The organism is Paenibacillus sp. 05T425, assembly GCF_056396205.1.
Genome location: NZ_JBFTLA010000001.1, coordinates 57,672 through 288,357 on the forward strand (window position 1 = coordinate 57,672; position 230,686 = coordinate 288,357).

The following is a 230,686-nucleotide window of genomic DNA, read 5'->3' on the forward strand; positions in this document are numbered from 1 at the left end:
GTCCCGCCAGCGCTGCTTGCCTCTCGGCTGCGTGCAATCGTTGCTGTCTTCCGCCTTGACGACGATTTGGTTATTCGCTCCCGCATCTTCTAGCAAGTAAGGCGTAATATCGAAGGAAAAGGCCGTATAACCGCCCTCATGCCGGCCGACAAATTGACCGTTAACCCACACTTTCGCTACATAGTCCACGGCTTGAAAATGCAGCTTGACCCGCTTCTGCCGCTGCTCGGCCGGAACGTTGAACTGGCGCTGATACCATACCTGCGGATGGAACGCCGCTTCTTCAATACCGCTCGCCTTCGTCTCATACACGAACGGAACTTGAATTTTCATATTGCCGCCAAAGTCGCCTGGCTTGAACCATTGCTCCTGCTCGCCGACATTGTTGTCATCGAAACGGAAATCCCATTCCCCGTTCAAGTTGTCCCAATCCTCCCGCACGAATTGCGGTCTCGGATACTCTTTTCTATAATGCTTTAAGCTCATCTGTCTCCACCTATCCTTTGCTGACTAATTTCTCGAATTTGTGTTCTACTGTTCCAGCGTCTCAGAGATCCTACCCTTGAATGATTTTTCGGATGGTCTCAAGAGGTAGTTTGGGCTGCCGATCATACGTCAAGAGACCATTGATCTCCTGCTCGACATCGGTCAGTTGGGTATAGCAAAAGCCTTGGAGGACAGGAGACTGGTGCGCAGCCTCAACAACATCCTGCAGCCGCTTGGCAAAATCATCTTCATCCTGGGCGCCGGAGTAGCCCCAACCGTCCCAACCGCTTTTCTTGAAGGAAATGCCGCCGAACTCGGTCAATAGCAGCGGCTGACCCTCATACTCATAGCCGGGCACAAGTATCCAGCGATTGCCGGGACGAGCCTTCAACGCTTTGCCAGTATCCGAATAACGATCCGCCAACACTTCTTTGCGCCATTCATAGTCATGAATGGTAACGAGATCTGTCTTCACAAGTTCCCAGCCGTCATTGGATATGACCGGCCGCGTCGGATCCAGCGATTTGGTCATATGGTACATCGCGAGAGCGTGCTGCTGCTGCTGGTTGTCGATCAATATATTCGTTACGCCCCAGCTTTCGTTGATTGGCACCCAAGCCACGATGCACGGATGGTTATAGTCCCGCTCCACGGCTTGCAGCCACTCTCTCGTAACGCGTCCGACGTAATCTTCCGAGAAATGATAGGCATTAGCCATCTCGCCCCACACGAGTAGACCAAGCCGGTCCGCCCAATAGAGGTACCGTGGGTCCTCAATCTTCTGATGCTTGCGAGCGCCGTTGAAGCCCATAGCCTTTGTAAGCTCAACATCGCGGCGCAGATCCTCATCACTTGGAGCAGTAAGCAATCCAGTCGGGAAATAACCTTGATCGAGCACCAGCTTCATCGTGTAAGGACGGTTGTTCAGCAGCACAACGCCGTCTTCGATTGATATTTTGCGCATGCCGAAATACGACGCTACTCGGTCGGCCTCCTTGCCGTCGACAACAAGCGTGAGCGTCAAGTCGTACAGATTCGGTCGATCCGGCGTCCACCAGCGTCCGAGTCCATGATCGTTAAAGTCGTGGAGGGCTAACGTACGCGATTCGGACGCTCGCGTTACGGCGAATTCGTCCTGTGCGACCGGCTGGCCTTCGAATGTAACCGTTGCTCGAAGCGATACGTTCGCCCCTTCCTTGAATCCGCCGATGAACGCTTGCACACTTAGCTCATTGCGATCAATGTTCGGCGTCAGGCGAATGCGGCTAATATGCTGCGGCGACACCGGCTCCAGCCAGACGCTCTGCCAAATGCCCGTCGTCCGTGTATAGAAGATGCCGGCTGACTTCTCTTCCCAGAACTGCTTGCCTCTCGGCAAGGTCACATCCTTGCTGAAATCCACCGCTTTGACGACAAGCGTATTGTCTCCGTCGATCAAGGCGTCTGTGATGTCGGCATGAAACGGTGTATGTCCGCCCTCATGCTTCATGGCGAGCTTCCCGTTCACCCAAACGCTGGCTTCATAATCGACCGCACCGAAGTGAAGCAGCAAGCGCTGCCCTGCATAAGCTTCGGGAACGGCAAAAGTACGGCTGTACCACACGATATCGTGGAACGAAGTATCGGCTAAGCCGCTTAATTCGCTTTGATGACAGAACGGAACTTCTATCGTCTTGGAGAAGCGGCAGCCGCTCTCCTGCCATCTTTGGCGTTCTCCTGCATTCTCGTCGTCATAATCGAAATCCCAGGTTCCATTCAAAGACATCCATTGCTCGCGGACGAACTGCGGACGCGGATACTCGTTTCTTAGCTGTTGTGGTTGTTGGTTCATCTCTGTCTCCTGCTCCTTTTTCGATTACAGTCTAAGTTGTTGTAGTTGTAGATGACGGCTGAGATCGCTTGGATTGCGGAGGCTTCGTAATAATCCACACGCAGAACGTTACGATTGCAACGATTACGCAGGCCAGCCAAAAACCTTCCCCAGTGCCCACCAGCAATTTCTGCTGCTGGCTGCTTTTAAGCGCAAAGATAAGCACGTTGCTCATCACCAAGTACGAAAGGACATTGCGCCCCATCGCTTCAAACAGGGTGAACGGGACTGGATATCGCTCCATCAGACGAGCCAATCCATAATAGCCGTACATTAGCAGCGCTGGTCCGACAATCCACCATACGGAGGGCGGAAACCGTTCCGGCAGCGGCTGCCCGTCTACCGACAGCCAGCGCCATACGAAACCTCCCGTCGCGATCAGCGCCGCAACGAATACCCTCCAGTCCCACGTTACGCAATGTTTGGCAAACAAGATGCCAATGATGTAATAAGGCAAATATTGAAGCACCGGGAACGAAGCGAAATCACGCGTCCCGATTAACGGCCCTAGCTGCATCACATGATTCGAGCCATATGGGATGAACGTAAATACTAGCATCAGGCCGCTAACTCCGAAGCCGATGGCCTTGCGTGACGCCAGCCAGCGAAGCGGCACGAACAACGCCAGTCCAATAATCATGAGATACGTGAAAGATATAAGAAATTCTGACCAGCCCGGCATGTCCCGAATCAATAGAATCGGCTTTAAGGTCGACCAACCGGCCTCCCTGCCGTCGATAAAAACCCGGAACGCCATGCCCGATACGTAGAACGCCGCCAGCGTCTTGACCGCTGCCACCAGCATTCGAGGCGCCGCCTGGCGGAAAGGCTTCGCATAATAAGCAAGCTGCGATACGTAACCGAAGCTGAAGACGAACCCCGAGAACGTCATTAAGTTAATGATTTCAATGAAAGGTCGGCCATTCGGGAATAGATCCATATCGCTAAAAAACTGCAGCGTATGGCAATAAACCATCCCCAGCACGAGCAGACCCTTGAACATGTCGATGGCCCGCTCGCGTTTTTTGACCTCCGAACCAATTGTACTCATCCTTTAATCCCCGACAGGCTGACGCCCTTCACGATTTGTCGTTCGAAAATGACGAACAGCAGCAGGATCGGAAGCGATGCAACCGTATTGATGACCATCGGCTTCACATAATCCTCCGAATATTGGTTCATCAACGTCGGAATACCCATCGGCAGCGTGAACAGGTTGTCGTCGGTTACGGATAGGAACGGCCACAAGAAGTTGTTCCACGAACCGATGAACGTCAAGATGAGCATCGAGGCGAGAGCCGGCCGCGTAAGCGGAAGCACAATAGACCAGAATATGCGCCACACTCCGCCGCCATCGATCTGCACGCTTTCCAGCAGATCCTTCGGAATGCCGTCGAAGAAGCTCTTCAGCACGATAACCGCCACGGGTGATGCAAGCATTGGCAGGATTAAGCCTTGATAGCTGTTGAGAATGCCCATGTCCTTCGCTACTTGATAAAGGGGGATAATGGTAGCCTCCCCTGGAACGAGCAAGCCTGCAAGTATGAAGAAGAAGATAAACGAACGATAGCGGAAGGGAAGCTTCGATAAGGCAAAGCCGGCCAATGCCGCAAACGCCACTGTCAGAATCGTCACGCAGACGGCGATCATGAAGCTGTTAAGCGTCCAGTTCGTCAGCTTCGTCGTCGACAAGATCTCATCGTATACGGCGAACGAATACGGAGGCGTGAACCAGTCGATCAACGATACGATTTTCATTCCCTCTTTCTTCACGGACACCACCATCATCCAGACAATCGGCGCAAGGAAGAAGAAAGCGACGACAAGCGATAATAAGCGATAGATCCATTTCATTACGCTTGCTCTCCTTTCCGATTGTTAATCCAGTATTGAATGGCAGATAGAACAAGCAGGATGATGAAAACGACGTACGACATCGTCGCGGCGTAGCCGAGATCGTTTTTGCGGAAGCCCGTCTGATAGATGAGCTGAATGATCGGCCTTGTCTGATCGAGCGGCCCGCCCCCGGTAATAATGTAAATTTGGAGGAAAACCTTGAAGGAGCTTATAATTTGCAGCATCGTTATCGTCTTTGTAATCGGGCTCAAATGCGGCAGCGTAATGCGCCAGAACACCTGCCAATCATTCGCGCCGTCGAGGCGGGCTGCCTCATAAAGCTCATCAGGAATTTCCTGCATAGCCGACAAATAAAGAATGAAGTTAAAGCCAACCGTCCACCAAAGCGTAATAACGGCGACCGCAATCCAGGATAACCATTTTTCCGATAACCAAAATATTTCGGTGCCCTGCGGAAGCAGACCAAACAAGTGAAGAAAAGTATTAATAAATCCCATATACGGCTGAAAAATAAATAACCCCAGGAAGGAAGCTACGGCAACCGAAAGCACGCTCGGAATAAAAAACACGCTTCGATAAAGCTTCTGAAGCCTCGATCTGCGGTTAGCGATCAATGCGAGCACGATCGCCAGCACCAGCATCGTCGGCGTCGTAATAATGACAAATGTGAAAGAATGCCCAATGGCAGCCCAGACCTCATGGTCTTGAAGCAGCTTCTTGTAATTGTCCAATCCGATATACGACATCTTCTTAATAAGCGTCCATTTATAGAACGTCATCTCGACGCCCTTAATCATCGGCCAAATGGTGTAAAGCACATAGACGATCAAGAAGGGGAGCAAAAACAATAATGCGAGCATATCCGCTCTAAGCTTGCTTATTCTCATATATGCGCCTCACCTCATCAAGAATGGATCTGCAAGCTTCCGGCTCATAGCCGAAAGCCTGCAGATGCCCTTGCATTATGAACCTATTCGCTGAGCACTTTCTGAATGGCGTCCTGCATCTTAGTCATTGCGTCAGCCGGCGTCATTTTGCTAGCCCATACCTCGTTGAGGAATTTGAACAAAGCGTTGTCGCGAATCGTCCAGTTTTTCGTCGACGGCTTGCTGAACTTAACTGTGTCGGCAACGGACGCGTAATCGGCGCGGTTTGGCAGATCTTTGAACTCTTGCTTCTCGAATACGGAAGGTTTCGAAGGAATATGTCCCGCTTTCGCCCATACTTGGCCGTTCTCGGCAACCCAGTCCGCGAAGATGATAGCCGCTTTGCGCTTCTCCGGATCTTCCTTCTTCGTCACCGGAAGAATGATCGTGTGCGAATCGCCCCAAGTCGCTTCTTGGTCGAAAATCTTCGGAATCGGCATAGCGCCGAAATCAAGGCCTTCCGTCGATTCCCAAGTTCCGGTTGCCCATACGCCCGTCATCATAATGGCAGCCGTGCCGCTTTGGAAGTTTTTGTAGAAGTCAGGATCGTTTTTCTTGATATAACCTTTTGTATAGATGTTCTGGAGATACTCGGCAGCTTTCGCGCCTTTCTCCGTGTCAAGCGCAGCTGTTGCAAGATCGTCGGATACGACGTCATTGCCGCCCAATTGGTGATACAGCGCCCACCATAGACGGAACGGGTCATCGTTGCTGTTCGACAACGCGAACGGCGTAACGTTAGCCGGAAGCTTCTGCTTCAGCGTATCGAGGAACGAGACGAAGCCGTCAGCGGATTGCTCCAACACAGGCTTGCCGTCATCGCCGAGCAGACCGGCATCCTTCAACAGCTTCTTGTTATAGTACATAATGAATGGATGCGTATCGATCGGCACTGCGTAATGCTTGCCGTCTACTACTGCTGCATTAAGCAAATTCTGGTTGTATGTGCCCCAATCAACGCTAGCAGTTTCCGCCACTTCATCCAGCTCGGAAACAACCCCTTGATTGATCAGGTCAGGCAGGCGTGATGTATGAGAGATGCCGACATCCGGACCGTTGCCGTTGCCGACAGCCGTAATTAGCTTCGTGTAGTATTCGCCCCACTCAAGCTTGGTGTTTTTCACTTGAATGTCGGGATGGCTTTTGTTGAAATCATCGATTAGTTTCTGCATGTTGTCGCCGTCGCCGCCGCTGAACAATGTCCAGAAGGACAGCGTCACCTTGCTTCCGCTGGAATCCCCAGTTGAAGCGCTTCCATTATTCTCCGAAGTATTGCCGCTACCACCGTTATTACCGCCATTGTTGCCACCGTTGTTGCTCCCGCATGCGCTAAGCACCAGTGAAGCTGTCAGCAGCGTGGCCAAAGTCAAAACATAACCCTTTTTCATGTTTAGCCTCCCCTATGATTTAAAATCATTTTTCAGGCACAAAACTTTTTCCTTACTTTATTACAATAATTTTGTACCATAAACTCATATTATCCCCCATTAACTATTTTGTCAACGGTTTCAAACCAAATTCATGTAATTAAATAATAAAAAAAAGACCTTCAATTACAAGGAATCTGTAATTAAAGGTCTTTCGTTTCGTCTTGATCTGCCGCATAATACACTTTAACGACAATATCCTGCTCGTAATCACCAAATTGCCTGCCGAATAAGTTCATGCCGCCTTGGTGTACGGCATCAGACTTCACGCCGAGCCGAAGCCTAATATTAGGACGCTGCATCAGCTTCAAGTCGCTGATCGTGATGTCGGAAATTTTTTGCATATCCAGTGATGCGCCATTCCTGTCGATTCGCCAATTTTTGAGCAATCCGTATTGCGTGCACCAGTCGGGCCACCAAGAAGGCGTCATCTTGCCGCGTCGATCACCGAAGTCGCCTGGACTCGTCCAGGTACCGATCTCAACGCCATTGATCCATAACGTAATATCCGAAGGCCAGTTATTATCGTAGTTAGGCGCTTCCGAGCATAATTCCATCGATAGTTCCAAAGCATCAATCCGCGCTTCCGGCGGAACTTCCATCGGCATCAAATATTCCAAATACCCTTTGCGAAGCCAAATGATCTGCGCTCCGATATGCTTCGGGTGATAGAAGCTTGCCGGCTCGTCCTCCCGAACGATCATCCCGTCGACGTTAGCCATGCCGCAGGTCGGATGAACCTCGCAGTCGCTGTAGTGGCCGATCGGCATTTCCATCTCGTAGATGAGAAGCGCCCCTCTTGGTATGGTCTTTTCCACGTTGAAGGCGATGTGAATGTCGTCATAATTGCGGCTGCACACCTTCATGGCTCCGCGCGATGCCGGCAGCAGCTCGGTATTAATCAGCTTGGCTGCCTCCAGCACTTTAACGTTATTGGCGACGGTAGATACCGGCAGCTTAAGCGTCTCTGCAATTTCAACCACATTCATATTCCTTGTACTGAGAAGCCGAAGCATATCGACGCGAGCCCGGGTAGATAACGCATGCGAAACTTGGACAAGCTTATCCGGATCTTGAAAGCTTAACTCCAGCATTATAGTTTGACACCTCCTTATTTATGATTAATTACAATTATTTTATATGATAAAGTCATTTATATCAATAATGTTGAATTAAAATATTATTTTTGTATCAATTGAATTTACCTTTGAATAATCGGCTTCAGTCGTGCAACAATAGATTCTATTGATCGATGGGAGGTAAAAGGTCTGATGTTATTAATCGGTTCCCATGTTTCCATGGGCGGGAAGGGGATGCTTCTCCAAGCGAGCGAGGAAGCAGCTTCATACGGCGCTTCAACCTTTCTAATCTATACAGGCGCACCGCAGAATACGCGGCGCAAAGCAATCGAGGCCTACAACATTGAGGCTGGCCATGCCCATATGAAAGAGCATGGAATATCGAACATTGTCGTGCATGCTCCCTTCCTCATTAATCTGGCGAATACGCGTAAAGATCAAGTATTCAATCATAGTATTTCATTTCTTCGCGATGAAATAGAGCGCACGGCGGCGCTAGGCTCGGAGCAGCTCGTGCTTCATCCCGGCGCGCATATCGGCGCAGGTCCAGAAGCAGGCATCAAACGAATTATTGAGGGGTTAAACGAAGTATTGTCGGATGAACGGCATCGACGTGTACAAGTATCGCTGGAAACGATGGCAGGCAAAGGCTCTGAGATCGGCCGGACTTTCGAAGAGCTTGCGATGATTATTGAAGGCGTCCGCCACAATGAGCGGCTATCCGTCTGTCTCGATACATGCCATATCCATGATGCCGGCTACGATATCGTTCACGACTTCGACGGCGTTCTGAATGAATTCGACCGAATCATCGGGCACGATAAGCTCAAAGTGATTCATGTCAATGACTCCAAGAACGAGCGGGGCTCAGGCAAAGACCGCCATGAAAATATCGGTCACGGCCACATTGGCCTTAAAGCGCTCGACTATATTGTGCATCACCCACAGCTGAAGCACATGCCAAAACTCTTAGAGACGCCTTCGATCGGCAAGATCAAATATAAAGACGCCCCGTACAAGCATGAGATCGCTCTTCTCCGCAGACAATTGTCTGAACCTGTAACGAAGATTGATCTAGAATAGAAGGATCAGTGTTAGGACAGCTTGCTGTTCGCATAGGCGGCCGCACCGATCATGCCGGCTTGTCCGCCTAATTTCGCTTGTTCGATCTTGCATGCGCTGGAAGACAACTTCAAAGCATGCTTCGCAACGGTCTCACGTACCGGAGAGAGCAAGCGATCGCCGGCAGCCGACATCCCGCCGCCGACAATTATGATTTCGGGATTCAACAAGTTGATTACATTTCCAAGACCAAACCCGAGAATACTCCCCGTTTCATGCATGACCTCGATCGCTAGCGAATCACCTTGATCATAAGCATCGGAAATCATGCGAGCCGTAATAGCCGAAGGATCATTTGCCGTCCATTCCGTCACGATGCTTGTTCGGCCTTCCTCAAGCTTCTCCGTTAATGTTCGAACCATCCCGATCGCGGACACGTATCTGCCCAGGCAGCCTGAGCTTCCGCAGCGACAAGGACGTCCTTCCCGGTACATATTCATATGCCCGATTTCGCCAGCGCTGGAGGTAGTACCATAGACCACTTTCCCATCATTAACAATACCCGAGCCTAAACCTGTGCCTAATGTGATTAACACTGCATTCCTGTAACCGATTCCCGCTCCGAACAGCCACTCGCCATACAGATTGACCCGCACATCATTGTCGATGAATACAGGGAAATCATAATAACGCTTCATAAAATCGACGACATGGATGTTCTCCCACCCCGGAAAGTTTGGCGAAAATATAGAGAGACCTTCGTCTGGGTTTAGTAAACCGGGAATCCCCATACCCATGCACTTTATGGATGCTTGATCGATTCCTTCGTCCGTGAGCATCTGTTGAATGATTTCTTTCATTCTGTTCAACACATGGTCAGGTCCTTTGGCGGCTTCCGTAGGGTCGCTTCTTTCGTGTACGGTTTGAAACTCCGAGTCGAAAATCGCAGATTTGATATTCGTTCCGCCTAGGTCAATGCCGATTATATATTTGCTCATCATCATTCTCCGCTCTTATTTCATATCGATTTTGATCAATTTACCTTAGCAACACGGCTTCAGTCAACCTCAATAGGGCTAAACTCTTTTCATTCCTTCGTCTGTTATTTTGTGCATAATAAAAAACGAGATTGTGAAATAGATCACATACATCCCTTTCAAAACGGTTTATGCTTGAACTATCAAATCACAGAAGAAGGTGAGAGCGATGGAAACGAAATACTCCAGAGCGTCCGCATCACAATTATTCGTTCGATAACCCTATTAAATACAAAGACAGGAGTGTTCTATCATGATGATGAAACTTTGGAGAGAAAATAATTGGGCCGCTGCCATCATAACCGTAATAAGAATCGTGCTTGGCTACCAATGGCTTACCGCAGGATGGCACAAACTAACGGACGGATTCGATGCAACAGGGTTCCTGAATAAGGCAATCGAAACTCCGGTCATGGATAAAGCAACCGGTGAAGCCGTGTATCCGACCTTTAACGCCTTCCTTGAAACTTTCGCGCTGCCGAACGTCAAGCTCATTAACGTAATGATCCCTCTCGGCGAATTTCTAGTCGGCCTCGGTCTTATACTCGGTGCTCTGACTGCCGCCGCCGCATTCTTCGGCTTATTGATGAACTTCATGTTCGTGTTCGCCGGAACCGTAAGCACGAACCCTTGGCTGATGCTGCTAGGCATGTTGGTCGTCGTGGCAGGCACCAACGGCGGTCGTTATGGATTAGACCGCTACGTTCTGCCGCTGCTGAATAAAGGGTTCAACAACCTGTTCAAGCGCAATCCGCAAAACCGCCCAACGGACATGAATTAATCATCTAGCTCTAAAAGAAAGCCCAGATCATACTATGCGGATGATCTGGGCTTTCTCTATTCAAGATTTTTTGGGTATGATCAATAGGATTTTCGTTCCTTGCCCGGGTTGCGATTGAACGACTAATTGCCCGTCTATCGCGCGAGCCCGCTCCTCCATACTGAATAGCCCTACTCCTTTGGTGCTGCTATCGCGTTGGAAACCTTTGCCCTCATCCACGACGTTCACTTCGATCCGATCAGGTAAATCCGATAACGTAATGTGGCATTCATCAACATCGGCATACTTGCCGATATTCGTTAGCGCTTCTTGTATAATTCGATAAATCGTTGTTTCTTCTTGAGGTCCTAGCCGCCTGCGCAAATGAATATCAAGCTTGACCCCAATGCCGTAATGATTCGTGAAATTGTCCGCATAAGTACGTATAGCCGGCACTACGCCAAGATCATCTAGCACGGAAGGACGCAATTCCCAAGCAAGGCTGCGGACGTCTTCCATCAGATGGGATACGCTTGTACGAAGACGCTCCGCATCGTCAAGCGAACCGTCTTGAATCAGCTTATCCATGCCAATGAGAAGCGAGAACAAGCTCTGCCCAATACCGTCATGCAGCTCGCGGGATAATCGTCTCCGTTCCTCTTCCTGAATAATCATAACCTGCTTCATCATCTGCTGAAGCTCCTCCTGCACGCGCTTCAGCTCGGTCACCTCGTTGCGAATGGCCAAATATTGATACGGTTTCCCTTCCGCGTTAAGGAAAGGAACGATCGTCGTATTTACCCAATAATAGCTGCCGTCTTTGGCCCGGTTCTTAATGTCGCCGCGCCAGACGTTTCCGGAAGCAATCGATTTCCAAAGCTCGTTCATGAAATTTTTGCTATGATAACCCGAATTAATGATCCGATGATCCTTGCCCATCAGTTCCTCGCGTTCATACTTCGAGATTTCGCAAAACTTATCGTTTACGTATTGGATGATGCCTTTATGGTCGGTGACGGCTACGATGGACGATTCATTTAACGCGTGCTTGATATCCGCGAGGTGGAGCAGCGCATGCTTCAGCTCCATTCTAACGGCCGGATCCTCCATATGCTCATCCAGCTTGGAAATCAAAGATACGACGCGCTGTCCGATGACTTCTGGACGTTTCTCTTCCCAGCCCGGATTATTCAAAGTGGAGCAGCCCCTTTTTCATCGCATACCTGACCAAATCAGGTCTCGTCTTTAATCCAAGCTTATCCATCACATTCGCTTTGTGGGATTCGACCGTTTTTATGCTGATGACGAGTTGCTCGGCAACTTCTTTGTTGCTGTAGCCTTTGGCAACCAAAGATACGACTTCCTTCTCTCGTTCTGACAGCATATCCAACGCTCTTCCGTTGTCGCCAACTGCGGAACGCTCCAAATATTCGCTCATTAATCGCTTAGTCGCAGTCGGATACAGATAGGCATTTCCCTCGGCTACCGTTCGAATCGCGGTTAACAGCTCTTCATGGGGAGCACTCTTCAATATGTATCCAGAGGCACCGGCATGAATGCCTTGGAACAAGTACTCGTCATCGTCGTGCATCGTAAGGATGAGAACCGCTACAGCAGGAAGCAACTGTTTAAGTTCCTTGGTCGCGGTTAAGCCGTCCTTGCCATGAGGCATGCTAAGATCCATTAACACAACATCAGGCTTCAACAGCAAGGCAAGCTTAATCGCTTCGTCACCTTCCGATGCCTCGCCGATAACCGTTATATGTTCTTTTTCGTTCAACAGCATTTTAAGCCCGGAACGTACCATCGCGTGGTCGTCGACAATGCAAAGCTTAATCATAGTTCCCCTCCGATTATGTTTTGTATCTGGAGATCTCTACTAGATTCGAAAGCTCGATAGCACACTGCTCCAGATAGATAAGATTAGTATCCGTATAGCTATGAGGATGACGTACGCCAACCATTAGAACGCCGGCAGAGCCGAATCCATCAGGAATCGGAATGGCTGCCGCCGTATGAAGGCCCTCGGCCAGCATTAATGAACATTCGAAGCGAGGTTTGTTTGCTTCTTTCGTTGCAATATCCTTAATCAAGCTTCGCCCCAATAGAAGGGCCATGCCTGGCAGGCCCTTGCCTCGCTTAACGATCATATGCTCATAACGATGATTCATATTGCCGCTCGCATATCGCCAGCGGTACTTGCTGCCATCGTCGATCGGGAGAGCCAAAGCCGTAAAGTCGCTTAATGATGTAACTCGTATATAATGAACGGCACGGCTTATTGTGTCAGCTTCAAAATTTCTCATCGTTATTCACCCTTCATTCGAATTGTAACATGATTTGATTAAGAAATAGCCCCTTATCCGAAACGCGAGATAAGGGGCTATTCGATTATTCTCGTTTATTTGACAGTTTCAATGAGCTCTTTCAAGTGATTGGCGGACCGGTGGAGAAGCGCCTTCTCTTCTTCGCTAATTCGGATATCCAACACTTCCCGAACTCCTTGCCGGTCTACGATGCAAGGCACGCCCATGAACACATCAGACACGCCGTGGTAGTTATCGAGCAGCGTAGATACATTAAGCACGGCCGATTCATCGCGAAGAATGGCGGTTACGATACGGTCCAGCGCAAGCGCGATCGCGTAATAGGTAGCCCCTTTGGCCTCGATGATCTGATAAGCCGCATCCCTTGTATTCGCGAAAATCTCGGACTTCGCAGCGTCGGTAAGCGAGAAATTCGTTCCTGCCACATTAGCGAGGCTCCATACCGGCAGCTCGGTATCGCCGTGTTCGCCGATAATGTGCGCGTGTACGCTTCGCGGGTCGATGTGCAGTTGCTGCCCGATCAAATATCGGAAACGCGCGCTGTCGAGCAGCGTTCCCGAACCGATAACTCGGTTGATCGGCCATCCCGACTTTTGCCACGTAAAGTAGCTCATAATATCGACCGGATTCGTTGCGATCAGCAAAATGCCGTCCGAGTTATATTTTAAAACCTCCGTTATAATGCTTTCGTAGATCGCCGCGTTGCGCTTTAATAGATCCGTCCGCGTCTCTCCAGGCCTTTGCGCCGCTCCAGCGGTAATAATGACGATATCCGCGTCCTTGCAGTCTTCATAGCTTCCCGCCCATACTTTTGCTTGGCCGAGAAACGGCATCCCGTGGTTCATATCCAGCGCGTCGCCGACTGCTTTGTTCACGTTCGCATCGATAAGCACGAGTTCGTCCATCCGGCTTCTCAGCAGCAGCGTGTACGCGGTTGTGGAACCGACAGCACCTACGCCAATGACAACAACTTTGGATTTTTTCATTTTGATTGCTCCTCTTCGGTTGGTTTATTCACAAAATAGTACATCGCGCCCATTAACACCGAGCCGCCGAACAAATTGCCTAGCGTGACCGGAACGAGATTATGGATCATGCCGCCAAACGTGATGGTATCCGGATAGTTGAGGACAAGCGCGATAGCAAACGTGCATAAATTGGCAATGCTGTGCTCGTATCCGGAAATGAAGAAACAGAAGACGAACAGCATCATAGCGAACAACTTGGGACCGTCTCCTCTTAAAGACATTGGGATGAAGAACGCCAGACAGACGAGCCAGTTACACAATAAGCCGCGGAAAAAGAGCTCCATCGTCGGCGCATGCAGTTTCTTTTCCACTACGCTTAGCAGAAAGCCGTTAACCTCAGCGGATTGAAACAGCCCCGTTCCCCATATAAGCAGCGCAAACGCGCAAGCGCCGAGAACGTTCCCGATATAGCTTGCCGTCAGCAGTTTCCCCACATGGGCCCAGCTCATCTGACGGCGAAGCGCCGCGTAGGTATAGTAAAACGTGTTGCCGGTGAACAGATCGCCTCCGCCATAGGAAATCAGTATGATCGCGGCTCCGAAGGTCATCGCGGCCATCGGATACGTAAGCGGAGAATGTTCCGTATAAAAGAAGCTGCCCGTCTTGAAGGCCACGATTACGCCGAACCCGATAAACATACTGGCGAGCATGGATCGCAGAAGATAGCGCAGTTTACTTGAATGGAACAGTTTGTATTTCTTGAGCGCCAGCTGTTCGATGCGCCGTAATGGAAGTTGCTCCATGCACATCCACATCCTTTCCGCCGATTTCTTATGCCGAGCTTCTGCATCTATTAAAACACTCCCTGTACTCTGCGCGCTGTGACGTTGATCACAAATAAATCAGGGATTTCCCCCCTCAAAGATAGGGAGATCCCCCGATGCTCACCTCACATCGCAAAAGGTAAAATTAGGGTAGAAACAATCGGAGAGGGGATGGCTGGAATGGCCATTAACGCATATACGCAAAAAGAGACATCGAAAGGGAATGAACCGGAGAATCGGAGCAACGGGATTGACGCTTTCTTCTCGCCTGACAGCTTCAGCAAACTGAGCAGCATTATGAACAACAAAACCGTAATGTCGGGATCGTACTTGTTCTGGGAAGGGGAAGCGGCGGACCATCTTTATTATGTAAAAAAAGGACGCGTAAAGCTTACCAAAACGACGGATAGCGGCAACAAAATGACCTTGTATCTCCACCACGCGGGCGATCTGTTTGGGCAGATGGATCCTTTTCAAACGAATACTCAAACGTTTAATGCGGAAGTCATCGAAGATGCCGAGTTCGGCATTATTGAGCAGAAGGATCTCGAGCTGCTGCTATGGCAGCATAAGGATCTCGCTATCGCGTTCATGAAGTGGATGGGCGTGATGCATCGCATGACGCAATCCAAGTTCCGCGATCTGATGCTCTACGGGAAGACCGGCGCCTTAAGTTCGTTGCTGATACGGCTCTGCAATTCTTATGGAGTCCGGCATGGAAACATGATCCGAATCGATAAAAAAATGAACAATTCGGAAATGGCCGAAATGATAGGAGCCACGCGCGAAAGCGTGAATAGGCTTCTGAACGATATGCGCAAGGAGGATGTGATCAGCATCGAGCATGGAACGATATATGTCAAAGATCTTGCTTATTTACGACAAATATGCAAATGCGAGAACTGTCCGTTGGAGGTATGCAGGGTTTAACGCGAATTATGCTTTGGGTTTGCAGACTGTCGTACTAGCCGACGGTCACAGAGCTTATTAGGTGCAATTCGTCGAACTAATCTTAGATGCCACACGGTTGCGAGCTCGATAGTTGCTTTTCATCGAACTAATTCGGCCGATTCACCACCCACTCACCAAACTAGCCCGTTTAATTGCCTGATATCGAACTATACAGGCAGCTTGCTTGGTACAAGACTAATTAGTTGCCTAGAATGACACTATAGCGGAACCCCCTTATCCACAAATCTTAGAGGTCCATAATTTCCTAAACAACAAGAAAGGAGCAGTCTGCCTTAGGCGACTGCTCCTTTCTTGTTAAACGATAAGCTCGGCTCTAAACATAATTGCGCCAAGCATGCTTCGGCTGCCAGTTCAGCAGCCGCTTGGCTTTCTCGTTGCTCAGCAGCGACTCATGACCGTCCAGCGGTATGCGGAAGTCCTTGACCTCCGGGAAACGCGCAGCCATCAGTTCGCGGCTCGTAACCGCCATGCTGGAATCATCCGCCGCCACATTGAGCGCCACGCTTCCAAGTCCTTCTGCTTCCACCGCCAGCCTGCAAGCTTCCGCCGCATCCCGTGTATCGATATAGCTCCACAAGATACGCTCGCGCTGCTCGGGATCATGGATAAAGGACGGAAACCGCTCATATGCCTCCGGCGCTATGACGTTGCCCAGCCGGAAAGACACCACCTGCATGCCCGTTCTGCGATGGATCATGTCGGCCGTTTGCTCATTCACGATCTTGGATAACCCGTAGCTGTCCTGCGGAAGCTGAGGATGCTCCTCATCGACGGGGACATATAGCGGCCCAAACCGCTCGAGGGCAAAGACGATTCCATAGGACGATTCGCTCGATGCAATGACGGCCTTGCGTATCCCCAATCCCGCCGCAGCCTCAAGCACGTTATAGGTGGACATCACATTATTGTGGAACGTTACCTCGTTAGGATGCGAGTAAGCGACGGGGATAGCCGCCAAATGCACGACGGCATCCGCTCCGGCCAATACGCCGTAAGCTTCGCCAAGTTGGTTCAGATCGACGATGACGGTTCGGCAGAGCGGCTCCTCCGGATGTTTGACATCCGCATTGACGACCTCATATCCCTGCTCTACAAAATGCTTGACCACCCATCTGCCCAGCATTCCGCTTCCGCCTGTTACTACTACTTTAGGCACTACGCTTACTCCCTCCTACACGGCTATAATTTGTTCGATTCGCTCGAGCACGTCGGCGCTTAGAACGATGCCGGCCGCTTTCGCGTTCTCTTCAACCTGCTCGGGACGGCTGGCGCCAACCAGCGCGCTCGACACATTCGGCTGCCGCAAAATCCATGCAAGCGCCAATTGGCCGACTGTTAGCTCAAGCTCGGAAGCTACTTTGCCCAGCTCGATTACTTTGTTGATCTTCTCTTCGGTTACATTTTTGCGCATGCCATCGAGCTTCGCGGCACGGCTATCTGCGGGCAGCTCGTTCACCGAGCTGTACTTGCCGGTCAACAACCCTTGAGCGAGCGGCGAGAATACGACTTGTCCGATACCGCCGCGCTCGCCGTAAGGAATAACTTCCTTCTCGATATACCGATTGAACATATTATAGATCGGTTGGTTGACGACGATACGGTCCAACAAATAACGGTCAGCTATCGCATGCGCCTCCACCATTTGGGCAGTCGTCCACTCGCTGACGCCTACATACAGCACCTTGCCTTGACGAACCAGATCGTCGAGCGCCCGGAGCGTCTCATAGAGCGGCGTGCTCGGATCATGGCGGTGGCAGTAATACAGATCCACATAGTCCGCTCCTAGCCTCTTCAGGCTGGCATCGCATTGCTCCTTAATATGTTTGCGGGACAAGCCGCGGTCGTTGGGGCCTTCGCCCATCTGACCGAATACCTTGGTCGCAAGCACATAGGATTCCCGGGGAAAGGCACGCAACGCCTCGCCCATCAGCTTCTCCGCCGCCCCTCTTTCGTACACGTTTGCCGTATCGAAAAAGTTAATGCCCAGACCATAGGCCGTTTGTATCGCTTTCATCGCATTTTCGCGTTCTACGTATCCTCCGTATGTCAACCAACTTCCAAGACTAATTTCACTAACCTTCAATCCGCTGTTTCCCAACTGACGAAATTGCATCTCTAATCAGCTCCTAAAGAATAGTGTACAAACAATGAGAAGACTTCTAAAGCCTGCCTCTCTATTCTAGAGAAGTTTGTTCCGCGACGAAAGTAGTGAAATAAAGATCACTATATTATATCGGATATACCTACTATACCTAAGGTAACTACCCTTTGGATGCGTTAGGAAACTCCAGCTTCCCCAATTCCCCGCCATGTACATCCGCCAGCTTGAAGCAAAAGGCTATTCTGTAAAGCAAGCTTTCATAAAAGCCAAAGCCGCCGGAAGCTCTTCCACCGGATGATTCGTATTGCATTCTGCGGAAATAAGACCGGAGTAACCCGCCTTCTTCAGCGACTCTACGAATGGTCCATACGGGTATTGCCCCGTACCCGGACTTAATCTGCCTGTATCCGCCAAATGAATATGGGCCAGCCAGTCCTTATGCTCGACCAGCGTATCCAGCGGTTCGTTCTCCTCATCCATATGGTAAAAATCGGCCAATACTCGTATGGATCGGCGGTTGGCCTGCCCCGCGAAAACGACTGCCTCCGCAACGCTATTGATAAGATTCGTTTCTTTCTTATTCAGCGGTTCGATCGCTACCGTAACGCCGGTTCCATCGAATTCGTCGCCCATCCAGCCAAGCAACTGCGAGAACTGCTCTTCCGCAAGCCTCCTGTCCCAGCCATCCGGCACATGCCTTGCACGACCGCTGCCGAGTACGACGATGCGTGCGCCGATTCGGTTCAACGCGGAAGCCGCCTTCGACACATAACGGCGAATGCGTTCCGAATCGGCATCCGGACCAACAACGGGTAAGCCGTTCGGAAAAAAGACGTTAAACGCTAGCGCCGGCAGCGGACTATCGATAAACTTCGGCAATACCTTCTCGAATTCCGATTGATTCTCGAGCATTAACGAGGTGACCGTGCATTCGATGTAGTCAAATCCCAGCGTGCGAAGCGTCTTCGCCTCCTCAATCCCTTTACACCATCCGAACGAATACATGTTACCGCCCCTTTATTTGTTTCTTACTTCCATTATAAGATGGTGATAAGGAACCGGAATGCTTCTTGGTAACCTGAACATGTCATTTCGTACGATGTCTCAAACGTAAGGGAGTGTGGACCGTGAGCAGCTTGAATTTATTCGATGAGCTTTCAGAGCATGTCATGCTTCGCATCTATGCTTGCGGAGAAGCCATTCATCCTGAAGGTTGGATAGAAAACAAACAGCATCCCGATTACGACCTATGGTTTATTCGCAAAGGGAACATTGAAATCCGGATTGACGAACAAGTCCACCTGGCATCGGAAGGAGATTTGATTCTTTTTAGTCCGAAGGTTGCCTATACGGCTACGAACCTAGGTGCCGAGTGCAGCTTTATTTTCACGCACTTTCATTTTGGTCTGGGAAATCACCTTAGAATACTAGACAATTATTCACTGGAAGGCATTATGGCAAGCTCGCTAGTACAGGAGGAAATGGGCTTGTACTTAGACACTTTCGACCAACATATGCACGGCATTCCGATGTCGGCGATCAGACTGAAAGGAGCGCTCACGATTCTAATTGCAAAGATCTTGGAATGTTATGGGCGCGGGGATTACCAAGGGGGATTCGCAAAACATGTTCATGCTCGGAATCGAAATACGAATCTGCAGGCGCTGCAGCCTGTATTTGCCTTTATCCAAGATCGTCTGCATCAGCCGGTCCGCATTGGAGAGCTTGCCGAGCTAGCGGGCATGTCCGAGAAGTACTTCATCCTTTATTTCAAACAGGCTTTGGGCATTACGCCGGGTTCGTATATTTACCAATTGAAAATGAATCGGGCCCGCGAGTTGTTGTACAGCAGATCGTATTCGATTCAGCAAATCGCAGGTTTGCTCGGTTACCCCGATCCGTACAGCTTCTCGAAGGCATTCAAAAAATATTACAAAGTACCGCCCTCAAAGTTCGTGTGGTAATTTCGAAAAGCAATAACAACCGTTGCGGCAGCCAAGACGGCACAGACCATGTACATAAAGGAGTAAGAGGATACATCCGCTACCGGCCCCATAATGATGCCGCCCAACGAGACTCCCAAATCGGTCATCGCGATAAATAATCCGATCAGCACGTTCCGGTTCGTCTGGGGCAATACGAAGGAGAGATAAGTCGTCAACGTCGGATAGAGCAGCGCTTGCCCTAGTCCCATCAGCAAAGCGCCCGCATAGAACGGAATGGCTCCCCACCATAGGGACGCGCTCACGCATAATGCCGCTACGGCTATTAGGCACATCGTTCCCATGATGAACAGGGAATGCCACCTGCCATCGGAAGGGATCCTCTTGCTAAACGCGTACCTGGCAAAGACGACGGCGCCAGCCTGAAGCATCAAATAAACGCCCGCATTGCCGCTTTTCAATTGCGCAGCGTACAGAGGCATAAAGGCCGTAATCGCGCCAAATACGATAGAAGCCGCTACCATCAATACGCTGCATCTGAACAAATCGCGATTTTTGACCAACTGGCTGAGCGAACCTAAAGTGTTCATTCGATGCTCGGTTCGATCCCCATTCGCAGCCGCAATATTCGCTGATTGATCCAGCTTGACCGTATAACCGAATAAGCCGGTGAAGACCGCAATCGCCACCATCGTTATGGTAAAGGCATCCATGCTGCCGGATTGCCAGAGCCCTAGCGCCAATAGAGGCCCGATCATGCCTGGAATATACGTAAACAACGAATAGAAGGAAATGCCCCGGGAGCGCTCCTTCTCCGGCAAAGCGTCTATGATGCCGATATGCAAGGCCATGGAAAAGAAAGCGGTGCATACGCCTTGCAACATACGGGCGGCGAAATAGCCTTCCAATCCGGTTATCGTATATAAAATCAAAGCGCAGCCATTCATAATAAGGATAAATCGCAGTACTTTAATCGGCCCGTACTTCTCGACAATAGCGCCTGCCCAAGGCCGGAAGCACATCGAGGCTATCATGTAGGCTCCCATGATCAAGCCGATGGTCGTGCCGCTTGCACCTGCGGATTCACCGCGTAACGGGATGATGACATTCAGTATGGAATTGGCGCTGAAATAAAGCAAAGCCAACAGGTATAACCGCAGAAATGGCCAAGACATCGCTCCGCTCAATTTAAGTACTCCTTTAAAACGTTATGATGTGGCGCAGCAGCCTTCTCGCATAGGGAGACTGAACGTCCTTCAGCTGCTTCGCAGGAACGATTTCTTCGATCTGCCCTTCGCGGAAAATAACGATTCTATCGCAAATGTAAGCTGCCGCCTGAATATCATGCGTAATAAAAACATAGCTCATTTGGTAGACTTCCTTAAGCTCCTTCAACAATTCCAGAACCTGCATTTGAACCGATACATCGAGCGAGCTGATCGCTTCATCTAATAGAAGGAACGAGGGTTCCGTCGCGAGCGCTCTGGCAATGCAGACTCGCTGCGCCTCCCCTCCCGAAAGCTCGTGAGCGTATTTGCTTTTATACGAGGCGTTCAAGCCGACTACTTTCAGCAAATGCTCCACCTTGCCCTCCCGATCCGCCTTAATCCTCCTCAATGCTTCTAACGGTTCCGCAATCGCTTGTTCCACCGTAAAGAAAGGATTTATGGAAGACGTATAATCCTGGAACACGGCACTCATGCTCCCTAATCTGACTTTTCGATCCCCAACATTCCGTCCTTCGAAAAGGATCGTTCCGCGATCGGGCCGTTCCATTCCCAATATCAAACGACCAAGCGTAGACTTGCCGCTCCCGCTTTCTCCGATAATGCCGAGGCATTCCCCGCTCCCGCATTCGAAGCTGACATCGCGCAAAACCTGCTGCTTTTCAGTAGCGAAGAGTCCTCCTCTCCTGTAAGCTTTATGAACCTCCGCAACCCTCAGCAATGGATCCCCTCCCTCGTCAAACTTTTAAAATGATTGCTTAACGCCAATCGGGTAGATACCAAATGCCGGGTATAGAGATGCTGGGGATTAAGAAAAACGCTAGCGATGCTTCCGCGCTCGACAATTTCCCCCTCCTTCATGACCAGCACGTCGTCGGCTATTTTCTGGACCACGGCTAAGTCATGCGAAATATAGATCATGGAGCAATTCCTCTCCCTCAGCTTCAACAGTTGCTCGACGACCTCGTACTGCGCGATCGTATCCAGCGCCGTCGTCGGTTCATCGGCGATAATGAGGTCGGGCTCCAGCACCAACGATAACGCGATCATGATCCGCTGCAGCATGCCACCCGACAGCTGATGCGGATATTTGTGCATGATTTCCAGCGGATTTTTGAGTAGGACGCTTTCCATCGCATGCTTCATTCGCTGTACGGCTTCGGACTTGCTCCAATCGAAGTGCTGGCGCAGCGTTTCCTTTAAATGAACCCCGACGACGCAAGAGGGATCAAATACGGACATCCCGTTTTGAAGGATCATGCACAGCTGCTTGCCTCGTTTTCTTCGCATGTCTTTTTCGGAAAGCTCATTTAGATTGTCGCCATTGAATACAATGTCGCCGGATTGCCGCAGCCACGGTTTGTTTAATCTCAACACGGCTCTGCAGGTTACGGACTTCCCGCTTCCGCTCTCTCCCACGATCGCCAGCGTGCTGCCCCGCCCTAATTGAAAGGAACTTTGAGGGATTACGACTTTCCCCGTGTTCATATCCTGGATCCTTAAGCTTCTAACCTCTAACAAAGCCATAAGAGGATTCCTTCACCTCGGTTTCATGACGCTTATTTTGTGATGTCCTTAACTTGGGATCAAGCGCCGCCTGAAGACCATCCGCCACAAAATTGAAAGCCGACACCACGACGACAATGGCTAGTCCGGGGGCCAGCATAAGCTCGGGTCTCGTGAACATGACCTCCCTCGCCTCGTTCAGCATCATCCCCCATTCGGCATGCGGAGCTTGAATGCCCAATCCGAGGAAGGAGAGACCCGATATTTGCAAAACCATCGAACAGATCGAGCTGCTGGCAATGACCGCGATATCGGATAACGTCACGGGAACGATGTGCTTGTATATCGTTCGAATAGGGCTAATGCCGGAAGCCTTGGCGAACCTCACATAATCCGTCTCGGTATATTGCATGACGGACGTTCGAACGACTCGGGCGAACCAAGCCCATTTCATGACCGCGAAAGCGATCATTATATTTTCCAGACCGGCACCCAAAATACCGACAACGGCCAACGTCATCACGTAGCCCGGGAACGAGAGCATCACATCGCAGATCCGCATGATAACGGCATCGGTAATCCCCTTCGCATATCCGGCGATAAAGCCGACTATAGATCCAACTCCCACCGAAAGCATCAACGCCGCAAGCACCCATAGCACGCTAGGCCGGATGCCGTAAATCAATCGGGATAATATATATCTCCCCAAATGATCGTTGCCTAGCAAATACGCCCATGACGAGCCCGCGAACCGAAGCTTCATATTGACGGCATAGGGGTCATGCGGCGCTATGACCGGCGCGAACGCGCCTGCCGCCAAGACGATCGCAATGACGAACAAAGAGATTGCGGCAAGCTTATCCTTGCACAAACGTCGTAATACTCCCATCACATATCCCTTCTTAGCTTCGGATTCAGCGCGGCGCCCACGATATCGGATACCGTATTGAACAGCACGAATGCCACGGCCAATAAAAGCACATAGGCTTGGATAATCGGAAAATCTCTGCTTAGAATCGATTTGACGCTTAACCTTCCTAAGCCGGGCCACGCAAACACATTTTCGATAACCACCGTGCTGCCGAGCACGATCGGGATCGCCATGCAAAATATCGAAATCGAAACATGCAACGAATTTCTCAAAATATGCATCGTAATTTTTTTCTCCGATATGCCGCATGCTCTTCCATACAGCACATAATCTTCGTTCATATTGCTTATTACGGAGCTTCGGACGTTCCGGAAGTACATGCCTGCATAACCGATCGTAATAACGGTCACCGGCAATATATAGCTCAGGTAAGAGTCCATCCCGCTTGTCGGCAGCAGATCCAACCGGACGGAAAAATACCAGATCATCATCGCCGCCAGCCAATAAGACGGCATGGCGGTCAGAAGAAACGCCGTTCCTCTGACCGTTTTGTCTACACCCCCGCCTTCTCTCATCGCGCATATCACACCCAATAAAACAGACAAAGCAATGATCGAGATAGAGGATACCATCGTCAGCTTCAACGTATTAAGAAAGGCCGGGCCCATCAACGACCAGACGGGCTGCCCCGTTATGTACGAGCTTCCGAAATCCAATTGGAGACAGGATAGAAGCCAATCGAAATACCGAATCATAAACGGTCTGTTGAAGCCCAGCTCCTCGTTCGTCTGAGCAATCAATTCTTCCGTTATCTGAGGAATTTCCTGCGCGTGCAAGACAACCTCGGCGGGATCCATGGGCGATAGATTGATTAATATAAACGTCAAAAAAGAGATAACGATAAGCAATGGAACGGCCATGAACAGCCTTCTAGCCAAATAGGTTCCCATCGAAGACTCTTATTCGAATTTCAGCCGTTCGAACGGCAGCTCGAATTGCGTCTGCTTGAAAGATATGCCGGTTACGTCCGCCCGCGCCACAACCGTAACGCTGCCGTTCGTAATCGGAATAAAGACGGCTTCATCATGGACGATCGTCAAGATGCGGGCGTATAAGTCCTTCCGCTTGGCCTCGTCCGTCGTCGCCATCACTTCCTCGATGCTCCCGTAAAGTTCGTCCGCTCCGGCTATGCCGCTCGTAGTATGCAAGTAGGCGGAGCTGGAAGTAAACGCGGCGATCGTGCTCTGTGGATCATACGCTAGCCCCCATGTTTGATTGAACAACAAGTCATATTCCCCGGTCGACCTTCTGTTCGCGATCGAAGTCGATTCCTCGCCGATAATGTCCAGCTGCATGCCGATTTCTAGCAATGAGCTTTGGATAAACTCAGCCTGCGTTTTTTGCGAGGACGAATTCGAATCATAATACAATTGAAGCGTTAGAGTACGGCCTGCTTTCGTTCTTACTGCGGAATCGTTCCCTTGTTTCCATCCCGCCTGCGTAAGTAACTGTTTGGCATAATCCAAATCATAATCCCGCTTCTCCAGATCGACATCCGCATAATTGACATTAGAAGAGAATAACGTATTCGCTACTGCCTCCGTGCCGTTAAAAACGGCGTCGCTGATCGTTTCTCTATCGATCGCATGCCAAATCGCTTCGCGAACGGCCGTTTCGCTTACCGGACTTTCCGATTTACTGCTATTCGCGACGATCATTTTCGTATTCATGGGATCGCTTCGAACGAGCTGATAGTCGCCGGACTCCACTAATCGGTTCATCGCTTCCACGTCGATGCTGTCCGCGCCGCGATCATCCGTGAACACGAAGTTGACCTCCCCTTTCTGCAAGGCGAGCAACGTCGTTTCTCCTGCCGGCAGCACCTTCGAGGTCACTTTCTTAATCGCGGGCGCGCCGTTCCAATAGCTCTCATTCGCTTCGAACGTCGCATACTCATCGACTTTATGATCGGCGAGCTTGTAAGGCCCGGTGCCGTGATAGCCGCTTACCCCCTCCTCGGTTCCTCCGTTAATGAAATCCTTCGGCGAAATGAATACGAACGGCCTCGTCATCGAGAGCTCCAATAAAGTCGGGTAGTAGGGCTCCGACAGCTCCAGCTCGGCTGTGTATTCGTCTACTGCCGTTACCTTCACTAATTTCGTCGATAGCTTGATCCAAGCGTGCTTCTCCGCATTGCTTTGCACGGCTTCGATGTTTTGTTTCACCGCTTCGGCGTTGAACGGCTCCCCGTCATGGAACTTCACGTCCTTCCTTAGATGGAACGTGTACGTTTTGCCGCCATTCGAGATGTCCCAGGACTCGGCGAGCAAAGGCTTGATGCCTTCTGCCGTGTTCTCGACCAGCGATTCGTACACCATGCCTTGGGCCGGCATCGAGCCTGCGTACAAATGGGGATTCATGTCATTGATATCTTTGGACGATGCATAAACTAATTCGGCAGCCTCTTCTATATTTGCAGATCCGCCCGCCTCTTCCGTTTTGCTTTGGCTGCAGCCGGCTAGCAGAATGATGGAAACGATAAACAAAAGCATGAAACGAGTTTTATTTCTTCTTTTCACAATAAATCCTCCTATAGTACAACTAGTAAAGCGTAATTATTACGATTAAGGTTCAAAAAAAGAACGACCGTGAACCAGACACTCCATTTCTTTGAATGGATACCGTCCAATCAAATCGTTTCTTGCAGCGAAAAAAATACTTTTGCTTGGAAAATATACAGTCCAATCAAATCCCGCTATCTCGTTTCCCGGTGCAAAGTAATACGCTTTAACCTCGGACTGTATTTGCGGAGCTCAAGCCGGTGAGGCGTCGTTCTTTTGTTTTTCGTCGTCGTGTAGTTTCTGTCTCCGGTTTCCGTGCAAGCAAGCGTAATCGTAACGCGCATGAGGCTCATTCCTCTCTTATTCGTAATTATTACGATTATAGTCGAGCAGATTTTTCCATGTCAAGCGTTTCGAGAAAAATAATCGCAGCGAAACGGCCTCGACCCGCATCAAGCGGAATCGAGGCCGTTATCCGTGCTCGTATAATTCGGCGCTTTAGAACGCCTTTAATAATGGCAGGAACAAGCCACCGACTACCGAACGGTTCTGAAAGCCAATCTGCTTGCCGCTGACCGTATCGTACCAATCAGTGAACGGAACCCGGCTTGGCGTTTCGTTCAAGAAATGCCAAAGCGGTTCGACAAGCTGCTCGAATTGCTCTTTCGATGTCGCCATCGACGCGCTCCAAACCAGCCAATCCGCTTTCGTATAGGTACTACGGCTGTCGAGCGGCGTACCGAACTCGTTTTGCTTAGCCAGGTAATGCTTGATTTCGTCCTCAGCAACGCTAGTCGGGAACAGATGAAGGCCAAACAGGCGGTCCCACACCAGATTATACTTAAGGCTCCACGTATCCGGCGAGCTGTCGAAGGTCAGCTTGTAGTGATCGCCGGCGCTTGCCGTCTCCACCCATTTGGTCGCCATTTCCTTGGCCGTCGCAAGATACGTCTCTCCTTCACGGTCTCCCAGCATCGAGCACAAAATCGAATAGCCGCCGATGCCGATGATCGCTTTGATGGACAGGTTGGCGTTATGGGCCAAATGCCCCGCGAAGTCGTCCGTGCACAGCTGATTGGCCGGATCCATGCCATGCTCCTTCAGATAGGCGGCCCAGCGGGTAAGCAACTCCCAATGCTCGCGCGCAAACTCCGCATTCCCCTCGTACACGCATACGGCGGCAGCCATGATCAGCATATTGCCGCATTCCTCGATCGGCATCTGGTACTCCAGCTTGTTCTCCCCGTACACTTGACCGTTCGCCGCCGGGTAACAACCTACGTCATGCGGCGCAAAGTCGAACGTCCACTCTTCGCTGGCTGCATATTTGAAGATCGGCCGCATCATCCCTTTCACCAGCTCCGGATTGCCGTGCAGGAATAGCGGAATCGAAGGGTAGCTGACATCGACGGTGGCGATACAGCCGTTGCTGAAGTTTTCCTTGGAGAAAAACAGCAGCTCCCCTTGCTCGCCGGCAACCAGCTTATGAGCCGCAATGGCCTGGCGGTAGGCGAGCGACAGCATATCCGCATATTTCTCCCCGCCCGCTTGGGTGCTCTCATGGATCAGCTTCCGGTTGAAGTCCCCGCAGCGGACGACGAGCTCGTCATATTGCTCCGCCGCCAGGTTCAGCATCTCTTCGAACGTCATCCCAGCTTTCCGCCAGTACGCATCGAGCGGTTTGCCGAAATATTCGATGGCATGAACATCGTCGTATGCCGCGATCGCATATCGCGATAAGGGCTGCTCGCCCGTTTCGCCGAAATCGAAGACGGCAGCCATTGCCACGGGATCATCCGCAGCCTCGCGCGGATAAGCAACATCGTCCTTCTCCGGCAATTGTCCGGAATCCGCAAACCTCATACGCATCTTGGCGGAATGGATCGCCGTCTGCAAGCCTTCCGATTTCGGAACTGCCAAGTATACATATCCCCAGTCGATCCGCGTGTCGTCTCCGATTCGGCCCAGAATCGGCTGTTCTTCCGTGCCGATGCGCATGGCGGCGACTCGTTCGCCGGTCTCCGCGCGTGACCAGGTGACGGCCTGATCCGTCGCGTGTACGCATAACTCAGCCGACAGGTCGATATAAAGCTGGACGTTATGCGGCTTGCCGTCGATAGAGCGAACGCGGAACGTCATGTAGGACGCGGGTCTCGACAGCAGCTCCAGGTCGTCCTGCAGAAGCGGCGTCATAAAGGCCGCCTCCAGCTCGATTCCGTCCGCCTCGAACACATAGGTGCTTGTGAGCGGCTCGACCTTTACGCTTATTTGCTCCATCGCCGGCAGCTCATTGACGCGGGCAAGATCGGTGAGATCAATCTTTCCCATGAACCTTCTCGCTTTGCCGTCGATTCGGATGATGCCGGCCATGCTGTTGCGTTTGTTCGTCCAATGAGTTGTATGTTCGTCATACAAGCGGTCCGCCGCCGACCAGACGCTAAAGTAAGGATCGACAGCGATAAGCGGGACGGACGGAGGTCTTAATGTTTGCGTTAATGTTTGTGCCACTTTCCATTCTCCTCTCGGCCGAAATCAGTTCGGCAGCTGCATCGTTACGACTTCTTTTCCCTTTAATTGTTCGTTCGTATATTGCATCGCTTCTTCGTAGCCGGTTTTCTTCATCTGCTCGCGCAGCTCGTTTAATATTTTCAGCGCCGCTTCATCCGACTTGGCATATACGGCCTCTTTCCAGGCATCGCCGGTTTTGTCCATCGACGGCTTCAGCGATTCCCACTTCTCGTGTTTTATAATGACATCGCCGGGATTATAGCCGGTTATCACTTTGATGCCGTTCGGGCGCAAAATTTTGCGGGCGTTATCCATCGTGTCCTTCCGCTCTTGATCCTGCCAGATGTCGCCGGCGCCCACGGAGTTGATTCGGTCCATTCCCGACATCGAGTTGAAACCGATCTCCAGCCCTTGGTTTTTGCGTTCGATCAGCTTGCCCGACGTATCGTTCGCGAACTTATCGAACCATTCCTTCTTCGGCGTCGGCTTGCCGTCTACCATATCCCAATGAACGCCCTCCACACCGTAACGAGTGAGCATAAAACCTTCGTCCGATGCCAAGTAATCCAGCAGCCGGAGCGCGGCGTCTACGTCTTTGACCGCTTTCGTAATCGCCGTGACGTTGTTTCCTTGAATACCAAGATCAACGGGACGGTTCGACTCCGCGCCTGCCCACTCCAGCGGGCCTACCGGCACGAACTCGCTGCCCGGATTCGCTTTGGCATATTCCTTGGTTGCGTCAAGAATTGCCGGATAATGCGCGGCTAGTACGGCGACGCGTCCTTGCGATATTTTTTCCTTGGCAATCGGGTCGGTCTGCGTGAACGCCTCCGCATCCAGCAGTCCCTCGGACATCAGCTTGCGATAATATAACGTGTATTCGTCATATCCTTCGGAGAAGAAAGCATTCTCAAGCGTGCCGTCTCCTTTGTCGACGTAACCGGCGCCGCCGTAAAACATCGTGTTGCCGATGCCTACCGCCCAGCCGTTGCTGAAGCCGCCCAGCGGGATGACCGGCTGACCGTTCGCTTCCAACTTCGAATCTTTGATTTTTTTCAGAAAGTTGTAGAAATCGTCTTTCGTCTTGACCGATTGCGGATCGACGCCGATCTGCTCCGCAATATCCTTCCGCACATAGAAGCCGTACAGCCAATCAATCCCGTCCGCGTCCGTGGCAGGCTGGTTTTGAAGCAGCAAATATTTTTTGCCGTCATATGCGTCAATCGCCTTTTCGTAGAGAGCCGGGGGTACGTTTTCTTTCGCGATCGATTTCGCCAAGTTCGGGTATTTGTCGAGCTTATCCGAGAAGTCGACCAACTGGCCTTCGTTGGCTGCTTTGATGATGCCGTCGAGCTCTCCGCCCCATGCCGGCCCCGTATAAATGTCCGGTAGATCCTGCGTGGCGAAGATCGCATTAACCTTTTCGGTTTCGCTTCCCGTCGTGTATTCCCATTCGACCGTAACGCCTGTTTTTTCCTTGATGACTTCTTCGACCGGCGTCATGTCGACTTCCGAACCCGTGGAGCCGTTCCAGTTATGAAGCACGCGAAGCGTCACTTCTTTGTTGCCGGAAGCGCCCCCCTCTCCGCCTTTATTCCCTGGCTCCTCATTGTTCGCGCATCCAGCCAAAGATCCGATCACGAGCGCAGCCGCAAGCAACACCGTTGCGCCTTTTCCGTACAGCTTCTTCATACAGAAACCTCCCTGAAAATAGTCATTTGTATGATAAAGTCCTCAAGGGAACCCTTATCCTTTGACAGAGCCGATCATGACGCCTTTGACGAAAAAACGCTGAAGGAAGGGATATACGCACAAGATCGGAAAAACCGTAATGACAAGCAAAGCCATTCGCAGCGATTCGGGCGTCGAACCTTGCACGCCGGTATTAACCGTCTGCCCGCCCTGCTGCGCTGCCCGTTGCGCCGATGACGAGAACGCTTCCGCTTGCGTCAGCATTTCCTGCAACATCGTTTGCACCGGGATCAAGTTTTTATTCGACACGTAGTAGGCGCCCGAAAACCAGTCGTTCCAATGGGACACCCCGATAAACAAAGAGATTGTCGCAAGCACCGGACCCGACAGCGGCAAAATAATGCGGGCGAATATTTGGAAATCGCCATAACCGTCAATGCGGGCCGATTCCTCCAGCTCCTCGGGTATGCCTTGAAGGAAGGTGCGGAGAATGACGATGTGCATAAAGCTGAACAGCATCGGAATGACGTACACCCAGAAGGTGTTGATCAGATGAAGCTTCTGCAGCGTAATGAAAAACGGAATGAACCCCGCGCTGAAGATGGTCGGCAGAAAAATGTAGAAGGAAAAAAACGATCTGCCCGGCAACGTTTTTTTGGACAAGGCGTACGCCATCAGCGTGCTAAGTCCCACATGCAGGAAGGTGCCGATCAGCGTGCGCAGCAGGGTGATTTTGTACGCTTGCCAAATACGGGCATTCTCGAAAACTTCCGCATAATTGTCCAGCGTCCACTTGCGCGGGAGAAAGTACAAGGAGCCCATCATCGAATCTTTCCCGTCGTTCAACGAATACGCCAAAATATAAATAAACGGGTATACCATCGAAAATCCTATCAACGCAAGCACCACATAATTCAGTATCGTAAAAACGGAAAATCGGCGTTTCATCCAATCACTTCCTTTTTTAGAAAAGAGATACGTCGCTCACTTTACGGGCGATTCGGTTCACCGTCACAATGAGAATCAAGCCAATCAAGCTTTGGAACAATCCGACCGCGGCCGCGTAACTCAATCGGCCTTCGCCAATGCCGGAAGTAATGACATGAACATCAAGCACGCTGCCGATGCTGGCCGTAGGCGGGCCGCTCAGTAGCAGCAATTGCTCGTATCCGGCGCTCATCAGGCTTCCGATCGACAGAATGAACAGGATGATGGCGATATTGCGAACGCCCGGCAGCGTCACATGCCAGATTTGGCGGAAGCGGTTCGCTCCGTCGATTTTGGCCGCCTCGTACTGCTGCTGATCAATGCCCGCGATTGCGGCCATATAGATGATCGAATTCCATCCGATGTTCTTCCACACGTCCGAGCCGACGATTACTTGGTAGAACCAGTTCGGATTGTATAAGAATTGAATATGTTCGATGCCAAAGAGGGAAAGAAGCTCGTTAACGGGTCCCCCGTAAGGCGATAAAAGCCGCTGCATCAACGTAACCACCACAATCCAAGATACAAAATACGGTAGATACGAAAGCGTTTGCACGACTTTTTTGAATTTAAGCCTGCGCACCTCGTTAAGCAGAATGGCGAGCAGAATCGGCATCGGGAAGCCGATCGCCAGCTTCAGGAAACTGATCAAGATGGTGTTGCGGATAATCTCCTCCGACTTGTAATAATCGAAAAACTGTTGAAAGTATTTCATTCCAGCCCAAGGACTGCCCGTAAATCCGCCCGAAAACGTGTAATCGCGGAACGCCACTTGAATGCCGAATAGCGGAACGTAGGAAAAGATGAAAAACCAGATCACCCCCGGCAGCAGGAACAGATAAAAAACTTTGTGCTTCCAAATTCGCCTCCAAAGAAAAGAAGCCGTCATACGCCTCCCCCTCGCTTAGCCGTCCCAGCTGGAATCGTTAATCTGAGCGTTATAATTTCAAACGGAGCAAACGTCAATCGAATCTCGTTCCCTTCGACCGGCATCGCTTCGAGCTTATTTTCCATCAGATCGGACTGCCACGCTTCACGTGCCTCGCATCCGAAGCGAAGCGCCGTATGGACGCGGGTACCCGCCGTTTCGTAAAGCCGGACAATTAGATCTTCTCCGTCCTCGGCTTGTTTGACCGCTTCCACCATGACATTCGGATGATCGAGACTTAGGAAGGCGAACGTCTCCGCAAGCTTCTCCGCCGCGCTGCCTTCCGGAACGGCAACAACCTGCAGCGGAACATTCAGCTCGTAACCTCGCTTGTACACCTCCGCCTGTACATGGTCGCCCGGATGCGGATACAACGAATACGTAAACGTATGCTCTCCCCGGTCAGCCTCGGGATCGGGATAGGAAGGGCTGCGCAGCAAGTTCAAATCAAGCACGCCGCCTTCCGCCCGGTGTCCGTATTTGCAATCGTTCAGCAATGCGACGCCGTAATCCGGTTCCGACAGATCGATCCAATGATGCGCGCAAATTTCATCCTTTGCATAATCCCACATCGTGTTCCGATGCGTCGGCCGCTTCAAATAACCGAATTGAATGTCGCAGTTGACGACATCCGTACGGATGTTCACCGGGAACGAAGTGCGCAGCATCTTGCCCGATTCCCGCCAATCGACATGTGTCTCAAAGTCGATTCTGCGGCTGCCCTGAGTTAGCAATACCCTCTGCGTCAGGCGAGATTCTCCGATTCGGTAACGTTGGACAAGACCTGCCGTCGGTCCATCCGCGAACGAAGCGGCATCCTCCAGTTGAAGCGTCCTGCCTCCCGTCATCCGGTAATCCTGACGGAAGTCCCATGCATCCCCATCGTCGCTAAATACGCGCAATTCGTTTGCTTTTCCGCCCGCTTGCACGATTTCGCGCCGATACTCCTTATCGTAGACGGATACGATCGAGCCATCCTGCGAGAAGGTCAGCAGGAGCAGATCATTCTCCAGGCTATGTCCCTCCGTCGTCACGCGGGGCTCTTGAGCGGCCGTCGGCGATTCCGCCGCGGCGGCTGTTTCCGACATGACCGCGGATGTATCCTCAGGCTCTGCCAGCGCGTATCCCATCGGAGGTACGGACACGCGCATCCATCGTCCGGCTTCCTTCACCCACTCTTCCCGCCTCCAGGGCAAGGAATTAAATACGGCTAGCGGCTTGATTGCCGGCGACTGCGCGGGCGGCAGCCGGAGGGCGATTGCACCGTATGCATCCGCAATCATCGAATCGACGCGTTCCTGCAGCAACGCATACCGTTCCAGTGATTCGTCGTATACCCGCTTGATCGAAGAGCCCGGCAAAATATCATGGAATTGGTACAGCAGCACTTCCTTCCAAATGTCCTCGAGCGCCTCGGCCGGATACGGGTATTCGCAAAGCTTCCCGGCAAGCGAAGCCGCGAACTCCAGCTCCCGCAGCGCCTTCTCCAGCTTCCGGTTATACCGTTTGTTCCGCGCTTGACTTGTCAGCGTGCCTTGATGCTTCTCGAGATACAGCTCGCCTCTCCAGGTTTGGTAGCGCTCGGCGTTTTGCTCCAGCTTCTCGAAAAAGACCGAGGACGGCGTCTGAACGACCGGACTTAAACCCAGCAAGTTCTTCTCGCGGGACAGACGCTCCAGATGCTCTTCGCCGGGGCCGCCTCCGCCGTCGCCGATTCCGAACAACATCAGGCAATGCTCCGACACGTTTTTGTCGAGATAGTCCGTCTCCGCTTTCACGATGGAACGCGGCGCGGCCGGGCTGTTGTAAGTATCTTCGGGCGGCATATGCATCAGCACCTGGGAACCGTCGATCCCTTCCCACATGAACGTATGGTGCGGATGCCGGTTATAGGTGCTCCAAGACAGCTTCTGCGTCATCATGTAATCGACGCCCGCTTTTTTCAGCAATTGCGGCAAGCTGGCGGTATACCCGAACACGTCGGGCATCCATAACGATTTCATTTCCTGACCGAATTCCTGTTGGAAAAACCGTTTGCCGTACAGCAGCTGCCGGACAAGCGACTCGCCGCCCGGAACGTTCGTATCCGCTTCTACCCACATCGCGCCTTGCGGTTCCCAACGTCCTTCATTCACGCGCTGAACGATTTCCTCATAAAGCTTCGGATAACTCCGCTTCATCCAATCGTATAGCTGCGGCTGGCTCGCTCCGAATACATAGTCGGGATAACGCTCCAGCATCCGAAGCGCCGTCGAGAACGTTCTCGCCCCCTTGCGGATCGTCTCCCGGATGGGCCACAACCACGCCAAATCGATATGCGCGTGGCCAACGGCGTGAATCGTCAGCACGGGATCGCCTCCCCGCTTCGCCAGTTGCTCGCGAAAGATGCCACTCGCGCGGGAAATCCGTTCATCCGTCAACTCGGTCATAAGCAGCGAAACCTCGTACAGAGCTTGCAGAATCCGCTCCTTCCTCGCCGAACCGGCCGGCAGCCGCTCCGCCGTTTCCAGCAGCACTTCCCCGTCGTAATACAGTCCCCTGAGGTTTTCGCGGCATATGGCGATCACCGCCTCCTTAAGCGTGCCGCTGCGATACCGTCCGAACAAATCGTTGCAGCCCGCATCACCCCATACTTCGATCGTTTCCGAACCTGTCGACGCTTCGCTCACGTGGACGACCCGCTTGCCCGGCAGGCCAAGCGAATAATCGAACTCCGAATTGATATTGGTCAGTCCTTGTCTCGGCGAACCATCTTCGTCGACCAGACAAAGCTCGCCGTTGACGTCAATCAGCAGCACCACCTTGGCCCCTTTGGCCGATTCGGGAACTTCGCCTTCGAAGCGGAACCAGGCGCAATCCCACAAACCTCCCCATCGGTCTCCCGGGAACAGCTCCATCCACCGACCAGACATCCTCTCTTCATAAGGTACCGGCTCCGAGGTGACCCAAGCCGTGACGCGCAGCTCTTCCAGCGGAGTATAGATCCGTTCCTTCCAGTCTTCCAGCATCGCTTTCAGCCGCTCCGGCTTTACCGTTTCGTATGGCATATCATGTCTCCTTTTCGGCTAATGTTCAGCTTTCCCAACCGACGTTCACCATGACGTCCCCATCGCTGCAATGCTCGTACCTTAGCAGCACCGTCGACGACGGCGCGTCCCATTCGAACGGAATGGGATCGTTGCTGCCTCCGCTGAGGCGCATTGCCGACAGAGGCTCCCGCGGGCAATAAAATCTTGCTGCCGCCATGATCCCCTCCGGACCTTTCGGCTGAAATGAGAATCCCGCTCCGCTCTGCTCTAGCGATTCGATACGCGAGGAAGCGGCTATGCACGCAACGCGGCCATCTGCCGGCCTTCCCCTCTCCAAGTCGAACAGGAAAGCTTGCTCTCCTGGCGCAATCCGCATCTCCTGCCGCACCGGCAGGAGCGGTTCGAACAAATCGACGACAGGGCCCGGAATCGTGACTAGCGAGTCCAAGACCGACTCGTCAAGTGCTGCCGCAATAATGTATGGTCCGCGCCGCAGCGTGAAATCGTGTTTCGGCTGCCAGCGGCATGCCGGATCTCCAAGCGCTTCCATCGCCTCTCTTACGATTGCGCGCAAGGCATTCGCGCCTTCGACGGATGCGGCGCATTCATCCGGTGCGACCGGAAGATAGGCGACAACGCCTTTGCCGGAGCGATAAAGCCCGCTTCCCGAATCAACCTTTACATCAAGCTGCTCGAACAAATGTCCGCGGGGGGATGCGTAGCTGTGTCCGTCTTCGTTCCACCATGCGCGGATACCGTGATAAGGATCGGCGTCATCGCCGACATATACGAGCACGCCTCCGTTTCTGACCCAGCCGGCCAAGGCAAAATGGAGATCCGGGTATTCCGGCTTCATAAATTCGTAGCTGAGCAATAGCACCCGGTAGCCGTTCAAATACCGGGCGAACCTCCGCACGTTGTCGAGCTGGACCGGCCGAACCGGAATCCCGTGCTTGAGCAGGGGCAGCGCCAATCCGTAGAACGGGGAGAAGTCCAGCAGCTCCGTATCACCGTCCTTCTCGAACCCTTCCGGATCGGTGCCGTCATATTTGCCGGCACTGGCAGAAGACGCTTCATCCATCTTCATTCGCTGGAACATCGACGAATCGGCAATCAATACGCCGATACAGGACTCTGTCTGCTCCGCCCCGTCCGGCGTCTGCTCCATATTGCCGAGCGTGTGCATGACTTGCAGCAGCAGCGTCGCATAATCCGGCGGAATCGTCGTTTTTCCGCTGCCGTCCTCCGAAGGATATTTTCCTTCAAAGATTCGCCTCGGCCACGGGGAAACCTCGTAGCGGGACACATCGGGATGCAGCAGCGATGCCGTTACCGTCCGCTTATAATTTTGTCCGTAATCTTCCCAGGTGTGGTTCGGATTGTCTTCGATCGGATCATGCAGAAACCACATGCGCCTTCCGGTTCCCCTTACCAGCTCCTGCATAATTCCGTATTCCAGATAAGCGGTTTCAAAAGTCCGTTCTTTGCGCACGCCTTGATATACATTGGGCGTCCGCGCCGTTCCCGTCCAAATCTGGGCGATATAACCGTCTACGGAAGGCAGATCGATCAGTCCCGATTCCGGGCTGACGATTCTCCATTGCGTGTAGTTGATCAAGCTATGGGTCGGCACATAAAAGCGCAAGTCGCGGCCATATGCGGTGAGGGCGTACTCCTTCATCTCCGTGCACAACCGGTCCAGGCTGCGCGTATACAGATGCGCCTTCAGCTTCGAAGCTCTGAACTGCGCATCCGGAGACGAATGCGGAGCGGACCATGGCTCTCGGTAATAAAGCCTCCATTCCCGCTTGAACGCTTCGGAATAACCTCCGTCCACCCAAAATTCCGGCTCTTCCAGATGAATGGCTTCGACGCCTGCCTCTACCGCAATCCGTATTTGTTTAGCTAAAAAATTCGTATAAGCAAGCGTCGGCACCATGTAGGGAACATCTGGCGTATCCCCGTGGATGATCCGCTCACCGTTCCGGTTGGTCTGAGCTTCGTCCCAATGGTCGCGCCCATCGACAAGGCCGTTCAAGTAGTCCTGATACTCTCCCCATGCCACTCCCGTCATCAAATGGACGATATAACCCCGTTCCTTCCACTGGCGAATCCGCTCGGGCATCGTATCGTCGATGCCGTACACCATCACAAAATCCGTCTGCAAATCATAGGAAGCCCGATAAGGGGCCGATTCCTGAAATCCGGTTTTTTCTTCCCTTCGATCTCTGGTCATACGCAAGTCCTCCTTGCCTGATGGATGCATGCCGCATCGGATTTTCCAAAGACTGTATTTCTCCACCACAGTATAACTTCACATTTGTATATATTCAATATATTTTTGAATATTCTTTTTAGTACCTTTTGAAAGGACCTATTCGCCTTAGCAGCGATCCTATGGACATCAGCTGGCTATAGGAGCATATTCCCTGTATTAATGCGGGTTTCAGTTACTTTTGAACCACAGAAAAAACAAAGAAAAATAGCGTTAACTCGATCATTTTGTCGAATTACGCTACTAATTTTACATATATATTCAATATATCAATTAAAGCTGCTTAATAGACTGCTAGACTCCTTCCTAAGACTCAATCAAAAAACTGTCATACAAAAAAAGCTCGCCCCTTAGGCAGTGTGTTCCTGCCTTGAGACGAGCCTTCATTTGGTTTGGCTGCCATAGTCCGATGGTCACACAGGCTTAAATGGACCTGTCGAATGACGGACAATCAGTTCCGGTTTGATTAAAATTTTGCTATATTTGCTTCGCGGCTCGTCGCCGGAGCGGATGCGTCTAAGCAACAGCTCCGCCGCCTTATAGCCGATTTCGTGTTCGAATTGCTTGACATGCGTAAAGGCGGTGACCCCTTCCATTATGGCCGTGGAATCGTCAAACGTAATGATCGACAAATCCGCCGGCACGTTCAGGCCGGCTTGCTCGGCCATTTGGTAAATATGGGCCCCTAGTCTGCCGTTAAGCGTAATATAGGCGGTCGCCATCCGGTTTTTCACATATCTGAACAAAGGATGAGTCTGGACCTCGTCCTGCGTGCTTAAGCTGAACTCGGTTATGATATGCGCGGGATTAATGAGCGCCCCTTTATTTTTGAGCGCGTTCATGTACCCGTCGATTCTTTCTTGCACCGTAACCGTCTGCAGGGGCGAGTCGGAGCAGATCGCGATTTGGCGATGGCCCTGCTCCCACAAATAATCTACGGCAAGCTGAGTTCCCATCCTGCCGTCCGACGCGATATAATCCGTCTCCACGCCGGGCAGGAACCGGTCAATCAGCACGAACGGAAAGCCGCTTAGCTTCATGCTCAAAATTTCTTCGTTATATTGCTCCTCGTCCACCGGGAATATGAGCAGCCCGTCGACGCCGAACTCCTTAAATAGTTTGATCGCCTGCTTCTCCTGCTCCAGCACGCCGTTCGACAGCTGGATCACGGACTGATACCCGCGCTCCCGCAGCCCTTTCTGGATGCCTTCGATCAAACGAATGGAAAAATAATCGTCAATCGACGGCATCACGAGCCCGATTAGCTTTCTGGCGGTTCCGCTTTCCCGCTCGTCAAAACGCCGCTCCGGGACGGATATCAGCTCGGACGAATCCAGCTTTACTTTGTTGACGAAGCTGCCTCTGCCCGGCACACGGGAAATCGAGCCTTCATTAACCAAGCCGGCTAAAGCATTCACAACCGTAATTTTGCTCACATTAAAAAGCTCCATTAGTTCCTTCTCCGTCGGAATGCGATCCCCATGCTTGAGGCCCGAGGTATGGATCAGCTCTTTAATGTAATCCTGGACTTGCTGGTATAAAGGCAATCTTTCATTTTTCATTGGCTCACCAAAATTTCCCGTATATTTGTTATGTTATATATAATATATCCTTTCGTTTGCTATTTCAAGAAAAACGATGGAGAGGACGACCGAAATGTCCGGCGTCCTCTCTTGTTATGACAATCTTACGGCTTAACGGGCAATCCGTAGGCGCTGCGAATCAACGAGAAATATTGATCGGCGCGAACAGCAGCGAATTCGGGTCCGAGCGATGCTTGCAGCTCGGCGATATCCGATGGAGTCAGGCTCCATGCAAGCAGCCCCAACGAAACGAACTTAGGAGATTTGCCGTCCCAATCGGCTTTGGCGTTCTCCAGAATCGTTTTTCCGTCCTGTGCCGTGCTGATGCCTTGAATCGTTGATACGGGAAGCTTGCCACCGAGCAGCTCGATGCCGTAACGGTCTTCCCAGCTCAGGAACATCCCTGCGGGGTTATATTCCTTCATGTATGCCGCCGCGTGGGCATCGTCCAACGGTACGTTCTGGCTGTCGATCCGATTCAGGACGTAAGGGATAGTCATCCCCGTTTTCTCCATATACGAATTCGACTGCTTCAAGAAAGCGGAGAATGATTGCGCCGGCCAAGCGTTCGGATAGAAATAGCCGGCACCGGACGGTCCCGCGATGATCTGATCATTTGCCGTTGCCGTTTCGTTAAAGTAGTTCAACATCGCCGGCGCCGCATCGTAGAGCAGCGGGCTGGACGTCCAGTTGAGCGGCACTTTGCCGCGGCTCGGATCATCCCACAATATCCGCATGCGATGCTGGTTGTATTGGAAGTTGTCGCCTTCGCTGAACGTATAGGTTACGTAAATTTTATTTTCGAGCTTTGGCGTCTTTATTGTGGCAGGCTTCGGCTTATTCGCTTTCGTGCCCGAGAATACGGTCAAATTGCTGAACCAGTCCGCAGCCAGCACGTAAACGCCGTGGTTCGAAGTAATCTCGACGCCGCTGAACTCGCCGTCGACGTCGTTGCTGAACCAACCTAGATAAGGCGTGCCCGGCTTCACATCGGACAATATTTTTTCGAAGAGCTCCCGCTGCTCCGGAACGTTGGAGTCCAGCCAGAACACCATCGCTTTATTGGCTACCGCATAATCTCGGAGATAGCCGTAAGGCTCCTTCTGCTCGGAGGAAACAGGCTGCACGCTGCTGACGGAAACTTTGTATTGATTCCACATTTCGACCGAAGCGGTCAACTGCTTGGCGCCGGCCGGCGGCGTAAACTTGTAGATGAAATAGCGGCCGTTGTCGGCAAAGCGATGTCCGCCTTGCCCCTCGGACACCTGCGATCCGTCCCTGTCGTACAGGAACGCCTCTTCCTCCGCAGTACCCGCAGTGAATTGGGCGATCGTCTCTCCGTCCGCTTTCACCGTCACTTCATGCACGGCCGCTCCCCAGCCGTCCTGCGTGAACGCATCGCCGAACCGGAGATACACATCAGAGTCGCCAAGGCTTTCGCTCAGGTCAAAGTCGTACACCTTTTTGTTTGCTCCGTCTCTTTCCTGCGTTGTATCCTGCCCAAGCACGGTGAACAAATCTTCCTGATTGTCCGGCAGCCTGATCGAGGTTTGAGGGCTCAATCCCACAATCATTCGTTTGGTCGTTTGACTCCACAGGTTTTCGTACTGCCAGGTATACGCATCCAGTCGATCTTTGAATTTGCCTTGCAGATCGTCCAGCACCTTCAAGTTGTACGGCGCGGCCTGCAGCTTTTTCGCCAGATCCGGACTTGCGACAACCGCACCCTTCAAGCCAGCCAGCGTCGTCGCCACGTTGACGGAATCCGGGATTTTCGGATCATAGACGATAACTCCGTTTACTTCCTTGGCATACGTCCGTACGATTTGCCAATAGTCGTCCCTCACCTTATATTTCACGTCCAGATCATTCAGCCAAGTAAACTTGCCCTCTTCTTTGTTCTCCAGCAAATAAACGCGCGGCTCTACCCGATTAACGATGCCTTGCAAGGTTGCCAGCATCAGCTTGATATCGCCGGGCGCGTCGTAAATATCCGCCACATCAAGTTCTTTTACCTTCGAGAAGCTCGGAAGCGCTTGCTCAGTCGGCCAGGATATCGTGCTCTCCCGCGTCTTTTCTTTGTCGCCCGCAGCCGATGCAACTGCACCCATCGTCATCGATAGGGTACAAACGATCGCAAGCCCGATAACCGTACACTTTCGCAGCATTAGATACACCTCGGTTAAATGATTTTATGGAGAACGACGTTGGAATGCGACTTCCCTTCCCCTCCTTTTGCGGCAGAATCCGTTCCGTTCTCGCAAGTATATATTTAATATATTCATAATATCTTTGCAATCCATTCTACAAAACCTCTTATCGTATGACATCAATTTGAGACGATGGTTGCAGTTCGTATGGATGATGACATGGTTATATTTTCCTGTAACATGCAAAAAAAAAGAGAGGCAACGGATCTACCGTCCCTCTCCTGCCTGATATGAAAATGAACCAAGCTTTAACTAACAATTGAGCTATATTGGATATGTGCAGTAACTTTGTTCGATCAGAGTACCGATTAAGCGCTATATTGGATTTCTGCATTAACTTAGAGCTAACATGGCTGTCATTGAACCACAATGGCAAAAGTTAATGCGAGAATCCAACATAGCTCCCAGAATCCCTCCAAATGGAGCAAAGTTAATGCGAGAATCCAACATAGCTTCATTCGTGAAGCAGTAACACTTTACTCGTCTTCCGCTTTGATCCCAAGGCGCTCGTATTGCTCTACCGGCGCTTCGTTCTCTTTCATGAGCTTCTTCAAATGAGCAACCATCCGTGCTTCGATCTCCGCATCGTCCAGCGGCCTGGCTTGCTGAGGATCCTTCGCGACATCGTACAGCAGCGTGCCGTAGTCGTGCAGGTTCCCGTAGGTTCGCGCCGGGATCTTAAGCGGTTTGACGCATTTCGTGAAAGCAAAGGGTTCCGCCAGTTCCAACTGCTGCAGCTCGCTCGTATGGAACCGGCTGCGCATATGGGTCGGCATTAACGTATAGTCGTACAACGGTCCGTTTTCTTTGGTCGCCGCCGACCTCATATATACGTAGCGTCCGTCCGTCACGTTGACATGCCCGCCGTGAATGCCGAACAGCGCCGCCTCCCGAACCGGCTCGTCCCTCTCGATCGTACCTCGCAGCGGCTTCCCTTGCATATCCTTCGGCAGCTCCACTTGGAAGAAGTCGAGCAGCGTCGCCGGAAGATCGATCGTTTGCACAAGGCTAGCCCTTCGCTCGCCCTTCACCCCGCTTCGGGGATCCCAAATGAACATCGGCGTATGTGCCACTTCATTGTAGAACGGCTGCACGCATTTGGCCCATTGATCGTGCTCGCCAAGCAGGAAGCCGTGGTCCGTGTTCACGATCAGCAGCGTATCCTCCCACAAATCGAGGCGGTCCATCGTATCCAGCACTTTTCCCAAATAATGATCGCACATCGTTAACAAGGCGGCGTATTCGAGGCGCATATGTTCCACGTCTTCCACCGACTCCGTGACCGGACCGTACACGGGCCAATCGGCAAGCCGCCCTTCGTACTCATGAGCGTAAAGTTTCTTGAACTCCTCCGGACTGAAGAAAGGTTCATGCGGATCGAACGTCTCGATTTGGAGAAACCAATGGTCCTCCTTATGATTCAGCTCGATGAATTCCAAGCCGCCGGCGAACGTCTGCGCTTGGGGAAATTGATCAGTCTCCACGATATATTTGCGGTTAATCCGGTCATGACGGAACATTTTGCGCGCGATCGGGTGAAGGTTCTCCAGATGAAGGCCGTCCGGATGGCGAACCTCGCCCTTCCATGGGTCCCCTTCTTGACCGCGTATCAGCTCGAAAGACTGGTAACGCGGATGATAGGTCCCGCCGCCGTCCTCCCAATAATGCTGATGGTCGGTAATCAAATGGGTATACACGCCCGCTTCTCCCAGCTTCTCGATGGCGGAATCGTCGAAGGGCTCCAGCGGCCCCCAGCTGCGATGAAGGAAGTTATGCCTTCCTGTATGCAGCTCCCTGCGGGCCGGCATGCAGGGCATGCTTCCGACGTAGCTGTTGTCGAACACGACCGTTCGTTCGGCCAACCGTTTGAAGTTGGGCGTCCGAATCCAATCCGGTCCGCCGTAAGGGGATAACATATGACGGTTCAACGTATCGAACATAACCATAATGGCTTTCATTAATTGCTCATCCTTTCACACTAGATGCCATAACGCTGCGAATGAACTGCTTTTGGAACACGAAAAACATGATGATGATCGGCAGCGATACGAGCAAGGAAGCCGCCATCAATAGATTGTATTGAACCCCGTGTTCGCCCCGGAACACTTGCAGGCCGAGCTGAAGCGTTCGCATAGACTCGCTGTTCGTGTAAATTAACGGATGGAAGAAGTCATTCCAGACGCTGACGAATTTGAATATGCCGAGCGTCGCGACCAGCGGGCCGCTCTGCGGCAAGTAGATCGCAAAAAACAACCGAAGATAACCCGCCCCGTCCATATAAGCCGCCTCGTCGAGCGCCTTCGGGAACTGCAAGTAAAATTGGCGCGCCATAAAGATGCCGAACGCTCCCGCAAGCTCCGGCACGATCAAGGCGTAGTAGCTGTCCAGCCATCCGTTGCCTCCGGCGCCGAGCCAATCATTGCCCCCAAACAACGGGATCGACTTCATGATCAGAAACTGCGGAATAATGACGACCTGCGCCGGAACCATCATCCCGGCGAGCATCATCAGAAAGATCGGCACATTGCCCTTGAATGCAATGCGAGCGAATGTGAAGCCGGCGAGCGCGTTGATCAGCAGGCTTCCGGCCACGACGGCGATCGTGACGACTGCGGAATTTTTGAAATAAGTCGGCCAATCCCCCCTCTGCAGCGCCTTCGCGTAATTGTCCCAATGCCAAGCATCTGGAAGGAGATTCACCGCGCCAAGCGAAAACTCCGCATCACCCTTCATCGAGGTGAAGAAAGCGATGAGCAGCGGCAGGACGGTGATCGCGGATATCACGACGAGAACGGCGTACGCCGAGCTTTGTTCTATTTTAGTAAGTCTCATCATTCACCTCTATTCGGTCGACGCGTTGCGACTGCCCACGACGTATTGGATAACCGTCACGACGAACGTAGCGGCGAGAAGAAATACGGCCATTGCGGATGCGTAGCCCATTTTGTACTCCTGAAAGCTTGCCCCTACGATTTGCGTAACGACCGTCGTGCTGGAATTCGCGGGTCCGCCTCCCGTCAACACGAAGACAAGGTCGAACACCTGAAACGAACGAATCGTAGCCGTAATGAACAGGAACAGCGTCATTGGCTTCAGCAACGGGACCGTAATATGCCAGAACTTGCGCAAGGCCGACGCCCCGTCCAGACTAGCCGCTTCGTACAGGCTTTCGGAAATGCTCTGGATGCCGGCGAGAAAAATAATCATGGCATAACCGATTCCGACCCATATGCCAATCAGAATGACAGAGCCAAGCGAAGTGTTCGGATCCTGCAGCCAGTTCCGGCCTTCCAATCCGATCAGCTTCAGAATACCGTTGATCGGTCCTTGGCGAGGATCGAACAGCCATAGCCAAGTCATCGCTACCGCTACGGATGAAATAACGCCCGGCAAATACAGAAGCGCGCGGAATACCGCGAGTCCCCGAAGCTTCATGGCCAGCAGATTGGCTAGAACGAGACCGATGACCATGCTCGGAACGACCGTACCGATCCAATACAGAGCCGTGTTTTTGATCGCCCGATGGAATATTTCATCGCCCCACAAACGTTCGAAGTTTTTGAAGCCGATCCATTCCGGAGCATTCAGCATCGTATAATTCGTGAAGCTTAAATAAAGCACCCATAGAATCGGCAGCAAAATAAATATCGCAAACAGGACGACGCTTGGCGTAATAAGCAGGTAAGGTATGAAACGGTTTAACCCCCTGTTCATTGTCCAGCGATCTCCTCCCTCGCCAGCTCCGCGTTCGCTTTCAGCGCTTCCTCCACTGGACGTATGCCGTTATACGATTCCTCCAGCGCGAGGCGCAAATATTTAACGTTGATCGCCCAATTGCCGGAAGCGCCATACCCTTTGGCATCGTTCAATGCTTCAAATGCTGCCGCGTAAGCAGGACCGAGCTTCGTGTAATCGTCCTTCAACGATTGAAGCGGCGGGATCGCGCCCGTCTTCGTCGTAAACTCCAGCACGTTCGCGCCTTCGAACCAGAATTGAATGAACTCCCAAGCCGCTTGCGGGTGCTTCGTCTTCTGAGCGGCCGTCAAGAACGTGCCGAGCATGAGAGCCGTACGATTCCCTTCCGGACCTTCCGGAGGCAGCGCCCATCCGATGTTCTCTTCCCCGACCGTCTTTCTCAGCTCCGCTGCGCCTTGCGCGGATGTGAACGATAATGCGGCTAGGCTGTTCTGGAACGGCGTACCGTTTAATTGCTGCTGACTGGACGGAATAATCGCCCCTGCCTTATACAAATCCACCATCTTCTGCACCAGCCCCACCGATGCCGGTGAATCGAAAGTCGGATTGCCTTCCGCATCATAGAAGTCTTCGCCGAGCAGAAGCAGCAGCGACAAGTAGGACTGCTCCCCGTTGCTCGTTTGAATATCGATGCCGCCGCGTACGGTTTGGCCGTTCTCTACGACTTTGAGCTTATCCGCGAATTCGAAAATCTCGTCGAACGTCTTCGGCGGACTCTCGGGATCGAGACCGGCTTCCTTGAAGAAATCTTTGCGCCAAACAAGCGGACGAATTTCCGGGAGAAGAAGACCGTATTGTCCGCCTTCGTATTGGCCTGCCTCAAGAATATCCGGGAAGAAATCGTTCTCGCCCGCCCACTGAGCTTCTTGAATATATGGCGTCAAGTTCAAGTATTTGCCTTGATTCACCGTCGAGATGAGTTGACCGAAGCCTAGCCCGTGAACGTCCGGCTGCAAGCCTCCCGAATAAGCGACGGTCAATTTCTGAAAGTAATCCGCCCAAGGAATGAACGTCGGCTCGACATGGATATCGGGATGGCCTTGCTCGAACTTCGCAATGAGCTCATTGACCGCTCCCGTCAAAATCTCGTCCGTACCCGGATACCAAAACTTCAAAGTGACTTTCTCTTCTTTCGTCGTTGCACCGGAACCGGCGTTGTTCGTGCCGTTCTCCGTGTCTTCTGCTCCCGACGAGCATGCCGATAAAATGGATGTTGCCGTTAGCACTGTTGCAAGTGCGACCGTTATTTTTTTCACCTAGGCTTCCCCCTGCCAATAAAATGTTGAGACAAGCAGCTTGCCATCCGGTTAACCGGTCTGAAATACAAGTTGGTTATTCCTACTGGAATACTTGCCTTTATGCTTATCAATGTTTAGTATTATAGCATCGAGAGCTCGGCGCGTATTTATCAGAAATGAAGATAAATGTTTCAAAAATGCAGATTTTGAAATTCGGGGGTGGCGGACATGAACAACTTTATGGAATTCAGCAATCAAAGCTCGCTTGATCATGCCAACATCAACATTCGGTGGTTGAAAGAATGGAAGCTAACGGATGTCCATCACCGACACCTGTTCATCTTTCCGTATACTGCCTTCTGGATCGTATTGTCCGGTACGGCGACGATTGAGCTGAATCACGCTCCCTATACGCTGAAGCCGGGCGATATCGTGTCGATTCCGTCTAAGTCGGCGCAATCCTGGAAGGAGGTTGGCCATGGGGAGCCGTTCTGCTACTTGTCTCTTGCGTGCGAGGCTACGATCGGGGTCATCGATCTCATCCGTTCCTATCGCTTCCCACACGTCGTGTCCGATATGCCGCAAGGAGAAATCGATCGGCTCGTCGCCGACTGGAGAAGCTTGGCGGACGAATACAACGATTTCATTCAATTGTTCGACGATAAAGACGTCAAGTCCATGGAGAAGGGGTTCGGCGAGCATTTTCCGATGTTCATGCTGAATACGGACCAGACGATCCGGCATTTGCGGATTCGGGCGAAGGGTACGTTGTGGGTTCAGCAGCTGTTCCTAACGCTGCGGCCACGGCTGCCGGATTACCCCGTCGACTTCGATAACCGGGTGTTCGAGGTATGCGACTATGTCGAACAACGTCTGCACGAGCCGCCAACGCTCGATGAGATGGCCGCCCTTGTCTCGCTCAGCAAGGAGCAGCTTCGCACGCTTTTTCAAGCGACCTACGGCATCTCGCCCGTCAAATACGTCCGGCATGTCCGCCTGCAGCGTGCGCGGGATTTGCTAATGCTGACTTCCTATCCGGTGAAGGAGATCGCTAGAATGATAGGCTATCCGGATCAGCACCACTTCTCCAGGGCGTTCCAGCAGGCCGAGAGGTTATCTCCCCAGGGGTATAGAAAGAGATTTCTTCAGGGGAGTAAAGGGTGAAGCCGGCTCTCATATAACCGGGGAATGAAGTGCCTCCCACACGCTGCTCGGCACTTCCTTGCGCAGCACGGGCGCAACGTCCGCCGCAAACCGCTCCATCTGTTCCCGCTGCTCGGCTTCGGACAAACCGTCTACGCTAAGCGACAGAACCTGATGACCGAATGCGGCATGATAATTCAATATTTTCTCGATAACCTGCTCCGCGCTGCCAATCAGACTCGGGCCTCTTGCGATATGATCCTCCAATGAGGCAAATGGCGATTGATTATGCTGCGCGGCTGCCGTCGCTTGAAAGGCATCGTAATAAGGACGATAACGCCGTATCGCTTCTTCCGTCGTACCCGCGATATACAAGCTGCCCGCTCCTGCGCCAACCACCGCTTTCGTAGGATCGTGACCGTGGTAAGCCAGCCTCTCGCGATAATGATCGATTAAATCTTTATATTTGGCTTGCGGATGGAAGCTGTTCGAGGAAAATAACGGCTCCCCGTACCGAGCCGCAAGTTCTGTCGATCGAGTGCTGGAGGCACTCCCGTGCCAGACCGGAATCGGCCGTTGCAGCGGCCGCGGCTGCGTCGTCACCTGATGAAGCGGCGGCCGGTAATGTCCCTGCCAGTTAACATCTTCCTCCTGCCATAGCCGCTTAAGCAGCGCATATCGCTCTTCCATCGAATCCCACTGTTCCTCCTCGGTTATCCCGAATAACGGATAATGGCGCGGATCATTCCCTTTGCCGATAATCATCTCCAGACGGCCGCCCGACAAATGATCGAGCGTCGCGTAATCCTCTGCAACCCGAACGGGATCCAATACGCTAAGCACCGTGACGGCGGTAAGCAGCCGGATGCGGGAGGTTCTTGAGGCGATCGCGGAGAGCAGCAGCGGCGGTGAAGACGACAAGAACGGAGCACCGTGCCGCTCTCCGATGCCATAACCCTCGAAGCCCAGTTTCTCGGCGAGTTCCGCTTGCTTAATGATGTTTTCGAATTTTTCCTTTGTCGTAAAATGCTCCCCCGTGACCGGATTGGCCAAATTCATGACAAGGCTGAACCAAATGAATTTCATAAGCTTTCGCTTCCCTTCGGAGAATGGATTGTGGATACCGGCAGCCGTCTGCCAAGCAGCAGCCCAATCGGAATGCCGAGTGCGACGATGATGCTCGATACCAGAAACACATCATGAATACTGAGCATAAGCGCAAGGCGATAAGGGGCGGCTCCTTCGACCGAGCCTCCCAACGCCGCCTGATGAACCTCCATTCGCCAATAATACAGCGAGGTGCAGACGCCAAGCGCCATCGCGCTGAACACCTGCCTCAGCCAATTAAGCAATGCCGATGCATGTCCCAGCAATTCCGGAGGAACAGACGACATGCTTGCGTTCGTCGCGGGCGTCGAAGCAAGTCCGGTTCCGATATTGCGGATCCCCATCCAGAGCATAATGGCGATCAGACTTGTCTCCGGGCGTAATCCGCTGAAGTAATAGGTGCTGATGAACAAAATAAAACATCCGATCATAATAAGCCTCGCAGGACCGAGCTTCCCATACCATTTGCCCGCTGCGAAGGTGGCGGCGGTTAAGCAGCCGGCAGCAGGAAGGAAGAGAAGACCGACCTTGAATGGCGTCAGACCTTTTAGTTCGACAAGAAACAACGGCATGAAATAAACGACGGCATATAATCCGAACGATAAAATCAACGAAGCGGCAAGACTAAGCGCAAATGTAGGGTTGCGCAGCAGCCTAAGCTGCAGAAGAGGATGCTCGCTGCGCCGTGTCTGCCGAACGAAGCCAACGATGCAGCAGGTACCGGCCAGCAACGTTGTCCAAGTGAGTACGCTGCTCCAGCCCCACTCGCTCATATTCCCGAACAGCAGCAGCAAAGCCAGACTTCCGCCGGAAGCAAGCAACAAACCTCGCCAATCGAGCCTTGCAAGACCATTCGGCCGATCCTTCGGAATAACAGCTGCACCCGCGGCCCATGCAATGATCCCCACCGGCACGGTCACTAAAAAGATAAGATGCCAGTCGAAGCTTTGCAGCCAACCGCTCAATGTTGGGCCAATCGCCGTACCCAGCACAGTGGAGAACGACCATACGCTTAGAGCGAAGGTCTGCTTTTCTTTGCGGATTGTCCGATAAATCAGAGCCAGCGAAACCGGTTGAATAAGTCCGCAGAATAGCCCTTGTATAATACGAAACACGATCAGTGCTTGAATATTCCACGACAAGGCGCACAGCAGCGAGCTCACCGTAATTCCCCCGATCGCGAATAGGAACAACCGCTTGCAGCCAAACCGTTCCATCGCAAAACCGCTGATCGGAATCACGATGCCGCTGGCGAGCGTAAAGCCGGTTATCATCCACTGGACGGTGCGCAGCTCCGTGCCGAATATATGAATAAAGCCGGGAAGCGACACGTTGAGCGAGACCACATGATACATGCCAACGAAGGAACCTATGAATATCGCGGCGAGCACCGGCCAGAACGCCGGATACGGTGTTGGCTTCTCCTGTATGTACTTTTCCTTCTGGATACCAAGCAGTGCTCCCAACTTCATTCCTTCTCTCTATTTCATTCTTTACTACGGTTCCGATTAAAAATAAAACACCGACGGCCGGCAAACCTGCCGGACTGTTGGTGTTAATGAGTGATACGGTTAAGCCGTTTCAATTCCTGCGGCGAGCTGAACGAATAGTCTTACACCGTGCACGAGCGCGGCTTCGTCTAGATTAAACTTAGGGGTGTGCAGCCCCTCTCGGATACCAAGCGCCTCATTGCCGCACCCAAGCAGAATGAACGCCCCAGGCACACGGTCGAGATACCAGCCAAAATCCTCTCCGGCAAGACTTGGCGCGTGAAGCCGGATCACCTTCTCCTGCCCGAGCACAGTCGCTCCGGCGCGGACAACCTCACTCACGGCCTGAGCGTCATTAACGACGGCAATCCCCTCGCGATGAACGATCTCATAGGAGCCTCCATATGAAAGCGCAGCCGCATTGGCGTGCCGTTCCAGTCCGCCCTTAATCGCGGCGACCGTCGTTTTGCTGAATGCTCGGAACGTACCTGTTATGACACTCTGCTCCGCAATCGCGTTAATGACTGTTCCGGCGCGCAGCGTTCCGAAAGCAAGCACGGCCTGTTCCAACGGATCGATGTGATTCGCCATCATACTATTCACCGCGGCAATAAAGGCTGCCGTCATTTGAATCGCGTCAACGGCGAGATGAGGCGTGCTGTGATGCCCGTTCCTTCCATGAAACTTGACGTGAAAATGAGAAGAGGCCGCCATCGCGTAATGCGAATGGATGCCAAGCGTTCCCGCTTCAAGCTCCGGCCATACGTGAAGCGCATAGCAGCGGTCAACCCCTTCCAGGATACCCGCTTCAAGCAAATCACGTCCGCCCGAGAGCAACCGTCCGTCCAGCGGACTCGGAAGCGCGCCCTCTTCGGCCGGCTGAAAGACGAATCGGATTTCGCCTGCAAAGCTCTCCCTATACGCGGCCAGCGTCTTCGCGGCGCCAAGCAGCATCGCCGTATGAGCATCATGGCCGCAAGCGTGCATCACGCCATCGGCAGTCGATTTATAATCGACTTCATTCAGCTCCGCAATCGGAAGCGCATCCATGTCCGCTCGCAGCACAATCGTTCGGCCGCCTTCCAGCCCGCCGCGAAGCACGCCGACAACCCCTTTGCCGAAATGGGGACCTACGCCTAAGCGAACGTCGATCCCCCACTCCTCCAGCAATTGCGCCACGATGCCAGCTGTACGATCCGTGCTGTACAGCAGCTCAGGATGGCGATGCAAATCGCGCCGAACGGCGACAAGCTCGTCTTGCAACGTACCGGCGAAAGCAAGCATCTCTCTAAGTGCCTCTTCTCCGAGCCGTACGATACCCGTCTCCCTCATACGCAACGTCACACGTGCTCGGCCGATTTCGTATACCGATTCGCCGGTATCGGCAGCCCTAGATTGCCGCGCAGCGTATCATCCTCGTATTCGGTACGGAACAAGCCGCGCTCTTGCAAGATCGGCACGACGTGCTCGATGAAATCTTCAAGCCCGTGAGGCACGGACGAGCCGACCATAAATCCGTCGGCGGCGCCGGCTTCGAACCATTGCTGTACCCGGTCTGCGACTTGCTCCGGCGTGCCGATGAAGACCGGGCGAGGCGTCGCGACTGACAATGCTACCTGGCGAAGCGTCAAGCTGCGCTCTTTGGCAATTTCTTTGATTTTGTCCGTGGTGCTTTGGAAGCTGTTGCGGCCGAGCTCGCCAAGCTCCGGGAACGGCGCGTCCAGATCGTATTGGGAGAAGTCATGATGCTCGAAGTACCGTCCGAGATAGAGCAATGCGTTAGCCGGCGATACGAGATCGACGACTTCCTGATATTTGCGTTCCGCTTCCTCTTCCGTACTGCCGATAACCGGTCCGATGCCCGGGAACACCAGCACATTATCCGGGTTTCGCCCGAATGCAGCCGCCCGGCGCTTAACGTCTTCATAGAAAGCGACCGCTTCCTCTAAAGTCTCATGACCGGTGAAGATCGCATCTGCTTGCTTCGCGGCATAATCTTTGCCGACTTCGGAAGCGCCTGCTTGAAAGATAACCGGCTGCCCTTGCTTCGAGCGGGCGATGTTAAGCGGACCTTTGACCGAGAAAAACTCCCCTTCATGATTCAGCGTATGCATTTTGGCAGGATCGAAAAACACGCCTGCCTCTTTGTCGCGAACGAAGGCGTCATCCTCCCAGGAATCCCACAAACCGCGCGTTACTTCCACATATTCCGTCGCGATACGATACCGCCTGCTATGGTCGGGATGCTCTTTCTTGCTGTAATTGAGCGCGGAGCCCTCCAGCGGCGAAGTCACGATATTCCATCCGGCCCGGCCGCCGCTGATCATGTCCAGCGATCCGAACTGGCGCGCAACGGTGAACGGCTCGCTGTACGAGGTGGATAACGTGCCAACCAGTCCGATCCGCTTGCTTACCGCCGCCAGTGCGCTCAGAATGGTCAGTGGCTCGAACCGGTTCAGGAAATGCGGAATCGACTTCTCGTTAATATAAAGACCGTCGGCAATGAAGGCCAGATCGAACTTGCCCGCCTCCGCCTTCTCGACCCATGATTTGTACAGCTCGAAATTAACGCTTGCATCGGAAGGAATGTCCGGATGTCTCCATAACGAAGTGCTGCTGCCGACACCGTGAAGCATAGCGCCGAGCTTCAATTGTTTACGTTTAGCCATTACACATTACCTCCATTTGTTGTCGATGCTGTTGCTTCCACGCGATTATTGACGACCTTGCGAAGCAAATGCATCGTCCCGTCGCCGTTGCCCGAATCGAATGATCGAATGCTTTCATAACCTCTACGCTCGTACATCGGCAGCAGCCACGGATGCTTCTCGGCCGTTCCGAGCGTCACTCCCGGCGCGCCAAGCTTATCGCGAATAATCGAATCCTCCACCCAAGTTAGCAGCTTATCTCCGTACCGTTTGCCCTGCTCGCTTGGATGTACGGCGAACCATTTGATAAACGGCAAATCCGTTATCTCCTTTACCTCGCCGCCCTTGGACAACGTAACCGTTGCGACGATCGTGCCGTCAGCCTCCAGCACATAACATTCATTTTGCGTGATGTTATCCCGTATTTGAGCCAGATCGGCGTTCGCCGCCGGCCATTGCAGCTTAAGCTCCCTAATAAGCGAATAGGCTTCATAGATGACTTCATGCAGACGCTGCGCATCCTCTACGCCGGCTTGCCTGAACAATTCACTCACAACATCACCCTCCATAATCCAATGTATATAATTCCTATAATATTAGTATGAAATAACATACTACTAATGTAGCATCTACTGCGCAATCGCACTAATAGACTTTTTCTATCGTTCAATTGAATATTCCTTTAGTACGCGATTTAAATAAAAAGCTCCCCATACAGCAGCAGGTTTTCCTATTTCACCTGTCTGCCGTATGGGGAGCATTTGCCTAACCTTTGCCATTATTCAAAGAAACCAAAAAACGGAAAAATCCATAACACAGGGATTAAACCAATCCAGACCGCTGCCTTGAACTTGCGCTTATGATACAGGATCCAGCTCGCGACCGCCGTGCCGATATACGCGAGAGGGAACAGCCAAATGGCAACCATCGACACGGTCTGAAGGCCGTTTATATCTTCGATTTGATCGGCCATAAGCATCGTCATGAGCACATAAAACGCCCAAAACAAGGTACAAATGGCAAATACGATTTGCAAAGCAAGCAAAAGCAAAGCCGTTGCGGTATTTTTCATAGGTAACACACCTCTTTATCAATTGTAAGGCCAATTCCTTCACTCTATTTTATCGGCAATCTTAGCGTAAAGTTTATTCATATAAGCGTCAATAAAAAAGATGTCTTCTATAAGGACTTAAGCAAGCTTTGCACGTCATCGCCGCGTTGTTCCCACGTATTCTCAAGGGCATACTTCAATCTAGAGGCCGTATCACCAGGGTCTTTAAGCCGATATTTCACAACATCTATGAACTCTTCACGGGAAGAGACGACATCGACTAGCGGAGCCATTCGCTCGCATTCGGGAAGCGCGGTCGACACGACCGGTTTGCCCGCGGCCAGATACTCGTACACTTTAACCGGATTAACGGATAAAGTGACCGGAGTAATTCGGAACGGCAGCACGCACACTCGGAAATCGCGAATAAATGGAGCCAGTTCATGATGCCTCTTGAGACCCACAAACCGAAGATTGCTGTTGTTATACGGTAATATATATTTTTTCCCGAATTCCGGGCCGACAATTACGGTTTCGATTCCGCGTATGAGCGACAGTCTCCGAATGAGAGCCTCGTCTACCCATGGAGCCCATGCTCCGACGTAGCCTACTTGATCTCCCTCTACTGGCTCAGCGCCTATCTTCGGGTTATAAGTCAGATGGAGCTGCATCTCCGGGTCGTATGCATTCCGAATCAGTGCGGTATTTTTCTTCGGAAACCATCTCCGTATTCGTTGATACAGACGTTCCGATGAGCAAACGACAGCCGTAGCACAGTTGATCATCGCAGCTTCATGCGTGAGCCATTCACCCAAATCGTCCGTGCAGTCGTAAATGATCCAGTCCGGCGTGTAATCCTGCTCAATAGCCGATGACAAATTCGGAAGGATGCACCAAACTCCAATTGAACCTTGCCGGTGCTTGTACAATGAAGGCCATTCATTCCGCAGCCAATGTTCATGATGATGGACAACGAATAAATGAGGCTCAATTTCCTCCACGAATGGGGAAGTTCTTGTTTTGTTGCAATAGTAAATCGTATGTCCCCGTTTGGCCAGTTGGCTCATTAAATGCTGCGGTCGCTGCTTCATCCAATTCCAATCCGCAGTAGGCGGATATATGATGATGCTCATCTCGTCGAGTCCTTCCCAATAAAGTGATAACCATCTATGGGTAAACGTCATATCCTATATCAGACGCAGGCTCGTGTTCCGATTAAGGAGGCCGTTCAACCCTCTATGCTTGTATTCGTTCTAGACTCGAAGAACGTTGCGGCTGCCAAACAAACAGAACGCAGTGTGCAGTCGATTATACCTGATTGCTCATGCGTCCTTATTGAATTTGATTATGCCATTCAAATGAACCGTATCCTTGCTGAGTACGACGAGCCGTTTTTTCTTACGCTTTTTGCGGGGGAGCAGTTGGTGCCAGGCTTCGAAAACCAATTAGAGCATTGGATCCCATGTATGTCCGATCGTGATGCCGGAATCGCAATCATCGATGGCGCTCGGCCACGAGGCCCCTTATTATGGCGAACGAAGGCTGTGAAATCCGGAAATTCAAATGGATTCCGGACCACCGAGCTTCTTCCGTTTGAGAGATATGTGCTATTGGATAAACAATATGAGCTTGAGGGAATGTGGGAATTCCAGCTCCGCAAATCGAATAAATGGCTGCCAAGGCCCAAAAAGAACGAGCACTGGCGAAAGCTCGAAAGCGAAGAGAAGTTCATTCTTCCCCTTCTGCAAACGAAGCATTGCGAGGAACCGCCAGAAATTGTTCCCCTTATAACGGTCGTCGTCTGCACGTTCAATAATGCCGATTATTTGCTGTGGGCGGTACGCAGCGTATGCAAACAATCCTACCTGGCATGGGAATTAATAATTGTGGATGACGGTTCAACAGACGCGACCCATGAAAGATGGCTGGTTAGCCCGTTTGCATCGCATCCCAGAATACGTTTTATTAGAAACGAAACAAACAACGGAAAAGCATTTTGCTTGAATCAGGTCCTGCCCGCCTCTAATGGAAAGTGGCTGCTCGAGCTTGATTCGGACGATTGGCTTGATCCGACATGCTTGCAAACGCTAGCCATTCAAAGCGTCCTATCGCCTGACGCCGGAGTTATCTATGCTGAACATATGAATTGGCAGGAACGGCGGGACAAAAGTCTAGTGCTAGACGTACCGCAATATGATCAAGGCCAAATGACGGTAGATAAATTGCTTCATGACGCTCTTCCCCTCGCGCCAAGAATGTACAGCATGAAAGCCATATGTGCATTAGGAGGCTGGAGCGTTGCCGATCCCTTCCAAGGGCGGCTATACGAAGACTTTCAAATGCTTGCCCGCATTATGCTTTGCCTACCTGTATCCTACATTCCGAAGGTTCTATACCACCGTAGAATACGTTCATCAAGCATCACTCACCGTCATCCGGAAAGCTACAAAACCTGGACCCGCTGGATGCTGGAATTCATTCGGTCGGAGCTAGACCGATAGTATGCGGACGTATTCCACGTTTTGGACCAAAATAGTGGACTGTGTGATCGGAGTATTGTAATTAGGGCTGGTGACCTGCACTGTGAAGAAGCCATCGCCGACGCTTATGAGCGTACCTTGGACGAATTGGTTGGTCAAAAAGGCTTCAATGCTTCGTCCGATATAGCCTCTTAACATCTCTGTAAAAGTCATTAAACCACTACCTCCATTTCGTTAATTTATTGCGGTAATACTGCTTATAGGAAGAAGCACAATATCGCTCGTAGGCTCCAAGATATGCACGTAATCGATGCCTACCGTGACTATCGTTCCGGAGATACTGCCGGCGTCCGTCTCAATCGAGGCAACCGCTCCGATTCTTGACTCTAATATGGCGCGCGCTCTTTGAGTTGGCGCAACAAGGGTGCTTACTTCCGTTGCAAGCAGGTTTACCTGTCTTTCCAGCTGGCTTACCCGACTCTGCAGTTGATTCGTTTCATTGGACAACCTTCTTATTATGGCGGTCAGCGTTCCGATTCGCCTGTTTATTCGCCCTACATACCTTACGAAGCTTCTGCGCAAAGCAGCAAATTTATTTAGAATTGATGGTCTCCTCACTCGGGAGGTTTTCTTTTTTTCGCGCGGCTTTTTCCAGCGACCCGTATAGCATGAAACTGCTCGCAGTCTTTTTTTGACAATATACATGCCACTAACACGCTCCTTAATGAGTTATGCTGTAAGTTTATGGATTTACAAAAACATGGGAACTTGTCTACGGCAAATTAAGCAAACAACCTATTCCTAATTAACAACAGGGTACATATTATGGCTAAATGAGATAGGCTTTGCGAGAAGCCGGTGATTTTTCTTGAAAATAATTAGAAGGAGGTCAAATCCTTTGACTGCCGGAGCCATTGATTTTCGGTCCCATTATTTAAATCGCCAAAAAATCTATAACGAATATATTCATGGTCCGCTTTCTTCACAGTCTTTGGAGTTGATGAACGTTTTAGCGGTGAAGACTTACAAAGCGATCGTAGTTTATCCGGAGGCCGTTCTTTGGGAGCCGAATCAGCGCCCTCAGCATTTGCTGAAAGAATTGGCGAAGCGCGGATATCTTTGTTTTTTTTGCGAATCTTCCAATGAGCCTTTTAGCTTGCGAGAGGTGGAACCGAATCTATTTGTCGTTCAGGGAGAGAAATATCTTTTATCCGTGCTTAGAAGCCAATCCGTCATCGTTTTATGCAGTTGGCTGGTGCAGATGGCGTGGGCGGATTTCTTGCCTCACAAAACGCTCTGGTACGATATATTAGACCAAGTTGAGTTTTTCTCGTTGTACGACGATCAAATGCAACAAAAACATAATCAAATCGTGAAGCAGGCAGATATCGTCACATACTCCGCAACGGCTTTAAATCGTTACGTTACTGACAGAAGCCATGCCGTATTATTGCCAAACGCTGCAAGAATCGAAGACTTTCTATCCCCCCCCTCGTCCGTGCCGGAGGATCTTGCTCCCATAATCGCTGCCGGATCACCGATTATCGGCTATTTCGGAGCCGTGGAAGAATGGTTTGCAACGCATTTAGTGAAAGGACTGGCGGTTAGAAGACCCGATTGGCAGTTTGTTATTTTGGGCCACATCGGTATCGATGAAACGAAGCTGCAAGCCCCTAACATTCATCTGCTTGGAATGAAACCCTACCGGCTCCTCGCTCAATACGGTCAGTTTTTTCACGTCGCCATCATTCCTTTTCTAGTAAATGATTTAACCAATTCCGTCTCCCCGGTTAAATTTTATGAGTACGCCTCCCTTGGCCTGCCAATCGTATCAACCCCCATTTCCGAGGTTCTTCCATACCAATCCGACTGGGTATTTGCTGCAAGAAATATCGCCGGCTTCGAGGCAGCGATCATGAAAGGGTTAAAACCCGAAGTTGCACGCCAGGCGAAGGAAGCTGGAAGGAGATTAGCCAGTCAGAATCAATGGGCTGCTCGTGCCGACCGCATTGAAGAGCTTCTGCTCAGCCGGCCTTCCGTTTGGCAAGCATTCGCAAACTATAATTCAACGGGGAAAATTGCCGTTATGGCAACAACCTTTTTGGATTTTGAAGGCGATAAATTTTACTCTGGCGGAGCGGAAAGATATCTGATCGATTTGTCTCGGTTGTTCGAACAAAAAGGGTATTCGTTAACGATCTATCAATATGGGAATGATCCGTGGATACGCAGGTTTCGGGGAGTAGATATCGTCTCCTTATCCAGAGGCGGACAGCACGCCAAAGAATTAAGCATCGGCGTAGTGAAAATGTATAGCCGGTTATTTCATGAACAGACGGCTGAACGGTCTCTTTTGAACGTCTATTCCGCATTCTTCAATGCATGGCCATTCGAAAATGGACATTCAAGCATTGGCATTATTCATGGCGTTGCATGGGATAACCCCGCTAGCCGTTATGAGGACGGCTCCTCGTTCTGGGAAACGAACCGTCGGTTTATCGAAGGGGCAAAGCTTTGCGGCAGGCTGGTTTCAGTAGATAACAATTCGGCAAACTGGTTTCAAACCATAGACTATACGCTTCGCAACAAAATGAAAGTAATCGCGAATTATGTTGATCCGGCTGAGTTCTATCCCCATTCGGATCCTCAGAAGTCGGAGGATAGAATCGTTATTTTATACCCCCGCAGACTTTATCATGCCAGAGGACTTCAGCTTGTGTTGCAAGTTATCGACGAAATTCTAATCAAATATCCGCAAGTGGATTTCCATTTCTGCGGGCAGGGCGAAACCGACGATATCCGCATGGTCAAGATGAAAATGAACCGTTGGCCAGGACGGATCAAACACTATGCGCTTCCTTTCGATAAAATGTCCGAGGCCTACAACCAAGCGGATATTTCCTTAATCCCTACGCTGTACAGCGAAGGAACGAGCCTCTCCTGTCTGGAAGCCATGTCTTGCGGCAATGCCGTTATCGCAACCAGAGTCGGCGGGCTGTCCGATCTTGTCATTCACGATTATAACGGGTTATTGATCGAGCCCCATGCACATGCGCTAAAAGAAGCCATTGCGGACTTAATCGAAAATCCTTCCAAGCGGGCTTTATTCAAACAAAGAGCGCAGTCCGTTTCACAAAGCTTTTCGAAACAAAGTTGGGAACGTCAGTGGTCAAAATTAATCGATTCGCTGCTCCGCGACAAACAAAGCCTTCGCGTCTCGGACGGGAAAAGCCTTTTGATCGAAATATATTTGTCCAGCTACCCGCAAAACGGCGGCATAGTCAAAACGATCATTCGGCTCTTGAGCGAAGGGAATCTCCTTTATATCAAATTGAAAGACGGATCGGCGGCAGTGCGCCTCTCCAGCTTTGGTCGATTGCAATGGATGAGCTGGGATGAAACGTCTCATTCGGCTCCTGATATAGTCATTAGCGATCGATCTGCCCATGCGGATTTGCCGCTCAACGTTCAAGCCTTGTTCAATGAAAAAGGGGAACTGGTATGGATATAATTATATCCGCTTTGACGCAACGAACGGGTTCGACGCTGGTGCAACGCATTTTCAATTGTAGCGAGAATACTTTGATTTGGGGCGAGCATGGGGGAATTGTAACGGAGTTTGTAAGAATCGCCGATCTCGCCTCCTATTTTTCGAACGGCAGCAAAAACGAAAAGCGCGATTTTTTCCAGAGCGGCAAAGATCCTAATTTATGGACAGCAAATATGACGCCTGATGAACCTTTTATAGAAGCAGCTGTCGTCGAATCAATAAAAGTGTTGTTTAAGCACATGTACATCCAACACCGCGATAAGCATAACCGAATCGGCTTTAAAGAAGTCAGATACGGGAAAAGCGAGCTTATGCTGCTGCGGAAATGTTTTCCGGACAGCGCTATAATCCTTCTAGTCAGGAATCCCATTGATATTTGGCGAAGCGAGACGTCATATTGGGAAGACGATGCAGAGACCTTCGGACAAATTTGGAACGAACGTGCCAAACAATACCGGGAACTTGAGGAGGAGATGCCGGGTACCGTCCTTATTCGTTACGAGGACTTGGTCGGACGTAACGAAAAGACGCTGCAATTATTGTCGGAGCTTGCTCTTGTTTCCCTCGATGAGATTCATCGGGTGTTGTCCGTACAACTGAACAGTACGCGAAGCACCCGCCCGCAGGATGAGATCGATACCATTATACGGCTATGCAACGAGGGAATGGCCATCTTCAATTATGAACACGAATCTTCCTGATGAGCCTAAAATAAAAACCAGTTAGATCAGATGTTTTGATCTAACTGGTTTTATTTATTCTATTTCATCCGCATTATGTTTCTGATTCTCGATGGCCGAAGCCAAGAACGCTAGCGCCAGCCCCTGCCCCCAGCCCTGAGCCCATTTTCTGTCGATGCCTAGGTAGCCGGCGATGTCGTTCATGACCGCGGTGCCGCCCGATACGTTCAGCACGCGGCCGTTGTCCGCGATGTTAGACAGAACGCCGTCAAGCGCCTTCTTCACATATTTCCCGTGCAGCGGATTGCCTTGCGTGACCATTGCCGCCGCGATGCCCGCCGTAGCCGACACTTCGCCGTAGGCTTCCGGATAATCGAGCACGGTGCCCCAGAGGCCGTCTTCCTTCTGCAATTTCTTGATAGCGGCCAGTTGATCGCGCAATGAACTCCATATATGCATCATCGGAGGATACAGATAACCTTCCGGCAATATCCTTGCCGCGCGGGACATCGTATAGGCCGCCCAAGCATTGGCGCGCGCCCAGTACATGCCGGACATATGATCCTTCTTGATATGGTTGTAGCCATGGTACCACAGCCCGTCGTTCTCGTCCTGCAAATAGTTGATATGCCAGAAAAATTGATGCAAGGCGTCTTCGACGAGATGTTTTTTGTCGAACATGATGCCTGCCCGCAGCATGAAATACGCCGCCATGAACAGCGTATCCGCCCAGCACTGTTCCGGAAAATCGTTTTTGGCCGATACGGTATGCTGAAGCACTCGGTCGCCAAAACGCAGCGCTTTATTTTCTAGATAGTCGATTTTGCTGAAAATAAGCTTGGCATACTTCTCATCCTTCGTATGCTCGTACAACGTGAGCAGCATATGCCCCATCGCGCACGTGTTAACCGTCCATCCCGGAAGTCCCGCTTCGATATATTCATCCACCCAGGTAACCATCCGGTCCAAATAAGCTTGCTCGCCCGTTACCTCGAACGCCCGGCTGACGCCGTAATAGGCGACTCCGCCAGGCCAATCCCATGTCAAGTCCATGCCGAACGTATACTCCGCCACGCGTCCGACGACTTGCTTCAACTCGCTTGCTTTTGCGTTAATTTTCATTTCTTTCATCTCCTCATTTTTTATTTCGCTCCAAGATAGCGTTCGCTTTCGTTCTAAATTCAGCGGCAGCCGCTTGCGGCGTTATTTTGTCGAACAGCAGCAAGTCATACAAATTGCGAAGCACCGCCGTTACTTCCCCCGTTCCGACGGGATCCGGCGGATCGATCGGGCTGCTATGCTGTTCCACCCATTCCACATATTCGAATACTTGCTGCTGCTCCGGTTCCAAGAAAGGCTTCAGATCATCTTTCACCTTCGCGGACACCGGTACGCCCCGTTCCGCCTTCATAATCTTGTTCGCTTCCAGATCGTTGACGAAAAAGCTGATGAACTTAGCCGCCTCGTCCTTGTACTTCGAGTTTTTCGCCACGGAGAAAAACATGCCCGGCTTCAGAAACATGCCTTGATCTCTATTCGGACCGGGAATTGGCGCTAACTGCAGCGGTTTGCCGTATTTCTCGGCCGTTGTAATAAACTGATTGGAATACCCCCAGCCGAGCAGCGCTCCTCCTGTATAGAACGGATCCGAATCCGATAACCGCACATCGGAATACCATATATCCGGCGAGAAAATGAGTTGAGCCTTCGCCATTCTCTGCATGCGGCCGAAATAATCGACGAACAGCTCGTCATCCTCATACCCGAGCTTCGTGCCGTCGGCGGCAAACAGCGTGCGCCCGTTCTGTCTAAGAAAGTAAGCAAAAAACTGCTCAGGCGTAAGGTCTGTTCCGACATAAACGCCTTTGCCTTTCAATTGCTCGCCCATCGATTCAAAATCGGACCATGTCCAATTCTCGGCCGGCGGCGCAATGCCATGCTGCTTGAACACTTCCGGATCATAAACGCTGAACAACGCGTTGACGCCCAAGTTAATGCCCAATAAATGATCCCCGATCTTGCCTCCGGACAAGTTATTATCGCTAATATGGGTTGCGTCGATCAACTTCTTGTCCATATAAGGCGTTAAGTCCTCGAGTAAATCCAAGGTCCCATATTGCGCCAAATAGGAAACATCCATCTGAATGATGTCCGGCAGCGCGTTGCCGGCGGCATATGGCGCGAGCTTCTTCCAATATTCGTTAAAGCCGGTATATTCGAACTCAATATTCACATGCGGATTTTGCTTTTCGTACATTTCGATCGCCTGGATCGTCGCGTTATTTCGAAAGTCTCCCCCCCACCAGAATACCCGAAGCGTAATCGGCTCGTCAGATGATCGGACCGGATCAACGGTTTCCATCCTGCCGCAGCCGAATAAGATCGCAACTATGACTAACAGCATCCCTATCCGTATGGTCGTTTTCATCGTGCTTGTACCTCCCGGGTAAGCGGCAGCATAACCAAAACTTTCGTGCCGCTCCCCACCGTGCTTTCTATTAGAATCCCATAGCTTTCTCCGAAGGCGAGCCTCATCCGATCTTGGATATTCGTCAGACCGATGCCGGAGCCTCTTGTTTCAACTTCGCCGCTAAGCACTTTGCGCAAATAATGCTCTTCCATGCCTGGTCCCTGATCCTCGACGATTATAGCGAGCCGATCGCCTGTTTCCTGGGCATAAATACGAATGGTGCAAGGCTCAATCTGAGGCTCGAGCGCGTACTGGATCGCGTTTTCCAATAAAGGCTGAAGCGTCAGCTTCGGTATCGGCACGTTCGCGTACCGCTCGTCCACGTCCATGTGGAAGTCGAGCCGATGCTGGAAGCGATACTTTTGGATCGTGATATAATGCTGTACGATTTCGAGCTCTTCCGCGATCGTAATGACGTTGCGTTTTAGGCTGATCGAAGAACGAAGCAAATAGCCTAGCGACACGACCATGCTCGAAATTTGTCCTTGAGCGTTCTTCTTCGCCAGCCAATTGATCGAATCCAGCGAATTGTACAGAAAATGCGGATTGATCTGTGCTTGCAGCGCCTTAAACTCGGTTTCCTTAATAATGAGCTGATTCGCGTAATTTTCTTTGATTAGCGTATTAATCCGGGCCATCATTAACCGGAATGTGCGCTGAAGCAGCCCTACCTCGTCCATTTGCTGAATAACGGCGCCGTGCAGACTTGCACCCATGTTCTCCAGGTCTCCGTACTGCACTTCTTTCATCTGGTTGATGAGCAAGCGAATCGGCTTCGTTAAGCTTCGGGCGAACAGCAGTCCGATTAAGATGACAATAATAACCGTGGCCGTAAACACAATAATCAACGTGTTTTTGAGCCACACGATTTTTTCGAAAATATGATTGTAGGGAACAACATTGTAATAGGTCCAGCCCGTATACGATGATTTTTTCTGAGATAAAAATACCGCTTCACCGTTCATATCCTTTATTTCATAACCGTCTGATTGATCTAAAGGCTGTGCGGCCTGAGCCATTTCGGGCGAAAGATTGCGGTACGGATAAACGACGCTTTGACCGGATTTCATGATCACATCGCTGTTCTCTGAAGCAATTCCCGCGTAATCTTCAACGATCCGTTCGATATTAATGCGCAAGATGAGGAAACCAATCGGCTCGAGCGTCAGAGGCTCGTAAGATCGAACTTCCCTTACGAGAATCAGCATCGGGTCGGTATTATCCGGATACAACCAGCGCGCGGCTCCTTTTCCGGCCGAAGCCATATCACGGATGCGCTTATACTTCTCGCCCACCAGCTCCACAGAGCTGCCGTATTTGCTTACCCTCTCCTTCGTATCAACCAAGTGCACGGACTGCACGTACCGTTCGGATGTGCTTATATGCGCCCATAACCGATCAGTCATTCTCTTGCGGATGACATAACCGGTATATTCGGAGTCGTCCACATGCAGCTCCTTCAAGCTTTGCTGTATGACCGTATCCGATAGGATGGTCAATGACATCGATTCCAGCTTCTTAAGCTCCATATCGATCGAAGAGGACGATAGGTTCAGCAGTCTATGCGATTTATCGTACAGCTGCTTATCGTAAATCGAATAAGCGTAATAGAGCGAGCTGAACGCCAGGGTAATGATGAGGATCATAATGAACGCAATGATAAAAAATATTTTCAGCTTTATGCTCATATTTCGATAGGCTTTGATCAAGCGAGTGCCTCCTTAGCATCATTCATACTTTAGGTATAACATATTCAGGAGCATACTGCGCACTCAATCTCTCATTCCGCATGATCGAAGCTGGAAGAAGAGACTGCTTGCCGAGGCTTTCGCCGCCCCGGTAAACAGTCTCTATACTGGCTATTACTTGTTCATATAACGTTCATAAGCTGCTTGATGAAGCTTAATCGCTTCGTCAATGCCCATGCCTTTGATCGTGTCTACCATTTTGTCATACTCTGACACCGGCTTCGAGCCGTTAATGATTGCAGTCATCGTTTCGTTCAAGTACGTGTTGACTTGACTCATGATGGAGGTCACTTGGCTTGCTTCGTCGATCGAAAGGCGAATCATAGGAAGCGCCAGCGCCGAGCTTTGTTTCATCCATTCCGTGTTCGCGTCTTTTTGACCTTGGTCAAATAGCAGCGCGTCCAAATATTTGCTGTCTTGGTTGATCGGACCGTCCATGATCGAGAGCGCGAATTTCGAAAGCGCTTGGTCATACGTCAAGCCGTCCGGGTTTTTCGTAATCAGATCTGTAAACTTGTAAGTGTCGCCCTCTTTCGTGTAGCTCTCGCCTTCGATACCGAAGTTGAACAAATCGCTGCCTTCAGGGCTATAGTTGTAATCCATCCATTGAACGATATACTTCAACTTATCTTTGTCGGCGCTGGAAGTAATCGCTTCGCCGTAAGTCAACACCTTGTTTTCCATATTGAACGCCGCGTATGATTTGCCGTCCGGCGCAAGCGCCGAAGCAACACCCGTCAAGTTGAAGTTCGGATCGGTGCCTCTCATCAAGTTAAAGTATTTGCCCATGCCGCTGAATACGCCGCCTTGATAAGATCCGGCTAAGTTATTCGTCACTTTGTAGTCGAACGCTTTGCCGTCGTTCGTCATAATCTCAGGATCGACAAGTCCTTCTTGGTACCATTTCGCCATTTCCGTAAGGAAATCTTTATAACCGGGCAGGATCGGACCGAATGCTACTTTGCCGTCCTGGATTTGGAAGCCGCCGATAACGCCGAACGCAGGCGCGAAGTCATGCAGCTTCGTCAGGTTGCCAGGGCCCCAGTTGCCGGTGAACGGAAGCTCGTCGGCTTTGCCGTTGCCGTTCGGATCCTGCTCCTTGAACGCTTTCAATACCGTATGCCACTCGTCGATCGTTGTCGGTGATTTCAAGTTCAACTTATCAAGCCAGTCTTTCCGCATAATGAGACCGGAAGTCGCATTCAGCTTCAAGGCATCCAATTTAAGCAACGGGAACATGTAAATCGTGCCGTCGTCGAGTGAAATTTGCTTCTTCACGTCCGGATCGGAATCGATAATTTTTTTCAGGTTCGGCGCATATTGATCAATCAGCTCGTTCAGGCGGATAATGCGCCCGTCATCGATCATTTTCTCAGGTCCGCCGACAGCATCTGCCCAGTTATAATAAATAACGTCCGGCAAATCTTTCGTAGCGATCAGCAGGTTGAACTGATCCTTCTGCTGTCCTAGCGGCGGATGCGTAAACTCGGCTTTGATCCCGGTCAGCTCTTCTTTCTTTTTATAGCTGGCCATTTCACCGAAATTTTGCAAAGAAGCCGTCAGCTTGCCGTCGTTAGCGCGCCAATAATCGATCGTGAACGATTCGTTCGTAATCGGAAGCGGAATTTCTGTAATCGCTTCTTCCTTAGGCGCCTCCGTACCCGCCGGCGTATTGCCGTTATTGCCTGTGTTTGATCCATTGTTGTTCCCCGAGCATGCCGACAAGATGCTGAGCAGCACCATGGAGCTCACAAGAATTAACCCCGCTTTTTTTTTCACAGTGAATCGCCTCCAAGTAAAGTTTGAAATTATTTATTGTTTCACGGCACCGATTAAAGCGCCTTGAACAAAAAATCGTTGGATGAACGGGTACACAATCATAATCGGCAGCGTCGAAATAATGATCGTCGCGTACTTGATGTTTTCCCCGATCGCAAAGCCTGTGTCCGCTCCCGCCCCCATCGCTTCCGTACTGCTGCTAATGAGAATATCGCGCATGACGATTTGGATCGGATACAGCTCTTGACTGCGCAGATAAAGCATCGGATTCACATAATCGTTCCAATGATCAACCGCGTAATACAGCATCATAACCGCAAGAATCGATTTGGACAGCGGAAGCACGATGCGGAACAGAACAGTGATGTCATTCGCTCCGTCAAGCTTGGCCGATTCGATCAGGCTGATCGGAATCGACTCGAAGCTCGTCTTCATGATAAGGAAGTAGAAGGTACTGATTGCGCCTGGGATAAGAAGCGCCCATCTCGTGTCGACAAGACCGAGATTTTGCACGAGCAGGAAAGTCGGAATCATGCCGCCGCCGAAAAACATCGTAAACGTAATCATCTTCATGAGCGTCTTTCTGCCCATTAGATCCATACGGGAAAGCCCGTAAGCGGCAAGCGAGGTCATAAATAAGTTAATTGTCGTTCCGACCACAACGTAGATAAGCGTATTGAGATATCCGGTATAGATCTTTGGATAATTGAACACGAATTTGTAAGCTTCAAGCTGGAAGCCTTGAGGCAGCAGCATGAGCGAACGCGACCGAAGCATTTGATCCGGATCGCTGACCGATGAGTTAAGCACGTACAGCATCGGGTAGAAGCACAGTGCTATGACGAAACATTGCAGCAGGATATTGACGGTATCGAATACATATTCGCCTGTTGAGCGTTTCATAGGCTCCTCCTATTTACCAGAGACTTGTGGAATTCACCTTGCGGCTAATCGAGTTCGCTAGCAATAGCAGCGAGAAGTTAATGACACCGTTAATGAGTCCGATTGCTGTCGAGTATGTGTAATTGCCTTCCAGAATGCCTGACCGATAGACGAAGGTCGATATGACGTCGGATGTCTCATAGGTTGGCGCTGTTTGCATAAGCAATATTTTTTGGAAATCGGAATTCATCACCGCGCCTAGACGTAGAATCAGCATGACGACAATCGTTGGCAATATACCCGGAAGCGTAATATGCATTAATTGCTTCCAGCGCCCAGCGCCATCCATCTTCGCCGCTTCGTACAGCTGCGGATCGATGCCGCTCAGCGCCGCCAGGAAGATGATCGACGCCCAGCCCGCACCTTGCCAGATGTTCGACAAAATGTACATCGGTCTGAACATATCCGCTTCCGCAAGGAACATGACCGGCTGAAGATCGAAGAAGCTTCGAATGACGTTGAACAAGCCGCCGTCAAGCGCTGAGAACGTTTTCAACATACCGACTACGACTACGACCGATATGAAGTGAGGCATATAGCTGACCGTTTGTACCGTGCTCTTGAACCATTTCAATCGAACCTCGTTCAGCAGCAGCGCCAATATAATCGGGGCCGGGAAGCCGAACACAATACTATAAAAGCTGAGAATAAGCGTATTTTTTATAATTCGCCAAAAGTAATAACTTTCGAAAAACATCGTAAAGTTGTCGAACCCGATCCATTTGCCTTCCATAATGCCCTTGATCGGACTGTAAGACTTTTGAAACGCCATCAGGAGGCCGTACATCGGTCCATAGCTGAAAATGAGATAGTAAGCGACAACCGGAATTAACATGAGGTATACATATTTATTCCGTATGAGTTCCTTTTTGATGAAGGATAATGTGCTTGTCTTCGCCTTTGCGCTCTTGTCTGCCAGCTGTTGCTCCAGCTCCATCGGGTAACCCTCCATCCTTCGTGTTAATTAATTAATGATTACGCTTACTAATATACCCGCATCTACTGGCGATGCCCATGTCCATTTCCGATGCCTTTTTGTTCAAAACCGTTGCTAAATTTCCGTTGAAAAAAATCCGACATTGGCTTAATTGGAAAAAAAACACCCTGCAATCCGTCTAAATACGGATGCAAGGTGCTACTGTGCGTATCGCTTATGAAGGCGATTTTCGGTATTCGGATGGCGAAAAACCGGTATACTTCTTGAATATTTTGCTGAAATACGAATAATTTTCACCGAAGCCCGACGCTTCGGCCAACGATGCAATCGTCAAGTCGCCTCCGCGCTCGATATGCTCCAGCGCCTTCTCGATCCGGATGTTCATGACGTAATTCGTAAACTTTTCACCGGTTTCCTTTTTGAACATTTTGCTGATGTAATCGGGATTCATATAAATTTCGGCAGCAATCGTCTGCAGCGTCAACGTTTCGTCGCTGTATCTCTCCTGCACGATCTGGATCACGCTTTGCACCATTTGAGACTGCTTGCGGCGGTTGCGCTCATAACGGTCCAGCGTAATTTCGCGGGCGATCGTCATGACAAACTGCTCGAACGACTGCAGCGTGCTGCCCGCGATTAGACCCGGCAGCTTGTCCAAATAACCTTTCATCTGAGCGGGAGAGCATATACGAATAATTTCCATGAAGATTTGGATGAGATACGATTTCGTTTCCTCGATCTCATATCGAAGCTCGGACAGCTCCCCGAACATTCGCTTCAGCTCAAGCTCGGCGTCCGCCCAGTGGCCCGCCTTGATCGGCATCGACAGCCGCTCCGGATCGTATTCGAAATCCCGCTTCTCCGCATCCTCCGGAACGGAAATATCGCGTTCCGTAATTAAGCTGCCTTCACCAAGGTAGAACCGGTGATTGAGACAAGCAAGCGTATGCGTGTACAACCGCCTCACATGCGCGAGCTCGCCGGGCTCGCTCAGCGCGGCCGTTAGATCCAAACGGTAATATTTCATAAAGGTGGAGCGGATCGCGTCGATTTTCTCGAACAATTGCTCCTCGCTAAGCTCGTCCTCCATCAGCAGCAGCACATGGCCTCCTACCGTCGAGCTTAAGACCGGATTTTGAAATACGTCCTCGGCAATGTTTTTGACCGCAAACAAATGCTCGTACTCGTACTCGCCCTCGATTTCCGCAAGCAGCAGCCGAACGCGCTGGGTTTGAAACTGAAGACCGAACAATCGGCCGAAATATTGCCATTCCATAACGCCGTACGTTTTGTTCGTGACGAGCTCCTTCAGAAATTGCTCCTTCGCATGCGGCAGCACGCGCTCGAGGCCGTACTTAATCGATTGCACGAAATGGTCGTTGTCATCCTTTTCCCGTCGCCGCTGCACGACTTCCTCGAGCGCTTCCATTAGCGCTTCCTCGCTGCACGGCTTCAGCAAATAATGATTGACCCCGTGCTGCATGGCGGTCTTCGCATAATCGAATTCGGAGAAACCCGTTAGCAAAATAAACGATATATCCGGATTAAGCTCCCTTACCGCTGCTACGAGCTGCAGGCCGTCCATTCCCGGCATACGAATGTCGCTAATAATAATATCCGGCGGGTCGCGCTTCACGAGCTCGAACGCCTCGACTCCATTTTGCGCCGTTCCAATTAATTGCGTACCGCATGCTTCCCAATCTACGACCGAAGCAATGCCGTCTAATATAATAAATTCGTCATCCACTAAGAGTACCTTATACATGGCTACACTCCACTTTTCCAGACATACACCATTTATACTAGAAATGAGTGATAGATTTCAAGTTTCAGGGATGATAGACTGTTTTGTAAATTGGGAGAATGGATCGGTGAATCAATGAACGAAAAAATTATGGTCATCGAAGACGAAAGAAACATTGCGGATGCCATCGCATACGCCCTAAGAAGAGAAGGATACACCGTCCAGGTAGTTGCTCATGGATCAGCAGCGATGGAAAGCGTATATGCGTTTCGTCCGGATGCCATCATTTTGGATGTGATGCTTCCCGGCATGGATGGCTATGACATTCTGAAGAAGCTGCAGGATAAAGGGCGCATCGGCGTGATCATGCTGACAGCCAAAGAGGATATCATCAACAAAATTTTGGGACTTGAGCTGGGAGCCGACGATTATATCACGAAGCCCTTCGATATGCGGGAGCTGCTTGCGCGTTTAAAGTCCTTGCTTAGAAGAATGCAGGCCGCAGGAGAGAAACAAGAGCTTGACGAAATCAGGCTGGGCGGAATCGTGCTGCATAGGAGCAAACGAGCGGCTTTGGCCGGCGACGAGAAGCTGGACTTGACACCGAAAGAATACGATCTGTTGGCACTGCTGATTGCCAGCCCCGACAGAGTTTATACGAGAGAGCAGCTTTTGGATTTGGTCTGGGGAATGGATTATATTGGCGGCACGCGCACCGTGGACATTCATGTGCAAAGGCTTAGAAAAAAGCTAGGATCCGATAATAACGATATCATACAGACCGTACACGGCATCGGTTATAAAGCGATGGGAGGATACCGTGAGAATCAGCATAAAAATTAAATTCAGTATTTTTTTGGCTATCCTATTGCTTCTTACGGTGTTCGTCCTAAGCTTGCTCGTGCTGGAAGGCATCAAAAAAAATCAGCAGGCGGAGATCGAGCAGTATTTTGCCCAGCAAGCGACAACCGCAAACGTCTATTTGATCCAGACCATTATGACCGAGTCGATCAAAGTGCCTCAAACGTTTCTTGCGTCGAAAGGCAAGGATTTTGCAGAGCAATTAGAATTAATAAGCGGGCAATCGGTCGTGTTGTACGATCAGCAAGGAACCATTCTTAATAAAGACAGACCGAACGTTGCAACAGGCAGCATGAAGAAAACGTTAGCCTTTGCCCTGAACAATAAAACGGCCTATCTCACGGAAAAAGAATCGCTGTATTACATGACCCCGTTAAGCGCGGGCAATGAGCAGATCGGCGTTGTGCAGTTCAATTACTCCTTATCGAAGAACCTGGCTTTTTACACTCAGATCAAGCAGCTGTTTATTTATATCGGGACGGGCGTGTTTTTACTCAGCTTTATTTTGGCTTATATTTACTTTAATTCGTTTGCCGGCGGCATCATCAGACTTAACCGCACGGTGGATCGGATTCGGGACGGGCAGTTCACAGCAGACACGCTCTCGCGAAAGGATGAAATCGGTGAATTGAGCGAAGGCATCCGGGCCATGAGCGAGCAAATTATGCGAACCATCCGGGATAAGGACCAGGAACGGGAAAAATTAACGCTGGCGGTCCATAAATTATCTCTGCTCGATAAGCAGCAAAAGCAGTTTATCGGCAACGTTACCCACGAGTTCAAAACACCGTTAACGTCCATTAAAGCCTATCTCGATTTGCTTGACATGTACCCGGACGATGAGGAGCTGCTCAAAACAGCGAAAGCCAATATCACAAGCGAAACTCGGCGGCTCTATGAAATGGTCGAAAAGGTGTTGCAATTGGCATCGCTGGACAAATACGATTTCGAATTCATCAAGGAAAAGATCGATGTGCGGCAAGCGATCCAGCTCGTGCTGAACAGCCTGCAAGGGAAGCTGGATAAGTTCGGCATACGACTGGAGACGGAATTAACCGAAGCTTATGCGGAAGCCGACAAAGACTGCTTGACGATCGTTCTTGTCAATCTTATGGATAACGCCATTAAATATAACAAACCAAAGGGCCTTATTGGGGTAAGGAATGAATGGAAGGATGGTCAGGTTATCATTGAAATAGCCGATACAGGCATTGGCATCCCGGAAGACGTAGCGCACAAAATTTTCGAGCCATTCTACACCGTCGACAAAAACAGAGCCCAGGAACATGGCGGCGCCGGTCTTGGGCTTTCTCTAGCCAAAAAGGTTGCGGAATCGCAAGGGGGCTCTATCGAGCTTGTGAGCACCGATTCGGCAGGAACCGTATTCAGAATCTCTTTCCCGGCTTATGGGCCATCGGAATTGGGTAACTAAAATTAACATATTCGATGCTTTTGTTTACATCTTGGAAACATTCGTTTGCAGGATTGCAACAATTTCTTGATATTGTAGGTATCGAGGAGGCGATCTTAATGAAGAAAACAAATAGGATCATAGTCGGTTTTGCTGCAACGTTGCTTATATACGTTACGGCCTGCAGTTCGGAAGAGGGTGTTAACAGGGGGGTCATCAAAAAGCCTGGGGAAACGATCACGGTTATTGATGATACCGGCAAGGAAGCAGGCGAGCCTACTGTTTCCGTCGACAAAATGGAACGATATGAAAAGATGGAAATAACGGACTGGTTGAACGAGGAAACCGTCATCGTATCGAAAGAAAACACGTCTCTAGATAAAATGAAGCTAGAGGAATTGTCGGATTCCTATCCTAGAAGCCTGTATACCTACAACCTAACTACCAAACAATACGAGCTGCTAAAAGAACAGGCTAATGCGTTTCTGGGAGTCGCGTCCTTATCTGCCGATAAAAGCCATTTGCTATATAGCGAATTCTCATTAGGAGATCCTGTCTATCACGTGATGGACCTGAATACGTTGGATTCATTCGGCATTATGGGAGATCCGATTGGCGGGGCTATGAGCGCCCATTGGTCGGATGATGCAACGATAATTGGCGCAGCTTACAGCGGAGGCGCCTACATAGCAAGTTCTACGGGGAGCATCGCTCCATTAGTCGGCTTAACGGAGGAAGCTTTGGTTATCGCCCAAAAAATGAAGGATAGGGTTTATTACACTACCAATTCCAATGAGTCCTTAATGGTGCTCGACCTGGGGACGAAAGTAAAGGCAAGCATGAATTTGGATCATGTTTACGGCGTATTCCCCTCGCCCGACGGGAATCAAATGCTGGTGTTGCAAGCAAACGGCTCCAAAAACGTGTTGATTCTTTGCGACGCAGACGGGGGCAATCAAAAAACGATTGCAGAAGGGACGGAGCTTAACGGGGTTTCATGGTCGCCCGATCAGCGGATGATTGCGTACAGCGAGAAGGCCGATGTAAACGGAGTAACCGTGAAGGGGCTATATATCCACGACCTGTTAACCGATAAGTCCACCCAGCTGGCCGTAGATATCGAAAATGCATCGACCTCTTGGAGCCCATCCAGCAAAGCGCTCGTTTATGCCGAATGGAACGGCAGCCAATATAACAGCACGATCGTTCATTTAACGTATTCATTGCAAAAATAATCCATAAAGAAGATTAGCCAAAAAAAAGCATTTCCTCCTTACTAGGAAATGCTTTTTGACTGATTCTATTTAATTTTTGCTATCCTCAATAATCACAAAACCCCAGCCGTCTAACTCGATTTGCTCACCGGAAACGATGTTCCGATCGGACAATAGCTCGATTCCGTTCCCATGAGGATAGGAGAAGGACTGCGGATCACTGGAATAGTTAAAATAATAACGGATGGTCCGCCCTGCTTCATTTACGCCACTCTTGACGATCAATGGAAAGCGAAGCTCTTGGTCCGGGCCATATAGGCCTGCAGCCTTGCAAGCTCGCTCTAACACTTTGCCCGCAACCTCCGGACTTGGCACATAACCGATATAGGTAGCAGTACCAAGGCCGTATTGGTTTTCCGTAATCGCTGCATATTTCCCCCAGTAAGGATGATCATACCAGGCGAGTACCTCCGCCGTTGTCGGAGTGAGGAGCTCCATCCACACATCAACCTTGCACGACTCCTCATCAATACCAAATGGATTTCCCTTAAGCGAAACCTTATTCGGCTGTACGAACTGACTATATTGGATTCCGCATGCCTTTTCTATAATAGCTGGCTGAATGCTAGTCCGAACCTTAATATGTTCGTTAGCGAATCCGCTCTTAAACGTATACACAACATGGCCGCCGTTCTCCACGTATTGGTTTAGCTTATGGAGTAGTTCATCCGATGCCGCATAAAGCGCCGGTACGACAATGAGGTCATAATTCTCGAACAAGTCATAAGAGCTTGGATACAGCAGATCACAGCCAATATTCATCTCATACAACCGGTCATAGAGCAGACGAACCATTTCGTTATAGCCTACTTTGCCTCCAGGCAACTTGAACCATTCGAGCGCGGTTAACGCCTCATTACTGACAAGCATGGCTGCCCGGTTCGCCTTTTTCAAATGGATGAGATTAGCAGACAGCCGCTTGAAATCGCGACCAACCGTTATCGCTTCCTCGTAGGTTGGATTCGTCCCCATATCATGGCTGAGCAGGCCCTTCCAATACGTTTCAGCGGAGTTATGGATTGAATGCCAGTGCCAGTATGCGACCATATTGGCTCCGGAAGCCAGATGACTGAAGGCTTGAAGCCGAAGCTGGCCAGGATAAGGCGTCCAATTCGGAAACGCTTGGGCTTGCGTCTCAAGCACGAAGTAATTATTCCCCTTCAGAGATCGAGTAGAGTCGCCGCCAAACGAGATTTCCTTCCCTGTCAGCTCGTCCTGCGAGGGATGATAAATATCGACTCCCGCTATATCGAGCGCCTTTGCTGCTTCGAAGTGATCGACATCCTTCTGGACACCGAACGAATGGCCCCGCCAATCAAAATCGAAGTTATGCGTCACAAACTGATTAGGCTGCTTATACTCATTCACAATGGAAACTTGCCAAGCTAAAAAATCAGTAACCAACTGACGCTGGAATCGGGAGAATTCCGCGCCGAGACTGCCGTTGATCGTGCCGACAGTGGACGGGAAGTCCTCCCAGCTGTTGATTCGGTTACTCCAATAGTCGAAGCCGAATTCCTGATTAAGCCTCTCCACCGTCCCGAATTTTTCCTTCATATACTTAATGAACCGATGCTGCACATTAGGGCCGCTCGTATGGTAATGCTTGGTTTCGTTATCCACCTGATAACCAATAACAGCAGGGTGGCTGCATACTCGGCTTATCAACTTGCGGATAATTCTCTCCGAATAGAAGAGATAAGTCGGATTGATGATATCCATAATCTGTCTTGCTCCGTATCGGCCCGGCCCGCTCGGTGTCTCGGCCAGCACGTCCGGATGCTCCTTAACCATCCATGTCGGCACGGCATACGTCGGCGTGCCGACGATCACATGAATACCCGCTTTATGCATAGCGTCAAGCACACGGTCAACACTCGTAAAGTCGAAGACCCCATTTTGCGGTTCATGAGTACTCCATGTCGATTCCGCAATGCGGACGACATTAATACAGGCGGCCTTCATCATTCGAATGTCTTCCTCAAGGCGCTCATAGGGCATATATTCGTCATAGTAAGCGACGCCATAATATAGTTGTTGTTGCACCGTCCATCTCTCCTTTAAAATCATCATGTTGATTTTCCTACCTTCATTTTAAAGGACGAGCGGACTTGAATAAATGACAAAAACATGCGACATGTATTAAAATATTGTCATTCGGATGTTGGAAATAGACTAAAAACATAGAGATCACATTCAATTAAATCAAATTATTGCGTCGTAAGGAGTTAGTCATGAACGAACACATCTTTCTGCCAAAGCCATTATTCCCTAGACATATATGCTTTCCGGATTATATCGGAGGTTTCAGCGAATTTCCCGATCATCTTGTCAATCGCGAGTTCCAAACGCAAGAATTCAATCTCCATCGCAATTATAATTTGCATGTCGTGCTGGACGGCAAAGGCTGCCTTGTCACGGAAGGCAAACGTTATGAATTAGGGAAAGGACAAGGTTTCTTATATGGACCAGGCATGAGACAAAAATATTACTCTGATGCAAGCGAGCCTTGGAACATTCGGTGGATTCATTTCTACGGGGAGCGGCTAGAGGAGCTGTTAGATAGCAGAGGGCTTGATGAGCCTTGGTTGTTTTCGTTATCTAACTTATCGTCCATCGAGAGCTTAATCGAGAAATTGTTGTCATTAGGCAGATCCTATCAGATTGATGATGAATATACCGTAGCTTCTACTTTGTATGAACTGTTAACAAGGCTGCAGACTACATCCGATCGGCTGAATGTGCCTATTAATTATGCTTCCGATAAAATCCGCACTGTCGCGAATTACGTTCGATCTCATAGTCATGAGTCCTTCTCGATCGACAAAGCAGCTGCGCTCGCTGGATACAGCACGCATTACTTCAGTCGCAAATTCGGCCAGACGTTCGGAAAATCTTTTCCGGACTTTTTACTGGAAGCCCGTCTTATTCAAGCCAAACGTCTACTTGCCTCAACCCAGCTGTCCGTAAAGCAGATCGCGCTAGAAACAGGCTTCTCGCAAGCCAGCTATTTTAGCGCATGCTTCCGGCAGCTTGAGGGGATGACGCCGTTACAATTCCGAAGCCTTCATAGGATAGGTGAAGAATAATATTATGCGTACAATTCTAGTCGCAGACGACACGAAACCCCATATTCCCCGTTGAGCTGTCCGGTGTATTACTGCTTCTAGCTGCAAGCCGATAACGGTTGCAATAAGAACGATGGCACAAATACGAGCCTCCCCGCACCGAACGATTTTCCGTTGGTACGTCAAACAGAGGATTTACATCCTTCGTTCTTGTATGATAATGCGGACTAAACCAATCCGCACACCACTCCCATACATTGCCCGACATATTATAAAGGCCATATCCGTTCGGTTCATAGGCGTCTACAGGGGCAGTACCGACATAGCCGTCGCTTGCATTGTTTTTAACCGGGAATTTTCCCTGCCAAATGTTGCACATATGTTTGCCATCCGGCTTTAGCAGATCGCCCCATGGATACGTCTTTCTGCTCAACCCGCCTCTGGCTGCATATTCCCATTCCGCTTCCGTCGGCAGACGCGTTCCCGACCATGCGCAATACGCCGCAGCGTCATGCCATGAAACATGAACAACCGGATGGTTCATCCGATCTTCGATTGACGAATCGGGGCCTTCCGGCTTCTCCCAATACGCACCCTCCACGACAAGCCACCAGGGTACTTGCCGCGGCACGTTCACAACGTGCTGACGCGTTTTTTCCGATGCGAGCAAATGAAAGACATAGGACCAGCCGAATTTCTCCGCTTCCGTTACATAACCGGTTTCTCGAATGAATGCGCTGAATTGTTTGTTAGTAACCGCGTATGGCGAGATACGAAACGGATCGATGCGTACTTTCCGAATGGGTCCTTCCCCGTCTGCCGGAAATCCATCCGCTGCATCCGTCCCCATAAAAAATTCCCCGCCCTCCAAGGAGATGAAGCTGTCATTAGGTTCAGAGGAGACAATCGTCTCTTCGGGTTCATATTTCTTTTGAATGGCTGCCGTTTGCGAAGCTTGACCTCGGCTGATGGAACAACATGATTGTTTAGGCTCCAGTTTAATCGTCCCTTTCGCTATAAGTTGAGCGGTCATCTAATTAGCGTGCACGAACCTTCCAAAACAGTTTAGCATACTGAAAATCGTTGCTGATAGAAAAACAATTGCTAGTCGATTATAATAAAGGGATTCCCATGCTATTACTTGGAATGAGGTTAACGCATGAACGTATTCTCGCACCAAATCGCTTCTCCGAAGAAGCTCATCTATATGCATGTCGCTCAGCATGGCATGACGTCGAAGGCCGAGCTTATGCCCGTATCCGGCATGACAAGCAGCTCTTTGACCCGACTGCTGGACGAGATGCTCACGGATAAATTATTGCTGACTTTCCAGGGACAATCCAGCGGAGGCAGAAAACCGATTTTGTATGATATCAATCCGAATTACGGTTATTTCTTCGGTTTGGACATATCGCGCCGAACATCAACGCTTGGTTTCTTCGACGCCAAGATGAATGCCAAAGCTCTTATGAGATGGCGGATGGATGAGGCCATGTCCCCGCCTGAGCTGATTGATTATGTCGTCCGCAGCATCAAGTCCATGATGCAAGACCACCATATTGAACGAAATCAAGTGATCGGTATCGGAGTTGGAGCCGTTGGACCGCTTGAACGCAGCAAAGGAATTATTTCCAAGCCCTCCGATTTCCCGTCCCCAGGCTGGACCCATGTGCCGATCTGCAGCCTTCTGGAGGAGAAAACCGGTATTCCCGCCCGATTAGAGAACGGAGCGAACGCCGCCTTGATCGGCGAACATTGGTCGATGCGCAGCGAAAATCTGCAGCATATGCTTTACGTCCATGCCGGCGTTGGGCTGCGGTCCGCGATGATGTCGGACGGACATATCGTTCACGGCTCCGTCGATATGGAAGGGGCTGTAGGACAAATGGTCATTCAGATGGACGGCCCCCGCTTGCATGACCGCGGCAACTACGGCGCCTGGGAGGCATTCGCTTCCGTTCAAGCGCTCGTGAAACGAGCCCGTGCCGATGCGAAAACCGGACGTACGGATATCCCCGGGACAGCCCATATATCGCCGGAGCGAATTACATACGACATGCTGCTTCACGGCCTTCACGCAGGCAGCGCCTATGCGCAGGAAATTTTCACCCAGTCCGCCGTGCATTTCGGCATCGGGCTTGCCAACTTGATTAATGTCCTTCATCCCGAGACCATTATTCTAGGGGGCACCCTGATTAACAGCAACGAATTGTTTTATCGGACTGCAGTAGATACAGCGCAGCGAAACACCTATTATTATCCCGACTACGTTCCGAGCTTTACGAAAGGAATCCTTCGCGAGGATGCCGTGGCGATAGGTTCGGCACTCCTGATTTGGAAAGACCTCGCAATGTAAACTAGCGTTTATCCGACAAGGCTAAAGCACCTCTTCGTGCTTTAGCCTTTTTCATATTCCGAAACTACTTAATTCCAATTTAACAAAAACTAAACCGATTGCCATCTGCTTATCTCTCCAATAAGATTTATTGATAAAGATATCCTCAATAGTTTATCCCAATTTGGAATAAAGATGATATAATAAATAAAACACTAGCACGAAGAGGTGTCAGCTATGGAGATTCGCCCCACTAACGGTACATCGCGCTTATATGAATTATTTTGGGTTTTTCTCAAAATCGGTCCCGCTACATTCGGTGGAGGATATGCCATGATTCCAATGATTGAAAAAGAACTGGTGGATAAGCGGAAATGGATAACCCGCCAAGAAATGAATGATTTAATGTCTTTGGCGAGCGCGGCGCCAGGTGGTGTCGGCGTGAACGCTTCTGCCTTTCTGGGTTATCGAATGGGCAAGGTACCTGGCGCAATCGCTGCGACCCTAGGCATTACGCTTCCCAGTTTTATTATCGTTTTTCTCCTTAGCGCCTTTTATGCAGCCTTCCAATCCGAGCCTAAGGTAGAGGCCGCTTTCAAGGGCATACATGGCGCAATCATCGGACTCATCGCCGTAGCAGCGTTCAAAATGGGAAAAACAGCATTGTTCGACCTGGGTACGATCCTCATTTCAGTCTGTTCGTTAGCACTGCTTCTGCTGACCGGGATAAGTCCAACGGCAATGATTCTGGTCGGATTGGTTGCAGGCATTGTCCTTATCCGCATGAAGAAGCTGCTCGGACTGTCCGTTCAAACCGAGAAAACCCCCAGCGAGAATCCGGCCATGATTGAATATTATATTTAGGGGTGGTTCCATGCTATACTGGCAATTATTTCTCTCCTTTCTAAAGATCGGGCTCTTGTCCTTTGGCGGCGGCTATGCTGTCATTCCTACGATTCAATACGAAGTGGAGCGATACGGCTGGCTGACAGCCGAGCAATATCAGCGGAGCGTCTCGCTTGCAGGCATGTCGCCCGGACCTGTCGCAACCAACAGCGCAACGTTAATCGGTTACCATGCGGGAGGCTTGCCGGGCTCCGTCATTGCTACGGCAGGAATGGTCCTGCCTTCTCTCATCATCGTGATCCTGATTGCTGCTTTTTTCTATAAAATGAATACGAATATATGGGTCAAATCCTCTTTTTACGGTCTGCGGCCCATTATTACGGGCTTGATCGCATACGCAGCGATTCATTTCGGATTCTCCGGACAATCCGAGGCCATCTACCATTGGACTACGTTCGCAACTCTATTGATAGGCGTCATAACTTTTCTTGCCATTATCAAATACAAAGTCCATCCGATCAGCGTAATCGCGGGGGCGGCGGTCATCGGTATTGTCTTGTTCTGACAGCCGCAGCCGCAAAGCCGCAATCAGATCGTTGATATAGGTAGACAACGCAACAGGCCATTCAGGACGGTGTTCCCGTCGTGAGTGGCCTGCGTGCCTAGCTTATTCGATACCTTGCTCTTTCGCCTTCGCGTTCACTTCTTCGATCATCTTGTCGAGGCCCTTGGACTTATAGCCGTCCACGATCTTCTGCCAGGATTGCTCCACGGGATCCTTCGACATCATCACTTTGAGCAAATCGTCGTGATCGAACACCGTAAAGCTGTCCTTGGTCGGAGTCGACATGTAAGTCAAGCGGATGTCGTACTCCGGAACTTTCGTGTTGTTCAGAATCCAGTCGATGTATTCCACGGCATCTTCTCTGAGGCCTTCATGGGCAATTGCCGGGTTGCTAACGTCATAGCGGTCCGATGTTTCGTATGCAACCAAATCTCTCAGGAAACCGGTAGCCGGATACTTCTCGACATGAGGCGTCTTATCCAGCATAACCTTCTTGTCGCCTTCTACTTTGTAGTCCACGCCTTCTTTGCCATAAGTCAGGAGATCTTTGCCCTCCGGAGACAGCACGTAATCATACAGCGCCAAGATGCGGTCCAGCTTCTTCGGATCGATCTTTCCGCTGAAGTAGCTCTCGGACCAATACGTTTTGAAGATGGCGTGATTACGCTCTCCGTCAGGTCCTTGCAGCGGCTTCAATACTTTCACCGTTTCCGACATATCCTTATCCGGGTAGCCGGCAGCCCAACGTTTCGTATTGACGTTCAAATCCAGGTTGATGAATCCGCCGCCGGAAAGCATTGCCGCAGCTTTGCCCGAAGCAAATTTGTCATAGGCGATATCCGGACTTGTCAGCGCAATATCCGGATCAATCAGACCGGTATCATACATATTCTTCATGTTTTGAAGGGCAGGCAGAGCATTCTTGGAGAATACGGCCGGAATGAACTTGCCGTCTTCCTTGATCCATTTGAAATCCGCGCCGCTGCCGTCGCTCGTGGCAACCGGGTTGCCGTACAGCCAGAACAATCCGCCCAGCATCTTCACTTGTGCCGCTGTCAGGCCTGTAATCTTCTTGCCTTCCGGATCGGCCTTCACTATCGCTTCAAGCATTGCATTGAACTCATCCCAAGTCTCCGGCTCCTTCGTAATGCCGGCCTCCTGCGCCAAATCCCAACGGTAGTAGACGACGCGGTCAAGCGCGCTCCAGTCCGTGCTCGGGAACATCCTTCTCGGAATCGTGTATTGTTTGCCATCGACGGCCAGCCCCGCAATGTCCGGAGCTTCAAAATATTTCGCTAGGTTTGGAAACTTCTCCAAGTCCGGCAGAGGGGCAACGACGCCTTGCTCGACCCACTTGCGTTGATATTGCGTGCCGATTGCGTCGATCGCGAATACGTCGGGCAGCTGTCCGGACGCGGCCCACATCTGAATTTTTTGGCCATAGTCATCCCAAGTCGTATTGACCGGCTTAATGGTAATATTGAATTTTTCCAAAATTTCCTGCACGATCGGGTCCTTCTCGATCTTGGTGGCTTCCGCTTCTACATCCCAGAAAGCAACGGAAATTTCCATCGGATCCTTATACGGGTCGTCTTCGCCTCCCGCACTCGAATTCGTCGTTGCCGGGCTCTCGGACGGTTTCTCGTTCCCATTGCCGCCGCAAGCCGCAAGCAATCCCGCGATCATAGCCAAACAGGCCATGATGAAGCCAAACTTCTTAATTCCTTTCATTTTGAATCCTCCCTTTTTTGTCATTGTGAAGCTTTTGCTAGGATAGGACAAGCATCTATATGAATTTCCTTATCCTTTAATGGAGCCTACTAGTATCCCTTTGGCGAAGTGCTTCTGCAGGAAAGGATATACCATCAGGATAGGCACGCTGGAGATGACGACTGTCGCCATCTGTAAAGCAGGCGTATACACCTTGCTGGAATTGCTGTCAGCCGCTTGCTGAGCAAGCGTATTAAGCAGCTGATTGCTCGTGATGAGCGTCTCCCGCAAGTAAATCTGGAGCGGCGTCTTCGCGGAGTCGCTGATAAAGATGAGCGCGTACCACCACTCGTTCCAACGCTCTACCGCGTAGAACAAGCCAAAGGTGGCGATGAACGGCGCGGAGATGGGAAGAATGATTTTGAGCAAAATGTACAGGTCGTTGGCTCCGTCCAGCTTCGCGGACTCTTCCAAGCTTTCCGGCAGCGTGCCGAAGTAGTTTTTCATAATAATCAAGTAGAACGTGTTCAACCCAGCGGGAATGATCATGACGAATATGCTGTTGACGAGCCCCAGCGATTTGATAATCAGATAAAAAGGAATAAGCCCGCCGTTGAAAAACATCGTGAACAGGATGAGCGTCAGCATGGCGTTCCGCCCCGGCATCCCTTTCTTGGAGAGCGCGTAAGCGCCCGCAACCGATATCGTCATGCTGAACGCAACGCCAACGACGGTTACGATGAGCGTATTGACCGTAGAGCTCCAAAACTTCGCGTCGGACAGGATTACCTTATAAGCCGTTAAATCGAAGGACAAAGGCAGCAAGTACAGATTGAACTGGCTGATGACCTCGAATTTGGCAAACGAAATGATCAGGACGTTGTAGAACGGGAAAAACGTGACGAGAGACAATAGTCCGAGCACGATATACACGGCGATGTCGAACGCGCTCAGTCGTGTTTTTTTGTTCGCGTGCATTTGCTTCATCAGTCGAATACCTCCAAGCTGTAATTTAATAGAGTCCTTCCTCGCCCATTCGCTTCACGATTGTGTTCGCCAAGACGAGAAGCACGAGGCTGATGACGGACTTGATGAGACCGGCCGCCGTCATGTAACCGAAGTCTCCGCCTACCTGGAACGACGTGCGATAGATATACGTATCGATGACATCGGCCACCTCATAGACAGGTGAGCTGTAGAGATTGAAGATTTGATCAAAGCTTGCTCCTTGCGTAAGAAGCTGCCCTACATGAAGAATAAGCAGAATCGCCACCGTGCTTTTAATGCCCGGCCATGCAATGTGAAGCAGTCTCTTGAACCGGTTGGCTCCGTCCATCTCGGCCGCTTCGTACAGCTCGGGATTAATGCCCGCCAGCGCTGCCAGGTAAATGATCGAATCCCAGCCGACTTCCCGCCACATATGCGTGAGATAAAGCAGAGGCCGGAAGGACTCGCTGTCCGTTAACGGCGCGATGGACTCGAATCCGAGGGACATGATGATTTGGTTCACGACGCCGTCTCGGCTGAGAATCATCGTAATGATGCCTGCAAGCACGACCCATGAGATGAAGTGGGGGAACGTAAGGACCGTCTGGAAAAATCGTTTGGCCGTTTTCCTCGAAAATTCGTTTAATAGAATGGCCAGGAAGATCGGCATCGGGAAATTAATCAGCAGCTTCATCAAGCTGATGATGATCGTGTTTTTGAATGCCGTTTGGAAATCCGCGTCGGACCATATCTTTTGGAAATGCTCGAATCCGATCCAGGGACTGCCTAGAATGCCGCCGCTGTAGTCGAACGTCTTAAAAGCCAGCGTCACGCCGTACATCGGCGCGTAGGCGAACATCGCGTACCATATAAGAACCGGCAGAACCATCAGATAAAAGTATTTGTGCTGAAGCATCGTTTTCCAAAGCTTCTTCGTCGTTCCAACGCTCGCCTCGCTGCGCATCAACAGTCACTCCTTGCTTTTCTAGTATTGTGAATCCGGCGATCATTGTCTGCTTTTTTAGTATAAAAGGGACGGTGAAAGCGGAGTATGGACATAATCAGCCTTCTATGTGGACTCCGTAATGAAAGTGCTTTCAATCATTTTCAATCGCAAAATCCGACATAGTCGCCATACAAATGTACATAGCGCAAGAATAAAAGAAGGCCGGCGCATCATGCGCCGGCCTTCTGCTCCGCTATAGGTCCTTCTTGCTCCTGTATTCCTCGGCGTGCAGCGGCCCGCCTTCCTTCATGACCGTCCATAACGGATCGGTATCGTTGTCCATCGTCGCCATCATGCCGTCATGCCATTCGTTAAGCAGGTAGACCGCTTCCTTGCACACGTCCCGCCGTTCCTCTGCCAGATTGCTCTGCTCGTAAGGATCGTCCTTCAGATTGAACAGCATTTCCTTCGGAAAACCATGATAGCCGTCGTGATAAGAGCGAATATAAAGCCAATCCCCGAACCGGACGCTCCGCTGGCAGACATGGGCGCATTGCGTCAATACGAGGTAGTCCCTTCCTCGGTCCGATGCCCCGGATATGCCGTCCGCATAACTGATGCCGTCCCAGCGCTCCGGATGTTTCGCGCCGATCAGATCGGCCAGAGTGGGAGCAAGATCCAGATGGTAATGCAGTCCCTCGTTCCTCGTACCTTGCGCGCCGCCCGGCCAGCGGAAGATCATCGGGATGTGGCATGTCCCCTGGTCTGCCGTGCCGTGTTCGGAATAGATGCCAAGCTCCCCCATATTCTCCCCATGGTCCGCGCTAACGAGTATGGCTGTCTCCTCCAAGACCCCGAGCTGCTCAAGCAGCGACAGCACATGTCCGATATGATCGTCCATGTAACGGATCGCGCAGTCGTAATTATCGATAATCTGTCGTATATCTTCATAGGATCCGATTTGGCGGCCGTGCCGGCTCCACTTGCCGTAATGCGACTTCGCGAGCGCGTTCATATCCGCAATGCTGTGCTGCCCCTCCTTATGAAGATGGGATCGGAACACTTCTTCCGTCAGCCATTCCGGCAACGGTTCATCCGCGAACGGATGACCGTACTGATCCGGCACCCGGTAAGGCGTGTGGGGGTCCCAGAAGTTCAGATGCAGGAACCATTGATCCGATCGTCCGTTGTCCTCTAACCACTTCAGCGCGGTTGGGAGTAATTGATGCGCCGATTCCAATCCGTTCTCCCCGATATTATGAACCTCATGGAAGCCGGCGTTGAAGGTCCATGCGGAATGCCGGTCGGCGAACGTGCTGATCGTCGCCGTCTTGTAGCCCGCTTCCCGCAATACGAAGGGGAGGCTCTCCCGTTTGAGCCGATCCTCGAAGCCCCGGGCCGCCCCGTCCCGCCGCATATCCGCCGCGGTGCCGCCATGGCCGGCTACGCCTGTATGGATTCCGAATCTACCCGACATAAGAGCCGTCCGGGAAGGCATGCACGGCGCGTCGGAGCAATAATAGTTGGTGAAGACGGTGCCCTCTTCCGCTATGCGGTCAATGTTGGGCGACGTGGCGCGATGATAACCGTAGCAGCCCAGATGATCGGGACGAAGCGAATCGAGGTCCAAATAAAGTATTCTCATGTTGTTTCCATCTCCTTTTCGCTGATAACAGTCTATATGGCTTTCGGTCTATATGCCCGCAAGAACCGACGGCGTGGCAATCGCATGCCACAAGGCAACGCTTATGACTTTCTGCTCGCTTTCTTCCCTCGCGTCGAACGTCAGAATCGGCTCTTCCAACTCCTCCAAATGCGAAATTTCGCCTCGCGCGTACCCGCTAATGCGATCAATCGCGGTATGGATCCGCTGCAAGAGTCCACCCATGCGCAGATCGAACACATCCAGGCCGAAAATTTTGTTCTCCTTCATCCACTGCTTCTTATAGGCGTTCATGAACCGCTCGGCTCTTGCCGTTATTTCCGGCAGCAATGACTCCGCGTATTTCCCTAGCTTCTCTTTGTCGCCGGCGAGGTACGTCTCTCTTAGCTCGACGCCGACAGACGACTTCAGCTCAAGCAGTCTGCACAGCGCGGCCTGCGTTACGAAGAGGTCGTTCCATTGCGGATTGCGCGCCGCCGCAATTTCCAATAACGCTGCGCTTCTGCCATAATGCTCCCTGTAAGCTTGCGGCTGAACATGCTTATCGAATAACCCGTATAACACATCCTGATACAACAAATATTTGCTTGGATTGACCTGATTGCCCATGCTTAGACCCGGCGAAGGATTATCGGGAACCAGGTTGGCGAGATCCAAGGACATGAAATCTCCGTAATCGCCGCCCGCGCATGTCTCAAAGCGCTCCCGCACCACGGCTTCGTCTCCCGTGTTCTTATAGCAAAGCTCCGCCCACAGCTGCAAGGTTGGGAGAACAGCATAGAGCGAGCATTCCGCTCCATTGTCTCCCCATGCCGTCACGAGCGTCTCGCGTATCCCGCTTGCGACGCAGCCCTCATGCGCCATCATTCCGATATGACGGCTGAACGCGTTGTTCGGGGTGAATCCCGTCCACTTCCAGGCCCCGCCGGCGAATACAATGTTATTGCTCAGTTGTTTATGCTTCCTCATCATGCCGTCGTATTTCGCACGATCCTCCGTATAATAATCCCAGTAAACCAGCCTCAGATCCTCCGGTATGAGGGAGGCGATATCCGCCCTGATCGGACTTTCGGGATCGTAATATTCGCCGCCGCTCGCAAGCCTGAAGAACATGTCGCTCCACATCATCGGCTTGTATCCGTACGACCTAGCTATGTCCATCACTTTGGCAAAATGCTTCATCATCAGCGTGGAACGGTCATGATAACCGTGCTTGTCCAAATATTTGCCCAGCCCCATCATATGCGCTTCGTCCATCCCTATGTTGATGCTTCGGCTGCTCAGGTTGTCCGACATGGTCCGGAACATCTCTTCGATCAGCTTGTAGGTTCCCGGCTCGTCGATCAGCAATATATCGTTGCAATCTACCAGTTCGGCATGGGCACCCCACTTCAGCGCAGGTCCAAGATGCGCAAGCGTCTGAATGCAAGGAACCAGCTCGATGCCGAAAAGCGCCGCGTAACGGTCCATGCTTTTCCATTGCTCCGCCGTGTAGCGCCCTCTCATATAGCCGAAGTACGGATAGGCTTTCATCTCGTAGGTATCTTCCGTATATAGCTGAACCGTCGTATAGCCCATAAGCGCCAGTCGCCTTATCATTGTTTTGAACGCGTCCATATGCAGGACGGCGTTGCGGGAGCAATCGATCATAACGCCCAAACTGTCGTACCATGGCGTCTCCTGCACGCTGAACGGTTTGCCTTTTCTAAGACCCTCCACGGCCAGTCCGAACGCTCGAACAAACTGCGAGCCTCCGCCGCAAGCGACAACTACCGTTTGACCGTCGTACTGAACGGCGATGCCGCCGCTCCCCTGTTTGAATTGCACGGAGATGCCCTCCGCCGATAACGCAACGCGCAAGCCGCTTGCCGCTTCGGATATGGCTTGTCGTTGATCCTCCGTTAAACCCTTTATCTGAATGTCCATCCAAGCACTCTCCACTCTTTCATTGTCGTACGAGGAACGCCAAGCTAGACGCTTGGCTTCCTCTTATCGATTCGTTTGCCTGGCATGCGCCTTGGGAACGCTTACAGGAAATGCTCTTATAACCAGATCGTATGAGATCAAGGCGCATAGTCCGTTTTTTACCCGCTTGACCATCTTCCAATAAGCTCTTCCATCATGTATTCAGCCATATTATAATGAACAGTCAGGATTGCAGAGTATAGATAAAACCGTTATTTTCATTGTTTATTTTTATTAAAGTGCTTCTTTCCTTTGAAATCATAGTTTTATGCATATTTATCTTGTTTTTTTCTATACGAATCCGCGAGGATGCTCGGTTACGATTGCTGTAAAGGAGGCGTTACTGTGTACAAAGCAGTCATCGTCGATGATGAACGTTGGATTGTTGAAGGCATTAAGGCCGGCGTACGCTGGGAGAATTACGGCTTTCAGGTCGCGGGAGCGGCGGAGAACGGGCAAGAAGGGTTAGAGCTAATCGAGAAGTTGCGGCCGGACTTCGTGCTCACCGACATTAAGATGCCCCTCGTTAACGGCCTTGAGCTCATCAAGCGGGGCAAGGAAATTTCCCCGCACACGATCTTCGCCGTTCTGAGCGGGCACGCGGAATTCGCTTACGCCCAGAAGGCATTGAATTACGGCACCTTCGGCTATTGCCTGAAGCCGTTCGAGATCGAGGAAATCGAGAGCATGCTTGGCAAAATCGCGCAATCGCTGAAGGATCGGGCCCAGCTCGAGCCGGAGAACGACGCCCAAGAACTATACGAAATATTATGCTCCGGAAACGAGCAGTTGTTGGCGGAGAAGCTGCTATCTGCCGGCATGCCGGTCAGCGCGGGCATGCCGGTGACGCCGATCGTCGTACAGGGATATGCACCCGCGCCATACCGGGGAGACATGCAGCATATCCGCTTCCGCATGAACAGCAGGCGCGTAGGCCTCCTCGTCTACAGCCATAGGGTCGAGAAATTTCTAAGTCCGCCCGACTTGTCCGGCAACGCCGTGGATTACAGTGTCGGCATTGGCCCCTCTTCCGCCAGTCTAGCCGATCTGGAAGCAGCGCTGGAGGCAGCGTCCGTGGCGGCATATGGCTCCTTCTCGACTGGAAAAGGCGGCATTTATCGCCCGGTCGTTCCTTCGGAATCGACCATTGACGATCTGCTGGCGGAATTGACTGGCGCTCTCGCGCTGAAGGACCGTATGCGGTTCGTGTCGGTCATGGAGTCTTGCAGACCGTTGTTCTACCGCTATGCGTTAACGATCAAAGACGCTTACCTGATCTTCAATACCGTCATGTATTTATTCACGAGGGAAGGCGTAAAGGAGCATACCCGGTTTCTGGAAGGCTATGACCAGCTATACTACGACTACGGACATTCCGACGTTATGATCGACTACCTGGTCAAGCATACGCTGAATCATCTGTCTGACGAGTTGTCCTCCCGGCTGGCCGGAGTGACGCACAATCGCATCAAGGAAATCCTTACGTACATCCATCATCACTTTAATCAAGAAATATCGATCCAAAGCTTATCGGAGAAGTTTTACCTAAGCCCCACTTACTTGTCTCAGCTCTTCAAGAAAGAAGTAGGGGAAAACTTCGTGGAATACTTGTCCCATCAGCGAATTCAATACGCATGCAGGCTGCTGGCCGAGACGGATATGACCGTGAGCCAGATCGGCGAAAAATGCGGCTTCAACGACTACTTCTACTTTACCCGCATCTTCAAGCGGCTGAACGGCATGACGCCTACGCAGTACAGGGAGGCGCAATGAGGGCATTCAGCAAACTTTCCATCCGAACGCAGGTGCTGGCGATCGGCGCCGTCCTCCTTGCCGTTATCCCGCTGGTCAGCATCATGGCGTTCCGGCAATCCAGCGTAGTCATCGTAAAGCAGAATACGCAATACAATATGGAGCTCGTGTCCAATCTGAAGCAGCGGGTATCCGACAACTACGCCAAGATTTCGGGCATTATGGTCAATCTCGGTTATGATACGACGGTTCAGGATTTTCTGGCCGAAAATGATAATCTGCTAACGTACGAGCTTTCGAAAAAAGTACAAAGCCTAATGGGAGTCATCAAAAGCACCAACCCCGATATTGTAGACATTATTATCGTGAACGCTTCCGGCAAGCACACTTCGCTGAACGGCAAAATCGGCTTGGCTCGGGAGATGATGGACAAGCTGATCGATTACGAAGGGAACGTGCATTACGGCGGCTTCAAAAAGGCGGACCCCCTGCTCGCCAGAGACACGTTCCTCTTCGGCATGAATCTGTTCGCATCGCGCGACACGTACCGGTACGGAGAAAAAATCGGATTAATTACGGTCATCCTAGACGCCAAATCCATTCAAGCGGAGATCGAAAAGTTTCCTAGGCTGTCGGGCACGAGCTTCTACCTCAGAACGAACGGGAATCTGGTGTACGCGAACGCTGACGGATTGGAGCTGAATCTGGACGCAGAACGTCTGACACTCTATTCCGGTTATGGCGAAAGCGCTGTCAACGAGAAGATCGGCGGGAAATCATACGCGATCCAATCCTTCGACTTGCCGGAGATCGAAGGCAACATCGTCTCGGCGGTGCCTATCGGCAATCTCATTAAGGAGCTGAAAGGGCTTAAGCAAACAAGCTACGTGATGTTGTTCGTTACGCTCCTTCTCGTTACGATACCGTATTCCGTGCTCATGATGAATATATTAAAGCCCCTCGGAAAGCTGATCGCATTCATGAAGCGGCTGAAGAGCGGCAATCTGGACGTGCTGCATACGAAGGTCGAGCTGGAGGGCTACGCGGAGATCGAAGTTATATCGACCCAGTTCAACACGATGTTGAACCGGATCAACGATCTGACACGGCAGTTGCTGGAGACGACTGGCGAGCTCTACCAAGCCGATATCGAGCGGCAACGCGCGGAGATGTCGTTCCTGCAGAGTCAGATCAACCCGCATTTTCTCAGCAATACGCTGGATGCAATCAAAGGCATCGCCATTGTAAAAGGAAATCAAGACATCTATGAAATGACCGCTGCCTTAAGCAGGATGCTGCGATACAGCATAAAGGGATCGAACGAAGTAAGGCTGGAGGAAGAGCTGAAGGTCGTCGGTTCCTATATTACGATTCATCAAGGCAGGTTCCCGGGAAGGATACAGTTCGAGCAATATACCTCGGAAGACCTGCATGACGTCCTTATCCCGAAAATGATCGTTCAACCCATTGTCGAGAATGCGCTGACCCACGGCCTCGAGCCGCATGCGAGCGGCGGCAAGGTCGTCATACAAGCAGAGCTCCGGGAAGATCGGCATATGGAAATTATCGTGACGGACAACGGCGTAGGCATCGAGCCGGAACGATTGGCACAGCTGAGGAGCACCCTTCGCTCCAGGGACCGCACAGCCTATCAACATATCGGCATGAAAAATGTGAATGACCGGATTCGCCTCCATTACGGCGAGGGGTACGGCATCGAGGTGGGCAGCCAGCTCGGAAGCGGCACCGTCGTAAGAGTACGTCTGCCGCTTCCGCCGGCATAAGCTTTCGGATCCTATTAGGGTGAAATATGACTAAGAACTGTTTGAGGCTTTCGTCCGACGATGATATTACCGTCTTGCACGTATCCTTCCTCTCGTCCGTCCAGCTCGCGGACGAGGCGTTCGCGCCACAACCGCATGCTGTCGGCATACGATTCCTCTTCCGCCTTGTTCGTCAGCTCTTGCGGGTCAAGGAGCAGGTCGAACAGCTGCTCTTCTCCCGTTTGCGTAAACCAGATATACTTCTGACGGCCATCGGTCATATATTGATGCGATTGTTCGCCGTATGCATGCTCCCCGTGAATATAGGTCCGCCAACTGCCATCTTGAGAGAGTTCCCGCGCGCGCAGCAAGCTTCGGCCGTCCACAACCGCGGGAATGTTCACGCCCGCGCAGTCAAGCAGCGTCGGCATGATGTCCCGCAGTTCCGCGACAGCGTCGACGGTTGCTCCTTGAGGGGCATCTAGCATTCCGCCTGGATCGGCTATGATCAGCGGTACTTTCGCGCTGCCTTCGTAAGGGAGCGCCTTGCGGAACAGGTGATGATCGCCGAGCAGCTCCCCGTGGTCGGAGGTGAAGACGATAATCGTACGGTCCAGTACCCCGTATTCCTCCATGGCGTTCATAAGCCTCCCCAGTTGGTCGTCGATATGGGTGATGAGCGCATAGTAGGCAGCCATCGCGCGCCTTAGGCGTCTTCTCGGAACGACGCCCGATCGGGTCACCGGGTCGAGACCGCCGCGAGCCGGATCGTCCTTAACCGCCCATTCGCCGACGACCGGATCCGGAAAGTCCGCCCCGTCATAACGGTCCCAATACGCCTGAGGCGGATCGAACGGCGGATGAGGCCGAACGAACGAGCTCCAAAGGAAGAAGGGCTTTCGCGGGTCGCGGCGGCGCAAGAAATCGATCGATTGCGTCACGACCCAATTCGTCGGATGGAGCGCCTCCGGCAGATGCCAGGGCCGGGCCATGGTCGAGGCATTGCAGTCGAGACCGAGATCGATGAGATCGGCACCGGCCCCCGCGCGTTCGCGAAGCCACGGCAAATAATCGTCGCAGCTGTCATGCGACTCCGCCACCGTGTTCGTATGCTTGAAACGGTTATGATGCAAATAGCCGTCGTGCAGCACAACGTTATGGAAGCCGCATAAGCTGCGAGCCGGATCGACATGCATTTTGCCCACGCACTGCGTATGATAGCCTGCCTTCGCCAACTCGCCAGGAAGTGTGTGCTCGTAATTCCAAGGAATATTCTCCTCGTAACCGACGCGGCCGTGCGAACGCGGGCTCATGCCGGTAAACAGCGCCGCCCGCGCAGGTACGCAAGTCGGCGTCGAAGAATACGCATTGCTGAACAGCATGCCCCTGCGCGCCAGTTGATCCAGATTCGGCGTCTCGACGACCTTGTGGCCAAGGATGCTCAGACAATCTCCTCTCATTTGATCCACGGTAATCAGCAGCAAATTCGGCCTCGAATCGTTCATTTTCGTCATCAATCCTTTCCCAGTCTCCACTCAGCTTATTACATTACTTCCATTATCCGAATTGCCTGTCCGCGTCTCAATTGCCAAATGATTCATTTTATATACCATTTGTATCGAATCATTCACGACGGAAAGCCAAGATACGAAATAATCGCACGACAGGCTGCCGATTTAATCGGCAGCCTGCAGAGGTCATTGCACCGCTGTCTTCAGCGCAAGTATGAAAGGAATATCTTTCGAGAGCGGATACTCCTTCCCATTGATACGTACCGTTCCTCCTGCTTGATCCGTCACTACCTGCAACGATTGCTGAGTCATTTCCACTGATACCGTTCCCCCGTTCACATGGACCGTTCCTTTCATCCATTGCAATCCGCCGAGCTGCGGTTCCACGACAAATGTATCGTATCCTGCCGAGGTGGAGTACACGCCCAGATAATACCTCCCGAGCAAATAGATCGGACTCGCGCCCCAAGCATGGCATAAGCTTTTGCCGTAGCGGTCGCCGTACATGCCGTATCGCTCCAGATCGGTTACCTCTGGATTGTACTCCTCCCAGAAAGTCGTCGCTCCCAATTGCAGCATGCCGCCCCAATATGACTGTATTTGATCGGTCACCGCATCCAATCGGCCGATATTGCACATAACCTCCAGCTCGTAAAACTTAAAGTAAGGCGTGCTGATCTGAGGCACTTCGTCGTTCAGAAGCACGTTCGCGATAATGCTCTCCCGTTGTTCCGCATCCGCATACCCCCATAACAGCGCAAAAATATTGGCATGACGGGTAATATTGCGTTTACCGGATTCGAAGCTGTCTATATACGCCCCCCGTTCTTCATCCCAGAACGACGCTTTAATCTGATCCTTTAACAGCTCATAATGTTTCATATAACGCTCTTCGCTTTGGCCAAGCAACTCACCGCATGCCCATGTCGCCTTCAAGCTTTCCGCAAAAAGCATTTGTTCGGGACTCACGGCACCGGTCTTGTCGATCTCCGCCCAGTCGATGAACACCCAATCTCCCTCTCTGCCTCGAATAAATCCGTCGTCATCCGCAAGCGAGATACAATAATCCATCATTGATTTCATCCGTGGATAGATAAAGGTTATAAAGTCTATATCCTTCGTCGCTTGATAATAAGCGTCAATACTCATGATCCAGTAGAAGGAGTAGTCGAGAATCGTGTTGATATGCTTAACGATAGGGTCCTTCCCGCGCAAGGCGATAATCGTCCGCTTCGTAATATCCGCATCGAAATAAAGGTAGTTGTTGATCAAGTAGCTCTGGTAAGCGTCACCCGACCATACCCAGCGATCTCTTTTGATCCCGTCCAAGAAGAACTCACGGCTGTTCAAGTGAAACGTATATTCGGCCGTATCCCAAATCCGATTGATCATCTCATTGGAACAAGTAAAGCATCCTCTACGGTCAAAAGGCAAATATTCATACATGGCAGTCAGACTGAATTGCTCTATCTCCGCCCCTTGGATGAACAAATACCGGAATGCCCGAGGAGGACAACGATGTGCTTCGCTGCCAGCCGGAACCGACTCAATGAGAATACTGTGCTCCGTATCCAATGCCTCCTCTATCGATTCACCGTAAAACAACTGAATAACGCCAGATGCCTGAATTTGCTCGAACGACACGACAGCAAACGTTTCTTGCCCGAAGTCGTACAGAATGCCGTCCTCTCTTGTTTCTATCGATAGAGGCTTCAATTCCGTATACTGAAACGCAAAAATAGCAGGATCGTCCTCTTTGCTCGGATACAGATCATTGCAGCCTGCCGGCAGCCAGTCAAAGCTGAAATCATTTGCCTCCCATGACGAGTCGCTGACACTCCGTTCACCATCTACATAGACGCAAGGCAGCCCGTCCGTGCGGGCAATGCTAATCTCTATCTGATGTTTGCCGGGCGATAGAATAATCGGTTGCCGGAAGGCGGACTTTCGCCCATCGACCATAACATGTCCGATGCCATGGGCATAAACCGTCATTTCTTCCGGAGTGTCGCAATACACCTCTTTGCGGAAGCGCACATTGTGATAGCAGTCATCCAGACGCCAGAAAGCCGGCCAGTAATGAAGGCGTTCTTCCCGTCTAGTGTTCAGCAGCAAATGATGGTATATCTCAAAATCGCCTGGATACCATATCCACGTTGGCTTTTTGTCCAAGTCATTCTCATCCTTTCACAGCTCGAATAGAGCCATTATATCAATTACTTCGTTTTCGTCCCCCCAGTAATTAAGACATTTCACCCCCGCGATAACGCCAAATAACGGCTTGTCCTAGTGTTATGAAACACGTACACCCTCATCGTCCATCCTTGTCACTTTTGAGTGGAATTCGTCCAACCAAACAGGCTCTAGTAGACGGAACAAGTAGCTTTAAGTGGAAAACATACAGTATAATTCTACCAATTTGGTCATTTTCGAGTCATGTTGTTCATTTGCCTGTATGAACTCCAACCAAACTGCTTATTTGACGTCTTTCATCCCATTTGCCTGTATAAAATCCAATCGCTCTTGAGGTTGAGTCGCTATAAGGCGACAAATAGACCGAAAGACAGAAATGGCGATGCAGGGTTAACCTTCCTAGCACCGCCATTTATTTTTGCCTTTTTTATTGAATCGTTACAACGGCTTTCGCGATGTATCCCGCTGTGTCCAATTTCCATCCCGGAGTAGCAAAAAACGGCGTGCCGTCAGGCTTCCATAATAACCGTTGTACGCGGGCATGCCGATTCGGATCATAGAGCGGTTCTCCGTCAATATCTTTATAGGGACGCGCATGATAGATCAGCAAATCGCAAGCATTATCCTCCGACACCGTGAAGCTGTTGTGCCCCGGACCATACTCGGAAGCAGCTGCATCGCTTACGAATACGGGCTCCTTCGATTTCGTCCACGATGCTGGATTCAACAGGTCGCTCGTATCGTCCACCGTTAACAATCCCATACAGTACCGGTCATCCGTAGCGCTGGCAGAATAGGCCATAAACAACCTGCCGTTCCGCTTCAGCACGGCTGGCCCCTCGTTCACGCGATGCCCCTGAATCTCCCAGTCATATTCCGGAGACGAAAGCATGACCGGTTCGGTGCAGATGGACCACGGCGTATCCATCCTCGCAATGTAGAGACAGGACACATCGATAATTTGAGCCCAGGCCAGATACCTTTGTCCAAGATGTTCAAAGGTCGTCGCGTCAAGGGAGAAGCTCTCGACCGGGAGCTTGATCTTTCCTTTCTCCGTCCAAGTACCGGTTAATGGATTCTCATCCTCGCATTCCAGTACGTAAGGGCGAATAGCCCACTTCTCCTCAGCCGATCCTGCCGCAAAATGGATATACCATTTGCCGTCGATTCGATGAAGCTCCGGCGCCCAAATATGGTTGCCCATATCTCCCGTTTCATGCTTCGTCCAAATCACTGTTTCCTCCGCGCTAGACAAGCCGGCGACGGTACGGGAACGCCGCAGGACCAACCGATCGTACTCGGGCACGGATCCGGTAAAATAATAGTATCCGTCCGTATGTTTATACACATAAGGATCGGCACGATTCGGTACTAGAGGGTTCGGATAGTTATCCCCCCTGATCGTCCCTTCAACCGTAAAGCTTCCCGGCTTCTCCAAAAGCGACAAATCGACCGTATCCCATTCTACTGGAAACTTCTCCTGTAAGCCGCCTTCCAGTTCCGCAACGACATGCTGCGGCAGATTTAACGAATCTCCGACCTCCAGCTTGATCGAACATTCTTTAATGCTTGTTATCTTCACGTTATTTGCCTACTCCTTCGCTCTTCATTTTCTTACAAAACCTTTATCGTCATAACGATGTCTTTATGGGCGGATGCCAACTCTTCTTCCGCCGTCATATTCAGAATTAAAGTGCCATCATAGGCAACATGTGCCGTTCTGACCATGGTGTGGCGGCATGGATCATGAAGACCGCCTGCTCCGATGCCACTATGGGGATCCGGTTCCGGTCTTGCGTGATAAATATTAATCGGATTTCCATACTCGTCTATAGCAAATGAGTTATGACCGGGGCCTCAATAAGGTTTGATCCCTTCGACATTCACAACATCCTCTGAGCTTAGGGCTGCATAGGTCGGGTAAAAAAGCACACTACCCTATTTTCCAATTTTATTGAGTAATCGTAAATGATGCATGATAGGTATTCACTGATCTATTGTCCATTCTTTGGGGCGGCCTCCTCCTCTTATGGCGCTGCCTCCTTCCAATCGAAGAATGACTTGTCCGATGGGAAGCTGTCTTAATCGAGAAAAGGCCGATGAATCACTTCTCGATTCATCGGCCTTGCTAATTTCCCGCCTATCACGCTTGCAGAATAGCAATCATTCCTTAAATAAATATTCCCTCTGTTCTTTTTTACTATATAACTCCCAATACACATCGGCTATCCGGTCCGGATCGTAATACGTCCCTTTTTTGACATGATCCGCGATTAAAACCTGACCTACATAAATGCCATGAGGAGACAAGGTCTCGGCCATTGAAGTTCCAAGCGAACGGATCGCAGCTTTGCCAATCGATAATGATGTATAAAGTGGATTAGGATTGAGCGCAATACCCCCGCCTGTGAAAAAAAGCGCTCCTTGTTTACGTTCGATCATATCGGGAATTACTTGTTGAGCGCTGGTCAACGCACCAACAGTGTTCACCTTGAAATCTTCAATTAGCAGCTGTTCGGTTAACGAAAGAGAATCTCCTGGCACGATGTGTGCCGCATTATATACCAAAACATCAGTGGCTCCGAATTTGTTTTTTATCTGTTTAAAAGCTTCTTTTATTGAATTCGGATCTGATGCATCTGCAGTAATTCCATACGATTCTATAGGTATCTGTCGAAGCTCCTCCAAGATACGTTCCCGCGACGGCTCGGTTCTTGATATGAGAATCACACGGAAACCATTACTGCCAAACTTTTTGGCAATACCGGCGCTTATTCCCGGTCCAGAACCGACGATAACTAACAAAGGCTTATGACTCATCCATACCACGCCTTTCCTTAACCTATTCGTTTAATTACATAAATTGTTATTTCTATATTTCTAATAGTATAGAAATAATATAAGTTCGTCAACACGAAAAAGACGATCGATCTTCACAGATCAATCGTCTTTTTATCGTGTGTTTCCTTAATTGATAACAATAACAAGCTCCGCGGGATACATCCCCTCGGCGACGGCCGACAGCACAACGCGTCCTCGCTCTCCGGTGAATCGGATGACCGTGCTGACGCAGCCTCGGTACATATGCATCCAATTTCGGTCATAGGGCTCGCTGGAACAAAGATCGCCATTATCTACAGCTATAATCTCCGCCGGCCCGGTAACATGGAACGTTACCTTCGCGCTTTCGCGGAATACGGGGATTCCTTCCTTATCGAATGCTCGGACGGTGAATAACTTCTGATAACCTTCCTCGGCTGCCAGTCTGATATCTTCCCCATCAAAGCTCAGTCTAGAAGCTGGCTCCGCCGTTCTGAGCGTATACTTACAGACCTCTTGCTTGCCTATGAACCCCTTTACCGTTACGATTCCAGGCAGATAAGGCAGATAGCCAGTGATCATTCGGTTCGGATAAGAGGACGGCTGCTTCACATAAAGCTGCTTGCCGTTCAATTCCAAAGTAATTTCTTCGCAATTGGTCGCGACCATATACGGAATAACCGTCTTATTGAATTGCGGGAAGTTCCAATGACTTGCGTATCTTGGCGCGTCCCAATGCTCCTTGACCCCTTCGTCCTGTAAGGAATAGTCCATCACGGCCAAATAGACCATCGGCTTCTCCGACCAATAACTCTCATACAAATAGGAGAGCGGCTTACGCTCGTTGTTGGTATAGAACAAGGAGCCCGCCCAGCCTTTGGCAGGATACCCCATCGATTCTCCCAAATAATCGATACCGGTCCACAACATGCCGCCGATGACGTAATCATGTTTCTCCACATCAATCCATGGCACATCCTCGCTGAAATTTTGCATTTGATCAGGATAGCCTCTGAAGTACTGGTACGTCTCCGTTCCCAATATCAATTTGTCCGGAATAGCCTCGTGGATGGCAGGATACCATTGCTCCTGATAGTTACAGCTGATGACATCCACAATCTCGCCGATTCTTCGGATGCGTTCAACCCTTTCGGCTTGGTCATAGATTTCCGTATCGCTATCCGTATCCACAAACTGTTGAATATCTTCCACCTTCGCAAGATCAACATTGTTTTCGTATTTAAAATGGGGGTTCATGGCATAAGTGACCGGTCTCGTATCGTCGAGCGTAAGCAGGTGGTCCTTCAACATTTGAAGGATCTTCAGCATGGATGATTGCCCTTGATGCTCGACCTCGTTCCCAACCCCCCATATAAAAATACTCGGATGATTCCGATCCCGTCGGACCATGTTTTCCAAGTCGCGCTGCCACTCCGTCTCGAAATATCTTCGGTAAGAGCCGCCGGTCCACTTATCGAATGGCTCCTCGTAGACTAGCAATCCCAGCTCGTCGCATAGATCAAGCAGCTCCGATGCCGGCATATGGTGGGCGGTGCGAATGGCATTGCAGCCCATTGCTTTGAATTCTAGCAGCCTATCCTTCCATATTTCAGGAGTGGCGGCTACGCCAACGCAGCCTGCATCTTGGTGAACGCAAAAACCTTTTATTTTAATAGCATGACCATTGATCAGCATGCCTTTACCTACAACCATTTCGATCGTTCTGACGCCAATTCGCAGTTCATAAATGTCGGCGATTTGGTCGTTGTCCATAAGCGTTAATTCCACACGGTACAGATTCGGTTGATCCGGACCCCACAGCTTGACCTGCGGGATTTCGATATGGATCGTTCCGCTGTCGGACTCGCCGATCACCTGTGTGGTTCCATTCGTGACACGTGCTTTGACCAAGGAAGCAACGCCCGTCTCGATCGTCAGCATGCCCGTATTACCGATAACCGCTGTTTTCACGAATATATTTTCCGGCTCAAGATGGTTTTCCCTTAATTCAAGCAGCTTGACGGTCCGATAAATCCCCGCTCCCGAATACCATCTGTCGGCCGGGAAAGCCGTGTTATCGACCTTGACTAGGATCAGGTTATTCCCTTCCTGAATACAACTCGTAATATCGAGCGTAAACCTCGAATAGCCGTATTTTTGACCGCCGGCCTCATTGCCGTTCACCCATACCGTGCTGTTCTCATACACGCCGTCGAATTGCAGCTTATAGACAAAGCCTTTCTTTATCTCTTTGATGGCCAACTGCTTTCTATACCAGCCAATCCCCCATCTATCCCTGAATCCCTGATCTTTCGCTTGCTTCATGTTTGGATTGATCGGAGCAGTGATCGCCCAATCATGCGGCAAATGTACAGGCTCGAAGTTGCGATCCTCGGGTTCTTTCAAAGTAAATTCCCAGCCATTCATTATCTTTGTTTCGACACGACACATAACAGTAACATCCTTTCGCTGCATGGATTTGAATTCCCTTGCGTCTTCCTAACCTTTGTTATATTTTTATTGTAAGACTCCGTAAAATAGCTAACAATCTAATGATTTTAAGAATAATAGCAATATATTAAGGTGAGGGATTAGATGACGAAAAGATACATTCCCGTCATTACGGAGTGGGACAGGGAGCTTCCTTATTATCTTGTTCAGGTAGGACAAGATTGGAATCAAGAGCATGTCGTCCGTCCGAATGGCTACTTATATCAGTGGATTCAAAGCGTAGAAGGCGAAGGCGAGCTGCGTGTGGATGGAAAAACGTTTCGTGTAAAAGAAGGGATGGGCATACTTCTATTCAAAGGTGTCGCCCATGAATATTACGCCGTTAGCCCTTCCTGGATCGTGGATTGGATCGTCTTCGATGGCCATCAAGTCGATGCGTTCTTGAAGCGAACGGCTGGAATCGTATCATCCGGCGTCTTGTTCGTATCGAGACCAGGAATATTCGCGGCCAAAACGCAAGCTATACTGGACATCGAACAAGCGGACATCCCCTTGAAGAGCGTCCAATGCTCCAGCATCATTTACGCGCTGATGACGGATCTCTTGCAATATACGTCTACGCAACCGGACAATAGCGCTACGAATCTGAATAGTAGGCTGAGGCCGCTCTTCCAATATATCGATAAGAACATTGCCCAGCCTTTAACTTTGGAGGACTTAGCCGCAATCACGGAATATACGCCTCAGCACCTTTGCACGGTTTTTAAGAAAACGACAGGCATCCGGATTTTCCAGTACATTAACTCTGTCCGAATTAAGAAAAGCAAGGAGATGCTGCTGCAGCATCCCCACATGCAAGTGAAGGAAATTGCATCACTGGCGGGATTTGATGACGTCAACTACTTCTGTTCGGTCTTCAAGAAGCATGAGCAATTAAGTCCCAGCCAGTTCAGAAAAATTCATTACTGAGGCTATATAAACAATTTCGTTACTTCCTTACACCGTTAAGCTGTACCGGTCCAATCAGCCCGGAAGCATACGACTTACCGTCGTAAAGGTTGGCTAAGCTATTCGTTACCGTTACCTTAAGCACATTCGTCCCTGGCCTTAAAAAGTCTCCAATGTCGAATAGATAAGGACTCCACATGCGCACTCCCGCTTCCCGGCCGTTGACCCACAGCCGTGCCAGTTCAGGAGCCTCGCCAAGATCAAGCTTAACCTCGGCCCATGCAGACGGATCGCTTAGCTCAAAGCTTTTCTCATACGTAACCGTACCGGAATAGTGCTTCAGTCCATCCCATTCCGTCCAGGAGGAAAGAGCCGGTAGTTCCACATTCCTCACTTGGCCCCCAACGACACGCCAATGGGTAGACAAATCGGTAATTGCAATAGCCTCACCTGGTTCACAGTTCATTCCGCCCTGCTCCATATTCGGATCTACGGCGATAATCACACATTCCCGGCGCTCGACTCTTACATGCAGCCTCTGGCCTTCCGCTGCCTGTTCGATTCTTGCCTGCCTAACTTCTCCGGTCCAAGGCAACCAATATTCCGTATAACCGGAGCGGTTCATCGCAAGCGTTCCCTCGTAACCGGCTTCGCCTTCATTCACGATAACGTAGAACAGGATGCCATTCTTCGTTATCCGGCTGATTCGGATGGAATCCGCTGCAGGCTCAAGCTGAGCATCTTTGCCGAGCGTGCGTGCCAGCAGCTCCGGTATTTGTTCCTCTCGGCCAACCCGAACCTGACCGATGTCAGTCGATGTTTGAATGTCATCGGCGAGCTCGATGACCAATCCGCCCTGTTCAGCAAAGGTTCGCAGCATCCGCCAACTGTCCGGCATTAGACGCTTGCCATCCTCCACCAAAACCGCCTTGTAGCGGTAACCGGCAATCGACAATACTCCATCTTTACATTCGGTGGAGCTGCTAAGCAGGCTTTCTTCCAAATAATTAAACTCGATCTGCCCTTCGTACAGCGGCTTGACGATTCTCCATGGCAATTCGGCATCCCCAGCGATAACCGCCGTTTCCGCGCCGTTTCGGCCGTCGGTCATCAGCCAGCTCATCCGCTTCATATATCTCGCAAATTGGGCATAATCCTGCCACCATATATTATTGGGCCCCGCATCCGGCGGCCGCTCATCTCTGCGTTCCCCGCGAATGGAGTAATAGAAAGCATGAGGGACGATCAGATTGACGCCTCTGACGAACAGCCAATCCAAATACCACTTCATATTGTCGGCGCTGAGCGACCAACCTCCCTCGATTCCGCAGACGCCGAAGCTTTCATTCATATTTCTTCGTTTGCCGCGGTGGCGCGCCGAATCCGACGAGCACTTGCCCATCGTGCTGTGCACGCCAGTCACCGCTTTTCCTGCCTCCGGCGCAACATATCTCCAGACCACATCTTGTCCCGGAATATGAAAATGTTCCAACAGCCCGATATCGTTGCTCGCCGCCGGGTGACCGGTCAGACCGATCCCATGGGCTTCGCACCAATCGGCCAGCGCCTTATAATACGTCCGGGCCAGCCGATTGCGGACTGCCGTGTCGTAAGCTTCGCGGATCATTGCCGCCTTGTCTCCGGCTTCGAACCAAAGCACCGCCAAATCCTGTTCCCGGCAACCACTCTCCCTATATTCATTCATGAAACCTTGGGTCCACGGCTTTAATCCCTTCAAATGACTGCGCCCGAGCAAATCCGGCTCATCCGTAAACATGGCAATAACCGTGCTTCCGAAGAAGCGGCTCAGCTTCTTGTAATACGTTTCATGAGTCAACCTAATGAAGGTCTCAACCGCATCGGGATTCAATAAGTCGGCGGCCAAAGGAGCGTCGGATTCTCCGTCGTCCTGACCGGGATGAACCCCTCGGATAGTCCCCTTGGATGGTGTCTCGATGAATAATAAAACCGACCAATCTCCGGAATCGGGAGGGGTAAACCGAATACGGTCCTGCTCGGGACGAAGCACAAGCGTGCTCTTGGCATCAATCTCCACCTCGGAAAGCTTGCGAACCGCCAGTGCGGAAACCAGGTTTTCCCCCGGCTGCAGCTCAATCGGGGTTTGAAAAGCTTCTCCGGTCGCCATGCAAGGACATTCCTTCATTTGCAAACCACGGCTGGCGTAATCACCGTTCTCCTTCACGACCATTCCGCAAGCAGAGCCGGAAGGATACATGCCTTCGTCATAAAGAATGACCCTCATGCCCAGCTTATCCGCTTCGGCTACCGCCAATTCGACAAGCTCCATATAAGGCTCCGATAGATAAGGCATCGACCTTGGCAGGCCCATCCGCGGGTGAATGACGAAGCCGTCTACTTCCTTCGCGTGGAAGTCATGGATTTGTCTGATGATTCCCTCTGCTGACAACTCATCATTCCAGAACCAGAACGGCAGCGGGCTTAATTCAGCCGGCGGATCGAGGAACTCCCTCTTTAACACATTTAGTTGGTGCAAATCGTTCACGCCGTCATCTCCTATTCACGTAACGCTTGTATTCGTTTTTTTTTCATTATAAGATGAGGCTGAGTCCGAATATCCTGTCGATCCTGACTTCTATACGGGATATTTCAGACATCATTGTGCGACTATGGGGAGATCATGATGGCGATTCAACGTTCAATCAGCTTGTCCAAAGGCGATCATTATTTTCGTCCCGATGTTCCCATATTCGTGAACCGGGCGGTTGAAGCTTTCGAAAAGATTGAACATCGCCACGATTTTCTGGAGATCAGCTATGTCGGGGAAGGTTCCGGCACTCATTATATAGGCGATCAGGCGTTGCAAGTGCATCAAGGTGACATTTTCCTCATTCCTGTCGGAGTCTCCCACGTATTCCGTCCTGCTGCCGCATCGGACAGCCGCCCGCCTATCGTCTACAACTGCTTGATGGCTGTAGAATCGATTCGACCTCTGCTGCAGAGCTTTCCCGGAGGAGCGGAGCTTGCAACGCTGCTGGACGAGCCCGATTGGCAACAATACCGCGACGCGTTTGGTGAATTCCGGCGGCTATTTCTGAAGCTGTATGACGCCTACACAACCAAGCGGTCAGGCTGGAACACCGAGCTGCACTTGGCCGTACTTGAGCTGCTGCTGTACCTTCACCGCTACCGGGACGAGCCGTCTTCTACTGGGCAGGAACCCATTTCGCCAGGTATGGAAATGGCGCTCCATATCATCCATAACCGGTTCCATTCCCCCATTACATTGAAGGAAGCAGCCGAACTGTCCGCTCTTGGAGAGCGGCAATTTCATCGCAAATTCAAAAGCCGAACCGGCATGACGTTTATCGAATACGTCCAATCGGCCCGGATCGACGAAGCATGCCGATTGCTCCGTACGACCGACCGCAAAGTTGCGGACATTGCTTCCTCGGTCGGCTACCAAGATATCACTTTTTTCAACAGACTGTTTCGCAAAAAAACGGGCCTCTCACCCAGGGAGTACCGGAAGGAAACCCGCCAAGCGCAACATTGAAAAGCAGCCGATCACTCTGACCGGCTGCTCCCCATTCGTTCCTATTATTTTATTTCATGAGTTCTGCTCATAAACTGTTCTTATACTCTTGCGGCGTCATCCCGTATTGCGTTTTGAACAACTTAATGAAATACTGCGGCTTCTGATAGCCGACTTCAAGCGCAATCTGATTGATCTTCAGATCCTTGTGATTCAACAATTGAACCGCTTTCTCCATTCGCAGGCGAAGCACATAGTTGGAGAAGTTTTCTCCTGATTCCAGCTTAAATAAGTTGGATACATATACCGGATGCAGATTGACATGATCGGCTACCGTTTGCAGCGTTATATCTTTTATATTTTCTTGTATAAATCGGCGAATTCGTTCCATCAAGTCCAATCGAATATTGTCCGAACGGCTGTCGCTGTAAGCTTTGATTTGAACATAGCTGCCGAAGGCCCATTCTTTTAACGGACCCACACTCCAGCTGGCATCCATTTTCAACAGCTTCTCAATATCTCTTCCAAACACTTCAAAGACCCGTTTGCCCTTCTTGTGCAAATAATAGGAGTACGCTTGCAGCAACGCAACATAGATTTCAAACCCGTATTCACGGGCTCCGCTGCCTGCGCCTTCAAGCTCCTCGAAGATCCGGGTCAGCTTGCCCTCGAATGCCGCCCAACGCTCGATATCGATTAGCTCCATTAAGGTTTGGGGGCGATAAAGCTCGCCAAGCGGCTGGATTTCGAAAACTTCTTTCTTTTGCGTCGCATGAAAAAAGCTTTCCGTCTGATAGCCGATATAATCGGTATAGATCGATAAAGCAGAATGATACATAGGCAGGATGTCTGTCGGAAATGCTCCACAATTGCTTAGTACAATGGAAACCTTCGACTTTAAATATAGTTTGATTTGATGCTGGGAGAGTCTGGCCAAGTCTTCTATCATAGCCGAACTGTCTTTGTCCGATTGTTCGAGCTGATTGGTTTGAACCATGAAAATCAAATAATCATGCGAATCTTTGCAATACATCACATTGAATTTATTCATAAACACTTCTTCTACGATGTTAAACATGGCATATTCAATCAACGAGAGACTATAAAGATCCGTATTCGAGTAATCCTCCTCCACTCTCATACATAAGAGGATGGACTCCTTGTGGACAGAAAAGGGCAACCCATATAACTGGATCTTGTCCTTCAAATCAGATATGGGGTAATTTTTGCCGGATATGAGGTCAAACAAAAACATTTCTCTTAATTTGGGTAAGCTTTCCCGGAAACGATACACGAATTTTTGTTGATTCAACAGCTCGTTTCCTTCTTCTGTAATTCGATCTATTAGATTGCGAAGGGTTTGTTCCAATTCCTCGTTCGATACCGGTTTCAACAAATAATCGCTTACTTGCTGCTGGATGGCTTCTCTCGCATATTGAAATTCATCGTATCCGGTTATAATAACAGCCTTCGTGTTTTTCCATTTCTCATTGATTCGGGCGATCAATTCGAGTCCGGTCATTCCGTTCATATGGATATCCGTTACCACAATATCAACGGAGCGGTAATTGAGCATCTCCAGAGCTTCTTCGCCGGAATAAGCCTTATAGACATGAGTGATCCCCATCTGCTCCCACGGAAGACCAATTGCCAGACTGTCAACCAAGTGTGTGTGATCGTCCACGATCAATATTTCGTACATGCTTGTTCCTCCTTCAGTCAAGACACGCTTTCCTTGCTGCTCCAACTTAATTGTACGCAAAGTCCGCCTAAATCCGATTTGCTAACCTGCAAGCCCGAGTCGCCGCCGTACATTAATCGCAGACGTTGATGAACGTTTTTCAGACCGGATTCTATTTCTTCGTTGCTCGAATAGATCTTCCTTCTAATAGACTCGATCATGGAATAATCAACTCCGGTGCCCGTATCCTCAACCGCTACATGGTTCATCCCTTCGTCCCTCCAGCACCTAATGGTAATCATTCCGTATTCCGGATGATTATTGAATGAATGAAGAATCACATTCTCGACTAGCGGCTGTGCAATTAACCGTGGCACTTCGAGATCTTCCATCTGCGGCTCGATTTCGATATGAAATTCAAAGTCGTCTCTTAACATGCAATGGATTTCCAGATAAAAATGGATCAAGTCCAGTTCTTCTTTCAGCCGTACCATCTTGCTCCCCGTCTTGGTCGTATAACGATAATACTTGCTCAAGTTCATGGTCATCGAAATAGCGGCTTTGTTTTCGTTCAACTCTATCATACTTTTAATATAAGCGAGCGTGTTATAGAGGAAGTGTGGATTAATCTGTGATTGCAGCTGCTTCAGCGTCGCATCCTTTGATCGAAGCTGTTCTTTATATACATCCACAATCAGTTCCTCTATCTTGGACGCCATGGAGTTAAATCGATCATAAAGAAACCGGTACTCCCCTTTTGGCTTGTCTGTCATCCTCACGGAATAAATCCCTTTTTCGATCAAATTCATGTTCTGCATCATTTTGCGAAAAGGAATCTGAATATTACGATACATAACAAAGGCAAGATACGCCCCCATAAACAGCAGCATGCCGCTTATGACATAGAACATCGTCTGGTTCCGGCTGATCGGCGCCATAATATGGCTGATCGGCACATAATCAACAAGATACCAGCCTAATGATTCCAGCTTCTGATAATGAACCTGATATTTCGTTTTGTCGGATTTAAGCAGCATATATCCGCTTTCCGTCGAGGGATCGATCTCCTTAAGCCGGGGAAGAAATTCGTCGATTTGATTCACGTTAACCGAATAATTATAAATAGGGTCTGATCCCGGAAGATACAGGAACGGATCTCCCGAACCATTCGCTTTAAATTCAGACAAAGCGCTGCGCAAAGCGGCTACGCCGAATTTAAGCACAACCCTCATATGCGCCTCGCCTGACTCCGCCGAGTTCTCGGGATATGACAATATTCCCATGAAATAATCCTCATTGGAATCGGAATAGTATTGCCAGAACGTATCTTGTGCGGGAAGTTCTTTTGGAAGCGCGTTCAAGCTGGAGTTGCTTTTGATGACGATTCCGGTCTTCGGATAGAGGACCGCGATCACCGCTTTCCAATCGCCATAACCGGCTAGTCTATTAATCTCTTCGGAAACGGTTCGATTGATTCTATATTTATCCAAGACGTCATCAAGCAAGTCGGGATAGGCTAAATTTCGTACATCCGTACTTTCATACAGCATTTTCTTATACGTGTCCAGCCGGAAAAACAATTGATCCAATTGGTTGGCGAACGTTTCGATCTGGTATCGCTTCACCTTAATAATTTCTTCGGTCAATACCCCCGTGCTTGTTCGATTCGACACGGCAAACAGGAGCAGGATCGGGATCAATAAAATAAACAAAGTGGCCATCAGTTTGGTAAAGATATTGAATCTGCTCATGATCGATCGTCCTCCAGGCTTCGGGCTTTAGCATCTTAATGTTGGAGTTGGAATTCCGTGAACTGCTTGTTCAATTCGGCGAAAACAATGTCGAAGCCTGCCTTCTTGAGCGATGCGATTGCATCTTCGTAATATTGATCATAACTGGCCAACCCGAAAATAATGGGCTCAAGCTTTTCCTTATAGACCGCCATCACTTGCGCCATTTCATTTTTGACGGACGCCTCGTTGAAATGAAACCCGAATAGCTTGGAAATGCGAGAATTCTCGTCATTCGTAAGCATATCCTCGATAATGTCATCTTCCACACTGGCAGGCGCGATAAAATAATCCTTGTTCCGCCACATCCATTCGTACATCAACTGGTCATTGGTCAATTGCTTAATTTTACCGTTTTCCAGCTCATAATCTTTCCCCTCTACCCCATATATGATAAAATTGTAATTTTCTTTGCTATGCAAAATCCAATTCATGAACATCATCGCGCGTTCCGGATTTTCCGATGCGGAAGTGATCATAAAGGCTTCATTGCTTGGGGTCGTAATATACTTTGGCTTCTCCTTGGCCAGATAATATTCGCGGAGTCTCGCATTCGGATCGGCATTCCGTGCCGTCTGCAAATTTTCCATCGCTCTGGAGACCGCGCCTACACGAAAAAGAAGCTTGCCCGCATTTTCCTGATCGATCTTCGCTGCCGGATTGCCCACAAGGTTCATGTCGATGATCCCCTTGTTCACCCATGATTCGCGTAATTGAGCTACTTTTTTAAATATCTCAGACTCCACATAGCTCACAAGCTTCCCGGAATCCTCGTCCACCATAAACAACATTCGCTCATCCAATGAGGAATAGTTTCGGTCTGTCAGTTCGCGCCACAACATTTCATGCCCGCGATCGGTTTCCAAATAACCATAATAACTAGGATCTATCGCTTGCATGCCTTGATAAAACTGTTCTAAATCTGCGATTGTCTTAATGTCTGACATGCCGACCTTCTCCAGCAAATCCTGGCGGACCAAGACGGAAGAGAATTTCCCGGCGGAAGTGAATGCTTGGGACGGTATCGCCCAAAGCTTATCGTCGATCCGGTTCTGCTTGAAGTTCTCATCGGGAATATGTTTAATCAGATCATGCCCGTATTGGCTAAGAAGCTCATCTAACGGCCTAATATAACCTTTGGTGTAGTAGACGGAGACGAACGGTGCGCCATACCAGAACAAATCGTAATCTTCTCCGGTGGATAAGGCCAGTTCCAACTTTTGTTGGTAATTGGACCATGGGATATACGTCAATTCAAGCTTCATATTCAAATCTCTTTTCAGTCGGTCGTTCAATTCATTCTCAACGAAGTCTCCCATTCGCGCCGACAGATCGCCAGGCATAATCATTTTCAGGGTGACAAATGATTCTGGCGCGTCTTCCACCTTATTATCCGCTGTATCGTCATTCTGGGATCCTTGCGAATTAGATAATCCTGGGCTGATATAGTGGCTGAATAAGATGTATATAAGGGCTGCGAAAAAGATCGCAAACGTACCGATGACAGCAGGCTTCATCTTCTATCGCTCCCCCCCTTCCCCATAGAGTCTATGGTGCTAGTCTACACTAATTCTATTAACGTGAATACGCTTCCGTCATAGAACAGGAGCACATGCGCGCTAACGCCATGTGCTCCATTATTCATTTCAACAGTTAGTTTATAAATTGTACGTACTGCAGGAATCGTTTGATCATAACGGCGGCTTCAGCTCGGCTTGCGCTAGCAACCGGATCGATCGTAGTCTCTGATTTCCCTTTCATAATTTGAGCAGTGAGTAACTCAGCTATCGAATGTTTTGCCCAATCACTAATAGAACCGTTATCCATATAATTTCCAAGAACATTTTCATTTGCTTGGATGGATTTGTTCACATAGCTCAGAGCTTTGGCTAACATAACAGCCATTTGTTCGCGGGTGATTTGTTCATGCGGTCGGAATGAACCATCCGTGTAGCCGCTAATGATTCCCGCTTCAACCGCTGTTGCAATCGCATCTGCGAACCAGTCTCCTTTGGCTACGTCGCCAAAAGCGGCAGCCGAAGCTCGAGAACCGAGTCCGAGGGAACGAACGAGTATGGCCGTGAACTCTGCGCGAGTAATCGCTTTGTCCGGCGAGAAGCTGTTAAGCGCAGTCCCGCTAATAATTCGCTTAGTAGCCAGCAGTTCGATATCAGATTTGGCCCAATGTCCCTGAAGGTCGGCGAATTTTTTGCTGCCCGTTACGACCGTATAAATGCTATTCCCGTTTCGTTTGATCACAACCTCTGTATGTCCGCCGTTATCTTGAACAATCGATGGAACAAAATGGAATGTCCCTGTTTCCGGGTTGAATAGAAGTCCAGTCGTGTTCGCCCGGTCAATCGTTCCCGGTACAATAACCGATCTCTCTACGTAAGTGCTGCCAAAGCTCGTGATCTCGATCGACTTTCCGTTTGCATGAGCAAAAATTTTGTAATCCAGAGCAGGCGCAAGCAAGGTCAACCCTTCTTTGCTCGCTTGTTCAGCCAATAGATCCGCCGTACTGCCTGCAACTCTGTCAATAACAATACTGATCGTCATTGCATCAGGGCTCACGCCAAGCTTCTCCGCTAAAGCCGCCAGACCTAACGATTGGACAAGAACCTTATAGTTTCCGAAATCCGTCTGTATAGTAACTGATGCGTCTGGCAGGCCATTCCCCGCATTTACAAGTGCAGATGAAGGAATATGGACCTTCACGCTTCCGCCGTCATTAGTCAATTCGATTATGACCGAATTCGATTTGACAATAGTCGAATGGTTGAGAAGAGCTTGGAAAGCTTCCTGAAGCTTCTTCGAATCAATGGTTGCGATCGTTTCGGTTACGCCATTCTCGTTCGTTGTTCGAACAACGGTTGCCGCATCTTTCTCCAGCTTGATTCCTTTGTCCGTTAGTTCCGGCTCTGGCTGTGGTGATGAGTCGCCAGTAGACGGGTTCGGATTCGTATCCGACGCAACCGTCACCTGAAATTGCTTTTCCAGATTACCGTCAGAAGACTTAACCGTAATAACGGTGCTGCCGACGCCTACAGCCTTGACCAAGCCAGTAGCAGATATATAGGCAACTTTATGGTTTGCCGACGACCACACGACTCTGTTATTGCTCGCTTCTGCCGGCACTACCGCAACGCTAAGTTGGGTGCTGGTGTCTGGAGACAATTTAATCCGGTTCGACGTATTCGTCGTTAAACCCGTAACCCTTATCGGGGCTTCGGCATTGCTATTCGATACGACTACGCTGCCCAGATTCAGCCATCCGTTACTGTTCTGCTCCGCATTGGCGAAGTGGAATTTCTTGGCGTCCGCATTGATTTGTTCTAACGGATTCACGTAACGCATCAAGATTTGATAACTTCCATTGCTTAATGCCGGATTGCTGATCGATTCGAACAGCTTATTGTTATCAAATCCATTCGTATTAGGAAGAATGTCTTTCAAATCCCAACCTGAATCCCATGCTTTCACAATGCCATCTTCTGTTTGGGCAGCAAGCTCTACCTTCCAGTCGTAGTAGAACGGCGCTACTCCTTTGTTTTCAAGCTCTACCGCTACCTTCAAGCTTCCATCGGAAGCATCCAGGTAAGTTGCGGGCACATAATATTCATATCCCATGCTGCGTGATCCTTCAGTAGCTCTTGCCAACGGCTCTGTCTCGAGCGGCGTTTGGAATATGCCTTGAGCAATCAACCAGGATGCATGGGTGAGGCCCAAACTCGTGTAGTAATCCTCGCCTTGCGCCCCTTCAATTGGCGTCGATGGTTCATTGTATCTCGGCGGGTCATTGTTCCACATCTTCACTTGAATTTCCGGTCTCATCTCGCCGCCCATGCTGTTCTGTTTCCAGAATTCGGTTACTCCTGCGTCATTGACTCTCCCCCAGAAATGCCAGCCCTGTCCTCCCAAGCTTGGCGGGAGTGTCTGGAAAGCAAAGGAATCATCATGATAGCCGACATCAAAGTTTTTGGTTTTCAGTTCGCTGTTGTCCATTGGATATCGCAATACGAGCTGCGTTTCATCGAAGGCATCGTCCACAGCGGTAAGAACCCGTTTCATGTTGGCGTTGCTTGGCATGAGGTTTGGCGACTTGATATTCCCGTCATAAGGATACGTATGCCATTCGCCCCAGAAACCGATCAATCCGATCATGAGGGATGCGATTCGAGGATCGCCGTCATAACGCGATCCAAGCGCGCCAATGAAATTGTCCAACGCGCCTAATAGACGCTCGTCATTATAGTCAGGCGCTAAACTCGTAGCATCCTTGCCATTGTCGAATTCCTCGTATTGGTAAGTCGACAGCCCTTCATCAATTAGGAATTGCGGTATTCCTGAAGGTTTGTTCGGGTAGTCCAGATACACTCGGAATACGGACTGATTGCCTCTGGATGCCACCTCTTCAAGCCGTTTGTCCAGTTCCGTCCAATTAAAGTCATCCAGATTGTTCATCAGCTTGTTAAGCGGCAAGTAGAAAAATTCTAAGCTGTATGGCAGCTGCGTAGGCCGATCTCTCCAGTCATCGCCGACTTTGAAATAAGCTTCCTCGGATGCATCGTAGAAAGGAAGGAAGCCCTTGAGCGGATTGTCTACCGGTGCAGTCTGATACGAAAGCGCTTGTGTTCCGGCTGCCGTTGCCCAAGCTGGCGGGGCCGGGTGATCTACAGGATCTGTCGTTGATCCTCCTCCTGGTCCGCCGGTCCTGCCGGCTAAAGCATAGATGCCAATCTGGTCGATGCTGAGAACATTGTCGGATTGATTTTTCGGGCCGAAGCCGAATTGAATTTGAAGCACCTTGCTCGCGTCGAACTCGGCGTCGCAAGCATCGCAGCCCTGCCATTCGGATTGGGCGAATGCGCTCCAAGGAATGCGAACCATTCCTTTATAGCCTGAAGCGATGGATAAGGAGCCTCCGCCGAGCGTAGTTGCCTTCCAACCGTCCTCCGCATTGTAAAGCTGTACGACTCCTCCTGCTTTTAGCGAAAACTCTCCTTTTGGCGCATCCGTAACAAGCGAAAGGTTCAGATCCATATTTTTGTTGCTTGGCGACGTATGGTTGACCCAGAAGGTAAGTCCGTCAAATGCGGACCAATCCGTGTCGGTCCCGGTAAAGGCAGCACGCTTGATATTGACCCAATCGGATGTTGAACCGCCCGGTGGAGGCGTAACGGAAAACTTCATCGCTTGATCGCCATTCGACACATTCACGCGGTCAATCGAACGCAGCGCAGATGGTTCACCGGATTCCCAGTCTATTCTCCAGATGTTCTGCAAAGCAGCATCGTCCGCATAGCTTTCAAAATCATCCAATATTTTATCTGCCCGATAGAGAAGGATGTCATCGATTGTGACGACGTTATGAATATAACCCGCTGGCGGGTAGCCGAACTGCAGTCCGGTTACAACGCTTGGATCGAGCGCGGCTGCGCATGCTGCCTGATCGCCGTCGCACTGCCATGCGGATTGCACGAATTGATCCCAAGCGACCTTTACAACGCCTTTGAAGCCTGCGGGAACATTAAGCGAGCTTCCATTGAATCCAACAGGGCGCCAGCTTCCATCAGCTTCCATCGTTAAGGCTGATCCGCCTTCTTTCAAGCCGAACTCGCCTTTCGATACAGGCGTTTGAAGCGCGACATTCAAGCTGAAGTCCTTATTATCGTCTGTCGTATTGTCCACCCAGAAGCTTAAGCCGTCGAACTTGGACCAATCTTGTTTGTCGGCAGGGATGGAATGGATGATATTCGACCAAGTCGAATCTGCAATCGCAACCGCAAGTTTGAGGCCATTGCTACCGCTCGCTTCGCCAAGAGCTCTTGTAACGGAGCCCGGCTTATCGGACCACGCCTCCGTCCATGCTTCCTCAAGAGCAGCATCATCCGCATACGATTCGAAATCCTCGATGAGCCCCGGTTTTTCTGAACCGGAACCTGAGCCAGGACCAGGGCCAGGATCTGTATCGGATCCATATTTGTCCGTAAAGTAGATTTCATCGATATAGATGGTTCCTGTCGTATCCCAATGCGCTTGCGAGATTGCAATGCTCCAGATCGTTTGCGCTAGATCCACTTCATGATCAGGCAAGTCGATGACTAAGTCTTTATAGCTTGTCGTTATCGTATTGCCGCTGAATTGACCGAGCGTGTGAGTAACGCCGCCAATTCTAAGATTGACCTGATTCTCTTCGCCTCCGACGGCTCCTTTCACGCGAATGACCAGCTTACTCGTATCTGCAACATTGAGGCCGATATTCGTTTCCAACCATGACTCATTCTTATACTGCAGCGTTAATGCGCCGTCTTCTACGACACCAGCACCATTCCCGTTGGCAAACTTGGTTGCTGACGTAAATTGGTTCAGGTCATTCTTATTGTCAGCCCATGCCGGATTCCCGTCATAATCATCGACGAGCAGACGCTTGGCCGGATCTGGCGGCGATGTCGGAGGCTCTGAACACGTTGAATCGCAATCCCCTATCCGCACCGGCCCCATATTGAGCCAACCTTTGTTGTCTTGATCCGTATTCGCAAACCCTACTTTTTTCGCCTTATTGCTAATGTCCTCTAACGGATTGACGACCTTCATTACTAAATAATACTAGCCGTCATTCAAGTCAGGATCAGCAATGGTCGTATCAAAGTAATAAGGTTCGCCGAACGGGACGTACTTCGGATCGCCAGATACATTCCATTCCGGATAGGTTCTGATCTGCAAAGGCATAACTTTCGTCATATCCCAATCGGTATCCCATTGCTTTACAAGTTCCCCCGATACATTCTTGACTCCCAGCTCTACCTTCCAAGGATAAGAGAAAGGCGCAACGCCATTATTCTGAATGGTGACTCCGACCTTAAGCGGGTCGCCAGCAACAACATCATTATAATAGGCGCTCTTCACATTCAAATCGTAGCCCATCTTTCTCACGCCCGCGGCAACGGCAGCATTGTCGGCATCGTAGTTGCTAATGCCGCCTTGGTTAATCATCCACGTCGCATGAGTCAGTTCAATATCATCGATTGCATCATCGACATTTGCTCCGCCGCTGAACAGCTGGCTCTGAATTTCCGGGCGCACTTCTCCGCCAATCGATTCCGTTATCCATTTATTTTCCGAACCGGCTTCCAGCATCTTGGTCAAAAACGAGTAATAGGCTCCGCCCATACTCTCGGGCTGCGTTACGCTTTCCGGCGGATTACCTTCCTTGAATCCGAAGGAATCGTCATGATACCCAATATTAAACTCCGAAGCGCCAGGCAAGCCGGGATAACGCACCTCAAGCTTCGTTTGGTCGAAGGCTGCATCATATTCGGTGAATAGTTGTTCGATCGTTGCAGCGCTTGGCATGTAGTTCGGCAAGCCGTCCGCATCATCCTCGTCGTAAGGGTAAGTGTGCCACTCCCCCCATAAGCCAACGAGGCCCATATGGATAAATCCAATGCGCGGATCTCCATCATACTCTGCTCCGAAAGCTCGAATAAAGTTGGTCAAATACTCTACCATTAAAGGATCGTCATAATCGGGCTCGTCTTGGTTAAATGTAGCGTTATGACGCATGGCAACGCCGCTATCGTGAATAAACGCCGGTATGGCATCCTCTTTGTCCGGATATTCAAGATAGACTCGAATCGCCGCTTGATTCCCTCTTGCCGCAATGGCATCCAATGCCGGTTCTATGCCCGTATCGAATGTAAAGGAATTTGGGCCATCCATTACCGCTTTCAGAGGGATATAATACCATTCCAAGCTGTGGGGGAATGAAGTCTCCGTTTCCCACGGATAGAACGGCGCGAATCCTTTCAGCGGATTGTCCAGCGGGCTTGGAGCGTAGGTCAAGTCATGCTTGGTTAACGCACTATCTACCGCAGGGCTCGGATACGGATTAGCGGGTACGCGCGATGGATCCGGGTCTGCGCTTACAATGCCCGCGGCATTGCCAAACAACGTGCTCAATAACAAGCAAACAATGAGCATCACTTTGAATGATGCCTTCCACCTAACATGCACGGATAATGGTTTCATCAAAATCCTCCTCTTTCATAATTGAAAGCGCTGTCATTAATACATTTACTTCTTTGCCTATTCGTCATCTCCCACTCCTTAACAGGCTAATCCGGACTCATAGAAGTCCGGATACCTGCAAGCCTTAACCTTTATGCGCACTGAAGGCGATGCCTTCGATAAACTGCTTTTGGAAGATAAAGAAGAGGATAATCATCGGAACGACCGCCATAAAGGCGCCTGCCATTAACACCGGGTAATCCGTGCCGAACATGGACACTAACGTCGCTATGCCCGATGACAAGGTCATCTTCTCTGGAGAACTGTTAATAATAAGCGGCCATTGCAGCTCGTTCCATGCCCACTGCATTTGAATAATGACAATAGCTACCAAGGCCGACTTAACTAAAGGAAGCATGATATGCCAATAAATTTGAAACGGATTACAGCCGTCGAGAACAGCCGCTTCTTCCAGTTCCTTCGATATGCTCATGAAAAATTGCCTTAGAAGAAAAGTAGCAAAAGGGCTGATCAACGACGCAATCCAAAGAGCGGTAACCGTATTGACGAGTCCTAAGTCACTCATCATCATATATTGAGGCGTATAAAAAACAGGATTCGGCACCATCATGACCGATAGAATCAAGACAAATAGAAGGGAGCTTCCCGGAAACCGGATTCGGGCAAACGCATAGGCTGCCATCGAACTGAAAATAACCGGAAACACGGTCTTCATTACCGCCGATATAATCGTGTTCATATAATAATGCGGAAACGCCGATTGCTTGATTGCCTCGATATATCCTCTTAAGCTGGGGGCTTCAGGAAAATAACGAATCGGAATTTGCGTAGCTTCCGTCGTTGTCTTCAGCGAAGTCAGCACCATCCATACGAATGGAACGAGCATAGCGATGGCGCTGATAATAAGTACGATATGAATAACGGAGTTGATCTTCCTCGCCGACGAGATGTGCATCTGTCTGTCTTCCCCCTTCCTTAGTCGTAGAAGACCCATTTTTTCTGAAATGCGAATTGAATGCCTGTCAGTATTAGGTTAATCACGAGTAAAACATTAATGATGGCAGCGCCGTAATTGGGATTAAAATAAACGAAGCTGTTTTGGTAATAGGCATAAACGAGCGAACGAACCGCCGGAAGCGCAACATTCGTCTTCCCGATAATCAGATAGATGGAGTCGAAGATCTGCGTGGCTCCGATTAATAGAATGATGCTCGTGAAGAACAGGGTTGGCGTCAACATCGGAATCGTAATATAACGAAACTTGTTAAATCGCTTGGCGCCGTCAATATCCGCCGCTTCATAAAGCGATTTCGGTATGCCTTGCAAACCTGCGAGAATGAGCAGCATATTCATGCCGATTGCCCCCCACACGCCAACGATAACGAGCACGAACATGGCCGAATTGGAATCGGACAACCATGGAATGCGGGTTCCTAATAAATGGTTGATCAGTCCGAAGTCCTGTGCGAACAACACAACCCACACCATCGCTGCCGCGGCAGGCATCGTCACTTGAGGCAAGAAAAAAATAACACGGTAAATGGACAGCCCTTTGATCTTCGTATTCAGCAGAATAGCAAACACGGTAGAGAGCGCCAGTGTAATCGGTACAAACAGAGCAACATAATACAAGGTGTTGCGCAGATTTTGCCAAAACTCTTCGTCACGGACTAACTTCGCATAGTTATCGAATCCAACCCAATGATTGACGAGTCCGAAATTCTCCGACTGTTGGAATCCTAGCAAAATCGATTGGAGAACCGGCCACCCCCAGAATACTAGCGTGCCTACTAGAGTCGGTGCGATCATGAAATAGGCCCACATATATCTGCTTCTGGAATTCAATCTCACCACTCCCTATTCATCGGAGACGTCCCTTGATCTTAAAGGAACGCCTCCCGAATGACTTTCTTTTGGACGTTACGATTATTTCGTTTCTGCTATCGCTTGATTCATCATCTCGGCTACCTTCTTCGCGGCTTCCTCTACCGAGATAGCTCCGCCCCATGCCTGCGACATAATCTCAGGCTCTTTCGCGAACCATACCGGATACGCCAGCGAACCGCTTGGATACGGAATCGCGTCAGCTACTTGTTCCGTGAATACCTTCAGATTCAAATGAGGTCTCGACGTCAGCCACGCGTCTTGCGTGCCGTTGAATGCCGGTATAGCCGCACCCATCTCTGCCGTAATTTCCGCCGCTTTTTGTGATCCAAGGAACTTAAGGAACAGCCAAGCCTCTTCTTTGTTTTTACCGCTTGCGGACATTACGTTGCCGAGGCCGTTAATGATGTTGCCTCTTTTCACCTTGCCTGTAGGCAATTTCGCCCAATCCCATTTGCCTTTAATGATTTCGCTGCCGTCAATGTCGCTGATTCTCCACGATCCGTCGAAGATCATAGCCAATTTGCCGGATTTGAACATTTCGGTTGATTCCATATCCGTCATTTGTTGATGCGTCGGGGAAGCGCCGTCAAGGATCATTTGATAACGGGCTTGCAAGGCTTCGATTGCAGCCGGATCATCGTAACCCGATTTGGTTAGATCATCGGAAACAATGCTGCCGCCATTAGCCAAAATATCGTTCCAATAGCCGGTTTGCGTATCCAATTTCGCTCCGAAACCATAGATGCCTTTGTCAGGCTGGCTTAGTTTTTTGGCAACCTCGGCTAGCTTGGCATAATCCCAAGTGTCGTCCGGGTAAGGAATGCCCGCTTGATCGAACAGCTCTTTGTTGTACGCTAGGCCGATCGTGTCGAAATCTTTAGGCACGCCGTAGTTTTGGCCGCCGATCGTATAGATCGAAGCAAGATCCGCCGCATAATTGCTCAAATCGATTTCTCCCGATGCTACCTTCTCCGTGATCGGCTCGAGGAATTTTCCCGTAGCATATTTAACGAATTGGCCACCATGCATCCAGAACACGTCAGGCAACGTTCCGGCAGGAGCGGCAGCGGACATCTTTGTCCAATAATCGCCCCAAGGGATGACTTCAACCTTTACCTTGATGTTTGGATTTTGTGCCGTAAACTCGGTCGCAATGGCTTCCATCGCCGGCTGTTGAATTTTATCCCAAATGGAATAAGTAAGCGTTACGTTCTTTTTAGGCTCATCTTTCGTTTCACCGGCATTGCTGTTCGAACTGTTGTCCGGCGTGTTGTTCGCCCCGTTGTTCGTGCCGTTGCTGCATGCAGCGGACACTAAGGATAAAATCATCAAGACAACCGCAAGCATGAATGAAAGTTTGTTTCTTTTCACCATCTGACATCCCCCTAATAAATTGTTTAGGCAAAAATTTGCGTAAATTGTGATCCGCAGAATAGGTTGCCTCTTTACATGTTTAGTGTAATCGATCTGTATAACCGCTTTAAATGCCTCATTCTTAAGATTGGATGCCTAAATGTTAAGATAAAAAACGTTTGCATTACCCTACAGATTCATCCATACTAGCAGTAAATAATTGCGCAAATTATTTCATAACACAAATTGGGAGTGACTCCGATGACAAAGACTGTATTGCAAAGAGAGACTGGAGAATTCTGGTGGGGAGGCGTTATCAATGAAGGTCATCTGATGCCGTTCGGCGACCGACCTCATTCGCGCGATTTACGTTACACGGATGATAACCAAGCTTCCCCCTTATTGCTTTCTAATAAAGGAAGATATATTTGGTGCGAAGAGCCGTTTGCCTTTTCCTTTAATGAGAGCACCGTTACTATCGATCACAACCAGAAGCTCGGGCTTGAAGAGGGTCATGGAACCCTTCAAGGCGCTTATCGGCATGCGTGCCTCAACCATTTCCCGCCTTCCGGCGTTGCGCCTGACCAACTGGCTTTTATGGCCCCGCAATATTGCACTTGGGTAGAAATGTTTTACGAACCGACACAGGACAAACTTCTCCATTACGCGAGATCCATTATAGAGCACGGCTTCCCTCCAGGTGTGTTGATCATTGACGATAATTGGATGCAAGACTATGGAACGTGGGACTTCGAGAAGCATCGATTCCCCAATCCTGCCGAAATGATCCGTGACTTGCATGAATTAGGGTTCAAGATCATGCTTTGGGTATGCCCGTACGTGAGTCCTGACAGCATTACCTTCCGGCAATTGCGCGACCAGGGCATCTTGATGAAGCATGCCGATGGCACGCCTGTCCTTAGGAGATGGTGGAATGGGTACAGCGCGGTCGTTGATTATACAAGCGAAGAAGGCTCCGCATGGTTCAAGCAGCAGTTAGACAGACTGATCGAAGATTACGGGGTTGACGGCTTCAAGCTCGACGCTGGAGAACCGCTGTTGCCCGGCCTATTAGACGACGTTTCGCAGGATGTCGTATGGTCGCGTCCCGTCCTCCAAATGGAAGATACGGAATGCTATGCCCGCTTAGGAATCGGATACTCGCTTAGCGAATTGCGCATGTGCTGGAAACTCGGAGGTCAAGCGCTCATCCAGCGCCAACGCGATAAGACGCACACTTGGGAAGCTGCAACCGGACTCGGGGGACTCATCCCTAATGCTATTGCTCAAGGCTTGATGGGATATGCCTATAATTGTCCCGATATGATCGGCGGAGGGATGGATGGAGACATTAATTCGCCGAATTTCCGTTTCGATTCCGAACTTTTTATCCGCTTTGTCCAATGCTCGGCCTTATTTCCCGCGATGCAGTTTTCCATGGCACCATGGCGAGTTTTGAACGGAGATGAGTTGTCTTGGTGCATGGACGCGGTGCGGATCCGGACGGAGTTGGGTCCTCTGCTCGCCCAGCTTGCGAACCAAGCTGCAGGAGATGGACTTCCTATATTACGCAGTTTGGAATTCGTTTTTCCGCAACAAGGCTTCCACGCGGTTCAGGACCAATTCATGGTTGGCGATTCCATTCTGGTAGCTCCAGTCTTGAATAAGGGACAGAAGACTCGAATGGTACAATTTCCGGAAGGCCGATGGCTCGGCGATGACGAAAGCGTAGTCGAAGGCCCTGTTCAGGTCGAAGTGAATGCGCCTCTTTCCCGGTTGCCATGGTATCGCAAAATATAATCTTTACTTCGAGGAGATCAGCTTATGAAAACAATCAAATTAGCTGTAATAGGAGCAGGAGCTCGAGGTTTCTTATCCTATATGCCGTATGTTCAGAGGTTTCCCCGCGAGGTAGAGGTGGTCGCCGTTGCCGAACCCAACATGGATCGAAGAACGAGATTTGCGGAAGCATTAAACCTGTCTTCGGAGCAGCTCTATTCCACATGGGAAGAGCTGCTGAACGAGCCCAAGCTCTGTGATGCGCTCCTCATCTGCACGCAGGATCAGATGCATTACGAGCCTACGGTTGCGGCTCTCCGCAAAGGTTATCATGTCCTTCTTGAGAAGCCGATGTCCAATAACCCGATGGAATGCGTGCAAATGGAGAACATCGCTCGCGAAGAAGGGCGCTTGCTCTCGATCTGCCATGTTTCGAGATATACCCCTTTTTGGCAAAAAATGAAGCAGCTCATACATGACGGCGCGATCGGAAACGTCATGTCGATTCAACATAACGAAAACGTCGGTTACCTCCATTACGCCCATAGCTTCGTCCGTGGCAATTGGCGGAACGACACGCTCGCAAGTCCCATGATATTGGCCAAGTCTTGTCACGACATGGATCTGATCCGCTGGCTTGTCGATGCAGACTGCACGAAGGTCAGCTCCTTCGGTTCGTTAAGCCACTTCCGGATCGAGAACGCGCCTGCAGGCTCGACCGACCGATGTACGGATGGCTGCGAAGTCGAATCTGTTTGTCCCTATTCGGCATTACGATTTTATATGCAAGACATTGAACAAAACCCTTTTGCCGCACTCATAGCCGATCCTCCTACCGAAACGAATCGAATGAACGCCATATTGGGAGGTCCCTACGGCAAATGCGTCTACCGGACGGATAATAATGTCGTGGATCATCAAATCGTAAATATGGAATTCGAGAATGGCGTTACCGTTATGTTCAGCATGAGCGGATTTACGCGCGATATCAATCGTATCGTCCAAGTAATGGGAACCAAAGGAGAACTTCGCGGCGATTTGCTAAGCGGCCGTATCGAACTATTCGAATTCTCAACGGGCACGCAGTCCGTCATTCAAATCCCGATCAGCAGCAGCGGTCATCAAGGCGGCGACGATGGGATCATGCGGCAATTTCTGTCCGACCTCCGGAGCGAACGATATGTAGATACCTTGACCTCTGCGCAAGCCTCTCTGGAAAGCCATCTGATGGCCTTCGCAGCCGAGGAATCCAGGCTGGGCGGCGGTGCCGTTGTTGACATGAGGCTCTTCCGTCAATCTCTTATTGCATCGCCCCCGCTCCATGTGGAGACTGAGGTATGAAAAAGTGGCTCGAAGCGATTACGCTGCGAGCCTTTTTATTTGGTCTGAGTTTGATTGGATTTCATACAGCCTAATGGGCTGAATGACGTCTAATGGGCAGTTTGGTTGGATTTCATACAGGCTAATGGGGAACAGTTGGCGGAAATGAGCAAAATGGCCGAATTAGGCTGGATGTTTTCCACTCAAAGGGGCTTGATATGCCTGCTACAGGCAATTTGGTTGGATGATTTCCAGTCAAAATAAGGACAACGAACGATGAAGGAGCTATCCCTTGGGATAGCTCCTCATTTTATGGCGCTAATTTACCGCCGCTTATTCGAATCGAATCTCGTCTATCCAGACCGAACTGTTGCCTCCGTGCCAAAATGTCATCGTCAGCTGTCCAGGACTGCTGCGATCCACACCGTTCGAAACCAAATTGATTTCAATGTCTTTGTAGCTCGTTGTAATCGTATTCCCACTGAAAGCCGCCAATGTTTGAGTTACTCCGCCGATCGTGAGCTGCATATGACTTTGCTCGCCGCCGCTTGCGCCTTTGATGCGAATCACCATCTTCGAGTAACTTCCGATGTTCTGGGTAATGTCAGTGCCTAACCAGCCGTTGTTGTTATACTGAAGCTTCAATGCCCCTGATTCGATGACGCCCGCATTGTTTACGAATCCGTTAGCGCCTGCCCATTTGCCAAGATCATTCGTTCCCGGCCAGCTCGGTGAATTGTCGAAGTTATCCAACAGCAACCCGCCCGTTCCGCCGCTTCCTGCATCTGTCGTTACATTAACCGCTGCGCTGGATGCCGATAGATTGCCCGCCGCGTCCTTTGCTTTCACCGTATACGTGTATGCCGTGTTGGCATTCAATCCGCTATCCGTAAAGCTCGTCGCAGCAGATGTGCCCGCTTGGTTCCCGTTTCTGTAGATCACATACTCCGCTACGCCGACATTGTCTGTCGAGGCGTTCCACGCTAAGCTGACGCTGCTCGATGTTTTTGCAGGCACGCTCACATTCGTCGGCGCAGTCGGCGCTTGCGTATCGCCGATACTGCTGCCGCCGCTAATCTGAATGCGGTCAAAGTCAGGCGCCCATCCTGCCGGGTTGGAGAAATGGATGGTGTTATTGCCGGCATTCAACTGCACTTGCGTCTGAACGGTGCCAACCGCGGTCCAGCTGCCCGTGCTCGGCATATTGAGCGTAGAAGCCGCTCCTCCGTTAACGCGTATTTGCGCGGAACGAGCCTCGCCGCTGAGGTAAGTAACCGTCATCGTATACGTTCCCGCTGCTGACGCGTTTATTCCGTTAAACTGCAACGTACCGTCATTATTCCCGACATACCCCACCTTCGAACCTCCCGAGCATGTGCTGCACGTGGCAACGACCGCCGCTCCAGTCCGTGTATTCGTTGCGGCCTCAGCTTCATAAGCCGTCAATGTACCGCCACCTCCGGAAGCATTGGTGGTCGCACTTACAGAGCTGCTTGCGCCGGATATGTTCCCCGCTCCATCCTTTGCCCTGACTGTATAGCTATAGTTTGTACTCGGACTTAAACCCGTATCCGAATAGGTATTGCCGGTCGCAGAGCCAACCCATACGCCTCCGCGGTAAATATCATAACCGGTCACGCCTACGTTATCGGTTGAAGCCGACCACGTCAGACCGACGCTGCTCGAAGTCGTCCCGCTTACAGCCAGATTCCCCGGAACGCTTGGCGCCTGAGTATCCACGCTTCCGCCGCCGCTATACCCGCCATCATATGGAGTTTGAGTCAGGTTATACGTCAGCGTATTATCCGGCTTCAATGTATCGAAAGGTCCGATGTTCTGGTTAGCGGGATCCATGCCGATTCCGACTTTGCCAAGCGGTGTTCTGCCGCCTGTATAATAGTTCGTATTGGCGAATCTGGCGCTTGGCTTATAACCGTAAGGGTCGAGAATGGAAAGCGCCAAGGTGTATGTTCCCGCCGGCATATTGGATGGAATCGTAAAAGCACCGGAAACTTGTTGAACGGCTGGCGCTTGATTGTATTGGCGCGTCTGGCTATTCCAATCGTCACCCGGCATCCAATTCCGGATGTCCACGCCATTGAATATGCCTTTCCAAGCAACTGTCCGATCGCTACTCAGCAAACTAGCTTCCACCGGCCAATTGTAATAGAACGGCGCCGATCCTTTGTTCACGACCGAGAAGGACACATTCATCGACCCGCCAGGCTGCACACTGCCGGAATAGGTAGCTTGATTGATGACGAAGCGATAGCCGAATTCCTTCTGCATCAAAGCAGCTCCTTGCGAGACGGCGGAATTGCCCGCATCGTACAAATCAATCCATCCCAGACTTGTCGTATGTGTTTTTTTGATCCAGTCGATGACGTAGTCCCGATGGATCGGATCGTTTAACGTGTCATTGGGAGAATCACCCGGCTGAATATGCTTCTGCCCCCAATCGTAGGCAACCTCGCCGCCGTTAACTTGCGTTCTCCACACATTCCTTGCAGCAATGCCCTCCCCTCCCGACAGGTCATCGATTAAGGCGAAGGAATCCCACAGAAAACCGAAGCTATAATTTTGGAAGGTATCTGGATACCGCACCTGTACTTTCTTGTTTTGAAAAGCTTGCGAAGCTGCGTCGCCTAATGCCGTCTGGAACACGAGAGGCATCCGGTCGGTCCCGTCGGCGAGCTTATCCGGCCAAATATGATGCTCTCCCCAATTCCCCCACAGGCCTAACTCGATATAGGCGACTCTCGGATCATTATCCCAAGCTTGACCGAGCTTCTGGATGAAAGCGGTCAGACGGTTTTTCAATGTTTCCGTTGTCCATTGCGTTGTCACATCTCCATGAGGAACGCCTTCCGGCCAATACTCCCCTCCGTTCGGGTAGACGATGAACACGCGAGGGATTACCTTTTTATTCTGACTTTCAATCCCTGCCCATGCCGCATTGCTCCAATCCTTGATTTTCTGCACGGAGTCGGACGCCGCATTTTCCAAATCGGTGTATTTGATGTAGTGCTTGAACACAGTTCCGTATTCGTGATTCGAAAAACTGGTGTCATTCATAAACCGGGTAGGCCTAAATCCTTTAAAAGGATTTTTGAACGCTTCTTGCGTTTCCGTTAAGTTAACCGTAATCGGACCCACAGCCGCTGAAGCCTGGTCAAGAAATGGCACCGCAAACGAACCTCCTGTCAGCATCATAAACGACAACAATACCGTAAACGCTTTCATTACTGGCTTCGAAAATAAACCTTTCATTATTCATCCCTCCCATAATAGTGAAATCGTGCGCAAAATAATTGCGCAACTAATTTGCGCTCTTAGTATATTCTACCTTCGTTCTCTCCGTCAATCAAAATCATTCTAGGCAAACGTAAACGCAAAATAGCCGTCCCCAGATAGTAGTATCTGAGGACGGCTATTCGAATCCATTTATGGAGAGCGACCTATGCCTTAATCGCTTTGGAGCAGGATTCCCGCTCTATAATCTCGGTTTTTAGACTAATGGAAACCTCGGAAATGTTCTTGTTCGTAATTAATTCCGTTAACACTTTCACGATGATGGAGCTAATATCATATCTGAACCTTCGGACGGTCGTGAGCGGCGGAACCATGAACTCCGATAGCTTTAAATCATCAAATCCTATCAAGGAAACTTCCATAGGAATACGGATGTTCATCTCGGCCAATCCCTTCATGGCTCCGAATGCAATAATATCGTTAAAAGCAAATATCGCCGTGGTCGACGGCTGTTCGCTCATCAATCGCTTTACTGCCTCATAGCCATGTGCCGGATCGAAAGAACCCATTACAACATTGGTGTCCGACCAAGGCATTTCTAACTCACGAAATGCATCTTTGCATCCGTCCAATCGGTTTAAGTTAACGAGATGATTCTTTGGCCCCGCGAGCATCCCGATTTTCCGATGCCCCAATCCATGCAAATATCGAATCACTTCATAAGCGCCTTTTCGGTTATCGTAGTCAATATAGTTTTGACCGGCCTTATAGGTTCTTCCATTCGTAAATAAATACGGTACTCCGAGTCTGTTAAACTCTTCAAACATCTTATCGCCTACAAAAGGGTCAAATATGATGGCTGCGTCCACTTTTTGCTCGCTCAAAAGCTTATATGCCGGAGAGGACGGCAAGTCCGTGTAGTGTTTCGCGATATGAATCTGATGGCCGTATGCTTCGAATTCGTCCTTTAAGTGATTCAAGTCCGCAGAAGTAGACGGGTCATTATCGAAGAAGTCGTTATTGCCCGGTACGATTACGACTATCGTATAGGATACGCCTATCATTTTGGTCGGAGCGATCCCCGGCTTTAAATGTTCATTCGCAATATCCAACACTTTTTTGCGAGTCTCCTCGCTGAAATTGCCCTGGTTGTTCATGATCCTCGATACCGTACTAATCGAAACGTTTGCTTTTTTTGCAATTTCTTTTAATTTCACATGCGCTCCCCGCATTCTTAGGAAACTTTTTGCACAACAAGGAAATTATATCGTTAATAATCGTATTCAGTCAATCATGCGCAATAGCAAGCGTAAACGGCTGTCTCCGTCCTTGGCGGCAAAGCTAACGTTTCGCGGTGAATTCTAAGGAAAACCTTGATCCACAATCGTATTGTGTTCCGTTTTCGGATGAAAAGACTCCTGCTTTGTATGATTCTTCGTACAATGCTCCTGACTCCAATCCGACTTCCCGCACACTTTGTGTTATCTGAAGAACACTACCTATCTGAATTGTACGATCTCTCGTACAATGCTCTGGCTCTATGAAAATAAAAAGCCGAGAATCCTTAGTTCACAAGGATTCTCGGCTTTCAAACTCTTCGTCTCATTACAGCAACGGTGCACCTATGGAGTAGCCGACGATCATCAGGAGCAGCACCGTAATGTGGTTCAATGAGAAAATGAACATCGAACGAGCCCACTTATCCTCCGGCTTCTTGCGGTACCCGTTAATGCTCAGGATCAACCAGCCCAAGGTCAGGAGCGCATTCGCCACGGCGATGAACGGATTGAACGACCAGAACAAGAAGCTGCAAAAGAACAACGCTACCAAATACGCGTTCATCTGCAAGTATGTCCGCCGAATCCCCTTGACTACCGGCAGCATCGGAATGTTGGCCGCCCGGTATTGCTCCATGCGGCGAATCCCGATCGCGTAAAAATGAGGCATTTGCCAAATCACCATTAACAGAAACAACGCAATGGCTCCAGGATGCAAAATGTCGGGCGCAATCGCGGCCCAACCGATCAATGGAGGCATCGCGCCCGACAAACTTCCAACCTCCGTATTATAGATCGTTCTGCGCTTCGTCCACATGGTGTAAGGCACGACATAGAGGAACAGCCCCAGAAAACCTAAGAACGCGGAAAGCGGAGAAGCTATATACAACGCGACCACGCCGCCAAGGGCAATCCACGTTCCAATGAAGAGCCCGCTTCCGAGGTCAACGATTCCGGATACGGTAGGCCTGTTTTTCGTCCGCTCCATAATGCTGTCGATATCGCGATCATATAAATTATTGAAGACGCCGGCCGCTCCGATAACAAGGGCAGAACCGACCAAAGCAAGCACGATATTGCCGATCTTGTCGAAGAACGACAAGTCATGGACGAACAACGCCATGCTAAGCCCGGCGATCATGGCGATGAGGTTCGACTTGATGATGCCAATCTTTATCGTTTCGAAGACGACCTTCGTGACCGAGGTCGGAATATGTTCGATACTTGCCGTATTGGGTTGTACTCGCATGACGATAACACTCCCTATAACTCATTTTTTAAGTATAGGTTACCATAATGTATCGTTCATGTGCCGTTCTAAGGCCAACCCTCATCATTCTGTCAAAAACCTGTGTCGCTTTCGTGAATAATGCCCTTGCACTCGCGTGCTACTTTGCCGTTATCCGATATCGTTTCCCTGTCTCCACGGAAAACAGATGCGATTCATCGGAAGCTCTAACCGTCTTTATTTGACGCTGATCTTCCCAAACCTCGATGTCTGGACCGCACTTTATGGTGCACGTTTGATCTTGGCTCGAAACAATCTCGGCTTCGGTCAGCTTCCCTTGCGTCCACTTCATGCTCACTTCGAATCCTCCGCGCGCTCTTAATCCAGTGACGAGTCCACTTGGCCACGCATCTGGCAGAGCCGGAAGAAGCTCCAAATATCCTTGATGGGATTGTAGCAGCATCTCGGCGATTCCGGCTGTAGCCGCAAAGTTACCATCAATTTGGAATGGCGGGTGAGCATCGAAGAGATTCCCGTAAACCCCGCCTCTGTGATAATTATCCGGTTCGTTTTCCTTAACAAGCGTCAATAAGTTCGAAATGAGCTGCTGCGCGCGGTTACCTTCCCTGAACCTGGCCCACAATCCGATCTTCCAGCCGAGACTCCAGCCCGTTCCGCCGTCGCCTCTCCGCTCAAGGGAAGTCTTGGCTGCCGCAAAAAGCTCCGGAGTCGCGTCCTCGGTTATTTGCCGTCCCGGATAAACCCCGAACAAGTGCGACACATGCCGATGGTGAACGTCTTCGTCGTCGAAATCTTTGGACCACTCCTGCAGTTGTCCGTGTTTGCCGATTTGCAGCGGCAAGAGCTTGTCTAAAGCTGCCGACAACTCGTTTCGGAAGGCTTCGTCAATCTCAAGCTCCTCGGAGGCTTCGATGCAGTTCGTGAACAGATCCCAAATCAGGGTCAAATCCATCGTAGTTGCCGAACTGACACCGTTTTTACCCTCTTGATGAACGAATTTATGCTCGGGCGAAGTGGATGGAGACGTAATCAAGTACCCATCTTCATTTTCGTACAGCCAATCCATACAAAATTCAGCCGCGCCTTTCATAACGGGATAGGCTTTATCCTTGAGGTATTGTTTATTGCGCCCGAATGTGTAATGCTCCCACAAATGCTGGGATACCCATACTCCCCCCATCGGCCAGTATGCCCACACCGGGTCACCGTGACCGTAGTCGCCTACCGGGGCGGTTTGGGCCCACAGATCCGAATTATGATGCGCGACCCATCCCTTCGCCCCGTAATTGATTTCGGCTGTTTGGCTGCCGTTTGCCGCTAAGCGGGCAATGTAGTCAAGGAAAGGCTCGTGCATTTCGGCCATATTGCATGATTCTACTGGCCAATAGTTCATTTCCGCATTAATATTGAGCGTATAGTTGCTGCTCCATGGCGCGCGGGTGTGCTCGTTCCATATCCCTTGCAGGTTCGCCGGCTGCGTACCTGGACGCGAGCTGGAAATCATCAGATAGCGGCCGTAGTGAAACAGGAGCTCGACCAAGCCGGGATCGCTTCCACCGTAAGCGGCAATTCTTCGATCCGTCGCCATGTCATCCGGCGCCTTGCTTTCTCCAAGGCGAAGCGTAACCCTATTGAACAGCTTGGCAAAATCCGAAACATGCAAGCCCCGAACGTCCTCGTAGCTTTTGTGTTTAACTTGTTGCAAATAATGTTTGGACGTTTGCTCAGGGTCGCAGTCATTGCTAGCCATACCAATCCGCGTATCGAAGTCGGTGGCTGCGCTGAAAAATAAGGTTGCGTTGGTTGCGCCGGACACGTGAATACCGTCGTGTGTAACCCGAGCTTCCCCGCCTTCATGAGCAACAAACATACGACCGTGGAATCGCAACGCTTCCGATTTCGCCGGATCTCCGTAACGAATCGGGGCGTCGGTCGGATAATAACTCGGAGATACATGTACCGGCGCAATGCCTTGAATAGCATATTCCCCCTCCGAAGCAGAGGTTTCATAACGCAGCGGACTATCCAGATTCGCGCGGAAGCTTAAGTACCCCGTACGGTTGCATTGAAGACGTATCACAATCAGTTGATCGGGGTGCGAGGCGAACATTTCACGCGTATATTCCACATCGCCGATTTTATATTTCACGGAACAGATGCCTTGCTCAAGATTAAGGTTTCGCAGGTACGAACTGGCGTGATTGCCGTGCTCCATGAACAGTCGTAAATCCCCGAACGGCAAATACGATTGCGTATACGGTCCAAGCATTCCCTTGCTGAGCCGCTCAGCTTCCGCGTATTCGCCTTTGGCGATAAGCTCCCTTACCCTCGGCAATATCTCCTTGGCTTCGGGATTATTGCCGTCCTGAGGATAGCCGGACCACAACGTATCCTCGTTTAACTGAATTCTCTCGCTCTCTACACCGCCGAATATCATGGCGCCCAGTCTACCGTTACCAACGGGTAGCGCTTCTGTCCAATGCATTGCAGGCGAGTCATATTGGAGTTTCAACATGGGTAACCCTACCTTTCTTTCTGGCTCAAAGGATTCGTTTCTATCCTAGCAATCCTCATGGACCTGATAAAGGTTTAATCCTAACTTCTTGTTGTACAGAACTATCTACTTCAATGATCCTACCCCGTCCGTGTTGATGGAGAACCTGAACTTTCCTGACCCTATCGTTGAGTGCTCCGCTGGAATGGACTTCAGCCTAATCTCAGCCGTCGCTCCAACCGGAATCTCGACATCTAACGTTATACCGGCATCATTGCGAACGCATTCCACGCGAATAAGACCATATGGACTCCATATGCTGCCTCTCACTGTTTCGATGAGGTCCGTTAACGACGGTTCAATAATCAACTTCCGATACCCCGGCTCCTCTGGCCGGATGCCCAGAACATAAGAGGTCAGCCATTCCTTCACATGCCCCATCATGGCGTGATTTCTGGAGCGGACCATCGTGCCGTGCCATAATTCTTGATAATTCCAATATTCCGGAAGCGTGGTTAGCCCGTTATCGACAAAGTATTTATAACTGGGCTGCGTATCATTCGTGACCATGCGATATACGACATCGCTTGCACCATAACAGCCTAACGTGGCGAATACTTGCTTCAATCCCACTTCGCCAGAGGAGAGATGATCATCCCTGCGCCGAACCGCGTCCTTCAGAAACGTCACGGCAAGATCAATATTTTCCTTCCATCCGATGCCGCTGAAGAGAACGCAGCCGTAGCTCGCTTGACTGTCATTTCCGTAACGTCTGCTTTCCGGTTCATAACAATCTGCGTGATTGTGGAATTTACGCTGAACCTCTTCCGCTTTCAAACGGTAAATCACCGTATCCTCGTGATGCCCGGTCAGCTCCGCGATGCGAACCATGATGCTTAACATATAGTAATAGGCGCAGTTTTCCACCAACACGGTCGGAGTGCTTTCGTTCAACTGCCCCCAATCCCCCATCTGCGCATAACCGATCAGAAGCGAATCTTGCGTATGCGTTTCCAGATAATCCAGATACGTTGTCATCGTCTCGTAGGCTCTTCTTAATAGGGTGATGTCGCCGTAAATTTGATAGTACTCCCAAGGGGTCAGAATACAAGCGCCGCCCCAGTTCGGGTCTCTGTGAAGTCCGACGATCCGATAATATTCGGGCGCTATGGCAGGTACATACCCCTTGCCCTCCGGATCTCCGTTTCGATTATCTTCTTCGGTCGTTTGCGCATCAATCATATCCTGCGTAATCTTAGGAATCCATGACCGGATATCGTACCCGGAAGTAATCGAACGGAACATGAGATGCGACGTCTCCAGCCAACCCAACTTCTCGATTTGCGGGCAGTCCGTAAATGAAAAATACATGTTGCTTTCGATCGAGCGTTCCGTTAATTCATGGACCCTGTTCAAGACCGAATCGGAAGTCTCGAACGTCCCCGTCTTCTCGTTGGCCGCTCTTAGTACGCAGCAATTGAAATTATCTACTGTTGCTTCACCTGGAAACCCGGATACTTCTACGAATTGAAACCCCTGATAACAAAAGATCGGATGCCAAGCCTCATCGCCAACGCCTTTCACGGTATAACGATTCGTAATGCTGCAGTTATATTTCTTCGACTCGCTTTGCGTACAAGATGCTTGATCGACGCCTGTTCCTTCCGCGTTCAGCATCTCCGCCGGATACATGGAGATAACGGTCCCGTGATCGCCCGCAGTCGTACCGCGGAGAACGAGCTCCGGAAATCCGGCAACGTTCCTCCCCATATCAACGAGCCAGTTGCCGTTATCCAGCTTCGTAACGGAAGCGGCGGGAAACTTCTCGATCATCCGTATAGGAAGAAATTCTCTTCCTCTTAATGTTCCCAGAGGCTTCTTCATGATGGCCGCATCATTCCAACCGGTTCGGTCCATGCCCGGTAAGTCCCAGCCATCTAACTCTACAGTGGCATCGTAATCTTCGCCGCCATACCAGTTATTGAACGTAATCGGACTGTCCGTCAGCTTCCAAGTCTCGTCCGTTGCCGCAACGATCTCGACTTCGCCGTCGTCGTAGGTGACCTCTACTTGAGCGAGCACCTTTTTCTCCCCGTAGATCCCTTCCCTTGTATAACCGCTGTCATTTTTCTGATACCGATGCTCGGGCGCTTCTGTCCCATCCTCAAGCGTCATGACCGGATTTACCTTAAAGTTGACGTATTGGCCGTTGCCGATTACGATGCCTATCGCATTCGAGTCGCGTCGCAGCATGTTCGTCACATCGAAGGTTTCATAATAAACGGTCTGCGAATAATCGCTTTCGCCAGGATGAAAAAAGGCATCGTCCAGCCTCTGGCCGTTTAACGTGGCGTGGAATAGTCCCAACCCGCTTATATAAGCGCGCGCGTGAGCAATCTTCCGTTCGCTCTTCAGCTCGAAGTCGTACGCAACTTGCGGCGCCGCTGACGGATTCGCGTTCATGCCGTCCCCATGCCCGATCCAGTTAGCGGTCCAATCCGACTCGTTAAGCAGTCCCATTTCCCAAACCGCGATCTCGCTCCACTCGGACTCGATATCCTCCTTATCCCATACTTTCACTGTCCAAAACACTCGTTGTCTGGACCTCAGCTGTTTGCCCGCATATTCGATAGCGAAAGGTCTCGAATCGAATACTTTTCCGGAATCCCATACATCGCCGATTTCTTGCCGCAGATGCTCCTGTGTTGAAGCGGCTAGAATGCGATAAGCCGTTTGCGCTTGATGAGAGACGTCCGACGTCAGCGTATAGCTAAGCAAAGGATTCATGCTCTCCAGCCCGATCGGATTTTTCAAATATTGCACTAGCAAATTAGATAGGATCATTGCTTTGACTTCTCCTCCCGTTACCCTTTAACGCTGCCGATAACCATGCCTTTAACAAAATACCGTTGCAGGAACGGATAGGTAATCAATACCGGAAGCGCGCCAACAAGAATTTGCGAAGCTTTGACCGTCCGCTCCGAAAGGTTTTTTAGATTCTCCAAATCTTCGAGCGTTACGTTTCTTAGATCCGGCATCGTTACGACGGTCCTTAAATACGTCTGCATCGGAAAATGCGTCGGATCGTTCATATAGATCATGCCGTCAAACCAGGAATTCCAGTGAAACACGATGACGAACAACAGCAGCGTCGCAAGCGACGGCATCGAGGTAGGGATGTATATTTTCCACAGCACAGTCCAGTGCCCCGCTCCATCCATCACGGCAGCTTCGTCCATCTCCTTCGGCAACTGACGGAAGAAGTTAAGCAATACGATGATATTGAATACAGGCACGGCGCCCGGCAATACGAGCGACCAGACGGAATCCATAAGGCCGGTCTCTTTGACTATAAAATAAGTCGGAATAAGCCCTCCGTTAAATATGGTCGTGAAGAAGAAAAACCAAACATACGCGGAGCGCGACTTCAGGATCGAATGATCCTTAGACAACGGATACGCCACAAGAACAGTGAGCAGCATGCAGATCGGCACGGCGATCAATATGCGCTCCAAGGATACGTACATGGCCCTCCAAAAGTCGATTCGGCCCAATACGAAATCATAAGCATATAAGTTGAATTCGACCGGCCAAAAGGTGACGACTCCCTTCGTAGCTGCCGTGCTCGAGCTAAGCGAGACGGCCAATATATGAACGAACGGCAGCACGCATAGCAGCACCGCCGCCGTTAGAAACAACCCGTTGAATACATCGAAAGCTTTTATCTTTTTTCCGCTGAATACGTTCATTGGAGATCCCTCCTTTCCCGTTAAAAGATGCGATAGTTTGCGAAGCGCACGGCAATCCAATAGGAGCCCGTAATGAATACGAAGGAAACAACCGATTTAAACAATCCTACAGCGGTAGCCGGACCGAATTGTGCGTCCATCAGTCCGAATCGGTAGACGAACGTGTCCAAAATATCACCGCTCTCGTATACCTGAGGGCTGTACAGATTGAAGATTTGGTCGAAGCCGGCATTGAGCACGTTGCCCAGGCTTAACACCCCGAGCAGCACGATGACATAGGAGATGGCAGGCAGCGTAATAAATCGCATCATATGATAACGGTTAGCTCCGTCAATTACGGCCGCCTCGTAATAGGACGGGTTGATTCCCGTAATGGCAGCCAAATAAATGATGGTGCTGAAACCGAACTCTTTCCAAATATCCGATGTAATAATCGTGAATTGAAACCAATTGTTGTCTCCAAGGAAAAAAATAGGCTCGATGCCAAGAACGGACAAAAATTTGTTGATGATCCCCGTGGAAGGAGACAGAACATCGAGCAAAATGCCCGCCAGTATAACCCATGAAAGAAAATGGGGAAGATAAATGCTTGTCTGGACCAGCTTCTTGCGCGTCTTTCCTTTGATTTCATTGATCAGCAGCGAAAACACGATCGGAACGATGAGGATAAGCACGATTTTGAATAAAGCGATCGTGATCGTGTTCATAATGACCTGCATGAAATTCGGCATATTGAATACGTATTTGAAATTGTCCCATCCGACCCATTCCTGCTCGCCGAACAACCCCTTCGCAGGAATGAAATCCTGGAACGAAATGGCCACGCCGATCATCGGGCCATAGCTGTAGACGAGCACAAGCAGGACAGCGGGCAGAAGCATCATATGCAGCGAAAAGGTTTTGGAACTTCTGAAGCCCTTCATAATCGTCCACCTCGGTTAAATGTCATATCGCGATCGTCTAAGCAGCGAAGCGCCGCAGTACTCGGTTAACCGCCGCTGCTTAGTCCTTGATCGCAATTAAAATGTTACTTTACGCCGTCGTACCACTCGTTGACTTCCTTCGTGATTTGCTCGCCGCCAAGCTTCTTCCAGCTTTGCACGAACGATTCAAACTCGTCGGTCGGCGAGTTGCCCATGATGATTTTGTAGAACGTCTCCTCGCGAAGTTTGTTCAACGTTGTCATTGTCGTAATCATCGTCTTCGTCGGCGAGCCTACGAACTTGTCTTGAACATATTGCTTGTTGTCCATTAACTGTTTGATGCCCGCTTCCGTGCTGTTTTCTCCGAACACCTTGTACCAGCCCCACATGGACGCGTCGCCCTTCAGGAATTTGTCCACGTTGTCGAACATCGCCTTCTGTTCGCCGATCAGCTTGCTCGTATCGCCGCTTGCAATAGCATCCTTGATAGCCAAGTACGTATTGACGTTCTTGGAAACATCGCGTATCTCGACAGGCGAAAGCCTCCAATTTTCTTTGCCGTTCCCGCTGACGCCGTACTGGGCATAATCCTCGGTGTACATTTTGTAATAGAGGTTAAGCAGCTTGATTAGCGCTTCCGGATGCTCGAAGCCTTTGCGTACCGTGAAGAAGCTGCCGTAGCCGAGCGTGAAGGTGCTCGTAACCGGCTTCTCGTCGATCGATGGAATCAAGACCGCTGTCCAATCCGCATCGGGATTCGACTTCAGCGCCTCGCCAAGCGGATGCAGGGACAGGTAGAACGGACCGTATGTCATACCGATCTGCTGGTTCGCTACTCCTTCGGCGATTTTATCTCCGCCCTTAAGACCGAATTCTTTGTCGATCTCTCCGGCTTTGTACATGTCGGCCAGCTCCGCCAAAGCTGCCTTCGCTTCGGGCTGAATGCCTCCGAACTCCAGCTTGCCGTCCTTCTCCACCCATATCTTCGTATTGGCATGGAAGCCGTTCATTACGCCTTCGATCGTGTTGTAATCATTGCTAAGAGAAAGACCGAACGTATCATTTTTGCCGTTCCCGTCCGGATCCTGCGTCGCGAACGCCTTGCTGATCGCCTTGACATCCGCCCATGATTTCGGCAGCTCCAGGTTCAGCTTCTTCAGCCAATCGGAGCGTAACCATAGGAAGCCGGTTTCCGGTGCCAGGTCGTTCGTGCTCGGGAAGCCCAGAACCTTGCCGTCGAATGTCGCTGCCTGCTTCGCCGATTCCCCGATCCGCGACACAAGTCCCTTCACTTCAGTCGACATATATTGCTCCATGTAAGGGCTTATGTCTGCCAAAATATCGGCTCGCGCCGCTTGGCTCAGCTGCACGGGGTCGAGCACGAGTATATCGGGAATGTCTCCCGATGCGAGCGCGAGGTTCATTTTCTGCGCGGACTGCTCTCCCGTCTTGGAGATCCACTTGTATTTCACTTTGATGTTGAGCTTCTCTTCAATAATTTTTGTCCATTGGTTGTCTTCGTAAGAAAGGCCATCAACGAGCAAATTCTTTTGCATCGTATCGTCGATATAACCCGCGAACGTAATCTCAACCGGCTCCTCGTACCTTCCGAAAGGATCACCGACCTCTTCTTCTCCGCTTGGTGCATCTGATCCATTGCCGCTTTGCTCGCTAGTCTGCGTTTTCTTGCCGTCATTGTCTGCCTTGTTCGAGCACGCAGCCAACAAAGAAACGAGCAGAACAACAACAAGCAGCAATATGCCGGACTTCTTTCTCATCTTCATCATTCCGACCTCCCCATCGTTTTGCTTTCTTGATTTATGTTGCTCCTTTATTATCCCGCGCGGGTATGCGCTTTCATATCGTCCGATCTTGACCTTGGCCGCTGTTTTCTTCTCCTATATTGACTTGCTTTGGCGTGCATCCCGATACGACTGCGGCGTACTGCCGACCATCTTCTTGAATACCCGATTGAAGTAGGATACCGATATGAAACCAACGGACGTCGCTGCATGTTGAACCTTCATGTCGGGATCAGACAACAGCTCTAGCGATCGTTCGATCCGCATCCGGTTGATGTAATCCGATAGGTTCTCCTCCGTTACCCGCTTGAACAGCCTGGATAAGTACGAAGGATTAAAGTGAACGAGCTCCGCCAGCTTGACCAGCGATAAGTCCTGCGCCAGATGTGCCTTAATGTATGTCTGCAGAAATCGAATCGGCCGCTCCAATTGATCCGCCTCCTCATCCTTCCGGAGACGCACGACGCTCTCACCCAGCCTGCGGAATAAACCGAGCATCTCCTCGTATGAACGATAGCTGTCCAATCGGAGCAACGCCCGCAGATCGACGAGCGTAGACAGCTTTTCCGTTAAGTCCCAACGTTGAAACGATTGAAGCAAATAAACGATCAATGTATAGTAATTTTCCGCATAAGCTTGCGTTGTTCTTCCGCCAAAGCTTTCCTCATTGCCGATCCATTCTTCTATGAATGCAACAAAGCCTTTATCATTGCCGCTCATTAAATAACCTTCCACGAGTTTGAGCCTTTCCGCGGAAAGTCCCTTCGAGACATCCGCTTGCTCGATCGGCTCGGACAAAATCACTTCCTTCTCTTGTCCAATTCGGTAATCGAGAAGTCCGTTCATATAGGGAAAGGCACGCCCCAGCCCCCTCCAGCTCACCTCATTTGCCGAATGGACGAAAGAGACGGACAGCTCGAACGACTCCGAACAGATACGCTGCGCAACAGCCAAAGCTTCCCTTACATACAAGGCGGCATCGCTAACTTGCGTAAGTTCGATAGGCTGGACAATTACGTACCATAACGTATGTTTTAACGAGATCGCAACGAAACGAAACCGTTCCTCCAAGCATCGCTCGAGAGCTTGCTTAAGTGTATAAAGCTGTCTCGTCTGCTCATCCATGGTGATTGGATTATCGCAGGGGTCAAGACGCGCGATTAACGGAATAACGTGACGATCGCTGCTAAGCGAAATTTGCAGACGTTCCAATTGGCCATTCATCAATGCCTCTGCCGTGGCGGGATCATAGAGAACGTCCAGGATGAACTCCTTTTGCAAGAGGGGCAGCTCATTCCTCATTTGGCTCTCGATGAGCTCCGTCCATTGTTCCGCCTTCAGCTTGTCCCTGATCTCGGCAACCATTTTTCTGACCGTATCCAATACGACGTCGTCACCTTCGCTCTTGAGCAAGTAACGGACGCCTTCATGACGGATCGAACGATATACATAATCGAAATCACTGTATCCCGTGAACATGACGACTCTGCATGCCGGCCAGCGCTGCTGTATTTCCTCCATAAGCTGAATGCCATTCAAGCCCGGCATTTGAATATCTGACAGTACAATGTCGATTCTCGTACGGTTCAGCCAATCCAGCGCTTCGTTGCCCGAATAAGCCGTTATAATATCAAGCTCCATATCGGTAACCTGCTGGAATAAATGGTACAGTCCCTCGACTATGACAGGCTCGTCGTCGACGATGAGCAGCCTATACATCGTTATTCGCCTCCTTCGATAACGCAATCGTGATTTTCAGACCGCCCAAGCTGCCGCGGGTCGCCCGCATGCCGCTCGTCTTGCCGAATTTAATTTGGATTCTTCGGTGAATATTCACCAGACCGGTTACTTCCGCATCTGCCGAACCACTGGTGTTGAACAGAGTCTGCAGCCGCTGCAGCTCCTCGCTTGTCAAAGCGTCTCCGTTATCTTCAATCGAGATCGTGAACTGTTCTTCTTCCATCCCGAAGAAAACCGATAATCGGCCATCCGCCGCCTTGTCCTTCAGCCCATGCTCGAACGTATTTTCCAGCACCGGCTGCAAAATAAGGCGAGGAACCATAATATGCCCACAGTCTGGAGGCAATTCCGCAAATTGCACGACGAGCCGATTCTGGAATCGGACGGATTGAATATCGACGTACATGCGAGCGAATTCCACTTCCCTGGCGAGCGGTACATCATCGCTTGTGTTGCGCGTGACGTACTGATAATACTGCGCGAGCTTAAGCGACAGATCAGCCAAATTCTCATGATCCTCCAGCTTCGCCATTCGGTATATAATCTGAAAGTTGTTGTAGAGGAAATGGGGATGAATCTGAGACTGGAGCTGCTTCATCTGCGCCCGCTGCGTTAAGATCCGCTGCTCGTACACTTGTTCAATCAACACCTTAAGCTCATGGACCATCCGATTGAAGGATCGGTATATAAATCCGAATTCATTATTGCTGGAATCCGTAATGGTCATGTTCAGATTGCCGCTCTCTACCCGCTTGAACGCCGAAGACAGCTTGCGCAGCGGATTGTAGACCACCTTATACATTGAGATAACAAACATTGAAATGGCTAGAAACGATATGACGGAAAACGCCCAAAACCAGACCGTGTATTTCTCTAGCGACTCCAAATATTGACCTTTGCGAACGAACTTAACGAAAGTCATGTTCAGCTCTTCAGACTTGACGACCAACATCGAATATTCGATTTGATTAATCGTAATCGGTTCGACCCAACCCTGCTTCTCCCCGTTTCCTTTCCGTTTATTAGCCTCGTCGAGCATCTCCGCCAGATTCGGCTCATCGACATTGCTTTTGCCGATTACGCGGCTCGTACTTGAATCCGATAGCATGAGAACGTTAACCTCTTCCCCGCCGAAGTGCTCGAGATCGGCTTGAAAAACGGTCTTGTCCAGCATGATCTCGATTTTGAACAAGGGCAGGTTCGTATCCGAGAAGTCGGTGACTATATTATAGAAGTCTACGTACAGTTCACCCTGACGATAGGCGACGAGAGATTTGGAGCTTGGGTCCAAATTTCTTATGTCGAGCCCTGACACATCTTCAAGGGGACTAATCCCCCCGGAGGTCGAAATCACTTTTCCGGCCCGCGTCAAAAAAATACTTACGTCTTTGGCATAAGCACTGCTGTTCTTGATCATATTAATTCGTTGCCCTAACCCCCGAAGAGCGTAGAACTGCTCTAGCCACGGCATATAATCGACGATGGTAGACAATCGATCCAAGTCCCTGTCATTCAGAAATTCGTATTGAATCGCCTGCATGCGCAGCACCTCTTGCTCCAGCCGATCCATGTACTGCGTCATCTGCGAATAGGAGGACGTGTTGATTTTCTCAACAACCTCCTCCGTCCCCCATTTGTATAGGACGACGGATAGCACATAGGTAGGCAACACGGTCAAGCAAAAGAGCATAAACAATTTTGTTAATATCGATCTTCGCCAGATACCGTTCATATGTTCTCTTGGCTGCTCCTCTCACGATCAACGAACTGTATAGATTTTTATATTGGTCCTAATTTATAATAATAACGATTGAAATCGACAAAACATGTGCTAATCAGGACAAAAAACATCCGTGAATGCGTCATTTTAATAATAGAGGTGAATTTCGAATGAATCGGAATAGTGCACTATTCAAGAGTGAGTTTTTCTTGCAAAACAACTTGCATCTATACATAAACCGCTATGCAGAAGACTTTACCGTTCCCTTTCACTCTCATGACTTCATCGAGTATTGTTATGTCGCCGAAGGAAAGGGATTTCACCATATTGAGCATGAGACTTTTCCCGTGCATAAAGGCATGTTGTATGCCATACCCGTCGGCGTTTCTCATGTGTTCCGTCCTTCCACTCCTCAGTACAGCGAAGAACCGCTAATCGTCTACAATTGCTTATTTGATAGGCAAATGATTGAAATATTATCTTCGAAAATCGAGGATGCTTCGATTATGGAGCATCTAGCGACGCTGGAAAATAAAACGCAATCCTACTTCACCGTATTCGATAGAGACGGCTCGATTGAACGACTGATGAGTACGCTCTACCGCGAAATGTCCGTTCCAAATATCGGTACCAAAACGATGCTGCACGCACTATTAAGCCAATTGATTACTCTCGTATACAGGCTTAAGATCGCAACTAACGATATGTCGACAATGGACAATGCCGATTTCACCGGAATAATAAACTTTATTGAACAACATCTATCTGAATCCATCACCTTAACGGATCTATCTCATTTTTCGAAGTGGAGCAATAGGCACTTACAGCGTCTTTTTCTCAGACATTTCGGTCAACCCTTTAGATCGTATTTACAAAATACCCGCATCCAAAAAAGCTGTGAGCTATTACGCGAATCCTCGCACAAAATCAGTATGATTTCGCAGCTTGTCGGCTATCATGACAACGGTTCGTTCAACGCGGTCTTCAAGAAAATAGTCGGGAAGTCGCCTACTGAATATCGCAAGCTATATAGGAAGTAGCCTATTCAACAAAAAAACCAATCAGATCACGCGGATCTGACTGGCATTGATGGATTTGGCTCATTCCTTTTACAATCGCCCAATGGGGTTGCGGGACAAGGCCGGCGCTGCATTTCGGGCAAAAACTAAATAACCAGTCACCGGTTGATTTCCGACGACTGGCTGCTTAAACATGTAAGGCGTTTGCCATTGCGATCACACAAGGTTTTTATCTCTGTCTTTCATTCGATCTAACGATTGAAAGCTCTCGCTAGCGCATCCATATATCCTTTTTTGGCCCGTTTACTGATTTCAGCTTCCGGTACGACTATCTCGAATCCATGATAACCGCCAGGATAAAGATGGAATTCCACATCGACGCCAGCTTGCGCTAAACGTGCGACATAGTTAATGGTTTCATCCCGGAACGGGTCCAATTGTCCAACGCATGTATATAGAGGAGGCAGTCCAGCCAGATCCGTTGCGCGGCTGGCTGCAGCATAAGGCGGAATGTCTTCGTGAGCGAGTTCGCCGAGATACAACTTCCAAGCCGCTTCGTTATTCGCTCTATTCCAAACCGGAGGATACGTAATTTCGTGGCTGGAGGGAGTCACGTTGCGATCGTCTATCATTGGGTATAACGGCATTTGAAAACAGATGGCAGGCCCGCCTCTATCGCGAGCCAGCAAGGCTAGCGCCACAGCCAGTCCTCCACCCGCGCTTGCTCCACCCACCGCAATTCTTGATCGATCAATATTCAATTGTTCGGAAGAGCTTGCAGCCCAGACCAATGCGGCGTAGCAATCCTCTATGGCTGCCGGATAAGGATGGTCCGGGGCCAATCGATAATCGGGAGAAATGACAACGCAGCCGGCAGCTTCCACGAATTGTTGGCAAAGCGCATCATCTCCGCTAGGATGGCCCAGCACATATCCTCCGCCATGAATCCAAAGCAGGGCAGGCAGCTGATCCGTCCCCCTTTGAGCCGGCTGGTAGATCTTGACCAGCATCTCGCTATCTTCCGCACCGGCAATTTGTCGCTCTGTCGTGAGGACGGCGTCTGATTTATCGACCGGCGGAGGAGAGAATTGCCTCGCCATAGGCAAATCTTCGGGCAATCGCAGTACAGGCAATACTTCCAAGCCCTGTCTAAGCTCCGGAGCAACTTTGCTTAAAAAGTCCATTCTGTCCTTCCTCCTTTTCTTTCTCCCTTATACGCTCAAACCACATTCTTATTTGATTCGTAAATGGGTTCCCGCTTGAGAGGCAACCACGTACTCAACGCTTTATCCAAGTAAATATCCCACATATCGAAGTCGTGCTTCATCCCTTCGGCTTCTTCGTAGAATACGTTGTAACCTAACCGTTTCAAAATGGCATAGTCTTCAAAAACTCGATCGCGAATGAAGTCCTCTTCGCCTACCCCAATAAAAAACTGCGGAACCTTCACTCCATCAGCCAAATTCTTTTCCGCGAACCATCTTAAGTCGTGTTCCGAGCCAATGAATTCGCTCTCTCCGAGCAAGGTGTCGCGAACCCTAGGGAAATGCCAATTCAAGCTCCGTACATATTCCTCCCGGTCCAACGTGACACCGATGCCGCCCGACAAATTGACAACCGCCTCATAAAGATCGGGACGCATCAGACCTAAGCCAAGCGCTCCGTTTCCGCCCATCGCCATTCCGATCACGAACGTGTTCTCCCTGCCGACAGCGGATGCGAATAAGGATTGCACCACCATGGGAAGCTCTTGCGTTAAATAGTCAAAATACTTGTAACCGTAAGTCGTGTTCATATAAAGGCTGTCATTTACGGAAGGAGAGACTAGCATAACCATGTTTTTTTCGGCATACTGCTCTAGCCTTGTATAACGGTATGGTATCGTATCGTCTTCCCCGCCACCGTGAAGCACGTATACCGTTTGAAATTTCATGCCTCGTTCATAAGGCATCTTGTCGTCGCTCTTAAGCATAGGATGTTGGTAGCCTAAGCCTGTCGTCAAGGAACCTGTCGGATAGCATACCGTGACATTCGTATTTAAGCCCAATATTTCCGAGCGAAAATTGTACCGCAAAATCGCCATGCTCCGCCTCCTATAGAGTAGCCTTCATTCCATTCTCGTCTGCGTACGTAATCTGATATTGTTTGGTCCTGAAGTCCGCATGAAGCGCCGTCCAGTGCTCCCCATTCCGCCAAGTGATTCCTAATGATCCGTTTTCCGCTTGATCATCGATCTCAATCTCGCCGTCGAAGGCCGGATAGGCATTGCGGAAGCGCATCATTTCAAGCAGTCGTTGCAGCATCGGAACTTGCAACCGTTCTTCAATCTCTTCCTTGCTATAATTGTGGCGGTTTACACTCCGCGGCTCGCCTATTTGTTTCAGGGATTCAACATCATTCTCGCCGGCCAACATTCCCACATAGTAAACTTGAGGAATACCGGGAGCGTAAAGCTGAACGATTCGCGCAAGGAGATAGGCTTCATCGTCTTCGTCGAGGGCCGAGTAATAGGTGCTCATAAGCTGATATTGTCTTGCCTTCGCTCCCGACATCTTCACTACACCGCCAGGCAGCTTGTAATATTGCTGAAGCTCTTCGGTTTTCTTATTTACTCTTTCCCTCACGAAATCAATCTCTTCATCATCGAGCAGCCCAACCACGTCGACGACTCCGATGCCGTCATGAGTATCCAAAGTCGTAAATTGTTTGCGTGGGCAAATGTTCATCCAATTCACTAATCGATCCGTACGTCCGGTCATTAGAGCGTGAAGCATGAGCATCGGCAAGGCAAAGTCGTACACCCAGTGTCCTTGCTCCGCCATTTTCAACTGAATCTTATAGTTTTCGTGAATCTCCGGCAGCATTTCCGTACCGCGATCCCGTATCGGCTTCATGCCGATATCCAGCACGTCCCATACCTCCGGTTCGACAAAGAAGCAGCTCGTACCCGGTTTTTTGGACGCATAGGCGAAGGCATCGAATCGGATGAGCGGGACATACTCGGCAATGCGTCCCAAATTCCGTTCGTAGTAATCCTGCGTGGAGGAAGCCCACGGATCAATATCCACCTGTTCTTCGAAGAACGTATTCCAAATCTTGACGACCTTCCCGTCATCGCGGGTAAACTCCTTATACGGACCCTGAAGCTTCCTGCGATAGAGAGTTTCCAATTCTTCCTCTGTAGGCTCGCCATTCGGCCAAAACTTGTCCCAATGGATAAACATGTCGCTGTAGGGCGAGGCGTCGCCGTTCTTCATATAATCCTTAAATTCTTCACTTCGGATGGAAGCATGGTTAATCATGAAATCTGCCATGAGATAGTACTTCTCGGAAAATTTCTTGATATCATCCCAATTGCCGAATGCCGGGTCGACTTCGTCATAGTTGATTACCGCAAATCCCCTGTCACCCGAGGAGGGAAAGAAGGGGAGAATATGCACCCCGCCGAACACTCCGTCGAAATGCTCGTCCAGTATGGCGTACAGATCCTTTAAATGGTTGCCCATGCTGTCCGCATAAGTGATCAACATGACTTGGTTTGCTATTTTCTTCACTTGTTTTCCTCCGTTTTCTCGTTTTGGGGATAGATTGCTTGATGTCGCAGAGGCAACCAGCCGCTGATAGCGATACGCAGCGATTCGTCCCAGAAATCCCAATCATGTCCCTTTCCAGGTACAATCTCCATTCTTGTGTCATAGCCCCACTCTTGAAGATCCTTCTCCGCCTGAATCGTACGATAGAGAGCGTGATCGCAGTCACCGACGCGAATAAAAACAGTGGGAAGTCTCTTACCTTCCTGGGCGTTTCTTCTGGCTATGCTATACACGTCATTCACGGTATCCCGAATATATTCAGGATCATCCAGCTTCGCCTGAAGACTACTCTTTATAGGGACAGTTATGTCGACATCGAAGTGAAATGTACCGTCTACCGTTTTGACTACGCTTGGAACGCCAGGGCGATAGGACGCCCCTGACATCAATAGTACGGCCGCGAACCTCTCCGGATGATTCATTGCGATCTTCATTGCCCCATGAGAGCCCATCGACAGGCCTCCGATAAACGTATCCTCCCTTTGAGAAGATATAGGGAACATCGTTTCGCAAAGCTTAGGCAATTCTTCCGAAATATACGTGTAAAAATCCGTCCCGTCATAATCCGTGTAGCTTGAATTATTAGCGGCAGGCATAACGACAGCCAACTTGTGCTTATCCGCGTAGCGAACAATATTAGTGAAATTCACATAATCGCTGTCGTCTCCCATTCCGCCATGAAGTAAATACAGGACTTGATATTTCATTCCAGGCAGGTAGCTCGCGCCGATGCCTTCCATACTGTCGGCAAAGCTGAAGGTGGGCAAAACAACTGTAATATTTGTTTGCATGTTCAGCGCTTGGGACAGAAAGTTCATTTTGATAACGGCCATCGGCTACGCTCCATCCTTTGTCAATATTTCGTCGCGGATAAGAAGCGCCATATTCAGTGACAGCTCAGCATGATGATCGGTAATATAGAGGACATCCCCGCAGGAGGAGACGTGATTATTGAATAATCTTTTGCATATCCACTCTATGGGAATATAGAGCTCCCCGTCTTTAAACACCGCTTCGCAATACATGGAATGCACGCGGTTGTCCACGACGCACCCGATACTGCCACGGGCAAATTGCATCGTCATCCCGTCCTTAAACTGCAGCTCAACGGAATGTCCACCGTGCTCAGCGCGATGCGTTGCGTCGAATACATCCGCAAGGAATGAGACCGGCACCATGAAGTACTCGCCTCTTACAATGGCATCTCCGCTCAGTCCATGATACTTCAGCTTTTGATGCTTCCTAACAGGTCCGCGCATCGCAACCAAGGAATTGTTAACATACGCGTTGGCGCTGCCCGCTGCCAAGGCAATGGCATAGTCATCGCCTTTCCTCGGTATTCGAGGCTCGGAGCTCACGATTTCGCCGTTCTCTCCGCGTCGGATGCCCGAGAATAGATAATCCCATACGACCTCTGCGTCGTCGAAGGTTTGTCCATGGTCCCTATTTTTGACGTCGCGGAATACAACGTCCGCATGCTCGCCTTTGTAGAAGGCGAAGTTATCCTCTCCCGCGATTTTGATTTCCGGCAGTTCGCGGCACTGATTGATGCGCTTCCAATACTCGCGATTTCGCTTGACGACATAGTCCGTATCGCCATGGAAATGAGGCGGTACCTGATCGTGCTCAAGCCGAGTCTGCCAAACCGCAAGCGGCCCCGCTTGATTCAGGAGCTCGTCGTTTTTATCGAATAACACGCCAGGACTTGATGGCCCGCCGGATCCCGCCTTGCCCGCAAATACTTTGCCATGGTACCGCGCCATCTGGCTCGTCATCATATTCCCCATCGACATTCCCTGGATGAAAATTCTGCCCTCATCGACTTTGTATTTGTGTTTTGCCCGTTCGATAAGCTCGAGAACCGTATTCATATCCTGGTTGTCCTCGGGATTGTCAGGAGGCAAATGCATCGATTTTCCTTCCACTTTAAAGGAAAGCGCTTCTTCGATCTTTTCCTTCTCCGTTTCAACAATCCAAAATTTGTCTTTGCCGGCGTTCGGGAAAAGAACGATAAAACCCTCGCGCTCCGCGACAAGCGTCCAGGAAGTATAGACGGCTTGCCCCCACCCTGTCATTAATCCTCCATGCATCGATAAGACTAGCGGCACATCCCTCGTTCCGTCATAGGAAGCCGGAACGTATTCGTACCAAGTATGTTCAATGCCGTCCAACACCATATCCGTATATTCGGACAATCTCGCAGGGTAAACCTGGGAATTGTTTCCATTCTCATTCACGACCATATCCGTGCTTTTGATCATCTCGGGGAGATACTCGCGATTATCATCGTTTGGCGTTCCGGGAATAATGACGATTTTCTGATTCATGTGGTCACGATCCTTTCTTACTCGCTCTAATATGGACTTGCCCCTGTATCCTCAAGGCCGAAAAATTCAAGCGCGCGCTGAATGGCCAAGTCCCAAAATCTCCATTCATGTCCGTACCCTTCCAGTGTCCAAAACTCGGCTCCAAGCTTCATTTCATCGGCATGTTTTTTGAAGAGAAGCAGATTTTCGTATATCATCGCATCCTCGGTGCCGCAGGCGAATAAAAGCCGGGGCAGTCTGCCGCTCCCCGCGTGGGAGTCCAATATATCCCATACATTTTCGGAGGAGTCTTTAAATGCCTGCAATCCCCCCGCGTTTTCCACCATTCCGCGCATGCGACGGGCAAAAAAGTCGTCTTTGAGCAAATCCTCTTCCGTCAAGTTCTGTAAATTGACGGGGGCAGCGGATAATACGGCAGCGGCAGCGAATTTATCAGGATGATTTGCAGCAAATTTTATGGTGCCTCGTCCGCCCATGGAAAGACCCGCAATAAAATTGTCCTCGCGCTTGTCTGACGCCGGCAACCAGTTGTAAATCAATGGCATGAGCTCCTTAGTCAAGTAGTCGTACATGCCGAAACCAAGCATGCTGCTATCCCAGTTCGAATAATTGCTATTGAGAGCGCTCGGCATCACGACAATGAGGTCTTTTTCGCAAGCGTACAATTCTATGTTCGTTCTACGAAGCCAATCGGTATGGTCGCCGTACGTGCCGTGGAGAAGCCATAGTACCTTATACTTCTTTTGGCTTTCGTAGTAGTCCTTAGCAGGGAGGTCCCGAGGCTTGTTGGGCAAAATAATGCTGATCTGGTGATTCGATTTTAAGTATTCACTCTCGAAATTCAAAGTTGCAATGGACATTGAAGCTGCCTCCTGATCTCTAATTTCTATCTTTTATTTGTGAAAGGATTGTTTTTCGTTTCCATAAAAAGAGTATGAGCCCCATACAAATTGGTATTGTCATGAACTGAAACATGACAGCATATCCCGCTATCTCGTCTCCGCCATGGCTTTGTATAAACGTTACAATCAAGCCTGCGACAGAAGGCGCCAGCAAATATCCGGTATCGACGCCAATAAAGATTGTATTCCCAGCCACGCCACGCCGTTCTTTGGAGACCATCTGGATGCAAAGCGTCTGAAGAGCAGGCTGACAGATCCCGTATCCGAAAGCCGACACGGCCCCCGATATTAAGAACATTGGAAGCGTACTGGAATAACTAAGCAAGATGAACGACAGCGCAAAGATGATCATGCCTGGAATAAGCGTTTTATCCACCCCGTACTTGTCCGCTAACTTTCCGCTAACCGGTCTGGAAATGAATAAACAAATGGCGTAAGATGTGAAAAAAAGACCGATTTCTTTTACCCCTGCCGCCCCGCCATAAATGAGGATAAATGCGTTAATGCAAGAGTAAGCACTTGCTAAAAAAAACATGATTGTCGCAGGAACCATCACTTCACGGGCAACAATGTCGATCCACCTGATCTTGAAGCCGTTCTTCATTTCCGGGGGATCCGATTTCAACCGCAGCGAGAGCACCAGCACAATCCCCATAATCAGAGCTCCGATGAAGAACGTTCCCCGATATCCGAATCGTTGGACCAATTCCAGGCCAATAGCCGGGCCGATGGCAGTAGCGATTGCCTGCCCTAATGAAAATATTCCGATTCCCGAAGCAAGCTTGTTACTGGGCAAGGTATCGCTGACGAGGGCCATGCTTACAGGCGCAAAAAAACCCATCCCGATTCCGTGAAGAAGTCTCCCAACAATGATCATCGAAACACTTTCGGCGAATCCGTAACAAACGAACGCTGCTATAGTAATAACAACGGCAGCCGCAAGCAATCGATTGTTCCGAAAATAGCTCGTTGACGGCCCCACTATAGGACGAACCGCAAGCGCGGTAACCGCAAACATACTCGTTACTAAGCCTACGATCGCAGCTGTTGCTCCAACATGTTCGGCATACGTCGGGACAAGCACATTCGTCATGAACAATCCCAGCATTAGAAATACGTTCATCACAAATACATTAATAAAGGCCTTGTTCCAGACCGTTTGCACCTTTTCGTTCGTGACGCTTGCTTTGCTTAGGTCCTTCATAGAGTCCTCACCACCCGCTTTATGTTAGTATTTCGTCACGGATAAGTAGGGCCATGTTTAAGGAAAGCTCGGCATCGTGATCGGTAATATACAGCACGTCTTCGAAGCAAGTGACGTGGTTGTTAAAAAGCATCTTGCAAATCCATTCAATCGGAAGATAGAGTTCCCCATTGCCAAATACTGCTTCGCAATACATGGAATGAACGCGGTTATCCACAACGCAGCCGATACTTCCTCGGGCGAATTGCAGTCTTCTCCCGTCCTTCAGCACCAATTCGGAGGAAAGCCCTCCATCGGCAGGTAGATACGTCGCTTCAAAAAGCTCTCCGATAAACGAGACCGGCACTAAGAAATACTCTCCTCTTACGATTGCGTCGCCGCTAAGGCCATGATATTTCAGTTTTTGATGTTTCCTTGCAGGCCCGCTCATCTTAACCAAACGATTGTTGACGTACGCGTTCGAGCTGCCCTCCGCCAAGGCGATGCCATATGCATCTCCTCTCCTTGGACTTAAGGGTTCGAAGTTCATGATTTCGCCGTTCTCTCCGCGCCGTATGCCCGAGAACAGGTAGTCCCATATGACCTCCGCGTCATCAAAGGTTTGCCCATGATCTCTATTCTTAACGTCTCGGAAAACGAAGTCCGCATGCTCGCCTTTGTAAAAAGCAAAGTTGTCCTCGCCTACAATTTTGATTTCCGGTAATTGCTGGCAGCCATTGATTTGCTTCCAATAGTCGCGATTTCTTTTTACAAACGCCTCTGTCTCATCTTCATGCAGCGGTAAACTCTCATGCTCGACGCGAGACTGCCAGACGGGCAGCGGACCAGCGCGATTGATGACGTCTCCTTGCTCGTCGAAAATGACCTCCGGCCATGTGACGCCCGCCGACCCTGCTTGCCCTGCCAGCCACTGGCCATGATACCGGGCGAACTGATTCGTCATGATTTCCCCCATGGACATGCCCTGCATGAAAATTCTGGACTCATCAATGTTATACTTGTGCGACATTCTGTTAATCAGAGCAAGTATAAAGTTCAAATCATGGTTATCTTCCGGCTTTTCCGGAGGCGTGTGCATGTAAAAACCGCTCGGGCTTGGCGCCCCTAACACCTCGAACGTTTTCTTCTCGACTTCAAGAGTCCATATTCGTCTTTCGTGAGCGTTGGGGAACACGACAATAAACCCTTCCCGATCCGCTACGAGCGTCCACGAGGAGTAGATCGCCTGCCCCCATCCGGTCATCAATCCTCCATGCATCGACAAGACCAGAGGCACCTTGCGGGTCCCGTCATAAGAGGACGGAACATATTCATACCAAGTATCCGGTATCCCGTCAGCCAATGAATCGGTATATTCCTTAAGTCTTTCGGGATATACCATCGAGTTGTTGCCATTCTCGTTCACAACCATATCCGAATTTCTAATGGCTTCAGGCAAATACTCCCTGTTGTCATCATTAGGCGTCCCTGGGACAATCGCCATTTTAACTTCCATTTCAACCATCCTCTTATCCGATATTTGCGAAATGCTAGCCTTTCACGGCTCCCCCCATAATTCCGCTTGCATAATATTTTTGCAGGAACGGATATAGGACGAGGATAGGTAGAATCGCTACGAAGGCGATCGCCATCCGTATGGAGGCTTGAGGTAAATTAGTGACAGCGCTTGAGCTTGACGAAACGGAGCTCGAGATGACGGACTGAATGTTCTGATTCATCTTATTCAGCAATGCCTGAATACTGAGCTGATCCGGATCTGTGATAAAATATAGCGCGTTCTGCCAATCATTCCAGTAGAGCAGGCACGAGAAAAGTCCGATCGTAGCCAAAATCGGTTTCCCTAGTGGAAGAACCATCTGGAAAAAGATTCTGAAATAACCCGCGCCGTCGATTTTGGCAGATTCGTATAATTCATTTGGAATGTTCGAGGCTAAGTAGGACCGAACCAAAATAATACTGAAGGCGTTCGTCAACAGGAACGGAAACACATATGCCCCTAACGTGTTGACAACTCCCAAGCTCGTCCACATGATATAGGTCGGCACTAACCCGCCGTTAAAGAGCATAGTGAAAAATATAAAAAAACTGATGACCCGATTCCCCGGCAAGCTCTTGATCGATAAACCGAAACTCATCATGGCCGTAATCGTAAGGCCAAGGAGCGTCCCGAGCGCAGTTGTAATAAACGTAATTCCGTACGCTCGCAAGATGGTAGAAGAATTCGAAACCATATATTCATAGGCGCCAAGACTCAATTGGGATGGAAAGAAAGAATAGCCGTTGGCAATCAACGTATTTTCGTCCGTGATAGAGGATATGAATAGCAATAGCAATGGTAGAATCATGAGCAATGCGACTAACAACAGGATAGAGTTGAATAAAATCTGGTATGCTTTATTTTCAATCATATAGATATGGCCTCCCTTCTAAAAAATCGCATCTTTGGAGCTCAATTTGCGGACAAGCGCGTTCGCCGAAATAATCAATACCAATCCGACCGCGGCTTGCAGCAAGCCTGTGGCAGCCGAGCGCCCTATACCGCCGGGAGCCATCAGCATGCTATACACATACGTATCGATCGTTGCCGTAACATTGAATAAGCTTCCGGAATTTTGAGGAATCAAATAGAACAGACCAAAGTCCGAGTAAGCGATTCTGCTGACGCTTAATAGGAACAACGTAATAATGGAAGGAACCAACGAAGGCAGCGTAACATTCGTAATCCGTTTCCATTTGCCCGCCCCGTCAATAGCTGCCGCTTCGTGCAAGGATCGATCGATCGTCGTAATGCCCGCAATATAGATCAGAGCGCCATATCCAACATTTTTCCAACACTCGACTACGATCAGAATCAGAGGCCACCATGTAGGATTGCTATACCATTCAACGGGATTTTTTGTGAAAATGCTGTTATTGAGCATGCCGTTTTGATGACTAAGAAATGCAAAGACGATATAACTAATGACGACCATCGACATCGTGAATGGCAACAGAATGGAGCTTTGATACAGTTTTTTCATTCGTTCGTTCTTAATTTCTGTAATTAAGATGGCTACAAGGAGACCAACGACCGTATTTACGATAATGAACGCGCCGTTATAAAGAATCGTATTTCGAAGAATGATGGCCAGGTCGCTTGAGCGAAACAAGTATTCGAAATTTTGCAGTCCGACCCACGGACTGCCGAGGATTCCATCGGAGCTGCGAAACTTTTTAAATGCCGATACGATCCCGACCATCGGAATATAATTATTAATAATGAGATAAATGACACAGGGCAACATCATGATATAGAGCGGAGTATATTCTCTAAGGTTGGCGAGTTTCTTATTCATCGTTGATCGATATCCCCTTAACCGATTCGGGGCTGGATTCCGATAGAAGCAGCCCCCGAATCGTGCAATGTGGTAACTATTGCTTGGCCAACCAAGCGTCTAGCTGTTTTTGTTTTTCATCCATAACCTTTTGCAAGCCTGCGGCATATAGCTCGTCATTTAGCTTTTTAAGATTTGCCTCCGGATCGACTGCACCGAAACTGATCGGATTTTCATATTTTGCAAGCACCGAATTCAACTGAGATACCTCCATGGCCACAGGAGCCGCGTCGAACGTAAATCCGAAAGCCTTCGAAATCAATGCATCGCTATCGAAATTTTTGTACGTTTCCCAGATCCCCTCCGGACTGCCCGCCCACGGATGCATCAAATACTGATTCGGGTATATAAAGCCGTAGTCCGAATGGTAATTGACTGTCGATGAGGTAATGCCCGACGGGTAATCCGCCTGTCCGTTGTCATTAATGATCCAATCTTTTCCTGGAACCCCCCAGTTGAGGAGATCGTTAAACTCGGCGTTCGTGTACGCCCAATTCAGAAATTGGAACGCTTTCGCCTTGTCTTTGGACGTACTTAGTACAACGTTCATTGCGCCGCTGACCGCTAATGAGGATTTCATTTTATTGGAAACCGGAATCATAACGGCATCGTAGCCCGTTTGCGATTTCAACTCCGTAATGACGTTCGGACCGTATGAAGCAAAAATTGCGAATGTTTTCCCGGCTTTCATTTTGGCTTGACCTAATTCTTTATTCACTGCGATATCCTTGGAGGAGTATCCATCCGAATACCATTTTCTGTTCAACGTAGCGAATTGCTTGAACTGCTCCGATTCGTACCAGTTCGTTACGGTTGTCGTCTGACCGTAGTTCTCCAAGACACCGAAGCTGTCACCCAATCCATCCACGTACGTTAATGCATTTAGGCCAAATGTCCGATAGCCGTCGAATGGTATTATATCGGGATATTGTTCCTTTACCTTAGCGAACATTTCCGTGATCTTATCAAAGCTGGAATAGTCGTCTGTCGTTACATTGAAGTCGGACACTTTATAGCCGAGAGCGTCAAAGATATCTTTTCTTACAAAGATTCCAGACGGTGTCGCTCGCGAACTCATCATTGGGAAGCCAGCAAGCTGATCCCCGATGTAGCCGGCATCCAGCTCATCGCCGAGCAACTCGTAAATGTCCTTGGTATACTCCGTGTAATCGGATGCATCTACAATGTACCCGCCGTCAATGAAGCTTGGCATGCTGAACGAAAAGGCAAATGAAATGTCGATAGGCTCGCCCGACGCAAGCATCATAGGCAATTTCGAGTTGTAGGTATCCCAGCTAAGCGGGATTAGATTCACTTTCATATTCAAATCTTTCATCGTCAACTCGTTGATAAGCTTGTTTACTTCTTCCTGATTGCCTTCCTTCGGCGCATGATATGCGAAATTGACCGTATACACTTCCTTGGAAGAACCATTCCCTGCGGAAGTTTCCCCTTCGTTTCCTGCATTACCCGCGCATCCCGCAAGTACCGCAAGAATCATGATCACGGCAACTGAATAAGATAACGTCTTTTTTAACATGCTTTCCATCCCCCTCTTAAAGTTGAATTTCACTAGTCCAATGCTTGCTCTAGAAAGACCGCGTTGTCGATTCTTAACCTCCTCCGTACGTTTTCAATGGGACAGCCTGTTGCCTCTCTATTGTCCGATATAAGGGGAGATACGCGCTTTCAATATTCAGCTATGCGACCTTTGAATTTCAGTTCTACTCGTCTTAAAATTGAAACCTTTATTTATTTGCGTCCTTTAACGCTTGAATTCCTAAAGCCAGCGCGCCGCATATACCCGCATTCTCCTTCAATGCAGGAGGTACAATATACTGATCAATCCCGGAAGTTATCGCGTCGATATTTAAATACCCGTTAAGCATGCGTTGAACATGCTTACGTATCGATGCAAAAAGATGCGATTGATTCATAACTCCGCCGCCCAAAATTATTTTTTCCGGCGATAAGGTCAAGATCGTGGAGACAAGAGCCTGAGCAATATAATAAGCTTCCATTTCCCAAGCCTCATGGTCTTCGGGGATTTGTTCGGCCCTTCGGTTCCATCTAGCCTCGATAGCGGGTCCTGCCGCCATTCCCTCCAAGCAATCTTGATGATACGGACAGTTCCCATCGAACGCATCCAACTCGTGACGTTTTACAGCGATATGCCCGCCTTCCGGATGCATGATGCCGTGAACAAGGCGTCCTTCTATAAAAACGCCTAAACCAATCCCCGTGCCGATGGTGTAATACGCACAGCTATTTAATCCCTTTGCCGCTCCCCAAGAAGCTTCTCCCAGTGCCGCCGCATTCACATCCGTATCCCAACCGAAAGGAACCTTAAAATGATGACTTAACATGCCAATCACATTGCAATCGGACCAGCCTAATTTGGGCGTTGTCGTAATAAAGCCGTATTTCGGGCTATTTTGTTGCAGATTGATTGGACCGAAGGAACCTATGCCGATTGCTTCAACCTGCCGCGATTGAAAGAAATCGACCGCTTGTCCAAGAGTCTCTTCTGGACTTGTAGTCCGGAAACTGATTTTTTCGAAAATGTCTCCTCTTTCATTGCCTACTCCGCAAATAAACTTTGTTCCTCCAGCTTCAATAGCTCCGATCCGCATCGCTCTCGCCTCCTAATTCCTACTTGTTCAAGCCTCATTATGAATCCATCATAACGGAACCGTGCGGAGCACACTTTCACTAACACGACATTCTTCTTTTAAATTTCCGTTATTATCGGTTTGGATAAGACAGGAGGCGCCTACTCCTTCTTCATTGGCATGCTGATCTCTACAACCGCTCCGTCTTGGTTGCTGAAATGAATCGTTGCTCGATCGTTATAGAGCAGCTCCAGCCTCCGTTTCACGTTCCATATCCCGATCTGCTCTCCTTGATCGGACATCGGATTCCTATTTTGCTGCAACTTGTTAAGCCACTCCTCTGAAAAACCAGGACCTGTATCCGTGACTCGGATACTCATTTCATCATGTGAGGATTCCCGGATTAAAATTTGGATATGTGTTTGCCGATCGGTATCGATCGCATACTTGATTGCATTTTCGACAAACGTCTGAATGACTAGGGGCGGCAAAGAAACGGAATGCAGCTTCTCCGGCAAATCCACTTCATAGGTCAGGCTGCCGGGGAAACGAAAGCTTTGAATTCGCAAATAATTGACGGTATGCTTAATTTCGTCCTGAAGAGAAACGAAGTCCGCGCCGCTTTGAAACATGAACCGAAAATATTGTATCAATAACAAAGAAAGCTCTTGGATTAAAGAAAACTTCTTATCCAAGGCCAGATAGTAAACGATATTAAGGGAATTCAAAAAAAAGTGAGGGTTAATTTGCAGTTGAAGCTGCCGAAGCTCCGCTTTCTGTGTCATGATCTGCTCCTCGTAAATGTTGAACTTCAACTGTTGAATTTCAGCTACCATGCCGTTGAATGTATCGCTCATCGTCTCGAACTCGTTGGAAGAACGAGCGGTGGGTATCCGTGCATCCAAGAACCCCTCCTTAACCTTGCGCATGGCAACGAGAGTCCGATGAATCGGCAATAGCACAACCTTTCGCAGCGCATATAAAGCAAGAGCTACGCTTAATATGGAAGCAATGGCAAGCAAGTACGTGATCCGCAACAGATAGGGCAGCTGTTCCAAAATCAGATCATCCGGCACTAACGTCACCAAATGAAAGGGCCCCTTGGATGAGGTTTCCCCAACGATGAGAAAATCGTTATTTTTCCCGGTTAGCCTATATTCATTGCTTTGAAAAGCCAAGTTTATATCATGTTCAGTAAAAAATCGCTCATCCCCAAGCGGCTCATTCCGCTCGTTGGTGAATACGACTTGCGCTCCGCCCTCAAGATTGAATAGGTCCATTGGGCTTAGCAGGAGATCGATATTAATCCCCATTCCTATATATTGCTTGCCCGACCTCATAACGCGCATAACATAGAAGTCATCCCCGAGTTTAATGTCGAACCATGAATTCCCGAACGCCGCCTCCAGCGGGCGCGAACGGGTCAACTCGGTTAACGGACTCCTCACTTCATCCCAATTTGGCGTATCCGTTCTTTCCTTTTGCCGATTCGGCACAAACAACATATCGTCGTTAGCCGTATTATAGATAAAGGTAAAATCAAGCGCTTGATTATAAACCATATCTTCATCCATTTTTCGGAACACGCGGTATTTCTCCAATTGATAGGTATCAAGATCTTTGAAGGCGGCCTTCTCAAGCGGCAGAAAGCCCCTCTCTTCCATAATTAGCCTTACTAAATAATCATCTACGGAATCCAAGCTTTGATCTACGATATTTATATATAGGCTCACGGTGCTGCTAATTGAAGCGGCAACCTGATTTCTGACGACTTTGATGGAATAAACGTTGTTATAGATCAGATAAGTCACAATGGGGAGCATTAAAATGATTAATCCGGCAATCAGCTTAAATCGAATCGAATTGATAAAGGGCTTGCCCGTCTTCTTGTTCATATGTCATTGTCCTCCCTTAATCGTCAACGCAAAAAGCACCCGTAAAAGCGTCCGATAGAGTAACACATAAATGCTTCTCCTTAGTCCACTAATAGAAGTGCAGATCGCTTTCAAATTTTCAGAATGCCCGTCAGATACGCTGCTTGCGAAATTCCTGAGGCGTTATCGATGTTTCTTTGCGGAACAGCGTCGAGAAGTATGAAAAATTCGGGTATCCGACCGACAACGCAACCTCGCTGATCGACATATTCGATCCCAGCAAAAGTTCTTTCGCCCGAGACAGCCGCTCCTTTAAGATGTAGTCCGTGATCGACAAACCCACTTCCTTCTTGAATAGTTTAACGACATAATCGGGACTTAACCCGACATGGTCCGCAATATACTGCCTGGAGAGCTCCTCGTCGAGGTGCAGCGAAATATACCGTCGTATCCTTTCCACGATCGTTTCGTTAGACTCCAGAGCCTCCATGCTAGATACGGCGGTTTCGATGACATCGCTCACCCATTGTTGCAAATCTCTGACCGAGCGTGTCGCGACCATCGCCCGTTCCGGTGCCAGATGCTCGTGTAAAATATCCTCTGCTCTTAAGCCTGACTCCTGCAACGTGTGAAGCACCATCTGGAGGACGCCTTGGTAAAAGAATTGAACCCGCTTCACATCTAAATGATCAAGGTTCTTCCATACCTCCAAATGCGCTAGCATAGCTTGGAGCATCCTCTCTTTCTCCGACCTTCGAAGCATCTCGGACCAAACCTTCATATTCGGACTCGAAATCTCCAGCTCCTTTTGCGGCATCTCGTCAAGGACCAGTACCCGATCCGTCGTATTGAGTTTCTTTCGCTGCGTTTCGGCGAGCAAATTATACATGACAGATAATCGGTCAATGGTGACCTTATCGCCTACATAACACGAAAGATGGCAATAAAAATACATATTGCAAGCTTGTATATAAGCTGCGCAGCGTTGCTGTATTTCCAGACGGAGCCCCTCTTCAAAAAGATCGGAATTGCTATTGGACGGAATAATAACAACGATGACGCCATCGCCTAAGTAGACCGCTTGGGAGGCTTCGTAATGAATCAGAACGAGCTCCTCCATAGCGTTCCGTAATGCATAAAACATAATATGCTCATCCCGCGGACCGAGCTTTTTGTCCCAGTAATCCAGATGGAAAAGCACAGGCAGTAACATCGTATCTTCTGTATAGGGAAGATGATGCCGTTTTGCTTGCTCCAAGATTTGATCCAATCGCGACGGAATTTCCTGACGAAGCACCTCGGACCAAAACTGTTCCAGCAATTTAGCATCATCATTACGTACCCGACGAATTTTCTCAAGCGCCTTGTCTACCGTCTTCTCCAATTCCTCCCTCGGGACGGGCTTCAAAAGATAATCTAGACTTCCAAGCTGAACCGCCCGCTTAGCATAGGCAAATTCCGCGTGACATGTAAGAAAAATACACTCCGTCTTCGGATGACTCTCTCGTACCCAAGCGAACAAGTCAAAGCCCGTTCCTTGCGGCATCTCGATATCGCAGATCATCACATCGAACGAAACCGAGGCAAAAGCCTCTTTCGCTTGACGCATGTTATAAGCCGTCTCTACTCTGTCGATCCCCAGCTTCCTCCATTCGACGCTAGACTTAATGCCGTTTGCGATAATGGCTTCATCATCCACGATCAATAACCGAAACATTTCTTTTGCCTCCTCAAACCAAATAATAAATACAAGCAGGTTGTCCATCTGCGGCTTTTCGCCCACCATTTATACTAGCACCCATTATAGTCTGCAATTATTGAACGCTACGATCTGCCAATTATTAATTCTTCTCCTTCAATTTCTTTATTCATACATCATACCTAAACCGCAAGTCGCTCACTATCATCAATCCGACATTTTTCTTTTAATTTTCAGTCATGATCCAGGGTCACCTGTTTCACGAGCAATCGCTACAATTATTCCCTATGCGAGATCTTGCAGTTCAGTACGTATCGAATCCAGAAATTAAAAGATAATAATTTCGTTAATGTGCTAATTGCTCTTAGTAAACGCACTTCTCCCCGGAGGTTTCTCTATCTAATTACGATACGCATGTAACCTAATACAAATAAAGACGGACAATCCCCAGAATTGACCGTCTTCACTAATACGCTATCATTTTTTTGCTAACCCTTTCTCTGTTGTATGAACAGACTTTGAACAAGGTCATATCCCAGGGCTTCCTGCAAAGGTAAAATGGCTGCTGAATCTGCTGCTGTAACTGAAGTATGAACCTTAGTTCCAAGTTTGCACAACATTATTGACGGCCGCAAAAAGGACTCCGCAGTTTTTTCCGCGGAGTCCTTAAGGATTGCCTTGTTATATTTTTTTACTGTGGTTGTAGCTGATTACGTACTATTCTCGTCTTATTTAAAGTGAATCTATATCTTTCCTGACTCGAATATCAATTAATTCGGAGTTTTCGTTAAAACCAAAATAGATTGTTACATCTGCTACAAAAAAATATAAATTCAAAAGACTACGATAATCTCCAGCATGAACTGAAAAGTGTTTTTCACCTACAGTTGTCTTTATGCCCAATTCACTATTATAACCATTTGCATCATCTATTTTGATATCTGACCATCCTTTCTTTCTCTTTGCAAAATCGATAGCTTCGTTCATATCGGTTCCCAATGGAATTTGAGTCAACAATTTTTCTCTTATTGTGTCTTCTGACCGAGTTAATGGGTTTAACAATACCCTCATACCTTCAATAAGTATAATGCCTATAACAATTATTATTATAAATAAAATTAGTTTTTTAATCATAATCACCCCACATTCTATACTCAATTTATTCTATTTAAATCATTAAATATAATTCTCGAGTAGACCAAAAGACTCTTTCCCTTACTTACTCTATTACTAAGTGTATCACAGCGATAATTTAGGAATAGTACCATCATTTTCTAGTACCGGACTTCTGTATCGTACGATGTTCTCCTACCAGTTGCTTCAACGAAAATAAAGAAGCAGAACCATTAAGACGGTTCTGCTCCTTGGTCATTACTCTAAAGTGTGCCGTTAGCGTAATGATTTAACCAATTAATCATTACTAAGGGTATCCCCCACTATTCCCGGTCCCAGGGATGACGAATGAATAGTGATCTGAATATTCCATCCAGCCCAGGGTCGCGAAATTAGAACGAACCTTCACCAAAAAGCAGCTTACATCTTCTGTTGATAGCTTAAGGGCACTTTATTTTTTAATTCTATCTTAATAATGCAAGTATTTCCTTTACAGAGTTATCAACAAACGATCGTTCTGGACGAGATTTCATAATCACAGTGATTCCTATTAACGATATGACTAGTGTCTGTGCTAAACTCTTTGCGTTAATAGCGGTATCAAGCTCACCTGAGCGCAAACCTCGTTCAATCGTTTCTTGAAATATTACCGAAAGATACATCTGATGTTCTCTTGTTAGGATTTCAAATTTCTCATCATGGGGCGAAAGTTCCACCATCGAATTGATGCAAAAGCACCCCCAGTTCGGACCACCTTCATATTCTTTTGCCACCATATTTTCAAAGAAGGCACGGAATGCCTCTTTAACAGAAGTACTATTTTGAAAATTGGCGCGAACATAGGCAGCATGGGAACTCGTATATTTGCGCAACGCAGCTTCAAATAGTCCTTTTTTGTCTCCAAAGGTGGAGTATATGCTTGGTCGCTGAATGCCCATTCTTGATGTCAAATCGCTTACAGAGGTAGCTTCGAACCCTTTTTCCCAAAATAGTTGCATAGCTGCATCCAATGCCTTTTCCTCATCAAATTCGCGTTGTCGAGCCATAACAATTCCTCTTTTCATATCGAACGGTATGTTATAATTTTATTGTGTGAAGAGTATTCTGTCAATAAGATTAACCTTTTACAGCCCATAGACCACGAATAGTGACAGGATAAAGAGTTTTCACTCTTTTGAGTCTAGCCTTCGCAGGAGTATCTTGACAGCTATCTTTTTTAAAGTTATATTTTTCAGGAAACATTTCATACCAATCAGTATTTTATTTTATAAATCCGATAAACGTAAACGGAGGCGTTATCTTTGGGAAAGATTGTTGATGAACCGAATGTCATTACCGTGGATTTCACAGACAGACACGTTGAACCAGCTCAAGAAGCGTTTATAGCATCAGAATCAGTACCCGCATCTTTAATATCTCATAAAGTGGCACTCTTATTTGCAATCGCCTGCGGACTGGCAGTCGCCAACATCTATTACGCGCAACCGTTGCTGGACGCAATTTCAAACGAGTTCGGTATTACTCATTCATCCGTCGGCATTGTAATTACAATCACTCAAGCGAGTTACGCACTCGGACTGCTATTGCTAGTGCCGCTCGGCGATCTGTTAAATCGACGTTGGCTGATCACCGGACAGATACTATTATCCGTGTTGGCTTTGATTGTGGTTGGCACCGCCTCCACCAGCATGGTGTTATTCATAGGCATAGCTGCGGTTGGATTGCTTGCCGTAGTGACACAGACGCTCGTTGCGTTCGCTGCAACCTTGGCTGCTCCAACCAAACGTGGCAGAACTGTGGGAGTGGTGACAAGTGGAATCGTTATTGGTATTCTAATAGCGCGAACTTTCGCTGGCGTATTAACGGATTTAGCCGGTTGGCGTTCTGTCTACCTTGTCTCTGCGGTATTAACGCTAATCATGGCATGCGTATTGTATCGGGTGCTGCCGCGTGATGAGCACAAAAGAGAATCATTATCCTACCTACAGTTGCTTCGTTCGCTGCTCACGATGTTCGCACAAGAACGAATCCTGCAAATTCGTGCCGTGCTAGCTTTGATGATTTTTACTGCTTTCAGTATATTATGGACTTCTCTCGTGTTGCCTCTCAGCGCTCCGCCCCTTTCTCTTTCACATTCTGCGATTGGAGCGTTTGGTCTCGCTGGAGTTGCTGGGGCATTAGCGGCAGCGCGAGCAGGTCGTCTTGCCGATCGAGGTTTAGGGCAGAGGACCACAGGAGTGGCACTAATTCTGTTGCTATTATCATGGTTGCCAATAAGTTATACTCAACATTCGCTTCTCGCATTAATCATCGGTATTTTCCTTCTTGACCTTGCAGTACAAGCCGTTCATGTCACCAACCAGAGCATGATCCTTACATTGATCCCCGAGGCACGCAGCAGGCTCACTGCTGGTTACATGATTTTCTATTCCGTTGGAAGTGCCACCGGGTCAATCGCATCCACCAGTATCTATGCTTACTCAGGCTGGAACGGCGTGTGCTTGTTAGGTGCAATTGTCAGTGCTTTGGCTCTTCTATTCTGGGCATTAACCCGACGCATTAAATGACTTCTGTTAAAAATCAAGAAAATCTTATATTGGATAAACGACCCTCCAAAATCAAGCGCAACTCTTCAGGAATACGCTCAAACACGACTCCTTTCCCCAAAAACAAAAGCCAATCCGCGTAATAAGACAGCGCCTCAACATCGGTCACATCCAACTGAACATTGAATATCCCGCTCGATTGAAACATTCCGGTAAAGGACAAAATAATCCCCGGCGGGTGCATGCGTTTAAAGCGTTGAATCCCGGTCGTATCGAGCTTCACAACAAGATTGGACTGACGTGAACCCATTCTTTTTTTGCTTAAAATCTCTTGCTCGGAGTACTTCATATCAAGCTCAGAAATTGCAGAATCCCGCAGCAAATCAACAGGCAGATAACGAAACTCATCCGTATCAAAATCATAAACTTCGACTAGCCATTGGGCGTTCGAGTTAAAAATATGAAGCAAATAAACGTCCAGTAACTGTGGCCATCCAAGACTCGGCTCATAATTCAAGCGTAAATGCTTATCTCGTACAGCAAGCGAAATCAACTGGTTTAGCTCCGCAGGCGCTGCATCATCGAGCTCCAAAAGATTCGGATTAGCAGGATTTGTATTTTCAAAAAGCAAGATATTATTCAGCTCGATCAGCTCGTCTTGCTGAGTTTGCGACGCGATGCCGATAAGTTTTTCAGTGATTGAGCGGCGATTTTGCAGATAAGGCAGCTGTGAATTTTTCGAAGCCATAAAACTGATAAATATCGCCTTCAGCTCATCTGGCGTGAAACGTGCTGCAGGTAAATACTGATTTTGTAGGACATTGTAGCCTCCACCGCGCCCCAGTTCGGTAGTCAGTGGAAAACCCATCGCTTGAATCTCATTAATGTCGCGGATCGCCGTCGCGCGGGAAATCTTGAACTCCCGCTGAATCTCGGCAATCGTAAAATGTGCGCGGTTATTGATATAGCGCATGATTAGGTTTACTCGCTCTGTTTTCTTCATGTTTTTATTGTATCAAAAAAGTATCATTTTTTGATACATTCGGCAAATAGAATCGATCTTGTAAAAGTAAGTTCACAAAGGAGAGAACAATATGCCTAATTACTCAATCAAAACGATCTCAGAAAACTACAAAATGACTGCTTTCGGTGTTTCATTTGAGGACTTCAACGACTGGGCAGGCAATTCAGCAAAAACGGCAGCGAAAAAGGCCGAAATCACTGAAAATGGCAAGCTTGCTGAACTTCTCGCGCTGGCTGACGGGCAAGAATATCAAATCAATTATGTTATCGACGGCAAGGCTTGGCGCGGTTTCGGCGTGATAGGGGATTTCAATTTGGATGACGCGGTCGTCCTCGATTTCCTCGCTGGCGACTACCTCGTTGTGCCTGGCACAGGCTCTGACAAAAACAGCCTTGCTGATGAAATCACAGGCAAAGTTTTCGGCGGCATGCTGCAAGAATTTACAGACTACAAATACGTAGGTCCCGGTAACTCAACATTCGTCAAAGCAGCTGAAAACGGTGAATTCTACGGTGAAATGTGGCTTCGCGCAAAAAAAGTCTAAAACTAATCTTTGTGATAATTTGAAAGGAGCTCACATGGCAGAATACACAATTGAACACAAAAAATCATTCACATTGACCGCATACGGTTTTTCAATCCAGTCCAATTTTCAAGACATGACAGCTTTGCAACAGGAAAAAGCCGAGTTTTGGGGCAGACTCAAGGCTGACGGGCGGTTTGCTAAGCTCAAAGACGCTGCAAAAGATGATCGTGAATGGTCAGTGAACGAGGTTTATCAAGGCAAGCCGTGGAATTATTTCGCGGTAGAAGCTGGAAAGATAGTAGCTGACGCAACGCGCATTATCGAGTTTCCAGAGAGCGAGTACATCGTGGTCGCAGGAAATGGTGACAAGGAAACTTTGTTTGATCAGTTGACTTACCTTGCTTTTGGCGAAGTGTTAGCCCGAATCACTGATTATGCTTACATCGGCGGTCCAAATGCCACCTATCGCAAAGAAAACGGCGAGGGCACATTCTACGGCGAGTTTTGGGTGCCTGTGGTTAAAAAATAACTTTTTCCTCTATTTACTGTCCGGTTGCTAAATTACACTGAACCCTCATAAGCACATAAATTACTAACCTCTTTTTAGTTGGCAGCACGGCAGCTCATCATGTGTGAGCTGCCATGCTGTCTTATTGGCTACAGTCCTCGTTAGGATTCCTGTATCTCTGCATTTCCCAAAGGAGTTAATGCACAGTCAAACATATTTATCGTCCTTTCCGTGGCAGTTCGAAACTATTTCGGCTACCTACAAAACGGTTTCTTGCTGCTCCTATACCGACTAAATAGAGTAGGACCGTAGCGCCAAGCAGAATGAAAAGTGGCAGATTCCAACTATTTGTTGTATCATGCAGAAATCCTATAAGGGTAGGACCAATTGCGGCAAGAAGATATCCGATCGATTGCGCCATGCCAGACAGTTCAGCTGCTTGATGCGCATTTTCAGTACGTAGACCGAAAAACATCATGGACAAACTAAAGGCGCAACCTCCACCAATTCCGAGTATTATAATCCACAACAGAATGATATTGGAGCTCCCGTATAGAAGTCCGAGCATTCCCGTCAAAAGCAGAATGATTGTGATCACCACTAACAAACGTTGACTAGACATGCGCCCAGCAATAACGGGGACAATAAAGGTAAAAGGAAGCAGAGCTAACTGCATTATCGAGAGGATCCATCCTGATTGGTTTGCGTCAATTCCTTGCTGCTTTAAAATTTCAGGCAACCAAGCGATCAACACATAGAAAACCATGGACTGTATACCCATAAACAAGGTTACTTGCCAGGCAAGAGGGGATCGCCAAACATTCACGTCGTTGCTGGCCATCTGTTGACTCGTCGTGATTGTTTTCTTCGTTTGATTTCTTAATTGGGGTAGCCAACAGAGAATCGATACAAAGCTTAGAATACCCCATATTCCCAATGCTCCCTGCCATTTTAGACCTGCGTTCACGGCTAGCGGAACACTAATTCCCGATGCGATTGCTCCGAATAAACTCATAGAAATGGAGTAAATACCTGTTATGGAGCCAATTTTATTTGGGAAATCCCTTTTGATTAAACTTGGCAATAATACATTACATACGGCAATTGCGAATCCAAGAATTGCTGTCCCAATATACAGATTAGCTGCACCAGATAAAGAACGTATTACAATGCCAACAGTCAAAAAAATTAGGGCAATCACAATGATACGTTCAACCCCATACCTTCGTCCTAATTTTGGTACTAGAGGCGATAGTAAAGCAAAGGCAAGCAAAGGTACCGTTGTTATCAAACCTGCTAATGTATTTGAAATACGAACGTCATCCCTTATGTGACTCACTAAAGGACCGACCGAGGTTAAGGGGGCACGTAAATTTGCTGCAATAACAATAATGCCGAGAATTATCAGACCTATAGAGGAGGGGATGGCATTTTTATTTTGTTTATTCGGCATTCTTCATTTCTCCTTCCTGAGTTCATACTTATCATTTGTTTCCTGCTGATTGAAAAACTATGAGATAACATCCGCGCGGACAACAAAAGTATATTATACTATACTATTTTTAACAAGAAGTTTTTTATAACATACTATTTATCGTCTGAAAATAAAAATACAACTCTGAATTCCCGTCATGGAATTCGGAGTTGTATTTAATAAGTGAAATTTTCGATTTTTAGAAACCATACTTTAAGGCTATATGGAGCACTGTTTCACTATTCGTATGATTGGTATAAGAGTGAGGACAATCCGCACGAAAACTGATCGTATCATATTGATTCAATGTGTAAATCTCTCCATTGACTTGAATTTCAATGGAACCAGTCATTACTGTCGCAATTTCAGTTGTATTCACATGATGACCTTCAGGGTGATACGAGCTATTCGGCTCTAAGTAAGCCCGACACATTTCAATATCGCTGCTTGCGTTTTTAAAAACTGGTTCAATGATCCAATTTTTTTGATCGTTAGAAAACCGCAGCCCTTCGCCTGCTCGATACAAACTAACAGGATCTTCTGATTTGAACAAAGCCAATAGCGGTAAAGATATGCCTTTTGAAATTTTCCATATAATCGCCAAAGTTGGATTTGTCTCGCCACGTTCGATATTCCCCAGAGTAAGCTTGCTTACTCCCGTTAATTCCGCTAAGTCGTCTAAGTTCATGTTTTTTTCTTTTCTGTACTTTTTCAAGGCACCGCCGATTTGTAATACAAGTTGTTTTGATTCATCGATTTCGTCCATTTGATATTCACCTCAACAACTAACAATTATAGCTAGTATACTGTTTATCTAGACTCTTTTCCATACAATTAGTATTGGATGGTGGACTACACTCCTACTTAACACTGAATTATGAAATGATCTCGATCGTAACGTTTTCAGCTGTGATTGTGAACTCCATTAAAGGACCATCTACTAACACATGTAGTTCAAAACCTGTTTCTGTGAGATAAACTTCATCGTAAAGCCAGCCACTCCCAACACTTAAGTTAGTAGGTTGAACCTGCTGCACGCCTGTAAAGGTTAGCCTAATATCCGTTAAATAATGATATCCGCCCGTACAATCCAATGTCATGATAAACTTGTCCTTCAAAGGTTTCTCAATCGAAGTTACTCGTGCATCGTGTAAAGACTTTTCATACAACTGAACAACATTTTCGGGGAGTGACTTTTTTATGGAGTTATAGTAGTTCCGATATGTAATTCCTTTTGTTTTTGCTCTCTCATCATACTCCAATAGCCATTGGTCAGCCATTTTTCTAAGTTCTTGGGAAGGAAATTGTGAATTTAACGTTCCGTCTTGGATATAAGGATGAAAGAACGCAGGAAGATATTTGAGTAAATCTGCTCTGCTATATTCCAAGTTGTTCTTACATATTTCTTTGAAGTTCAATCCTTCAGATTCATACCACGCAATGTCGTCATCCCAATCCTTCTCCGTTTCACGAAAAATCAAAAAACTTCTTATTTGCGATTCTTCATACCACTCTTTAGTGAAATATTTCATTCGTTCCTCCTAGTAAAGTTTACTTATTAAACATACGGCTTTCTAACACAAATAAAGACGGACAATCCCCCAGGATTGACCGTCTTCACTAATACGCTATCGTTTTTTCGCTAGCCCGCTTGCGCTCTAGTCCAAAACGGTATAAAGCATAGCAGACAAGAACCGCGCCAACGCCAGGCACAACACCTTAGACGAAGTCGGCGACGTTGGTCATTCACTTATTTTTCGGAGGTTTGGAGGCCGAAGCACCGAATGCTGCTCCCAATGCGACGCCAATGGCAATGCCAATCGCAATATTATCCATCGCCACGCCAATGGCGATACCGATCGCTATCCCTATTCCCATTCCCGAAGCGAGCTTCTTACTGCCATTGTTCTTGTTCTCTTCACTCATGACTTCAGCCTCCTCCTATTTTAAAGAAGCGACACCCATTAAATCTTATAAGCCTTCATAGCCTTGCGAATCTCTTTCCAACTCGGACGCTTGCCGTACATGAGTACGCCCGTACGGTAGATCTTAGCCGAGATCCATACCGATACGTAGATCGATACGAGCAGGATGCCGATGGATGTGAGCACTTGCCACATTGGCGGTTCAGTCAAGCCAAGGCGAAGCATCATGACGTATGGCGAGAAGAACGGAATGTACGATGTGACTTTCACGAGCATGCTGCCCGGGCTGCTGATGCTGAAGATCGTGATATAGAAGCCCGCAAGGGAGATCATCGTGATCGGCAGCACCGCCTGGCCAAGATCCTCCGTCCGGCTTACAATCGAGCCGACCGCCGCGAACAGCGTTGCGAACAGGAAGTATCCGGTCACGTAGAAGATCAGTGCATAAACAATGAGCGATGGATCGATCAGGCTGAAGTCGATGTCCAGATCCTTCAGCGTCTTGCTGTTATGCGGAAGGCTTACGTTAATAAGGATGACCGCTACGTAAGCAAAAACTTGAATCAACCCTACAATGAACATACCTAGAATTTTACCGAACATTTGCTTCAGCGGTGCGACGCTCGTAATGAGCAGCTCCATGACGCGCGAGCTTTTCTCAGCTGTTATCTCCGAAGCAATCAATTGACCTGTAATCATAATCGTCATGAAGAGCAAGATAACAAGCACATAGACGAAGCCCATATTCATGCCTTGCTCGGCAGGTGTCTTGCCTTCTCCAATACTGCCTGCACCCTCTGTTGCAGAGATTTGAACCGTTTCAATAGCTACCGGCGTGAACAATTGCGTTTTCTGCTCGTCGGTCAGGCCTGCGCTTTGCAGCGCCGCTTCCATACGAATCGCTTGCAAGGTGCTTTGAAGCGAGCTTGTAAGCTCCATCTCCATCAGCTTCTCCGACTTGTAGGTCATGCTTGGCAAGCCGCTCTCTGCTGTAACTTCACCGAATTCCAAGTAACCTTTAATGTCTTTATCCGTGATAGCTTTCTTAAGCTCGGCTTCGTTGGCAGCAGCGTCTCCTTTGTCCTGGAAAGGAATCAACTTAATTGACGCGTCTTCTTGAGCCTCATAATAAGCCTTCAATTGATCGCCTATAGTAGAACCTGCCGCAAGCTCCGACTGTGACGACTGAATATAACCGATGTTCGTTACTTTGTTACCGCCTCCGAATAACGAGAATATATACGGAAGATTAACAACTATGGATATAATTACAGCAATAATCAAAGTTGTGATCAGGAATGCCTTGCCTCTGAATTTGTTTTTAATCGTAAAGCCAACTACTGTCCAGAAGTTATTCATGGCCGTCACCGCCTACTGTTTTGATGAAAATCTCGTTTAACGTCGGTTCTTTGATCTCGAAACGCGTAATCGTCGTTTGACCGATCGCATGGTGCAAAATAAGTCCGCCTGTCGCTTCATTCGTTATACCAATCTCATAGCCATACTCATGACGCGTAACGCCGGTTACACCTGGAATTTGTTCCAGTCCCGTCACTTCGCTCTCCGTGCTCAGGATGACGCGTTCTTTCGGGAATTGCTTCTTAATTTCCTTCAAGCTGCCCTTCAGAACGGCGTTCGAACGGTGAAGAATCGTAATGTTGCGGCATAACTCCTCGACATGCTCCATACGGTGAGTCGAGAACAGAATGCTTGTGCCGGAATCCCGCAGCTCCTTAACCGTCGACTTCAGAAGCTCCACGTTAACCGGATCGAGTCCGCTGAAAGCTTCGTCGAGAATGATGATCTTCGGATTATGGATAACGGATGCGATGAATTGAATCTTCTGCTGATTGCCCTTAGACAGCTCTTCAACCTTCTTGTTGTAGTACTCCGGCACTTCGAACCGATCGAGCCAGCGCTTCAGGTTCGCATCTGCATCCTTCTTCGACATGCCGCGCAATTGTGCTAAGTATATGATTTGGTCGCTTACGCGAACCTTTGGATAAAGACCTCTCTCTTCAGGCAGATATCCAAGTCCTTTTAATTGCTCGTTGCTATATGGCTTGCCATGATAATAGATATTGCCCTCATCGGGATAAATAAGTCCTAATACCATTCGCATTGTCGTTGTCTTGCCCGCACCGTTGGCGCCTAACAACCCGTAAATTTCCCCTTCGCTTACCTCAAAGCTAATGCCGTTTACAGCTGTTTTCTCCCCATACTGCTTGACGATCTGCTCAACCTTTAATGGATTCATGTTATTGCTCCCCTCATTTAGTTGGATCTCGCGTTCAATCTATCTTTCATTAATAGAGCGGCCATAATTTCATCCAGCTCCATCGCTTGCCTGCTAACTAACGTAAGTCCTTGCTCGGAACACCATTGCTCGGCTTGCCCGGCTTGATTCGTCGTAATGCGGTAGGTTGTTCCCCCTGCATGCTCGACACCGCATTGCCCCGGCATCTTCGCTGCCACTTCAGCCGTTAGCTCATCTCCGCTAAGGAAGTAGATGAACCAGCTGCTGAACAGCTCATCCTTTTCATACATGCCGAGCACATGTCCTTGCGACATGATGACAATGTAATCGGCAAGGCGCTTCACTTCTTCGACGATATGCGAAGTCATCAGTATCGTCCGATCGCCGCGATCCATATACCGGTGCAGCACATCGATCATCGTCTTCCAAGCGAGCGGATCAAGTCCGGAGGATGGCTCGTCGAGGAGCAGAAGCTCCGGTCCATGTGCAAGGGCCAAAGCGAATTCGAACTTGCGCCGGCTGCCTTTGGACATTTTGCCAAGCATTTGATTCGGATCAACCTCTAGAACTCTCAGCAGCTCCTGATAACGGTTCACATCCCAATTGTCGTACCAGAACCGCTGAAATTCCGCCTTCTCGGTTGCTTTCATCTTCTCTTCATGCGTCCAAGACTCTTCCGGCAAGTAACCGATCCTCTTGTTCAGCTCGATATCCACGCCATTGCCTACCTGCTGTCCCAGAAGCTCAATGCTGCCTTCGTCCGGCTTGACCAAGTCGAGCAGCAGTCTGAAGGTCGAGCTCTTGCCGCTGCCGTTCGGTCCGACAATCGCGGTAATATAGCCTTTTGGAATCATAAGATCCATCGGTCCTAGATGAAAGTTCGAGCGTTTCTGTACGACGCCCTTCATCTTAACCGCTAACTCTTCTGTCATCGCAATAGCCTCCTGCCCTAATCAAAATGCTTATTCATCGCTTCCTTGAACAACGACTGAAGCTCCTCAACCGTACATTGAACTCGTTTGCCGGCGATAATCGCTTGCTCCATCGCCTCGGTCACGGCCGATAACCGGTGTCGATCGCGCTCCTGCTCGCCAACAAGGGCTACATAAGTGCCAGTTCCTTGCCTCGTTCGCAGCAAACCTTCTGTCTCCAAGTCACTGTATACTCGCTTAACCGTTATTACGCTGCACTTCACCGTTTGTGCCAATTCTCGAATCGATGGCAGCAGCGTGCCCTCTTGCAATTGTCCGCTTACGATCAAAGCCCGCAGTTGTACTTCTATTTGATGATAGAGCGGCTCGGCGCTTTGCTCGTTAATTTGTATGGGCAACCGCATGGCTTCACCTTCTTCTTAGTTTCAATTCATCTAGACGATATAGTTGCGCTTGGCAATTCGATTCGAAAGCACACGGTAACCGAGAGGAATCGTTATTGCAGAGATTGCTGGGGTAATAAGCGCAATCCACCATTTTCCCTCTTCGATCGCTTCCAATATGCCAATGACGATATTGCCTTGACCTAGCCAAGTTATCGTAATCGCAATACCTAGGAAGAGAATCGCTACCAAGGTACAAACAACCATATAGATTTTACCGCTGTACCCCATCTCCCAGTACACATAAGAGGTTGCAATCGTAAGCGAATATCCGAACCAGAACAATGCATACAAAGCGAAGTCGCCAAAATCGATAACTACGGAAGAAGCGAAATGAATGATGACATATTGCGCTACGAAATATATGAGCTGTGCTGCGAATAAAACAATTGTTAGTTGAATAAGTCGGCCTAATGCAATCTGCTGCGGCGTGATAGGCAATGTTCGCAAGTATGCGAGCTTTTTCGAGTAGGTATCCTTCTTGAAATAATTCATCATCGTGTTATTAAGGACGAAGCCCAGACAAGGCAGCAAAGATAAGTAAATGAAGTCTGTGAGCCATGACATAGAGTCCTCTTCACTCTCAGTCAGTGAATCAATGAATACCGGAAGGGTGAACAAAAGGATGTATCCGATCAACGCCACCATTATAATGCTTCTCCATCGATCCCTCACTAACTCTTGCTTGGCAAGAAACCATGCGCCTTTCCATTTGCTCACCTTATTGGCTCCCCTCGATGTGTTCAGTAAGTATACTGTATATATCTTTATACACAGTATACTCACGATATACACAGTTGTCAATGACTTCCTTTTTATTTTTTTCAGCATAAAAAAAGGCACATCAGACGGATTATCCGCCTGACATGCCTGATTCACTTACACCTATATTAGCCGAAAATAGCGTCAAAAACCGGCTTCGTATGGCCGCCCGGATACATAAGGTACAGCAATACATATACCGCCGTGCCCGTAATCGAGGTTACGAACCATACCACCGAAGTTACTCTGCCCCACTTACGATGCTTCGCGAACTTCTTGCGGTAGCCCAGCGTCAGTGTCGTGATGCCGAATACCCCGCCGACAGTCGCCGTCACGATATGGAACAGCAAGAAGACGAGATAATAAGGCTTCAATTCATCCGGTCCGCCCCACTCCGTATTCCCCTGGAACACCGAACGCGATACATAAATAATGAAGAACAGCAGCGCCGAGACAGCCGCAGCGAACATAACCTTCTGATGCTGCTCCAGCTTGCGCTTAATCGCCAGACGCCATCCAATCGCGACAAGTATGCCGCTCAGAACGATAAAGAAAGTGCTAATTGAAGGCACAATCGTAAACTTATCCATTAATACCCCACCTATTGTAATCATAATAATATTGGTTCAGCACATGCCTTATCTATTCATTAAGCGGTGCCTGGATTAGGCATCTCATCCTCGGTATGCTCTTTCTTGAACCACTGCTTGAAAATATACGCAAGGATTATACCGTACATTAGCTCCTGAACAAGCTTCATAACGATACCGCCAAGCTGTTGATCCTCAACAACGTCCATCAGGTTGAAGAACGTCGGTCCCCCGCCTATGCCGCCCAGATCAAGAAGTCTGCTAGGGTCGCCGGATACGCAATAGCCCATAGCCGTTACCCATACGCTCGGATCGCTGTAGATTGCATACATAGAGTTTTTGGCAAAAATAATAAGAGCGCACGCAGGCGTAAGCAATACGCCGTTAGCGAACACGTAAGCCATCTTTTTCAGATCCGTCAGACGGCTCCATTCCGATACCGGACTTGTAATCTGCCACCACATCATGCATGAAGTAATGAACAGAATCAAATAATAAAGGCGATGAATGGTGAAATGCGTCATGACATAGTCATGAATCATCGGTACATGATAGATAGAGAACAACATATTGAACAAAACTAGCGTAATAATAGGATGCATCAGCTTGCTGAACTTGCTCCAGAAGGCAGCAGCGAACGCTCTACGCCATAGGAAGGCCGGTATAGCCAGCAGGAACATCGGAGGAACGATCAAGTAGGATATAGACATATTGACCATATGGAACGTGAACATCATATGGCCTAGGAGACTAAGCGGGCCGCCGTGTGACAAGTAGAGAAGCACAGCAGACGTAACGAACATCGTCTTCTGCAATGCCGTTGCCGGTGGTTCGCCGGGCATATGCTTAAGCCGCCAAGGGCCGATTAGATAGAAATAGAGAATGACAATCGCAGCCATTCCGAACAAAAAAAACGGGGTCCACAACTCTTCGAATGTGAAATACTCTAAGCCTAGCATCGTGGATACTCCTTTCTTTCACTTACTATTTCGAGCTTTAGCTGCATGTCAAGCGTAAACGGCTAACGCCGACCTCTGACGGCGTGTAGCATTCGTTTCGGGGAGAAGTATAGGCGTATGAATAAGAATAAAACTTATGCTTTCCTATATTTCTAGAAAAGAGGAGGGACCCAAGCCTTGGGACCCTCCTCCGATGAAATTCAACTGCGGTTTACCACCAAGCCCAATACTCCGCCATGATGACGCAAGTAAAGACGATGAATATTCCGCCCAATATTCCGATAAGCGCGAACGTATGTCCACGATCCTTCATATGCATCCAGAACGCCATCTGTACGAATACTTGCAAGAAAGCCGTTCCCATCAAGATGATGTAGATGAAGTCTTTGTTGATTTCTCCGCCGATTACTGCCGCGAATGCGACAAGCGTAAGCGCGAGGGAGAAAATAAAGGCGATGACGTGTTTCTTCGGTCCTTCGACCTTATGACGTTTGGTGCTTTCCTCTGTGGCTGAATGATTGCTTGCCATCGATTAGCCCACCTTTCCCATCAAGTACACGACGGTGAAGATAAATACCCATACGACGTCGATAAAGTGCCAGTACATGCTGGCAATATACACTTTAGGAGCCGTCGTTGTGTTCAGACCCTTCTTCCCTAATTGAATGATTAGAAGGGTAATCCACATGATACCGAATGCAACGTGCGCGCCGTGGAAGCCGACGAGCGTATAGAACGAGGAGCTGAATGCGCTCGTTGTAAAGCCGTGACCTTCATGAACGTAATGAACGAACTCGTAAATCTCGAGGCCAAGGAAACCTGCGCCTAGAACAACTGTAATCGCTAACCACGTCATCAAAGATTTCACTTGGTTGTTATGCAGCGCTTGAACGGCGAATACGCTCGTCAAGCTGGATGTCAGCAAGATCAACGTAGCTGCTGCTACGAGACCGAGCTTGAACAGCTCCTCTGCAGGAGGCCCGCTCAGTACTTGGTGGCGAAGAGCGAGGAACGCTGAGAACAACGTTCCGAACAAGACTGTTTCGCCGCCAAGGAATAACCAGAAGCCTAATACCTTATTGCGTCCCTCGAGGGTCGCCTTTTCGGGCTCATGAGGCAATTGCCCCTCTACATGCGAGTGTGCGCTCATGCTTTCCCCCCCTTGTCTTTGAGGATTTCTTCTTCTTCGATATGGAAGCCGTGATCATCGATGACCGAACGCAAGAACATGCATCCGAACAAGATGAGAAGGCCGATAATACCAACGCCATAACCTGCTTTGAATCCATCGAACAGGTTGCCCCAATCCGGTGCATACATGAAGCCTAGTGCTGCAATAAACAATCCAAGTCCCATAAAGAACGGTAGAATCGATGGCGATGGCATGTGAATCGGGCCAAGCGGCTCAGCAGGCGTCATACCTTTGTGGCCATCCATCTTCTCTTTCCAGTAAGCATCGTAACCGCGAACAAGCGGCGTTTGAGCGAAGTTGTACTCTGGAGCTGGCGATGGAATCGTCCACTCGAGCGTACGTCCGTCACCCCATGGGTCAGCAGGTGCGTTCTTCGGTTTGAACGCTGTCGTAACAATGTTCAAGAGGAAGAAGATTGTACCTAGAGCCATCAGGAACGCGCCGATCGTACTAATCAAGTTCATTTCATTGAAGCCAAGACCGTCAAGGTACGTCCAAATACGACGCGGCATACCAAGAAGACCAAGGAAATGCTGTACGAAGAACGTCAAGTGGAAGCCGATAAAGAACGTCCAGAACGTCAACTTACCAATTGTTTCGTTCAGCGCGCGGCCGAACATCTTCGGCCACCAGTAGTGAAGACCGGAGAAGATACCCAAGATCAGACCGCCGACGATAACGTAGTGGAAATGCGCTACGACGAAGTAGGAGTCATGATATTGGAAGTCGGCAGGTGCTGCAGCCAGCATGACGCCGGTAACACCGCCCATTACGAAGGTAGGTACGAAGCCTACCGCGAACAGGTTAGCCGTGTTGAATATAATCGAACCGCCCCACATCGTGAACAGCCAGTTGAAAATTTTGATACCTGTCGGTACCGCGATCAACATCGTTGCGATGGAGAACAGCGCATTCGCAACCGGTCCAAGACCTGTCGTGAACATGTGATGCGCCCAAACCATGAAGCCTAAGAAACCGATCAGGATTGTAGCGAATACCATCGAGCTGTAACCGAACAAACGCTTACGCGAGAATGTGCTTATTACCTCGGAAATAACGCCGAAGGCCGGCAGGATGAGGATATAAACCTCAGGATGCCCGAATATCCAGAAAATATGCTCCCATAGTACGGCATTACCGCCGCCCGATGGGTCGAAGAAGTTCGCGTCGAACAATCGATCAAACATCAGTGCCGCAAGGCCAACCGTAAGAGCTGGGAATGCGAACAAGATTAGAGCGGAAGTAATGAAGATCGTCCAAGTAAACATCGGCATACGCATGAATGTCATGCCTGGCGCACGCATGTTGATAATCGTAACGAGGAAGTTAATGCCCCCGATCAATGTACCAATACCTGCAACCTGTAAGCCTAGAACATAATAGTCGACGCCATGATCGCCATTGTATGTCGTGCCGGCGAGCGGTGCATAGGCTGTCCAGCCTGCATCCGGCGCGCCGCCGGTAAACCAGCTTACGTTAAGTAGAACGCCGCCGAACAAGAATGTCCAGAAACCAAGCGAGTTCAAGAAAGGGAATGCAACGTCGCGCGCCCCGATCTGCAAAGGCACGATCGCGTTCATAAGCGCGAACAGAATCGGCATCGCTGCAAGGAAGATCATCGTCGTTCCGTGCATCGTCAGCAATTCATTGAACGTATCAGCGCTTACGAAGTCATTCATCGGCTTCCATAGTTGAATCCGAATCAATAAGGCTTCCAAGCCGCCGACTAGGAAGAAAAATCCTCCCGCGAGCAAATACAAAATTCCGATTTTTTTGTGGTCAACCGTTGTCAGCCAGTCCATTAAACCGCTGTGACGTTTGACCGCATGCGTATGAGCATGAGCATGAGCCAAAGTAGGTACCTCCTTCAATCACCGATGATTTATTGTTCGTAGTCGAGAGTTAGTTTCGATAAGTAATCTGCAATGCCTTCGAGCTCCTGATCCGTTAGATCGTATGCTCCCGACATTTGGTTGCCCGGTTTCACGGCATTCGGATCTTTGATCCAACGATACAGGTTATCGTATACGGAACCCTCATTGCTATATTGCGGATCATCGGTATTAACAAGTATACCTCCGACGCTCTCGCGGCTGCCGATACCCGTTAAGTTAGGGAAGGCCGGTCCGCCTAGATCGCCCACTGCGTGGCAAGAAAGACACTTGCTTTGGAATGCTTCAGCAATAGCCGGATCGCTTGGCAAAGCTACCGGTTCTTGAATAGCAGCCGTCCAACGGTCGAACGAGGACTCGTCTACCGCTTTAACCTTGAAGTCCATCAAGCCGTGGGAAGGTCCGCACAGCTCGGCGCACTTGCCGAGGTAAACGCCTTCTTTTGGCGCCGAGAAATACATTTTGTTCACGTTCGCGCCAGGGTTCGTATCGATCTTGCCTGCAAGCGAAGGAATCCAGAACGAGTGAAGCACGTCTGCCGATTTCGCTTCGATCGCGATCGTCTTGCCTGTCGGAATAATAAGTTCTTGCGCTGTCTTAATGCCCAGCTCCGGATATTCGAATTCCCACCAGTATTGGTGCGAAGTAACGATTACCTTAACAGCCTCTGGGTCTTTGCTGTAGTCCTTAGACAAGTTGAATACCGATTGTACAGTCGGAACGCCTAGGATAATAAGCATGATGATCGGGATTACTGTCCAGATAATCTCCAGCTTATGGTTTCCTTCAACCTGCTTCGGAATCGTGTTGTCTCCCTTACGTCTGCGGAAACGAATAATTACATACAAAGAAATCGCAAATACGATTACAATCACGATCAGCATGATTGAAATCGCCAGCTTCATCAGTCCGAATTGCTCTTCCGCTACAGGTCCCTGGGGATTCAGCGTCGACAAATCTTCCCGTCCGCATGCCGCTAACACTAGCACCATCATGGCCATGAGCGGCGCAAGCCGTTTTACAAATTGCCACCGTTTCATCATTAATCAACCCCACTTTTGACGTTTTCGCAGCTACCTAATTTCGCGTGGCAAGCGGCTAACTGCGTGTTCTCACAGATGTTATTACAACTCCTGCAACTTAAATCACTTTATTAAATATAAAGTTGAAGCACCTATTTGTCAATGTTCCACAGAGAGTTCACAAATTGTTCTCAAAGCTGTCAAAAACGCGATATATAGGCGTTTTTGAGCTCTTGCGAACGTTGCCAACAGGCTGTCTCGGATCAGTCTTCCTACCCTACATTGTGCACCAAACCCATGGTCAATTATGTATGCGCGCCGAAACGTATATTTAAAGGCTCCCGGCAGAAGCTAAAGCCAATATCGTATGAATGGGGGGCGTCCTATTATGATGAAACGAATTGCCGCTTTATTATTGTCCGCTGCCGTTCTGTCGGCTGTCGCAACCGGCTGCAACTACGAGCAATTATCGCAGAACAGCGATTCCGATTACGGCAGCAGAGAAGCCGGTGATCCGAAGATGATTGGGAACAAAGCATTCGGCACGATGTCGACCAATCCATATCAGCATGACAATGCCTTTTTTGAATACAGCTCCAAAATATCGAATCAAGTATCCAGCCTTAACGGCATAGCCTCGGGTCTTGTATTCCTTACAGATAAGAACGCCTACGTCGGTATTATGCTCGACTGGTCGGCTGTCGGCACTCGCAGCTCCGGCGGCACGGTGGAGCAGGACAATACGGGTACGACGGAAGGCGTCTACAATCATGCAACAGGCAGCAACTACACGAATAGCCGAAGGCTGGCAGGTCCGTACAACTCATATTTCACCGTCAACGATTACAATAACTTGTCCGACGAGCTAAAGCAGACGATCGCGCTGAAGATACGGAAGATGGCCCCTGCTGTGCAGGAAGTCCATATCTCAGCCAACATGGAGCTCATCAATCACTTTAATGAATATGCGAAAATCGCCTGGGGCGGACGCTCGCTTATGCCGTCGCTCGACGAGTTCAACAACCTGGTCAAATATCATTTCGCAGGCGGTACGATCATGCCGAGGTCGATCTCCGATCCCATCGTCATTCCGCATCGTCAACAACGCAATAGGGGGGAACAATAGCTTTTCGAAAAAAATCTCTTCCTATATATAAGACAAAAAATCGCACAATTAAATGGAAGCGAAAAATAAAACAAGGCTCTCAGACAGGCTTATTGCAGCCTTGTTGGAGAGCCTTGTTCGTATTCAGCTTGCCTATCTCATTGGCGCGAAGCCGCTGATCTCCGACAATATATCCTCCGTACGCGCAAGCACCTCATCGGTTAAGTCCAGATCGATCGCTTTAATATTCTCTTCGATCTGAGAAGGACGGCTCGAACCGATAATGGCCGAGCTCACATTCGACTGGCGCAGCACCCAAGCGAGCGCGAATTGCGATAACGTAGCGTCAAGCTCTGCAGCCAGCTCCTCCAGCTTAGCCGCGCAAGCGAGTACATCCTCGCGCAAATAGCTGTTAATGACGCCGTTCGTCTTGTCGTTAGCCGCCCTGCTGTCCTGCGGAATCGCTTGTCCCGGCTTGTACTTACCAGTCAGAACGCCTTGCGCAAGCGGTGAGAATACAACCTGACCCATTCCCTCCCACTCGCATTGCTGAATGACGTTCTCCTTCTCGATATAGCGCTCGAACATATTGTAGATCGGCTGATTCGAGATCAGCGGACGCAGATTCAAGTTTTTGCCGATCGATGCTGCATCTGCAATCTGACCCGCTGTCCACTCGCTAACGCCTGCGTACAATATTTTGCCCTGAGCCATTAGATCGTCAAGCGCACGTAGCGTTTCTTCCACCGGCGTATCATTATCGAAGCGATGACATTGGTACAGGTCGATGTAATCGGTACCCAGACGCTTCAAGCTCGCATCGCATTGCTCCATAATATGTTTTCGTGACAAGCCCCTATCATTCGGCCCTGCTCCCATCGGGAAGAACAGCTTCGTCGCAAGCACATAGCTGCTGCGCGAATACGCTTTCAAAGCACTGCCCATCACTTCTTCCGCAGCCCCGTTATTGTAGGCGTTAGCCGTATCGAATAAATTAATGCCCAGATCATAAGCTTTATGAATGCAAGCCTGCGCGGTTTCCTCAGCTGTTGCCGTACCGTATGTAAGCCAGCTGCCGAGTCCGATTTCGCTCACTTTAAGCCCGCTTTTGCCAACTCTTCTGTAATTCAAATGGATTCACTCCTTCTAATCTTTCCTCGTCTCACTAGTAGTGTATAGCAGTTCTAGCGATTAATAAAGTAGTGAATGTTTATTCATTTTATTAACTACAGTATATATACTATACTAATAGTAACTGATGGTAGGAAGGGAGCTGGCTTAGTGAGCGCGCATAATTATGTACCTAAAGAGCCTGTTCAGATCGAATGCAATATTGAGAAAACATTGGATGTAATCGGGGGCAAATGGGCCTTTCTCGTACTGAGGGAGTTATTTTGCGGAACGAGGCGATTCGGTGAATTGCAGAGGCTTATCCCGTCGGTTAGTCCGAGAGCGTTAACAACTACGCTGCGCCATTTGGAAGAAAAGGGTGTACTTGAACGCAAAGTATTTCCGACTGTCCCTGTAACGGTAGAATATACGCTGACGCCAAAGGGCGAGGATCTAACGCATATTTTAAAAGAAATGAAGCTTTGGGCAGCCAGATGGACTGAGTAAACGATTACAGCCTGACGATCCTTCTCTACTATAATAGTAGGATCGTCAGGCTTATTTTTCTGCTATGGATTAGGGTCCTGCTCAGTCATGGACGGGCTGTACCCCGCCTGGAACCGATCAAGCGCCGACTGATAGGCGCGGCGATCACCCTCGTTACGCGCGAGCTCGCCAAGGCGTTTAAGCTCTGATTCGAATTGTTTGGACAAGGCATCAATCCGATCCTTCGGCTTCTTGCCGGCATTTTCCCGGTTCGACCTTCCGTCGCCAGTCTGGATGTTCAATTGTCCATCGCTATCGATCTGGGCAAGAAAAATACTTTCCGGCGTCAGCTTCTTTTTCTTCAGCTCGTGATGCAGCCATTCCAAGCTGTAGCCGCTCTCGTCAACCATATCAGCCAGAACCTGTCCATCGATAATGACCGTCTTCGCTTCCTTCTCCTGACTAAGCTTCCAGCCGAGCATGTCCGCCGTAAGCGGTTGATGCTCCTTCTTAAGCAGCACATTAATTTCACCGCTTGACTCCATAACGGCGAACTCTACATCGGCTACCCGATACACATCCTTCTTGCGCAGCTGCTCCAACAGTTCATCCAGTGTGAGCCGCTCTTTTTGCAAATGCTTCTTATCCAGCTGGCCATCCTTAATAAGTACAGTGCCTTTGCCATCTACGAAGTCGCGTATAACGCGGCTCTTCATCGTTATATACTCCATTCCGACAGAGACGCTTACCCAGACAACTAACGATACGATGCCCAAATACCACAGATTGTCCAAATCAAGCGATACGTAAGCTGCGATGTTACCGATGGATATTCCCGTTATGTATTCGAACAGCGACAGTTGGGAAATTTGTCTCTTTCCCAAAACCTTAGTCATCGTAAATAGAATAACGACGGAAACGAGTGTACGCAGCACAATCTCCAACCAATCAGGCATATTTATCGCTTCCCCCTTCCCTCCTATCGTGTCCAAAATGACTATTGTCATTCTTTATTTGCAATTTTTGAAAAATATATTGCTTTTGCCCAGTTAACCGTGTATACTGTAGTGAATGTGTTATATTTAACCCTCAGCATATCCCCTAGTAGGACTCAACGTTTTCCTCAGATTTTGATTTCTGTGCTGTTAATTCTCAAACCAATTTTCGTGCTAATTTCTATTTCACACTGGCGCGGTCATCGGAGCCGCAAGGACGGAAGAGAGGTAGGGCTTTCGTTGTTTTAGGATGCGTAGTTAAGCAACTAAGAGTACATTTGCTGTTTGCTGTTAACATGGGGATTCCATACGACCTGTCACTCACGCATAGGTCCGGTTAAATATAAGCAATAATTAAGGGCTGTCCCGCTAGCAGATTTACTGCTGGCAGGGCAGCCCTGTCCAATTTATACGCTGCTAATCATTCGGACAAGCCGATACCGTAGTTAGATGTCCCGACCGATTAACCTTTGTATCCAGGTAGCGCTCGTTGTATTCGGATCTGTCGCCCCATAACGGAATTAGCTCCGTTACCGCCATGCCTGCTTCCTGCATCGCATCGCGCTTGCGCGGATTATTCGTTATAAGTGAAACGGGCTTGGAACGGAGCGCTTTCAGCACCTTAATCGCATCACCGTAATTGCGTACATCATCGGCAAAACCAAGCTTGAGATTCGCATCGACAGTATCATAACCTTTCTCTTGCAGCAAATAGGCCATTGCTTTGCTGAACAGGCCGATCCCCCGCCCCTCGTGATTAGCCAAGTAGAACAGAGCGCCTGCACCCTTCTGGACGATTCTGCGCATCGACTCATGCAATTGGAACCCGCAGTCGCAGCGCATGCTGCCGAATATATCGCCGGTATGGCAGATGCTGTGCATCCGAATCCATGCCTCGTCCGCTTCCTCGAAGTCGCCATACACAAGCACGCTGGATTGCTGCATCTCGGCAAGATTTACGGACGACAGCTTCTTAATGATCTGCTCCTCGTCCTCCAGCTTCTCTTCACAGCTCAGCCAGCAATACCACTGGAAGATCGCTTCTCCTTCGCCAAGGTGAACCGGCAGTCGAATCGGTCCGACCAAATAAATCATGCCCGTATCGCTCTCGATCGCCTTAATCTTATGATCCAATATCGACAACGCTTCATTATACATAAAGGTAGGCTCCTAACTCTTCATAAGTACGATATGTTCTATTATGTTCGCCGCGTGCAGCCCCTATGCCAAACGCTTCACATGGCCGCTAGCTTGATGAGCTACTCTTCATAGATCATTTTTCGCGTCATGCCACCGTCGATGGTTAAGCTTGTGCCTGTTATAAAATCGTTCTGAGGGTTCGTCAAGTAGAGGCATGCCCGCGCAATATCGCTAGGCCGACCAACACGCTGAGCTGGGTGCTGCGTATGGTCCTCGGAACGAAGCTGACTGTAATCGCCGTTCTCAATCCAGCCTGGACATATCGCATTCACCGTAATGCGATCGGGCCCAAGCGATACGGCCAGCGCATGGGTCAGCGACAGAATACCTCCTTTGGAAGCGGCATACGCCTCCGAATTCGGCTCGGACATCAGCGCCCTAGTCGAAGAAATATTGACAATCGACCCGCCTCCGCTTGCACGCATCAGCTTAGCAGCTTCCCTCGCGCATACGAATGTGCCGCGAAGATTCGTATTTATAACATCATCCCATTCATCAAGCTCTAGATCATAAGGCGACTTCCAAATGCCGAATCCCGCGTTATTAATGACGATATCAATCGTTCCAAGCAGCTCGCCGATCTGGTCAATCAGGGCAACAATCTGCTCCGGCTTGCTCATATCGGCCCCGTATCGGTGTGAATCGAAGCCCTTCTCCTGAAGCAGACTCGCGGTTTCTTCAAGCTTGTCCTCCAGCTTATCCGTAATCACAACGACAGCGCCCTGCTGCGCATAGGCTAGCGCGACAACGCGTCCAATGCCGCCGCCTGCGCCAGTAATTAGCACAACCTTACCCGTGAACGCATATTCCAAATTGGACCCTCCATTTCTCTTTTACGATTCGGTTCAGCCTATCTTTATTTTATACAATTCAACTGCCAAAGCGCCATCGCCACCAAAACTTATTATGAGAAAAACTCCTATCGGAGTACTTCGAGGATGAGCGACCGCGTTTAAGCGGAAGTTTTTATCGCCCCGCCAATCAGAATGATCTCCTTACGCTTTATCACTGTAAAGCACTTAAAGTTTCTGATGTGGTGAAAATATGTTTGTGAATTTTGTCACAATTTATTCATTGTCATTTCGTCGCGAAAGGAATATGATAATAGCAAGAAGTGGTTGTGAATGTTTTCACATTGTATAGTTGGTTGTGAATTAATTCACGATGTTAGGAGTCTTCCCTATCGGGAAGTCTGCACCCATACAAGGAGGCGTTTGAAGATGATGAAAATTGTTGTTGTTGGATGTACACATGCCGGAACTGCTGCTATTACTGAGATGGCCCGCCTTTATCCGGAGGCTGCTATTACCGTTTATGAAAGAAATGACAACATCTCCTTCCTGTCGTGCGGAATCGCTCTGAATGTTGCCGGTATCGTGAAGGACGCTAACCAGCTGTTCTACGCTTCGCCGGACCAACTCGCAGCAGTTGGCGTAACAACCCATATGAAGCATGATGTGCTCGCCATCGATACGGATGCCAAGACGATCGAGGTTCGCAACCTTACTACCGGTGAAGCATTCGTCGATACGTTCGATAAGCTTGTCATGACAACGGGCTCGTGGCCTATCATTCCACAGATGGAAGGTATCGATCTTGATAATATCGTCTTATGCAAAAACTACAATCATTCGCAAACGATTATCGAGAAAGCGAAACATGCGAAACACATCGCCGTCATTGGCGCAGGCTACATCGGCATCGAGCTCGTGGAAGCATTCGAGGAGCTCGGCAAGCAAGTAACGCTAATCGATAATATGGATCGTGTATTGTTCAAATATTTGGATGAGTCGTTCACTACGGTCGTTGAGCAGCAATTCGCGGACAATGGCGTTACGCTTGCGCTCGGCCAAATGGTTACATCGTTTACCGGGGAAGACGGGCAAGTAACGAAAGTGAATACAACCGCCGGCGAATATGAAGCCGATCTCGTCGTACTCTGCATCGGTTTCCGTCCGAACACCGAGCTATTGAAGGGGCAGGTCGATATGCTGCCGAATGGAGCTATTATCGTGGACAGCTTCATGCACACAAGCAAACCTGATATTTTCGCCGCTGGCGACAGCTGCGCCGTTCATTATAATCCGACTGGACAGCACGCTTACATTCCGCTTGCTACAAACGCTGTTAGAATGGGAACGCTCGTCGCGAGAAATTTGGTGAAACCTACGGTTAGGTACTTGGGGACGCAAGGAACGTCGGGCATTAAGATCTACGATAACAATATCGCATCGACAGGCATGACGGAAGCGGCAGCAGTTGCTGCGGGAATGAATGTGAAAAGTGTCACAATCGAAGACAACTACCGTCCAGAGTTCATGCCTACCTATGAGAAAGTATTGCTCAAAGTTGTTTATGAGGCAGACGGAGGCAGAATCGTAGGCGCGCAAATCCTATCGAAGGTCGATCTGACGCAAGCGATCAATACGCTGTCGGTATGTATCCAGAACGAGATGACGATGGATGAGCTGAGCTTCGTCGACTTCTTCTTCCAGCCGCATTACAACAAGCCATGGAATCTTCTTAACCGGGCTGGCCTGCAAGCGATCTAGATCACACTCAACACTCAGGCACCGTCTAACGAATCTAGGTAACTCTATTCATCACTTCTGTGCTCCAATCACAATCTAACGAATCCATATATCCTTATTCTTCAGCTTTGAGGTCGAATTCGTTAACCCAAGGACAAATAAGAATATCTAGATTCTTAATAAGAGCGGATTTGGTTTAATAGGTACAATAAGGTTAATAGGATTCGTTGGATGTGAGTTAACGACTAAAGAAGGACCTACCGTATCTCATGCGGTAGGTCCTTCTTGCTTTAACTTCCTTCGGCTGTCAGCACATACTTACACGTTATCTGCCTCAGGCTTGCCGAAGTCCGGCGTTCCGTCACTGCGCCACTCGATTACTTTGGCGCGCGCATGGCGGTTCGGATCGAACAGCGGGTCGCAGTCGAGCTCCTTATAGCTGCGGGCGTGATAGATTAAGATATCCTGCATGCCATCCTCCGAAACGGTAAAGCTGTTATGTCCCGGACCGTACTGACTGGCGTCCGGATTGCTTGCGAATACCGGCGTTTCTGACTTCGTCCAGGAAGCCGGGTCAAGCAGATTGCTTGTTTCAGAGGCAGTCAGCATCCCCATTGCATAGTTATGGTCGGTTGCGCTCGCTGAATACGTTAAGAAAATCCGTCCGTTGCGCTTCAACACGGCAGCGCCTTCATTGACGAGGAAGCCGATCACTTCCCAATCTAATTCCGGCTTCGTAATTCGCACCTGTTCGCTCCTTAGCGTCCATGGATTGTCCATCTCAGCGATATATAAGTTCGTATTGCCCGCGATCTCCGGATCCTTCTGCGCCCACACCAAGTACTGCTCGCCATTATGCTCGAAGCTCGTCGCATCAAGCGAGAAGCTGTCCCATGCCGTCTTAATCGCTCCCTTCTCTACCCACTGGCCCTCTAGCGGATTGACCGCATCATTCTCCAGCACGTACATCCGGTGCGCGAAAGGCTCGTCGACTCTTCCGGCAGCGAAGTAGATGTACCATTTGCCCGCAATATAATGAATTTCCGGTGCCCAAATATTTCTGCTCATCACACCGCTGTCATGCTTCTGCCAAATATCAGTTGCCGGCGCCGCAGTGAGCCCTTCAATCGTCGTCGCTCTTCTTAATTCAATGCGATCGTACTGGGGCACGGAACCCGTAAAATAGTAATACCCGTCCGTGTGCTTAAGTACCCATGGATCGGCGCGCTGCTCGACTAGAGGATTTCGATAAACCGTCTGCGTATTTCCAATTCCCTGTGTCGTTTCCACTCTATTATTTCCTCCAATTCCGATTCCAGTTAATTATTCACAGTTTTATTAATTGATTAATATTTTATATAATATCAAAGAAAATGTGTTTGTCAATTTACCTATTTACATATAAAATATAAGTATAAAAGAAGTGTCACAACGGTGATTCGACATTTATTTTTCGTGCCATTGGGCCTTTTAGCATTTGCTTCTCCAAGCACTTTCGCCTGATGTTAATCCGAGAACAAATTAATAAATCGCTGTTCACCAATCTTAGAGTGGAGTGAAGATTATGAAGATCGATGTTACGACTGCGCACCTGCCGATCTATGAAGCTCTGGCCAGCGATGTTCGTCTGCGTATTATTCAATTATTGTCGCAGCAGGAGATGAACATTAAAGATCTGGCGCAAGCCTTGGAGCTTAGCAGCCCGATCATTACGATGCATGTGAAGAAGCTCGAGAAGGCTGGGATAATCAGCTCCGAGATGATCTCGAGCGGCGGCGGCACGAAGAAGATGTGCAAACTTATTACGGACAGCATTGAAATCGATTTTCCATCCAAGAACCGCGCCGCCATGCGTACTTACCATGAGACGATTATATCCATCGGCCACTACACCGATTTCGAGGTAGAGCCTACATGCGGGCTGTCGACAACGACGAAAGTAATCGGCATGTTCGATGAGCCTCGATTCTTCCTCGATGCCGAACGGATTAACGCCAAGATACTATGGTTCACAAGCGGCTTTATCGAATATAAAGCAGCTAACTTCCTGCTTAAGAGCGAGAAGCCGAACGAGCTTGAGATTTCATTCGAGATCTCGTCGGAAGCGCCAGATGCCAATGAAAATTGGCCGTCTGACATCAGCTTCTACTTCAACGACGTTAAGATCGGAATATGGACGAGCCCCGGCGACTTCGGCGGAACAAAACGAGGCAAGTTCACTCCCGATTGGTGGTGGGATGCCGTCAACCAATACGGCTTGCTTAAGCGCCTGAAAATCAATAACCAAGGAACCTTTATCGACGGGCAGCAAATATCCGACGTAACGCTCGATCAGCTTGATGTGACAAGGAAACAATGGAAGTTCAAAATCGCGGTAGAAGAGGATGCCGAGAACGTGGGCGGCGTTACCTTGTTCGGTTCCGGATTCGGCAACTACAATCAAGACATCATTATGCGCCTGTATTACGAAAGAAATGAATAGGAGAAATACAGCTTAAGCCGCATTTCTCCCCATGCTCCTATCGGACGGTCTTCCATTATTGAAGACCGTCTTTTGCTTGCGGCTATTCGCCTGCAATACCTGCCCGCTCCACGCTCTCTACGAAATAACGCTGCGTGAACATATACAGCAGCAGAACCGGCAATATAGTAAGCATAACGCCAGCCATGATCTGATTTTGCAGCGTCGGCGCAAGCCCGATTGTGCTCGAAACGGACGTCGTAGCTTGCTGCAGATTCAGGTTCGCATTGCCGTTGAAGAAAGCCATATTTTGCGCCAGATTGAAGTACTCCGGCACGAGCAAATACAGGTTGGGCTCGAACAGATCGTTCCAATGCCAGACGACGGAGAACAGGAACACGACGAGCATCGCCGGCTTGGCGAGCGGGAACATGATCGTCCAATAGGTGCGGAATGCGCCAGCGCCGTCGATCCGCGCCGCCTCCTCTAATACATGCGGAAGCCTGCTGTAGAACTGGATAAAGATAAGGACGAACAACGAGCCTTTTAACCCATGACCCAGAATAGCGGGGACGATGAACGGCAGATGCGTGTTGACCCAGCCCATATCTAGAAACAGCTTGAACAACGGCACGACGAACGTCTGCGGCGGCACCAGGAAGGTGAAGACGACTAGTGCTAGGAACAGCGCCTGACCAGGAAACCTATACCGGGCAAAGCCATAGCCTATGAGCGAGCAGCTAAGCACCTGAAGAATCGCGCTCCCGAACGAAATAATGATGCTGTTCAGCAGTCCCGGCCAGAAGTTGATCGCCTCCAAGGCGATATCGTAGTTCTGCAAGCTGAACTGTCTAGGAATCCATTGAATCGTCGCATCGGCAACATCCTCCGGCCGCATAAGGGACTTCGAGACCATATAGAGCAGCGGATAGATGAAGACGAACGCCAAGCTCAAGATGACCATGTAATAAAATACCGTTCCGATAATGCCGCGGCCGCGCTTGACCCAGGTTACTTTCCAGACGTCCTTCGCCTTGCTCTGCAAATCGGTATATTTGCTTGTTACGCTAGTTGAATTGATCGACATCGACTCTACCTCCTGCCTTCGCTCGCCGATAAGCTTCTGCGGAAGATAAAGAAGACTATCGCCAATATAATGGATATGACTACGAAATAAATCCAGCCCATCGCCGAACCGTAGGCGTAGTTGTTCGACTTGAACGCAATGTTGTTAATGTAGTCCATGATCTTGTTGTCCGGCTTCGTGAATGAGTTGACGATGCTGTACAGCGTATTGACGAACAGCATCGGCATAATCATCGGGAACGTAATTTTCCAGAAGCTTTCCCACTTCGTCGCTCCATCACACTTCGCTGCTTCATAGAGCGATGGAGAAATCGTCTGCAAACCCGCGATGAAGATTAATATCTGAACGCCGGAATCCCACATGACCATCGTCAGCGATTCCGCATACAGAAGCAGCGGCTCTAGAATATCGTCGGGGATGAAGGCGTTCAGCTTCGTATAAAGATCCGATTGATAGAAGATCGGCAACTGCGCCGCGCCTTGCTCCAGCAGCTCTCGCAAGATAGCGCCGGAAGCTATAATGACCGGCAGGAAGAAGATGCCGCGAAACAGCATCCTGCCCCGGAACTGGCGGTTAAGCAGCAGCGCGCTCATCATTGAAAAGATAAGGATCAGCGGCACTTGCGTCAGCATCGTCGTTACCGTGCTCTGCAGAAATGGACGGAAATCGATATCCGTCGCGAACGCCGCCCGGTAATGCTCGAAGCCTGCATAGGTTGCAATAAGGCCGTGCTGCGTCACCTCTAGGTTATTGAACGAGTAGTAGAGCGATACGCCCAGCGGGTACAGCATGAACAGCAGAAACCCGATGATCCATATGGAAATGAACGAGTAGCCTTCCAAGATGTGACGGCCTCTCATCGAGAGCCCAAATTTTTTGCCCATGCTCATTCCCCTCCGTTCTGCATCGCGTAGCCCGCTGCCGGTACCGCTGTGCCGTCTATGGTCACAGCCGCTTGGCCGTAGTTGACAATGACCTTCGTGCCGTTCGCGTACGTCGTGCGATAGACATCCTTCGCAAGCTTCTCATGGTCCACGATCGCTTGGCCCGAGATGGCTGAGTAGATCGGCGCAAGCGCCTCATACTCCTGAACCGCCGCATCAATCCATTGCTTGTACTCGGAGCTCCATAAGCGATCCTCCATCGTTCGTTGCAGCTTGGAGGTCGATTCGTAAGTCAGCTCCAGACTCGGCAACGCTCCGTATTCCACCATGCGCAGCAGCTCATTATTCCAATCGTCGCGCAGATTCATCGCACCCGCCGTATAAGGTACCAAGCCGCGAACCGCGATTTGATAGAAAGGAACGGTCTCATCGTTGTAGATGAAATGGCTGGAATCGAGCGGCGCTCCATCGATGCTGTCGATATGGCCAAGCATGTAGCCGAAGCCGTAATCGACCTTCGCGCCGCCAAGCTTCTCGCGCGCCGCATCGATAGCGTTGACCCAAGCGGAAGCCGTTTTGTCCCGCGACAACGGCGACTTGCGATCGAGATCGGAATAAAGCGTATCGCCCCAATAATCGAAGTGTACGCCGGCGACGCCAAGCTTCTTATAGCTGTCCAGCTCCTTGTTCAGATGCTTAGCAATGACACGCTCAGGCTTCATCCAATAGAACATTCGGCTATCATTGTTCCATCTGCTTCCGATGTAATAATCGGTGCTCTCCGCCGCTTCGCGGTCCATGCCGCGAATGGCGTCCTTGCTTTTCTTCATGCCGTCGCTATCCGAATAAGCACGGGCATAATTGGCTTCGAGATACAGCTTCACGCCTTTGTTGGCGGCATACGCGGCTAGGTCCTTCAAATTCTTCGAACCGCCGAGCTTCTTCTCGACCGGGAAGTGGTCGGGTTGATCGCCGTACAGACCGTCCTCCGACCAGCCCGAGAACGTAAGCTCCAGATTGCGTATCCCCTTCTGCTCGAAGGTATCGATGATCACGCGCGCTTCATCGAATGTCGTCATCGAGATGAAGGTATCGCCCAGCACCTCGTCGCGCAGAATGCCGCCCATCAGCTTAACCTTGAATGGAGCTGCGCTACCGCTTGGCTCTGACGGCAGCACGCCCTGCACGTTCTGCAAGTAAGCACCGTACGCCTGCGCCATGCCGACATAACCAGCTTTCTCGTCTTGCAAAAGCACGTAGCGCACTTGGCGGTCGCCTTTGATCCAATCCCCTTGGAAAAACGGAATTTGACCGGATGTTCCTATGAAAATAATATCGTCCCAGCGATATACGAACTCCGTCGACGTGCGGTAATAATCGATCGCGCGGATGCCCGACGGCGTCCCATTCACCTTCGCATCGTATTGACCCTTCGTCACGATGCCAAGCGAGCCGATGCCGTTCCGGTAATTGCCGAATACAGGCAACGCTATGCTCTCCTTAGGCGCCGGGCTCTGCCGCCATATTTCTTCGATGATGTTCTCGTTCGTTCGCGAGAGATAGGCCGGATCGGCACCGTAGATCATCTCGGAGTAACCTGCGAAATATTGCGGGTGCGTTTCCTTGTAATTCATAAGCGCGCCGGAGCCGTCCGGCAGGAACAGCGATCCTTCGTCAGTCTTCGCCGCGGCATTCCAGAACGGCAGAGGCTCGATGCTGACGAACCGGGCAACCCCCGTTTCCTTAATCGAGCTCTCGGGAATCGTCACCTCGAAGCCGTCCTCAAGCAGCCGGTATTCCATGGCGAACTCAAGCTTTTCCTTCGTATACGTAAAGGTGATTCGAGCACCTCCGTCGATTGCCTCGATGGACAGCTTGTTCTCCTTCTCTTTCGCCAAGTACGTTTGGACGGTATCGACCCCTTCGGTGTACTTCACATGGGCGGCAGAGTCCATGAACTTCTTGTTGTTCGGCATCGTCGTACGCGGCAACTGCGGCGTACCGAGCCATTCCTTCTTCGTCTTGTTGTCGACAAGACGAATGTTGCCCGTCTTCTCGTCGATATACATCGTATACGCATCGTTCGATGCGATTTCCTTCACCGCCGATACGGGGTACAGCTTCACCTCGCCCGTATCTTCGCCTTCCACAGGCGTATCCGATGCCGTATCGGCCGGCGTCTCCTCTTCCACGGGCTCTTCAGCCGGCTGTTCCTCCGCGGCCGCACTCTCGTCGCTGCCCGCGCTTGCCTCTGTGTCGCCGGCATCCTGCTCCGCCAGTACCCGGATGTCGCCTTCAGCGGCCCCGAAGTGAGGGAAGATGCTGACAACGAGCAGAAGCGCAGCCATGATGAGCCATTTTCGTTGTTTCCTCATTTCGTTCACCTACCTCCGGAAGTTGATTTCTTTGAACAGATCTACCACAAAATTAATCAGCTGATTCATCAAGCCGAACATCAATATGCCGACAAACCATATGATTAGGACGCCGACGACGCTAAGGAACGTAATCCACAGCATCTTGACGATCTCAAAGTCGTGAATGATCCTAACCTTAAGCAGCAGCAGCCAGCCGACCCAATAGATCGTGAAGTTGATCAAAAAGTTATAAATCGAATTTTCGTCCAGCGCGATAAAATTGGTCATCAGCGTAATCGGCACAATGAAGATCGCATACGGCACGAACGCGAACGCACTGCCTACGAACACCTCTTTGAACTTGCCCTCGCCTTCGAGAATGGCGCTGACCGCCCAGTTCGCAACCGTCCAGGTCAGCCACGGCGCGATCATCCAAATGAATTCATGCAGGAATGAAATTTCGTAAGGCTCTCTCGTCTCGAACGCGTAACCCGTAACGAGAATGGCAGCCATTCTTGCGATATAAGTCATCGCCATGACGATGATCGCATCTCTCCACCGGATACGACCAGGCTCCTGAATGTCATGGAAAAAGTCGATCGGGTGCACGAGCACCTGCCGCATCAATCTAAACGTTGCGATCATGGGGCACCCCTTCCTTAATCAACCCGACTCTTGCGGTGCGGCGCACGTCCAGCAAAGCCATCAGCCTTCTCCATAAGAGCGGAATCAAATACCGCAGCACGATGAACAGCGTGATCAGAATCAGACAGATCCACCCGAAGTGCTCGCGAATATACTCTTTCCTGTATTCCTTGAATGCGAGCGAGTAATCGCCGCGGGACCTTGCCAGCTCGAAATACGTCATCGCATCCTTGTAGTTCTCCGCTTTGTAGAGCGACTTCCCGATAGCGAGGTAAGCGAGATCGAAGTTGACGTTATAGCGCAGCACTTCATTCCACATGCCTTCCGCCTCTTTGTAGCGACCGTCCACGAACAACCGTGACGCATCGTGCACGAGATCGGCGAATGGCGTCGTGCGGAACAGATCGATCCGATTGCGCCCTTTGTCCACGACGTATACGATCCCGTCTTCCGATTGGTCAAGGCTCGACGGCGTAATGAACAAGCCGTTCTGATTGCCAAGGCCGCCGAAGACGAACAGCAGATTGCCTAACTTGTCGTATTGATACACTTTGCTTGATTGCAGATCGAGCGCCGTCATAACGCCGTCCTTGTCGACGGCAATATCGAGGAACGAAGGCACCGAGAACGGGCCTGCGTCGAAGCGTCCGCCGTAACGGCGCTCTCCGATATTAAGCGTATCCACGCCTACAGGCGAGAGCCGCTTCAGTTGATTCGTTTCCGTACCGAGCGTTGACGTATAGATAAAGCCTTCGGCGTCCTGGACCGCGTTCGAGAATTCGAGCGGCTTGACGACAGCAAGCTTCGCTTTCTGCTCGTCCGTCGCGATCAAATTATCGATCAAGCGCTTCCAACTGAACCCGATATGATTCGCGCCGTAGAAGCCTTTGAACTTCCCGTTCGGATCAATCTGAATGAGACCTTGCGTATTGCCGTCGCTGACGACGAACATGTAGTTCCGCTTGTCGACGAGCAGCTTGGAAGGCGAATACGAGAATGTCGCGCCAAGCAGCGGATTGTCCGGCTTGCCGTACGCCTTCATGAACTTGCCTTCTTTGTCGTAAATAGCGATGCGCTGGTTCTTCGTATCGGCGACGAAGATCGTGCCGTCCGGCTTGACGAATACGCCCTTCGGTTCATTCAGCATACCGTCGCCTTCCGGATCGCCGACAATCTTGATGACGTTATTGTCCTTATCCAGGTGGACGATACGGCTGTTGCCTGTATCAACGACGTAGACCGTACCGTCATCGCCAAGAAATACGTCTTCCGGCGCGACGAACGGCCCCGATGACAACTCATAGCCGTCTATCGAGCGCTCGTACACATAACCGTTAATCGAATGAACGTCTTGCCTTAGATTGTTGATCGTGTACCCGTCATATGGCGTAGCCGCAAATGATTGTACCGGCGGCAATGCGGTAAGCAGCATCGCTACGGCCAGCGCCGTACCGATGACGTATCGGAATTTGGTCAAATGGTTCATCCCGGTTGTCCCCCTACTCTTTCAGACCTGAATGCGCCATCGTCTGCAGCACCATGCGCTGCGTTACGATAAAGACGATAATCGTCGGAATAATCATCAGCAGGCTGGCCGCAGCCAGCGTGCCGACGCGCGCAACGACGCCGTAGCCGCCGCTGATCGTCTGGATCGCAAGCGGAAGCGACTTCATATCCTGATCAGTCGTGTATACCATCGCCGGATACGGATCGTTCCAGGCCGAGATAAAGCTGAACAACGCAAACGTGGCAATAGCCGGCTTCAGCATCGGCATAATGACGCTCCAGAACACCTTCCATTCGCTTGCTCCGTCGATCCTCGCCGCTTCGAGCAGCGCATCCGGAATTTGGCGCAGGAATTGCGTCATCAGGAACATGCCGATAGGAGCAGCCAAGTACGGAAGAATCATCGCCCAATACGTATTGATAAGCCCGATCTTGCTAATGAGCAAGTATTGCGGGATCTGCACGACCATTGGCGAGAACATAATCGCCAGCACGACCATATTAAAGATCGCGCCGCGGAACGGCATATTGTGCTTAGCCAGCGGATAGGCGGCCATCGCGGAGATCACGATCCCGAAGCCGACAATGCAGGAGCTGACCAGCAAGCTGTTGAAGATAAAGCGCGAGAATGGAACGCTGGTCGTTCCGGTTATAAGCAGCAAGTCGCGAAAATTGACCAAGGTCGGATTGTTCACGAAAAACCGCGGTGGAAATAGGAATAGCTCGCTCGTCGGCTTGAAGGCCGTCGATACCATGTACACGAGCGGAGCCAGCATCAGAAGACCGAACAATGTTAGGAATAGATAGAGGAAGATGCCGCCCCAATCGATTCTCCTGCCTTTTACCGCGCCAGTCATCTTGGTTCAGTCCTTTCCTAGCCATCTGAAAATGAGACGGTTAAGGCCGATCATCATGCAGAACAGCACAACCGCAATCGCTGCCGCATAACCCATCTCAAATTTGATAAAGGCGTAATCGAATAAATGCGTCAATATCGTATGCCCCGCATAGAGCGGGCTCGGCAAGCCGACAAGCTGCACGCTGACGTCGAATACCGTCAGAGAGGATACGACCTGAAGGACGGCTCCGAACAGCAATTGGGGCTTAACGGACGGAATCGTAATATAGAACAGTTGCTGCCATCTGTACTTGATGCCGTCAATGCCGCCCGCCTCGTACAGATCCTTCGGAACGTTCTGCAGACCGGCAAGGAAAGCAAGGAATCCGACGCCCATGGACATCCAGAGAGATACGATGACAATGACGGGTACGATCGAATTAATATTTTGCAGGAATAAATATGGTTCGTCGATAATGCCAAGCTGCGTCGCGAAGTAATTCAGCAGCCCTTTGCGGTCGCCGGCGAACAAGTAGAGCCAGACGACGGACATCGCCGTTGCGCTCGTAATGGAAGGCGTGTAATAGCACAGCGTATAGAAAAACCGGTACTTCTGCGGAATTTGGCTAATGAGCCAAGCGAGCAGGAATGCCATCGCGTAACCGACAGGGCCGGTAATGAAAGCGAATTTGAGCGTAATACCGATTGCCTTCAGGAAGATATCGTCATCGACGAACAGCAGCCGATAGTTCGACAGCCCGATGAATCTCGGAGCTTCCAGAATGTTGTAATACGTGAAGCTGAGGAACACCGATGTGACGACCGGAACGATCGTGAACAGCGTAAATAAAATGAGGAAAGGGGCGAGAAACAGGTACGATACCCTGTTTCTCTTCATTTCCTGCCATAGCAGGCTGAGCTTTCCCTGCTTCTTCGGAAGGCGCTCGGCGCCGACCGCCGGCCCAGTTGCCGTACTCGTCTCTATGCTCACGGGCTTACGCCTCCTTCTGCCGTTTTCTCTTGCGCGCTACCCTCGGTATTGAGGCCGAATTCCTCACGTTTCTTGCGAAGCTCCTTGTCGATTTCCTTAACGCCTTCTTCAACGGCTTCGCGAGGTATTTTGCCGTTCAGTACGATTTGGTTCCAGATGTTCGCGATATGCCTTGTCGTGTAGTAGCCGCCGATAACGACCTCGCGCTCCTTGAACCACTCCCATTGCTCCAGAATGGCATCGATGTCGGACGATTGCCAAGGCATGCGCTGCAGCGCCTCGATGTTCGCCGTGTTCCAGCGAGCTTCAACGCCGAGCAGCGATTCCAGCTCCGAGCCGAAACGCTCCTGCGTATCCGCGCTGGTCCACCATTTCAAGAACTCCCACGACTCGTCTTTCATTTCCGTATCCTTGAAGATCATGCCCGTCTGAGCGAGACCGCCCGTGGAACGGTTGATCTTGCCGTCAGCCTGCGGGGTTCCCGGCATCGGCTTCATGCCCCACCAGCCGGTAAGCTCCGGAGCCGCCGTCGAAAGCAGCACGTAGGTTGAATAATCCGCTACGCCGATCGGCATTTCGCCGGACCGGAAGCGGTTATAGAAATCCGCCTGCTTCGAGATTTTGAAGTTCGTGAACAATCCCGTCCACAGCTTGAACGCTTCCATCGCCTCAGGCGAATCGAGATTGGAATATTTGCCGTCCTCGCGGTAGAATTCGCTGTTCTGCTGGAACAGGAACGGAGCGAATTCGTTGATAGCTAGAGCAGGGTTGTTCGGCGCATGCGGATAGAAGAAATCCATGCCGTTCTGCTGCAGCAGCGGGATGAGATCCATCACTTCCTGCCACGTATCCGGAATTTGATCCTCTGTAATGCCAAGCTGCTCCATAATATCCTTGCGATAGAACAGCATATTGAAGTTCTGATTCTCCGGCAGCGCATAACTGCCGCCGTTATACTTGTAAGGGATGAGCGCGCCTGGTCTGAAGCGGCTCGCCACATCCTGGTAGTCGCCGAACTCCTCTAGATTGACAAGACCGTTACGAACCGCGTAGTCGATCGGAATCTCACCCTCGACGCCTAGCGCTACGTCCGGCGCAAGCCCCGAGGTGCTCGCCAGCAAGAGCACTTGCATCTGCTGCGCAGGAATCGTATTAACGTTGACCTTAATGCCGGTCTCGGTCGTAAAGTCTTCGTCGATCATCTGCTTAATGATGTCGACCCAGTCGCGTCCGCGCGCGACCCATACTTCGAGCACCTTCTCGTCCTCGTAAACGTTGCCGATGCCGCCGTAATTTTTCGTGAAGGAGCTCGCGAAGTCGTAGAGCATCGTGCCCGTTCTCGCGAGCGCACCCGCATCAGGTCTAGGCCATGCTTGGTCGGCCGACTTAACGATGAGATAGTCGAGCACCATGCTTTGCTTGCTAAGGCCGTTCACCCATGTGCCGAGCGCCGCTTGCAAGTCGTTGAACTGCAGCATGCGCGCCGGTATCGACTTCGTATCGCTTGCCATGCTGAGCAGCACGTCGCGCGCCTCATACAGCGTGCTAACCTCCGAGCTGCCTTCGTTAACGCCAAGCGCGTAAAGCCCTTTGATCGTATCGTCAAGCCGCTTCGCCATCAACTGCAGCCTTGGAACGAGATTCGTAATGTTCTGCTCGAGACGCCAGTCGCCGTTCGGATCGGGGTTCGTGCCCGTTACTTGTATGACTTCGCGGCCGAGCAGCGACATTTTGCGCGTCGTATCCGTTACCGTCTCAAGCATCCGTCCAAGCGCTCCTACCTGAACCTCCATCCGGATCGTGTGCTTGCCCTGCTCCAGATAGAACAAGTACGGATCGCCGTCCTTCGGTCCGAACTTCTTGACTTGCCATTCGGCTTTGTACGGGAATGACATGGCGTCCATCTCCTTGAACGGCAGCTTGCCGTCGATCTTGATGGAACGCTGCACCGGCATCCCGTTCAGGAACCATTGACCATAACGAGCACCAAGCTCGTACAGTCCGCTCTCCGGCACTTCGATCTCCCATTCCGCCCATTGTCCGCCTGTCCGCCAGCTCGCGCCGCCGAACGAGTTAAGCGCGATCGAATCCTTCTTGAACGGCTCCGTTGCCGGCTCGCGGTCTTCAATCCGCTTCAGCGTCGGATCGGATCTCAAGGTCGAGAGCTCAGCCTGCGCTTTAATGAGCTGATTATCCGTTTTCTTATAGCCTTGCTTCTCATATGTAGCAAGCATCTCTTCATAAGTCGGCACATGCACCGGCGAGAATATATCGATCGTACCGATAGCCGCCGGCTCCCGCACCGCTTGGATGCGCATCGTATGCTTGCCCTTCGTCAGATAGAAGCGGAACGGCTCGTATACCTTGCCTTCGGAATCGACGAAGTCGCGATATTGCCAGCCGGCGGTCTCCACCCTGCGCGGGTTGAACTCGTTGTCCTGGTTATCGAACCAAGGCTCGCCTTCTTCCTTCCACATCCGCTGGAACTCCAGCTTCTTCGCTTGGTAGAACGGATATACTCCGTCAATCTGCACGCTGCGAACGACTGCCGAGCGTTTGCCCTCAAGCGCATAGTAGCTCATGCCCATTTGATAGTAGCCGTCCTGCGGCACTTCAAACGCATATTCGACCCAGCTGTCCTCGTCGATGAGCGCAACGGAATCGCCCGCCCGATCTCCAAGTCCGCTCTCCAGCCGCGTTCCCGAATCGCTGACCGCACTGTAATCCACGGATTCGATTGACAGCTTGAAATCGGCCGCATCCTGCGCCCCCTGCTCATTCCAGCTATCCGCATATTTATTAAAAGACGGCTCGAGCTTACCGCCCGCGTCTTCACCTTCCAATATCGATGATTCATCAATGCTTTCATCAATCTCAATGCTTGCCATTACGCTATCATCGTAGCCCCTTGAATTGTTCCACCAAATGACGAAACAGACCAATGCGGCAATCACAACTAACGTTACCCTATACTTTTTCAGCCAACGAATCACCAAGGAGCACCCCCTTGCATACCAGCGTAAACGGCCGCCGTCGCAGCGCGACGCAGCTTTCGTTCCGAATGAGCCACTTGCCTACATGCCTCGCCAAAAGAAACGGTAGACGCCGCATATCGCGGCGCCGCAAAAAGTTTCGAGCGATAGGTCGAGCCGATGCAGGGAGGCACGCATGCCTCCCATGCGAAAAACTTATTTTTGAAGCTCGCTGATCAGCTTATCTTTCTCGGCTTTCAGCTTGTTCTCGATATTTTCTTGCGCTTGCTGGATTGCCGTCTTGGAATCGATGTTCTTATCGAGTGCAGCGATAACGTTCTCCACCCACAGCGGCCAAGCCATGCCGTCAAGGCGTGTGTAACGTCTAACAGGGAGTTTGCTTGCAAGCTCATTGTACAGAGCGATATCTTCTTGTCCGCCAAGGTATTCATTCGTATGCGTGATGTACCATTCTTGGCTCGTGATGTTTTTCCAGTCAGGCTGTACCGATTGCTCGATCCATAGCTTCCATGCTTCTTCAGAAGTTGTAATGAACTCTACGAATGCCCATGCCGCTTCTTTGTTCGCGCTTTGCGAAGGGATAACGAACGTCGATCCGCCCATGCCCACGTTCAATCCGAAAGGCATTGTCGTTGCTCTCCATTTGCCTGATTGCTCTGGGAAGTTGATTGCCAGGTCGCGTGCTCCATATGTTCCCGCAACGTACATTGGGGATTCGCCTTTCTTCACGCGTTGCTTGCCCTTGTCGCTGTAAATGCCGTCATGCGGAGCGATCTTCAGTTGATTGACTTTTTTCGAAATATCCAGGAATTTCACGAATTCATCTGTGTTACGAACCCAGTTCATCTCATCGTCATAGTAACCAAGGGAATCGCCCAGCCAGTGAACCGGTGAATCGCGCCATTCCATTGAATATTTGCCGTTAGCTTTAAGCGTCTGGGCAAGCGTGAAGAAGTTGTCTGGATCTTGAATGTACTCGCCGAGTTCGGCAGGATCGGAAGGCAAGCCCAGCTCTTCGAAAATGTCTGCGCGGTAGTAAGTAACCGCCGGCGTAACATCCCAAGGCATGCCGAGAAGCTTGCTGCCGTCGATGGACGACCAGCGATTCCAGTTGTACTCGGATACTTGGTCTTGATATTTGCCAGCGTCATAAGGAGGCTGAAGCAGGTCTTCAAGCACGTCGCCCGTGCTGTAACGAGTGAATTGACCTTGCTCGACAAGCGCTACGTCAGGCGCGCCATTGCCTGCGGCTAAAGTCGTTTGAAGCTTATCATGCAGGTCGGCGAATGGAACGAAGATTGTTTTCAGCTTGATGTTCGGGTACACGGCGTTGAACGCCTTCTGCAATTCTGCGTCCTTCTCTTTGTTGTCTAGGAACGTCCAGAATGTAACTTCACCAGAGAGAGCAGGATCGATAGCCGACTTGGCGATGCCGTCTTCTTCGACCGCAGCGTCGTTGCCGCCTTCGCCTTCTGCATTGCCCTCTGCGTTGCCGCCCGCATTGCTAGGCGCATTCGTCGCTTTCTCACCGGCGTTATTGCCGCCCGTGTTGGTCGTACCTGATCCGCTGGAGCATGCCGATACGAGCATAATAATCGCTAACACTAGAATGAAAGTGCTTGCAAACTTTTTCATTAGAAAATTCCTCCCTTGTCTTCTTCCGTCAATTCGTTTACACCGCTTGCTTGGATAGACGCAAAAATAATGGCGCCGGCGAGAACGTATAACGATCCGCAAATAAAGTAAACGTTTTCATTTACTACCGGCAATAAAGAGGTTAATATAAGGCTTATAGTCTTTCAAACGCGATGACTCCCATTGACTCCCTTTGTGGTTCTGAACCGATTAATAATTTCATTAACTGTATGACGAAGCGTGATTAGACCTATATGTTCCCGCTAACCATCGCATTCACCGCAGCTCACCTCCACCATCAGTAGCCGTTATGTTAATTGATTAATGATTTTGTTACATAAGTTATTCTATCATGAATTTCCCTGTTTTCAACCCCTAATTCCAGATTCTCGAAATAAAAGTTGTAAGCGTTTGCCATCCAGAGGCGGTTAATCGCCTTAAGTCCGCGCCATTACTGGGTTTATTGGTGTTAAAAAGGTCATATAAAAACAGAATAAGCCGCCCAGTGGGCGGCTTATTCTGTTGATTTTCCGTGTTCAACGACGAGGTTTCGATTGAAACTAATCTTTTTCGATAGTGATTAACTTTTTTACGAAATAGGTCGTCACTTTTAGAACTTCTAGATGCGTACTAGCCATTTGATTGGATTTCATACATTCAAATGACTAGCAACGACAAGATATCAAAGTTTGATTGGATTTGGTGCAGTCAAATGGACGGTGAAAGGCTGTTGAGGGCTAAAATACCGGGTTTGACTGTATGTTTTCCACCCAAAAGTAACTTTACAGGCAATTGGGACCGATTAGGCTGTATGAAATACAGGCAAAACGTAGGGTCAGTTTGGTACTGGAGTACCCAATAAGCTTCCTAGTCTACTGAAATCGTGAACGGCACGACAAAGGTATCGCCATTTCGCTGGAATTGACCCCATATCTTATATATACCCGCTTCTGGAAAAGTCGTATGGAAGGAGGCTTGAGGGCCGCTGCCTGCATCATCGACGGGATGCACATGCAGGTATTGTTCCAAATCTTCGCTGACGATGACGACATGACCGATAGCTCCCAAATACGGCTGCAGGTCGGTAATATCCGCTTTGCTCTGTTCATCCTTGAACGTGAAGGTTAGCTCGGCCTCTTCACCCGCTTGATGGGAGGATAGCGATAATGAAGCTTCAATCCCTTCCACCGTCTTATTAAGCTGCTCATCTGGCGTCAACTTGCTTGCCGCCGCTTCGTCGCCCGCAGCATTCACATTCGCAGCAATGACTTCTCCCGAGCCTCCGGCCGGTATGAAATCCGCATACAGCTTATACGCACCGCCCGACGGAAAGACAAGCTCGACGTCGAACTTCCCATTCTCCTTATATTCGGGATGAACATGGTCGAAGTAAGACAGATCTTCGCTTACGACGATTAGATGCATCAGCTTCTCATGGTTCATGTCGAAGCTATCGATTGGCTGCCCCTTTTTGTCGAAGACGGATACCTCGGCCTTCACCTTCTCGCCAGCAGCAATCCCGATTGACGGGAAGCTCCACTTTACAGCGGCATCATCTGATGCTGCTTCGCTTTCGGTCTGCTGCTCCCCTTCGTTTGAAGCTCCATGACCTTCATGGCCGCCGGACGTCTGTTCGCCGCCTTCCGCATTCACTGCGCCTGCTTCCTCATGTTCACCCTTATTATGACCGGCATGGTTCTCCGCTTGACCGCAGCCTGCAAGGATTAGGCTTACACAGATGATCGAAGCCCAAGCTATCCGTTTGGCCAGGTTTATACCTGCTGTATTATTCATCGTACGCGTACTCCCTCTCATCTATCTATCGATTCCATTCATTCGCTGCAGTCTTAGCGCATTCAATACGACCGATACCGAGCTAAGCGCCATTGCCGCCCCTGCAAGCCAAGGTGCGAGGAAGCCGGCAGCGGCAATCGGTATGCCGATCACGTTGTAAGCGAGCGCCCAGAACAGGTTCTGCTTAATATTCGCCATCGTCAGCCTGCTCATCTTAATCGCATCGGCTATGCTGTTCAAGTCGCCGCGCATTAACGTAATGTCCGCGGCTTCCATCGCAACGTCCGTGCCACCGCCTATCGCCATGCCAATGTCTGCCGCTGCGAGTGCCGGGGCGTCATTAATTCCGTCTCCCGCCATGGCAACCTTCTTGCCCTCGGCCTGCAGTCGCTGCACCGCCTTGGCCTTCTGCTCGGGCAGCACATCGGCTCTAACATGGTCGATGCCGACCCGCTCGGCTATCGCCTTCGCTGTTCGCTCATTGTCTCCGGTCAGCATCCATACTTCCAATCCTAATTGCTTAAGCCTTGCAATAGCCGCAGCCGAAGTGTCCTTCACCGTATCAGCTACAGCGACCATGCCAGAATAGCTGCCGTTAACGCTTATGAGCATGACGGTCTTGCCCGATGCCTCCAGCATCTCTTGCTCCTTGTATGCTGCCGACGCATCTACGTTCCGCATCTGCATCAGCTTGCGATTTCCTATTAACAATTGTTGCCCATCTACACTGGCTGCGATACCATGACCGGGTATCGCTTCGAACTGCTCCGATTGCGGAAGTTCGATCCCGCGGGACGTAATGCCCGACACAAGCGCCTCGGCTACAGGATGCTCCGACTGACGCTCCGCTGCGCCTACAAGCCGCAGCAGTTCTTTCTCTTCATACGAACTCGAACTCGCGATAATAATGTCTGTCAGCTCGGGCTTGCCCTTCGTAATCGTTCCCGTTTTATCGAGAACAACCGTGTCTATGCGGTGGGCGCTCTCTAGATGCTCGCCGCCCTTGAACAATATGCCAAGCTCAGCGGCGCGGCCGGAGCCGGCCATAATCGACGTTGGCGTTGCAAGACCCAATGCGCATGGGCAAGCAATAACGAGTACGGCAATCGCTTTCTCCAGCGCATGTGCGAAGTTGCCAGGTTCAATGAATGCGAACCAAATGATGAACGTCAGCACGGCAAGACCCACTACGATCGGGACGAATATGCCCGATATGCGATCGGCTACCCGCTGAATCGGCGCTTTCGACCCTTGCGCCTCCTCAACTACCCGAATGATCTGAGCAAGCGCCGTATCCTTGCCGATTCTCGTCGCCTTCATGCGCAGCGCGCCGTTATTGTTGATCGTTGCTCCGATGAGCGCATCGCCTTCGCGTTTCTCGACGGGCATGCTCTCGCCGGTCAGCATTGATTCATTGACTGTCGATTCACCCGATATCACAATGCCGTCAACCGGCACTTTCTCGCCCGGTTTAATAATAAGCACATCGTCTACCGTAACATCGGTAATAGCGATCTTCTGCTCAAGCCCTTCGCGTATAACGGTTGCCTCTTTCGCCTGCAACCCCATTAGTGTCTTGATCGCCTCTGAAGACCGGCCCTTCGCCAAGCTTTCCAGAAGCTTGCCAAGCACGATCAGCGTGATCAGAACCGCGCTCGTCTCGTAGTAAAGCTCGATATTATGCGCTCCGTGCCCAGCCATCGACGGCTTCAATGTTTCTAGTGTGCGATACAAACTGTAAAAGAAAGCCGCCGATGTCCCTAACGATACAAGGACGTCCATATTTGCGCTGCCGTTGCGTAGAGCCTTGTATGCCCCGACGTAGAACGGCCAGCCGATAATGAACTGCACCGGCGCGGCAAGCGCGAGCTGGAACCAAGCGTTCATGAACAGCTCCGGCACGGGCACGAACGACGTCATGGCGAAATGACCGGCCATCGCCCATAATAGCGGCAGCGACAAGAGGATGGACACGCCCAGCCTTAGTTGCTGCTTGCGAATTTCGCGTTTCTTATAGTCACCTTTCTCAGCCTGCGCCTGCTTCACGACGCCATAACCGAGATCGATTATTTTCTGCTCCAGCCTGGCGCTGTCCTGCTTGCCAGCATCATAGACGACGGAGGCGCGCTCTAGCGCCAGGTTGACGGTAGCCTCGACCCCTTCCATCCGATTAAGTCCCTTCTCGATCCGATTCGCGCATGCCGCGCAAGTCATACCCGTAATTTGAATGCTTTCCTGCACCTTGCTCATTTTGTTTGCACCGCCATTTCGCATACCCATATGGGGTATATTTTAAAGTAAAAATAGGGAGGCCTAGGCAGCCTCCGTCTATACTATTGAACTAGTATTGATTCGTCTTATACAACGTCGTAGCCTTGGTCCTCGATAGCCGCTTTGATCGCGTCTAGCGACACTTTCGCCTCATCGTATTCCACCGATACCTTCTTGCTTGCCAGATCGACCTTGCCTGCGGCTCCGGCGTTGCCGACCGCCTTCTCTACCGCGCTAACACAATGTCCGCAAGTCATGCCCTCTACCGTAAGCGTTACGTTTGTCATTATCATTACCTCCCAAATTATTTCATTAATTTCTGAACCGTTGTCAGAAGCTCGTCAATCACTTCGTTCTCGCCTGCCTGGATACGTTCAACGATGCAGCTCTTCATATGTCCTTCAAGCAAGAGCTTGCCGACGCTGTTAAGCGCCGATTGCACTGCCGCTATCTGATTAAGCACGTCATCGCAATACGTATCCTTATCAATCATCGCCTTAACGCCACGGATTTGCCCTTCGATCCGGTTCAACCGAGTCGTCAGATTCGCCTTCATCTTGTCCGAGTGGTGGCTCTTGCGCTCCGTCTTCGAGCCGCAGTGCTCGCCTCCCGCTTCCGGCGCGGCGCAGTCAGTAGCGTGCGCATGCTGATGATTATGATTCGCGTCTGTCGCTTCTTCCTTCGCCATATACATACCTCCATGGGGTATATTTGATAATTGCATCTTATCATACCCGGCAGGGGTATGTAAAGCCTGATTTCTTTCCCGCAAAATAGGGTGTAAAAGAACCGATACATAACTCTTGCTATTTGCTTCATTTCAGTTACTATTATTGTGAAAACGTATTCTTCCGTTCCATCAGCACTTCTAATATTGCGGTAACAAACGTCAGTTATAGTTGAAACAAAACGTACACAACAATCAGAAAGGGTGAATCACGATTACAACGCAGCTCATTAACTTTGCCCACCGCGGGGCGAGCGCCTATTGTCCGGAAAATACGATGGCGGCATTCGTCAAAGCACTGGCGCTTGGCGCGACAGGGATCGAAACCGATGTACAACGAACAAGGGACGGAAGACTCGTCCTGATCCATGACGAATCGCTCGCGCGTACGGCAGGCCTGAACCAATTCGTCAAGGATACCGATTATGACGATGTAGCACTGCTGGATGCCGGAAGCTGGTTCAATCCTGACTTCGCCGAGGAGAAAGTACCTCTATTGGAGCAATTGCTGGAGCTTGTGAAAGACACGGATACTATAGTGAACTTGGAGCTTAAGAACGGCGTCTTTCTTTATGAAGGCATGGAACAGCAAGTCATCGACACGGTGCGCACCTACGGATTAACCGATCGTGTTATTATTTCCAGCTTCAATCATTATTCGCTTGCCCTATGCTCGCAGCTTGCTCCGGAGATCCGTACCGGTATCTTGTATGTCGAAGGGCTGTATGAACCGTGGGCATATGCGAAGACGCTGCAGGCGTCGGCGCTGCATGCCAGTAAATATGCCGTATTGCCGGAGTGGATAGATGCGGCGGCCGTGAACGGCATTGCCTATCACCCGTGGACGGTCAACGAGACTGCCGAGATGGTCAGCTTGGCTGAGGCTGGCGTCGCAGGCATCATTACCGATTATCCGGATCGACTCGCGCAGGTGCTGCAATCGAGAGGAGAGTAACCGTCATGAAAAAAACGTGGCTGCTCGGCTTTGGTTTTTTTAGTATTAGCCTTACATGGGCGCTTTACAATGCATTTGTCCCTTTCTTCCTGGACAATTACCTGTCGAGCGTGGCGCTGATTGGCTTCATGATGACAATAGACAACTACTTTGCGCTCTTCCTGCAGCCATGGATCGGCAATCGAAGCGACAAGACATACACACGATTCGGCAAGCGAATGCCTTACCTTATGATCGGCATGCCGCTGGCCGCCTTGTTCGCGGCGCTTGTTCCGTTCCACGTCAGCCTCATAACGTTAGTTACCTTCATGGTGCTCTTGAACTTGTCCATGAGTCTATACCGGTCGCCGACTGTCGCGCTGATGCCGGACATTACGCTGGACGGCAAGCGCTCGCAGGCGAACGGAATTATTAATTTCATGGGCGGCATCGGTGCGCTGCTTGCCTTCTTCGTAGGCTCGAAGCTGTATGACGCGGATCATTCCTTGCCGTTTATTTCTTCGGCAGTGGTAACGATCATATGCTTATTCATCCTTATGGCGGTCATTAAGGAAAAACGCGATACGATTGCCTATATCCCTGCCGAACATAGAGAGAAGCTGTCGTTCAAGAGCGAGCTCAACCGTCCGACGGTGTTCCTGCTTGGCGCCATCTTCTTCTGGTTTCTCTCCTACCAGGGCGTTGAAGCCTTGTTCACTTTATACGGAGAGAAGCATCTTGGCTTAGAGGAAGGGGAGTCAGCCTTCTCGCTCGGCTTCTTCTCCCTGGCGCTCGTGCTTGCTGCCATCCCGAGCGGACTGCTAGGCCGCAGGTTCGGCAAGAAAAAGATCATCATGATCGGCGTTACCGGCCTCATTATTATTTTCGCTGCGATCACGTTCATCGATACGTTGCTTCCGCTGCGGCTGCTTATGCTGGCGGGGGGTATATGCTGGGCGATGATTAACATCAACTCGTATCCGTTCATTATCGGACTTGGCAAGGAGCAAAGCATTGGCAGACGTACGGGCATCTACTATGTGTTCTCGTCTCTCGCCGCGATCGCCTCGCCGCCGCTTATGGGCGGACTGATCGATCTGTTCGGCTACCAAATCCTGTTCTACGTGGCGTCCGGCAGCATGCTCATCGCGCTCGCCTTTCTATTCGGCGTCAGTGACAAAGGGCTCGCCCGGGATGCAATAACGACAGGGCATTCAACGACGGCCTAGTCCCTTAAATAAAAAAATCCGAACCCGTGTCTCTCGACCGTGGTTCGGATTTTTTTCTATTTTAGTGGATGCTGCCTTTGGTGAAGCCGCCGCCCATAACGTCCGATACAGACTCGATGGCAATGAACGCCTTCGCGTCAATCGACTGCACGATTGATTTGAGCTTCGCGAGCTCCAGCCTCGTCACGACGCAATAGATCATCTGCGTCTCTTCCTTGGAGTAGCCGCCGCGCGCTTGGATCAGCGTCGTGCTCCGTCCAAGACGGTCCATAATCGCAGTCGATATTTCATCATGCTCGCTGGAGATGATCGTTACCGACTTCGATTCTTCAAGGCCTTCTACAACAATATCGATGACCTTAATCGCGATATAGTAGGTGAAGATCGAATACATGGCCGAATCCCAGCCGAATATGAATCCAGCAATAATGAACACGATAACATTGAAGATCATGATGATCTGTCCGACAGGCACGCGCATCTTCTTCGAGATCAGAATCGATACGATCTCCACCCCGTCAAGCGAGCCCCCGTAACGAATAACGAGACCGACGCCTGCACCGAGAATAAGACCGCCGAACAGCACTGCAAGCAGCTTCTCGTCCGTGAACGCTTCAACATGATGCAGCATGGCCGTCGTTACCGACATGAGCGCGATACCATATAACGTGGAGATCGCGAACGTCTTGCCGATTTGCTTGTAGCCAAGGATTAGGAATGGAACGTTAACAACGAATAAATAAAGCCCGATAGGCAATGGCGTCTTCGCTGCGAGCATGATCGATATACCCGCAATCCCGCCGTCAATCACTTGGTTCGGCACGAGGAACATCTCCAGCGCCACGCCCATCATGATCGAACCAATCGTAATAAAAATAAACCGTTTCAGGATCTCGCCAAACGATAATCCTTTATGTACTTTCGCCAATAGTCCAACCTCCAACATAAGAGTTTCTTATTAAAACTGTAGCACAAAAATGGTATTTATTCAAAAACGGATTCCGCCGTTAATATGGCAGAACCGCATAATAGCTTGTCCTATGTGGCAAGTTAACTATAATCATAGCCGATGAAAGGATGACCATCTATGAAGCTTTTCCTATTATTTTTGTTATACTGCGCTTCTAATACGGCTTACGATTACACAATGAATCTATTGGAAGGCATGACGTACGAAGAGGCGCTGCGCAGCCTATTCACGTATTTCGTACGGATACCCGTCGATGAATGGCTGATCTTACTCGTCAGCGCCGTCATTTTCATTGGCAGTTGCGCCGCTCCTTCGCTCAAGAAGCGGTTCGGCGCTGTCGCCTCATCCAGCCCACAGCAAGCAGAACAATCGGAAAGGCCGACTGGAACCCAAACGCCACATAAGGATTAATTATATATCCCTCGATGTAATTTTCCACGGAATTCTCCGCAACCATAATGGAGGAAAACATCACGATGCCTCCAAGCGGAATCGCGAACGACTTGATGCTCTTCAGCTTAAATACATCGGTAACGGCCAGCACCGCCGCGTAGAAATAGATGGTCGCCTTGAAGAAATAGCTGATCATAAGCGAGGATACCGAGATTCCATCCATCTTCTGAATGAAGTCGCCGATATTAATCATCGATGTAACGGCGAACAGCGGAAAAGTCGATCGGCTGAGCAAATCCGGTCCTAAGACGGCTGCATTCAGCGCCATCGTATAGCTGATAATAAGACCGGACAGGATCATTGCGGCAAACCCAACCTTGATCCCCGACTTTCGAGTATCGACTCCCAAATAATGAAAGAACATGGTGCATACAAATAGCTCGCCAAAAGGCAAAAAGTAAGTCAAAGGTACGGTATTAATGACAGGTTTCCATCCGTTCTCCAGAACAGGAAGCAGATAATCGATTCGGATGATTCCGGAGAAGAAAATAAATATATTGCCTAGCAAACCTAAAGCAAACAGCACAAGAAGAAAGGTGACAATCGTCCGCAGCATCGCATCGATCCCTAAATAAACGATATAGATCATCGCCACAGCCATTAAGGCAAGCAGCGCAACAAGCGGTGTTTCGTCAAATACCGATACTTGTATCGTATTGGCACAGCCGCGGAAGTTGCGCACACACTGGTAAACAAAGTGTACGCTGTACAGAAAGGCGATGGGCTTGCCTAGGAATGGGCCGATGATCTTCGGAATATAGCTCGTCAGGGGCATAGTCGGATACAGCTTGTAGAGACCGCTGAACACAAAATAGATGACGATGCCCGGGATCATGCCTAGGAGCACAGAAATCCACACGTCCTGCCGCGCCGACGACTGACCGACGCCAAGCGCAATAACGCCGCCCAGCTCGAACAGTACAACTAGGCAAAAGAACTGGAACTTGCTCATTTTCGCCGCTTCCATCTACCGTCACCCCGCCTTACCAAACTGCTGTCTAATGCTATTTCTTAATGCTGTTAATATACGATTTGCCCCTAAGGCCTTGGTTTCGAAGCTCAGTATGAACCGTTACTTGAACCTCGCTGCTTGCGAACGTTTCGTTCCAATCGTCCTTCAGCCCTTCTCGCCATTTCTTTGGATAGGCACGCTTCATCACATTGCTGAACTCAAGTACATCAAGCTTGTCCGTCTGCATGTGCTTTACCGCTATCTCCACCTCAGTTTTAATGGCATTCTCCCATTCCTGCTCGAGCGTATCCAGCACTTCCGGCTTGTTCAGATCAAGCTCCGATTCATTCTCCGTAATGAAGCCCTCCGCCCAGATGCTCACATGGAAGACCGGTTTCCCTTGAACGAGCCGCGCCTTAACCTTCGTATTGCCGCGCGCCACCTCGATGCTGATTGCATCCTTCTTGTCGCCCGCAGCAATCAGCATAACAGAGCTTTTCATCTCGTTGCGCGTCCAGATGACGCCTCTTGCAAGCTCTCCGTCGATCCATTCCTTAAGCTTGCCTTTCTCGAATACCGCCATGCCTTGGATTGTAATGATAGCCTTCGGCTTTACCTGTTCCACGTTCTCGCGCTTCTGCGCCGCCTCGATAAGGCCAACAAGCCGGATGCCGCTGACGAGAAGCGTTCGCTCTTCTGACACCAACATACGGATTATATCGTCGATGTAAACCGTAATGCTATTCGACCATAGCTTCGAGGTGAAGCCCATCGTCCCGATAATCGAGTTGGCGGGCAGCTTCTCCATCGGCGTGAGCGTCTGCACGATCTGCGCCGCATCGACATCTCGCGAGACGAGCACCATTGACGTTAGCCGCGTCTCTCGCGAACGATCGAAGAAATCGAACAGCTCCTCGATTCCTTGCTTCGCCAGCGACTCGCCGATTACGATCAGCCTGATATGCGCAAAAAACAATTGCCGTGGCACTTTGCGCGACGTCTTGCGAATCGCCTCATAGATGGAGTTCCCCGTGCCGGAGTACACCATGATCGGCACCGCGTAGGAGCTCCCGCCGGCTACGAAACCGGGAGCGACGACGCCGGAGTTCGCAATCTGAAACGTAACCTTATATTTATTATTCTCCGCTTTGTCGATGCCCAGCGCCATCACGATAGCGAGCTCCTTCGGCTCGCGGCTGTTCCAACAGCCAGTTAGCATGGGCAGGCATAAGACAATTAGTGCAGTTAGGAGTATAGCGCGTTTGAACATGCTCTACTTGCTCCTTCCCTTCCTTTGAATGGAGAAATACGGGCTGCCCAGTGACTGAAGACTCGATAGATGCGCCGTCAAAATAAATAAGCCGATTACGATGCCAAATAAACCGAACATCGAAGCCAGCATCATAAAGCCAAAACGCAAAATACGCACCGATATCGCGATACTGAACGCTGGAGCCGTAAAGCTCGCAATCCCGGTCGCAGCGACGACGATTACCATGGCCGCCGATACGATTCCCGCCTGCACAGCCGCTTGTCCCAATATCAATGCGCCGACAATAGATACCGCTTGCCCGACAGCTCGCGGCATTCTTACTCCTGCCTCCCGCATCAGCTCGAAGCTCAGCTCCATCAGAAGCGCCTCGACGATGACGGGAAAAGGCACGCCTTCGCGCTGCGCAACAAGGGAGATAAGCAGCGGCGTCGGAATCATCTCCTGATGAAAGGTCATCGCCGCTATGTACAGCGCAGGCAACAGCATCGATAGAAAATAGCCGATATAACGAAGTACCCTTATTAACAGGCCAATGTCAGCGCGCTGATAAAAGTCCTCTACGGATTGAAAAAAGTGAAAAAAAGTGATCGGCCCGATCAGCGCAAACGGAGTCCCGTCGACCAGCACGGCGATTCGCCCATCCATTAGATGCCCCACGACATCATCCGGCCGCTCCGTATTGTACAACGTAGGAAAAGGAGTCAAGTGCTGGTCCTGCACATGCCTCTCGATCGTTCCCGTTTCCAAAATGCCGTCCTCTTGAATTGCATTCATGCGCTGTCGTAACTCCTGTATCGTCCGCTCATTCGCGATTCCCTTTAAATAGAGCATGGACACATTCGTAGCGGTCAGATTGCCGATCGAGAATCGTTCAAGCCATAACGTCTTATTGCGAATACGGCGGCGGATTAACGATATATTCGTGCTGATCGACTCCGTGAAGCTGTCCTTCGGTCCGCGAATGACAAGCTGAGTCGTCGACTCCGAGATCGTACGCCATTCCATCCCTCTCGTCGATACGACAATCGCATCCGTACAGCCGTCGATGAACAATACGGTATCGCCTGCTACGGCAGCATCGACGACCATATCCCAGTTCGGCGTAACGATTGTGCTGCTTGCCAGCGCTGCCCTCATTGCCGCCCATTCTAACGGCGCCGCATTGCTGTCATCGATACCCGTTCCGTTCAGGTCTGCTCCGAACAGCTTCTCGATCAAGCCTTCCACCGCTTGCTCATCGGCCAAATTCGTATTGTAGACAGCAGCAGCACTAAATATAGGGGGATGGCTGCGCGTGTAAGATCGAATGACATAATCCGGACTGTTGCCAAACTCTTGTCTCAGTCTTTCTATATTTTGGGCAAGCTGCCGGTCGAATGCGTTCTCTTCCCCTGTTGGTTGCTGCTTCTGCGACGCCATTACATCACCCCTGAGGAGTATTCCCTTGAACAAATGGGTGTATGCACCTTTTATTCCATATGCGCCCTTAAGCTCGATCCACGCCAAAAAAGACACGTCCTGCGCACATAGCATTTAGATAGCCATGCTCTCGCGGAATCGTGTCTTCTTGAGTCATTATTTACATCCCTTGCTGCTGCTCAACCAGCCGCTTAATCAATGTAGCCGGCGAGACCCTTGTCCGTTAAGTAGTCCATCTCGGCGTCAAGAATCGATTCTACTTGAAGCTCATTGAGCTTTACATCGCGGCGGCCGAGAATATAATCGACCAGATCGTCGCTGTCGATATCTACCTCGCCTTTGGCATTTGCTTTGGCGCTATTAATAAACGCCTGGGCATGTCCAAGCACCAGCTTAACAGCCGCTGCTTCAAGTCCTGTCTCCTCCGTTATATATTGAAGCAACTCCTGCTCGTTTACTTGCTCTCCCTGTTGCTCCTTGCTCATTTCTAATCATCTCCTCATTGACTTCACTGCCCCTATTGTAACATATTGCTCGTTATTTCTTGCAATAAGGGTCAATCAATAAGAAGGAATTCGAACACTGTACGAAGGAATTCGGTTTCATACTCCACATTCGACATGTGAACTGCAGGCAGCATGACGAGCTTCGCATTCTGTACCTTATCGGCGATCCATTCGCTGTGGCTGGGAAGCGTCACTGTATCATATTGTCCGGCAATGACCAGAGTCGGGTTGTTGATAAGCGTGACCGTGCGGCGCATATCCATGTCGCGTATCGCGGCCCAGCTTCCCGCGATTCCCTGCGGACGAGTAGCAAGAACCATGTTGCGAAATGTCGTGACGAGCGTATTCTCCGACTCCAGCATATGCGAAGGGAACCAGTTCTTCATGAACATATCGGCGAACTCGCTCAGGTTCTCAGGTTGCAGCACAGAGGCGATTAGCCCCTCCCATTGCTCCGGCGGCCCCAGGTAGGAGGCGGTATTGCTTAGAATCAGACGATGGATCCGCTCGGGAGCATAGATGCCAAGCCATTGTCCGATAACACCCCCTAGAGACAGCCCAAGGAAATGCACGCGGTCGATATGAAGCGCGTCGAGCAGTTCGATTACGTCTCTTCCCAGTCTATCGAACGAGTACGGACCATCAGGCGTATCCGAGTCTCCATGACCACGGTAGTCGTAGCGAAGCACGCGGAAATGGCGGGTAAATTCAGCTAGCTGGCCATCCCACATGTTCATCGTGGTGGCGATAGAATTCGCTAGCATCAATACGGGTTTATCGGCCGCGCCTTCGATTCGATAAGCAATCCGAAAGCCATCTCCAGTTGTAATAAAGTTTATCTCATCAGTCGTTCTGCTTTCGTTTAATTTTATAGCCATCGTTCTCATTCTCCCTTACTGGTTATTAGTGACATTTTATTGGAATTAACCTACAATTTGAATGAGATTATGAAGACGTTTGGGGCCTGAAAACTTAATTCTATCGTTGTTTCCGGATCCTAACTTTATAAAATGAGGTGCTCTGATTATGGATCAGATCGATTATAAGATTTTGTCAAAACTTCATGACAATGCAAGAATGACTATTTCCGAGATGAGTCGAATGATCGCGATGTCACAGCCAGCCGTAACGGAACGGCTTCGGAAGCTGGAGGAGCAAGGGGTCATAACGGGGTATCGAGCCGAGCTCTCCCCATCTAAGCTCGGCAAGTATACAACCGCGTTCGTGCTGTTTAAGTCGAACAACTGCAAGGAGTTTGAAGCTTTTGGCGAGTCGGCCCCTGAGATCATCGATTTTTATAGAACCAGCGGAGAATAAAATTATTTAATGAAGGTTGTAACCGAAACAAGCGAAACGTTGGAAATCTTCCTTGAAAATTGCAACGCCTTCGGGTTTTCATCGACCCTTGTCGTGCTCTCTACAAGATTCGAGGATAAAAGTCTTGTCCCACGCACGCAATAAATCGGTCAACAAACGAACAGACAGTCTGTCCAGTGGGAAGACTGTCTGTTTTCGCTTATCTGCTATTCGATAAACACTTTTGCTTTTTGCGCCGTTAGAAGCTATCGTTGTGTCATACCTTAAATTTATAAATGAATGTGATAACGATGATGAAGAGGATGCGAAACCATTGACAGTTAACGAACAGTCGCCATTATTCATATACACCTATGCCTACCGTGAAGAGGAGCAATCCTTATGCCGTCTCGAGATGCGTTCCTTCTTCGGGGAAGACACCGAGGCTAGCCTTATCGCCAGTCCGATCGAGGTTCATCCCGACCGCAGCCCGTTTCTGAAAGAACGAATCGAGGTGATTTACGCAAGCGAGCAGCTCGATGAAATCGTCGAGCTCGCGAAACAGATTCATATGGGAGATGCGACCTTCAAGGTGATTTTCGTCAAAACCAATGATCTTGACGCCGCTGACAAGTGGGATTATGACAGACAACGCGGCATTGAAAGAGACATCGGTCTAAGCATTGAGGGAGAAGCTGATGTTCACCGTCCTGACGTCACATACGGACTTGTCACCTTAGGCGGACGCTGGTACTTAGGCTACTACACCAAGAGCAAAGCGATATGGCTCGATCACATGAAAAAGCCGCAAAATTATTCCATTGCGCTCAGTACGCGTGTCGCGCGAGCGGTGGCCAATATTGCAGTGCCGAAGATTGAGGGCGTGAAGGTCATCGATCCATGCTGCGGAATAGGAACGGTGCTTGTTGAAGCGTTGTCGATGGGGATCGATATCGAGGGCAGCGATTACAACCCTTTCATTGCGAAGGGCGCGCGGGATAATGTCGCTCACTTCGGTTACGTTACCGACGTGGCGTTCAGCGATATTGCCGATATAACCAAACATTATGATGTGGCGATTATGGACATGCCCTATAATCATTTCTCGACCTCGACGCCTGAAGCGCAGTTCAGCCTGCTCCTGCAAGCTCGCCGAGTCGCGGACAAAGCCGTTATTATTACGGTCGATACAATCGACGAAATGATTGCGGACGCCGGATTCGTCATACGAGATCGCGGCATCGTCCGCAAAAGCCATTTCATTAGACAAGTGATCGTCTGCGAATAGCGCTTTCGATGCTATTCGAAGCCGTTATAGGCTAGCCACGAAGCGCAGGCATCCGTCCACCTGCTAGTATGAAGCTCATCTTCGGCTAGACCTAGACCATGCTTGCCCTTCGCATACACATGCAGGTCGAACAAGACGCCATGTTTGCGCAACGCGCCAGCCATCAACAGGCTGTTCTCTACCGGTACGCCTGCGTCGTCTGACGTATGCCACAGGAACGTCGGCGGTGTATCGGCCGTTACGTTCAACTCCGCGCTATGACGCTCCTTCATGCCGTGATCGGAGCTCGCCGCCTCACCTAAAAGATTCGATCTTGATCCGGCGTGCGTATACGGATCGGTCATCGTAATGACAGGGTAACAGAGAACGAGCAGATCCGGCCTGCTCGACTGACGTTCAATAGGATCCTCCGCCTTCGGATTGCCTTTGTCGTAATCCGTCCCTGCATTCGCCGTCAAGTGACCCCCAGCAGAGAAACCCAGCAAACCGATTCGATTCGGATCAACGCCGAAGCGCTTCGCGTCATATCGTACCGATCTTATTGCACGCTGAGCGTCTAACAGCGCGCAAGGGTATTGATATGGCGCTACCCGGTAGCGCAGAACGAACGCGGAGATGCCAAGTGTATTCAGCCACTGGGCAATAGGCTCACCTTCATGATAAGCACGCATTCCGTAACCTCCGCCGGGACAGATAACGACGGCCGGGCGATTCTCTCCAGGTACCAAATACGGTGTTATGGCTGGACGATCTTCCTTCGTATCACCCTTCGCATACGGCGCTCCATATGGCCATAACCATTGTTCTTCTTTCTCCTCCACTTTCATCAAATCCCCCTCTTTCCCGTCTGCTGTTGCATGATCGGCTTAGAGCTTGAACTTGCCAAGCATGAGCTGAAGCTCTTCCGCCATGCCGGACAACGCTTCGGAGGAAGCTGTAATTTCCTCCATCGCGGCCAATTGCTCTTCCGCCGATGCTGATACATTCTGCGTGCCGGCCGCATTTCCTTCTGCAGCGCCAGATATTAGCGAGATCGATTCCACCATTGTCGATGTGTCGGAAGCCACTTGCTTCGCAGCAACCGATACTTGGCTAACCTGCTCAACGACATTGCCAACTGAGAACTTAATATTTTCGAACAATGCGCCCGCTGAATCAATGACTTCAATTCCTGACTTCACTTCTTTCGTAGCATGGCCGATCGTCTGTTCCGTTACATTTATGCCGCTTTGCACCGATTGAATGATCGTCGCAATACGCTCCGCAGCATCGCTCGATTGCTCGGCCAGCTTCCTAACCTCTTGCGCGACGACCGCGAAGCCCCGCCCGCTTTCTCCTGCTCTTGATGCTTCAATCGCTGCGTTAAGCGCCAGCATATTCGTCTGCTTCGCAATCGAGGTAATGAGCTCCACGATGCCTTGGATTTCCTTAGAGCTCTCGCCAACGTGATGGAATTCCGTCGACAACTGATTCACCGTCTCTGCTATCATCCCCATCTGACCGATGGCTCCTTGAATCGCCTTCTCGCCTGCGGATGACACCTCATAGGTCGACGTTGCTTCGTTCGCAACGTTGTTGCTCAGATCGGCAATGTGGGTCACATGCTCCAATATGCCCGAAGCAAGCTGATGGCTTTGTTCAACGGATACTACCGCTGCTCCGTACCGGACATGATCTGTTCGATCGAAGTGGCGATGTAGGAGGTTGCGTCTGAGGTCTGTCTCGCGCTGGCTGACGTTTGCTCTGAAGCCGCAGCCAGCTGGAACGATGTTTGATTCACATCCGACAGCGCCCGACGCTGCGAGGCAAGCATCTGATTGAAGCTTATGCTTGCCTGCGCGATCTCGTCCTTGCCCTTCGTGGCAAGGCTTTGGGTGAGGTCGCCTGTCGCAGCCGCTTGAATAGCAGTGTTCAGCTTCCGTATCGGACGAACGAGCGTCTGCGATAAGAAATAAGTGACAGCGATTCCGATGATCACGAATAATAGCGACAGCCACACGGTATTCGTTAACAGCGTTTGCACCCCGTCGTCCAATTCATCCTTAGGCGCGCTAACGAGCAGCACCCAGCTGTTGAATGTCGTTGTGTAGTAACCGATATAGTCTTTTCCGTCATGGCCATATTCAAGCTTGCCTTTCTCACCGCCGAGCGCCTTCTGATAAGCGTCCTCGACTTCTAAGATTCCATAATCCTTGATGTTCTTCGTCATGATGTTATCTTTGTCCGGATGCGCGACCGTAACGCCGCCGGCATCGAACATAGAAGCGTAACCCGTCTCGCCGAATTGCTCTGCAGAGACAGCGCTAAGCAGATCGTCGATCGCAATCGACGAAGCAAGGAATCCGGCAGGCTTGTCCTGAATCATGATCGGAGCGGCGATGACGATAGCGAGCTTGCTGTCGATCTTGTCGATCAGCGGATTCGATATAGCGATCTTCCCTTCGCTCAGATCCTTTATGTATGGGCGCTCGGACAAATCCACCTGAGCGCCTGCATGAGAAATGGAGGTTTTGCCTATCATGTCAGGCGAATACACCATCGACTTAAGCTCAGGGGTACTCGCTACTGCCGATTGAATGAATGCAAGCTCCTTCTGATTGTCCCCGTAATAGGATGCCGAGTTCTTGGCGAACGTTTCGAGCAATTTCATTTTCACTTGCAGAAAATTCTCAATATCGTCCACGATAAGTCCCGAACGCAAAGCAATTTCCTTATCCGTCTGCTCGTTTATCAGCTTGGACGTTGCCAAGAAATTCGATAAACCTAGTGCTGCTAACATAATGATGAGCAAGGATGAAATAAAAATAATAAGTTTGGACTTTAGGCTCCTCATAGAAGCACCGATCTTTCCATAAATGATGTCAATTAAGCGTAAAGCCTCAATTGCTATGGAATATATCGACAGTATTCTACATATTTTTTATATTTTTATTATGTTCTTCGAGCCGTCAATGCGCCAAGGCAACCAATTAGCGCGCCTAACGCGGCGCCCGCGTACACCTCTCTCGGCTGATGACCTAGACTTTCCTTCAAGCGCTCGCTTCTCCGCGTATGATACACGCCGGGATGACCGCCTGCCAATCGCTCTACATCCGCATCCAGATCATTCACTTGTATGGCGATCTCTCCAGCATGTCTGCGAATATTCATCGCATCATACATCACGACAATTCCTAGCATAGCGCTTATGGCGAATTCAGGCGTCTTTACTCCGTATTTCGTTGCCGTATACGCAGCCAAGGCGCTGACGCCGCTCGAATGAGAGCTTGGCATGCCTCCCGAGCCGATTAATTGGCGAAGATCCCATACTCCGGTCGTCGCTTTATGCAAAGGAAGCTTCAATACTTGCGCCGTACCTACCGCAATTAATGCCGTCACTAATCCTCTATTTGTCATGTCATCATGCCCCCTTATCGTCACTCCTTGCTTCATTTTCAGCTTGCCCTGCCGGTCTTCAAATCATGAATCGAACTTGCCGCTTGTAGGCGGCTGTATTAGCGTGTTATTTTTTTTGTGAGTCATTTAGGACATATGTCCTTTTGAATAACAGCTGCGATTTCTACAATGAAAAGCAAGCGGCAGAGTGGAGGAGCTTACAGCAATGGAACAAGATCATTCCCGTATCGCCCAATATGTGAAGGCGCATCGGCTGGAAGCGATATTCGATGAAGAGACGATTAAGGAAATGAAGCTGCTGACTTATGAGAAGGGGCAAGCGTTATGCGCAGCGGGAGATCAGCTTCAGCATCTCTACTTGCTCGTGAAAGGCAAGATCAAAGTGTACACCTTGCTTCCGAACGGAAAGTCTGTCCTTCTTCGGTTCAACGAGCCGCTCGCCGTCATCGGCGACATGGAGCTTATGACGGGCTATCCCGTACGCTGTACCGTAGAATCGGTTGGCCAAAGCTTATTCATAGCCATTAAGACGGATGTGTTAAGAGCGCGTTCCTGTCACGATCCCCGGTTCCTAACCTATATCATACAATTGCTCAGCCATAAGCTCTATACAGCCGCGAACGCCTCCAGTCTTAATCTGCTCTATCCGGTCGAGAACAGGCTCGCCAGCTATTTGTTGTCGATATCACCGGAAGCTTGCATTCAGCCAAAGCGCGATGAGATGAGAACCGAGAAGCTCACTGAGCTTGCCGAGCTGCTCGGAACGAGCTATCGTCACTTGAATCGAATCATTACGAAGCTGGAGAAGGAGGGTGTCATCGCGCGCAAGCGCGGAAGCATTGTTATTCGGGATATGCAGCGAATGAAAGAGCTGGCTAGCGGCAATCTTTATCAATAAAGCACAAAGTATGAAGGGTAGTAATCAGACTGAAGAGTTGTGCGAGAATAAGAGGAGGGATAGCTAATGATGGGCATCATCTATTCATTGCTTGGCGGCATCTTCGTCAGCATTCAAAGTGTCTTCAATACGCGATTAAGCGAGAAAGCCGGCTTCTGGATGACGAATACATTCGTACACGGAACCGGCTTCGCTCTATCGCTTCTGATCATGCTGATGTTAAAGGATGGCAGCTTCTCGAAGCTATTGACCGTTAATAAGCTGTACTGGCTTGGGGGCTCACTCGGCGTCATCATCGTCTTCTCTGTCATGAAGGGCATTACAGCGCTTGGCCCGGCCTACTCGGTTGCCTTGCTGCTCATTGCACAGCTTATCGTCGCGCTGCTAATCGACAGCTTCGGATTATTCGGAATCGAGAAAGTTCCTTTTACGATGAATAAGCTGTTCGGCATTGCCATTATGATTGCCGGCGTTATCGTGTTCAAGCTCAAGTGAGGGAGAGGGAAGACGCCCCCTTGGCACGCACTGCGTTCAATTACTACTTCATGTAAATAAACCGCTCGCCAGGCGCGAACATATGGAACTTCTGCGCCCGGTAATTCTGATACACATAATCGACAAAGTAAGCCGGGTTCTCATCATTGTGCGGGAAAAGGCCGTAATGCATCGGTATGAGCAGGTCTGCTTGAATCTGTACAGCAATCTCAACGGCCTCTCGATAGTTGCAGTTGCCGACGATTCCTGCGGAATTGCGGACGAAGTCGCGCCCGTTAATCGGCAGCATCGCGATATCGATAAGCTTAGGTCTAAGCCACTCCACTAGCTCAGGGAAACCGACCGTATCTCCCGCATGGTACAGCTGGATATCGCCGAAGCTGGCAACGAAGCCAAGAAACTTATGCTCGCCCGCTTCGTCCGTCTCGAATTGCTCATGCTTCGCGGCATGCGCCTCCAGCTTCAAACCTTCCGCTAATTCAAGCGTCTGTCCATGAGATATGCCGATAAGCTGCTCATCGCGGAAGCCCCATTCCTTCATAAGCTCAAGATGCGCTTTCGGCACGATGAACTTCGTCGCTTGCGACTGTCCAATCGCTTGCAGCGTCTGCTTGTCCATATGATCTTCATGATGATGCGAGCATACGACATAATCGACAAAGCCGCACTGGGACGGCGCAAGCGGCGGTGCGAATGCGCGCGACCATGGCGGCCCGCTGCTCTCGAATACCCAATCGCTCAAGTAGGGATCGAACAGTATCGTGTGCTCCCGCCATTTCACCAGGAAACCTTCCTGCCCCAATGCCCATAACGACAGCGCCTGATCCGTAAGCTTCGTCCTCTCGATCTGACTTAGCAGTTCATTCCCGCTTTTATATACGTTCATTTCAACGATCATCCTTTTTGTACTGGAATTTGAAGCCGCAGATCTTTTGTAAACCACAACCGATAACTGAGCAAGCTCAGAATGATGCTCGTCACTGCCGCCGAGCTGGCGAAGGCGAATACGATCAGAATTTGGTAGCGCACCGCATCGACCGGGTCCGCCCCCGCGATAATCATGCCTGTCATCATGCCCGGAAGCTGAACGAGGCCGACGGTCTTCATCCCGTCAATCGTCGGAATCATGCTCGACTTGACAGCCCGCTTCGTAACGCCGGCCATCGCCTGCTTCGCCGTTGCGCCTAGCGACAGCAGCACCTCGATCTCGCCTTTGGAGGCTTCCACCTCCTGCTTCATCTGATTGAGGAAGAGACCTGCTACGACCATCGCATTGCCGATCGTCATCCCGCTTATCGGAATGATATATTGCGCCGTTGCTTCGATAATGCCGAAGCCGATCAGCAGTCCCATCATGAGCAGCTCCGTCGTGCCGATCGCTACGGCAACCCGCCATACAATCCGCCTCAGGCCTGCCCCTCTTTTCGCGGCATTCAAGCAAGCGATCGTAAGCATGAATATAACGATCAGAGCAATCAGCAGCATATTTTTCGTATGGAACACGTATTGCAGCACATACCCTACGAGCAGCAGCTGTACCGCAGAACGTATCGTGCCGATTGCAATGTCCCGTTCCAGGCCAAGCTTCTGCCATACCGATACCAGCATGGTTATCATAACGAACAGCAGCGTAAAGCTAAGCGCTAAGAATGACATCCGCTATTCCCCGCTTTCCGAAGCGCGAACATACTGACGTCCCGCTTCTGTAGCTGGCTGCTGAAAAAAAGTGTCCGAAGCGCCTTGCTCCAGCAGCGTCCCCTCTGCCATGAACCATACCGTGCGGCTTACTTGAAGCGCCTGCTCCAAGTCATGCGTCACCCATATAAGCGTCGTCCCCTCTTGGCGATGCCATTCGAGCAGCACATCCTCCACCCGCTGCTTGCTCGCCTTGTCGAGGGAGGCCGTCACTTCATCGAGCAGCAGCACCTGCGGGCGCAGCAGTAACGAGCGGAGCAGCGATACGCGCTGTTTCTCGCCGCCTGACAGCTCGGACGCTTTCTTCGCGGGATCGAGCCCGTCAAGTCCCAGTTGCTCCCGCAGACGATCAGCAAGCTGTCGGTCATAGGACTTTGAATGAAGTTGGCTTGCCGTCCTTAAGTTATCGTCAATCGTTCCTGGCAGCATCACCGACTGCTGAGCTATGTAACACACATTCATCCGCCATAGCCGCGAATCCGTCTCCGCCTGCGGTTTATTCTGGAAGCGTATCTCGCCCCCGTCCGGTGCATCCAATAAAGAAACAATGCGGAGCAGCGTGCTCTTCCCTTGCCCGGATACGCCTAGCAGCGCAACGCTGTCGGGCTCGGTCACCTCGGCGTTCACGCCAGTGAACAAGGGGGTATTCTCGTCCCCGTTCCGGTATTTCCTTACATCCGCCAGCTGCAATATCGGAACCATAGCATCCCTCCGTTCTGTCATTCCATTATAGCAACAAGGGGAACGGCAGGGTCAAATGCTATGCTTTATTGCTCTCGAAGATAGAAGTACGGCCCCAAATCAGATTCATGGGTATTCACGTACGTCCATCTGAAATCTCGATCCACCACGTATACATCTTGTTCCATGCGCAAGAGATCTGCGGTTAGACGAGACGCGTCAGCTATGTACAGTACATGATCTCGGTTCTGATAAAAGAGGTAGCACTCTCCCTTATCCTGTGTATGGAACGCATCCTCCGCCTCAGCCTCCGCAAGGCCAGACAGCTTCTTATAACTAAATAAATGCCATAAGTATTGCTCCAAATAAATTTCCTTCTTGAATGTTTGATCTATGCCTCTGGCAAAAAGCCACTCCCATCTGTCCCTCAGTTCCTGCGCCTTGTCCCTCTCCAAAGTGGCATGTATGCCTTTCTCTTCAAGACGATACAAATAACCAAGCATATATGTTTCTTGCATCGCGTTCGGTTCACCGAAAAGCCAATGTTTGACCTTTCGCCTAACCTCTTCCGTTGATTGCACCAGCAGTTGGTGAAGATCGCCCGCGTGCCTTAACACGATCTCCGGCGATTCGATCTTGGCATCGGCCGCAAGAAAACCTTCGGGCAAACCCATCCGATCATATTCGGATGCCGCGCCGAAATATTCGAACAGCAAGCGGAATGACCCGTCTTTAATGCTATCATCGACCACTTCTTCAATATGCCGTCTGCTAATCGTGTCGACGATAACAAGCGGATTAGCGGCGGGCCACATATACTTGCAGTTACCCCGGTTTATCATATCCTCACGAATCGACTGAATATTTTTGAGTGTGTAAAAATGGCACAGCCAGCGCGATGCATCAGGAAACGTCACGATGACGCTAACGTTCGCGTCGTCGTCCCCCTCTATCCAGCTCCAGCCTTCTCCATCGATTTCAATATGTCTTTTGTTCGAAAACATGCTTGTCCTCCCTGCGCGAAACTTGATAGGCATAGACTCCCTATACCTATGTTGGATTTGTGCGCTTAACCTAAATTTGTCGTTATCTATATTGAACGATTATGGTCCTTAGGTTGTTTCACAAATCCAACAGATTGCTTGTGCGATTGGTAGGCATAACAATAGACGCATGCCATCTCTGACATGCGCCTATACGTATATTCCCTATTTTAGTTATTGCTGCGCCGTAAGCAGTTGCTGATAGACGCGTCCCCTTGTCAGCAGTTCGTCATGCGTGCCGGTCTCGGCGAGCGATCCTTCATCCATGACGAAAATAATGTCCGCGTTCTCGATCGTTGACAGACGGTGCGCGATCATGATCGTCGTCAGCCCCTGTCTCCGCTCTTCGAGCGCCGCAAGCAGCTGCCGTTCCGTCTCCAGATCGAGCGCCGAGGTCGCTTCGTCGAGCACTAATATTTGCGGATCGCCGACGATCGCTCTCGCGATAGCGATCCGCTGGCGCTGGCCGCCGGACAGCTTGATGCCCCGCTCCCCGATATTCGTGTCGTAGCCTTCCGGCAGCGACAGGATGAAATCATGAATTTGTGCGATGCGGCAGGCCTCCTCGATCTCCGCCTCCGTAGCCACCGCTCGGCCAAGCATCAAATTTTCTCTGATCGTATCGGAGAACATGTAGGGATCTTGAAACACGATCGCTACGTTGCGCGACCACTGCTCGCGGTTATAACGCTCCGCATCCTCGCCGTCCAGCAGCAGCTTGCCTGCCGTCGTATCATAGAAACGAATAAGAAGCTGTGCGATTGTCGACTTCCCGCCGCCGCTCGTGCCTACGAATGCAATCTTGCGTCCGATAGGCAGCTCCGCGCTGAAGCCTTGGATGACCTCTGGCAGGTCAGGCGAATACCGGAAGTTCGTCTGCTCGAACGACAGAGTCTCGATTCTGTTGTCCATCGCCTTCTCGCCGGGATCATGCTGTTCCAGCGATAAAATACGTTGAACCCGATCCACGTTCGCCATCTGCGACGATAGATTCATGAAAAATTGGAAGAAGTTATAGAAAGCATCCGATAGCTGCGTGGAGAACTGGAACAAGATAACGAATGTTCCGACCGACATCCGGTTATCGATAAGCTGCAGTCCTCCGTAGCCGAGCACAAGGAGTCCAATGCCCCATTTCAGCGGATCGCTGTACCGCACTTGACGGTTGATGAGCTTGCCTTCCTCCATCACCCTGTCGAAGTACTCCGAGAACATTTTCATATATAGCTGCTCTTCCCACTTCAATCGATGATAGGCAACGACCTCGCGCGTCGACGCAACGCCTTCCTCGATTTGGACGAGCAGCGCAGCCCGCTTCTCTGCTACTTGCCGAGCCGCTGCCTTAAGCTTCGGAGTGAAGTAATAACCGATCAGCACATAGATGGCACACAGCCCTACGATCATAAGCAGCAGCATCGGACTCGACAGTCCGATAATCGTCATGAGGATGCATAGATTGATTGCTTCCTGAATGCCCCGCGGAATTTGCCAGCCGAGCACGCTCGCGCTTAGGAACAGATCCTGCGTGAAGGTGTACACGTATTTGCCCGTACGCTCGCTTTGGAACTTCTCCACTGGCACGTGCTCGAGACGCTTCAACATGCGGCTGAGCAATAATCGGCTCGCTTTGAACTCGTTCTTGATGAGCCTTCGGCTCGTTACGGTGAACATAAGCGCGTACACCGTGCCTGTCAGAGCGAACACCCCGATGACGATGGGCAGCAGCTCATACCTGCGCTCGCCGAAGACGTCGTCGATTAATATTTTTTGGATATAGACAAGCGTATAGTTGGATACCGATTCAATGGCGAGATAGAGCAGCGCAATCAGATACGCCCCGCGCAGCATGATGATATGGGATGTAATGAACTTAACGTACTTCTTCATGCGTCAGCCTCTCTTCCGTTAGACCCGACTGTCCTGCTTCTAGCTGGTAGAGCAGCCCTCGGCGAGCGATCAGCTCGTCGTAGCTGCCGGCTTCGGCAACCCGGCCCTCATGAATGACGACGATCGTGTCAAAATGCTTAACCGTCGACAACCGATGTGCGATTGCAATCGTTGTCCGGCCTTCCAGCACCTCATCGAGCGCCCGCTGCACCTCGGCCTCGCTCACGTTATCGAGCGAAGAGGTTGCCTCGTCGAGCAAAATAACTGCCGGCTGCTTCGCGAACATGCGCGCAATCGAGATGCGCTGCTTCTGCCCGCCGGACAGCTTCATGCCGCGTTCGCCAACGAGCGTGTCGTAACCCTCCGGCAGCAGCATGATGAAATCATGCGCGTAGGCGGCTTTCGCTGCGGCAATCACTTCCTCGTCTGACGCTTCAGGCTTGCCGAAGCGGATGTTCTCCTTGACCGATGAGCCGAACAGATAGGTCTCTTGGAACACATAGCCGACCGACTCTCGCAGCTGCCCAAGCGTCATTTGGTTAATTGGTACGCCGTCCAGCCTAATGATGCCGGAGGTTGGGTCGTAGAACCGGCCGATCATTTTGAACATCGTCGTCTTGCCGTTGCCGCTCGCTCCGACAAAGGCGACCTTCTCGCCCGGCTTGATCTTGAGACTGAAGCCGTTAATGACGGGCGGCTGCTCCGGATATCCGAAGTACACGTCCTCGAACGTCAGACCTCCGCGTACTTGCTCCAGCTCGATAGGCTCCTCGGGGTCGTCGATCTCGATATTCTTATGCATGAATTCAAATAAGGGCACAGTCTGATGAATAACTAGCTTCTGTTCTGTGAGCATCGTCACGAGCATCGTGAGGCGGAACATCGTCGTCATATACAGTAAGGTGAAAGCGATAAAGCCTCCGAGCGTAATCCAGTTGTTCTTCAGCGAATAATAGCCGAGGATGAACAACGCGACGGCGCCTAGATAGAAGGTAAACCGCCGGAAGCTGCCGCGCCCGAAGCTGTACGTAGAAGCGAGCAAATAATAGTGCGACCAATTCTTATGCTTGCCGAGCGTGCGCTCATGGTACCAAGGCTGCGAACCGTAGGCTCTGAATTCCCGCATACCCGATATCGTCTCGTATATGGATTGGTTATACTCGATTCTGGACTGGCCGCCCATTCGGCCATATTGGGAGGCCTTCCTCTCGAAGTAAGGTCCGAATAAGTAATAGAGGGCAAAGGTCGGAAGCATGATGACCGACAGCCACGGACTAATGGTCAGCAGCATCACGATCGCAACGGCGACGAACAACAGGTTGTCGATGACGCCGGGCAGGAAGTTACGGTATATTTTCTGAACGGATGCGACCTCGGAGTTGAACATCGATAGCGTCTCGCCTGCGGGATGACGCTCGTAATGCGCGAAGCCAAGCTTGCGCAAATGCTTGAAGATCGCCGTCTGCATATCGCGCGAGGCGAGCTCGCCGATCGTTCTTTGCAGCAGGTTGCGATAGTTTTTGGCGATCAGCATAAGAAGATTGACAATTGTAAGCGCTGCAATAATAGTGAAAAATAATGCCTTATCCTTGTTCACGACAACATGGTCAATTACGTATTGAATCATCTTCGGCGTCAGCGTCTCACCGCTCACCGCCATAATGCCGCATACGGCTAGCCATGCTATCTGTTTTTTGAACGGCAACGCGAACTTGAGCGCCCATATATAGGAGCGCTTCGACAGCTCCATATTCGTCTTGTGCTGCGCCTTGTCTGCCTGCCGTCGTTCCTTGATGCTCTCCGATGCTGTAGCACGGTTGTCGCGCATCGTTATCCCCCCCTGACTAGTCCTGTCATGATGTGTTTTTAACACCCTAATTTTTGGTAACAGAAGTACATCTTAATTCCGCTGCCTAGCTTTGTCAATGTACAAAACAGCTATATAAATGGTTTACCGATTGCACAATTATGGCCGATTGTTTCCAGCTGTCGGAAGGATTCAACGTATAGATCGCGAATGGTGGATAATGACAAATAGGAGGCGATATTCTTGGGAATAAGAGAAGCTTCTATTGAAGACACCGCTGCTATTGCACAGGTTCATGTGGATAGCTGGAGAACGGCTTATCAAGGCATCATATCTGATGAATACTTGGCTAATTTGGATGTGAAGGCGAGGGAGGCTGGCTGGATTCGTTTCTTCGAGCAGTCTAATCGGAGCAGCGTCATCTACGTGGCCGTGAATGAGGCTGATTCTATTGTCGGCTTCATTAGCGGCGGAGCGACAAGAAGTCCCGAATACGGCTATGATGCTGAATTGTATTCGATCTATCTTCTAAGCAGCTACCAGGGCCAAGGCATCGGCGCAAGGTTAGCGGAGGAGATAGTCGACTATTTTCGCCGGATGGGCTATCGCTCGTTCATGTTATGGGTGCTGGAGCAAAATAGCGCGGTCGATTTCTATAAACGGCTGGGAGGGGAAGTGTTCGATCGCAAGGAGCTTGTGATTGGAGAAGAAACATTCATCGAGCTTGCAGTCGGTTGGAAGTCGCTGCCACGAAAATAACCACAGTCGAACTCCGTAAATGTTATGCATTAGCCAAAAACTTCATTGCATACGATATGCAATGGCTGATGTTTACTGGGATAAGCAGAGCGGAGATAAGCTGGCGACTGCTGCGATTTAGTGGCGATGATGGAGGACGGCTCCTATGGCGTCGTTCGTTACGGACCCTAGCGACACGATTGGGCCGCATTCCGACCCTATTGGCTGGTTGCGGACCGAGGAAACCTTAATAGTACCCTTTCTCGTCCATTACGTGCTGATTGTCTCTGAAAGAGTCCACTGAGTCCGTAATGAAAAGAATCGGAGGAGAAAAGATCAATTAAGGTCACTAGGGTCCGCACTACGTCGAGGAGACACGCCGGCAACCAAGCGTATACGGCTACCGCCATTCCGATATTTGAACAAAGACAAAAAGGCCCTCAGCGGGCCTTTTGTCTTGTTATTCGCAATATGACCTTACAATTACAGCTCGGTCATCGCCTTAATGACCTTCGACTCCGGCTTCAGCAGGTCGTCGAAGCGAGCCGGCAGCTCCGCGAACGGGATGCGGTGCGTAATGTAGCTGCTCGCGTCGATGCTGCCGCTTTGGACGGCGGCTTTAACTGCGGCGAAGTCTTCCTGCGTCGCGTTGCGGCTGCCCATGAGCGTAATCTCGCGCTTGTGGAAGTCCGGATCGTTGAACGTTAGATCCGCCTTCACGAGGCCGACATACACTAGCGTTCCGCCATGCGAGACGAAGTCGAACGCGCCCTGCATCGAACGCGCGTTGCCGGTCGCATCGAACACAACGGTCGGATAATCGCCGTCCGTCAGCTCCGCCACTCGCGCTTTCGCATTTTCTAGCGCGTTAACCGTCTCGTCTACTTTCGCCCACTGTCTGCAGAAGGCGAGACGCTCCTCCTGAATATCCATCGCGATTACTTTCGCGCCTTGATGCTTCGCGAATGCCATGACGCCAAGGCCGATTGGGCCTGAGCCGATGACAAGCGCCGTATCGCCCTCGCCAAGACCAGAGCGGCGCACCGCATGCGCGCCGATGCTTAGCGGCTCAAGCAGCGCCGCTTCATCCAGCGACAGCTCGTTCACGACAAGCAGATGCGATACCGGAACGGCGACACGCTCGCGCATGCCGCCATCGATATGGACACCAAGCACCTTCATATCGGTACAACAGTTCGTTTTCCCTCTTCGGCATGCAACGCAATGGCCGCAGTGCATATAAGGAATGATGCTAACCTGATCGCCGACCTTCACACTGCCGCTCGAATCATCGACTTGCTCTACGATGCCGGAAAGCTCATGCCCTAGCACTCGCGGATACGTGAAGAACGGTTGATTCCCCTTGTAAGCATGCAGATCCGTACCGCAAATGCCGATCCGTCGAATTCGGACGATAGCTTCTCCGTGTCCAAGAGAGGGATCATTTTGCTCCACTAATTCCAGCTTATCTATTTGTTCACAGATGATCGCTTTCACCTTACTCCGCCCCTTTATAACGTCATGTCTGTCTTTCGCACTACTTCGTCCTACAAAATAACGCCGTCCTTGAAAATCGCGATCTCCTTAAATCCGTTGCGCTCATTGTGCGTCTGCGACTCGCCGGATGCTAAGCTGATGAGCTGCTCCCATAGCTCATCGGTCATCGACTCCATGCTCATATCCTCAAGCAGTCTGCCTGCATTGAAGTCGATCCAGTTCTTCTTCCGCTCGGCAAGCTCGCTGTTCGTCGCGATCTTCACCGTCGGCACCGGTCCGCCAAAAGGCGTGCCTCTGCCCGTCGTGAACAGGACGATGTGCGCCCCGCCGGCGGATAATGCCGTCACCGATACCAAGTCGTTGCCGGGCGCTTCAAGCAGATTAAGCCCGGTCTGCGTTACGCGCTTGCCGTAAGCAACGACGTCCGTCACCGTAG

186 protein-coding genes and 1 pseudogene (2 of these 187 only partly in view) are annotated in these 230,686 nt (G+C 50.0%); 37 read left to right on the top strand and 150 right to left on the bottom strand.

The features are described from left to right. The 7 genes from AC1DF0_RS00210 to AC1DF0_RS00240 all read right to left on the bottom strand — a co-directional run. Positions 1–486 carry the beginning of a glycoside hydrolase family 2 protein gene (locus tag AC1DF0_RS00210; protein ID WP_477572675.1) on the bottom strand. The gene continues 1,284 nt to the left of window position 1, outside the view, so only the first 486 of its 1,770 coding nucleotides appear in the window; the start codon lies at positions 484–486; the stop codon falls past the left edge of the window. Between the two features lie 70 nt (positions 487–556). Further along, positions 557–2,317, bottom strand: coding sequence for a glycoside hydrolase family 2 protein (locus AC1DF0_RS00215; protein ID WP_477572676.1), 1,761 nt, complete (start codon positions 2,315–2,317; stop codon positions 557–559). 31 nt (positions 2,318–2,348) lie between these two features. Beyond that, positions 2,349–3,407 (bottom strand): acyltransferase family protein, encoded by a 1,059-nt coding sequence (locus tag AC1DF0_RS00220; RefSeq protein ID WP_477572677.1) that lies wholly within the window; start codon positions 3,405–3,407, stop codon positions 2,349–2,351. Further along, complete coding sequence (locus AC1DF0_RS00225) at positions 3,404–4,210, bottom strand: carbohydrate ABC transporter permease (protein ID WP_477572678.1); 807 nt, start codon at positions 4,208–4,210, stop codon at positions 3,404–3,406. Before AC1DF0_RS00225 ends, AC1DF0_RS00220 begins: the two co-directional genes overlap by 4 nt. Continuing rightward, positions 4,210–5,100 carry a carbohydrate ABC transporter permease gene (locus tag AC1DF0_RS00230; RefSeq protein WP_442050903.1) on the bottom strand — a complete coding sequence of 297 codons (891 nt, stop codon included), beginning with the start codon at positions 5,098–5,100 and terminating at the stop codon, positions 4,210–4,212. Before AC1DF0_RS00230 ends, AC1DF0_RS00225 begins: the two co-directional genes overlap by 1 nt. Positions 5,101–5,183: 83 nt before the next feature. Continuing rightward, positions 5,184–6,527 carry an ABC transporter substrate-binding protein gene (locus tag AC1DF0_RS00235; protein ID WP_477572679.1) on the bottom strand — a complete coding sequence of 448 codons (1,344 nt, stop codon included), beginning with the start codon at positions 6,525–6,527 and terminating at the stop codon, positions 5,184–5,186. A gap of 182 nt (positions 6,528–6,709) precedes the next feature. Then, entirely contained in the window at positions 6,710–7,660 is a 951-nt protein-coding gene (locus AC1DF0_RS00240; protein ID WP_477572680.1) for an ArsR/SmtB family transcription factor, read from the bottom strand. A gap of 177 nt (positions 7,661–7,837) precedes the next feature. On the opposite strand from AC1DF0_RS00240, the gene AC1DF0_RS00245 reads away from it, so the two are divergent. Beyond that, positions 7,838–8,728 (top strand): deoxyribonuclease IV, encoded by an 891-nt coding sequence (locus AC1DF0_RS00245; protein WP_477572681.1) that lies wholly within the window; start codon positions 7,838–7,840, stop codon positions 8,726–8,728. An 11-nt stretch (positions 8,729–8,739) separates the two neighbouring features. Here the strand turns inward: AC1DF0_RS00245 and AC1DF0_RS00250 are convergent, their stop codons facing one another. Beyond that, on the bottom strand, positions 8,740–9,705 hold the full coding sequence (locus tag AC1DF0_RS00250; protein ID WP_477572682.1) for an ROK family protein: 966 nt from the start codon (positions 9,703–9,705) through the stop codon (positions 8,740–8,742). A gap of 295 nt (positions 9,706–10,000) precedes the next feature. Between AC1DF0_RS00250 and AC1DF0_RS00255 the strand changes: the two genes are divergently transcribed. After that, entirely contained in the window at positions 10,001–10,525 is a 525-nt protein-coding gene (locus AC1DF0_RS00255; RefSeq protein WP_477573115.1) for a DoxX family protein, read from the top strand. 60 nt (positions 10,526–10,585) lie between these two features. On the opposite strand, the gene AC1DF0_RS00260 is transcribed toward AC1DF0_RS00255, so the two are convergent. From AC1DF0_RS00260 to AC1DF0_RS00280, 5 genes are all read right to left on the bottom strand, one after another. Then, the gene (locus AC1DF0_RS00260) at positions 10,586–11,698 is read right to left on the bottom strand and encodes a PAS domain-containing sensor histidine kinase (RefSeq protein WP_477572683.1); all 1,113 of its coding nucleotides are present in this window, start codon (positions 11,696–11,698) and stop codon (positions 10,586–10,588) included. Further along, entirely contained in the window at positions 11,691–12,344 is a 654-nt protein-coding gene (locus tag AC1DF0_RS00265) for a response regulator transcription factor (RefSeq protein ID WP_477572684.1), read from the bottom strand. Before AC1DF0_RS00265 ends, AC1DF0_RS00260 begins: the two co-directional genes overlap by 8 nt. 13 nt (positions 12,345–12,357) lie before the next feature. Further along, positions 12,358–12,810, bottom strand: a complete 453-nt coding sequence (locus AC1DF0_RS00270) for a GAF domain-containing protein (protein WP_477572685.1) — start codon at positions 12,808–12,810, stop codon at positions 12,358–12,360. A 95-nt stretch (positions 12,811–12,905) separates the two neighbouring features. Then, complete coding sequence (locus AC1DF0_RS00275) at positions 12,906–13,817, bottom strand: L-lactate dehydrogenase (protein WP_475823060.1); 912 nt, start codon at positions 13,815–13,817, stop codon at positions 12,906–12,908. Continuing rightward, complete coding sequence (locus tag AC1DF0_RS00280; protein WP_475823061.1) at positions 13,814–14,602, bottom strand: formate/nitrite transporter family protein; 789 nt, start codon at positions 14,600–14,602, stop codon at positions 13,814–13,816. Before AC1DF0_RS00280 ends, AC1DF0_RS00275 begins: the two co-directional genes overlap by 4 nt. A 201-nt stretch (positions 14,603–14,803) precedes the next feature. On the opposite strand from AC1DF0_RS00280, the gene AC1DF0_RS00285 reads away from it, so the two are divergent. Beyond that, positions 14,804–15,553 (top strand): Crp/Fnr family transcriptional regulator, encoded by a 750-nt coding sequence (locus AC1DF0_RS00285; RefSeq protein ID WP_477572686.1) that lies wholly within the window; start codon positions 14,804–14,806, stop codon positions 15,551–15,553. Between the two features lie 355 nt (positions 15,554–15,908). Here the strand turns inward: AC1DF0_RS00285 and AC1DF0_RS00290 are convergent, their stop codons facing one another. The 3 genes from AC1DF0_RS00290 to AC1DF0_RS00300 all read right to left on the bottom strand — a co-directional run bounded on the left by AC1DF0_RS00290 (position 15,909) and on the right by AC1DF0_RS00300 (position 18,701). Further along, on the bottom strand, positions 15,909–16,751 hold the full coding sequence (locus tag AC1DF0_RS00290; RefSeq protein ID WP_477572687.1) for an NAD-dependent epimerase/dehydratase family protein: 843 nt from the start codon (positions 16,749–16,751) through the stop codon (positions 15,909–15,911). Positions 16,752–16,766: 15 nt separating this feature from the next. After that, on the bottom strand, positions 16,767–17,708 hold the full coding sequence (locus AC1DF0_RS00295) for an aldo/keto reductase family protein (RefSeq protein ID WP_477572688.1): 942 nt from the start codon (positions 17,706–17,708) through the stop codon (positions 16,767–16,769). A 225-nt stretch (positions 17,709–17,933) separates the two neighbouring features. Continuing rightward, the gene (locus AC1DF0_RS00300) at positions 17,934–18,701 is read right to left on the bottom strand and encodes a sugar phosphate isomerase/epimerase family protein (RefSeq protein ID WP_477572689.1); all 768 of its coding nucleotides are present in this window, start codon (positions 18,699–18,701) and stop codon (positions 17,934–17,936) included. Positions 18,702–18,823: 122 nt separating this feature from the next. Between AC1DF0_RS00300 and AC1DF0_RS00305 the strand changes: the two genes are divergently transcribed. After that, entirely contained in the window at positions 18,824–19,660 is an 837-nt protein-coding gene (locus AC1DF0_RS00305; RefSeq protein WP_477572690.1) for a helix-turn-helix domain-containing protein, read from the top strand. Here the strand turns inward: AC1DF0_RS00305 and cntE are convergent. The 19 genes from cntE to AC1DF0_RS00400 all read right to left on the bottom strand — a co-directional run bounded on the left by cntE (position 19,627) and on the right by AC1DF0_RS00400 (position 46,027). Next, entirely contained in the window at positions 19,627–20,826 is a 1,200-nt protein-coding gene (gene cntE, locus AC1DF0_RS00310) for a staphylopine family metallophore export MFS transporter CntE (RefSeq protein ID WP_477572691.1), read from the bottom strand. The genes AC1DF0_RS00305 and cntE overlap by 34 nt on opposite strands. A gap of 13 nt (positions 20,827–20,839) precedes the next feature. Continuing rightward, positions 20,840–21,586, bottom strand: coding sequence for an ABC transporter ATP-binding protein (locus AC1DF0_RS00315; protein ID WP_477572692.1), 747 nt, complete (start codon positions 21,584–21,586; stop codon positions 20,840–20,842). Continuing rightward, positions 21,580–22,392 carry a staphylopine uptake ABC transporter ATP-binding protein CntD gene (gene cntD / locus AC1DF0_RS00320; RefSeq protein ID WP_477572693.1) on the bottom strand — a complete coding sequence of 271 codons (813 nt, stop codon included), beginning with the start codon at positions 22,390–22,392 and terminating at the stop codon, positions 21,580–21,582. Before cntD ends, AC1DF0_RS00315 begins: the two co-directional genes overlap by 7 nt. After that, positions 22,373–23,260: a staphylopine uptake ABC transporter permease subunit CntC gene (cntC, locus tag AC1DF0_RS00325; RefSeq protein WP_477572694.1), complete on the bottom strand. Its 888-nt coding sequence runs from the start codon at positions 23,258–23,260 to the stop codon at positions 22,373–22,375. The genes cntD and cntC overlap by 20 nt, the downstream gene beginning before the upstream one ends. After that, positions 23,260–24,192: a nickel/cobalt ABC transporter permease gene (gene opp1B, locus AC1DF0_RS00330; protein ID WP_477572695.1), complete on the bottom strand. Its 933-nt coding sequence runs from the start codon at positions 24,190–24,192 to the stop codon at positions 23,260–23,262. Before opp1B ends, cntC begins: the two co-directional genes overlap by 1 nt. A gap of 9 nt (positions 24,193–24,201) precedes the next feature. Continuing rightward, positions 24,202–25,824, bottom strand: coding sequence for a staphylopine-dependent metal ABC transporter substrate-binding lipoprotein (gene cntA, locus AC1DF0_RS00335; RefSeq protein ID WP_477573116.1), 1,623 nt, complete (start codon positions 25,822–25,824; stop codon positions 24,202–24,204). Between the two features lie 173 nt (positions 25,825–25,997). Continuing rightward, entirely contained in the window at positions 25,998–26,147 is a 150-nt protein-coding gene (gene rpmG, locus AC1DF0_RS00340; protein ID WP_442048899.1) for a 50S ribosomal protein L33, read from the bottom strand. A gap of 154 nt (positions 26,148–26,301) precedes the next feature. After that, positions 26,302–28,311 (bottom strand): glutaminase family protein, encoded by a 2,010-nt coding sequence (locus AC1DF0_RS00345; RefSeq protein WP_477572696.1) that lies wholly within the window; start codon positions 28,309–28,311, stop codon positions 26,302–26,304. Positions 28,312–28,335: 24 nt separating this feature from the next. Continuing rightward, complete coding sequence (locus AC1DF0_RS00350) at positions 28,336–30,003, bottom strand: type 2 periplasmic-binding domain-containing protein (RefSeq protein ID WP_477572697.1); 1,668 nt, start codon at positions 30,001–30,003, stop codon at positions 28,336–28,338. Positions 30,004–30,057: 54 nt separating this feature from the next. Further along, positions 30,058–30,951, bottom strand: coding sequence for a carbohydrate ABC transporter permease (locus AC1DF0_RS00355; protein WP_477572698.1), 894 nt, complete (start codon positions 30,949–30,951; stop codon positions 30,058–30,060). Positions 30,952–30,967: 16 nt separating this feature from the next. Then, entirely contained in the window at positions 30,968–31,879 is a 912-nt protein-coding gene (locus AC1DF0_RS00360) for an ABC transporter permease (protein WP_477572699.1), read from the bottom strand. Continuing rightward, entirely contained in the window at positions 31,876–34,965 is a 3,090-nt protein-coding gene (locus tag AC1DF0_RS00365) for an alpha-mannosidase (protein ID WP_477572700.1), read from the bottom strand. The genes AC1DF0_RS00360 and AC1DF0_RS00365 overlap by 4 nt, the downstream gene beginning before the upstream one ends. A 25-nt stretch (positions 34,966–34,990) precedes the next feature. After that, complete coding sequence (locus tag AC1DF0_RS00370; protein ID WP_477572701.1) at positions 34,991–37,183, bottom strand: hypothetical protein; 2,193 nt, start codon at positions 37,181–37,183, stop codon at positions 34,991–34,993. A gap of 452 nt (positions 37,184–37,635) precedes the next feature. After that, positions 37,636–38,784, bottom strand: a complete 1,149-nt coding sequence (locus tag AC1DF0_RS00375; RefSeq protein WP_477572702.1) for a GntR family transcriptional regulator — start codon at positions 38,782–38,784, stop codon at positions 37,636–37,638. 125 nt (positions 38,785–38,909) lie between these two features. After that, positions 38,910–40,973 (bottom strand): GxGYxYP domain-containing protein, encoded by a 2,064-nt coding sequence (locus AC1DF0_RS00380; protein ID WP_477572703.1) that lies wholly within the window; start codon positions 40,971–40,973, stop codon positions 38,910–38,912. Positions 40,974–41,491: 518 nt separating this feature from the next. Then, positions 41,492–42,973, bottom strand: a complete 1,482-nt coding sequence (locus AC1DF0_RS00385) for a sulfatase (RefSeq protein WP_477572704.1) — start codon at positions 42,971–42,973, stop codon at positions 41,492–41,494. Between the two features lie 7 nt (positions 42,974–42,980). Beyond that, on the bottom strand, positions 42,981–43,847 hold the full coding sequence (locus AC1DF0_RS00390) for a carbohydrate ABC transporter permease (protein ID WP_477572705.1): 867 nt from the start codon (positions 43,845–43,847) through the stop codon (positions 42,981–42,983). A 9-nt stretch (positions 43,848–43,856) separates the two neighbouring features. Beyond that, the gene (locus tag AC1DF0_RS00395; RefSeq protein WP_477572706.1) at positions 43,857–44,729 is read right to left on the bottom strand and encodes a carbohydrate ABC transporter permease; all 873 of its coding nucleotides are present in this window, start codon (positions 44,727–44,729) and stop codon (positions 43,857–43,859) included. Next, complete coding sequence (locus AC1DF0_RS00400; protein ID WP_477572707.1) at positions 44,726–46,027, bottom strand: ABC transporter substrate-binding protein; 1,302 nt, start codon at positions 46,025–46,027, stop codon at positions 44,726–44,728. The genes AC1DF0_RS00395 and AC1DF0_RS00400 overlap by 4 nt, the downstream gene beginning before the upstream one ends. 210 nt (positions 46,028–46,237) lie before the next feature. Between AC1DF0_RS00400 and AC1DF0_RS00405 the strand changes: the two genes are divergently transcribed. Beyond that, positions 46,238–47,173, top strand: coding sequence for a helix-turn-helix domain-containing protein (locus AC1DF0_RS00405; RefSeq protein WP_477572708.1), 936 nt, complete (start codon positions 46,238–46,240; stop codon positions 47,171–47,173). Positions 47,174–47,182: 9 nt separating this feature from the next. Here AC1DF0_RS00405 and AC1DF0_RS00410 read toward each other — a convergent pair whose 3' ends face one another. The 7 genes from AC1DF0_RS00410 to AC1DF0_RS00440 form a co-directional block, all read right to left on the bottom strand. Next, positions 47,183–48,238, bottom strand: a complete 1,056-nt coding sequence (locus AC1DF0_RS00410) for an LLM class flavin-dependent oxidoreductase (RefSeq protein WP_477572709.1) — start codon at positions 48,236–48,238, stop codon at positions 47,183–47,185. Beyond that, a complete protein-coding gene (locus tag AC1DF0_RS00415; RefSeq protein ID WP_477572710.1) occupies positions 48,235–49,731 on the bottom strand; it encodes a DHA2 family efflux MFS transporter permease subunit in 1,497 nt (498 codons plus the stop codon). Before AC1DF0_RS00415 ends, AC1DF0_RS00410 begins: the two co-directional genes overlap by 4 nt. 99 nt (positions 49,732–49,830) lie before the next feature. Then, positions 49,831–51,081, bottom strand: coding sequence for a M20 metallopeptidase family protein (locus tag AC1DF0_RS00420; protein ID WP_477572711.1), 1,251 nt, complete (start codon positions 51,079–51,081; stop codon positions 49,831–49,833). A gap of 8 nt (positions 51,082–51,089) precedes the next feature. Further along, positions 51,090–52,418 (bottom strand): LLM class flavin-dependent oxidoreductase, encoded by a 1,329-nt coding sequence (locus AC1DF0_RS00425; protein ID WP_477572712.1) that lies wholly within the window; start codon positions 52,416–52,418, stop codon positions 51,090–51,092. Next, positions 52,418–52,951, bottom strand: a complete 534-nt coding sequence (locus AC1DF0_RS00430) for a GNAT family N-acetyltransferase (protein ID WP_475823090.1) — start codon at positions 52,949–52,951, stop codon at positions 52,418–52,420. The genes AC1DF0_RS00425 and AC1DF0_RS00430 overlap by 1 nt, the downstream gene beginning before the upstream one ends. 224 nt (positions 52,952–53,175) lie before the next feature. Then, positions 53,176–53,469, bottom strand: a complete 294-nt coding sequence (locus tag AC1DF0_RS00435) for a hypothetical protein (RefSeq protein WP_477572713.1) — start codon at positions 53,467–53,469, stop codon at positions 53,176–53,178. Positions 53,470–53,576: 107 nt separating this feature from the next. Next, on the bottom strand, positions 53,577–54,581 hold the full coding sequence (locus AC1DF0_RS00440; protein WP_477572714.1) for a glycosyltransferase: 1,005 nt from the start codon (positions 54,579–54,581) through the stop codon (positions 53,577–53,579). A gap of 36 nt (positions 54,582–54,617) precedes the next feature. On the opposite strand from AC1DF0_RS00440, the gene AC1DF0_RS00445 reads away from it, so the two are divergent. After that, entirely contained in the window at positions 54,618–55,949 is a 1,332-nt protein-coding gene (locus AC1DF0_RS00445) for a glycosyltransferase family 2 protein (protein WP_477572715.1), read from the top strand. Here the strand turns inward: AC1DF0_RS00445 and AC1DF0_RS00450 are convergent. Together AC1DF0_RS00450 and AC1DF0_RS00455 are read right to left on the bottom strand one after the other, a co-directional pair. After that, entirely contained in the window at positions 55,938–56,141 is a 204-nt protein-coding gene (locus AC1DF0_RS00450; protein WP_477572716.1) for a hypothetical protein, read from the bottom strand. The two genes, AC1DF0_RS00445 and AC1DF0_RS00450, sit on opposite strands and share 12 nt — an antisense overlap. Before the next feature lie 21 nt (positions 56,142–56,162). Next, complete coding sequence (locus tag AC1DF0_RS00455; RefSeq protein ID WP_477572717.1) at positions 56,163–56,546, bottom strand: hypothetical protein; 384 nt, start codon at positions 56,544–56,546, stop codon at positions 56,163–56,165. A gap of 382 nt (positions 56,547–56,928) precedes the next feature. Here AC1DF0_RS00455 and AC1DF0_RS00460 point away from each other — a divergent pair, with 382 nt between their 5' ends. Continuing rightward, complete coding sequence (locus AC1DF0_RS00460; RefSeq protein ID WP_477572718.1) at positions 56,929–59,439, top strand: glycosyltransferase; 2,511 nt, start codon at positions 56,929–56,931, stop codon at positions 59,437–59,439. Beyond that, positions 59,430–60,179, top strand: a complete 750-nt coding sequence (locus AC1DF0_RS00465) for a sulfotransferase (protein ID WP_477572719.1) — start codon at positions 59,430–59,432, stop codon at positions 60,177–60,179. Before AC1DF0_RS00460 ends, AC1DF0_RS00465 begins: the two co-directional genes overlap by 10 nt. Before the next feature lie 54 nt (positions 60,180–60,233). On the opposite strand, the gene AC1DF0_RS00470 is transcribed toward AC1DF0_RS00465, so the two are convergent. From AC1DF0_RS00470 to AC1DF0_RS00500, 7 genes are all read right to left on the bottom strand, one after another. After that, positions 60,234–61,280, bottom strand: coding sequence for a glycoside hydrolase family 88/105 protein (locus tag AC1DF0_RS00470; protein WP_477572720.1), 1,047 nt, complete (start codon positions 61,278–61,280; stop codon positions 60,234–60,236). A 13-nt stretch (positions 61,281–61,293) separates the two neighbouring features. Next, positions 61,294–62,586, bottom strand: coding sequence for an ABC transporter substrate-binding protein (locus AC1DF0_RS00475; protein ID WP_477572721.1), 1,293 nt, complete (start codon positions 62,584–62,586; stop codon positions 61,294–61,296). Continuing rightward, positions 62,583–64,337, bottom strand: a complete 1,755-nt coding sequence (locus AC1DF0_RS00480) for a sensor histidine kinase (RefSeq protein WP_477572722.1) — start codon at positions 64,335–64,337, stop codon at positions 62,583–62,585. The genes AC1DF0_RS00475 and AC1DF0_RS00480 overlap by 4 nt, the downstream gene beginning before the upstream one ends. 153 nt (positions 64,338–64,490) lie before the next feature. Beyond that, the gene (locus AC1DF0_RS00485; RefSeq protein WP_475823100.1) at positions 64,491–66,155 is read right to left on the bottom strand and encodes a type 2 periplasmic-binding domain-containing protein; all 1,665 of its coding nucleotides are present in this window, start codon (positions 66,153–66,155) and stop codon (positions 64,491–64,493) included. 33 nt (positions 66,156–66,188) lie between these two features. After that, positions 66,189–67,058, bottom strand: a complete 870-nt coding sequence (locus tag AC1DF0_RS00490; RefSeq protein WP_477572723.1) for a carbohydrate ABC transporter permease — start codon at positions 67,056–67,058, stop codon at positions 66,189–66,191. 13 nt (positions 67,059–67,071) lie between these two features. Beyond that, positions 67,072–68,034 (bottom strand): ABC transporter permease subunit, encoded by a 963-nt coding sequence (locus tag AC1DF0_RS00495; RefSeq protein WP_475823101.1) that lies wholly within the window; start codon positions 68,032–68,034, stop codon positions 67,072–67,074. A gap of 214 nt (positions 68,035–68,248) precedes the next feature. Then, positions 68,249–69,799 (bottom strand): response regulator transcription factor, encoded by a 1,551-nt coding sequence (locus tag AC1DF0_RS00500; RefSeq protein WP_477572724.1) that lies wholly within the window; start codon positions 69,797–69,799, stop codon positions 68,249–68,251. A 114-nt stretch (positions 69,800–69,913) separates the two neighbouring features. Here AC1DF0_RS00500 and AC1DF0_RS00505 point away from each other — a divergent pair, with 114 nt between their 5' ends. The 3 genes from AC1DF0_RS00505 to AC1DF0_RS00515 all read left to right on the top strand — a co-directional run bounded on the left by AC1DF0_RS00505 (position 69,914) and on the right by AC1DF0_RS00515 (position 73,285). After that, positions 69,914–70,621: a response regulator transcription factor gene (locus tag AC1DF0_RS00505; RefSeq protein ID WP_442048848.1), complete on the top strand. Its 708-nt coding sequence runs from the start codon at positions 69,914–69,916 to the stop codon at positions 70,619–70,621. Beyond that, positions 70,599–72,071, top strand: a complete 1,473-nt coding sequence (locus AC1DF0_RS00510) for a sensor histidine kinase (RefSeq protein WP_477572725.1) — start codon at positions 70,599–70,601, stop codon at positions 72,069–72,071. Before AC1DF0_RS00505 ends, AC1DF0_RS00510 begins: the two co-directional genes overlap by 23 nt. A 98-nt stretch (positions 72,072–72,169) precedes the next feature. Then, positions 72,170–73,285: a TolB family protein gene (locus AC1DF0_RS00515; protein ID WP_477572726.1), complete on the top strand. Its 1,116-nt coding sequence runs from the start codon at positions 72,170–72,172 to the stop codon at positions 73,283–73,285. 69 nt (positions 73,286–73,354) lie between these two features. Here AC1DF0_RS00515 and AC1DF0_RS00520 read toward each other — a convergent pair whose 3' ends face one another. Further along, a complete protein-coding gene (locus AC1DF0_RS00520; RefSeq protein WP_477572727.1) occupies positions 73,355–75,370 on the bottom strand; it encodes a beta-galactosidase in 2,016 nt (671 codons plus the stop codon). 188 nt (positions 75,371–75,558) lie between these two features. Between AC1DF0_RS00520 and AC1DF0_RS00525 the strand changes: the two genes are divergently transcribed. Beyond that, entirely contained in the window at positions 75,559–76,413 is an 855-nt protein-coding gene (locus AC1DF0_RS00525; protein WP_477572728.1) for an AraC family transcriptional regulator, read from the top strand. Positions 76,414–76,429: 16 nt separating this feature from the next. Here AC1DF0_RS00525 and AC1DF0_RS00530 read toward each other — a convergent pair whose 3' ends face one another. Further along, positions 76,430–77,425: a formylglycine-generating enzyme family protein gene (locus tag AC1DF0_RS00530; protein WP_477572729.1), complete on the bottom strand. Its 996-nt coding sequence runs from the start codon at positions 77,423–77,425 to the stop codon at positions 76,430–76,432. A 126-nt stretch (positions 77,426–77,551) separates the two neighbouring features. On the opposite strand from AC1DF0_RS00530, the gene AC1DF0_RS00535 reads away from it, so the two are divergent. From AC1DF0_RS00535 to AC1DF0_RS00545, 3 genes are all read left to right on the top strand, one after another. Further along, positions 77,552–78,748: an ROK family protein gene (locus AC1DF0_RS00535; protein ID WP_477572730.1), complete on the top strand. Its 1,197-nt coding sequence runs from the start codon at positions 77,552–77,554 to the stop codon at positions 78,746–78,748. A gap of 216 nt (positions 78,749–78,964) precedes the next feature. After that, positions 78,965–79,591 (top strand): chromate transporter, encoded by a 627-nt coding sequence (locus AC1DF0_RS00540; RefSeq protein ID WP_442048841.1) that lies wholly within the window; start codon positions 78,965–78,967, stop codon positions 79,589–79,591. A 10-nt stretch (positions 79,592–79,601) separates the two neighbouring features. Next, positions 79,602–80,138 (top strand): chromate transporter, encoded by a 537-nt coding sequence (locus tag AC1DF0_RS00545; protein ID WP_477572731.1) that lies wholly within the window; start codon positions 79,602–79,604, stop codon positions 80,136–80,138. A 102-nt stretch (positions 80,139–80,240) separates the two neighbouring features. Here AC1DF0_RS00545 and AC1DF0_RS00550 read toward each other — a convergent pair whose 3' ends face one another. From AC1DF0_RS00550 to AC1DF0_RS00570, 5 genes are all read right to left on the bottom strand, one after another. Beyond that, a complete protein-coding gene (locus AC1DF0_RS00550) occupies positions 80,241–81,869 on the bottom strand; it encodes an extracellular solute-binding protein (RefSeq protein ID WP_477572732.1) in 1,629 nt (542 codons plus the stop codon). A 69-nt stretch (positions 81,870–81,938) separates the two neighbouring features. Beyond that, positions 81,939–82,835 (bottom strand): ABC transporter permease subunit, encoded by an 897-nt coding sequence (locus tag AC1DF0_RS00555; protein WP_475823112.1) that lies wholly within the window; start codon positions 82,833–82,835, stop codon positions 81,939–81,941. Positions 82,836–82,860: 25 nt separating this feature from the next. Next, positions 82,861–83,799 carry an ABC transporter permease subunit gene (locus AC1DF0_RS00560; protein WP_475823113.1) on the bottom strand — a complete coding sequence of 313 codons (939 nt, stop codon included), beginning with the start codon at positions 83,797–83,799 and terminating at the stop codon, positions 82,861–82,863. Positions 83,800–84,034: 235 nt separating this feature from the next. Beyond that, positions 84,035–85,426 (bottom strand): sulfatase family protein, encoded by a 1,392-nt coding sequence (locus AC1DF0_RS00565; RefSeq protein WP_442048836.1) that lies wholly within the window; start codon positions 85,424–85,426, stop codon positions 84,035–84,037. 48 nt (positions 85,427–85,474) lie between these two features. After that, a complete protein-coding gene (locus AC1DF0_RS00570; protein WP_477572733.1) occupies positions 85,475–87,370 on the bottom strand; it encodes a family 20 glycosylhydrolase in 1,896 nt (631 codons plus the stop codon). Between the two features lie 384 nt (positions 87,371–87,754). On the opposite strand from AC1DF0_RS00570, the gene AC1DF0_RS00575 reads away from it, so the two are divergent. After that, a complete protein-coding gene (locus AC1DF0_RS00575) occupies positions 87,755–89,182 on the top strand; it encodes a response regulator transcription factor (protein ID WP_442048834.1) in 1,428 nt (475 codons plus the stop codon). Continuing rightward, positions 89,179–90,945 carry a sensor histidine kinase gene (locus AC1DF0_RS00580; protein ID WP_477572734.1) on the top strand — a complete coding sequence of 589 codons (1,767 nt, stop codon included), beginning with the start codon at positions 89,179–89,181 and terminating at the stop codon, positions 90,943–90,945. The genes AC1DF0_RS00575 and AC1DF0_RS00580 overlap by 4 nt, the downstream gene beginning before the upstream one ends. A 14-nt stretch (positions 90,946–90,959) precedes the next feature. Here the strand turns inward: AC1DF0_RS00580 and AC1DF0_RS00585 are convergent, their stop codons facing one another. The 5 genes from AC1DF0_RS00585 to AC1DF0_RS00605 all read right to left on the bottom strand — a co-directional run bounded on the left by AC1DF0_RS00585 (position 90,960) and on the right by AC1DF0_RS00605 (position 99,899). Continuing rightward, positions 90,960–92,438 (bottom strand): arylsulfatase, encoded by a 1,479-nt coding sequence (locus tag AC1DF0_RS00585; RefSeq protein ID WP_477573117.1) that lies wholly within the window; start codon positions 92,436–92,438, stop codon positions 90,960–90,962. 183 nt (positions 92,439–92,621) lie between these two features. Next, positions 92,622–94,607, bottom strand: coding sequence for an alpha-L-rhamnosidase-related protein (locus AC1DF0_RS00590; protein ID WP_477572735.1), 1,986 nt, complete (start codon positions 94,605–94,607; stop codon positions 92,622–92,624). Positions 94,608–95,055: 448 nt separating this feature from the next. Next, complete coding sequence (locus tag AC1DF0_RS00595) at positions 95,056–96,210, bottom strand: family 43 glycosylhydrolase (protein WP_477572736.1); 1,155 nt, start codon at positions 96,208–96,210, stop codon at positions 95,056–95,058. A gap of 581 nt (positions 96,211–96,791) precedes the next feature. Then, entirely contained in the window at positions 96,792–97,448 is a 657-nt protein-coding gene (locus AC1DF0_RS00600) for an SDR family NAD(P)-dependent oxidoreductase (RefSeq protein ID WP_442048830.1), read from the bottom strand. A 147-nt stretch (positions 97,449–97,595) separates the two neighbouring features. Further along, positions 97,596–99,899: a glycoside hydrolase family 2 TIM barrel-domain containing protein gene (locus AC1DF0_RS00605; RefSeq protein ID WP_477572737.1), complete on the bottom strand. Its 2,304-nt coding sequence runs from the start codon at positions 99,897–99,899 to the stop codon at positions 97,596–97,598. 144 nt (positions 99,900–100,043) lie between these two features. On the opposite strand from AC1DF0_RS00605, the gene AC1DF0_RS00610 reads away from it, so the two are divergent. After that, entirely contained in the window at positions 100,044–100,868 is an 825-nt protein-coding gene (locus AC1DF0_RS00610; protein ID WP_477572738.1) for an AraC family transcriptional regulator, read from the top strand. A gap of 19 nt (positions 100,869–100,887) precedes the next feature. Here the strand turns inward: AC1DF0_RS00610 and AC1DF0_RS00615 are convergent, their stop codons facing one another. Continuing rightward, on the bottom strand, positions 100,888–103,371 hold the full coding sequence (locus AC1DF0_RS00615) for a glycosylhydrolase-like jelly roll fold domain-containing protein (RefSeq protein ID WP_477572739.1): 2,484 nt from the start codon (positions 103,369–103,371) through the stop codon (positions 100,888–100,890). Between the two features lie 135 nt (positions 103,372–103,506). Between AC1DF0_RS00615 and AC1DF0_RS00620 the strand changes: the two genes are divergently transcribed. After that, complete coding sequence (locus AC1DF0_RS00620; protein WP_477572740.1) at positions 103,507–104,382, top strand: helix-turn-helix domain-containing protein; 876 nt, start codon at positions 103,507–103,509, stop codon at positions 104,380–104,382. Between the two features lie 67 nt (positions 104,383–104,449). Here the strand turns inward: AC1DF0_RS00620 and AC1DF0_RS00625 are convergent, their stop codons facing one another. The 8 genes from AC1DF0_RS00625 to AC1DF0_RS00660 all read right to left on the bottom strand — a co-directional run bounded on the left by AC1DF0_RS00625 (position 104,450) and on the right by AC1DF0_RS00660 (position 119,124). Continuing rightward, the gene (locus AC1DF0_RS00625) at positions 104,450–106,063 is read right to left on the bottom strand and encodes a response regulator transcription factor (RefSeq protein ID WP_477572741.1); all 1,614 of its coding nucleotides are present in this window, start codon (positions 106,061–106,063) and stop codon (positions 104,450–104,452) included. A 17-nt stretch (positions 106,064–106,080) separates the two neighbouring features. After that, on the bottom strand, positions 106,081–107,793 hold the full coding sequence (locus AC1DF0_RS00630) for a sensor histidine kinase (RefSeq protein ID WP_477572742.1): 1,713 nt from the start codon (positions 107,791–107,793) through the stop codon (positions 106,081–106,083). Between the two features lie 35 nt (positions 107,794–107,828). After that, entirely contained in the window at positions 107,829–109,349 is a 1,521-nt protein-coding gene (locus AC1DF0_RS00635) for an extracellular solute-binding protein (protein ID WP_477572743.1), read from the bottom strand. A gap of 136 nt (positions 109,350–109,485) precedes the next feature. Further along, positions 109,486–114,429, bottom strand: a complete 4,944-nt coding sequence (locus AC1DF0_RS00640) for an S-layer homology domain-containing protein (RefSeq protein WP_477572744.1) — start codon at positions 114,427–114,429, stop codon at positions 109,486–109,488. Positions 114,430–114,441: 12 nt separating this feature from the next. After that, positions 114,442–115,863 carry a DUF4832 domain-containing protein gene (locus tag AC1DF0_RS00645; RefSeq protein WP_477572745.1) on the bottom strand — a complete coding sequence of 474 codons (1,422 nt, stop codon included), beginning with the start codon at positions 115,861–115,863 and terminating at the stop codon, positions 114,442–114,444. A gap of 124 nt (positions 115,864–115,987) precedes the next feature. Next, a complete protein-coding gene (locus AC1DF0_RS00650) occupies positions 115,988–116,818 on the bottom strand; it encodes a carbohydrate ABC transporter permease (protein WP_442048821.1) in 831 nt (276 codons plus the stop codon). A gap of 20 nt (positions 116,819–116,838) precedes the next feature. After that, positions 116,839–117,708, bottom strand: coding sequence for a carbohydrate ABC transporter permease (locus tag AC1DF0_RS00655; protein WP_477572746.1), 870 nt, complete (start codon positions 117,706–117,708; stop codon positions 116,839–116,841). Positions 117,709–117,789: 81 nt separating this feature from the next. Beyond that, positions 117,790–119,124: an ABC transporter substrate-binding protein gene (locus AC1DF0_RS00660; protein WP_442048820.1), complete on the bottom strand. Its 1,335-nt coding sequence runs from the start codon at positions 119,122–119,124 to the stop codon at positions 117,790–117,792. 240 nt (positions 119,125–119,364) lie between these two features. Between AC1DF0_RS00660 and AC1DF0_RS00665 the strand changes: the two genes are divergently transcribed. Both AC1DF0_RS00665 and AC1DF0_RS00670 read left to right on the top strand, forming a co-directional pair. Further along, positions 119,365–120,903: a glycoside hydrolase family 31 protein gene (locus tag AC1DF0_RS00665; RefSeq protein ID WP_442048819.1), complete on the top strand. Its 1,539-nt coding sequence runs from the start codon at positions 119,365–119,367 to the stop codon at positions 120,901–120,903. A 24-nt stretch (positions 120,904–120,927) separates the two neighbouring features. Next, positions 120,928–122,223 (top strand): Gfo/Idh/MocA family protein, encoded by a 1,296-nt coding sequence (locus AC1DF0_RS00670; protein WP_442048818.1) that lies wholly within the window; start codon positions 120,928–120,930, stop codon positions 122,221–122,223. 312 nt (positions 122,224–122,535) lie between these two features. Here AC1DF0_RS00670 and AC1DF0_RS00675 read toward each other — a convergent pair whose 3' ends face one another. The 10 genes from AC1DF0_RS00675 to AC1DF0_RS00720 form a co-directional block, all read right to left on the bottom strand. Then, positions 122,536–125,472, bottom strand: coding sequence for a DUF4832 domain-containing protein (locus AC1DF0_RS00675; protein WP_477572747.1), 2,937 nt, complete (start codon positions 125,470–125,472; stop codon positions 122,536–122,538). A gap of 188 nt (positions 125,473–125,660) precedes the next feature. After that, entirely contained in the window at positions 125,661–126,671 is a 1,011-nt protein-coding gene (locus AC1DF0_RS00680; RefSeq protein WP_477572748.1) for a LacI family DNA-binding transcriptional regulator, read from the bottom strand. A gap of 388 nt (positions 126,672–127,059) precedes the next feature. Next, positions 127,060–127,980: a heme o synthase gene (gene cyoE, locus AC1DF0_RS00685; RefSeq protein WP_442048815.1), complete on the bottom strand. Its 921-nt coding sequence runs from the start codon at positions 127,978–127,980 to the stop codon at positions 127,060–127,062. A gap of 139 nt (positions 127,981–128,119) precedes the next feature. Next, positions 128,120–130,495 (bottom strand): glycoside hydrolase family 95 protein, encoded by a 2,376-nt coding sequence (locus AC1DF0_RS00690; RefSeq protein WP_442048814.1) that lies wholly within the window; start codon positions 130,493–130,495, stop codon positions 128,120–128,122. 105 nt (positions 130,496–130,600) lie between these two features. Further along, positions 130,601–133,318 (bottom strand): family 78 glycoside hydrolase catalytic domain, encoded by a 2,718-nt coding sequence (locus tag AC1DF0_RS00695; protein ID WP_442048813.1) that lies wholly within the window; start codon positions 133,316–133,318, stop codon positions 130,601–130,603. 20 nt (positions 133,319–133,338) lie between these two features. Continuing rightward, the gene (locus AC1DF0_RS00700; protein WP_442048812.1) at positions 133,339–134,223 is read right to left on the bottom strand and encodes a carbohydrate ABC transporter permease; all 885 of its coding nucleotides are present in this window, start codon (positions 134,221–134,223) and stop codon (positions 133,339–133,341) included. Between the two features lie 20 nt (positions 134,224–134,243). Beyond that, a complete protein-coding gene (locus AC1DF0_RS00705; RefSeq protein WP_477572749.1) occupies positions 134,244–135,146 on the bottom strand; it encodes an ABC transporter permease in 903 nt (300 codons plus the stop codon). Between the two features lie 104 nt (positions 135,147–135,250). Then, positions 135,251–136,933, bottom strand: a complete 1,683-nt coding sequence (locus tag AC1DF0_RS00710; protein WP_477572750.1) for an extracellular solute-binding protein — start codon at positions 136,931–136,933, stop codon at positions 135,251–135,253. Between the two features lie 111 nt (positions 136,934–137,044). Then, the gene (locus tag AC1DF0_RS00715) at positions 137,045–138,667 is read right to left on the bottom strand and encodes a response regulator transcription factor (protein WP_477572751.1); all 1,623 of its coding nucleotides are present in this window, start codon (positions 138,665–138,667) and stop codon (positions 137,045–137,047) included. After that, positions 138,660–140,420 carry a sensor histidine kinase gene (locus AC1DF0_RS00720; RefSeq protein ID WP_477572752.1) on the bottom strand — a complete coding sequence of 587 codons (1,761 nt, stop codon included), beginning with the start codon at positions 140,418–140,420 and terminating at the stop codon, positions 138,660–138,662. The genes AC1DF0_RS00715 and AC1DF0_RS00720 overlap by 8 nt, the downstream gene beginning before the upstream one ends. A gap of 158 nt (positions 140,421–140,578) precedes the next feature. On the opposite strand from AC1DF0_RS00720, the gene AC1DF0_RS00725 reads away from it, so the two are divergent. Then, positions 140,579–141,448, top strand: coding sequence for an AraC family transcriptional regulator (locus AC1DF0_RS00725; RefSeq protein ID WP_477572753.1), 870 nt, complete (start codon positions 140,579–140,581; stop codon positions 141,446–141,448). A gap of 230 nt (positions 141,449–141,678) precedes the next feature. Here AC1DF0_RS00725 and AC1DF0_RS00730 read toward each other — a convergent pair whose 3' ends face one another. The 16 genes from AC1DF0_RS00730 to AC1DF0_RS00805 all read right to left on the bottom strand — a co-directional run bounded on the left by AC1DF0_RS00730 (position 141,679) and on the right by AC1DF0_RS00805 (position 161,171). Further along, positions 141,679–142,611: an alpha/beta hydrolase gene (locus AC1DF0_RS00730; protein WP_477572754.1), complete on the bottom strand. Its 933-nt coding sequence runs from the start codon at positions 142,609–142,611 to the stop codon at positions 141,679–141,681. A 35-nt stretch (positions 142,612–142,646) separates the two neighbouring features. Further along, positions 142,647–143,510, bottom strand: coding sequence for an alpha/beta hydrolase-fold protein (locus AC1DF0_RS00735; protein ID WP_442048806.1), 864 nt, complete (start codon positions 143,508–143,510; stop codon positions 142,647–142,649). 10 nt (positions 143,511–143,520) lie between these two features. Further along, on the bottom strand, positions 143,521–144,981 hold the full coding sequence (gene gtfA / locus AC1DF0_RS00740; RefSeq protein ID WP_477572755.1) for a sucrose phosphorylase: 1,461 nt from the start codon (positions 144,979–144,981) through the stop codon (positions 143,521–143,523). Next, positions 144,978–145,853, bottom strand: coding sequence for an alpha/beta hydrolase (locus AC1DF0_RS00745; protein ID WP_477572756.1), 876 nt, complete (start codon positions 145,851–145,853; stop codon positions 144,978–144,980). The genes gtfA and AC1DF0_RS00745 overlap by 4 nt, the downstream gene beginning before the upstream one ends. Positions 145,854–145,856: 3 nt before the next feature. Continuing rightward, the gene (locus tag AC1DF0_RS00750; protein ID WP_477572757.1) at positions 145,857–147,347 is read right to left on the bottom strand and encodes a CE1 family esterase; all 1,491 of its coding nucleotides are present in this window, start codon (positions 147,345–147,347) and stop codon (positions 145,857–145,859) included. Between the two features lie 26 nt (positions 147,348–147,373). Further along, complete coding sequence (locus AC1DF0_RS00755; RefSeq protein ID WP_477572758.1) at positions 147,374–148,207, bottom strand: alpha/beta hydrolase; 834 nt, start codon at positions 148,205–148,207, stop codon at positions 147,374–147,376. Positions 148,208–148,226: 19 nt separating this feature from the next. Continuing rightward, positions 148,227–149,453, bottom strand: coding sequence for an MFS transporter (locus AC1DF0_RS00760; RefSeq protein WP_477572759.1), 1,227 nt, complete (start codon positions 149,451–149,453; stop codon positions 148,227–148,229). Between the two features lie 19 nt (positions 149,454–149,472). Continuing rightward, the gene (locus tag AC1DF0_RS00765) at positions 149,473–150,948 is read right to left on the bottom strand and encodes a CE1 family esterase (RefSeq protein WP_477572760.1); all 1,476 of its coding nucleotides are present in this window, start codon (positions 150,946–150,948) and stop codon (positions 149,473–149,475) included. 34 nt (positions 150,949–150,982) lie between these two features. After that, positions 150,983–151,861 (bottom strand): carbohydrate ABC transporter permease, encoded by an 879-nt coding sequence (locus tag AC1DF0_RS00770; RefSeq protein ID WP_442048799.1) that lies wholly within the window; start codon positions 151,859–151,861, stop codon positions 150,983–150,985. 18 nt (positions 151,862–151,879) lie between these two features. Further along, positions 151,880–152,788 (bottom strand): ABC transporter permease, encoded by a 909-nt coding sequence (locus AC1DF0_RS00775; RefSeq protein WP_442048798.1) that lies wholly within the window; start codon positions 152,786–152,788, stop codon positions 151,880–151,882. Positions 152,789–152,864: 76 nt separating this feature from the next. Beyond that, positions 152,865–154,367, bottom strand: a complete 1,503-nt coding sequence (locus AC1DF0_RS00780; protein WP_442048797.1) for an ABC transporter substrate-binding protein — start codon at positions 154,365–154,367, stop codon at positions 152,865–152,867. 208 nt (positions 154,368–154,575) lie between these two features. Then, positions 154,576–155,460: an ROK family protein gene (locus tag AC1DF0_RS00785; RefSeq protein WP_442048796.1), complete on the bottom strand. Its 885-nt coding sequence runs from the start codon at positions 155,458–155,460 to the stop codon at positions 154,576–154,578. A 140-nt stretch (positions 155,461–155,600) separates the two neighbouring features. Continuing rightward, positions 155,601–157,334 carry a sensor histidine kinase gene (locus AC1DF0_RS00790; protein WP_442048795.1) on the bottom strand — a complete coding sequence of 578 codons (1,734 nt, stop codon included), beginning with the start codon at positions 157,332–157,334 and terminating at the stop codon, positions 155,601–155,603. Between the two features lie 130 nt (positions 157,335–157,464). Further along, positions 157,465–159,030: a response regulator transcription factor gene (locus tag AC1DF0_RS00795; protein ID WP_442048794.1), complete on the bottom strand. Its 1,566-nt coding sequence runs from the start codon at positions 159,028–159,030 to the stop codon at positions 157,465–157,467. Between the two features lie 714 nt (positions 159,031–159,744). Next, on the bottom strand, positions 159,745–160,146 hold the full coding sequence (locus AC1DF0_RS00800; protein WP_477572761.1) for a hypothetical protein: 402 nt from the start codon (positions 160,144–160,146) through the stop codon (positions 159,745–159,747). Positions 160,147–160,589: 443 nt separating this feature from the next. Further along, the gene (locus AC1DF0_RS00805) at positions 160,590–161,171 is read right to left on the bottom strand and encodes a TetR/AcrR family transcriptional regulator (protein ID WP_442050242.1); all 582 of its coding nucleotides are present in this window, start codon (positions 161,169–161,171) and stop codon (positions 160,590–160,592) included. A 336-nt stretch (positions 161,172–161,507) separates the two neighbouring features. Here AC1DF0_RS00805 and AC1DF0_RS00810 point away from each other — a divergent pair, with 336 nt between their 5' ends. Then, complete coding sequence (locus AC1DF0_RS00810; protein WP_442050247.1) at positions 161,508–162,692, top strand: MFS transporter; 1,185 nt, start codon at positions 161,508–161,510, stop codon at positions 162,690–162,692. 13 nt (positions 162,693–162,705) lie between these two features. Here AC1DF0_RS00810 and AC1DF0_RS00815 read toward each other — a convergent pair whose 3' ends face one another. Next, entirely contained in the window at positions 162,706–163,674 is a 969-nt protein-coding gene (locus AC1DF0_RS00815) for a helix-turn-helix transcriptional regulator (protein ID WP_442050241.1), read from the bottom strand. A 91-nt stretch (positions 163,675–163,765) separates the two neighbouring features. Here AC1DF0_RS00815 and AC1DF0_RS00820 point away from each other — a divergent pair, with 91 nt between their 5' ends. Next, on the top strand, positions 163,766–164,239 hold the full coding sequence (locus AC1DF0_RS00820; RefSeq protein ID WP_442050240.1) for a hypothetical protein: 474 nt from the start codon (positions 163,766–163,768) through the stop codon (positions 164,237–164,239). A gap of 34 nt (positions 164,240–164,273) precedes the next feature. Next, positions 164,274–164,750 carry a GyrI-like domain-containing protein gene (locus AC1DF0_RS00825; protein WP_442050239.1) on the top strand — a complete coding sequence of 159 codons (477 nt, stop codon included), beginning with the start codon at positions 164,274–164,276 and terminating at the stop codon, positions 164,748–164,750. A gap of 196 nt (positions 164,751–164,946) precedes the next feature. Here AC1DF0_RS00825 and AC1DF0_RS00830 read toward each other — a convergent pair whose 3' ends face one another. From AC1DF0_RS00830 to coxB, 15 genes are all read right to left on the bottom strand, one after another. Beyond that, positions 164,947–166,182, bottom strand: a complete 1,236-nt coding sequence (locus AC1DF0_RS00830; protein WP_442050238.1) for a CynX/NimT family MFS transporter — start codon at positions 166,180–166,182, stop codon at positions 164,947–164,949. A gap of 220 nt (positions 166,183–166,402) precedes the next feature. Next, complete coding sequence (locus tag AC1DF0_RS00835; protein WP_442050237.1) at positions 166,403–166,969, bottom strand: helix-turn-helix domain-containing protein; 567 nt, start codon at positions 166,967–166,969, stop codon at positions 166,403–166,405. Between the two features lie 109 nt (positions 166,970–167,078). Further along, the gene (locus AC1DF0_RS00840) at positions 167,079–167,735 is read right to left on the bottom strand and encodes a DUF4085 domain-containing protein (RefSeq protein ID WP_442050236.1); all 657 of its coding nucleotides are present in this window, start codon (positions 167,733–167,735) and stop codon (positions 167,079–167,081) included. 214 nt (positions 167,736–167,949) lie between these two features. Further along, positions 167,950–168,129, bottom strand: coding sequence for a glycine zipper domain-containing protein (locus AC1DF0_RS00845; protein ID WP_442050235.1), 180 nt, complete (start codon positions 168,127–168,129; stop codon positions 167,950–167,952). Positions 168,130–168,167: 38 nt separating this feature from the next. Beyond that, positions 168,168–169,487 carry an ABC transporter permease gene (locus tag AC1DF0_RS00850; RefSeq protein WP_442050234.1) on the bottom strand — a complete coding sequence of 440 codons (1,320 nt, stop codon included), beginning with the start codon at positions 169,485–169,487 and terminating at the stop codon, positions 168,168–168,170. After that, positions 169,480–170,385, bottom strand: coding sequence for an ABC transporter ATP-binding protein (locus AC1DF0_RS00855; RefSeq protein WP_442050233.1), 906 nt, complete (start codon positions 170,383–170,385; stop codon positions 169,480–169,482). The genes AC1DF0_RS00850 and AC1DF0_RS00855 overlap by 8 nt, the downstream gene beginning before the upstream one ends. Positions 170,386–170,402: 17 nt before the next feature. Next, positions 170,403–171,317, bottom strand: coding sequence for an ABC transporter ATP-binding protein (locus AC1DF0_RS00860; RefSeq protein WP_442050232.1), 915 nt, complete (start codon positions 171,315–171,317; stop codon positions 170,403–170,405). 17 nt (positions 171,318–171,334) lie between these two features. Further along, positions 171,335–171,721 (bottom strand): GntR family transcriptional regulator, encoded by a 387-nt coding sequence (locus AC1DF0_RS00865; protein ID WP_442050231.1) that lies wholly within the window; start codon positions 171,719–171,721, stop codon positions 171,335–171,337. Between the two features lie 30 nt (positions 171,722–171,751). Next, positions 171,752–172,480, bottom strand: coding sequence for a hypothetical protein (locus AC1DF0_RS00870; RefSeq protein WP_442050230.1), 729 nt, complete (start codon positions 172,478–172,480; stop codon positions 171,752–171,754). A 170-nt stretch (positions 172,481–172,650) separates the two neighbouring features. Then, complete coding sequence (locus AC1DF0_RS00875) at positions 172,651–173,112, bottom strand: DUF420 domain-containing protein (RefSeq protein ID WP_337099964.1); 462 nt, start codon at positions 173,110–173,112, stop codon at positions 172,651–172,653. A 59-nt stretch (positions 173,113–173,171) separates the two neighbouring features. Continuing rightward, a complete protein-coding gene (gene ctaG / locus AC1DF0_RS00880; RefSeq protein WP_442050229.1) occupies positions 173,172–174,071 on the bottom strand; it encodes a cytochrome c oxidase assembly factor CtaG in 900 nt (299 codons plus the stop codon). A gap of 211 nt (positions 174,072–174,282) precedes the next feature. Beyond that, positions 174,283–174,600 (bottom strand): cytochrome C oxidase subunit IV family protein, encoded by a 318-nt coding sequence (locus tag AC1DF0_RS00885; RefSeq protein WP_442050228.1) that lies wholly within the window; start codon positions 174,598–174,600, stop codon positions 174,283–174,285. A 3-nt stretch (positions 174,601–174,603) separates the two neighbouring features. Beyond that, positions 174,604–175,221, bottom strand: a complete 618-nt coding sequence (locus tag AC1DF0_RS00890) for a cytochrome (ubi)quinol oxidase subunit III (RefSeq protein ID WP_442050227.1) — start codon at positions 175,219–175,221, stop codon at positions 174,604–174,606. Next, complete coding sequence (gene ctaD, locus AC1DF0_RS00895) at positions 175,218–177,065, bottom strand: cytochrome c oxidase subunit I (RefSeq protein ID WP_442050246.1); 1,848 nt, start codon at positions 177,063–177,065, stop codon at positions 175,218–175,220. Before ctaD ends, AC1DF0_RS00890 begins: the two co-directional genes overlap by 4 nt. Before the next feature lie 80 nt (positions 177,066–177,145). Further along, entirely contained in the window at positions 177,146–178,198 is a 1,053-nt protein-coding gene (gene coxB, locus AC1DF0_RS00900; RefSeq protein ID WP_442050226.1) for a cytochrome c oxidase subunit II, read from the bottom strand. Positions 178,199–178,565: 367 nt separating this feature from the next. Here coxB and AC1DF0_RS00905 point away from each other — a divergent pair, with 367 nt between their 5' ends. Continuing rightward, positions 178,566–179,303 (top strand): hypothetical protein, encoded by a 738-nt coding sequence (locus AC1DF0_RS00905; protein WP_442050225.1) that lies wholly within the window; start codon positions 178,566–178,568, stop codon positions 179,301–179,303. A gap of 132 nt (positions 179,304–179,435) precedes the next feature. Here AC1DF0_RS00905 and AC1DF0_RS00910 read toward each other — a convergent pair whose 3' ends face one another. After that, positions 179,436–180,413, bottom strand: a complete 978-nt coding sequence (locus tag AC1DF0_RS00910; protein WP_477572762.1) for an aldo/keto reductase family protein — start codon at positions 180,411–180,413, stop codon at positions 179,436–179,438. A gap of 150 nt (positions 180,414–180,563) precedes the next feature. On the opposite strand from AC1DF0_RS00910, the gene AC1DF0_RS00915 reads away from it, so the two are divergent. Continuing rightward, a complete protein-coding gene (locus AC1DF0_RS00915) occupies positions 180,564–180,899 on the top strand; it encodes a winged helix-turn-helix transcriptional regulator (RefSeq protein WP_337099971.1) in 336 nt (111 codons plus the stop codon). Positions 180,900–180,961: 62 nt separating this feature from the next. Here the strand turns inward: AC1DF0_RS00915 and AC1DF0_RS00920 are convergent, their stop codons facing one another. The 3 genes from AC1DF0_RS00920 to AC1DF0_RS00930 form a co-directional block, all read right to left on the bottom strand. Next, on the bottom strand, positions 180,962–181,834 hold the full coding sequence (locus tag AC1DF0_RS00920; RefSeq protein WP_477572763.1) for a DUF421 domain-containing protein: 873 nt from the start codon (positions 181,832–181,834) through the stop codon (positions 180,962–180,964). Between the two features lie 456 nt (positions 181,835–182,290). Beyond that, a complete protein-coding gene (locus tag AC1DF0_RS00925) occupies positions 182,291–183,031 on the bottom strand; it encodes a GTP cyclohydrolase II (protein ID WP_442050222.1) in 741 nt (246 codons plus the stop codon). Positions 183,032–183,132: 101 nt separating this feature from the next. Continuing rightward, positions 183,133–183,885, bottom strand: coding sequence for an SDR family NAD(P)-dependent oxidoreductase (locus AC1DF0_RS00930; RefSeq protein WP_442050221.1), 753 nt, complete (start codon positions 183,883–183,885; stop codon positions 183,133–183,135). 411 nt (positions 183,886–184,296) lie between these two features. Between AC1DF0_RS00930 and AC1DF0_RS00935 the strand changes: the two genes are divergently transcribed. Then, the gene (locus tag AC1DF0_RS00935; RefSeq protein ID WP_477573118.1) at positions 184,297–185,625 is read left to right on the top strand and encodes an FAD-dependent oxidoreductase; all 1,329 of its coding nucleotides are present in this window, start codon (positions 184,297–184,299) and stop codon (positions 185,623–185,625) included. Positions 185,626–185,922: 297 nt separating this feature from the next. Here AC1DF0_RS00935 and AC1DF0_RS00940 read toward each other — a convergent pair whose 3' ends face one another. Beyond that, positions 185,923–186,894, bottom strand: a complete 972-nt coding sequence (locus tag AC1DF0_RS00940) for a glycoside hydrolase family 43 protein (RefSeq protein WP_477572764.1) — start codon at positions 186,892–186,894, stop codon at positions 185,923–185,925. Positions 186,895–187,168: 274 nt separating this feature from the next. Here AC1DF0_RS00940 and AC1DF0_RS00945 point away from each other — a divergent pair, with 274 nt between their 5' ends. Continuing rightward, positions 187,169–188,086, top strand: a complete 918-nt coding sequence (locus AC1DF0_RS00945) for an ArsR/SmtB family transcription factor (RefSeq protein ID WP_442050219.1) — start codon at positions 187,169–187,171, stop codon at positions 188,084–188,086. A gap of 82 nt (positions 188,087–188,168) precedes the next feature. On the opposite strand, the gene AC1DF0_RS00950 is transcribed toward AC1DF0_RS00945, so the two are convergent. From AC1DF0_RS00950 to AC1DF0_RS01010, 13 genes are all read right to left on the bottom strand, one after another. Continuing rightward, entirely contained in the window at positions 188,169–189,152 is a 984-nt protein-coding gene (locus tag AC1DF0_RS00950; protein WP_442050218.1) for a carbohydrate ABC transporter permease, read from the bottom strand. A 5-nt stretch (positions 189,153–189,157) separates the two neighbouring features. Then, complete coding sequence (locus AC1DF0_RS00955; RefSeq protein ID WP_475823213.1) at positions 189,158–190,036, bottom strand: ABC transporter permease subunit; 879 nt, start codon at positions 190,034–190,036, stop codon at positions 189,158–189,160. Between the two features lie 2 nt (positions 190,037–190,038). Next, positions 190,039–192,411 (bottom strand): DUF5696 domain-containing protein, encoded by a 2,373-nt coding sequence (locus AC1DF0_RS00960; RefSeq protein ID WP_477572765.1) that lies wholly within the window; start codon positions 192,409–192,411, stop codon positions 190,039–190,041. 9 nt (positions 192,412–192,420) lie between these two features. After that, complete coding sequence (locus AC1DF0_RS00965) at positions 192,421–193,038, bottom strand: YIP1 family protein (protein WP_442050215.1); 618 nt, start codon at positions 193,036–193,038, stop codon at positions 192,421–192,423. Further along, a complete protein-coding gene (locus AC1DF0_RS00970) occupies positions 193,022–194,524 on the bottom strand; it encodes a hypothetical protein (RefSeq protein WP_477572766.1) in 1,503 nt (500 codons plus the stop codon). Before AC1DF0_RS00970 ends, AC1DF0_RS00965 begins: the two co-directional genes overlap by 17 nt. A 13-nt stretch (positions 194,525–194,537) precedes the next feature. Then, positions 194,538–195,401, bottom strand: coding sequence for an ABC transporter permease subunit (locus tag AC1DF0_RS00975; RefSeq protein WP_475823216.1), 864 nt, complete (start codon positions 195,399–195,401; stop codon positions 194,538–194,540). 6 nt (positions 195,402–195,407) lie between these two features. After that, complete coding sequence (locus tag AC1DF0_RS00980) at positions 195,408–196,373, bottom strand: carbohydrate ABC transporter permease (protein ID WP_477572767.1); 966 nt, start codon at positions 196,371–196,373, stop codon at positions 195,408–195,410. Beyond that, positions 196,370–199,366, bottom strand: a complete 2,997-nt coding sequence (locus AC1DF0_RS00985) for an extracellular solute-binding protein (RefSeq protein WP_477572768.1) — start codon at positions 199,364–199,366, stop codon at positions 196,370–196,372. Before AC1DF0_RS00985 ends, AC1DF0_RS00980 begins: the two co-directional genes overlap by 4 nt. Before the next feature lie 195 nt (positions 199,367–199,561). Next, the gene (locus AC1DF0_RS00990; protein WP_477572769.1) at positions 199,562–201,001 is read right to left on the bottom strand and encodes an ABC transporter substrate-binding protein; all 1,440 of its coding nucleotides are present in this window, start codon (positions 200,999–201,001) and stop codon (positions 199,562–199,564) included. Positions 201,002–201,868: 867 nt separating this feature from the next. Beyond that, positions 201,869–202,795, bottom strand: a complete 927-nt coding sequence (locus AC1DF0_RS00995; protein WP_477572770.1) for a hypothetical protein — start codon at positions 202,793–202,795, stop codon at positions 201,869–201,871. Positions 202,796–202,816: 21 nt separating this feature from the next. Next, positions 202,817–205,045 carry a heavy metal translocating P-type ATPase gene (locus AC1DF0_RS01000; RefSeq protein WP_477572771.1) on the bottom strand — a complete coding sequence of 743 codons (2,229 nt, stop codon included), beginning with the start codon at positions 205,043–205,045 and terminating at the stop codon, positions 202,817–202,819. Between the two features lie 107 nt (positions 205,046–205,152). Then, entirely contained in the window at positions 205,153–205,353 is a 201-nt protein-coding gene (locus tag AC1DF0_RS01005; RefSeq protein WP_442050207.1) for a copper ion binding protein, read from the bottom strand. 17 nt (positions 205,354–205,370) lie between these two features. Continuing rightward, positions 205,371–205,754, bottom strand: coding sequence for a metal-sensitive transcriptional regulator (locus AC1DF0_RS01010; protein ID WP_442050206.1), 384 nt, complete (start codon positions 205,752–205,754; stop codon positions 205,371–205,373). A gap of 247 nt (positions 205,755–206,001) precedes the next feature. Here AC1DF0_RS01010 and AC1DF0_RS01015 point away from each other — a divergent pair, with 247 nt between their 5' ends. Next, positions 206,002–206,748: a glycerophosphodiester phosphodiesterase gene (locus tag AC1DF0_RS01015; RefSeq protein WP_477573119.1), complete on the top strand. Its 747-nt coding sequence runs from the start codon at positions 206,002–206,004 to the stop codon at positions 206,746–206,748. Positions 206,749–206,753: 5 nt separating this feature from the next. Beyond that, positions 206,754–207,956: an SLC45 family MFS transporter gene (locus AC1DF0_RS01020; protein WP_477572772.1), complete on the top strand. Its 1,203-nt coding sequence runs from the start codon at positions 206,754–206,756 to the stop codon at positions 207,954–207,956. Positions 207,957–208,017: 61 nt separating this feature from the next. On the opposite strand, the gene AC1DF0_RS01025 is transcribed toward AC1DF0_RS01020, so the two are convergent. After that, positions 208,018–208,884 carry a YitT family protein gene (locus tag AC1DF0_RS01025; protein ID WP_475823224.1) on the bottom strand — a complete coding sequence of 289 codons (867 nt, stop codon included), beginning with the start codon at positions 208,882–208,884 and terminating at the stop codon, positions 208,018–208,020. Between the two features lie 219 nt (positions 208,885–209,103). Between AC1DF0_RS01025 and AC1DF0_RS01030 the strand changes: the two genes are divergently transcribed. Next, positions 209,104–209,337: a hypothetical protein gene (locus tag AC1DF0_RS01030; protein ID WP_477573120.1), complete on the top strand. Its 234-nt coding sequence runs from the start codon at positions 209,104–209,106 to the stop codon at positions 209,335–209,337. On the opposite strand, the gene AC1DF0_RS01035 is transcribed toward AC1DF0_RS01030, so the two are convergent. From AC1DF0_RS01035 to AC1DF0_RS01055, 5 genes are all read right to left on the bottom strand, one after another. After that, on the bottom strand, positions 209,243–210,346 hold the full coding sequence (locus tag AC1DF0_RS01035; RefSeq protein WP_477572773.1) for a GerAB/ArcD/ProY family transporter: 1,104 nt from the start codon (positions 210,344–210,346) through the stop codon (positions 209,243–209,245). The genes AC1DF0_RS01030 and AC1DF0_RS01035 overlap by 95 nt on opposite strands. 37 nt (positions 210,347–210,383) lie before the next feature. Next, positions 210,384–211,601, bottom strand: a complete 1,218-nt coding sequence (locus AC1DF0_RS01040; protein WP_477572774.1) for a Ger(x)C family spore germination protein — start codon at positions 211,599–211,601, stop codon at positions 210,384–210,386. A 3-nt stretch (positions 211,602–211,604) separates the two neighbouring features. Beyond that, entirely contained in the window at positions 211,605–213,023 is a 1,419-nt protein-coding gene (locus AC1DF0_RS01045; protein WP_477572775.1) for a spore germination protein, read from the bottom strand. Positions 213,024–213,214: 191 nt separating this feature from the next. After that, positions 213,215–213,508: a hypothetical protein gene (locus tag AC1DF0_RS01050; protein ID WP_442050200.1), complete on the bottom strand. Its 294-nt coding sequence runs from the start codon at positions 213,506–213,508 to the stop codon at positions 213,215–213,217. A gap of 71 nt (positions 213,509–213,579) precedes the next feature. Next, entirely contained in the window at positions 213,580–214,407 is an 828-nt protein-coding gene (locus AC1DF0_RS01055) for an alpha/beta fold hydrolase (RefSeq protein ID WP_477572776.1), read from the bottom strand. A 148-nt stretch (positions 214,408–214,555) separates the two neighbouring features. Here AC1DF0_RS01055 and AC1DF0_RS01060 point away from each other — a divergent pair. After that, a pseudogene (locus tag AC1DF0_RS01060) lies at positions 214,556–214,990 on the top strand (Lrp/AsnC family transcriptional regulator). Between the two features lie 169 nt (positions 214,991–215,159). Beyond that, positions 215,160–216,113, top strand: a complete 954-nt coding sequence (locus AC1DF0_RS01065; protein ID WP_477572777.1) for a TRM11 family SAM-dependent methyltransferase — start codon at positions 215,160–215,162, stop codon at positions 216,111–216,113. 11 nt (positions 216,114–216,124) lie between these two features. Here the strand turns inward: AC1DF0_RS01065 and AC1DF0_RS01070 are convergent, their stop codons facing one another. The 4 genes from AC1DF0_RS01070 to AC1DF0_RS01085 form a co-directional block, all read right to left on the bottom strand. Continuing rightward, on the bottom strand, positions 216,125–216,940 hold the full coding sequence (locus AC1DF0_RS01070; protein ID WP_477572778.1) for an alpha/beta hydrolase: 816 nt from the start codon (positions 216,938–216,940) through the stop codon (positions 216,125–216,127). A 39-nt stretch (positions 216,941–216,979) separates the two neighbouring features. Beyond that, a complete protein-coding gene (locus tag AC1DF0_RS01075; RefSeq protein WP_477573121.1) occupies positions 216,980–217,714 on the bottom strand; it encodes a methyl-accepting chemotaxis protein in 735 nt (244 codons plus the stop codon). 47 nt (positions 217,715–217,761) lie between these two features. Continuing rightward, entirely contained in the window at positions 217,762–218,862 is a 1,101-nt protein-coding gene (locus AC1DF0_RS01080; RefSeq protein ID WP_477572779.1) for a cache domain-containing protein, read from the bottom strand. A gap of 182 nt (positions 218,863–219,044) precedes the next feature. Next, positions 219,045–219,509: a divergent PAP2 family protein gene (locus tag AC1DF0_RS01085; protein ID WP_442050194.1), complete on the bottom strand. Its 465-nt coding sequence runs from the start codon at positions 219,507–219,509 to the stop codon at positions 219,045–219,047. A 205-nt stretch (positions 219,510–219,714) separates the two neighbouring features. Here AC1DF0_RS01085 and AC1DF0_RS01090 point away from each other — a divergent pair, with 205 nt between their 5' ends. After that, on the top strand, positions 219,715–220,407 hold the full coding sequence (locus tag AC1DF0_RS01090) for a Crp/Fnr family transcriptional regulator (RefSeq protein WP_477572780.1): 693 nt from the start codon (positions 219,715–219,717) through the stop codon (positions 220,405–220,407). Positions 220,408–220,473: 66 nt separating this feature from the next. Next, positions 220,474–220,902 (top strand): DMT family transporter, encoded by a 429-nt coding sequence (locus AC1DF0_RS01095; RefSeq protein WP_477572781.1) that lies wholly within the window; start codon positions 220,474–220,476, stop codon positions 220,900–220,902. Between the two features lie 43 nt (positions 220,903–220,945). Here AC1DF0_RS01095 and AC1DF0_RS01100 read toward each other — a convergent pair whose 3' ends face one another. The 6 genes from AC1DF0_RS01100 to AC1DF0_RS01125 all read right to left on the bottom strand — a co-directional run bounded on the left by AC1DF0_RS01100 (position 220,946) and on the right by AC1DF0_RS01125 (position 228,036). Further along, complete coding sequence (locus AC1DF0_RS01100) at positions 220,946–221,788, bottom strand: MBL fold metallo-hydrolase (protein WP_477572782.1); 843 nt, start codon at positions 221,786–221,788, stop codon at positions 220,946–220,948. A gap of 8 nt (positions 221,789–221,796) precedes the next feature. After that, positions 221,797–222,558 carry an ABC transporter permease gene (locus AC1DF0_RS01105; RefSeq protein ID WP_475823236.1) on the bottom strand — a complete coding sequence of 254 codons (762 nt, stop codon included), beginning with the start codon at positions 222,556–222,558 and terminating at the stop codon, positions 221,797–221,799. Between the two features lie 3 nt (positions 222,559–222,561). Further along, positions 222,562–223,299 (bottom strand): ABC transporter ATP-binding protein, encoded by a 738-nt coding sequence (locus AC1DF0_RS01110; RefSeq protein WP_442050189.1) that lies wholly within the window; start codon positions 223,297–223,299, stop codon positions 222,562–222,564. Positions 223,300–223,364: 65 nt separating this feature from the next. Next, on the bottom strand, positions 223,365–224,282 hold the full coding sequence (locus AC1DF0_RS01115; RefSeq protein WP_442050188.1) for a DUF4275 family protein: 918 nt from the start codon (positions 224,280–224,282) through the stop codon (positions 223,365–223,367). A gap of 213 nt (positions 224,283–224,495) precedes the next feature. Further along, positions 224,496–226,208 carry an ABC transporter ATP-binding protein gene (locus AC1DF0_RS01120; RefSeq protein WP_477572783.1) on the bottom strand — a complete coding sequence of 571 codons (1,713 nt, stop codon included), beginning with the start codon at positions 226,206–226,208 and terminating at the stop codon, positions 224,496–224,498. Then, positions 226,192–228,036 carry an ABC transporter ATP-binding protein gene (locus AC1DF0_RS01125; protein ID WP_477572784.1) on the bottom strand — a complete coding sequence of 615 codons (1,845 nt, stop codon included), beginning with the start codon at positions 228,034–228,036 and terminating at the stop codon, positions 226,192–226,194. The genes AC1DF0_RS01120 and AC1DF0_RS01125 overlap by 17 nt, the downstream gene beginning before the upstream one ends. 222 nt (positions 228,037–228,258) lie before the next feature. Between AC1DF0_RS01125 and AC1DF0_RS01130 the strand changes: the two genes are divergently transcribed. Next, positions 228,259–228,774, top strand: coding sequence for an N-acetyltransferase family protein (locus AC1DF0_RS01130; protein ID WP_477572785.1), 516 nt, complete (start codon positions 228,259–228,261; stop codon positions 228,772–228,774). A 462-nt stretch (positions 228,775–229,236) separates the two neighbouring features. On the opposite strand, the gene AC1DF0_RS01135 is transcribed toward AC1DF0_RS01130, so the two are convergent. Further along, entirely contained in the window at positions 229,237–230,250 is a 1,014-nt protein-coding gene (locus AC1DF0_RS01135; RefSeq protein ID WP_477572786.1) for a zinc-binding alcohol dehydrogenase family protein, read from the bottom strand. A 50-nt stretch (positions 230,251–230,300) separates the two neighbouring features. Continuing rightward, on the bottom strand, positions 230,301–230,686 hold the final stretch of the coding sequence (locus tag AC1DF0_RS01140) for a UxaA family hydrolase (protein WP_477572787.1). The gene runs 1,135 nt beyond the window's last position; only the last 386 of its 1,521 coding nucleotides appear in the window; its start codon lies off the right edge, out of view; the stop codon is at positions 230,301–230,303.

Excerpts from the sequence above, each read along its gene's own strand:
- AC1DF0_RS00270 (WP_477572685.1), bottom strand. The coding sequence starts at position 12,810 with ATGAGAAATTTTGAAGCTGACACAATAAGCCGTGCCGTTCATTATATA.
- AC1DF0_RS00630 (WP_477572742.1), bottom strand. The coding sequence starts at position 107,793 with ATGAGCAGATTCAATATCTTTACCAAACTGATGGCCACTTTGTTTATT.
- AC1DF0_RS00795 (WP_442048794.1), bottom strand. The coding sequence starts at position 159,030 with ATGTTTCGGTTATTGATCGTGGATGATGAAGCCATTATCGCAAACGGC.
- AC1DF0_RS00840 (WP_442050236.1), bottom strand. The coding sequence starts at position 167,735 with ATGAAATATTTCACTAAAGAGTGGTATGAAGAATCGCAAATAAGAAGT.
- AC1DF0_RS00300 (WP_477572689.1), bottom strand. The coding sequence starts at position 18,701 with ATGTATTCGTTCGGATGGTGTAAAGGGATTGAGGAGGCGAAGACGCTT.
- AC1DF0_RS01110 (WP_442050189.1), bottom strand. The coding sequence starts at position 223,299 with ATGGTTCCGATATTGCAGCTGGCGGATGTAAGGAAATACCGGAACGGG.
- AC1DF0_RS00535 (WP_477572730.1), top strand. The coding sequence starts at position 77,552 with ATGAACGTATTCTCGCACCAAATCGCTTCTCCGAAGAAGCTCATCTAT.
- AC1DF0_RS00905 (WP_442050225.1), top strand. The coding sequence starts at position 178,566 with ATGATGAAACGAATTGCCGCTTTATTATTGTCCGCTGCCGTTCTGTCG.
- AC1DF0_RS00565 (WP_442048836.1), bottom strand. The coding sequence starts at position 85,426 with ATGAGAATACTTTATTTGGACCTCGATTCGCTTCGTCCCGATCATCTG.
- AC1DF0_RS01105 (WP_475823236.1), bottom strand. The coding sequence starts at position 222,558 with ATGTCATTCTTAGCGCTTAGCTTTACGCTGCTGTTCGTTATGATAACC.
- AC1DF0_RS00755 (WP_477572758.1), bottom strand. The coding sequence starts at position 148,207 with ATGTCCATTGCAACTTTGAATTTCGAGAGTGAATACTTAAAATCGAAT.
- AC1DF0_RS01045 (WP_477572775.1), bottom strand. The coding sequence starts at position 213,023 with ATGGCGTCGCAGAAGCAGCAACCAACAGGGGAAGAGAACGCATTCGAC.
- coxB (WP_442050226.1), bottom strand. The coding sequence starts at position 178,198 with ATGATGAAACGGTGGCAATTTGTAAAACGGCTTGCGCCGCTCATGGCC.
- AC1DF0_RS00280 (WP_475823061.1), bottom strand. The coding sequence starts at position 14,602 with ATGGAGCAACTTCCATTACGGCGCATCGAACAGCTGGCGCTCAAGAAA.
- AC1DF0_RS00675 (WP_477572747.1), bottom strand. The coding sequence starts at position 125,472 with ATGAAAGGTTTATTTTCGAAGCCAGTAATGAAAGCGTTTACGGTATTG.
- AC1DF0_RS00715 (WP_477572751.1), bottom strand. The coding sequence starts at position 138,667 with ATGTATAGGCTGCTCATCGTCGACGACGAGCCTGTCATAGTCGAGGGA.
- AC1DF0_RS00380 (WP_477572703.1), bottom strand. The coding sequence starts at position 40,973 with ATGCTGCGAAAGTGTACGGTTATCGGGCTTGCGATCGTTTGTACCCTA.
- AC1DF0_RS00830 (WP_442050238.1), bottom strand. The coding sequence starts at position 166,182 with ATGCCGAATAAACAAAATAAAAATGCCATCCCCTCCTCTATAGGTCTG.
- AC1DF0_RS00865 (WP_442050231.1), bottom strand. The coding sequence starts at position 171,721 with ATGCGGTTGCCCATACAAATTAACGAGCAAAGCGCCGAGCCGCTCTAT.
- AC1DF0_RS00720 (WP_477572752.1), bottom strand. The coding sequence starts at position 140,420 with ATGAACGGTATCTGGCGAAGATCGATATTAACAAAATTGTTTATGCTC.
- AC1DF0_RS00500 (WP_477572724.1), bottom strand. The coding sequence starts at position 69,799 with ATGTATAAGGTACTCTTAGTGGATGACGAATTTATTATATTAGACGGC.
- AC1DF0_RS00625 (WP_477572741.1), bottom strand. The coding sequence starts at position 106,063 with ATGTACGAAATATTGATCGTGGACGATCACACACACTTGGTTGACAGT.
- AC1DF0_RS00470 (WP_477572720.1), bottom strand. The coding sequence starts at position 61,280 with ATGAAAATTAACGCAAAAGCAAGCGAGTTGAAGCAAGTCGTCGGACGC.
- opp1B (WP_477572695.1), bottom strand. The coding sequence starts at position 24,192 with ATGGGAACCTATTTGGCTAGAAGGCTGTTCATGGCCGTTCCATTGCTT.
- AC1DF0_RS00265 (WP_477572684.1), bottom strand. The coding sequence starts at position 12,344 with ATGATTAAGCTTTGCATTGTCGACGACCACGCGATGGTACGTTCCGGG.
- AC1DF0_RS00635 (WP_477572743.1), bottom strand. The coding sequence starts at position 109,349 with ATGAAGCCTGCTGTCATCGGTACGTTTGCGATCTTTTTCGCAGCCCTT.
- AC1DF0_RS00890 (WP_442050227.1), bottom strand. The coding sequence starts at position 175,221 with ATGAGCGCACACTCGCATGTAGAGGGGCAATTGCCTCATGAGCCCGAA.
- AC1DF0_RS00620 (WP_477572740.1), top strand. The coding sequence starts at position 103,507 with ATGATGGCGATTCAACGTTCAATCAGCTTGTCCAAAGGCGATCATTAT.
- AC1DF0_RS00845 (WP_442050235.1), bottom strand. The coding sequence starts at position 168,129 with ATGAGTGAAGAGAACAAGAACAATGGCAGTAAGAAGCTCGCTTCGGGA.
- AC1DF0_RS00780 (WP_442048797.1), bottom strand. The coding sequence starts at position 154,367 with ATGTTAAAAAAGACGTTATCTTATTCAGTTGCCGTGATCATGATTCTT.
- cntC (WP_477572694.1), bottom strand. The coding sequence starts at position 23,260 with ATGGGAGTATTACGACGTTTGTGCAAGGATAAGCTTGCCGCAATCTCT.
- AC1DF0_RS00515 (WP_477572726.1), top strand. The coding sequence starts at position 72,170 with ATGAAGAAAACAAATAGGATCATAGTCGGTTTTGCTGCAACGTTGCTT.
- AC1DF0_RS01000 (WP_477572771.1), bottom strand. The coding sequence starts at position 205,045 with ATGAGCAAGGTGCAGGAAAGCATTCAAATTACGGGTATGACTTGCGCG.
- AC1DF0_RS00245 (WP_477572681.1), top strand. The coding sequence starts at position 7,838 with ATGTTATTAATCGGTTCCCATGTTTCCATGGGCGGGAAGGGGATGCTT.
- AC1DF0_RS00995 (WP_477572770.1), bottom strand. The coding sequence starts at position 202,795 with ATGAATAATACAGCAGGTATAAACCTGGCCAAACGGATAGCTTGGGCT.
- AC1DF0_RS00570 (WP_477572733.1), bottom strand. The coding sequence starts at position 87,370 with ATGGACATTCAGATAAAGGGTTTAACGGAGGATCAACGACAAGCCATA.
- AC1DF0_RS00610 (WP_477572738.1), top strand. The coding sequence starts at position 100,044 with ATGACGAAAAGATACATTCCCGTCATTACGGAGTGGGACAGGGAGCTT.
- AC1DF0_RS00405 (WP_477572708.1), top strand. The coding sequence starts at position 46,238 with ATGAACAACTTTATGGAATTCAGCAATCAAAGCTCGCTTGATCATGCC.
- AC1DF0_RS01090 (WP_477572780.1), top strand. The coding sequence starts at position 219,715 with ATGGAACAAGATCATTCCCGTATCGCCCAATATGTGAAGGCGCATCGG.
- AC1DF0_RS01020 (WP_477572772.1), top strand. The coding sequence starts at position 206,754 with ATGAAAAAAACGTGGCTGCTCGGCTTTGGTTTTTTTAGTATTAGCCTT.
- AC1DF0_RS00355 (WP_477572698.1), bottom strand. The coding sequence starts at position 30,951 with ATGAAACGCCGATTTTCCGTTTTTACGATACTGAATTATGTGGTGCTT.
- AC1DF0_RS00365 (WP_477572700.1), bottom strand. The coding sequence starts at position 34,965 with ATGCCATACGAAACGGTAAAGCCGGAGCGGCTGAAAGCGATGCTGGAA.
- AC1DF0_RS00875 (WP_337099964.1), bottom strand. The coding sequence starts at position 173,112 with ATGGATAAGTTTACGATTGTGCCTTCAATTAGCACTTTCTTTATCGTT.
- AC1DF0_RS00945 (WP_442050219.1), top strand. The coding sequence starts at position 187,169 with ATGAAGATCGATGTTACGACTGCGCACCTGCCGATCTATGAAGCTCTG.
- AC1DF0_RS00955 (WP_475823213.1), bottom strand. The coding sequence starts at position 190,036 with ATGGGCAAAAAATTTGGGCTCTCGATGAGAGGCCGTCACATCTTGGAA.
- AC1DF0_RS00390 (WP_477572705.1), bottom strand. The coding sequence starts at position 43,847 with ATGAGACTTACTAAAATAGAACAAAGCTCGGCGTACGCCGTTCTCGTC.
- ctaD (WP_442050246.1), bottom strand. The coding sequence starts at position 177,065 with ATGGACTGGCTGACAACGGTTGACCACAAAAAAATCGGAATTTTGTAT.
- AC1DF0_RS00660 (WP_442048820.1), bottom strand. The coding sequence starts at position 119,124 with ATGGTGAAAAGAAACAAACTTTCATTCATGCTTGCGGTTGTCTTGATG.
- AC1DF0_RS00965 (WP_442050215.1), bottom strand. The coding sequence starts at position 193,038 with ATGATCGCAACGTTTAGATTGATGCGGCAGGTGCTCGTGCACCCGATC.
- AC1DF0_RS00360 (WP_477572699.1), bottom strand. The coding sequence starts at position 31,879 with ATGACGGCTTCTTTTCTTTGGAGGCGAATTTGGAAGCACAAAGTTTTT.
- AC1DF0_RS00555 (WP_475823112.1), bottom strand. The coding sequence starts at position 82,835 with ATGAAGCAAATGCACGCGAACAAAAAAACACGACTGAGCGCGTTCGAC.
- AC1DF0_RS00445 (WP_477572715.1), top strand. The coding sequence starts at position 54,618 with ATGGGTAAACGTCATATCCTATATCAGACGCAGGCTCGTGTTCCGATT.
- AC1DF0_RS00215 (WP_477572676.1), bottom strand. The coding sequence starts at position 2,317 with ATGAACCAACAACCACAACAGCTAAGAAACGAGTATCCGCGTCCGCAG.
- AC1DF0_RS00975 (WP_475823216.1), bottom strand. The coding sequence starts at position 195,401 with ATGACTGGCGCGGTAAAAGGCAGGAGAATCGATTGGGGCGGCATCTTC.
- AC1DF0_RS00925 (WP_442050222.1), bottom strand. The coding sequence starts at position 183,031 with ATGTATAATGAAGCGTTGTCGATATTGGATCATAAGATTAAGGCGATC.
- AC1DF0_RS00295 (WP_477572688.1), bottom strand. The coding sequence starts at position 17,708 with ATGCAATTTCGTCAGTTGGGAAACAGCGGATTGAAGGTTAGTGAAATT.
- AC1DF0_RS00960 (WP_477572765.1), bottom strand. The coding sequence starts at position 192,411 with ATGAGGAAACAACGAAAATGGCTCATCATGGCTGCGCTTCTGCTCGTT.
- AC1DF0_RS00815 (WP_442050241.1), bottom strand. The coding sequence starts at position 163,674 with ATGAAGAAAACAGAGCGAGTAAACCTAATCATGCGCTATATCAATAAC.
- AC1DF0_RS00730 (WP_477572754.1), bottom strand. The coding sequence starts at position 142,611 with ATGGACTTTTTAAGCAAAGTTGCTCCGGAGCTTAGACAGGGCTTGGAA.
- AC1DF0_RS00775 (WP_442048798.1), bottom strand. The coding sequence starts at position 152,788 with ATGAATAAGAAACTCGCCAACCTTAGAGAATATACTCCGCTCTATATC.
- AC1DF0_RS00990 (WP_477572769.1), bottom strand. The coding sequence starts at position 201,001 with ATGAAAAAGTTTGCAAGCACTTTCATTCTAGTGTTAGCGATTATTATG.
- AC1DF0_RS00785 (WP_442048796.1), bottom strand. The coding sequence starts at position 155,460 with ATGCGGATCGGAGCTATTGAAGCTGGAGGAACAAAGTTTATTTGCGGA.
- AC1DF0_RS00255 (WP_477573115.1), top strand. The coding sequence starts at position 10,001 with ATGATGAAACTTTGGAGAGAAAATAATTGGGCCGCTGCCATCATAACC.
- AC1DF0_RS01070 (WP_477572778.1), bottom strand. The coding sequence starts at position 216,940 with ATGAAAGTGGAGGAGAAAGAAGAACAATGGTTATGGCCATATGGAGCG.
- AC1DF0_RS00585 (WP_477573117.1), bottom strand. The coding sequence starts at position 92,438 with ATGACGAAAATGAACGATTCGAGGCCGAATTTGCTGCTGATTACCGTG.
- AC1DF0_RS00225 (WP_477572678.1), bottom strand. The coding sequence starts at position 4,210 with ATGAAATGGATCTATCGCTTATTATCGCTTGTCGTCGCTTTCTTCTTC.
- AC1DF0_RS00705 (WP_477572749.1), bottom strand. The coding sequence starts at position 135,146 with ATGAAGGGCTTCAGAAGTTCCAAAACCTTTTCGCTGCATATGATGCTT.
- AC1DF0_RS01085 (WP_442050194.1), bottom strand. The coding sequence starts at position 219,509 with ATGACAAATAGAGGATTAGTGACGGCATTAATTGCGGTAGGTACGGCG.
- AC1DF0_RS00820 (WP_442050240.1), top strand. The coding sequence starts at position 163,766 with ATGCCTAATTACTCAATCAAAACGATCTCAGAAAACTACAAAATGACT.
- AC1DF0_RS00765 (WP_477572760.1), bottom strand. The coding sequence starts at position 150,948 with ATGGAAGTTAAAATGGCGATTGTCCCAGGGACGCCTAATGATGACAAC.
- AC1DF0_RS00250 (WP_477572682.1), bottom strand. The coding sequence starts at position 9,705 with ATGAGCAAATATATAATCGGCATTGACCTAGGCGGAACGAATATCAAA.
- AC1DF0_RS01100 (WP_477572782.1), bottom strand. The coding sequence starts at position 221,788 with ATGAACGTATATAAAAGCGGGAATGAACTGCTAAGTCAGATCGAGAGG.
- AC1DF0_RS00375 (WP_477572702.1), bottom strand. The coding sequence starts at position 38,784 with ATGAAAAATGAAAGATTGCCTTTATACCAGCAAGTCCAGGATTACATT.
- AC1DF0_RS00970 (WP_477572766.1), bottom strand. The coding sequence starts at position 194,524 with ATGAACCATTTGACCAAATTCCGATACGTCATCGGTACGGCGCTGGCC.
- AC1DF0_RS00935 (WP_477573118.1), top strand. The coding sequence starts at position 184,297 with ATGAAAATTGTTGTTGTTGGATGTACACATGCCGGAACTGCTGCTATT.
- AC1DF0_RS00835 (WP_442050237.1), bottom strand. The coding sequence starts at position 166,969 with ATGGACGAAATCGATGAATCAAAACAACTTGTATTACAAATCGGCGGT.
- AC1DF0_RS00415 (WP_477572710.1), bottom strand. The coding sequence starts at position 49,731 with ATGAAGTTGGGAGCACTGCTTGGTATCCAGAAGGAAAAGTACATACAG.
- AC1DF0_RS01010 (WP_442050206.1), bottom strand. The coding sequence starts at position 205,754 with ATGGCGAAGGAAGAAGCGACAGACGCGAATCATAATCATCAGCATGCG.
- AC1DF0_RS00435 (WP_477572713.1), bottom strand. The coding sequence starts at position 53,469 with ATGAAAAATACCGCAACGGCTTTGCTTTTGCTTGCTTTGCAAATCGTA.
- AC1DF0_RS00475 (WP_477572721.1), bottom strand. The coding sequence starts at position 62,586 with ATGAAAACGACCATACGGATAGGGATGCTGTTAGTCATAGTTGCGATC.
- AC1DF0_RS00725 (WP_477572753.1), top strand. The coding sequence starts at position 140,579 with ATGAATCGGAATAGTGCACTATTCAAGAGTGAGTTTTTCTTGCAAAAC.
- AC1DF0_RS00285 (WP_477572686.1), top strand. The coding sequence starts at position 14,804 with ATGGCCATTAACGCATATACGCAAAAAGAGACATCGAAAGGGAATGAA.
- AC1DF0_RS00220 (WP_477572677.1), bottom strand. The coding sequence starts at position 3,407 with ATGAGTACAATTGGTTCGGAGGTCAAAAAACGCGAGCGGGCCATCGAC.
- AC1DF0_RS00885 (WP_442050228.1), bottom strand. The coding sequence starts at position 174,600 with ATGGCAAGCAATCATTCAGCCACAGAGGAAAGCACCAAACGTCATAAG.
- AC1DF0_RS00825 (WP_442050239.1), top strand. The coding sequence starts at position 164,274 with ATGGCAGAATACACAATTGAACACAAAAAATCATTCACATTGACCGCA.
- AC1DF0_RS00690 (WP_442048814.1), bottom strand. The coding sequence starts at position 130,495 with ATGTTGAAACTCCAATATGACTCGCCTGCAATGCATTGGACAGAAGCG.
- AC1DF0_RS00600 (WP_442048830.1), bottom strand. The coding sequence starts at position 97,448 with ATGAGTCATAAGCCTTTGTTAGTTATCGTCGGTTCTGGACCGGGAATA.
- AC1DF0_RS00410 (WP_477572709.1), bottom strand. The coding sequence starts at position 48,238 with ATGAAATTCATTTGGTTCAGCCTTGTCATGAATTTGGCCAATCCGGTC.
- AC1DF0_RS00540 (WP_442048841.1), top strand. The coding sequence starts at position 78,965 with ATGGAGATTCGCCCCACTAACGGTACATCGCGCTTATATGAATTATTT.
- AC1DF0_RS01095 (WP_477572781.1), top strand. The coding sequence starts at position 220,474 with ATGATGGGCATCATCTATTCATTGCTTGGCGGCATCTTCGTCAGCATT.
- AC1DF0_RS00275 (WP_475823060.1), bottom strand. The coding sequence starts at position 13,817 with ATGAAAAAATCCAAAGTTGTTGTCATTGGCGTAGGTGCTGTCGGTTCC.
- AC1DF0_RS00695 (WP_442048813.1), bottom strand. The coding sequence starts at position 133,318 with ATGATCCTATCTAATTTGCTAGTGCAATATTTGAAAAATCCGATCGGG.
- AC1DF0_RS00800 (WP_477572761.1), bottom strand. The coding sequence starts at position 160,146 with ATGATTAAAAAACTAATTTTATTTATAATAATAATTGTTATAGGCATT.
- AC1DF0_RS00525 (WP_477572728.1), top strand. The coding sequence starts at position 75,559 with ATGAACGAACACATCTTTCTGCCAAAGCCATTATTCCCTAGACATATA.
- AC1DF0_RS00240 (WP_477572680.1), bottom strand. The coding sequence starts at position 7,660 with ATGCTGGAGTTAAGCTTTCAAGATCCGGATAAGCTTGTCCAAGTTTCG.
- AC1DF0_RS00665 (WP_442048819.1), top strand. The coding sequence starts at position 119,365 with ATGACAAAGACTGTATTGCAAAGAGAGACTGGAGAATTCTGGTGGGGA.
- AC1DF0_RS00545 (WP_477572731.1), top strand. The coding sequence starts at position 79,602 with ATGCTATACTGGCAATTATTTCTCTCCTTTCTAAAGATCGGGCTCTTG.
- AC1DF0_RS01120 (WP_477572783.1), bottom strand. The coding sequence starts at position 226,208 with ATGAAGAAGTACGTTAAGTTCATTACATCCCATATCATCATGCTGCGC.
- AC1DF0_RS00370 (WP_477572701.1), bottom strand. The coding sequence starts at position 37,183 with ATGACCAGAGATCGAAGGGAAGAAAAAACCGGATTTCAGGAATCGGCC.
- AC1DF0_RS00855 (WP_442050233.1), bottom strand. The coding sequence starts at position 170,385 with ATGAATCCATTAAAGGTTGAGCAGATCGTCAAGCAGTATGGGGAGAAA.
- AC1DF0_RS00580 (WP_477572734.1), top strand. The coding sequence starts at position 89,179 with ATGAGGGCATTCAGCAAACTTTCCATCCGAACGCAGGTGCTGGCGATC.
- AC1DF0_RS00460 (WP_477572718.1), top strand. The coding sequence starts at position 56,929 with ATGAACGTTTTAGCGGTGAAGACTTACAAAGCGATCGTAGTTTATCCG.
- AC1DF0_RS00505 (WP_442048848.1), top strand. The coding sequence starts at position 69,914 with ATGAACGAAAAAATTATGGTCATCGAAGACGAAAGAAACATTGCGGAT.
- AC1DF0_RS00700 (WP_442048812.1), bottom strand. The coding sequence starts at position 134,223 with ATGAACGTATTCAGCGGAAAAAAGATAAAAGCTTTCGATGTATTCAAC.
- AC1DF0_RS01035 (WP_477572773.1), bottom strand. The coding sequence starts at position 210,346 with ATGGAAGCGGCGAAAATGAGCAAGTTCCAGTTCTTTTGCCTAGTTGTA.
- AC1DF0_RS00465 (WP_477572719.1), top strand. The coding sequence starts at position 59,430 with ATGGATATAATTATATCCGCTTTGACGCAACGAACGGGTTCGACGCTG.
- AC1DF0_RS00350 (WP_477572697.1), bottom strand. The coding sequence starts at position 30,003 with ATGAAGAAGCTGTACGGAAAAGGCGCAACGGTGTTGCTTGCGGCTGCG.
- AC1DF0_RS00650 (WP_442048821.1), bottom strand. The coding sequence starts at position 116,818 with ATGCACATCTCGTCGGCGAGGAAGATCAACTCCGTTATTCATATCGTA.
- AC1DF0_RS00605 (WP_477572737.1), bottom strand. The coding sequence starts at position 99,899 with ATGTGTCGTGTCGAAACAAAGATAATGAATGGCTGGGAATTTACTTTG.
- AC1DF0_RS00530 (WP_477572729.1), bottom strand. The coding sequence starts at position 77,425 with ATGACCGCTCAACTTATAGCGAAAGGGACGATTAAACTGGAGCCTAAA.
- AC1DF0_RS00560 (WP_475823113.1), bottom strand. The coding sequence starts at position 83,799 with ATGCGCAGCGAGGCGAGCGTTGGAACGACGAAGAAGCTTTGGAAAACG.
- AC1DF0_RS01055 (WP_477572776.1), bottom strand. The coding sequence starts at position 214,407 with ATGGCTATAAAATTAAACGAAAGCAGAACGACTGATGAGATAAACTTT.
- cyoE (WP_442048815.1), bottom strand. The coding sequence starts at position 127,980 with ATGCGAGTACAACCCAATACGGCAAGTATCGAACATATTCCGACCTCG.
- AC1DF0_RS00550 (WP_477572732.1), bottom strand. The coding sequence starts at position 81,869 with ATGAAAGGAATTAAGAAGTTTGGCTTCATCATGGCCTGTTTGGCTATG.
- AC1DF0_RS00425 (WP_477572712.1), bottom strand. The coding sequence starts at position 52,418 with ATGGCTAAACGTAAACAATTGAAGCTCGGCGCTATGCTTCACGGTGTC.
- ctaG (WP_442050229.1), bottom strand. The coding sequence starts at position 174,071 with ATGCTAGGCTTAGAGTATTTCACATTCGAAGAGTTGTGGACCCCGTTT.
- AC1DF0_RS01005 (WP_442050207.1), bottom strand. The coding sequence starts at position 205,353 with ATGACAAACGTAACGCTTACGGTAGAGGGCATGACTTGCGGACATTGT.
- AC1DF0_RS01115 (WP_442050188.1), bottom strand. The coding sequence starts at position 224,282 with ATGTTTTCGAACAAAAGACATATTGAAATCGATGGAGAAGGCTGGAGC.
- AC1DF0_RS00850 (WP_442050234.1), bottom strand. The coding sequence starts at position 169,487 with ATGAATAACTTCTGGACAGTAGTTGGCTTTACGATTAAAAACAAATTC.
- AC1DF0_RS00745 (WP_477572756.1), bottom strand. The coding sequence starts at position 145,853 with ATGGCCGTTATCAAAATGAACTTTCTGTCCCAAGCGCTGAACATGCAA.
- AC1DF0_RS01030 (WP_477573120.1), top strand. The coding sequence starts at position 209,104 with ATGAATCTATTGGAAGGCATGACGTACGAAGAGGCGCTGCGCAGCCTA.
- AC1DF0_RS00495 (WP_475823101.1), bottom strand. The coding sequence starts at position 68,034 with ATGGAGCTGGAGCAACAGCTGGCAGACAAGAGCGCAAAGGCGAAGACA.
- AC1DF0_RS00860 (WP_442050232.1), bottom strand. The coding sequence starts at position 171,317 with ATGACAGAAGAGTTAGCGGTTAAGATGAAGGGCGTCGTACAGAAACGC.
- AC1DF0_RS01050 (WP_442050200.1), bottom strand. The coding sequence starts at position 213,508 with ATGAGCAAGGAGCAACAGGGAGAGCAAGTAAACGAGCAGGAGTTGCTT.
- rpmG (WP_442048899.1), bottom strand. The coding sequence starts at position 26,147 with ATGCGCGTTACGATTACGCTTGCTTGCACGGAAACCGGAGACAGAAAC.
- AC1DF0_RS00710 (WP_477572750.1), bottom strand. The coding sequence starts at position 136,933 with ATGATGAAGATGAGAAAGAAGTCCGGCATATTGCTGCTTGTTGTTGTT.
- AC1DF0_RS01125 (WP_477572784.1), bottom strand. The coding sequence starts at position 228,036 with ATGCGCGACAACCGTGCTACAGCATCGGAGAGCATCAAGGAACGACGG.
- AC1DF0_RS00420 (WP_477572711.1), bottom strand. The coding sequence starts at position 51,081 with ATGAGGGAGACGGGTATCGTACGGCTCGGAGAAGAGGCACTTAGAGAG.
- AC1DF0_RS00640 (WP_477572744.1), bottom strand. The coding sequence starts at position 114,429 with ATGAAGGTCGTCAATCCGTTAGAGGACATTAGCAATAAGGCGAAAAAA.
- AC1DF0_RS00230 (WP_442050903.1), bottom strand. The coding sequence starts at position 5,100 with ATGAGAATAAGCAAGCTTAGAGCGGATATGCTCGCATTATTGTTTTTG.
- AC1DF0_RS00770 (WP_442048799.1), bottom strand. The coding sequence starts at position 151,861 with ATGATTGAAAATAAAGCATACCAGATTTTATTCAACTCTATCCTGTTG.
- AC1DF0_RS00645 (WP_477572745.1), bottom strand. The coding sequence starts at position 115,863 with ATGAAACCATTATCCGTGCATGTTAGGTGGAAGGCATCATTCAAAGTG.
- AC1DF0_RS00805 (WP_442050242.1), bottom strand. The coding sequence starts at position 161,171 with ATGGCTCGACAACGCGAATTTGATGAGGAAAAGGCATTGGATGCAGCT.
- AC1DF0_RS00670 (WP_442048818.1), top strand. The coding sequence starts at position 120,928 with ATGAAAACAATCAAATTAGCTGTAATAGGAGCAGGAGCTCGAGGTTTC.
- AC1DF0_RS00450 (WP_477572716.1), bottom strand. The coding sequence starts at position 56,141 with ATGACTTTTACAGAGATGTTAAGAGGCTATATCGGACGAAGCATTGAA.
- cntD (WP_477572693.1), bottom strand. The coding sequence starts at position 22,392 with ATGGCTTTGTTAGAGGTTAGAAGCTTAAGGATCCAGGATATGAACACG.
- AC1DF0_RS00950 (WP_442050218.1), bottom strand. The coding sequence starts at position 189,152 with ATGTCGATCAATTCAACTAGCGTAACAAGCAAATATACCGATTTGCAG.
- AC1DF0_RS01040 (WP_477572774.1), bottom strand. The coding sequence starts at position 211,601 with ATGTTCAAACGCGCTATACTCCTAACTGCACTAATTGTCTTATGCCTG.
- AC1DF0_RS00790 (WP_442048795.1), bottom strand. The coding sequence starts at position 157,334 with ATGAACAAGAAGACGGGCAAGCCCTTTATCAATTCGATTCGATTTAAG.
- AC1DF0_RS00735 (WP_442048806.1), bottom strand. The coding sequence starts at position 143,510 with ATGGCGATTTTGCGGTACAATTTTCGCTCGGAAATATTGGGCTTAAAT.
- AC1DF0_RS00440 (WP_477572714.1), bottom strand. The coding sequence starts at position 54,581 with ATGAGCATCATCATATATCCGCCTACTGCGGATTGGAATTGGATGAAG.
- AC1DF0_RS00490 (WP_477572723.1), bottom strand. The coding sequence starts at position 67,058 with ATGAAACGCTCAACAGGCGAATATGTATTCGATACCGTCAATATCCTG.
- AC1DF0_RS00235 (WP_477572679.1), bottom strand. The coding sequence starts at position 6,527 with ATGAAAAAGGGTTATGTTTTGACTTTGGCCACGCTGCTGACAGCTTCA.
- AC1DF0_RS00920 (WP_477572763.1), bottom strand. The coding sequence starts at position 181,834 with ATGCCTGATTGGTTGGAGATTGTGCTGCGTACACTCGTTTCCGTCGTT.
- AC1DF0_RS00760 (WP_477572759.1), bottom strand. The coding sequence starts at position 149,453 with ATGAAGGACCTAAGCAAAGCAAGCGTCACGAACGAAAAGGTGCAAACG.
- AC1DF0_RS00750 (WP_477572757.1), bottom strand. The coding sequence starts at position 147,347 with ATGAATCAGAAAATCGTCATTATTCCCGGAACGCCAAACGATGATAAT.
- AC1DF0_RS00395 (WP_477572706.1), bottom strand. The coding sequence starts at position 44,729 with ATGAACAGGGGGTTAAACCGTTTCATACCTTACCTGCTTATTACGCCA.
- AC1DF0_RS00385 (WP_477572704.1), bottom strand. The coding sequence starts at position 42,973 with ATGAAAGCCATTATGGTTATGTTCGATACGTTGAACCGTCATATGTTA.